171 protein-coding genes, 1 tRNA gene and 1 pseudogene (1 of these 173 only partly in view) are annotated in these 230,686 nt (G+C 43.9%); 71 read left to right on the forward strand and 102 right to left on the reverse strand.

Translation table 11 applies throughout. The annotated features are described in order from the left end of the window. The 3 genes from CLV51_RS15195 to CLV51_RS15205 form a co-directional block, all read left to right on the forward strand. Positions 1 to 17, forward strand: partial view of an energy transducer TonB gene (locus CLV51_RS15195; protein ID WP_106528922.1) — the 3' portion only. Its footprint begins 871 nt before the window's first position; 17 of the gene's 888 nt are visible here — the last part of the coding sequence; its start codon lies off the left edge, out of view; the stop codon is at positions 15 to 17. Between the two features lie 103 nt (positions 18 to 120). Further along, complete coding sequence (locus CLV51_RS15200; protein ID WP_106528923.1) at positions 121 to 1,635, forward strand: DUF5723 family protein; 1,515 nt, start codon at positions 121 to 123, stop codon at positions 1,633 to 1,635. A gap of 96 nt (positions 1,636 to 1,731) precedes the next feature. Beyond that, complete coding sequence (locus CLV51_RS15205; RefSeq protein WP_106528924.1) at positions 1,732 to 3,021, forward strand: bifunctional folylpolyglutamate synthase/dihydrofolate synthase; 1,290 nt, start codon at positions 1,732 to 1,734, stop codon at positions 3,019 to 3,021. A gap of 1 nt (position 3,022) precedes the next feature. On the opposite strand, the gene CLV51_RS15210 is transcribed toward CLV51_RS15205, so the two are convergent. The 5 genes from CLV51_RS15210 to fbp form a co-directional block, all read right to left on the reverse strand. After that, a complete protein-coding gene (locus CLV51_RS15210; RefSeq protein ID WP_245898755.1) occupies positions 3,023 to 3,574 on the reverse strand; it encodes an NUDIX hydrolase in 552 nt (183 codons plus the stop codon). A gap of 18 nt (positions 3,575 to 3,592) precedes the next feature. Continuing rightward, positions 3,593 to 4,180, reverse strand: a complete 588-nt coding sequence (locus CLV51_RS15215) for a YfiT family bacillithiol transferase (RefSeq protein WP_245898757.1) — start codon at positions 4,178 to 4,180, stop codon at positions 3,593 to 3,595. Beyond that, positions 4,137 to 4,901, reverse strand: coding sequence for an ABC transporter ATP-binding protein (locus CLV51_RS15220; protein WP_106528926.1), 765 nt, complete (start codon positions 4,899 to 4,901; stop codon positions 4,137 to 4,139). The genes CLV51_RS15215 and CLV51_RS15220 overlap by 44 nt, the downstream gene beginning before the upstream one ends. Positions 4,902 to 5,152: 251 nt before the next feature. Continuing rightward, positions 5,153 to 5,641 carry a CAP domain-containing protein gene (locus tag CLV51_RS15225; RefSeq protein WP_211302015.1) on the reverse strand — a complete coding sequence of 163 codons (489 nt, stop codon included), beginning with the start codon at positions 5,639 to 5,641 and terminating at the stop codon, positions 5,153 to 5,155. A gap of 156 nt (positions 5,642 to 5,797) precedes the next feature. After that, complete coding sequence (gene fbp, locus CLV51_RS15230; protein WP_106529600.1) at positions 5,798 to 6,808, reverse strand: class 1 fructose-bisphosphatase; 1,011 nt, start codon at positions 6,806 to 6,808, stop codon at positions 5,798 to 5,800. A 144-nt stretch (positions 6,809 to 6,952) separates the two neighbouring features. Here fbp and CLV51_RS15235 point away from each other — a divergent pair, with 144 nt between their 5' ends. The 3 genes from CLV51_RS15235 to CLV51_RS15245 all read left to right on the forward strand — a co-directional run bounded on the left by CLV51_RS15235 (position 6,953) and on the right by CLV51_RS15245 (position 11,071). Continuing rightward, entirely contained in the window at positions 6,953 to 8,221 is a 1,269-nt protein-coding gene (locus tag CLV51_RS15235) for an aspartate kinase (RefSeq protein WP_106528927.1), read from the forward strand. A 74-nt stretch (positions 8,222 to 8,295) separates the two neighbouring features. Next, complete coding sequence (locus CLV51_RS15240) at positions 8,296 to 8,565, forward strand: hypothetical protein (protein ID WP_106528928.1); 270 nt, start codon at positions 8,296 to 8,298, stop codon at positions 8,563 to 8,565. Positions 8,566 to 8,623: 58 nt separating this feature from the next. Continuing rightward, entirely contained in the window at positions 8,624 to 11,071 is a 2,448-nt protein-coding gene (locus CLV51_RS15245) for a TonB-dependent receptor domain-containing protein (RefSeq protein ID WP_106528929.1), read from the forward strand. Here CLV51_RS15245 and CLV51_RS15250 read toward each other — a convergent pair. The 14 genes from CLV51_RS15250 to CLV51_RS15315 all read right to left on the reverse strand — a co-directional run bounded on the left by CLV51_RS15250 (position 11,068) and on the right by CLV51_RS15315 (position 26,399). Next, complete coding sequence (locus tag CLV51_RS15250) at positions 11,068 to 12,507, reverse strand: NADH-quinone oxidoreductase subunit N (protein ID WP_106528930.1); 1,440 nt, start codon at positions 12,505 to 12,507, stop codon at positions 11,068 to 11,070. The two genes, CLV51_RS15245 and CLV51_RS15250, sit on opposite strands and share 4 nt — an antisense overlap. Beyond that, positions 12,494 to 13,945: an NADH-quinone oxidoreductase subunit M gene (nuoM, locus tag CLV51_RS15255; RefSeq protein ID WP_106528931.1), complete on the reverse strand. Its 1,452-nt coding sequence runs from the start codon at positions 13,943 to 13,945 to the stop codon at positions 12,494 to 12,496. Before nuoM ends, CLV51_RS15250 begins: the two co-directional genes overlap by 14 nt. Before the next feature lie 23 nt (positions 13,946 to 13,968). Next, on the reverse strand, positions 13,969 to 15,858 hold the full coding sequence (gene nuoL / locus CLV51_RS15260; protein ID WP_106528932.1) for an NADH-quinone oxidoreductase subunit L: 1,890 nt from the start codon (positions 15,856 to 15,858) through the stop codon (positions 13,969 to 13,971). 15 nt (positions 15,859 to 15,873) lie between these two features. Continuing rightward, positions 15,874 to 16,182: an NADH-quinone oxidoreductase subunit NuoK gene (gene nuoK / locus CLV51_RS15265; protein WP_106528933.1), complete on the reverse strand. Its 309-nt coding sequence runs from the start codon at positions 16,180 to 16,182 to the stop codon at positions 15,874 to 15,876. Continuing rightward, positions 16,179 to 16,706, reverse strand: a complete 528-nt coding sequence (nuoJ, locus tag CLV51_RS15270; protein ID WP_106528934.1) for an NADH-quinone oxidoreductase subunit J — start codon at positions 16,704 to 16,706, stop codon at positions 16,179 to 16,181. Before nuoJ ends, nuoK begins: the two co-directional genes overlap by 4 nt. A gap of 11 nt (positions 16,707 to 16,717) precedes the next feature. Continuing rightward, entirely contained in the window at positions 16,718 to 17,233 is a 516-nt protein-coding gene (gene nuoI / locus CLV51_RS15275) for an NADH-quinone oxidoreductase subunit NuoI (protein ID WP_106528935.1), read from the reverse strand. Between the two features lie 27 nt (positions 17,234 to 17,260). Continuing rightward, positions 17,261 to 18,211: an NADH-quinone oxidoreductase subunit NuoH gene (gene nuoH / locus CLV51_RS15280; protein ID WP_106528936.1), complete on the reverse strand. Its 951-nt coding sequence runs from the start codon at positions 18,209 to 18,211 to the stop codon at positions 17,261 to 17,263. A 6-nt stretch (positions 18,212 to 18,217) separates the two neighbouring features. After that, positions 18,218 to 20,911 carry an NADH-quinone oxidoreductase subunit NuoG gene (gene nuoG / locus CLV51_RS15285; protein ID WP_106528937.1) on the reverse strand — a complete coding sequence of 898 codons (2,694 nt, stop codon included), beginning with the start codon at positions 20,909 to 20,911 and terminating at the stop codon, positions 18,218 to 18,220. Continuing rightward, positions 20,892 to 22,172, reverse strand: coding sequence for an NADH-quinone oxidoreductase subunit NuoF (gene nuoF / locus CLV51_RS15290; protein ID WP_106528938.1), 1,281 nt, complete (start codon positions 22,170 to 22,172; stop codon positions 20,892 to 20,894). Before nuoF ends, nuoG begins: the two co-directional genes overlap by 20 nt. 54 nt (positions 22,173 to 22,226) lie before the next feature. After that, complete coding sequence (gene nuoE, locus CLV51_RS15295) at positions 22,227 to 22,691, reverse strand: NADH-quinone oxidoreductase subunit NuoE (RefSeq protein ID WP_106528939.1); 465 nt, start codon at positions 22,689 to 22,691, stop codon at positions 22,227 to 22,229. Positions 22,692 to 22,703: 12 nt separating this feature from the next. Further along, a complete protein-coding gene (nuoC, locus tag CLV51_RS15300; RefSeq protein ID WP_106528940.1) occupies positions 22,704 to 24,449 on the reverse strand; it encodes an NADH-quinone oxidoreductase subunit C/D in 1,746 nt (581 codons plus the stop codon). An 83-nt stretch (positions 24,450 to 24,532) separates the two neighbouring features. Then, entirely contained in the window at positions 24,533 to 25,171 is a 639-nt protein-coding gene (locus CLV51_RS15305; protein WP_106528941.1) for an NADH-quinone oxidoreductase subunit B, read from the reverse strand. Between the two features lie 48 nt (positions 25,172 to 25,219). Next, positions 25,220 to 25,705 carry an NADH-quinone oxidoreductase subunit A gene (locus CLV51_RS15310; RefSeq protein ID WP_245898759.1) on the reverse strand — a complete coding sequence of 162 codons (486 nt, stop codon included), beginning with the start codon at positions 25,703 to 25,705 and terminating at the stop codon, positions 25,220 to 25,222. 250 nt (positions 25,706 to 25,955) lie between these two features. Further along, a complete protein-coding gene (locus tag CLV51_RS15315; protein WP_106528942.1) occupies positions 25,956 to 26,399 on the reverse strand; it encodes a CBS domain-containing protein in 444 nt (147 codons plus the stop codon). Between the two features lie 297 nt (positions 26,400 to 26,696). Here CLV51_RS15315 and CLV51_RS15320 point away from each other — a divergent pair, with 297 nt between their 5' ends. From CLV51_RS15320 to CLV51_RS15330, 3 genes are all read left to right on the forward strand, one after another. Then, on the forward strand, positions 26,697 to 27,590 hold the full coding sequence (locus CLV51_RS15320; protein ID WP_211302016.1) for a helix-turn-helix domain-containing protein: 894 nt from the start codon (positions 26,697 to 26,699) through the stop codon (positions 27,588 to 27,590). A gap of 71 nt (positions 27,591 to 27,661) precedes the next feature. Beyond that, positions 27,662 to 28,579, forward strand: coding sequence for a DUF6268 family outer membrane beta-barrel protein (locus CLV51_RS15325; protein WP_106528944.1), 918 nt, complete (start codon positions 27,662 to 27,664; stop codon positions 28,577 to 28,579). Positions 28,580 to 28,658: 79 nt separating this feature from the next. Next, complete coding sequence (locus CLV51_RS15330; RefSeq protein WP_211302017.1) at positions 28,659 to 28,943, forward strand: hypothetical protein; 285 nt, start codon at positions 28,659 to 28,661, stop codon at positions 28,941 to 28,943. A 35-nt stretch (positions 28,944 to 28,978) separates the two neighbouring features. Here the strand turns inward: CLV51_RS15330 and CLV51_RS15335 are convergent, their stop codons facing one another. The 12 genes from CLV51_RS15335 to CLV51_RS15395 form a co-directional block, all read right to left on the reverse strand. Beyond that, the gene (locus CLV51_RS15335; protein ID WP_106528945.1) at positions 28,979 to 29,848 is read right to left on the reverse strand and encodes an MBL fold metallo-hydrolase; all 870 of its coding nucleotides are present in this window, start codon (positions 29,846 to 29,848) and stop codon (positions 28,979 to 28,981) included. Positions 29,849 to 29,902: 54 nt separating this feature from the next. Beyond that, entirely contained in the window at positions 29,903 to 30,334 is a 432-nt protein-coding gene (locus CLV51_RS15340) for a nuclear transport factor 2 family protein (protein WP_106528946.1), read from the reverse strand. Between the two features lie 32 nt (positions 30,335 to 30,366). Next, positions 30,367 to 30,906, reverse strand: coding sequence for a carboxymuconolactone decarboxylase family protein (locus CLV51_RS15345; protein WP_106528947.1), 540 nt, complete (start codon positions 30,904 to 30,906; stop codon positions 30,367 to 30,369). A gap of 163 nt (positions 30,907 to 31,069) precedes the next feature. Continuing rightward, a complete protein-coding gene (locus CLV51_RS15350; protein WP_245898761.1) occupies positions 31,070 to 31,921 on the reverse strand; it encodes an AraC family transcriptional regulator in 852 nt (283 codons plus the stop codon). Between the two features lie 251 nt (positions 31,922 to 32,172). Further along, positions 32,173 to 33,987 (reverse strand): glycoside hydrolase family 35 protein, encoded by a 1,815-nt coding sequence (locus tag CLV51_RS15355; protein ID WP_106528949.1) that lies wholly within the window; start codon positions 33,985 to 33,987, stop codon positions 32,173 to 32,175. Positions 33,988 to 34,281: 294 nt separating this feature from the next. Then, the gene (locus CLV51_RS15360; RefSeq protein WP_106528950.1) at positions 34,282 to 35,979 is read right to left on the reverse strand and encodes a GMC oxidoreductase; all 1,698 of its coding nucleotides are present in this window, start codon (positions 35,977 to 35,979) and stop codon (positions 34,282 to 34,284) included. A 91-nt stretch (positions 35,980 to 36,070) separates the two neighbouring features. Beyond that, the gene (locus CLV51_RS15365; protein ID WP_106528951.1) at positions 36,071 to 37,768 is read right to left on the reverse strand and encodes a GMC oxidoreductase; all 1,698 of its coding nucleotides are present in this window, start codon (positions 37,766 to 37,768) and stop codon (positions 36,071 to 36,073) included. 44 nt (positions 37,769 to 37,812) lie between these two features. Next, positions 37,813 to 38,385, reverse strand: a complete 573-nt coding sequence (locus CLV51_RS15370) for a gluconate 2-dehydrogenase subunit 3 family protein (RefSeq protein WP_106528952.1) — start codon at positions 38,383 to 38,385, stop codon at positions 37,813 to 37,815. 179 nt (positions 38,386 to 38,564) lie between these two features. Beyond that, positions 38,565 to 39,314, reverse strand: a complete 750-nt coding sequence (locus tag CLV51_RS15375) for a L,D-transpeptidase family protein (RefSeq protein ID WP_106528953.1) — start codon at positions 39,312 to 39,314, stop codon at positions 38,565 to 38,567. 271 nt (positions 39,315 to 39,585) lie between these two features. Next, positions 39,586 to 40,413: a hypothetical protein gene (locus CLV51_RS15385; protein ID WP_106528955.1), complete on the reverse strand. Its 828-nt coding sequence runs from the start codon at positions 40,411 to 40,413 to the stop codon at positions 39,586 to 39,588. Between the two features lie 346 nt (positions 40,414 to 40,759). Next, entirely contained in the window at positions 40,760 to 41,890 is a 1,131-nt protein-coding gene (gene hppD / locus CLV51_RS15390) for a 4-hydroxyphenylpyruvate dioxygenase (protein ID WP_106528956.1), read from the reverse strand. Between the two features lie 50 nt (positions 41,891 to 41,940). Further along, positions 41,941 to 43,098, reverse strand: a complete 1,158-nt coding sequence (locus CLV51_RS15395) for a homogentisate 1,2-dioxygenase (protein WP_106528957.1) — start codon at positions 43,096 to 43,098, stop codon at positions 41,941 to 41,943. Between the two features lie 1,167 nt (positions 43,099 to 44,265). On the opposite strand from CLV51_RS15395, the gene thrA reads away from it, so the two are divergent. The 5 genes from thrA to rpe all read left to right on the forward strand — a co-directional run bounded on the left by thrA (position 44,266) and on the right by rpe (position 50,782). After that, the gene (thrA, locus tag CLV51_RS15400) at positions 44,266 to 46,710 is read left to right on the forward strand and encodes a bifunctional aspartate kinase/homoserine dehydrogenase I (protein WP_106528958.1); all 2,445 of its coding nucleotides are present in this window, start codon (positions 44,266 to 44,268) and stop codon (positions 46,708 to 46,710) included. A gap of 93 nt (positions 46,711 to 46,803) precedes the next feature. After that, positions 46,804 to 47,730, forward strand: coding sequence for a homoserine kinase (locus CLV51_RS15405; protein ID WP_106528959.1), 927 nt, complete (start codon positions 46,804 to 46,806; stop codon positions 47,728 to 47,730). A gap of 18 nt (positions 47,731 to 47,748) precedes the next feature. Further along, the gene (gene thrC, locus CLV51_RS15410) at positions 47,749 to 49,044 is read left to right on the forward strand and encodes a threonine synthase (protein WP_106528960.1); all 1,296 of its coding nucleotides are present in this window, start codon (positions 47,749 to 47,751) and stop codon (positions 49,042 to 49,044) included. Positions 49,045 to 49,068: 24 nt separating this feature from the next. Beyond that, on the forward strand, positions 49,069 to 50,082 hold the full coding sequence (locus tag CLV51_RS15415; protein WP_106528961.1) for a tetratricopeptide repeat protein: 1,014 nt from the start codon (positions 49,069 to 49,071) through the stop codon (positions 50,080 to 50,082). 34 nt (positions 50,083 to 50,116) lie between these two features. Next, positions 50,117 to 50,782 (forward strand): ribulose-phosphate 3-epimerase, encoded by a 666-nt coding sequence (gene rpe / locus CLV51_RS15420; RefSeq protein WP_106528962.1) that lies wholly within the window; start codon positions 50,117 to 50,119, stop codon positions 50,780 to 50,782. Here rpe and CLV51_RS15425 read toward each other — a convergent pair. Together CLV51_RS15425 and CLV51_RS15430 are read right to left on the reverse strand one after the other, a co-directional pair. After that, entirely contained in the window at positions 50,763 to 51,152 is a 390-nt protein-coding gene (locus CLV51_RS15425) for a response regulator (RefSeq protein ID WP_106528963.1), read from the reverse strand. The two genes, rpe and CLV51_RS15425, sit on opposite strands and share 20 nt — an antisense overlap. A gap of 9 nt (positions 51,153 to 51,161) precedes the next feature. Beyond that, positions 51,162 to 53,810: a PAS domain-containing sensor histidine kinase gene (locus tag CLV51_RS15430; RefSeq protein WP_106528964.1), complete on the reverse strand. Its 2,649-nt coding sequence runs from the start codon at positions 53,808 to 53,810 to the stop codon at positions 51,162 to 51,164. 257 nt (positions 53,811 to 54,067) lie between these two features. Between CLV51_RS15430 and purE the strand changes: the two genes are divergently transcribed. The 4 genes from purE to CLV51_RS15450 all read left to right on the forward strand — a co-directional run bounded on the left by purE (position 54,068) and on the right by CLV51_RS15450 (position 57,049). Beyond that, positions 54,068 to 54,523: a 5-(carboxyamino)imidazole ribonucleotide mutase gene (purE, locus tag CLV51_RS15435; protein ID WP_106528965.1), complete on the forward strand. Its 456-nt coding sequence runs from the start codon at positions 54,068 to 54,070 to the stop codon at positions 54,521 to 54,523. Between the two features lie 99 nt (positions 54,524 to 54,622). Continuing rightward, positions 54,623 to 55,588, forward strand: coding sequence for a PhoH family protein (locus tag CLV51_RS15440; protein ID WP_106528966.1), 966 nt, complete (start codon positions 54,623 to 54,625; stop codon positions 55,586 to 55,588). A 245-nt stretch (positions 55,589 to 55,833) separates the two neighbouring features. Beyond that, entirely contained in the window at positions 55,834 to 56,322 is a 489-nt protein-coding gene (locus CLV51_RS15445) for a nuclear transport factor 2 family protein (protein ID WP_106528967.1), read from the forward strand. A 187-nt stretch (positions 56,323 to 56,509) separates the two neighbouring features. Continuing rightward, positions 56,510 to 57,049 carry an inorganic diphosphatase gene (locus tag CLV51_RS15450; protein ID WP_211302018.1) on the forward strand — a complete coding sequence of 180 codons (540 nt, stop codon included), beginning with the start codon at positions 56,510 to 56,512 and terminating at the stop codon, positions 57,047 to 57,049. A gap of 121 nt (positions 57,050 to 57,170) precedes the next feature. Here the strand turns inward: CLV51_RS15450 and CLV51_RS15455 are convergent, their stop codons facing one another. Continuing rightward, positions 57,171 to 57,944 (reverse strand): C40 family peptidase, encoded by a 774-nt coding sequence (locus CLV51_RS15455; protein ID WP_106528969.1) that lies wholly within the window; start codon positions 57,942 to 57,944, stop codon positions 57,171 to 57,173. A 93-nt stretch (positions 57,945 to 58,037) separates the two neighbouring features. Between CLV51_RS15455 and CLV51_RS15460 the strand changes: the two genes are divergently transcribed. The 4 genes from CLV51_RS15460 (at position 58,038) to CLV51_RS15480 (ending at position 61,121) form a co-directional block, all read left to right on the forward strand. Further along, complete coding sequence (locus tag CLV51_RS15460; RefSeq protein WP_106528970.1) at positions 58,038 to 58,613, forward strand: sigma-70 RNA polymerase sigma factor region 4 domain-containing protein; 576 nt, start codon at positions 58,038 to 58,040, stop codon at positions 58,611 to 58,613. After that, positions 58,603 to 59,667, forward strand: a complete 1,065-nt coding sequence (locus tag CLV51_RS15465) for a zf-HC2 domain-containing protein (protein WP_106528971.1) — start codon at positions 58,603 to 58,605, stop codon at positions 59,665 to 59,667. The genes CLV51_RS15460 and CLV51_RS15465 overlap by 11 nt, the downstream gene beginning before the upstream one ends. A 498-nt stretch (positions 59,668 to 60,165) precedes the next feature. Beyond that, entirely contained in the window at positions 60,166 to 60,747 is a 582-nt protein-coding gene (locus CLV51_RS15475) for an RNA polymerase sigma factor (protein ID WP_106528973.1), read from the forward strand. 17 nt (positions 60,748 to 60,764) lie between these two features. Next, on the forward strand, positions 60,765 to 61,121 hold the full coding sequence (locus CLV51_RS15480; protein ID WP_106528974.1) for an anti-sigma factor family protein: 357 nt from the start codon (positions 60,765 to 60,767) through the stop codon (positions 61,119 to 61,121). Between the two features lie 220 nt (positions 61,122 to 61,341). On the opposite strand, the gene CLV51_RS15485 is transcribed toward CLV51_RS15480, so the two are convergent. Beyond that, positions 61,342 to 61,821, reverse strand: a complete 480-nt coding sequence (locus CLV51_RS15485) for a nucleoside deaminase (protein WP_106528975.1) — start codon at positions 61,819 to 61,821, stop codon at positions 61,342 to 61,344. Between the two features lie 103 nt (positions 61,822 to 61,924). Continuing rightward, complete coding sequence (gene clpB, locus CLV51_RS15490; protein WP_106528976.1) at positions 61,925 to 64,525, reverse strand: ATP-dependent chaperone ClpB; 2,601 nt, start codon at positions 64,523 to 64,525, stop codon at positions 61,925 to 61,927. Positions 64,526 to 64,724: 199 nt separating this feature from the next. On the opposite strand from clpB, the gene CLV51_RS15495 reads away from it, so the two are divergent. After that, complete coding sequence (locus tag CLV51_RS15495; protein WP_106528977.1) at positions 64,725 to 67,028, forward strand: PDZ domain-containing protein; 2,304 nt, start codon at positions 64,725 to 64,727, stop codon at positions 67,026 to 67,028. A gap of 138 nt (positions 67,029 to 67,166) precedes the next feature. Here the strand turns inward: CLV51_RS15495 and CLV51_RS15500 are convergent, their stop codons facing one another. Beyond that, a complete protein-coding gene (locus CLV51_RS15500; protein WP_106528978.1) occupies positions 67,167 to 68,012 on the reverse strand; it encodes a glycine betaine ABC transporter substrate-binding protein in 846 nt (281 codons plus the stop codon). 491 nt (positions 68,013 to 68,503) lie between these two features. Between CLV51_RS15500 and CLV51_RS15505 the strand changes: the two genes are divergently transcribed. Beyond that, positions 68,504 to 69,784 (forward strand): OmpA family protein, encoded by a 1,281-nt coding sequence (locus tag CLV51_RS15505; protein ID WP_106528979.1) that lies wholly within the window; start codon positions 68,504 to 68,506, stop codon positions 69,782 to 69,784. A gap of 179 nt (positions 69,785 to 69,963) precedes the next feature. Here CLV51_RS15505 and CLV51_RS15510 read toward each other — a convergent pair whose 3' ends face one another. Both CLV51_RS15510 and CLV51_RS15515 read right to left on the reverse strand, forming a co-directional pair. Further along, complete coding sequence (locus tag CLV51_RS15510; protein WP_106528980.1) at positions 69,964 to 71,874, reverse strand: DUF3857 domain-containing transglutaminase family protein; 1,911 nt, start codon at positions 71,872 to 71,874, stop codon at positions 69,964 to 69,966. Between the two features lie 3 nt (positions 71,875 to 71,877). Next, positions 71,878 to 73,908, reverse strand: coding sequence for a transglutaminase family protein (locus CLV51_RS15515; RefSeq protein ID WP_106528981.1), 2,031 nt, complete (start codon positions 73,906 to 73,908; stop codon positions 71,878 to 71,880). Positions 73,909 to 74,436: 528 nt separating this feature from the next. Between CLV51_RS15515 and queG the strand changes: the two genes are divergently transcribed. After that, the gene (gene queG / locus CLV51_RS15520) at positions 74,437 to 75,351 is read left to right on the forward strand and encodes a tRNA epoxyqueuosine(34) reductase QueG (protein WP_106528982.1); all 915 of its coding nucleotides are present in this window, start codon (positions 74,437 to 74,439) and stop codon (positions 75,349 to 75,351) included. Between the two features lie 59 nt (positions 75,352 to 75,410). Here queG and CLV51_RS15525 read toward each other — a convergent pair whose 3' ends face one another. Further along, the gene (locus tag CLV51_RS15525; RefSeq protein ID WP_146151292.1) at positions 75,411 to 76,220 is read right to left on the reverse strand and encodes a DUF4350 domain-containing protein; all 810 of its coding nucleotides are present in this window, start codon (positions 76,218 to 76,220) and stop codon (positions 75,411 to 75,413) included. 416 nt (positions 76,221 to 76,636) lie between these two features. On the opposite strand from CLV51_RS15525, the gene CLV51_RS15530 reads away from it, so the two are divergent. From CLV51_RS15530 to CLV51_RS15585, 12 genes are all read left to right on the forward strand, one after another. After that, on the forward strand, positions 76,637 to 80,734 hold the full coding sequence (locus CLV51_RS15530) for a hybrid sensor histidine kinase/response regulator transcription factor (RefSeq protein ID WP_106528984.1): 4,098 nt from the start codon (positions 76,637 to 76,639) through the stop codon (positions 80,732 to 80,734). A gap of 475 nt (positions 80,735 to 81,209) precedes the next feature. Further along, the gene (locus CLV51_RS15535; RefSeq protein WP_106528985.1) at positions 81,210 to 84,059 is read left to right on the forward strand and encodes a TIM-barrel domain-containing protein; all 2,850 of its coding nucleotides are present in this window, start codon (positions 81,210 to 81,212) and stop codon (positions 84,057 to 84,059) included. Positions 84,060 to 84,148: 89 nt separating this feature from the next. Then, the gene (locus CLV51_RS15540; RefSeq protein ID WP_106528986.1) at positions 84,149 to 87,277 is read left to right on the forward strand and encodes a SusC/RagA family TonB-linked outer membrane protein; all 3,129 of its coding nucleotides are present in this window, start codon (positions 84,149 to 84,151) and stop codon (positions 87,275 to 87,277) included. 12 nt (positions 87,278 to 87,289) lie between these two features. Further along, complete coding sequence (locus tag CLV51_RS15545; protein ID WP_106528987.1) at positions 87,290 to 88,852, forward strand: RagB/SusD family nutrient uptake outer membrane protein; 1,563 nt, start codon at positions 87,290 to 87,292, stop codon at positions 88,850 to 88,852. A 25-nt stretch (positions 88,853 to 88,877) separates the two neighbouring features. Then, positions 88,878 to 89,636 carry a hypothetical protein gene (locus tag CLV51_RS15550; RefSeq protein ID WP_106528988.1) on the forward strand — a complete coding sequence of 253 codons (759 nt, stop codon included), beginning with the start codon at positions 88,878 to 88,880 and terminating at the stop codon, positions 89,634 to 89,636. A 354-nt stretch (positions 89,637 to 89,990) separates the two neighbouring features. After that, a complete protein-coding gene (locus tag CLV51_RS15555; RefSeq protein ID WP_106528989.1) occupies positions 89,991 to 90,923 on the forward strand; it encodes a hypothetical protein in 933 nt (310 codons plus the stop codon). Between the two features lie 90 nt (positions 90,924 to 91,013). Beyond that, complete coding sequence (locus CLV51_RS15560) at positions 91,014 to 91,559, forward strand: RBBP9/YdeN family alpha/beta hydrolase (protein WP_106528990.1); 546 nt, start codon at positions 91,014 to 91,016, stop codon at positions 91,557 to 91,559. 260 nt (positions 91,560 to 91,819) lie between these two features. Continuing rightward, complete coding sequence (locus CLV51_RS15565) at positions 91,820 to 92,371, forward strand: sigma-70 family RNA polymerase sigma factor (protein WP_106528991.1); 552 nt, start codon at positions 91,820 to 91,822, stop codon at positions 92,369 to 92,371. A 112-nt stretch (positions 92,372 to 92,483) separates the two neighbouring features. Beyond that, positions 92,484 to 93,425, forward strand: a complete 942-nt coding sequence (locus CLV51_RS15570; protein ID WP_106528992.1) for a FecR family protein — start codon at positions 92,484 to 92,486, stop codon at positions 93,423 to 93,425. A 150-nt stretch (positions 93,426 to 93,575) separates the two neighbouring features. Continuing rightward, positions 93,576 to 96,932 carry a TonB-dependent receptor gene (locus CLV51_RS15575; protein ID WP_245898763.1) on the forward strand — a complete coding sequence of 1,119 codons (3,357 nt, stop codon included), beginning with the start codon at positions 93,576 to 93,578 and terminating at the stop codon, positions 96,930 to 96,932. Positions 96,933 to 96,952: 20 nt separating this feature from the next. Next, the gene (locus CLV51_RS15580; RefSeq protein WP_106528994.1) at positions 96,953 to 98,467 is read left to right on the forward strand and encodes a RagB/SusD family nutrient uptake outer membrane protein; all 1,515 of its coding nucleotides are present in this window, start codon (positions 96,953 to 96,955) and stop codon (positions 98,465 to 98,467) included. A 131-nt stretch (positions 98,468 to 98,598) separates the two neighbouring features. Then, positions 98,599 to 100,428, forward strand: coding sequence for an alkaline phosphatase (locus tag CLV51_RS15585; RefSeq protein ID WP_106528995.1), 1,830 nt, complete (start codon positions 98,599 to 98,601; stop codon positions 100,426 to 100,428). A gap of 241 nt (positions 100,429 to 100,669) precedes the next feature. On the opposite strand, the gene CLV51_RS15590 is transcribed toward CLV51_RS15585, so the two are convergent. From CLV51_RS15590 to CLV51_RS15640, 11 genes are all read right to left on the reverse strand, one after another. Continuing rightward, positions 100,670 to 101,374: an NUDIX hydrolase gene (locus CLV51_RS15590; protein ID WP_106528996.1), complete on the reverse strand. Its 705-nt coding sequence runs from the start codon at positions 101,372 to 101,374 to the stop codon at positions 100,670 to 100,672. A gap of 81 nt (positions 101,375 to 101,455) precedes the next feature. Next, entirely contained in the window at positions 101,456 to 102,121 is a 666-nt protein-coding gene (locus tag CLV51_RS15595; RefSeq protein ID WP_245898765.1) for an HAD family hydrolase, read from the reverse strand. Between the two features lie 98 nt (positions 102,122 to 102,219). Continuing rightward, positions 102,220 to 103,029, reverse strand: coding sequence for an acetolactate decarboxylase (gene budA / locus CLV51_RS15600; RefSeq protein ID WP_106528997.1), 810 nt, complete (start codon positions 103,027 to 103,029; stop codon positions 102,220 to 102,222). Between the two features lie 132 nt (positions 103,030 to 103,161). Further along, complete coding sequence (locus CLV51_RS15605) at positions 103,162 to 103,668, reverse strand: hypothetical protein (protein ID WP_106528998.1); 507 nt, start codon at positions 103,666 to 103,668, stop codon at positions 103,162 to 103,164. Positions 103,669 to 103,696: 28 nt separating this feature from the next. Further along, on the reverse strand, positions 103,697 to 104,869 hold the full coding sequence (locus tag CLV51_RS15610; RefSeq protein ID WP_245898767.1) for a peroxiredoxin family protein: 1,173 nt from the start codon (positions 104,867 to 104,869) through the stop codon (positions 103,697 to 103,699). A 27-nt stretch (positions 104,870 to 104,896) separates the two neighbouring features. Further along, positions 104,897 to 106,099, reverse strand: a complete 1,203-nt coding sequence (locus CLV51_RS15615; RefSeq protein ID WP_106528999.1) for a TlpA disulfide reductase family protein — start codon at positions 106,097 to 106,099, stop codon at positions 104,897 to 104,899. Positions 106,100 to 106,128: 29 nt separating this feature from the next. Further along, positions 106,129 to 107,514, reverse strand: a complete 1,386-nt coding sequence (locus CLV51_RS15620) for a RagB/SusD family nutrient uptake outer membrane protein (protein ID WP_106529000.1) — start codon at positions 107,512 to 107,514, stop codon at positions 106,129 to 106,131. A 20-nt stretch (positions 107,515 to 107,534) separates the two neighbouring features. Next, complete coding sequence (locus CLV51_RS15625) at positions 107,535 to 111,056, reverse strand: SusC/RagA family TonB-linked outer membrane protein (protein WP_106529001.1); 3,522 nt, start codon at positions 111,054 to 111,056, stop codon at positions 107,535 to 107,537. A 294-nt stretch (positions 111,057 to 111,350) separates the two neighbouring features. Beyond that, positions 111,351 to 112,325: a FecR family protein gene (locus tag CLV51_RS15630; RefSeq protein ID WP_106529002.1), complete on the reverse strand. Its 975-nt coding sequence runs from the start codon at positions 112,323 to 112,325 to the stop codon at positions 111,351 to 111,353. Positions 112,326 to 112,469: 144 nt separating this feature from the next. Continuing rightward, a complete protein-coding gene (locus tag CLV51_RS15635; RefSeq protein WP_158267032.1) occupies positions 112,470 to 114,920 on the reverse strand; it encodes an RICIN domain-containing protein in 2,451 nt (816 codons plus the stop codon). Positions 114,921 to 115,555: 635 nt separating this feature from the next. Beyond that, on the reverse strand, positions 115,556 to 116,101 hold the full coding sequence (locus CLV51_RS15640; protein ID WP_106529004.1) for an RNA polymerase sigma factor: 546 nt from the start codon (positions 116,099 to 116,101) through the stop codon (positions 115,556 to 115,558). 131 nt (positions 116,102 to 116,232) lie between these two features. On the opposite strand from CLV51_RS15640, the gene CLV51_RS15645 reads away from it, so the two are divergent. The 3 genes from CLV51_RS15645 (at position 116,233) to CLV51_RS15655 (ending at position 119,079) form a co-directional block, all read left to right on the forward strand. Next, positions 116,233 to 117,225: a YncE family protein gene (locus CLV51_RS15645; RefSeq protein ID WP_106529005.1), complete on the forward strand. Its 993-nt coding sequence runs from the start codon at positions 116,233 to 116,235 to the stop codon at positions 117,223 to 117,225. A 180-nt stretch (positions 117,226 to 117,405) separates the two neighbouring features. After that, positions 117,406 to 118,206 carry an alpha/beta fold hydrolase gene (locus tag CLV51_RS15650; protein WP_106529006.1) on the forward strand — a complete coding sequence of 267 codons (801 nt, stop codon included), beginning with the start codon at positions 117,406 to 117,408 and terminating at the stop codon, positions 118,204 to 118,206. A 27-nt stretch (positions 118,207 to 118,233) separates the two neighbouring features. Next, positions 118,234 to 119,079: a hypothetical protein gene (locus CLV51_RS15655; protein WP_106529007.1), complete on the forward strand. Its 846-nt coding sequence runs from the start codon at positions 118,234 to 118,236 to the stop codon at positions 119,077 to 119,079. Between the two features lie 3 nt (positions 119,080 to 119,082). Here CLV51_RS15655 and CLV51_RS15660 read toward each other — a convergent pair whose 3' ends face one another. The 3 genes from CLV51_RS15660 to CLV51_RS15670 form a co-directional block, all read right to left on the reverse strand. After that, on the reverse strand, positions 119,083 to 120,186 hold the full coding sequence (locus CLV51_RS15660; protein ID WP_106529008.1) for a sensor histidine kinase: 1,104 nt from the start codon (positions 120,184 to 120,186) through the stop codon (positions 119,083 to 119,085). Positions 120,187 to 120,265: 79 nt separating this feature from the next. Then, positions 120,266 to 121,087 (reverse strand): CheR family methyltransferase, encoded by an 822-nt coding sequence (locus tag CLV51_RS15665; protein WP_106529009.1) that lies wholly within the window; start codon positions 121,085 to 121,087, stop codon positions 120,266 to 120,268. A gap of 7 nt (positions 121,088 to 121,094) precedes the next feature. Further along, a complete protein-coding gene (locus CLV51_RS15670) occupies positions 121,095 to 124,487 on the reverse strand; it encodes a response regulator (protein WP_211302019.1) in 3,393 nt (1,130 codons plus the stop codon). A 429-nt stretch (positions 124,488 to 124,916) separates the two neighbouring features. On the opposite strand from CLV51_RS15670, the gene CLV51_RS15675 reads away from it, so the two are divergent. The 11 genes from CLV51_RS15675 to CLV51_RS15725 all read left to right on the forward strand — a co-directional run bounded on the left by CLV51_RS15675 (position 124,917) and on the right by CLV51_RS15725 (position 141,494). Continuing rightward, positions 124,917 to 125,294, forward strand: coding sequence for a response regulator (locus CLV51_RS15675; RefSeq protein ID WP_106529011.1), 378 nt, complete (start codon positions 124,917 to 124,919; stop codon positions 125,292 to 125,294). A gap of 4 nt (positions 125,295 to 125,298) precedes the next feature. Next, positions 125,299 to 126,456, forward strand: coding sequence for a HEAT repeat domain-containing protein (locus tag CLV51_RS15680; protein WP_106529012.1), 1,158 nt, complete (start codon positions 125,299 to 125,301; stop codon positions 126,454 to 126,456). Further along, complete coding sequence (locus tag CLV51_RS15685) at positions 126,456 to 127,886, forward strand: glycosyltransferase family 2 protein (RefSeq protein ID WP_170115335.1); 1,431 nt, start codon at positions 126,456 to 126,458, stop codon at positions 127,884 to 127,886. The genes CLV51_RS15680 and CLV51_RS15685 overlap by 1 nt, the downstream gene beginning before the upstream one ends. Before the next feature lie 21 nt (positions 127,887 to 127,907). After that, positions 127,908 to 129,398 (forward strand): glycosyltransferase family 2 protein, encoded by a 1,491-nt coding sequence (locus CLV51_RS15690; protein ID WP_106529014.1) that lies wholly within the window; start codon positions 127,908 to 127,910, stop codon positions 129,396 to 129,398. A 9-nt stretch (positions 129,399 to 129,407) separates the two neighbouring features. Beyond that, positions 129,408 to 132,269, forward strand: a complete 2,862-nt coding sequence (locus CLV51_RS15695; RefSeq protein ID WP_106529015.1) for a tetratricopeptide repeat protein — start codon at positions 129,408 to 129,410, stop codon at positions 132,267 to 132,269. Positions 132,270 to 132,279: 10 nt separating this feature from the next. Next, the gene (locus CLV51_RS15700; protein ID WP_106529016.1) at positions 132,280 to 134,517 is read left to right on the forward strand and encodes a DUF4838 domain-containing protein; all 2,238 of its coding nucleotides are present in this window, start codon (positions 132,280 to 132,282) and stop codon (positions 134,515 to 134,517) included. Positions 134,518 to 134,574: 57 nt separating this feature from the next. Further along, positions 134,575 to 135,189, forward strand: coding sequence for a TetR/AcrR family transcriptional regulator (locus CLV51_RS15705; RefSeq protein WP_146151294.1), 615 nt, complete (start codon positions 134,575 to 134,577; stop codon positions 135,187 to 135,189). Positions 135,190 to 135,384: 195 nt separating this feature from the next. Further along, complete coding sequence (locus tag CLV51_RS15710) at positions 135,385 to 136,749, forward strand: TolC family protein (RefSeq protein ID WP_106529018.1); 1,365 nt, start codon at positions 135,385 to 135,387, stop codon at positions 136,747 to 136,749. 10 nt (positions 136,750 to 136,759) lie between these two features. Beyond that, the gene (locus tag CLV51_RS15715) at positions 136,760 to 137,806 is read left to right on the forward strand and encodes an efflux RND transporter periplasmic adaptor subunit (protein WP_106529019.1); all 1,047 of its coding nucleotides are present in this window, start codon (positions 136,760 to 136,762) and stop codon (positions 137,804 to 137,806) included. Positions 137,807 to 137,817: 11 nt separating this feature from the next. Further along, positions 137,818 to 140,922, forward strand: coding sequence for an efflux RND transporter permease subunit (locus CLV51_RS15720; RefSeq protein WP_106529020.1), 3,105 nt, complete (start codon positions 137,818 to 137,820; stop codon positions 140,920 to 140,922). A 74-nt stretch (positions 140,923 to 140,996) separates the two neighbouring features. Then, complete coding sequence (locus CLV51_RS15725) at positions 140,997 to 141,494, forward strand: hypothetical protein (RefSeq protein WP_106529021.1); 498 nt, start codon at positions 140,997 to 140,999, stop codon at positions 141,492 to 141,494. 223 nt (positions 141,495 to 141,717) lie between these two features. On the opposite strand, the gene CLV51_RS15730 is transcribed toward CLV51_RS15725, so the two are convergent. Continuing rightward, positions 141,718 to 142,641, reverse strand: coding sequence for an aldose 1-epimerase family protein (locus CLV51_RS15730; RefSeq protein WP_245898770.1), 924 nt, complete (start codon positions 142,639 to 142,641; stop codon positions 141,718 to 141,720). Positions 142,642 to 142,693: 52 nt separating this feature from the next. Between CLV51_RS15730 and CLV51_RS15735 the strand changes: the two genes are divergently transcribed. After that, the gene (locus CLV51_RS15735) at positions 142,694 to 143,410 is read left to right on the forward strand and encodes a 3-ketoacyl-ACP reductase (protein WP_106529022.1); all 717 of its coding nucleotides are present in this window, start codon (positions 142,694 to 142,696) and stop codon (positions 143,408 to 143,410) included. Positions 143,411 to 143,492: 82 nt separating this feature from the next. On the opposite strand, the gene CLV51_RS15740 is transcribed toward CLV51_RS15735, so the two are convergent. Continuing rightward, positions 143,493 to 144,272, reverse strand: coding sequence for a porin family protein (locus CLV51_RS15740; RefSeq protein WP_158267033.1), 780 nt, complete (start codon positions 144,270 to 144,272; stop codon positions 143,493 to 143,495). A gap of 31 nt (positions 144,273 to 144,303) precedes the next feature. Continuing rightward, positions 144,304 to 145,122 carry an alpha/beta hydrolase gene (locus CLV51_RS15745; protein ID WP_106529024.1) on the reverse strand — a complete coding sequence of 273 codons (819 nt, stop codon included), beginning with the start codon at positions 145,120 to 145,122 and terminating at the stop codon, positions 144,304 to 144,306. A gap of 96 nt (positions 145,123 to 145,218) precedes the next feature. Here CLV51_RS15745 and CLV51_RS15750 point away from each other — a divergent pair, with 96 nt between their 5' ends. Beyond that, a complete protein-coding gene (locus CLV51_RS15750) occupies positions 145,219 to 145,629 on the forward strand; it encodes a hypothetical protein (protein WP_245898772.1) in 411 nt (136 codons plus the stop codon). Positions 145,630 to 145,950: 321 nt separating this feature from the next. On the opposite strand, the gene CLV51_RS15755 is transcribed toward CLV51_RS15750, so the two are convergent. From CLV51_RS15755 to CLV51_RS15795, 9 genes are all read right to left on the reverse strand, one after another. After that, a complete protein-coding gene (locus tag CLV51_RS15755; RefSeq protein ID WP_106529025.1) occupies positions 145,951 to 147,288 on the reverse strand; it encodes a TldD/PmbA family protein in 1,338 nt (445 codons plus the stop codon). A 2-nt stretch (positions 147,289 to 147,290) separates the two neighbouring features. Continuing rightward, entirely contained in the window at positions 147,291 to 148,925 is a 1,635-nt protein-coding gene (locus tag CLV51_RS15760; RefSeq protein ID WP_106529026.1) for a TldD/PmbA family protein, read from the reverse strand. 23 nt (positions 148,926 to 148,948) lie between these two features. Continuing rightward, positions 148,949 to 150,283 (reverse strand): TldD/PmbA family protein, encoded by a 1,335-nt coding sequence (locus CLV51_RS15765; RefSeq protein ID WP_106529027.1) that lies wholly within the window; start codon positions 150,281 to 150,283, stop codon positions 148,949 to 148,951. 10 nt (positions 150,284 to 150,293) lie between these two features. Beyond that, positions 150,294 to 151,931: a TldD/PmbA family protein gene (locus tag CLV51_RS15770; protein WP_211302020.1), complete on the reverse strand. Its 1,638-nt coding sequence runs from the start codon at positions 151,929 to 151,931 to the stop codon at positions 150,294 to 150,296. A 181-nt stretch (positions 151,932 to 152,112) separates the two neighbouring features. Continuing rightward, positions 152,113 to 153,567: a hypothetical protein gene (locus CLV51_RS15775; RefSeq protein ID WP_106529029.1), complete on the reverse strand. Its 1,455-nt coding sequence runs from the start codon at positions 153,565 to 153,567 to the stop codon at positions 152,113 to 152,115. Beyond that, on the reverse strand, positions 153,564 to 155,675 hold the full coding sequence (locus tag CLV51_RS15780; protein ID WP_106529030.1) for a hypothetical protein: 2,112 nt from the start codon (positions 155,673 to 155,675) through the stop codon (positions 153,564 to 153,566). Before CLV51_RS15780 ends, CLV51_RS15775 begins: the two co-directional genes overlap by 4 nt. Next, a complete protein-coding gene (locus CLV51_RS15785) occupies positions 155,668 to 157,005 on the reverse strand; it encodes a BatA domain-containing protein (protein ID WP_106529031.1) in 1,338 nt (445 codons plus the stop codon). Before CLV51_RS15785 ends, CLV51_RS15780 begins: the two co-directional genes overlap by 8 nt. Positions 157,006 to 157,008: 3 nt before the next feature. After that, complete coding sequence (locus CLV51_RS15790) at positions 157,009 to 157,929, reverse strand: DUF58 domain-containing protein (RefSeq protein ID WP_211302021.1); 921 nt, start codon at positions 157,927 to 157,929, stop codon at positions 157,009 to 157,011. Beyond that, the gene (locus CLV51_RS15795; RefSeq protein ID WP_106529032.1) at positions 157,901 to 158,899 is read right to left on the reverse strand and encodes an AAA family ATPase; all 999 of its coding nucleotides are present in this window, start codon (positions 158,897 to 158,899) and stop codon (positions 157,901 to 157,903) included. The genes CLV51_RS15790 and CLV51_RS15795 overlap by 29 nt, the downstream gene beginning before the upstream one ends. Before the next feature lie 155 nt (positions 158,900 to 159,054). Between CLV51_RS15795 and CLV51_RS15800 the strand changes: the two genes are divergently transcribed. Next, the gene (locus CLV51_RS15800) at positions 159,055 to 159,675 is read left to right on the forward strand and encodes a DUF4159 domain-containing protein (RefSeq protein ID WP_106529607.1); all 621 of its coding nucleotides are present in this window, start codon (positions 159,055 to 159,057) and stop codon (positions 159,673 to 159,675) included. Between the two features lie 242 nt (positions 159,676 to 159,917). Here CLV51_RS15800 and CLV51_RS15805 read toward each other — a convergent pair whose 3' ends face one another. Both CLV51_RS15805 and CLV51_RS15810 read right to left on the reverse strand, forming a co-directional pair. After that, positions 159,918 to 161,648, reverse strand: coding sequence for a DUF885 family protein (locus tag CLV51_RS15805; RefSeq protein WP_245898774.1), 1,731 nt, complete (start codon positions 161,646 to 161,648; stop codon positions 159,918 to 159,920). Positions 161,649 to 161,657: 9 nt separating this feature from the next. Beyond that, positions 161,658 to 163,796: a S9 family peptidase gene (locus tag CLV51_RS15810; protein ID WP_106529033.1), complete on the reverse strand. Its 2,139-nt coding sequence runs from the start codon at positions 163,794 to 163,796 to the stop codon at positions 161,658 to 161,660. A 214-nt stretch (positions 163,797 to 164,010) separates the two neighbouring features. On the opposite strand from CLV51_RS15810, the gene CLV51_RS15815 reads away from it, so the two are divergent. The 4 genes from CLV51_RS15815 to CLV51_RS15830 all read left to right on the forward strand — a co-directional run bounded on the left by CLV51_RS15815 (position 164,011) and on the right by CLV51_RS15830 (position 171,397). After that, on the forward strand, positions 164,011 to 164,898 hold the full coding sequence (locus CLV51_RS15815) for an AraC family transcriptional regulator (RefSeq protein ID WP_106529034.1): 888 nt from the start codon (positions 164,011 to 164,013) through the stop codon (positions 164,896 to 164,898). A gap of 108 nt (positions 164,899 to 165,006) precedes the next feature. Continuing rightward, the gene (locus tag CLV51_RS15820; RefSeq protein ID WP_106529035.1) at positions 165,007 to 166,488 is read left to right on the forward strand and encodes an APC family permease; all 1,482 of its coding nucleotides are present in this window, start codon (positions 165,007 to 165,009) and stop codon (positions 166,486 to 166,488) included. A gap of 334 nt (positions 166,489 to 166,822) precedes the next feature. Further along, complete coding sequence (locus CLV51_RS15825; protein ID WP_106529036.1) at positions 166,823 to 169,891, forward strand: SusC/RagA family TonB-linked outer membrane protein; 3,069 nt, start codon at positions 166,823 to 166,825, stop codon at positions 169,889 to 169,891. A 27-nt stretch (positions 169,892 to 169,918) separates the two neighbouring features. After that, the gene (locus CLV51_RS15830) at positions 169,919 to 171,397 is read left to right on the forward strand and encodes a RagB/SusD family nutrient uptake outer membrane protein (RefSeq protein ID WP_106529037.1); all 1,479 of its coding nucleotides are present in this window, start codon (positions 169,919 to 169,921) and stop codon (positions 171,395 to 171,397) included. 376 nt (positions 171,398 to 171,773) lie between these two features. On the opposite strand, the gene CLV51_RS15835 is transcribed toward CLV51_RS15830, so the two are convergent. After that, positions 171,774 to 172,934: an aldose epimerase family protein gene (locus CLV51_RS15835; protein WP_211302022.1), complete on the reverse strand. Its 1,161-nt coding sequence runs from the start codon at positions 172,932 to 172,934 to the stop codon at positions 171,774 to 171,776. Positions 172,935 to 173,130: 196 nt separating this feature from the next. On the opposite strand from CLV51_RS15835, the pseudogene CLV51_RS15845 reads away from it, so the two are divergent. Beyond that, positions 173,131 to 174,039: pseudogene (locus CLV51_RS15845) on the forward strand (beta-L-arabinofuranosidase domain-containing protein). A gap of 80 nt (positions 174,040 to 174,119) precedes the next feature. Here the strand turns inward: CLV51_RS15845 and CLV51_RS15850 are convergent. The 14 genes from CLV51_RS15850 to CLV51_RS15920 form a co-directional block, all read right to left on the reverse strand. Beyond that, on the reverse strand, positions 174,120 to 174,833 hold the full coding sequence (locus CLV51_RS15850; RefSeq protein ID WP_106529040.1) for an NUDIX hydrolase: 714 nt from the start codon (positions 174,831 to 174,833) through the stop codon (positions 174,120 to 174,122). Positions 174,834 to 175,105: 272 nt separating this feature from the next. After that, complete coding sequence (locus CLV51_RS15860; RefSeq protein ID WP_106529042.1) at positions 175,106 to 176,656, reverse strand: alpha-N-arabinofuranosidase; 1,551 nt, start codon at positions 176,654 to 176,656, stop codon at positions 175,106 to 175,108. A gap of 257 nt (positions 176,657 to 176,913) precedes the next feature. Then, a complete protein-coding gene (locus tag CLV51_RS15865; protein ID WP_106529043.1) occupies positions 176,914 to 178,653 on the reverse strand; it encodes a LamG-like jellyroll fold domain-containing protein in 1,740 nt (579 codons plus the stop codon). 37 nt (positions 178,654 to 178,690) lie between these two features. After that, the gene (locus CLV51_RS15870) at positions 178,691 to 180,367 is read right to left on the reverse strand and encodes an alkaline phosphatase family protein (protein WP_158267035.1); all 1,677 of its coding nucleotides are present in this window, start codon (positions 180,365 to 180,367) and stop codon (positions 178,691 to 178,693) included. A 35-nt stretch (positions 180,368 to 180,402) separates the two neighbouring features. Beyond that, positions 180,403 to 181,866: a M60 family metallopeptidase gene (locus CLV51_RS15875; protein WP_106529045.1), complete on the reverse strand. Its 1,464-nt coding sequence runs from the start codon at positions 181,864 to 181,866 to the stop codon at positions 180,403 to 180,405. Positions 181,867 to 181,891: 25 nt separating this feature from the next. Continuing rightward, on the reverse strand, positions 181,892 to 183,631 hold the full coding sequence (locus tag CLV51_RS15880) for a DUF4983 domain-containing protein (protein ID WP_106529046.1): 1,740 nt from the start codon (positions 183,629 to 183,631) through the stop codon (positions 181,892 to 181,894). A 34-nt stretch (positions 183,632 to 183,665) separates the two neighbouring features. Further along, the gene (locus CLV51_RS15885) at positions 183,666 to 185,306 is read right to left on the reverse strand and encodes a DUF5008 domain-containing protein (protein ID WP_106529047.1); all 1,641 of its coding nucleotides are present in this window, start codon (positions 185,304 to 185,306) and stop codon (positions 183,666 to 183,668) included. Positions 185,307 to 185,333: 27 nt separating this feature from the next. Then, the gene (locus CLV51_RS15890) at positions 185,334 to 186,041 is read right to left on the reverse strand and encodes a fasciclin domain-containing protein (RefSeq protein WP_158267036.1); all 708 of its coding nucleotides are present in this window, start codon (positions 186,039 to 186,041) and stop codon (positions 185,334 to 185,336) included. A gap of 19 nt (positions 186,042 to 186,060) precedes the next feature. Beyond that, positions 186,061 to 187,569, reverse strand: coding sequence for a RagB/SusD family nutrient uptake outer membrane protein (locus tag CLV51_RS15895; protein WP_106529049.1), 1,509 nt, complete (start codon positions 187,567 to 187,569; stop codon positions 186,061 to 186,063). 42 nt (positions 187,570 to 187,611) lie between these two features. After that, positions 187,612 to 190,797: a SusC/RagA family TonB-linked outer membrane protein gene (locus CLV51_RS15900; protein WP_106529050.1), complete on the reverse strand. Its 3,186-nt coding sequence runs from the start codon at positions 190,795 to 190,797 to the stop codon at positions 187,612 to 187,614. Between the two features lie 59 nt (positions 190,798 to 190,856). Next, entirely contained in the window at positions 190,857 to 191,906 is a 1,050-nt protein-coding gene (locus tag CLV51_RS15905) for a DUF5007 domain-containing protein (protein ID WP_106529051.1), read from the reverse strand. Between the two features lie 34 nt (positions 191,907 to 191,940). Next, complete coding sequence (locus CLV51_RS15910; RefSeq protein ID WP_106529052.1) at positions 191,941 to 192,612, reverse strand: hypothetical protein; 672 nt, start codon at positions 192,610 to 192,612, stop codon at positions 191,941 to 191,943. Between the two features lie 8 nt (positions 192,613 to 192,620). Beyond that, positions 192,621 to 194,156 (reverse strand): RagB/SusD family nutrient uptake outer membrane protein, encoded by a 1,536-nt coding sequence (locus CLV51_RS15915; protein WP_211302023.1) that lies wholly within the window; start codon positions 194,154 to 194,156, stop codon positions 192,621 to 192,623. A 21-nt stretch (positions 194,157 to 194,177) separates the two neighbouring features. After that, entirely contained in the window at positions 194,178 to 197,186 is a 3,009-nt protein-coding gene (locus tag CLV51_RS15920) for a SusC/RagA family TonB-linked outer membrane protein (RefSeq protein ID WP_106529053.1), read from the reverse strand. 699 nt (positions 197,187 to 197,885) lie between these two features. Between CLV51_RS15920 and pepE the strand changes: the two genes are divergently transcribed. After that, the gene (gene pepE, locus CLV51_RS15925; RefSeq protein ID WP_106529054.1) at positions 197,886 to 198,593 is read left to right on the forward strand and encodes a dipeptidase PepE; all 708 of its coding nucleotides are present in this window, start codon (positions 197,886 to 197,888) and stop codon (positions 198,591 to 198,593) included. A gap of 49 nt (positions 198,594 to 198,642) precedes the next feature. Next, entirely contained in the window at positions 198,643 to 199,236 is a 594-nt protein-coding gene (locus CLV51_RS15930) for a TetR/AcrR family transcriptional regulator (RefSeq protein WP_106529055.1), read from the forward strand. A gap of 108 nt (positions 199,237 to 199,344) precedes the next feature. Here CLV51_RS15930 and CLV51_RS15935 read toward each other — a convergent pair whose 3' ends face one another. Both CLV51_RS15935 and CLV51_RS15940 read right to left on the reverse strand, forming a co-directional pair. Next, the gene (locus CLV51_RS15935) at positions 199,345 to 200,064 is read right to left on the reverse strand and encodes an SDR family oxidoreductase (RefSeq protein ID WP_106529056.1); all 720 of its coding nucleotides are present in this window, start codon (positions 200,062 to 200,064) and stop codon (positions 199,345 to 199,347) included. An 80-nt stretch (positions 200,065 to 200,144) separates the two neighbouring features. Continuing rightward, positions 200,145 to 201,077 (reverse strand): helix-turn-helix domain-containing protein, encoded by a 933-nt coding sequence (locus CLV51_RS15940; protein ID WP_245898776.1) that lies wholly within the window; start codon positions 201,075 to 201,077, stop codon positions 200,145 to 200,147. A 45-nt stretch (positions 201,078 to 201,122) separates the two neighbouring features. Here CLV51_RS15940 and CLV51_RS15945 point away from each other — a divergent pair, with 45 nt between their 5' ends. Then, positions 201,123 to 201,473 carry a hypothetical protein gene (locus CLV51_RS15945; protein WP_106529058.1) on the forward strand — a complete coding sequence of 117 codons (351 nt, stop codon included), beginning with the start codon at positions 201,123 to 201,125 and terminating at the stop codon, positions 201,471 to 201,473. Positions 201,474 to 201,522: 49 nt separating this feature from the next. Here CLV51_RS15945 and CLV51_RS15950 read toward each other — a convergent pair whose 3' ends face one another. Continuing rightward, complete coding sequence (locus CLV51_RS15950) at positions 201,523 to 202,851, reverse strand: DEAD/DEAH box helicase (protein ID WP_106529059.1); 1,329 nt, start codon at positions 202,849 to 202,851, stop codon at positions 201,523 to 201,525. A gap of 202 nt (positions 202,852 to 203,053) precedes the next feature. On the opposite strand from CLV51_RS15950, the gene CLV51_RS15955 reads away from it, so the two are divergent. After that, positions 203,054 to 203,512: a hypothetical protein gene (locus tag CLV51_RS15955; RefSeq protein WP_146151295.1), complete on the forward strand. Its 459-nt coding sequence runs from the start codon at positions 203,054 to 203,056 to the stop codon at positions 203,510 to 203,512. Positions 203,513 to 203,580: 68 nt separating this feature from the next. On the opposite strand, the gene CLV51_RS15960 is transcribed toward CLV51_RS15955, so the two are convergent. The 8 genes from CLV51_RS15960 to CLV51_RS15995 form a co-directional block, all read right to left on the reverse strand. Beyond that, positions 203,581 to 205,968: a TonB-dependent receptor gene (locus CLV51_RS15960; RefSeq protein ID WP_245898778.1), complete on the reverse strand. Its 2,388-nt coding sequence runs from the start codon at positions 205,966 to 205,968 to the stop codon at positions 203,581 to 203,583. Between the two features lie 97 nt (positions 205,969 to 206,065). Then, positions 206,066 to 207,127, reverse strand: a complete 1,062-nt coding sequence (locus CLV51_RS15965; RefSeq protein ID WP_211302024.1) for a glycoside hydrolase 5 family protein — start codon at positions 207,125 to 207,127, stop codon at positions 206,066 to 206,068. 501 nt (positions 207,128 to 207,628) lie between these two features. After that, positions 207,629 to 208,684: an SO2930 family diheme c-type cytochrome gene (locus CLV51_RS15970; RefSeq protein WP_106529062.1), complete on the reverse strand. Its 1,056-nt coding sequence runs from the start codon at positions 208,682 to 208,684 to the stop codon at positions 207,629 to 207,631. Between the two features lie 24 nt (positions 208,685 to 208,708). Then, on the reverse strand, positions 208,709 to 209,989 hold the full coding sequence (locus tag CLV51_RS15975; protein ID WP_106529063.1) for a parallel beta-helix domain-containing protein: 1,281 nt from the start codon (positions 209,987 to 209,989) through the stop codon (positions 208,709 to 208,711). Positions 209,990 to 210,009: 20 nt separating this feature from the next. Further along, on the reverse strand, positions 210,010 to 212,760 hold the full coding sequence (locus CLV51_RS15980; protein ID WP_106529064.1) for a TonB-dependent receptor: 2,751 nt from the start codon (positions 212,758 to 212,760) through the stop codon (positions 210,010 to 210,012). A 147-nt stretch (positions 212,761 to 212,907) separates the two neighbouring features. Next, the gene (locus tag CLV51_RS15985; RefSeq protein ID WP_158267037.1) at positions 212,908 to 213,807 is read right to left on the reverse strand and encodes a LytTR family DNA-binding domain-containing protein; all 900 of its coding nucleotides are present in this window, start codon (positions 213,805 to 213,807) and stop codon (positions 212,908 to 212,910) included. A 64-nt stretch (positions 213,808 to 213,871) separates the two neighbouring features. Beyond that, positions 213,872 to 214,258 (reverse strand): hypothetical protein, encoded by a 387-nt coding sequence (locus CLV51_RS15990; RefSeq protein WP_106529066.1) that lies wholly within the window; start codon positions 214,256 to 214,258, stop codon positions 213,872 to 213,874. 133 nt (positions 214,259 to 214,391) lie between these two features. Continuing rightward, complete coding sequence (locus CLV51_RS15995) at positions 214,392 to 214,979, reverse strand: alpha-amylase family protein (RefSeq protein WP_146151296.1); 588 nt, start codon at positions 214,977 to 214,979, stop codon at positions 214,392 to 214,394. A 60-nt stretch (positions 214,980 to 215,039) separates the two neighbouring features. Here CLV51_RS15995 and CLV51_RS16000 point away from each other — a divergent pair, with 60 nt between their 5' ends. Then, positions 215,040 to 216,653, forward strand: a complete 1,614-nt coding sequence (locus tag CLV51_RS16000; protein ID WP_106529068.1) for a glucoamylase family protein — start codon at positions 215,040 to 215,042, stop codon at positions 216,651 to 216,653. 131 nt (positions 216,654 to 216,784) lie between these two features. Further along, positions 216,785 to 216,858, forward strand: a tRNA-Pro gene (locus CLV51_RS16005). 87 nt (positions 216,859 to 216,945) lie between these two features. Here CLV51_RS16005 and CLV51_RS16010 read toward each other — a convergent pair. Beyond that, on the reverse strand, positions 216,946 to 217,803 hold the full coding sequence (locus tag CLV51_RS16010) for a hypothetical protein (protein ID WP_146151297.1): 858 nt from the start codon (positions 217,801 to 217,803) through the stop codon (positions 216,946 to 216,948). Positions 217,804 to 218,206: 403 nt separating this feature from the next. Between CLV51_RS16010 and CLV51_RS16015 the strand changes: the two genes are divergently transcribed. Next, the gene (locus CLV51_RS16015; protein WP_106529070.1) at positions 218,207 to 218,656 is read left to right on the forward strand and encodes an SRPBCC family protein; all 450 of its coding nucleotides are present in this window, start codon (positions 218,207 to 218,209) and stop codon (positions 218,654 to 218,656) included. Between the two features lie 112 nt (positions 218,657 to 218,768). Here the strand turns inward: CLV51_RS16015 and CLV51_RS16020 are convergent, their stop codons facing one another. From CLV51_RS16020 to CLV51_RS16030, 3 genes are read right to left on the reverse strand one after another with little or no spacing between them, the layout of a single operon-like run. Then, positions 218,769 to 219,326 (reverse strand): DUF4256 domain-containing protein, encoded by a 558-nt coding sequence (locus CLV51_RS16020; protein WP_245898780.1) that lies wholly within the window; start codon positions 219,324 to 219,326, stop codon positions 218,769 to 218,771. Between the two features lie 56 nt (positions 219,327 to 219,382). After that, positions 219,383 to 219,604, reverse strand: a complete 222-nt coding sequence (locus CLV51_RS16025) for a DoxX family protein (protein ID WP_106529072.1) — start codon at positions 219,602 to 219,604, stop codon at positions 219,383 to 219,385. A 35-nt stretch (positions 219,605 to 219,639) separates the two neighbouring features. Then, a complete protein-coding gene (locus tag CLV51_RS16030; RefSeq protein ID WP_106529073.1) occupies positions 219,640 to 220,392 on the reverse strand; it encodes an SDR family oxidoreductase in 753 nt (250 codons plus the stop codon). 252 nt (positions 220,393 to 220,644) lie between these two features. On the opposite strand from CLV51_RS16030, the gene CLV51_RS16035 reads away from it, so the two are divergent. From CLV51_RS16035 to CLV51_RS16050, 4 genes are all read left to right on the forward strand, one after another. Then, positions 220,645 to 221,187 carry a DUF2975 domain-containing protein gene (locus tag CLV51_RS16035; RefSeq protein ID WP_106529074.1) on the forward strand — a complete coding sequence of 181 codons (543 nt, stop codon included), beginning with the start codon at positions 220,645 to 220,647 and terminating at the stop codon, positions 221,185 to 221,187. A 30-nt stretch (positions 221,188 to 221,217) separates the two neighbouring features. Then, on the forward strand, positions 221,218 to 221,397 hold the full coding sequence (locus tag CLV51_RS16040; RefSeq protein WP_281261529.1) for a helix-turn-helix domain-containing protein: 180 nt from the start codon (positions 221,218 to 221,220) through the stop codon (positions 221,395 to 221,397). Between the two features lie 48 nt (positions 221,398 to 221,445). Then, positions 221,446 to 222,039, forward strand: coding sequence for an ankyrin repeat domain-containing protein (locus CLV51_RS16045; RefSeq protein ID WP_106529076.1), 594 nt, complete (start codon positions 221,446 to 221,448; stop codon positions 222,037 to 222,039). 275 nt (positions 222,040 to 222,314) lie between these two features. Then, positions 222,315 to 223,133, forward strand: coding sequence for an acyltransferase family protein (locus tag CLV51_RS16050; protein ID WP_211302047.1), 819 nt, complete (start codon positions 222,315 to 222,317; stop codon positions 223,131 to 223,133). 393 nt (positions 223,134 to 223,526) lie between these two features. On the opposite strand, the gene CLV51_RS16055 is transcribed toward CLV51_RS16050, so the two are convergent. Then, positions 223,527 to 225,023 carry a hypothetical protein gene (locus CLV51_RS16055; RefSeq protein WP_106529077.1) on the reverse strand — a complete coding sequence of 499 codons (1,497 nt, stop codon included), beginning with the start codon at positions 225,021 to 225,023 and terminating at the stop codon, positions 223,527 to 223,529. A gap of 695 nt (positions 225,024 to 225,718) precedes the next feature. Here CLV51_RS16055 and CLV51_RS16060 point away from each other — a divergent pair. Continuing rightward, positions 225,719 to 226,030 carry a helix-turn-helix domain-containing protein gene (locus CLV51_RS16060; RefSeq protein WP_245898791.1) on the forward strand — a complete coding sequence of 104 codons (312 nt, stop codon included), beginning with the start codon at positions 225,719 to 225,721 and terminating at the stop codon, positions 226,028 to 226,030. Here CLV51_RS16060 and CLV51_RS16065 read toward each other — a convergent pair. The 3 genes from CLV51_RS16065 to CLV51_RS16075 form a co-directional block, all read right to left on the reverse strand. After that, positions 226,020 to 227,720 (reverse strand): TlpA family protein disulfide reductase, encoded by a 1,701-nt coding sequence (locus tag CLV51_RS16065; RefSeq protein WP_106529078.1) that lies wholly within the window; start codon positions 227,718 to 227,720, stop codon positions 226,020 to 226,022. The genes CLV51_RS16060 and CLV51_RS16065 overlap by 11 nt on opposite strands. 142 nt (positions 227,721 to 227,862) lie before the next feature. Next, positions 227,863 to 228,999 carry a hypothetical protein gene (locus tag CLV51_RS16070; RefSeq protein WP_211302025.1) on the reverse strand — a complete coding sequence of 379 codons (1,137 nt, stop codon included), beginning with the start codon at positions 228,997 to 228,999 and terminating at the stop codon, positions 227,863 to 227,865. 118 nt (positions 229,000 to 229,117) lie between these two features. Further along, entirely contained in the window at positions 229,118 to 230,626 is a 1,509-nt protein-coding gene (locus CLV51_RS16075; protein WP_106529079.1) for a glycoside hydrolase family 28 protein, read from the reverse strand. Between the last annotated feature and the right edge of the window lie 60 nt (positions 230,627 to 230,686).

Here is a 230,686-nt window from a genome sequence, read left to right on the forward strand (position 1 = left end):
TTTTTAAAGCAGAATAAATATTTATTGAAATTTTGTGATGTGACATAATACAGCGGAATAGTGCCGTTGAAACAGAAACTCTATTTAAAAACATTTAAAGTTCCTACATCTTCCCTACCTATGAATCGAGGAGCAAATAAGCGCGGCATTTCTGCGTTATTACGAGAAACCTATTTTTCATTGCCAACAATGATGGTGAATATTAACCGAATACTTTTTAGCACCGCAGTATTGCTATTGCTGGCGAATATTGCCATGGCACAAACCTTTGCAGGTTACCATACCAGTACCTACGCAGGTATTTATGGTGTATTTTCCAACCCGGCCAGTGCTGCCGGCTATCGTTACAAATGGGATGTAAATATTATCGGCGTCAATATCAATGCAGGTAATACTTATGTAAGCGCTCCCAAATCGACGCTTTTTCATCCTTCAGATACGATGAAACTTAACCGTGATTATTTCCTGGATGAGGGTGCCAACCGCAAACAAAATGGTTGGGAAATGGCGGAGATAGTATTGCCATCTGTATTGTATGCTATTGACGACAAACAATCCCTTTCTTTTGTATGGCGTATGCGCACCAGCAGCAATGCCGGAAATATTACCACTCCCATTGCTAATTTCTTTGGTGTAAATTTTCCTAATAACAGTTATGTCGGTAAAGATCTCAATATACCTAATATCCGTGTTGCTTCACATATGTGGCACGAGCTGGGATTGAGCTATGCCCGCGTAATAAAAGAAAGTTATAGCAGTCGCTGGAAAGCAGGCATTACCGTAAAATTATTGAGTGGCGTGGCCGCCGGCTATGCAGCGGTGAAAGATGTTAACTTTCATCTCAGCACCAGGCGGGATGCTACTATCAGTAGTGGCGAAATGTATTATGCATATAGCAAAGAACTCGACAACTGGCAAACATCCCCCACCAGCAATTTAAAAATATTAAATAATAACGGGGTAGGCGCAGATATCGGGGTAATCTATGAATACCGCCCGGATAACGGTGGCTTCGGTAAATATGATCATTCCGATGCCGATGATTATAAACTACGTATAGGCGTTTCCATTACCGATATAGGCAAGATTAAATATGCCAAAGGAGCCAATAATACGGACCTTAGCCTGGTAAAGGATAATATAAATCCTAACGACCTTACTTATAAAAAGAAAGAAAGCCTGAAGCAGTATGCTGCCCGGTTAAACAAATATTTCACGCCGTTGGCGTCGGGACCGGATTTTAGTATGGAACTGCCTACAGCATTGAATCTCATGGGCGACTATAATATTGATAGTCGCTTTTTTGTAAGTGCTAATGCAGTTATTGCTCTCAATGCAGGCAAAAGGAATATTACCAAAACCTCCGCCATGACACAGGTGATGGTTACACCCCGTTATGAAACAACCATGTTTGGTGCTTATCTTCCACTGGTGATTAATCATAACGGTCAGGCAGATGCCGGTGTAGGCATACGTGTAGGCCCATTGGTGTTAGGCTCTTACACTATTTTTACCAACCTTTTTGAAAGACGTATCGATCATGCTGATGCTTTCGTAGCTTTGCGGTTAAATTCAAGTATGTTTGACCGGACGCATAAGCAAAAGAAGCTGGGGTGCCCGGTTAATAATTATTAAATTAATTACGAATTACGAATGGCGAATTACGGATCGAAGCCATTTTCGCTTACAACCGTAATTCGCCATTCGTAATTGTAATTGTAATTTACAATTATGGACGCTTACAAAGCTACATTAGAATACCTGTATGCGAGATTGCCCATGTTTACCAAAGTGGGCGCCAGCGCTTATAAAACAGACCTGCACAACACCGTTTCGTTATTGGAACTGCTGAACAATCCACAACATACTTTCAAAACGATACATGTTGCAGGTACAAATGGTAAAGGTTCCTGCAGTCATATGCTGGCAGCTATTTTCCAGCAGGCAGGTTATAAAACAGGCTTATACACCTCTCCACACCTGCTTGATTTCAGAGAGCGGATCAGGATTAACGGACAAGTGGTATCCGAAGATTTTGTGATCAGTTTTACCGATCAGATGCGGCCACATATTGAAACCATACAACCTTCTTTCTTTGAGCTCACCGTGGCCATGGCTTTCCGGTATTTCCAACAGGAAGCGGTGGATATTGCTATTATTGAAACAGGGCTTGGTGGCCGGTTAGACAGCACCAATGTAATTACCCCGGAATTATCGCTGATCACCAATATCAGTTATGATCATAAAAATATTTTAGGCGATACACTGCCACAAATTGCAGGCGAAAAAGCAGGCATCATCAAAGCAGGTGTACCGGTTGTAATCAGCGAAACACAGTCTGAAACGCAGGATGTATTTATCAATACTGCCGCAGCTTTACAAGCGCCCATACATTTTGCCGATCAGGAATGGATGGCAGATGGCAGCAACATTACCCAAACACACCTGGAACTAACGTTGCTGAATACACGCCAGCAACAAATGCAACATATCCGGTTAGATCTGAACGGACAATACCAGGAAAAAAACGTGATGGGCGTTTTATCTTCCGTAAAAATATTACAGCAAAAAGGATGGCATATTACTGCTGAACATATTACTACTGCACTCGCTCATGTAAAAAAGCTCACCGGCTTAAGAGGCCGCTGGGACATCATCCAACAGCATCCGCTGACAGTAATGGACGTAGGTCATAATGAAGCCGGCATCAGAGAAGTGATGGAACAACTGCACCATGTCAACTATCAGCAATTACATATCGTAGTAGGATTTGTGAAAGATAAGGAAGTGGAAAAAGTGTTGCCACTTTTCCCTACTACGGCTCATTATTATTTCTGTAAAGCACAGATCCCCCGTGCAATGGACGAAGTAGCTCTGGCTGAAATGGCCACCGCCAGCGGGTTACAGGGACGTCCTTATGCATCTGTACAGGCAGCCTTTCAGGCAGCCAAACAACATGCACAGCCAGATGATATGATCCTGATTTGTGGTAGTTTCTTTATTGTGGCAGAAGTGATGTAGGTTATTTCATCGCCATTTTACCCAGGTGCAGCAAGGCGTAGAAGATACAGGTAGTATGCAGACTATGAACTATCTTGTTATCGAGTACAAGTTGCTGCAGCTCTTCCAGTGGCATCACTACCACCTCTATTTCTTCACTGTGATCCAGTTGCTGTTCCTTTACTTTTACACCTCCCGTAGCCAGGAACATATGTGTAAAATTATTGCTGGACGCGGTATTAGGTGCAATGCTTCCCAGCGATACCCATTCTTTAAACTCATACCCGGTTTCTTCCAGCATCTCCCGTTGCATAGCGAATAGCGGAGAAGGGTCTGTATCATCCATAGTACCACCGGGAATTTCCAGCAATGTTTTACCAATGCCCTGCCGGTATTGACGGATCATGATCACCTGCCCGTCTTCACGTATCGCTACCCCATTCACCCAGTTATTATATTCCAGTACATAATAAGGCTCAATGATCTTGCCGGTAGGTGTAAGGCATTTATCTTTGCGTGCAGTTAACCAGTTATCTTTAAAAAGGTATTCTGATGAAAGTAGCTTCCAGTCCATATTCATAATTTCAATACTTTACCAATCCATTCTTTCTTTCAGGCGCAGTATATGCTCCAGGTGATGCTTTCCATGCCATGCGTAATTGGCAGCGTGGGTTTTAAGATTAAATTGAGTACCATTGGCCGGATGTACAAATCTGCGCTCCCAGTCGGCAGCAGACAGATGTTTCATCAGGTTAACCCAGCGGGTATGCAAGGCATGTAACAAGGTAACGGACATATTAATTGGCGTATGCTTCACATCGGGCAGCATTGCCCATGCAGCTTCATCATACGGCTTAATAACGGGCAGTTCCTCTGTCAATGCCAGTTTCATGCGGGTATATCCATTCATGTGGCTGTCTGCCAGGTGATGTACTACCTGCGCAACTGTCCAGCCCTCATGCCTGTAGGGCGTTTGGAGCTGGTATTCGTCCAGATGCTGTACCGCTATTTCCACTAATGCCGGTAAATAGCCAATGTCTTTGATAAAGCCTTGCAGCATATCAGGCGTATAATCCGGCTGTGCTTCAAAGCGACCGATAGGATATTGAAGTGCTTCCATAAGTAACAGGAATTTATTATTCTTCGCGTAAGTCTTTACCGGTAAGATGAATAAATACATCTTCCAGGTTTGCTTTTTTTACTTCTTTGGCTCTTTCAAAACCTTGTGATACCAGTTGATCTATCAATGCATCCGGCGAGTCTATGGCGATAATGCGGCCACTGTCTACAATAGCACACCTATCACACAGGAATTCGGCTTCATCCATATAATGCGTCGTGATTACTACAGTAGTTCCCTGCTCACGCACTTGCTGGATCAGGTCCCACAGATTACGTCGTGCCTGCGGATCCAGACCGGTAGTGGGTTCATCCAGGAAAATTATTTTAGGCTTGTTGATGAGTGTGGTAGCAATGGAAAAACGTTGCTTTTGTCCGCCGGAAAGCTCTTTGAACTTCGCTTTGGCCTTATCTTCCAGGTTAAACATACCCAGTAGTTTCATTGGCTGAACGGGTTGATTATACAAGCCGCCGAACATCTCAATCAGCTCTACCAGGTGAAGACCCGGATAATAACCGGAGCTTTGCAACTGTACACCGATGATCTTTTTTATATTATTAGGGTCTTTGTCCAGATCAAAACCACCTACGGTGACTTTCCCTTCTGTTTTGTCCCTTAAAGTTTCAATAATCTCCAGGGTTGTGGATTTACCGGCACCATTAGGCCCCAGCAGGCCAAAGATCTCTCCTTCATACACCTCAAAGCTGATACCCTTTACCGCGGTAAACTCCCCATATTTTTTAACCAGGTTATTTACCTCAATGATCTTTTTCTTTTCCATGCCGCCAAATTACATAAAGAATTGCGAATTCTGAATTTGTGGAGGGAAGGCCTTCGGCCTTTGTCTTTTCTTTAGCAGGATTAGATTGATTTAGATGATTATCCTGATTTTATTTTCTGCTATAAAATATTTGCATCTCTATACAATAAGCTTTTAGAAAATTAGTATAGATGAATGATTAAAAAGAAAAGAAATCAGAAAAATCAGTCTAATCCTGCTAAAGAAAAGACAAAGGCCGAAGGCCTTAAAATCTAGTGTTTTATAAATACCTGCGTAAAGAAGGTGAGTCTTCCTTTCTCTGCAGTACCGATGCCGATGAGGTTATAGTCGCCCAGCATGTTTTTGCGGTGACCCGGGCTTTTGATCCATCCGTCTACTACGGATTCAGCGTCCAGGGTGCCATAGGCCACGTTTTCAGCGGCAGCACCTACGCGTCCCATTTTTTTGGATACATTGGCTACACGGTCTTCAAATCCTTCGTGTCCAAAGCCAGTGCTACCATTGGCCATATCGCGGCTATGGCGGCGTGCCTGCTGGCTGATGGTTTCATCCAGCTGCAAAGGCTTCAGCCCATGGGATTGGCGGAACTTATTGGTGTAGTACAGGATCTGTTCATCCATACTACCACCCGCGGTACTGCTGTCTGCCTTGCCGGTGGCACGTGAACACGCACTTACCTGGAATACAGCAAACATGGCAATCAATAACGCTAAGATCCTGCGGTTTTTCAAAATCAACATAAAATAAAAATGGTTAATAATTAAAAATGAATAATACTATAATATGGACTGCTAAAAGCAGACCAGGTTTAGCAACTGTTGTACCAAAAATAAAAACGGTGTACAATGAATATTTTGTATTCACTACACACCGTTTTTTATAATTTATTTTGAAGCCTATTTATTGATGATCTGCTTCCAGGTTTCCATCATTTGTTTGGAACCAATGAAAATAGGTATCCGCTGATGAAGTTGTACCGGTTTCAGTTCCAGCAGTCGTTGTTTACCATTGGCCATCGCTAACCCACCCGCTTTTTCCATGATAAAAGACATAGGATTACACTCATAACAAAGCCTTAAGCGCCCTGCAGGGAATTTACCATACGCAGGGTACATGAAGATCCCGCCCTGGATTAAAGTGCGGTGTATTTCCGCCACCATGCAGCCTACGAAACGATGGCGATAGATGCGGTCGTTTTCATTTCTTGCCATGAAATGGTCGATGGACAGACGCGTTTTCTCGTCGTACAAGTGGTAGTAGCCCACATTTACAGAGAAGATATCGCTGTCCGGCGGGCATTTCAGGTTTGGATGCGACATACAGAACTCACCAATGGATGGGTCCAGTGTGAAGCCCTGTACGCTGCGACGGGTAGCATACACCATCATAGTAGAAGAACCGTAGATGATATAACCGGCTGCAATTTGTTGTGTGCCGGGCTGCAGGAAGTCCTCCAGTTCACACTCCGTGCCTTCCGCTGTTAAACGGCGATACACCGAGAAAATAGTCCCGATAGATACATTCACATCAATGTTGCTGGAACCATCCAGGGGGTCCATCAGCACTACGTATTTGGATTTTTTGGAATGCTCATCTGTAAAAGGAATGAAATGCTCGTTTTCTTCAGAAGCCACGCCACAGCAGTAGATGCTGGTTTCCAGCGAATTGATGAACTGCTCATTGGCAAACTCATCGAGCTTTTTAACGGATTCGCCCTGCACATTTGTTTTGCCGGCTTCCCCTAAAATATCAGCAATACCGGCCTTGTTTACTTCAACATTGACCCTTTTGGCTGCCAGTCCGATATCACGAAGTAAACCAGATAACTGGCCGGTTGCACCTGGGTAATTTCTTAACTCCTGTATGGTAAATTCATCGAGAGTCATTACTTTTTGCTTGAGATTCATAACGCTAGAAGGTTGTACTGGCGAAATTACAGGAATTGGAACAGTTTTTAACAGAACTGTCATTTCTTAATAAACAGATTTTAAAACAATTCTAAACTTGCCTTACTTTGCCAAATATTTTTTTAACAGAAGACAAACTATCATATGAAGGTTTTCAAGTTTGGTGGCGCAAGTTTAGAAAGTGTTGAACGTATACGGCAGGTGGCGCAAATAGTGCAGTCATTTCCGGACGAAAAACTCCTGATTGTCATTTCTGCCATGGCCAAAACTACCAATGAACTGGAAAAAGTAGCACAGAACTATTTCCAGCGCAAACGGGAAATTGCCGCACAATTACTTTATAACGTTGAACAACAGCACGTTAATGTAGCTGAAGCGCTCCTCGGCGGTCGGGAACATCCCCTGTTTTTACAACTGCAACAGTTTTTTACCGAAGCCGAATGGACACTGGGCGAAAAACCAATTCGCACCTATGATTATTACTATGATCAGCTGGTAGGCCTTGGTGAACTGCTCAGCACCGCTATTGTTAGTGCTTACTTCAATACCGTAGGACTGAACAATACCTGGCTGGATGTAAGAGATATTTTCCGTACAGATGATAATTTCCGTGATGCTAATATAGATTGGGCTTATACCCAAAAACAAGTGACAGAGAAAGTGGTGCCGTTGTTCAAAATCAACAACATCGTGATTACGCAGGGCTTTATTGGCAGCACCGACCAGAACGAAAGCGTTACCCTTGGCCGCGAAGGCAGTGACTATTCTGCGGCCGTTTTTGCCAATATGCTGGATGCTGAAAGTCAAACCATCTGGAAAGATGTGGAAGGCCTGAAAAATGCCGACCCCAAATTGTTTCCCAATACTGTGAATATTCCGGAAATCAGCTATGGAGAAGTAATTGAGATGGCCTATTATGGTGCTCAGGTGATTCACCCCAAAACCATTAAACCACTACAGAACAAACAAATTCCATTGCTGGTGAAATGTTTCCTGAACAAGGACCTGCCAGGTACCGTTATTAAAGAAGAAGCAGATGTAAAACAGCTGCCTCCGATCATTGTACTGAAGAAAAACCAGGTATTACTGAATATTACATCCAAAGACTATTCCTTCATCACTGAAGATAAGATCAGCGATATTTACGAAATTTTCCATGCACTGAAGGTGAAAATCAACCTGATGCAAAATGGCGCTATCAACTTTTCCTGCTGTATAGATAATAATCCGGAGAAGATAGAGCTCCTGATCAAAACCCTTCACCAAAGCTTTAAGATCGTATATAATGAAGGACTGGAGCTGCTCACGGTTCGTTATTATCAGACCGGGCTGCTGGAAGAGCTCAGCAATGGGCATACGATCCTGCTGGAGCAACGCTCTCCCGCCACCATACAGCGTCTCTGGAAAAAATAAATTTATCCAGTAAAATTATTCCTCTCCCCCGTGCAACTTTTTTTGTGCCCATTCGTCTTTACTAAAAATGCGGTATGAAAAAAGTTGCTATCGTTTTATGCTTGAGTACCCTGGCCCTGCTCTTTGTAGCTTGCAGGGGGAAAATGGTTGACTGTGGCCACCCTTCGGCCAGCAACCCCGATATAATGCCTTTTTACCTGATCACACTCGGTAATTTCCATAGCGAACCGGCCTGCCCTCCTGCAAAAGCAAGTGTGGTACCTGAAAAAGCACAATTACCTGCTGAATGGGTGAAAGATGCATTGATCCTGATCATTCAACATTCCAAAAAAATAAATAATTAGAACGGCCTTATTCTGATTTACTGGTAAGCTTTTGAGAAAATATAACGGAAACGATAGTATGAAAAAAATGATGTTCGTATTGGGAATGCTTATTTGCTGTACGTTAACCACCCTTGCGCAAAAAATTGTTCCCACCGGAAAAATATCACTTACAATATTTGATAATGCAGGTAAACCCCTACCCTTTGCCAGTGTGGCTTTGCGTCATTTAAAAGATTCTTCTCTTGTTAAAGGAGAACTCACGAGTGCAACAGGTGAATGCAGTTTTGAAAAGATCCCTTCCGGGCATTATTTTGTACAGGCTTCACAGATGGGATATACCACGCAATACAGCCAGGCTTTTCAAATAGATGCAGCTCACACATCTATCTCCTTAAATAATATAAAGCTGGAAACACTGGCTAAAAATCTGCAGGCAGTAAATGTTACTGCAACAAAACCCTATATCGAAAGTGCTGCCGGCAAAACAGTACTCAACGTAGAAAACAGTGTTAACGCCGCCGGTAATAGTGCACTGGATATACTTCGCCGCGCACCTGGAGTAAAGGTGGATAATAATGAAAACGTAACCCTGAAAGGACAAAGTGTAACGGTAATGATAGATGGGAAACTCACTTATTTAAGCGGAGAACAACTGACCAATTTACTTAAAACCACACCAGGCGAAAGTATTGCGCAGATTGAAATACTGACCAGCCCATCGGCCAAATACGATGCCTCCGGTAATGGCGGTATCATCAACATCAAAACTAAAAAGGGGAAAATGACAGGCTTTAACGGCGCTGTAAATGCTACCCTTACACAATCTAAATATGGCCGCTATGGCCTGTCTGGCAACTTCAACTGGAGAACGGAGAAATTCAATTTCTTCGGTAATTTTGACCAGGGCGATTATCCACGTATGGTAACCCGCGATTACAACCGTACTATCCATGAAAGCGATAAAAGTATCACTGCACTGCAACAGGATGTTTTTCAGCGTAACCGTTTTAAAAATAATTACCTGAAATTAGGATTTGATTATTTTATTAATGAAAAACATACCATCGGTGTGCTGGCCAATGGATACAAAAATGCTTTCAGTAATCAGATCTTTAGCAATACCAATCTTGGTAAACAGGGAATGCCGGCGGATTCTGTGATAAATTCGCTCACCACCAACAACAATCATTTTGATAATATAGCCGTAAACCTAAACTACAAAGGCGCACTGGATACAGTGGGTGGCAAGGAAATCAGTTTTGATGCCGACTTTGCCCGATTCAATAACAACCGGATCATGTTACTGCACGACAGTGTATATGATATGCATTCCCAGCTGAACAGAAATCCAAACAGCATCCGTACAACCGGTGGTACACAAATTACTATCAAGAGTTTAAAGGCAGATCTGAGCTGGCCCTTAGGAAAAGAAGGCAAGCTGGAAACCGGTGTAAAAGCAAGTTTTGTTACTACCACCAACGAAATGCAGTTCGACTCCCTGTTCCATGGAGCATTTAAACCATCTCCAACACTAAGCGATCAATTCAATTACCAGGAGGACGTATATGCGGCCTATGCCAGCTATAAAAAACAATTAAACAAAACTGCCGTCCAGTTAGGATTACGGGTAGAGAATACTTCATCAGAAGGCCACTCATTGACTACCAATACCAGTGTAAAACGTTCTTATCTCGACTTCTTTCCTAATGTGAATGTGGAACAGAAATTAAATGACAGGAACAAGCTGAGCTTTGCTTATTCCCGTAGAATAGAAAGGCCTCAGTATGGCCAGCTAAATCCTTTTATGTTTTATCTGGACAAATATACCTACTTCAGAGGAAACCCTTATCTGAAGCCGCAATACAGTAATTCCGCAGAAATAGCCTATACGTTTAAAGATAAATATATCGCCACATTCCGCGTGAGCAGAACAACAGATATGATGGAAGAATTTATTACACAGAACGACAGTACAAAAGCTTCCATCAGCACAGAACGTAACTACGATAAAACGGACATAGCCAGCCTGCTGCTTACATTACCTTTCCAGATCACCAAATGGTGGACCAGCGACAATAATGCAGACTTCTCCTATAATAAATACAAGTTCAATGATCCGGCTAATGATCAATTAACTTTTACCAGGGAGAACTTTAATTATTATATCAGCAGTACCAATACCATTACCCTCCCACATGATATGAAGCTGGAAGTAATGGGCTATTACAACTCACCTTTTGTTTTCGGTATTTTCAGGGGGTACAGTCAATACAATCTGAATGTTGGTATTCAGAAAATGTTCCTGAACAAGAATGCTACGGTAAAACTTAGCTACAACAATATCCTCCGTAATGAAAGTTATCACGGTGCAGCAGAATTCGAAAACCTGCACATGAACATTTTTAATACCTGGCAATTCAGGACGGTAAATCTGTTCTTTAGCTATCGCTTTGGTAGTACTACCATCAAAGCAGCCAGGGAAAGAAAAACCGGTACCAGCGATGAACAGAAGAGAGCGGGTTAAACAAGGATCCTCATCATTTGCTGAATCAGTTGCATCATAGCTGTAGGATATACTCCCAGCGCTACCAATAGTATTGTTAATAGAACCAGTGTGATGTTACCTGCCATTGGCAAGGCAGGTGTAACCATTGTTTGTTCACCAGGTGCAGGTACACTGAACATGGCTGCCACCAGGCGGATATAGTAGTACAAACCGATAACACTGTTTATAACCAGCATAAACAACAGGAACCACTGGTGCCCGTTTACACCGGCCATTACGATATAAAATTTCCCGATAAACCCGGCTGTAAGCGGTATACCTGCCAGCGACAGTAACATGGCTGTAAATACGGTAGCTACCCATGGATGGCGCCAAAACAGCCCTTTATAATCGGCGATCGTTTCCGCATCCTGCAAACTGCTGGACATCACAATCACCACGCCAAATGCACCAATGCTGGTAATAAAATAGGCCACCAGGTAAAAAGCAATGGCTTCCAGGCCGGTTTGTACGCCAGAGAGGAAAGCCACCAAAATATAGCCCATATGGGCAATGGAGGAATAAGCAAGTATACGTTTGATATTCTGTTGCGTCAACGCCAGCCAGTTGCCTACAAACATAGAGGCTACAGCAATGATGGCAACAATCCACCATAACATCGGGTAGTCGTTACCGTGAATATCCTGGTAAAAACGAATCAGCAACACCAGCATAGCACCTTTAGAGATGGTAGCAATGAAAGCCGCTACCGGCAAGGGTGCTCCTTCATAAATATCCGGTGCCCACATATGAAAAGGAACAATGCCCAGTTTAAACCCTACCCCAATCAGCATCAGTCCAAACCCCGCCATTACACTCACCGGCAGATAACCTGCCTGTCGCAAAGCCACACCTATACCGGGAAAATCCATATGTCCCGTAAAAGCATATACGAGTGCCATACCGAATAATAAAAAGGCAGATGACAAAGCAGCCAGCATCAGGTACTTAATCCCCGCTTCATCAGAACGCTCACGGGTACGCAGGTACGCAATAAGGCCGTATAAGCTGATACTCAGTATTTCCAGGCCAAGGAACAATGACATAAAATGCCTGCTCACCACCAGCACCAAAGCCCCGATGGTAGCTAATAACAGCAGCAGGTAGTATTCTTCCTTCCGCTCTTCCCGCTCTTCAAAATAATTAAATGAAAGTAATAAGATGATAAAGCCTGCAACTAAAATCAGTCCGGTATTAAAAAGAGAAAATTCATCAATCACCAGTAATGGCGGAATAGCATGCGGAATATATTTTATAGCAGGAATAATGGCTGTCAGAGCCATCATAAAAGCCAGCAACGAAAAGCCATATACCATGCGGTGGTTACGCCACGCTGCTACCAGCAACATTGCCACTACCACAGCAGCACTTAAGGTAATAAGAGGGCCCAGACTAATAAAATCAGCGAACGACATAATTTATATTTTGGGAAGTATTTAATACCGGTTGCGGATGAAATCCTAACCAGAATATTACTATTACCAACGCAACAATGATGACCATTTCGCGCATGTTCAGATCCGGCAAAGTGTACTGCCGGTCACAGGGCCCGAAAAATACTTTCTGCATAATACGCAATGAATAAGCAGTAGCCACTACCAGCCCGATGGTAGCAAATACCGTCAACCATTGATTTGCCTGCCAGCTGCCCAGCAGAACAAGGAACTCCGCAATAAAATTGCCCAGTCCGGGTAAACCCAGTGAGCCCATTACAAATATCATGACAGCACTGCCCATCAGCGGCAATCGCGTCCAGAGGCCACCCATTTGCTTTAAGTTGCGGGTATGGATACGTTCATACAACGCGCCCGCAATAATGAACAGGGCGCCCGTGCTGATGCCATGTGTTATCATTTGCATCACCACACCCTGATACGCTATTTCATTAAAGGCGAAAGCACCCAGCAATACAAAGCCCATATGACTCACACTGGTATAAGCAATCAGCCGTTTAAAATCTGTTTGGGCATATGCCAGCATTGCTCCGTACAGGATACCTATTACTCCTAACAACATCGCCAGCGGCGCTATTTCAACAGCAGCAGCCGGAAAAAGCGGCAATACAAAACGCAGGATACCATAGGCACCTGTTTTCAGTAACAACCCTGCCAGCACTACGCTGCCTGCTGTAGATGCTTCTGTATGCGCATCCGGCAACCAGGTATGAAAAGGTACCGCCGGTACTTTCACCAGGAAAGCAATAAGGAATCCCAGCATGAGCCAACGCGCGGTACCAGGCTCCATCGGTGTATTCAGCAGGTCAAAATAGTCAAACGTATATACGTGTGTGTTAGCTCCATGCACAAAATATAATCCCAGGATAGCCAACAACATCAGCAAGCCACCTGCCTGGGTAAAAAGGAAAAATTTGTTAGCTGCATATTCACGGCGTTCATGCCCCCAGATCCCGATCAGGAAATACATCGGTATCAACATCATCTCCCAGAAAAAATAAAAGAGAAAAAGATCCATGGTAAGAAAAACACCCGTAATACCACAAAGCACAAACAACAGGTTAAAATGAAAAAAGCCCACCCGTTTATCAATCTCTTTCCAGGAAATCAGTACAGACAATGCACCCAGAAAAAAAGTAAGAGCTACCATCAGCAAACTCAATCCATCCATGGCCAGGTGCAGACTGATACCAAAATGCGGAATCCAGTCCACGCGGAAGTTGTACCACCAACGATCGGCGGTTGTGGTATGATTCACCCATATGACCAATACAATCACCAGGTTGATCAGCAAGCTGCCAAGTGCTATCCAACGGCACAATAAATTACTTTTCGCCGCTACTATCCATGATAGCAGCGCAGCAACGAAAAGGATCAGTAAAAGTACCAGCAAGATCATATAATATCGTTTAGTCGTTTCAGTTATATGTATATACGCCAGATCAGCACAGATAATATAGCCACTGCGCCCAATACTACGCCCAGTATATACCAGCGCAGCAAACCACTTTGTGTACGTGCGAGCATATGATGACACCATTGCATCAGTTGCGCCAGGCCAGTGTATAATTTATCAACCAGATCTCTTTTATTGATGCGCGACAGGTACACGTAAGGACGCACCAGCAATACATCGTACAGTTTATCGAAGTCCCAGCCCCTTGCCCAAAAGCCACGGAACCAAAGTATGGCAGGCATTTCCAGAAAATCCACCATTCCTTTGGGATGAATAACCACCCAGGCATAAGCCAGTCCGATACCACTCAATGCCAGCAATGCCGACAATCCCTGCGAAGTCCATTCCAGTATAGCACTCTCCTGCAATACCGTTACGGCAGGCAGCACCGGCAGCAGCCAGTTACTGAAAAGCGTAACATGTCCCAGCGTATGTGGCAACTCTATGAAACCCGCCACGGTAGATAATACCGCCAGGATGTATAAAGGGATCATCATACTGTTACCAGGCCGGTGATGCACCTTTGTTTTAATATCTCCATAAAACACCAGGAAAAACATACGGAATGTATACATCCCTGTGAGCAATGCGCCCAGCAAGGCTGCCAGCCAAAATCCCACATGACCGCCGGCAGCAGACCACGACAACCAGATGATCTGATCCTTACTATAAAATCCCGCAGTCACAAAAGGAATCGCTGCCAGTGACGCAGAACCTATCAGGAACACCCAGTAAACAGCACGTAGTTGTTTTTTTAGTCCGCCCATTTTGAACATATCCTGTTCATGGTGCAACGCCACAATGATAGCACCGGCACCCATGAACAATAAAGCTTTAAAAAAAGCATGGGTTACAAAATGAAATACAGCAGCCGACCATGCCCCGCAACCCAGTGCCAGGAACATATAGCCGATCTGGCTGACAGTAGAATATGCCAGCACTCTTTTTATATCTGTTTGCACCAGTGCACTGAAACCCGCCAGCACCAACGTAATGGCGCCAATAACAGCAGTTGTTGTTTGTGCAGCAGGTGCCAGTTCAAATAAAGTATGGGTACGTGCAATGAGGTATACACCCGCTGTTACCATAGTAGCCGCGTGGATGAGCGCACTTACCGGTGTGGGACCGGCCATTGCATCCGGTAACCATGTTTGTAAAGGCAGCTGTGCTGATTTACCCACAGCTCCACCCAATAACAATAAAGCAATCAACGTAATGGTAGGATCACCTTTTGACCACAGTTGGGTGGCGCTTTCGAGAATATTTTGAATATGTAAAGTACCGGTGTATTGAAACAACATAAACAGTGCAATGCCCATCGCCGTATCCCCCACGCGGGTAACAATAAATGCTTTGCGCGCAGCGTATCCGTTGGCTGGATCCTTATACCAGAAGCCTATCAGCAGATAACTGCAAAGGCCTACGCCTTCCCATCCAAAATACAACAGCAATAAATTATCGGCCATCACCAGCACCAACATGGCACCTACAAACAAATTCATGCAGGCGAAAAAGCGGGAATAGTCCGGCTCATCGTGCATATACCCTGCTGCATATACGTGAATCAGAAAACCTACTATGGTAATCACCAATACAAAAACAACAGATAATGCATCCATCCTGAAATCTACACCGGCCCTGAATCCTCCTGCCTGTAGCCAGGTCCATACATGTTGTTGTATGGCCTGTTCCCCGTTGGCTGCAAACTGTGCCGCTATTCCGATAGCGACGGCTGCTGACAATGCAATACTGCCGCATCCGATTACGGCAACGGCTGCACGACTCAGCTGTTTCCAGCCAAGCATGAGTATGAAGGCACTTAAAAAAGGAATGACCGGGATCAATGCAGGGAGCATAATTATTAATATTTATTATCCATTCATTTTACTGGCTTCGTCGCTGTCTAATGTTTTAAGCTGATGATATAACTGTAGTATGAGTGCCAGTCCTACCGATACTTCCGCAGCGGCCATGGCCAGTATGAACATGAACATCACCTGCCCGTCTGCCGTACCCCAATGTGAAGAGGCCACCACAAAGGCGAGGCCGGCGGCATTCAGCATAATTTCTACAGAGAGCAACATAAAAATAATGTCGCGCCGTACGAGTATACTGATTAGTCCCAGCACAAATAAAACGCCGGCGAGCAACATGCCCGCAGTAGTTGGATGCACGTTCATACTTCTGTATTTTCAAGAAAACGATGTAATGTTTTTTGTTTCTGACGTCCCAGGTGATAAGCGCCTACAATGCCCGCCATTAGCAGGATACCCGTGAGTTCCACTGCAATGATGTAAGGCCCGAACAACGCCATACCTACGTCTTTTGGATTTACAATGATGACATCTGAAACAGGTTGCCGGTTTTGTAAAACAAGGAACACCAACTCTCCCAACAATATTATACATAACAACGACGGGAAAATCCAGATCCGGGGTTTCAGCCAACCCCTTTCCCGTTCAGCCGATTCCTTACCCAGGTTCAGCATCATCACAAAAAAGATCAGCAATACCATGATAGCCCCTGCATATACAATCACTTCCAGCGCTGCCATAAAAGGTGCGCCATACATGTATAGTACCACTGCTACTGCCAGCAACGACACCACCAGGTATAACAATGCATGCATGATGTTATAGCGGGTAATCACCATCAGCGTGGAGAGTATTGCAATGGCCGCAGCGATATAAAAGGCAGGATCCATTATTGTGTTTTTTATGGTATTAAACTTTTAACATCTACCGGTGGTTCTTCATCCTGTGCTTCCCCTTTATCCTTGCCTTTGATGGCTAAACCAGCTATGTTATAATAATTGTAGCCCGGATATTTACCTTCACTATTAATGAGCAGGTCTTCTTTTTCATACACCAGGTTTTGCCGGTTGTATTCTGCCATTTCATAATCGGGTAACAGCTGTATAGCGTAGGTAGGACAAGCTTCTTCACAAAATCCGCAGAAGATACAGCGGGAGAAATTAATGCGGAAAAATTCAGGATATCGCCTGCCGGATTCATCTTCTGTTGCCTGTAAAGAAATACAATCTACCGGACAGGCAGCAGCACACAGGTAACAACCTACACAACGCTCTCCTCCATCCGGATCACGGGTCAACGCAATGCGGCCACGCCAGCGCGCAGGCAACGGCGCTTTTTGTTCCGGATACTGGAACGTTTCCCGCTTATGAAACATGTGCAGGAATATCAACCACATACTTCTTACTAAACTTAACATCCTGTTGAGATTTTGGAATTGTGTGATCTATGTATTTAGCCAAAGCTTAATTGCAGCCGTTATCATCAGGTTAAGCAACGATAAGGGAAACAACACCTTCCATCCATACTCCATCAGCTGATCATATCTTGGACGCGGCATCGAAGCACGGAACAAAATGAATAACATGATGAAGGCAAAAGTTTTTATTATAAACCATATCACCGGTGGCAGAAACGCAGGCCCCAGCCATCCTCCGAAATAAAGTGTTACCAGCATACCGGATATAAGGGTAATACCCAGGTACTCACCAATAAAAAACATCCCGAACTTCATTCCGGAATACTCCGAGTGAAAACCTGCTACCAGCTCACTTTCCGCCTCTGGTATATCAAAAGGCAAACGATGTGTTTCAGCTACACCTGCCACCAGGAAAATGAGGAAACCAATAAACTGTGGTATGATAAACCATACTTTTTTTTGTGCTTCCACTATTTCCTGCAGATTAAAAGAACCGCTCAACACCACCACGCCCATTAAGGCCAGCCCCATAAACACTTCATAACTGATCATCTGCGAAGCCCCGCGCATGGCGCCCAGCAGCGCATACTTATTATTGGAAGCCCATCCTCCCAACACTACGCTGTATACACCTAATGACGACATGGCCAGGAAAAACAATAATCCAATATTGAGATCCGCTACAACAATACCCGGCGCAAAAGGCATTACCACAAAACTCATCAGTACACTGAATACTACTACACCAGGCGCAAATACAAACACTACTTTATCTGCAAACGGCGGAATCCAGTCTTCTTTAAAAAATAATTTAATCGTATCTGCCAATACTACCAGCACACCAAAAGGCCCTGCCCTGTTGGGACCATAACGATCCTGCCACAAGGCCAGCATCCGGCGTTCCACCCATATTAATCCGGCGGCTGTGTTTAACAGTGCAAAGAGCACCCCACCTATTATCCACCAAAAGTTTGTCATGGCGCATTATATTTTTATCAGCTGTGGCGCTTCTGCTATCTCCATATTGGGCAAACCAACAGGGATACCGGCAGCGCCCTGCTGCAGTGTATCATTGATAATTACCGGTAACGTATAGTGATGACCGTTCTCTATAAAATGTAACAGATATCCTTCTGCTACCTGGAAACGTTTGGCGTCTTCACTATGCAACATGATATAGGGAGCCGGCATACGCTCTGCAATACCGGGTGTATGCACACTCAGTTCCTCTGACCCGTAAATATGATGCAACGGTACTAAAAGCAGGTGTCCGGCAAGTGGCAGAAAAGGTTCCGGTACCTGTGTAAAAAACGGCGTATGCCCGTTTACGTTAGGCGCAATTAAACGTTTGCCAGGGTTGCCATCACGCAGCGCCCCACCGGTTTCTACCTGGAATTTATTGACTGATTGCACCGAATTCCATCCCGGCGACCAGAAAAACGGAATCATGGCAGATGGTGGTGTTCCCCTATAACCTTCCATGGTAAAGGAAAGCGCAGTATCACTATCTTCCGGTGGTTTGGGTTCACTTACATTTACATCGGCCTGCATAGCCGTACGGCCGCTGTAGCGGTGTGGTTCTCTTGGAATTTTTTGACCGGCTATCCGGAATCCGGCACCGGGTGTTAATGTATCAATACCTGCAAATACTTTACAGGTGCGGGCTATAGCACTCACTACATCATCCAGGTGTACCAGTCCGGCCAGAGAAGCATTGCCTGTTGCGACGCCTGCCTGCAACAGCCAGCGCCAGCTCTCCTGCACATCGGTACCAGGTGTAAATACCTGGAAGAACCGCTGAGCGCGACTTTCATTATTCACCAGTGTACCGTCAGACTCCGCAAATGTACCGGCAGGTAATAACACCGTTGCTTTTTCTGCGGTAGGATTATAGAGATGATCCAGCAGGATGATATCTTTTATACTTTTAAAAAAATGATTAGCAGTATGATGATTCAGGCGGCGATACAAATCGTTTTCCAGGATGATGGCAGTATCTACCGCATCATGCAATACCTGATCCATCGCTGTATCCAGGCGGTGACCACCTAACATTTCCAGTCCCATACTATTACATTCCGGTACTGTAAAAGTGAGCATGGCATCAATGCCAAGGTCGTGCAATGCCCAGGCTACGTTGGCAGCAGCCTTGATAACGGCTTCGCTGCCACTGCCATAACCTGCTATGATCAACGGGTTCTTTGCATTTTTTAAAGTAGTGGCTATCTCCTGCGCAATCGCCTTTCCCTGATCTGACATACCGGTTACCTCCGGCATTTTATCGCTCAGCAGGTGGCTAACGCCAAAGCCTATACGCGCAATATTATCAGGGGCCGTGTGATAAGCACCTTTTGCCAGTTCATCCAGTTTAGTTTCCAATACATTCAGGATGTAGAGCGGCCCTTTACTGTCCTGCACCGCTTCACGCACAGCAGCATCCTGCCAGGCGGGCACGTGCACATTATTGATCGCCTGCTCTACCGGGATGCGGCGCACTGCCTGTCGTACGGACAGCGCCAGCATCGGTGCCGTATTCGTTACATCTTCTCCTAAAATCAACACGGCATCAGCAGCAGCGGCTTCCTGCAGAGAGGCGGCACGTACCGGACCCTGTTGTAAAATCTTTAATGCCAGCGATACCAGTGAATGATCCGCAGCGGATACACCTAAATAAAAATTATCTGCTCCCACCAGCTGCTTCAACACAAAATTGGATTCCAGGGAAGCGCGCGGAGAGCCGATCCCTATTACCTTTTTGGATACTATCTTACTGCGGATGTGCTGCATAAGAGGTATACCATTAGATCCTTCTGCCGGAGAATGGCGTACCATTGGCGCTTTGATGCGGTCCTTACTATTTACAAATTCATAACCATAGCGCCCACGATCACATAAAAAGTAACCATTTACATCACCATTAAAACGATTGGTGATCTGCCTCACCGTTCCATATCTTTCACCTGCAATGATGTTACAACCCAGTCCGCAACCCTGACAAACAGATGGTGCGGAAGTCATATCCCATTTACGGGTATAATGTTCTTTCAGTGTTTTATCAGTGAATACACCAGTGGGACAAATCTCTGCGAGGTTGCCACTGAATTCACTTTCGAGTGTTCCATCCTGCTGCCGGCCAAAATACACGTGGTTGTGGGCTGCAAAAACATCAAGATCTTTTCCACCGGCAAAGTCTTTGTAAAAACGCACGCAGCGATAACATTGTATACAACGGTTCATTTCATGATTCAGAAACGGACCCAGGTATTGGTTGCTGTAAGTACGTTTTGTAAAACGGTAATCGCGGTAAGCGTGGCCGGTCATGACCGTCATGTCCTGTAAGTGGCAGGAGCCGCCTTCATCACAAACGGCACAGTCGTGCGGATGATTGGTCATGAGCCAGCCTATCACGTGTTCGCGAAAAGATTTAGCGTCACTATCGTCAACGGACATACGCAGATTATCTTTTACCGGCTCCATGCAGGACATCACAATCCGTCCTTTTTTATCATCTTCATCTTTAAACACTTTTACCGCACATTGGCGGCAGGCACCTACGGAGCCCAGTGCCGGGTGCCAGCAAAAGTAAGGAAGGTTCAAACCCAGCGACAGGCAAGCTTCCAGCAGGTTCTTGCCCTCCTTTACTTCATATGGTTTATTGTCAATGTGAATGATGGGCATAAGGGCATTTTTTTTCTTTGATATGTTGCTCAAAATCTTCCCGGAAATATTTCAGTGCGCTTTGCAATGGCTCCATCGCGCCGGGGGCCAGTGCGCAAAAGGTATTTCCGGGGCCTAGCAGCTTCGTATGCATATCGAGCTGGTCGAGGTCTGCATACGTTCCGTGTCCCTGTTCTAATGCATATAATATTTTCTCTGTCCAGGGCAGCCCTTCACGACATGGCGTACAAAAGCCACAGGATTCCTGAGCAAAGAAGTGTTCCAGATTATGTACAAAACCTACCGGGCAGGTATGATCGTCTAATACCACCATGGTGCCGGTTCCCAGGCGACTGCCGGCAGCAGCCACTCCTGCAAAATCCATTTTCACATCCATATGTGCATCGGTTAAGAAATCGGTGGAGGCTCCTCCCGGTAATGCACCGCGGAAACGAAAACCGTTTTTCATACCACCTGCATGTTCTTCCAGCAACTCGCGCATTGTTACTCCCATAGGCAGCTCCCATGCACCGGGATTATTAACCTGACCACTCACACCATATATTTTCGTACCCCCGTCGGCGGTATGGCTCAGCGATTTAAACCAGTCGCCGCCATTATTCATGATATGCGGTATAAAAGACAATGTTTCTACATTATTGACGATAGTAGGTTTACCAAACAAGCCGCTTACCTGTGGAAACGGTGGCTTGGCGCGGGGTATAGCCCGTTTACCTTCGAGTGAATTCAGTAAAGCGGTTTCTTCTCCGCACATATATCTTCCCACACCTGTATGCAGCTGCATCTCCAGGCTATAATTTTTTCCGAGGATATTTTTGCCGAGATAACCTGCTGCGTATGCATCTGCAATAGCTTTATTCATTTCACGCGCAGCATCTTTATAGGCCCAGCGAAGAAAAACGAAAGCCTGAGTAGCCTGAATGGCGTAAGCTGAAATGATCATGCCTTCCAGCAACTGATGCGGATTACCTTCCAGCAGCCAACGATCTTTGAAGGTGCCCGGTTCCATTTCATCTGCATTTGCTACCAGGTATTTAGGACCTGATACATTCATGGGTACAAAGCTCCACTTCATGCCTGTGCTGAAACCTGCTCCCCCTCTGCCTTTCAGGTCAGCATCCTTTACACGTGCAGTTACTTCAGCTGGTGTGAATTCCTGCAATACCTTGCGTAGTGCGGTGTAGCCACCCACAGCTTCGTACTCCTTTATGTGTAAGGCAGCACCGGAAGCAGGAATATGTTGTGTGAGCGGACGTTCCATTATATTTATCTGTTTTCTTTCGATAAAAATTTTTACTGTAATAACATTTAAAACTCATTCATATTTCTTCAGTATCTTTTCCAGTTCTTCTTCTTTCAGATCTCTGTATAAATCATTATCTATCATGAGCGCCGGTGCGTGATCACAAGTACCTAAGCAGGCATTGGGCAGCAGCGTGAAACGCCCGTCATCAGTTGACTGGCCATACTTTATGTGCAACAGCTCCATCAGCTTATTTTGTATTTTCGTATAGCCCATCACGTAACAACTGATACTATCGCAGAGCAGGATTACATGCCGGCCAACGGGGCGGCGAAAAATGAGATTATAGAAAGTGGCTACACTGTCTACCTCCGCGGTACTCATATCCAGCAGTGAAGCAATATCTTCTATACTTTCGTCGGATACCCAGCGTCGTTCCTGCTGCACTATTTTCAGTGCTTCAATGCACGCGGCTTTTTTAACCGGCACCTGTTGCAGTTCGTGTGTTATTTGTGCTATTTCAGTGTCTGAAAGCATATGTTGATTAAATTATCTGTCAATATCTGCCAGTACGTAGTCCATTCCGCCAAGGATAGATAACAGGTCAGCCACCGTATAGCCGCGGCTGATCAATGGAATCATCTGCATGTGCGGGAAAGAGGGCGTGCGTACACGTACCCGGTAAGCAGCGGTGTTGCCATCGCTGATGAGATAATAGCTATTCCAGCCTTTTGTAGCTTCTGTACAACTCATCGCTTCTCCTGCGGGAATCACGGGGCCCCAGCTTACGTTTAAAAAATGATGTATGAGTGTTTCTATATCCTTCATAGTATGCGCCTTCACTGGCGGGGTAGCAAGCGGGTGGTGTGATTTGTAATCCCCGGCAGGCATGTATGCCAGGCATTGCTCTATGATGCGTAAACTCTGGCGCATCTCTTCCACCCGCACTACCGCGCGGTCGTAACAATCGCCATTGTGTGCAACCGGGATCTCGAAAGCAAAGTTTTCGTAACCTCCGTAGGGCCGCTTCTTGCGCATATCCCACTCCATACCACAGGCACGGAGACCGGGGCCTGTTACACCCCAGTCAATAGCTTCTTCCAGGGTATAAACACCAATACCTTTTGTGCGTGCTTTGAACAGGTAATTTTTCATTACCATGTTATCATATTCCTTGAGCTGACGCGGAAAATAACTGATAAAATTTTTCACCAGCTGATCCCAGCCGTTGGGCAGATCCTGTGCTACGCCACCAATACGGAACCAGTTAGGATGCATACGTCCGCCGCAAATAGCTTCAATGATTTCAAAGATGCGCTCACGGTCGGTGAACATGTAGAAGACGGGTGAGAGTTGTCCCAAATCCTGTGCGAAGGTGCCATACCATACCAGGTGGCTGGCAATACGGAATAATTCGCACAGCATCACGCGGATCACCTGTGCACGTAGTGGCACATCAATGCCGCCCAGTTTTTCCACGCCCAGCAGGTAGGCCAGGTTATTATTTACTCCGCCCAGGTAATCAATACGATCTGTATAGGGTATGTAAGTGTGCCAGGACTGCCGTTCTCCCATTTTTTCCGCACCGCGGTGATGGAAGCCGATGTCCGGTACTGCATCTACAATATCTTCTCCGTTGAGTTGTAAAATGATACGTAATACCCCGTGTGTACCCGGATGTTGCGGACCAATGTTGAGGAACATAAAGTCGGCATCTTCGCTATGACGTTTTAAGCCCCATTCTTCGGGTTTAAACCGCAGAGCCTCCTGCTCCCTGTCTACCTTCTCATCATAGAGCTTAAACGGCCCCATTTCGGTGGCCCGGGCCGGATGCTCCTTGCGGAGCGGATGCCCTTCCCAGGTGGTAGGCATCAGGATGCGTTTCAGTAAGGGGTGGCCATTGAATTTGATGCCGAACATATCATATACTTCACGTTCGTACCAGTTGGCGGCTGTCCAGATGGGGGTAATACTTTCCAGCGAAGGATATTCGCCGTACAAGCCTACTTTGAGGCGCAGGAAGGCATTTCTGTCGAAGGAAAAAAGTGTATAAACAACGGTAAAATCGTACGGTTTATGCCCGTTTTCCGGCCGTTTATACGCACGCTCGTCAATGGCCGTGAGGTCATAGAGCATGCGATAAGGCATTTGTATTTCGGATTTAAGGAATTGTAGTACGGCCACAATTTTCTCCTGTGGCGTCCAGAAGGTGGGCGTCTCATCCCGTGTAGTTTGTGGCAGAAAGGTGCTGTCACCGAAACGGGAGCTTAATTCCGCTGCAATGCTCTCTGGCATAGCGTATTAAGTTTTGGACTAGGTGAATAAAATATCGGCGCTTCCTTCTTAATATTTCATATATCCGTAGCTGTTAGTAAGTACTATATCTGATCGGGTGTTTTAAACTGTGTCATTTGTTGCCGCTTTTCGCGCAACTCATCTTTCATGGAAATTTTCTCCGGACGGATAACGCCCTGTTCTCCTATCACCCAGCTGAGCGGGCGTTTTTCCTTGCCTACGGTATCACGCAGCAGTACCAGTCCCTGCATAAAAGCATCCGGGCGGGGCGGACAACCGGGTACATATACATCTACCGGTAAAAATTTATCTACGCCCTGTACAACGCTATATATATCGTACATACCGCCGGAATTGGCGCAGGAGCCCATGGAGATTACCCACCGGGGTTCCATCATCTGTTCATAAAGGCGTTGTATAACCGGGGCCATTTTAATGAATACGGTGCCGGCAATGATCATTACATCTGCTTCCCGTGGTGTGCCGCGGATCACTTCCGCACCAAAACGGGCCATGTCGTATTTGGGTGTCATAGCAGTGGCCATTTCCACAAAACAACAGGACAAACCAAAGTGAAAGGGCCATAGTGAGTTTTTGCGGCCCCATGCCAGCAGGCTTTCTACAGAAGTGAGCATTACGCTTTGCTGGATCACTTCTTCCATAGAAGTATTGCCGGATATTTTACCCGTAGCGTCGTTTGCGTTGGTCAACCACCATTTCATGATATGTTGATTTACTTTTTAATGAACTAAAAAATCAACGATCCGGTGTTACATTACTGCTTGTTGAGTTTGTGTCTTATTGTCCGTGTAGTCGTGAGGGTGAGTAGCTTTTTGATGCTTTCGCATTTTCTTATATGCGCGTAATATCTTTTTCCCATCGGGACCAAAGTCTAATGCGCCGTTACGCCATTCGTAAACGAGAACTGCCAGTAGTATGAAGATAAAAATAGAAACGCCCAGGAAGCCTGCCCAGCCTACTTCTTTATATGCAATTGCCCAGGAAATGATTAATACTGTTTCGATATCAAAGATAACGAACAACATTGCAACAAGATAGAATTGAGAAGGGAACCGGAGTCTGGCGGAGCCGGTGGAGATAATGCCGGATTCATATGCTTCGCCGGTGGCGCGGTCTTTATGACGTTGCCCCAGCACATAAGATAGTCCTAATATGATACTTACCAGTATCACAACGATAGCACCATATGCTAAAAATGGCCAGATGGGGGTGTTTTCTGCAATAGCGATTTTCAAAGTGTTCGCCCTCCGAGCGATTTACTTAAAAAGTCCGTTATGCCAGTCTGTTTAGGAATACCCAGTAGTCTGCTTTCCATGCTACTGTAACAAGTCCGTTAAAATAAGTCTGTAAACCGCTAAATACCCAGAGGATAGCTGGAAAAGAGCTCCAGTTTCATAACGTTCAACATCTTCCTTACGGTAAAGACTATATGAAATTGAATTTACAAAAATTACTTCTATAAAACAAAATTGATTATGCGATTGGTCAGGTATGTGTGCCGGTGATATAACATTCCAGGCTGGTGATGATATAACGCTGATCGTCTATAATAAATTTCACTACGTCGCCGATGGAGATAAGGCCTATCAATGTGTTTTGTGCGTCTACAACCGGAAGGTGACGAATTCTTTTATCCGTCATCAGTCCCATACAATCTTCTATGGAATCATCTTCTGTAACTGTAATGGGGCGTTCAGTCATAATTTCGCGGATAAGCGTTTCTTTAGATGCACGTCCTTTTAAAATTACCCTACGGGCATAATCACGTTCTGAAAATATTCCCAGGAAACGATTATCCTCATCTACAACTGTTAGTGCTCCTACATTACGATCCACTAACACCTGCAAAGCTTCAAATACTGTATTGTCCTGGTTTATTGAGTAAACTGCATGACCCTTTGCCTGCAGGATATTACGTACCTTTCCCATGGCAAGCTATTTAAGAAAAGTTAAGAAATGAAAAACCAATGTTTCTAAGTTAAGAATTTTCACTGTTAAAAGCAAGGCGGTGAAAAAGAAAGCATTAGTGTAAAAAATACACATAGCACCGATCTACTGTGGAGCTCATGGCTCATTATTATTAGCTGGTTAAAAGACAGAAAAATTTCGCGATAGTGACGTAGGGGTAAAGCCAGAACTAAGTGTCTTATCCTTATAAATAAAGACATATTGCCATCTAAGGGATATGCCCCGATAGAAAATATTGCCTAAGTTTAAATCTGTATTTTGAGCAAGAAAATTAAAATAGTCACATCAATTGATTTTGAGAATCAATACATGTCAGCAACACCACCAATCTTGAGGTCATTAGGAATTCCTATTCAAATATATGATGTAAAGGAAACTTCCCGTTTTATTAAAATACCTACGCCACTTTATAGACCAGATTATAACTTCCTGGTTCACCTTACTAAAGGAAATGCAAAACAGCAGGTAGATACAGAAATAAGATCAATAAACAGGAATGATATCTTATTTGTTAAGCAGGGTAATATGACTGCTTTAAAAGAAATTAGTAACGACATAGAAGGTCATATAATTATATTTGAAGATAGTACACTCAATCATCTTTTATCCAAGGAGAAATTCATCAATCTTTTTACTGCAAATACAGTAATTAAATTATCAGATGAAATCAGCAATTGGCTAACGCCACTTTTCGAATTATTAACTACTGAAATTTATAATAATAAACCTAATCTTGACATTTGTTATTCATTGTTCCAGGCAGCTTTGATAAAAATTATTGCTTCGGATAAAGAACATAATAAAACCATCAACCGGAGCAGCGAAATTGCATTTACTTTCAAAGAATTGGTTTACAAACACCACGTTGAACATAAATCTGTTTCCTTTTATGTAGATAAACTATCGGTTTCTGTAAATTATTTAAACCGGTGTATACAGCAAACAATGGGTACTGCTCCTAAAGAATGGATAAACAAAGTAAGTATTTTACAAAGTCAGCTTTTATTACAAGACTATACCAAATGTATTTCATCAGTAGCATTTGAACTCAACTATGAGGATCCTGGCTATTTTGGGCGTCTTTTTAAAAAGATAACCACATTAACACCTTCTGAATACAGGGCTTCATTAATGCAAAATTTGTCCGAGTAAAGGTAGATTCTGTTCTAAAAGAAGTTACTGTTTTCATGCAACCTTTGTGATATAAAATCCAAAGGAAAAACATGAAAAATTTATTGCGTCTTTTTTTACTAATTTTTTTATACATTTTATTTCCAAATAAAATTCTTGCTCAGTTTATTAAGGATATTGCAGGAGTGGCTGTTACGATCCATGCTGAAAGTAAATTTAACAATGTACCGTCCGGAAGTTCTTTAATCGGGACTAAGTTTAAATACAACAGCTACGATGCATGTTTGCCATTGCCTCCATTGCATTTTGGCAAAACTTTAATTTTTTCAAATATTAATTATCGGTTAATGGATTTTAGTTTTGATAAAGAAACTACACCTAATCCATATCACATAGATAAAATTCATGAACTAAAGGCGGTAGTCATTATCAGACATCCTATTTCTACAAAATGGTCTCTTTTAGGGGTAATAATACCAACAGTGGCATCAGATTTCAAAAATTCATTTTCAGGGGATGATTTAATGCTGGATGGCATTTATGGTGTATCCAAAAAATTTGGGAAACATGCTAATCTTGAAATAGGTCTTGGCGTGCACGCTATGTATTCATTTCATGAACTCCTGATTACACCCGGGGTATCTATAGATTACAAAAGCAATAATGGCAAATGGATTGGACAATTTTATTGGCCAAGATTAAATGTTGTATATAATTTATCTAAAAATACACAGGTTGGTATTGCTGGCTCAATAGATTGGACGAAGTATAATTTAAAAAGCTATACAGACTTTCAAGGTAAGGAAATTAATTATGCACAGTTTTCAACCATTCATGCCGGCTTACAATTTAACCAGCGCATTTATAATAATTTTTGGATTCAGGTACAGGGTGGTATGGGGTTGTTTAATAGCTATAAACTATTTAACTCCAATCATGATACCATCAGGAATTTTTCGATAGATAATATGGCGTACGGAAAAGTCATGCTCACTTACAGAATAAAATAGTAAAATATGCTTAGCAAGCATTAAAAATAAATAATGAAAAAAATAACGCCCTGGCTTTATTTAATACCCGTAAAAAACGATGGAAAATTTTGATCACATATTAATTTTCAGAACCAATATAAGATCTACATCAGATAAAAAAAGGCTACAGCCTATTCTTGATGCAAATGAGTGTATTGAGCATTGGAATATAGACCTGGATGATGTGGACTATGTGCTCAGGATTATCTCCTATCAATTAAAGCATCAGCAAATAATCGAACTGATAGAACATCACGGCTATGAATGCTGCGAATTAGGCGACGATATAGCTCACATCCCTCCTTCTCCCAACCTGCCACCAATACAAAAGCCGCTATCGTAGCGGCTTTTTGCGAAAGTATCATAATGCAACCAGGACTATAGTTTAATTATTGCGCCTGGTTCAATTATTTTCAATCTTTTCCTGTATCCTGTAGCATCCAAGGTATGTTGAAGTATCGAAATAGGCTCTACGTACATAGAAAATGTGCTATGATGAACAGGGCTGATTAAATCAGGATTCAAAGCTTTAATAATTTTAAGACAATCGTCCGCATTTAAACCACGTCTGCCTATTTTCCCATCCGAGCCAACTGCTCCCATGTCCGGAACCAGGAGATTTATTTTACCATACCGGGTGAGGTCCTGTATTTCATCGAACCAGACCGTGTCGCCGGTCCAATAGATCCGGTAAACGTGGCTTCCATTAGTATACTCAACGATATATCCATTGCCTTTCCCTAATTCGGTTCGTAATGGTTCGTCTTTGGTATGCATTGCTTTGACTGCAATTATCCTGAGTGTTTCGGATGATTTATTTATGATCATTGTATCACCCCAATTGAGTCCATGGGTATTAACAAAGCCCCAGTTCAGCAGCATGTCTTTGTTTACAGCCGGTGCAACCACTGATAATTGTTTATTAAGCTTTTGCCTGCCTTCTCTGTCGAAGTGATCGGCGTGAGGATGACTTATCAACAGCAGGTCTATACCAGCTGTGTCAAAGGATGCCGGGTCAGCATACCTTGTAATATAAGCATTCAGCGCACCGGTTGTTGGATGTTTCTTTATCATAAAAGCCGTGTCACTTTTCGGGCTTAACATCGGGTCGGTTAGTATTTTGAAACTACCCAGCTGCAGCGCATAAGTCGGGCCTCCAATCCACTGAAAACTTTTGCGGGACTGCGCGATGGAAATTTGAGCCAACGCTACACAGATAATTAGTAAGGATATTTTTAGCGGTTTCATTTTAAAAATTATTGATTGACAAATTGCCTGACACTGATCAGATCAATGGAGTTATTAAATTATTCCTTCAACAAAAAATACATTGATCCCATCAACATTATGCAGATGGGTGGCCAGCTTTGAAATTTTATGATCTTCCAGCTCACATACGATGGCCACATATTGATCCAGTTGTAAATCGCCTCTTACTGCAGTGTTGTGAAGAGATAATGTTACGCCATACAGACCAATTAAAATATGATTTAACTGGACCATGACACCAAAATCCCGGAGCCGCTGTGCCCTTTTGATGACGGCATCGGCACCGATAGCTTCACCGGATATGACACTGGTTCCCGGCAACGTCCATGTACAATCTTCAGTAATTATGGATCGCATTAAGTCCCAGTCGCGGGTCTTTAAGGCAGTAATAAACTGTAAGGCTATATTTGATTTTTCCTCCGTAGAGAGGATATTCTTAATGCTGTTTGGATCTGATATACTCATAATGGATAGTTTATATTGGATGCTGTAAAAGATCAGTTCAATGGTTCAGCAGGCGGAAAATCCAGTGGTACCTCCGTTAAAGCAAATACATAATTGGTATATACCCTTACAGCGATCAAACCAATGAGTTCCATAACGGCGGCCTCATTAAACCCTGCCTGATAAAAATTTTCTAATAAATCATTGCCGGGTTTACCTTTATTTTCTGCAATAGATTTACCTAATTGAATAATAGCATTCAGCTTGTTATCACTTACCTGACCTTTTCTGATGGAGATGGTTTCTTCTTTTGTAAATCCTGTTCTCAGGGCTAATCCGGTATGTGCAGCCAGGCAATAGGCGCATCCATTTACTTCAGATACAACCAGGGCGATGGCCTCTCTTTCCTTAGGAGTAAAAACACCTTTATTCAAGGTAGCTTCATATTCCAGGAATCCCTTTAGGGCATTGGGAGAATAGCCAATGGTAGCATAGAGGTTGGGAACTTTTCCCAGGCGCTGTGTTAATTGATCGAATAAAAGCTGAGATTCGGTGCTTACCTGATCACGGGCAGGGACGTTAATTGATTTCATGGTTTCTATTTTATAAATTATTTATATTGATCTGAATTGGTAATTGTGTGTAAAAAAGACTTTTCATCATATAAATCTGATAGTTCCTTTAATACTTTCTGCTGTATTGAATGACAGTACAAATTTATATCAGTTAAAGGGGCGCAACCATGGATATTGGAGGCTATTGGATGGACAAATCTGCCACTATCGATATTCCGGTCCTTTCGCGGAAGGTTAGTGGAGAGACTTTGGTCATCTTCTTAAAAAAACGACTGAAATAAAATTCATCATTGAATTTTAATGAATAGGCTATTTCCTTAATACTCAGCCTGGTAAGATGGAGTTGTCGCTTTGCTTCCAGAATGAGGCGCTCCTGGATAAGTTGTGAAGGGGTTTTTCTAAAATATTTTGTACAACGTTTGGTGAAATTATTGGGCGACATCGCTAATAAATCCGCATAATCCTGTGGTTTATGCAGGCTAAGGTAATGCTGATCTAAGAGCTGCCTGAATTGTTCCATCAGTTCATCTTTTTTCATCTGTTCCTGTGGGTCTGAAAGAGATTTGATTTTAATGCTGCCTGATTTCGCCAGGAACAGTTGAAGATATGCCTTGAGTACTATCTCCGAAGGAGGTGCCTGGTTGAACTCTTCAACCAATTCACTTAATAACTGGTCAAATATCTTCATATCCCTATTCGTCAGTTTGATAGCGGGTGTTATATAGATATTGTTAAACAACAAACCATTGCATGCTACTTCAGTTCTGTGGTATTCAATACAATAAAAATCTCCATGGAATTGTAAGACAGTAAGTTTTGCAGGCTTGCTTTGCTCAATATAAATTACCTGTAATGGTGTAGAAAATAGAAGAACGGGGCCTGTAAAAGGGAACGCTGCAAAATCAGCATGATAAACGCCTTCTCCCTCTGTGATAAATAGAATAGTATATTCAGAAAATTGTGTCGGATTGTTTAACAAGTCGCCGGTTGTTATTTTTAATCCGGGTAAATTTTCTCCTGATTTTGAAATCACTTTTTTTACTGGTTTTGATGGATAATTGAAAGGCTCCGTTTTTTTATGAATCTTTTTAAAAGAAAAACATAAAACTAAACCTTTTTTGAACGGATTGAATAAATTCATCCGGGAATATCAAACGGAGAAACAGTAAAAAAATTGATGGTAAGAAAAAAAATAGCGAAGATCAAAGCCAGTATCACTACCCGCTTTAATCTTCGCTAATCAATTTATAAATCTTAAAAAATCAGTCTAATCCTGAAGGCAATCTACTCCAGTGTCTTCACACCTTTCACAGGTGACGCATTTTCCTGGTGTAAATCAAAAACAACTATTTCATTAGCACCTTTCTTCAGCCACGGAGCCGGGCAGTACAGGTGCAGTTGCGGACCTATCTCCCAGTAACGGCCCAAATTATGACCATTTACCCACACAATGCCTTTTTTGTAGCCAGTCATATCAATAAAAGTATCGCCGGTGGTATCGAGGTTAAAAGTGGCTTTAAAGAACTGTCCGGGTTTAGTGGCATTATTGGCAGAAGCAGATAATTCCTGCACAAATTTTTCTGTCATCGGCAAACCATACACTTCCCAGTTCATCAGTGTCATACCGTTAAGGACTACACGATCAGTAATACCCTTACGGTCAATGATAGCTTCTGCAAAGTTGATGCGACCCATACCTTCTACCAGGATTTCCAGTACCGGATTTTTTACATCACTTGCAGGAATATCAATTGTTTTTTCACCAAGACGACGATCTATTTTTCCGATGTATTTACCATTCAGAAAAACAGTGGCGTAATCATGCAGGTCTTTAACAGACAACTTACCGCTTTTATGTCCGATGAGTGTTGTTTTGTATACCATGAAACCGTAATCCTGACCATAAGCTTCAAAAGGTTTGGGCTGTGGTGAGTTTACCGCCTGTGGTAAATGATCCCATACAGAAGTGAAGGCCGTTAAATTAATGACAGGAATGCTGATAGTTGGAATAGGCGCCGGAATAGCAGGCAATTTTTTTCCTTTAGGCAAATAACTAGCTATCAGATTGCGCAACGCCTGGTACTTAGGTGTGGCATTTCCTTGCTCGTTAATCGGTGCATCATAATCGTAGCTGGTTACATCCGGCTCATAACCTTTACCACCGGAATTAGCGCCGGCAGTGTATCCGAAGTTAGTACCACCATGAACAACGTACAGGTTAAAAGAACGTTTGGTATCCATGAGGAACTTCACTTCTTTAGCAATGCCATCAACACCAGGCCGCTGCCATTGTTCACCCCAGTGGGTTAACCAACCCGGATAAGATTCACTGCTGAAGGCAGGTACGTTCGGATTTTGTTTTTTTGCCTCTTCAAAGTCGGCTTCAGAGCCGCCGGAATCCAGTCCTATAGCTGCTCCTTCTACTCCGCCTGCTTCCAGCATATAAGGTGTAGCACCGTCTGCAGTATAAAAAGGTATGTTGATACCATTCTTCAACCACAAATCTTTCAGTGCATACAAATAATTTTTATCGTTGCCATAGCTACCATATTCATTTTCTATCTGCATCATCACTACCGGGCCACCGTTAGTGACCAGTAAAGGTTTCACTTCTGCAGCCAGGTGTTCTACGTAACTGGTTACGGCCTGCATATAACGCGGATCCATACAACGCACTTTGATATCCGGTGTTTGCAGCAAATAAGGTGGTAAGCCACCAAACTCCCATTCCGCGCACACATAAGGCCCCGGGCGTAATAATACCCACATGCCTTCCTGCTGTGCTATTTTAATGAATTCTGCAATGTTGTGATTGCCGGTAGTAAAGTCAAATTGTCCTTTTACCGGTTCATGGTAATTCCAGAAAACATAGGCAGCAATAGTATTACAACCCATTGCTTTGGCCATCTGTATACGGTGGCGCCAGTATTCATGTGGAATACGTGCAGGATGCATTTCACCACTGATCATCTGAAACGGCTTACCGTCCAGCATAAACTCAGTTTTACTAAATGCAAAAGAATGTTTGCTCTGTGCCTGCACTGCCTGTCCTATCCAACAGGATAAAGCCAGCATGCCGCTTAGTATTACTTTTTTCATTGTTCAGATAAAATTGCGGATAAGCGTACAAAATACGCGAATTTTCCTAAGATAGGTAAATTGCTAAAAAATATTTAATGAAGGCCTTCGGCCTTTGTCTTTTCTTTAGCAGGATTAGACTGATTAAAATGATTATGCTGATTTCATTTTTTGCTAATCAATATACTTATTGATTTTCTAAAAGCATACTATAAAACGATATAGACATCTTTTAAAAGAAAATAAAATCAGGGTAATCATCTTAATCAGTCTAATCCTGCTAAAGAAAAGACAAAGGCCGAAGGCCTTCATTAACTATATATTCCCTCTCTTACGTTCGCTGATAGCATGATCGCATGCCCTGGCAGTTAGCGCCATATAGGTGATAGAAGGATTCACACAGGAAGAGGAAGCCATGCAGGAACCATCTGTAATAAATACATTCTTTGCAGCATGTACCTGGTTAAAACCATTGAGCACAGATGTTTTAGGGTCCTTACCCATACGGGCAGTACCCATTTCGTGAATACAATGTCCCGGAGGCGGTGCACTATCGTAGCCGTGTACATTTTTCAGTCCGGCTGCTTCCAGCATTTCTTTTGCACTTTCCTGCATATCCTTGCGCATAGCCAGTTCGTTTGCTTTAAACTCACAGTCGATGTCAAGTGTTGGCAATCCGTACTTATCTTTTTTAGCCTTATTGAGTGTTACTTTATTTTCGAAATAAGGCAGATGCTCACCCCATGAACCAACGCCCATACTCCATTTACCTGGTTCTTCCTGGCCTTCTTTCAGCTGTACACCGATACCTTCCCAGCTGGTACCCCTGTCTCTTCCGGCACCACCCTGGTAGCCAAATCCACGCACATAATCCTTTTGCATGGTCCTGGAATTGGTATTACGGAAACGGGGAATATAGATACCATTGGGTCTGCGGCCGCTGCTGTAATACTGGTCTTCAAAACCTTCATAATCGCCGCCGGCACCTACGCCAAAGTGGTGATCCATCAGGTTATGACCCAGTTGCCCGCTATCATTACCAAATCCATTCGGGAAACGATCGGATACGGAGTTCATCATAATCCAGCTGGTACCCAGTGTAGAGCCATTCAGGAAGATGATGTCTGCATAATATTCTACGGTTTGTAAAGTATGGGAATCCATTACTCTTACACCGGTAGCTTTGCTTTTATCTTTATCATACAATACTTCCAGTACAATGGAATCCGGACGCAGCGTCATATTACCTGTTGCGGCAGCGGCAGGCAATGTAACCCCGTTACTGCTGAAATAACCGGTAAAAGGACATCCACGTGCACACAGGTTACGGTACTGACAAGGGCCACGGTCTTTCAATCCTTTGGTCAGGTGCGCCACACGACCAATGGTCATGATACGGTCGTTGTACTTTTCTTTGATACGTGCAGCCACATGTTTTTCCAGGCAGTTCATTTCCATGGGTGGCAGAAATACGCCATCAGGCAACTGCGGCAAACCTTCTGCCTGTCCGCTTACGCCAATGTAGCTTTCAACATAGGAATACCAGGGCGCAATATCCTTGTAACGGATAGGCCAATCCACACCATGACCATCCTTTCCGTTTGCTTCAAAATCCAGGTCGCTCCAACGATACACCTGACGGCCCCACATGAGGGAACGTCCGCCTACATGATAACCACGGAGCCAGTTGAAAGGCTTTACTTCATTGTAGGGATTCTCTTTATCATTCACCCAAAACTGTTGCGTAGCTTCATCAAAAGCATAGCAGCGGCTCTGAATAGGATGCTTATCCCTCATTTCATTGGTAGTATTCAGGTGATGCTCAAACTCCCACGGTGCTTTCATAGCAGTGGTATAGTCCTTCACATGCTCTACGTTACGGCCTCTTTCAAGTACCAGTGTCTTCAGCCCTTTTTCACAAAGCTCCTTGGCGGCCCAGCCTCCACTGATACCTGAACCTACTACGATGGCATCGTACGTATTTTCCTTTTCAGCCTTTATATTAAGATTCATAGATTCAATTTATTAAAAGCTTTTAGCGGTTAGCTATTAGCTCTTAGTAAAAGCACTAAAAGCTAATAGCTAACCGCTAAAAGCTAACATGTTAGATATTGCCTTTCTTCAATTCTTTTACTGCATAATCAACAGCACGTGCGGTTAATGCCATGTAAGTCAGTGAAGGGTTTACGCAGGCAGCAGAGGTCATAGCAGCACCATCTGTTACAAATACGTTCTTCACCGCATGCATTTGATTGAAGCCATTGAGCACAGAAGTTTTAGGATCACGACCCATACGGGCAGTACCCATTTCGTGAATCGCCATACCCGGATAAGAGCCGTTGTCGTAGGTTTTCACGTTTTTAATACCTGCTGCCTCCAGCATTTCTGCAGCATCATTCATCATGTCTACACGCATTTTCTTTTCGTTTTCCTTGAACTCTGCATCAAATTTCAGCACAGGCTGGCCCCATGCATCTTTTACAGAAGTATCCAGGGTTACACGGTTATCTTCATAAGGCAAACATTCACCAAAACCACCCAGTCCCATGCTCCAATGGCCAGGTTCTGTGAGCATTTCCTTGAAGTCTTTACCTACACCCATTTCTGCAATACCACGGCTCCAGCCTGAACGGCTGGCACCGCCCTGGTAACCAAATCCACGGATATAATCACGTTTATCGTTGCCGATGTTACGATAACGTGGTACGTAGATACTGTTTGCACGGCGACCGAAGAAGTATTTGTCGTCATAACCTTCCGCAACTCCGGAAGCGCCTGTACGAAAATGGTGATCCATCAGGTATTTCCCAAGTACGCCACTGTCATTACCCAATCCGTTAGGAAAGCGGGTAGAGACAGAGTTCATCATCACAAAGGTAGAGCCAAGCGTAGAACCATTTATGAAGATGATTTTCGCGTAGTATTCTACCATTTCCCTGGTATGTTTATCGATTACTTTTACGCCGGTAGCTTTACCCAGTTTCTCATCATAAATAACTGAATTTACAATGGAATCCGGACGAAGCGTAAGATTACCGGTAGCTCTTGCTGCCGGCAGCGTAGAAGATTGTGTGCTGAAGTAAGCGCCGAACGGACATCCACGGCTACACAGGTTGCGGTACTGGCAGCTACCACGACCAGGGAGTGGTTGCGTAATATTAGCTACGCGCCCCATAGTGATGATACGGCCTTTATATTTAGCTTCTACATTTTTTTTCACATCTTTCTCTACACAATTCATTTCCATGGCGGGCATAAACTGCCCATCAGGCAATTGTGGCAAACCTTCTTTGGTGCCGCTGATACCTGCAAATTTCTCTACATAATCGTACCAGGGAGCAATATCCTTGTAACGGATAGGCCAGTCAACAGCAATGCCGTCTTTCAGGTTAGCCTCAAAGTCAATATCGCTCAGGCGATACGACTGACGCCCCCACATGATAGACTTACCGCCTACAATATCCGGGCGGTACCAGTCGAAGCGTTTTACTTCGTTATAAGGACTTTCAGCATCGTTGATCCAGAATTTTTCGTTGTGTTCGCTGTAAGGGTAGTCGCGGCTCAGCTTAGGATGCGTTTCGCGCTGATCTACTGTAATACGGCCGCGGTGTTTGAATTCCCACGGATCTTTAGTAGCCGTATCATAATCTTTTACATGCTCCAGTGGTTTACCACGATCGAGCATCAATACTTTCAATCCTTTTTCTGTCAGTTCTTTGGCTGCCCAGCCACCACTCACACCAGAGCCAATAACAATGGCGTCATAAGTGTTTTGCTCCTGCGCTTTTATATTAAGGTTCATGAATTGTTTTTTAAACGTGTAATAGAATAACGTGGATCGTTTTCTTACATGGCCCAGGCCTTCTCTCCTTTTGTATAAGGAATACAGCCTTCAAATTTACCTGGAACTGCTACATAACGCAAGGCTTCGGTAGCACCTGGTTTAGACGTGAAATACCCCAGCAGGGTCAGTTCTTTCAGATACTGGAAGTAGTGAGTGGGATCACCTTCTTTTTTGTCTTTACGCTTGTTGTAATCCACACGCTCCTGCTCAATCTGTGTGAGCAACTGTGTGCGTTGGTCCGGCGTAATGTCCATGAAGCCTTTTTTGAATTGCTTTTCGCTGGCGGCATCAATTTTTTTCAACCCATCCAGGAACACCTGTTGGTCTTCTTTTTTGTAGCAGTCGTTCATCATTACAATAATGAAGTCCTGTACATTGGCTTCTTTAGCGCCCGGAGTTTTGGTTTTGGGTATAATGGTCTCCGCTATCTCGGCCAGCAACGCTTTGGTTTCGGGCTTTTGTAATTCGTAATTCTTTGGAGCGGAGGTGCAGCTTTCTAAAGCTGATAACGTGGAAGCGGAAATGGCAGTACCCAACAAAATCGCCACATTCCTGATTGCGTCTCTTCTGTGCATAAATAGTAAATTGATTTGACCTTTGGACAAGTTGAAAAAAATATTCCTAAAAACCAAATATCATATATTAGCGGCACGTAAAAGTTTCACGCAAAGGCGCATAAGGAGCAAAGCCACAAAGATATTATATTAAATAATCTTTGTGGCTTTGCTCCTTATGCGTCTTTGCATGAAACTTCTTACATGATATACTTGCCTTTATCATCTACCAATACTACCGGCAAACGGTGGTGCTTTTCAAAATAATCGTAGGCTGATTTCAGCTCTGACCAAAGCTGTTTGGAAGAATTATCTGTCAGGGAAAAAGTGCTCAGATAATTCATAGAGCCGGCATTGCCGAATTTCACCGGGAAAACATGCACCGGGATAAAATCCTGGCCGGCATTTTTGGCATTTACCGCCAAAATATATACTTCATCGATGAACTCGTCTGTTAAAGGAATACAACCTACTGTAATACAATTACCGTGAATATAGATTTCACCACCCGGATTTTTAGCATCGCTCAGGATGCGATCGGAAAAATTGGGATAGTTGATACCCAGCGACAGGTGATAATTACTATTAGGGTTAAAATCGTTGATATAATAGAACCCTTCCGGCACCTGACGGTCGCCTTCCTTGCGTTTAGGACCCATTTTACCTGAAAGGGTACATACGCGGTAAGACTTAAACAACCGGAACGAATCTGCAGCATTATTTTTCACCCAGATTTCCATCTCGCTGTCCAGCTTAAAGGAACGGACAAAAATATATTTTGCAGGATACGTCAGTCCTTTTTTTTCAAACTCTTTTTTAAGCAACTCTTCCTTTTCACGATATGCCTCTCCCACTTTAGGGAACATTTTCTGATTGTCGAGGAAAGATTGCTGGGCAGATAATTTGCCCACACCTAACAACACCAAAACGATTACTACAAGTCGCTTCATAAATCTAATTCAACAAAATTTTAATACTTACACCAGGTTTATATAAGCAAGATAAAACAATAACAGGGCAAAAATAAAATATATTATCATCCCTACTTTTCTGTTGGCAAACTTCAGGATGTAGTGTTTGTGCCCCTGATAAATCAATATAGCCGTGAAGGCCTGGAAAATCCCTCCCAATAAAAACAATACTCCAAACAGCGTTTGCATCCTCATAAAAAACGGAACAGTTATTTTAATATTGTTGTAAAGTTAAGAGATTATTGGCTTACTATAGCTTTACCCATTCCAGTTTTACAATAGTCGCATCCATGCCTGAGTTGAAAGTAGCACGTACAGGATATTTTCCTGCGTTATAAGCGTAGGTATAAGTGTTGGTGATCACGCGGGAAGAATTCGGGGAGCTGATGCTTTCAGTCAGGATATTATGTGCAGATAAATTAGCGGCAGTGGCATCCAGCATGCTGGCCAGTTCCGGCTGTTGTTGTTGCGGGTTTTGTTTGTTATCATAAGTATAGCCGATAGAAGATGTCAGCACAAATTTGCTATAGCCGGGTTGTTTACCGTAAGTAGCCATAGTGGCGATGTCACCATCTGCATCCCAGGTATACTGCTGATAGCCGGTATTCTCCCAGTTATTGCCCTTCGCTGCATTTTTACTGAACTGATAACGCAGTGCCATTTTGCCGGCAGCATCATATACCAGCGAATCGTAGGTGTAAACAGCATTATTACGGTAGTAGCTGACCTTTTCTATCTTATTGCCAGAAACCCCATACACAAAAGAAGTGTAGATATCTCCTGTGGAGGCCTGTTCATTATCTGAAAAAAGTGTTTTCACGAGGCGCCCGTTTTCATAAACGGGTAGCTGTACATCGCTGTAGCTGGCATTTTCAGTTTTATGCTGCTGTACAATTTTCCTGATCGTTTTATCTGCATTATACTCCAGTATGGTTTGGCCGGCAGGAGAAGATATTTTGTGCAGATAAGTACTTTGTTCACCACCATTAGCATAGTCTGAACGGAAAGCAGAAAAAACAACAACGGAAGCCATGAGCATAGCCACACTTACCCTCCGGGTGATTGATTTGTTGTGCATAGGTTATAAATATTAAATTAATTAAATTATATAATTGGTGATAAAAATAGAGTATTTTATCTGGCCAAAAGTATAAGGGTGGTTATTAAGTTGTTAAAGACAGGCTATTCTACAAAATCCAATCTACCAGGCATTTCAACATATATCATCTTAATTACACATTAAATATAATGAATATTTATTGATATGCATAAAAAAGTCCGCCCACATAAGCGGGGCGGACCAGGCGTCGAATTTGTTGTAACCATTTTCAGACGGACAATAATCAGGGTTTTCAATCGGAGTGTAACAAACGGATATTGACGTTTCAGCAAACAAGTCCTGAAAACGCCCTCTCCAATATTATTTATAAGTTACCACGCAAGGCCTGCTCTCTTTCGATAGACTCAAACAATGCCTTAAAATTGCCTTTACCAAAAGACTGGGCACCTTTGCGCTGAATAATTTCAAAAAATACCGTTGGACGATCCTGAATAGGTTTGGTGAAAATCTGCAACAGATAACCCTCATCATCCCGGTCTACCAGGATACCAAGTTGCTGCAACGGCTGAATCTCTTCATCTATCTTTCCTACCCTGTCCAATACTGTTTCATAATAAGAAGCAGGCACCTTAAGGAATTCCACGCCCCTGTGCTGCAGCTCTGTTACTGTTTTCACAATATCATTGGTAGCGATAGCCACATGCTGCACACCCTGACCGCCATAAAAATCCAGGTATTCTTCGATCTGGGATTTCTTTTTACCTTCTGCCGGCTCATTGATAGGGAATTTCACCCGTCCGTTACCGTTACTCATTACTTTGCTCATGAGTGCAGAGTATTCTGTGGAAATATCACTGTCATCAAAGGAAATCAGATTTCTAAAGCCCATTACACGCTCATAGAACTCAACCCATACGTTCATTTCATTCCAGCCTACATTACCAACGCAATGGTCTACATACTGCAACCCTGTATCTGTAGGATTGTAATCTGTTTTCCATTCTTTAAACCCTGGCATAAAAAGACCTTTATAATTTTTACGTTCTATAAAGAGGTGTACGGTATCACCATAAGTACGAATACCACTACGCACTACTTCCCCGAATTCGTCTTTTTCCGTAACAGGCTCCAGGAATGGCTCTGCACCACGTTTTACAGTTTCTTCATAGGCAGAACGTGCATCATCTACCCAAAGCGCCAATACTTTCACACCATCGCCATGTTTAGCTACATGACGCGCGATATCACTATCTGGCAATAAAGAAGTAGTTAATACAAAGCGGAGTTTGTTTTGCACCAGCACGTAAGACACTTTGTCCTTCACACCTGTTTCAGGACCGGCATACGCTACCGACTGAAAACCAAAAGCGGTTTTGTAATAGTGGGCCGCCTGTTTGGCATTGCCTACATAAAATTCAACGTAATCTGTTCCGTTGAGTGGTAAAAAATCCTGCTGACCGGTTAAGCTACCAGCATTAGCAACTGCTGTATCCATAACATTCAATTGTTTTGGTTTATTAAGTTTGGTTGGGTTTACTTCAATCCTTATTCTGCCCAGCTCATTACATAGCTGCCATCTTCAATACCCAATGCTTCTTCTGTTATCTGCAGCGGGTGGAAGGTGTCTACCATTACGGCCAGTTCTTTTGTTTCTTTAGCTCCGATACTTTTCTCTACTGCACCCGGATGCGGGCCATGCGGAATGCCCGCAGGATGCAGCGTAATCATACCCCGCACTACGTGTTTACGACTCATAAAATCGCCGTCTACATAATATAAAACTTCATCACTGTCTATATTACTGTGATTATATGGCGCAGGAATGGCCTGCGGATGATAGTCAAATAAACGCGGACAGAAAGAACACACTACAAAGTTGGTTCCTTCAAACGTTTGGTGCACTGGAGGCGGCTGATGCACCCGACCCGTGATCGGTTCAAAATCGTGGATAGAAAAGGCAAACGGATACTCGCATCCATCCCATCCTACTACATCAAAAGGATGATGTTTATAATGGATGGGATACATCACTCCCTTCTTTTTGATGCGGATAAGGAAATCACCTTCCTTGTCTATTGTTTCCAGGTTTTGCGGCTGGCGGATATCTCTTTCGCAATACGGTGAGTTTTCCAGCAACTGCCCATATTTGCTCAGATATCTGTTTGGATAACGGATAGGGCTAAACGATTCTACAATAAACAGGCGGTTGTTTTCATTGGCGAAAGTGATCTGGTAAATAGTACCACGGGGTATTACCAGGTAATCGCCGTAGCCAAATTCCAGTTGTCCGTATTGTGTTTTTAAAACGCCGCTGCCCTCATGTACAAAGATCATTTCATCTGCATCTGCGTTTTTGTAGAAATAATCCTGCATGCTTTTACGTGGAGATGCCAGCACAATATGGAGGTCGCTGTTCACCAATACTGCTTTCCGGCTTTGCAGGAAGTCGTCTTCCGGCTTTAAGTCGAAACCCTGAAAACTGCGGTGTTTCAGCATTTTCTCCTCCGCCACCTTAGGCGCTACGGAGTACGGCTCGTCTACTTTCACAATCTCCGTAGGAGGATGGCAGTGATACAATAAACTGGAGTGTGAAGAAAATCCTTCCGTAGAAAACAACTGCTCCGAATACAGCTTGCCATCCGGCTTGTGGAACTGGGTGTGGCGCTTGTGCGGTATTTGTCCTAGTTTATGATAATGTGGCATAACAGGTTAATTGAAAAATTTGCTTTGGTGTACAATTACAAAATTGAATTGGTGTATGATCAAATTATATTACGCAGCAACATGCGCCTATGATAGCAATAAACAAATACGCAGGAACGGAAATAGCAGCTGAAGACTATTACAAAGTTAAGCTATATAAATAGTAAGAGTAGCCGGCAGCGGCTGTTTGGTAAGATTATGCCATTGTCGAATCCATGGCAAGAGTGGCCATGAGAAAGTAGTAGTTAAGCTGACTATTGCTTGTATATTTCAGTGAAATGGACAAGTGGCTGTATGTTTAGATGGCTAAAGTTATGGATAATTTTATATAATTCAAAAAAGGACCAGGATTAAAGGATTTAATGGATTACCAGGATGGGTGCCGAAGAGCTTAGCGGGTGTCTGAACTGTGATTTTTGTGATTAGTATGATGATCCTGATGAGCGGAGATCTTAGCGGGAATTGTCTGAACTGTGATTATTATGATTTTTATGATGATCCTGATGAGCGGAGAGCTCAGCGGATATTGTCTGAACCAGGATTTTTAAGATTGAATGGATTACCCTGATGGGTGCCGAAGATCTTAGCGGAGATATTTGCTTATATCTTCCCAACAAAATAACATAACACCCATCAGGGTAATCCATTCAATCTTAAAAATCCTGGTTCAGACAATATCCGCTGAGCTCTCCGCTCATCAGGATCATCATAAAAATCATAAAAATCACAGTTCAGACAACCACTAAAAATCAACATTAAGTCACGATATTGTCATATGCAAACAATAAATAAGCATCACGACTTCATACAAACGATGAACAAATTGATATTTTATTAGATTTTAATCAATAAAAAGGTGATTAATTACACATCAACCAACATATACAGTCAAAATTAAAACATTTCTAAATATACCTTCACTGCTTTTATTTCCCGGTGTAATTATGGACTTTTGTTACACAATCGTCATATTTACTATAGTGCTACCAGTTTCTACATATCATTTCTCTGCTACTCCTGCCTCCCGGCAGGAATATGCGGGCACTATTATTACAACATCCACAATTACAACCCCACTGCGGGGTTAATTTTCACATATCATCCAACGACCACCAAGGTGGTACACGACCGGGAGGGACCGGAGTTTTCTACGTATAAATTTTCCATATGCAAGTATTAAAATTTGGCGGCACTTCTGTCGGAAGCGCCAAAGCAATAGAGCAGGTTTGCCACATCTTAAAACAATATAAACCAGCCGGACGATACGCGATTATCGTATCTGCATTGGGCGGGGTAACGGATAAGCTTATACGCTGCGGGCAATTAGCAGGTCAAGGCCAGGAAGACTATAAAAATGTATTACTGGAAATAGAGACCAGGCACCTGGATGCCATCCGCGAACTGTTTCCCATTACCGCCCAAAGCGGACAGATAAGCCAGCTGAAGAAAAAATTAAATGCACTGGAAAACCTCTGTGATGGTATCTTCCAGGTAGGAGAACTCAGCCCGCGCTCTCTCGATAAAATCATGAGCTATGGCGAGCTGATGTCTTGTGTAATAGTGGCTGAAAAACTGAAACAAAAAGGCTTTTCAGCTGCCTGTAAAGACAGCCGTGAACTGATTGTAACAGATAATAATTTTGGTCACGCTACCGTAAACTTCATTGCTACCAACCACAACATCGCACAGTTCTTTGCACAGCAACCAGCTGATTATGTAGTACTGCCGGGCTTTGTAGCTGCCAGCAACGAAGGAGAAACTACTACCCTTGGTCGTGGCGGATCTGATTATACCGCCGCCATCGTGGCCGCTGCAGTGCATGCCAGTGTGCTGGACATATGGACTGATGTAAGTGGTATGATGACAGCCGACCCCCGCATCGTATCACAGGCCATCCCTATTTCACACATCTCTTACGAAGAAGCCATGGAGCTGTCCCACTTTGGCGCTAAAGTAATTTATCCTCCTACCATTCAACCGGTCATGGATAAACGAATCCCTATCTGGATCAAAAATACTTTTGCCCCGGAAGATCATGGTACACTTATACAAGACAGTGCCGACCGCAGTTTCCCCGTAACCGGTATCTCCGGCATACAACATATTGCCCTGCTCACACTGGAAGGCAGTGGCATGGTAGGCATACCCGGCTTCTCCAAACGCCTGTTTGAATCACTCCTGCAGGAACGGATCAACGTAATCCTGATTACACAAAGCTCTTCTGAACACTCTATCACCGTAGGTATTCATGAAACAGATATGCTCAAAGCCAAAACAGCGGTAGACAGCGAATTTGCACAGGAAATACATGATAAACGCATAGAACCGTTACTCGTAGAAAAAGACCTCTGCATCGTAGCAGTGGTAGGTGATAAAATGAAAAATCATCATGGTACCAGCGGCAAATTATTCGGCACACTGGGACGTAATGGCGTAAACGTAAGGGCTATTGCACAGGGATCTACAGAAAAAAATATCTCTGCAGTGATTAATAAAGCTGATCTGAAGAAAGCCCTTAATGTAATGCATGAAACCTTTTTTGAAACACCGCTCAAACAGGTGAATCTTTTTATAGCCGGCGTAGGCAATGTAGGCAGCAAACTACTGGAACAATTGCAGCAGCAACAAAACTACCTGCAAAATGAACTGGGCCTGCAAATAAGGGTAACAGGGCTCGCCAACAGCAAGTATACATTGCTGAGCGAATCCGGCATAGGGCTGAACAACTGGCGGCAACAGCTGGAACAGGGTAACGAAATGAACATTCCTGCTTTTGTAGCGCAGATAAAAGCAATGAACCTGCGCAACAGTGTATTTGTGGATAATACCGCCAGCAGCGAGGTGGCAGCCGTATATCACGAGTTCCTGCAACATGGTATTTCTGTAGTTACCTGCAATAAAATTGCCTGTTCCTCCGACTATAGTTACTACCGCCAACTAAAAGATCTGGCGCGCAGGTTTAATGCATCCTTTCTTTTTGAAACCAACGTTGGCGCAGGTTTACCGGTTATCAATACTTTAAATGACCTGATCAGAAGCGGCGACAAAGTACATAGTATAGAAGCCGTTTTATCTGGCAGTCTCAATTTTGTGTTCAATCATTTTGTAAACGGCACCAGCTTCCGCGAAGTAGTGAAAGCCGCGCAGGATGAGGGTTATACCGAACCGGATCCACGCATTGATCTGAGTGGCAAAGATGTAATGCGGAAGATACTGATCCTTGCACGGGAAAGTGGTGCTGCCATTGAAATGGACGAAATCACCAACTACTCTTTCCTTCCGGATGCCTGCCTGGATGCTGCTTCCGTGCCCGACTTCTATGATCAGCTGGATGTACATGCACAACATTTCCAGGAACTGCGCTCAGCAGCTGCTGCTGATGGCAAACGCCTGAAATTTGTAGCCCGTTATGAAGATGGCAAAGCCTCTGTAGGCCTACAGAGCGTGGCACCGGATCATCCGTTTTATAAACTGGAAGGCAAGGACAATATCGTATTATACACTACCAGCCGTTATCAGGAACAACCATTAATTGTGAAGGGAGCCGGTGCCGGGGCAGATGTAACTGCGTCGGGCATATTTGCTGATATCATCCGGAGTGCCCGTCTGTAACCATCATTTGCAGGTTATGTATTTATTAATAGTCTGCAGAATAGTTGCAAACGTAAAAATCAATTGTTAAATTAAACATACTTAAACGGTTTTATGGATAGTATAAAAGTATTTGCGCCTGGCACTGTTGCAAATGTTGCTTGTGGTTTTGATGTAATAGGATTGGCCCTGGATGCACCTGGGGACGAAATGATCCTGCGCAGGGTCAGCGAGCCGGGCATACGCATTACTGCCATCCATGGCGCTGATCTGCCGCTGGATCCTGCCCGCAATGTGGCTGGTGTAGCTGTACAGGCATTGTTACAGAAATATGAAAATCCGGATATAGGTATTGAGATAGAAATCTTTAAGAAGATTCATCCCGGCAGCGGCATTGGCTCCAGTGCCGCCAGCAGCGCAGGCGCCGTGGTAGGTGTGAATCACTTGCTGGGTGAGCCTTTCACCAAAAAGCAACTGGTACGATTTGCCATGGAAGGCGAGCGGCTGGCCTGTGGCTCCGCACATGCTGATAATGTGGCACCCGCCATCCTCGGTGGTTTTACACTGGTAAGGAGTTACCGTCCGCTGGATATAACTGCCCTGCATACACCCGAACATTTGTGGGTAACAGTGATACATCCACAGATAGAAGTAAAGACTTCGGATGCCCGTGAAATACTGAAACAAAAAGTACTAATGACGGATGCCATCCGGCAGTGGGGCAACGTAGGTGCACTTGTAGCAGGCTTATACCAGGAAGATTATGAGCTGATCAGCCGCTCCCTGGAAGATGTGATCGTAGAACCTGTACGCGCCATCCTTATCCCTGCATTCCAGGAGTTGAAACTAAAATGCAAAGAAGCAGGCGCACTGGGCGGCGGCATCTCCGGCTCCGGCCCTTCCGTATTTATGCTCAGCAAAGGTGAAGAAAATGCCCGCAAGGTAGCGGCTACCATGGATAGCGTTTATGCACCATTGGGTGTAGATTATAAAATCTATGTTTCCCAAATCAATACAGCAGGTGTAAAAGTGATTGACTAATCTATTAACAACGTATTCATGCAATATTTCAGCTTACAGAACAAACAGCACCAGGTAAATTTCGAAACAGCCGTTGTACAAGGATTAGCACCTGACAAAGGATTATATTTTCCGGAACAGATACCCACACTTGATAAAGAATTCTTTACTCACCTGCACGACTATACGGACCAGGAGATAGGATTAAAAGTAATCCGCCCTTTTGTGGGAGATGAAATACCGGAAGAAGCCTTAAAAAAGATTGTAGCAGACACATTACACTTTCCTTTTCCCATACAAAAAGTAACCGGTCATACTTATTCACTGGAATTATTCCACGGTCCTACCCTTGCATTTAAAGACGTAGGTGCGCGGTTTATGGCAGGCTGTCTTGGCTACTTCCGGCGCAACAGTACCGAGCCCGTAACTGTGCTGGTAGCCACTTCCGGCGACACAGGCGGCGCCGTTGCCAGTGGTTTTTACAATGTACCGGGCGTACAGGTGGTGATCCTCTACCCTTCTAAAAAAGTAAGCACCCTACAGGAAAAACAGCTCACCACATTGGGTGGCAATATCTGCGCACTGGAAGTGCAGGGTACATTTGATGACTGTCAGCGCCTGGTGAAAACAGCATTCCTGGATCAGGAATTGCAGGCTCATCGCCCGCTTACCAGTGCCAATTCCATCAATGTAGCCCGCTGGTTGCCACAAATGTTCTACTATTTCCTGGCCTACAAACAAATGAAAGCAGCACATCCGCGGCTGGTATTTTCCGTGCCCAGCGGCAATTTCGGCAACATCTGTGCCGGCATGATGGCAGCAGCCATGGGATTACCGATATCACATTTTGTAGCAGCCACCAATATCAACGACACCGTTCCAAGATTTATGGAAAGCGGCAAATATGAGCCGGGCGTAGCTTTCCCTACCCTGTCCAATGCCATGGATGTGGCAGATCCAAGTAATTTCGTACGGGTGTTGGAGTTATTCGGCAATAGTTTACCTGCCTTACAGGAAAAATTTACTGCCTATAGTTTCAATGACAGAGATACCGCACGTACCATGGAACAGGTATGGAAAGAAAACCATTACATGCTGGACCCACACGGCGCCGTAGGCTTCATGGGCCTGCAACGTTACCTCGAAAGAGCACCTGAACTGACCGGCGTATTCCTGGAAACAGCGCATCCGGTGAAGTTTGAAGATACTGCGCCTAAATCGTTGCGGGAAGAAATATATACACCACCAAGAGTAATGTCTTTATATAGCAAAGAAAAAAAGGCCACCTTATTACCGGCAGATTATACTGCGTTCAAAAACTGGTTAATGCGATAAGGATTCAGTAGTTTTGGCGCTAGTATGAAGTATTTATCTATCCTCCTGATATTGATGGGTGCCGTGGCCTGTAAGAATGGCGGCACCCGGCAACAAGCTACTACAGCCACTGCCGCCGACTCCGTATTATATAGTGATATTATCCGGCCGGTAACGGATTCTATTCAGCAGTTTCCGGGCAACCATCAACTGCATTACCGCCGTGCACTGTTATTATTCAATACCAATCCTGCATTGGCGCAAGCCGATTTTGAAAAGGCAGCCACGCTGATGCCTGCTAACACCGACTATTGGGCCGGTGCAGGAGAAGCCGCCCTGATAGTAAACAATTACCCGAAGGCAGAAGAGCTCTTCGGAAAAGCACTGGCTACCGCTCCCGGCTATACGTACCTGGAATACCGGCTGGCCACTGCCATGATAGAAAATAAACAATATAAGCGGGCCGATAGTGTGGCTAACGTGCTCGCACAAACGAAAGATGCACGCGATAAGGCCTTTTACCTGAAAGCCAGGATGGCAGAGGATCAGCGGGATACCATAACAGCTATCAAACAGCTGACTTCCGCTATTCATGCGGCAGGTGCCACACCGGAATTTGAAGCAGTTATGGAACTGGGCGATCTGCTGCGGGCACGCAAAGCACCGGCTGCGCTGAATTATTATGTACAGGCATGGCGACTGGATACTACCAATGCCACCCCGTTATATGACGCTGCACAATACCAGGAAGAACTGGGCAACCAGGCAGCTGCCCTGGCTACTTACCGGCAATGCATTGTAGCAGATCCCGGGTTTGAACCGGCTTACCTGGCCCTGGGAAAAATCTATAGTGGCCAACAGCAATGGAAAGAAGCATTCACTTATTATAACCTGGCTGCCAAATCCGCACCAACAGACGCCTGGGCCTACTACTACCGGGCGCAGTGCCAGGAGCAACTGGGTAATAAAACATTGGCAATAGAAGATTACAGCAAGGCATCTTCCTTCAAAAAAGATTTTACAGCGGCAAAAGAAGCTTTAAAAAGACTGAGCAGGTAATTGCTTAAATTTACATTACTCAAAAATATCGCTTTTGAAAAAACATCAAGTTTTAGTGGCGCCGTCCTTATTGGCAGCTAATTTCCTGGAATTGGGAAACGAAGTAGAAATGGTAAACCGCAGTGAAGCCGACTGGTTTCACCTGGATGTGATGGATGGCCGCTTTGTGCCCAATATCAGTTATGGTATGCCTATTATAGCACAGATAAAGAAAAAAGCCAACAAACCCTGTGACGTACATTTAATGATTGAGGAACCGGAAAAATATGCGGCAGATTTCAAAAAAGCAGGTGCTGATAGTTTAACGGTACACCTGGAAGCATGTGTTCATCTGCACCGGAACATACAACAGATAAAGGGTTTGGGCATGCGGGCAGGCGTGGCATTAAATCCGCATACGCCTGTAATGTTACTGGAAAATGTGATCCGGGATCTTGATGTAGTGCTGATAATGAGTGTAAATCCGGGCTTTGGCGGGCAAACGTTTATTGAACAAACGTACCATAAAATACAGCAGCTCCGTCAGCTGATTACAGAAAGCAATGCACATGCATTGATTGAAGTAGACGGAGGTGTAGGACCGGAAAACGCGGCCAGATTAGTAAAAGCAGGTGCTAATGTATTAGTGGCCGGCAGTGCTGTTTTCTCCTCCCCCGATCCTGAAAAAACAATCCGGTTGCTTAAGACAAGTGCGCAATAATTTCTTTTGATAATGGTTTGGTGAGATAACCAGTTACAAAACTGTAATGGCCTACCCGCTCTTTATCCTTTTCATCAATGGATGAAGTGAGTACAAATATCCGGATGGCTTTAGGCAGCTGCGCGCAGAAGATGGCGTACTCTTCCAGAAACTCCCAGCCATCCATCACAGGCATATTAAGATCCAACAAAATGAGATCCGGTAAGGCTTCCATATCAGCTGCATTATCCCGGAGATAATCCAGTACATCCTGCGCATCAGAAAACACGCGGATATTGCTGCTTATAGCCTGCCGTTCTATCATGATTTTAGCGATCTGCTGGTGTATTGGATCATCGTCAACAATAAAAATCATATTGATCAGCTTCATAAAGGGGGTTTATTCGGGCCTAAATGTAATAATAAATTTTGTTCCCTGACCGGGATGGCTTTCTGCCTTTATACTTCCACCCATTGCTTCTACCTGGGTTTTGGTGATAAACAGACCAATCCCTTTTGCATCTTTATTTTTGTGGAAAGTTTTGCGGAAGCCAAATAATTTGTTGCCAAAGCGCTCCATATCTATCCCCACACCATTATCCTCTACGGAAAGTATGATGTTATCATTCTCCTTCCATGTCTGCAAATGCAGGGCAGGCGTACCTTCAGTAGTGCGGTACCGGATAGCGTTGGTAATAAAGTTTTGCAGGATACTATCCAGGTAAACCCTGGGATATTCAATGAGCGGTTCCTGCTCAAAGTTGGCTGTAATCCGGATATTACTGGTTTCAATATCTACCAGTAAAATATCTTTCACCTTTTGTAATCTTTCTGCAAAAAGCAGTTTCTCTTTCTCCACATTCAAATCTTTCCTTATCTGCACTACTTCTACCAGGTCGTTCAGTGTTTCATCGATCTTCTTAATCACTTCATGCAACATGCCCAGGTACAGGTCTTTTTCCTGCTGGGCGGCTGCCTCATTATGCATTTGCATGAGTGCCTTCAGGTTGGCGATAGGTGCGCGAAGGTTGTGAGAAGTAATGTGGGCAAAGTCTTCCAGTTGTTTATTCTGATTAACCAGGTTTTTATTAAGATTAGATAGCTGATCATTGGCCCTCCGCAGGTCTTTTTGCATCTTTCTGCTGTCGGTGATATCGCGCATAAATACAGAGATACCGCCGTCCTGCATGGGCGTGAGGAGGAAGTCGTACCATTTGTCCGGTTTGGAAAAATAGATCCCAAACGACTGAGAAGCCTGCTGACGGATACATTCCTGCAACCGTGCGTAAAATACAGTACCACTTAGCCGGGGAAATTCTTCAAAGATGTTGCTGCCCATAGGAACTTTGTGGCCAATCATTTTCTCTGCCTTCTGGTTGAGGAAATTCAGTTTGCCATTTTTTTCCATAGCAGCATATCCCATATCAATGGTATCAAAGAAAAGCCGCATCAACTCTGTATTTCGGGTGAGTGCTTCTTTTATTTCCGATTGTTCTGTGATATCCTGTACTACGCCGTACATCCGCACCAGCTTGCCGTCTACATAACCTGGTTGTCCGATGGCACGTACCCGTTTGTTTTGTTTGGTAAAAGTGATCAGGCCTAATTGCACATCAAATGGCTGACCTTCGTCTGTGCAATGTTTCACCAGCCGCAACAGGATTTCGTGATCTTGTGGCGGATAAAATGACAAGGCTGTTTCCATGTCCATTTCCTTATCCGGCGGACAATCGTGAATCTGGTATGTTTGTGCAGACCAGCGTACCTTTTCGCTGTCAATATCCATCTCCCACCCTCCTATCTTGCCGATGGAGCCTGTTTGCTGCAGAAATTCCTGGTTCTTTTTAATCTCCAGTTCCTGCATCTTTTTATGAGTGATATCATTTACCAGTGCCACTACAATCATCTCTTTGTCTACCGGTTCCACTACGGGAAACACTGTGAGATCCAGGTATACTTCCCGACCAACGGTGGTCCAGCGTTCATCGTGGGAGAAGTCTATTCTCTTTTCCACGCGTAGTGTTTTGTTTTGTTCCAGTGCCTGTACAAAGAGTTTATCCAGCTCAAACATGGTGGCCAGTTCGTCGTTCATCACGTTGAACTGCCGGCGGGCAGTGGGGTGCGGGGAATTGAAAAAGAAGCGTTGTGTTTGATTGATGCGGCGTATAAAGCCGAAATTATCAAACTGAATATATCCTATGGGTAGATTTTCTATAATATTATCCAGTAGCCGCTCGCTCTTTTCCAGGCTGAGTTCCGACAGTTTCTTTTCCGTGATATCGTCCAGTATCAGGAAAAGGTTGGCCATATTGCTCTGCAGGCCTTTAAGCGGGAAGATGGTGGCCTCAAAGTAGATAGGATATAACCGGGTGATATCTTCGTGATGTTTTTCTTTATAGTTGAGGAGTATTTCCCGTTTAAGTGTTTTCCCTGTCTGCCTGGCTTCTTCAAACATTCTTGACAAGCCATTAAGCCGGTAGAATGGGTCTTGTAGCCAGTTGTAATCAGTGGTAGTAAAAAACTGATGTCCCTCTCCCCATATCTGGCGTTGGCGGCTGTTCATGTCCATACTGACGCCGTCCTGTGAAAACTGTTGTAAGCCAAGGGGAAGGTGTTCCAGTACCTGGCTGTAATATGTTTCATTTTGCTGGCGCCGGATTTCCGCTAGTTTACGGGTAGTGATATCCAGTCCGATGAGTATGCACTGCACCATATTACCTTGCTCATCCATCACCGGGCTGATACCTGCTTCGAGCCATAGTGGCTGATTTTCATCTATCAGAAAACAGAGCTGATCTTTCACAGGTTTGCCTTCCTGTAGTGATAGCCATATTTGTTGCCATTGTGTTGGATCAGCTGGCAGGAGTATGTTGGTGATGTTTTTGCCTGCAAGTGCTTCCTGGGGTTGTTGCAACGCATCCGCCGCCTGCGCATTTAATGCAGTGACGACGCCGTCAGCATCTGTTGTAACAGACAGTGCGCAGGCATTAATAGCGGCCTCGAGATGCTGTAAGTGCCGGTAATGCTGTTCCAGCATAACTACATTCATATGATAGCAGGATCTAAGATCGTTGTGTCAGGAAAATACCAAAGTAGACATTATATAATAAAAAACACTATTGCACTCATAAATGTAATAAAATGTTGGAAAAAGTTCAACCCCTTATAAACGGGCATAATACGCAGTAACACGTTGTTTTATACAGTATTTATCCACTTTGTGTGGATTTTGAGTTTTCCGTATTTGTTAAACGATCAATATCTTTGGGCTATCTTAATAAATAAGCGTTTAAAAAATATCAACAGATGAAAGTTTTGATTATCATGGGTTCCGAGAGTGATAAACCCGTAATGGAAGAGTCTCAGAAGCACCTGCAATATTTTGGAATAGAAAATGAAATGATTGTTGCCTCTGCTCATCGTAATCCTGATAAAGTAAGAGAACTGTGTATAACCGCGCAGGAGAAAGGTTTTGGCGTAATTATTGCCGCTGCGGGCATGGCAGCAGCCTTACCGGGAGTGGTATCAGCTTACACTTCGCTGCCTGTTCTGGGTGTTCCTTTAGATGGTGGCTTACCAGGTGGTATTGATGCACTGTATTCTATTGTACAGATGCCGGCTGGATTACCGGTAGGTACACTGGCAGTAGGTAAAGCCGGTGCACGTAATGCAGCAGTACTGGCGGCCCGTATCCTGGCTTTAGGTAGCAAGGATATCGCCACTAAAGTAGAAGCTTTTAAACAGAACGGGTACAGAATTTAGTGATAGCTTAACAATTGCGTCTTCCAGGTTGTACAAGAATTAAATATATTCGGATTGAAAAATACCGATCTTTTCCTGGACAATTAAATCATAGAATCATTGACTGAATCCATTATCAATTTAGACAGTATTAATCCCATAGAGTTTTTCGGTGTTAATAACGGAAAACTTGATCTGCTGAAAAAGAAATACCCATTGCTAAAGATCCTGTCCAGGGGCACCCAGTTAAAATTGAGTGGGGCACCGGAAGAAGTGGCTATAGCGGGGGAAAAAATCGGTCAGATTGTTAAGTATCTTGAACGAAACGGTAATCTAACGGAAAACTATTTTGAACAGATTCTGGGAGATGAGGAAGGCACAAAAGTCGATAATTTCAGCGAACGGAATCCCAATGAAATATTGGTATTTGGTCCTAACGGTCGTACTGTAAGGGCACGTACAGCCAACCAGAAAAAAATGGTGCAGCTGGCGGAGAAAAACGACATTATTTTTGCGATAGGTCCTGCCGGTACTGGTAAAACCTATACTGCTGTAGCACTGGCGGTACGCGCACTTAAGAACAAAGCAGTTAAAAAAATCATCCTTACCCGTCCTGCAGTAGAAGCCGGCGAAAGCCTTGGGTTCCTGCCAGGTGACCTGAAAGAGAAGATTGATCCCTATCTGCGGCCATTATACGATGCGCTGGATGATATGATCCCTGCGGAAAAGCTGAGTTATTATATGACTAACCGTGTGATTGAGATTGCACCATTAGCGTATATGCGTGGCCGTACCCTTGATAATTCCTTTATCATCCTGGATGAGGCACAAAATGCCACTGATCTGCAGATCAAAATGTTCCTTACACGTATTGGTGCATCTGCGCAGGCCATCATTACCGGTGACCTTACGCAGATAGATTTGCCAAAGAACCAGCAATCGGGTCTTGAAAGAGCCACCCGTATCCTGCGTAATATTGAGGGCATTGGTCATGTGGAACTGGATGAAGAAGATGTTGTAAGACACCGGCTGGTGAAGGCTATTATCAGGGCATACGAAGCTAATAAAGACAAAGACGGTCGTTAGAATACCTGATAATTTACGGATTTTAGAATTTTTTGATGATGGTGTTTAAGCACCAAAAATCAAAAAATTCTAAAATTCGTATATATTTAACGCTTTCTTAACGGCGTTTGCCGTAAGTTCACCTGTTTTTATCCAAGGGATAATTCAATCAGGAAGCCTGTGAATAAGCGATGCGGTTGCAGATGACTTTGCAGATTTGAATGTTTAACCCTATTTTTGTTGTGATATAATAATTTATCGACCGCATGACCACTTTTTTTCGAATCATGACACTGGCATTGATTACAACATTGCTGTTTAGCAGTTGTAAGAAAAGAGCTTCCCCTGAAGAGGTAGCGCTGGCGTTTATGCATGCCATTCAGGATTCGAACTACGACCAGGCAAGGGATTATGCCACTAAAGAATCCCAACAGGTAATACAGATCTATGCTATTTTTGATGGCCGCCGCAGTGATGCAGAGCGGGCAAAGATTAAGAAAGCCAGGATCGAGGTAGTGAATATAGAAGAGAATGGCGACAAAGCAGCTGTTACCATACTGAACTCCTCCGCCCATCAGAAAGAGATCTTACAGATGGTGAGGGAAAATGGACAATGGAAGATATCCCTGACATTTGACAGTATTATTCCTAACTATATTCCGCAAACCGGTGCCGGGGCAACCTTTGATACTACAGGCGTTTTATCTCCTGATTCTTCAGCCGCCGCCGGTGCAGCAGTACCTGTAACTAAATAATTTTTAGCTATTAACCGCCAGTTCCCTTAATTTTGCCACGCATTAATGGCTAGAATGTGTGGCGCACTTCCTGTTTTATTTACCGGAAACCTGACCATATCTTCATGAAAAGTGAGGTGAGTACTTTATTCACTTTTCTACATTAAGCAAATATTGAACTATAAACCTTAAAGTAAAGTAGATTATTATGATGACAAATCCCTGGCACAGTGTGAGTCCCGGCTCTGAAGTGCCACATAGTGTAAATGCAATTATAGAGATTCCAAAGGGATGCCGAGCTAAATATGAACTGGATAAAGAAAGCGGCTTGCTGAAACTGGACCGGGTTTTATATTCTTCTGTATACTACCCCGCCAACTACGGCTTTATACCACAATCATATTGCGATGACCATGATCCACTGGATATCCTGATCTTATCGCAAATTGAATGTGTGCCTATGTGCATCATTGAAGCAAAAGTAATTGGCGTAATGCAGATGATTGATGGCGGTGAAGCAGATGACAAGATCATTGCCGTTGCAGCCAACGATATGAGCGTTAATCACATCAACGATATTTCTGAACTGCCTCCTCATTTTATTGATGAAATGAGACATTTCTTTGAAGAATACAAAAAACTGGAAAAGAAAACCGTTGTGGTGGAAGAGTTCCAGAATAAAGTAAAAGCAGAAGAAATTATTATGAAGAGCTTCGAAGATTACCGTAAGATCTTCAAGCAAAGCTAGAATAGCTAGTGATTAGCTTTTAGCAGTTAGCTTTTAGTAAAAATGCAGCGAAGAGGAAGTTTTTACACTTTTATCTTCGCTGCATTTTTACTAAGAGCTAACTGCTAAAAGCTAATCGCTTCTAAAAATATCGTTTTATAATCCTCAGCTGATGTGTACGTAAACCGGTATCTGCATTAATGATCCCCTGATTGTCTATCGGATCAATGCGTACTTTACCCGAGGAGTGAATAATTTCATGATCATTTAACAAGATGCCTACATGTGTGATCCTCCCTTCTTCGTTATCAAAAAAGGCCAGATCTCCCAAACGGGCTTCCTGTAAAAAATCGACAATTTGTCCCTGTGTGGCTTGCTGATATGCATCCCGCCGGAGTGCAATGCGGGAGAGTTTGAAAACATTTTGCGTAAACCCGGAACAATCCACACCAAATACAGCCGTACCTCCCCAGAGATACCCTGTATTTAAAAACTGAAATGCAGCGTTTTTCAGGGCCGGTACATCCACCTGCTGACCGGTTACAAGCGGCACAGGTTTATCTTCGAAATTTACCGCTATACGGCCCCATTGTGCGGAATTATTGTTGTTGCTTTTCACCAGACAACCATAAGGAACCTGCATCGGTTGACCGTTCATGGTAACGTGGTTGATCCAACCGGGAAAATAATAAGTTGCCGGTGCATGAAATAAAATAGCATCAATCGGTTCCAGGTGTGCTGCTGTAGCCCAACCGGTATATTCATCGTACTGGTTCTTTATCTGCACCCAGCCGCCGGCGGCAACTTCGGTTATCTCCACGCATTCTCCCCACAGTAACTGGGAAATCATTTCACTTTTATGTGCCGCAGTTGCGCGTAATGGCGCAACCGGCACGACTACAATGGCGTATGGCATATTAATTGTATAAATCCAATTTATTATTCAATAAATCTTATGCTCTTAATGAACTTTTTCCGCTTTTATACGTAAATATAAAGTAATAAGTTTATGCACCAACAGTTAACCAATTTATCCGATAAAGAGCTTATATCCCGCGCCAGGAAACAAAAGGATCGGGAAGCAGAGGGGGTATTGATGGACAGATACAGTCATTTACTGGTAGCTGTTACACTCCCCCATTTAAACAATAATCCCAATCTGGACCCCAATGTTGTATTTCCTTCCCTGCTGCAAAGATTAAGTGCCAGTCTTAAAACACAAACCATCTACAAAGCCAACGAATGGATCCTGCATATACAGAAAGGCTACTTAGGTAAACCTGAAAAGAGCACCCCGTTTTATCCGTCACGCGATGGAAGAGATCTGCTCCACATCGAGAATACAGTAGATAAAGCTGCCACCAATATCATTGACCGGGAGGATTTGATAGTAAGGCTGGGACAGGCATTACAGCGACTCAATGCCGATGACAATGCATTGATCACACAGTTTTATCTCGAAAACAAAACTTTTGCCGATCTTACAGCTACTACAGGATTGTCACGTGAAAAATTAAGGGACCAGCTGAAAGCCGCCAAAGGTAAACTTGCCAAGCTATTTATGAACCAGGGATATGTTAAGTAGTAAACCTAATAATGAGAAAGTATTAAAAGTTTTTTCGCCCATCCGCTGCCTCAGTAAAGACCAGCTTCCCCGGTATCTGGAAGGGAGACTGACTGATGTAGAGAAACACCTGGTGGAACAACATCTCACAGACTGTGATCTGTGCTTCAATGCCCTGCAGGCATTGGAACAGGAAGGTGGCACAGAAAAATACCAGGACCTTACCAATAAACTCCAGCGCTATGTGCATGAAAGTATACAGCCCGTTTCTCACATTCAGAAAGTAGCACAGTATACCCGCAAGGAAAAAAACAAAGAGAACCTGCTGGTGTATTTCTGGCTAGTAGCATTTATTGGAATGGCCATTGGCAGTGTGTATGTATTACGTGGTCATCTGCGCAATCAACCGGTTGTTAATAAAGTAATGGCTGCTGCCACACCTGCAAAGGATTCCCAGCAGATAACAGTTACACCGCAACAACCCATTGTAACGGAAAATCATACACCTGCTACTACACCAACCGTAACGCAAAAACCAGCACCACCGGTAACTCCTGCAGCTACTGCTGCAGTTACAAAAAAGGCAGACTCACTGGCCATTATCAAAGCTGCGAAAGCAAAAGCCCTGCAAAAGAAAGCAGCCGCAGATAGTATCGCGAGAAAACAATACGCTATACAAAAACAAGACTCCCTGAAAAAAGCAGCAGCAGATAAGAATAAGGAATCGGAGAAAAAAACAGACGACACGCCAGTCACCAAACAGGTAACAAAAGACCAGGCTCCACCCGAACCGGTTAAAAAAGAAACTGCGCCGGTACCTGTCAACAGTGATGAATATCTGTATAAAGCAGCCATGGTATATCAGCAACAAGGCAATTTAAGTGAAGCTATTGATCGATATAGAAGAATTGAATCTGTCAGCGCCGGCAAATATGTAGAGATGGCGCGTTATCAACTCGCCATTTGCTATCGCAGCAAAGGGCAAATGGGCAAAGCCCGCCGTATGTTCAGAGAAGTGGTACGTATGGACGGATCTCTCAAAAACGCTGCCCAGCAAGCATTAGATAGCATGTAAAAAAATGAATTACGGATATAGGGGATTGTCTTTCTCCCGATTAGGCTGATTATACTGATTACCCTGATTTTGTTTTTGATTATCTGAACTGTGATTATTATGATTTTTGTGATTATCCTGATTAGCGAAGATTAGATTGTCTGAACCAGGATTTTTAAGATTGAATGGATTACCCTGATGGGTGCCGAAGAGCAAAGCGTAGATATTCGTTAATATCTTCCAGATAAACAACATAACATCCATCAGGGTAATCCATTCAATCTTAAAAATCCTGGTTCAGACAATCTAATCTTCGCTAATCAGGATAATCACAAAAATCATAATAATCACAGTTCAGATAATCAAAAAAAATCAGGGCAATCAGTATAATCAGCCTAATCCTGCTAAAGAAAAGACAAAGGCCGAAGGCCTTCCCCTCCTATTCCCATCCGTAATTCATTTTTTTTATGGATTTTTGCGAATGCTGCATCTATAGAACAGCATTCCATTTATTAGCCTGTGAATAATCCAGACATACAAAAACTAACAGACCACGAATTACTGCAACGGTTCAAAGCTGATAACAACAGTGATTGGATAGGTGTGCTTTTTGACCGATATGCCTTGCTGTTGCTTGGTATGTGCATGAAATACCTGAAAAACGAAGAGGACGCACGCGACGCTGTGCAGCAAATCTTTCTCAAGATGTTATCTGACATCAATAAACATGAGATACAGTATTTTCGGGCCTGGATCTACCAGGTAACAAAAAACTTTTGTCTGATGCAATTGCGGCAACACCATATGCGATATAAGGAAGAAATTACCGACAAACATATGGGTGCTATGGCAGCAGAGCAGGAAGATAAGCGCGTATACCAGGAAAAGGATATCTTGCTGGAGAATATGGAACAGGCCATGAACCTGTTAAATCCCGAACAGAAGATATGTGTACAGCTGTTTTACCTGCAAAAGAAATCATACCAGGAAATCGCAGATCAAACCGGATACAGCTTATTACAGGTAAAAAGCTATATCCAGAATGGGAAACGTAACCTGAAACTTTTACTGGAAAAACAACAACGCGCAAACAACAGTTAATTTGCATCAATAGTGATATGAACGAGCATTTCAACGATATATTTGTAACTACGGGCTGTCCTTCGCAACAGCAGCTGCTGGACTATGTGCAGGGCAAGCTGACGGCGGAAGAACAACACGAGGTAGAAATACATCTGGCCGATTGCGAGCTTTGCAGTGAAGCGCTGGAAGGCCTGACTGCTATAAAAGAAAAGGAAAAGATACCTGGATGGATACACGAAATGAAATGGGATCTTTTAAAAAAACTACATAAGCGTAACCGGTCCAGAAGAAAAACAGAGACTTATTTATACCTCACCATTATTATTCTCAGCATGCTGTTTTTGCTGCTGGCTTTATTCTGGGCGTATCATTTTTCAATACACCACAAATAGAAGGAAGGCCTTCAGCCTTTATCTTTTCTTTACCATGATTAGACTGATTTAGATGATTTTTCTGATTTTATTTTCTTTTAAAAGATATCTATATCTGTTTTATAATATGCTTTTAGAAAATCAGTAAAAATATTGATTAGAAAGAAATGTAATCAGGACAATCATCTAAATCAGTCTAATCATGGTAAAGAAAAGACAAAGGCCGAAGGCCTTACATTCGCTAATAAAGCGTTTTATTTCCTTTCTCCTTCCATTGCCGGAATACATTTAATGCTTCCTCATCCGGCAAAGCTATCAATGGAATTTTTTTATGTGCGTGTTCCACGCCTATTTCCCGGTAAATAAATGAATCGTCAAATTCAATGGCCGCTGCATCTTCCTTGGTGTTAGCAAAATAAACCCGTTGTGGTCTGGCCCAGTAGATAGCGCCCAGGCACATAGGACAAGGCTCACAGGAAGTGTATATTTCGCAGTCATGCAATTGAAAGGAGCCTAGTTTCTGGCAGGCTTCCCGGATAGCTACTACTTCTGCATGTGCGGTAGGATCAGTATGACTGAGCACCTGGTTCCATCCTTCGCCTACAATTTCATCTCCTCTGACTACAATCGCGCCAAAGGGGCCACCGTCCCCATTTTCCATACCCCTGCGTGATAATTCCACCGCCTTCTGCATAAATTTTTTTTCTCTTTCACCCGTCATACCGATATGTTTTGGTTTATTCAAATTTACCGAATCTAAAATAAAAAAGCCCCACGAAGAATCGCGGGGCTTATCGTTAACTTATGTATCGTCGTATTTAGAATTATTTGTTTCTGATTACTACTACGCCATCAAACACATCAATCAGCACTGGTTTGGATTTATCAATATCACCTGCGAGTATCTTTTTACTTAACAGGTTTATGATTTCCTTTTGGATCAGGCGTTTCAGCGGTCTTGCACCAAACTGCGGGTCGTAACCCTGTACAGAAAGATACTCGAGGGCATAATCTGAAAATTCCAATATCATGCCATTTTTTGCTACCATCTCCTTCAGCTGCTGTAACTGAATGTTAATTATTCCCTTAATTTCATTTCTCATCAATGGCTGGAACATAATCACTTCATCTATCCTGTTCAGGAACTCAGGACGAATGGTTTGCCTCAGCAGCGTCATTACTTCATCTTTTGTCTTATCTACTACTTCTTCCCTGTTGGTTTCATTGATGTTTTCGAAATTTTCCTGGATAATATGGCTACCCATATTGCTGGTCATGATAATGATGGTATTCTTAAAATTCACCACACGACCTTTATTATCGGTTAAGCGACCATCGTCCAATACCTGCAGCAAAATGTTAAAAGTATCCGGGTGCGCTTTTTCAATTTCATCGAGGAGCACAACAGAATATGGTTTGCGGCGTACTGCTTCGGTAAGCTGTCCGCCTTCATCATATCCAACATATCCCGGAGGAGCACCTACCAAACGGCTCACGGAGTGTTTCTCCTGGTATTCGCTCATATCTATGCGGGTCATCATGTTATCATCATCAAACAGGTATTCTGCCAATGCTTTGGCCAACTCTGTTTTACCTACCCCGGTAGTACCCAGGAAGATGAATGAACCGATAGGCCTGCGTGGGTCCTGCAATCCGGCGCGGCTACGGCGGATTGCATCAGATACAGCAATGATAGCCTCATCCTGTCCTACTACCCGTTGGTGCAGCTCTTCTTCCAGGTGCAGCAATTTATCTTTTTCACTCTGCATCATTTTAGATACCGGGATGCCTGTAGCCTTTGCTACGTTTTCCGCTATGTCTTCTGCATCTACTTCTTCTTTAAGGAGACGTTTATTATTAGCAGATATTTTATTTAATTCTTCTGTCAGATCAGTTACTAACTTTTCCTGTTCTTTTACTTTACCATAGCGTATTTCAGCTACGCGGCCAAAGTCGCCGTTACGTTCTGCCTGTTCTGCTTCGAGCTTCAGGTTTTCGATAGCTGATTTTGCGTTCTGGATCTGATCTACCACTTCTTTCTCTGCCTGCCATTTAGCTTTGAAGGTGTTACGTTCTTCGCTGAGGCGTGCAATTTCTTCTCCCAGCTCCCGCAGTTTGTCTGTGTCGTTTTCTCTTTTAATGGCTTCCCTTTCAATTTCCAGCTGGCGGATGCGTCTTTCCAGTTCATCCAGTTCTTCCGGCATGGAATTCATTTCCAGTCTTAGTTTGGCCGCGCTTTCATCGATCAGGTCAATAGCCTTATCAGGTAAAAAACGATCAGTAATATAACGATGCGATAATTCTACTGCAGCAATGATCGCTTCATCTTTGATTAATACGTGGTGATGACTTTCATACTTCTCTTTTAATCCACGCAAAATAGAGATGGCATCTTCCACATTGGGTTCATCCACCAATACCTTCTGGAAGCGGCGTTCCAGGGCTTTATCTTTCTCAAAATATTTCTGGTATTCATTGAGGGTGGTAGCACCTATGGCGCGGAGTTCACCGCGTGCCAGGGCGGGCTTCAGGATGTTAGCCGCATCCATGGCGCCTTCCATAGCACCTGCACCAATAAGGGTATGAATTTCATCAATGAAAAGGAGGATCTGTCCATCGCTTTCTGCTACTTCCTTTACCACACCTTTTAATCTTTCTTCAAACTCACCGCGGTATTTGGCACCTGCCATGAGTGCACCCATATCCAATGCATAGATGATCTTTGATTTCAGATTTTCCGGTACGTCTCCGTTGAGGATACGATTAGCAAGACCTTCAACGATGGCAGTTTTACCAACGCCTGGTTCACCCACCAGGATAGGATTATTTTTAGATCTGCGGGATAAGATGTGTAATGTTCTGCGGATTTCCTCATCACGGCCGATTACCGGATCGAGCTTACCTTCGCGGGCCATCTCATTGAGGTTCTTCGCATATTTTTGCAGGGTATTATATTGGCTACCGCCGCTTTGCGAGTTAACGGTTTCTCCTTTGCGGAGTTCTTTGATAGCTGCTTTTAATCCTTTTTCTGTGAGACCTGCATCTTTCAATAGTTTTGCGGTATCATCGCTGCCGCCCAGAATACCCAGCAGCAGATGCTCCACGCTCACAAATTCATCTTTAAATTCTTTGATAACGGCGCCGGCGCGCAGCATCGCACTGTTAGCCTCCCGGCTCAGGCTCTGTCCGGCTTCGCCGCCTACCATCTTAGGATATTTCTGTATTTGTTCGTTCAGCTTACTGTTGACGAACGTAATATTTACATCGTTCTTCTTCAGTAAGTACTCTACGGAGCTGTCTTCATCGTTCAATAAAGCCTTCAGCAAGTGCCCCGTTTCAATAGCCTGGCTCTGATTATTAAATGCCAGTTGTTGTGCCTGTTGCAGTATTTCCTGCGATTTTATAGTGAAATTATTCAAATTCATAAGCTCTTTTTTTCCTTTTTGATATGCTCAAACGTGCTTTTGGTAACAACAAACCGTGATCCAATGTTCTTTATCCGGAAATTATGACATATAAATCTAAACTTCCCTGCATTTTTAGCAGAAAATTAGTCCAGTAACTGCTAATTTTTCATTATAAAGGGCGCGCAGGTACACTTAAATTGCAGGTATCTAATTTATTATGAAAATAACACGCTCCTATTTCTTCTGCCTGGTGCCTGCACTAACGTTGTCGGCTACACTATGTGCGCAGGATATTGTAATTCAGGCAAGCAGTAACCCGTTAGCCGGGAAGACAAATAGTCTACAACAAGCCTGGCTGTTGGCGAGGGAATCGCGACAATCATCTCCCGGAAAAAAAATTACTATTGTACTGCATCCCGGCACTTATTACCTGGATAGCACACTGGTATTGACTCCTGCCGATAATAACACCACCTGGCGCTCTGATGGCAATGGTTTGGTTACCATCAGCGGCGGAAAAAAAGTATTGGTGAAATGGACGCCATGGAAGAATGGCATCTATAAGGCTTCGCTGGATGTTTCGTTTGCGTTTGACCAGTTATATATTAATGATGTACAACAGGTGCGTGCGCGTTATCCTAACTACGACAGCAGTGCCAGTCATTATAACGGCACTGCAGCAGATGCGATCAGCTCCGAACGGGTAAAGACCTGGCAACATCCGGTTGGTGGTTATATACATGCCTTACACAGGGCTGAATGGGGTGGTTATCACTACCGGATTACCGGTGTAAATGCAGATGGTACGTTACAGCTCGAAGGGGGTTATCAGAATAATCGACAGATGGGAATGCATGATAAATATCGTTTTGTAGAAAATATTTTTGAAGAGCTGGATGCACCGCGGGAATGGTATTATAATAAAGATACCAAAACACTTTATTATAAACCTGCAGCCGGCGTAAACCTGCAAACAGCTACAGTAGTAGTTTCCAGGCTGCCTCAACTGATTGTTTTGAAAGGCAATGCCGCGCACCCTGTAAGCAATGTTTCCTTTGAGGGAATACGTTTTGCGCATAGTGCTCCAACGTTTATGGATACACGCGAACCGCTGTTGCGCAGCGATTGGGCGATATATCGCGGTGGTGCTGTATTACTGGATGGCACCAGGGACTGTAGTATCCGTGATTGTGAATTTGATCATAACGGCGGCAATGCGGTGTTTGTGAGCAACTACAACAGGCACGCAAATATCAGTGCCTGTCATATTCACGATGCCGGTGGCAGTGGTATTTGTTTTGTAGGTAATCCGGATGCGGTACGATCTCCTTTATTTGAGTACAATCAATCACCGGTGTTTGCCAATACAGATACTGCCAGAGGCCCTAAAAGTCCCAACTATCCTGATTCCTGTGTTGCTTACAATAATCTTATTTATCGCACCGGCCGCATTGAAAAACAAACTGCCGGTGTAGAGATCTCTATGGCGATGGAAATTACCGTATCGCATAATACCATTTACGATTTACCGCGTGCAGGCATTAACGTTAGTGAAGGTACCTGGGGCGGACATCTGATAACATTCAACGACGTATTTAACACCGTGCTGGAAACAGGCGACCATGGTGCATTTAACTCATGGGGCCGTGATCGCTGGTGGTATCCTGACCGCCATGAGATGGATAGCATGGCAACTGCATATCCCTGGATGGTACAGCAGGATGCGATAAAGACCAATGTACTCTGCAATAACCGTTTCCGCTGTGATCATGGATGGGATATAGATCTGGACGATGGCTCTTCCAATTATCGTATATACAATAACGTTTGTTTAAACGGTGGCTTGAAACTACGTGAAGGATTTCATCGGATAGTAGAAAATAATATTATCCTCAACAACTCTTTTCATCCGCACGTGTGGTTTGAAAACAGTCATGATGTATTCCGCCATAATATTGTCAGCAGCAGTTATAAACCGATTGGCATTAAGTACTGGGGCGATGAGATAGATTACAACCTGTTTCCGGATAAAGCAGCTATTACCACTCCTACCGATGCACATTCACTGGCCGGAGATCCGCTATTCATGGCGCCTGCTGCGGGTGATTACCGCGTAAAAGCCGGCTCTCCTGCCCTGCAGGTTGGCTTTGAAAATTTCCCGATGGATCAGTTTGGGGTGGTATCTCCTTCGCTAAAAGCACTGGCAAAAAAAGCACTGTTACCAGTATTACACCAGGAAGCCACTAATATATCCAGCCTGATTACCTGGCGTGGTGCAAAAGTGAAAAATATTGAAACGTTGGGAGAGCGTTCTGCCACCGGATTACCGGACAACAAGGGTGCTTATTTCGTAGCAGTTCCGGCAGGTTTTCCATATGGATTACAAACAGGAGATGTGCTGTTGCAGGTAGGTGAAAAACGCGTGAATAATGTAACAGAGATGATCAAAGCATTTGTGTTTTATGGAGATAAAAAAGTGAAATTGATCGTGTTTAGAAATCAGCAGCGAAAAAATTTATGATATAATTATTCAGCTCTTTTGTTTCAGTGGTATCTCTTCCACTGAAACAAAAGAGCCATATGCAGGCAACAAATTACGCAGCTCTGCGCCTGGCTATTCCCTCTTATTTAATCTACCTTAGCAAGTTGGTGCAATAGTTTATTCCCATTCCTTCACCAGGTTTGCGTTCTTACTGATCCAATCTGCTATGGCAGCTTCTTCTCTGCCGTCAGCATCAGCCAGTGCACCCATAAGTGAGCCTAATTGTTCACTGTTCAGTTTAAATTTGCGGAAGAAGTTAACTGCAACGGTATCGGTTACACTAAATTCGTTATTGGCGATTGTTTGTATTTTTTCTGTTTCGCCGAAGATCTTTTTAGGATCTTCGAGAAAACGAAGTTTGTAGCGGGAAAACATCCAGTGTGGAGCCCAACCGGTTACTACTACCGGCATCTTTTCATCGATATTTTTTTTGAGGGTAGCCATCATTGCTGCTTCGCTGGATGATTGTAACTGATAGTCCAGGTTGTAAGCCCGTGCAGCATCTTCCGCTTTACCCATGATACCGGCGCCGGCATCAATACCTACTATGTTACCACCAAATTTTGCCTGGGCAGCATTGAGGTCATCTATACTTTTGATATCAACGTAATCAGGTACTACGAGTCCTATTTTGGCGCCTTCGAAGTTGGTATTTAACACGGTTACTTTTTGTCCGAATGTTTCCATATAACTTTTGTGTGTTACGGGCATCCAGGTATCCAGGAATACATCAGCATCGCCACCGGCTACAGCAGCAAATACAGGGGCTACATCGGCGTTTTTAAGTGTTACGGCATACCCCTTTTTCTCCAGTATACTTTTAGCCAATTGTGTCATGGCAACTCCTTCGGCCCAGTTTACGTAGGCGATGGTTATTTTCTTGTCTTTTTTAGGCTCATCGGGATGACAGGCCGAGGCGCCTGTTACTAATGCGGCTAATGCAAGCAGGAATATCTTTTTCATGTTGTTTATTTTTAATTTTTAGCGCGGTGGCATGGCAAATATAATGGTTGCAAACACAGGCAACACAGGCATCCTATGTGCATGCAACTGCATAAAACAGCTAGCCGGAAAGGGAACCAGGCGCGAATTGGCCCGACAAATGATCAAATCCAATAATATTGACTGCTATAGCGTATTGCATCGTGCATGGAGGGCACATTAAGCAGTCTAAAAAATGCGTAAAGCGTTGCAAAGGTACCAAAAAATGGCCAGGGCTCAAAGGGAAGCGCAAAAAAGATAGGCATCCTATTAAAAATCAATGCTTTAAAGAGGTGAAAATTGTTGTTTAAACTTACAATTGACAGTATTATTGTTTTGATTCAAACAACCTGTATGACTCTGTTGTTATAAAGGCCTGAACGACCAAACTATCTGTTATTACTACCGGCAAAAAGCTCATTTTATTAAATCATAGCTAATCATCACATTCATCATCTTTAAACCCTACAATTATGTCTTTTGACTTATTAGAGAGTGCAAAAAGTATTTTCAACAGCAACGTAGTTAGTCAGGCTTCCTCACAACTTGGCGAGAGTGAAGGAGGTATTCAAAAAGCATTGAGTGGCATAATACCCACCGTATTGACAGGGCTGCTTAGTAAAGCAGGATCAGCGGGGGCTGCAGGAGGTTTGCTGGATTTAGTAAAAGGTGCGGCGGGGAATGCCAATCCATCTGCTATCACCGGTGCCCTGCAAGGCGGCGGAGGCGACTTGCTCAGCAAAGGAGGTGATCTGCTGCGCAATTTATTCGGCGACAAGGTTAGCTCTATTATCAGCATGGTGTCTTCTTTTGCAGGCATCAAAGAATCATCCGCCAGCACATTACTGCAATCCGCTACCCCGGCAACTTTGGGTACAGTAGGACAATATGCTGCGCAGAATAATCTTACGCCCAATTCCTTTCTTTCACTACTCGATTCACAAAAAGACAAGATCTTAGGTGCTTTGCCAGGTGGTTTGAATCTGGCTGGTATATTAGGACTGGCGAGTATCGGCGATCTGGGTAAAAAGCTGGGCGGCCTTGCTTCCGGCCTCGGTGGCAGCACAGCAGCTGCAGCCGGCAGTGCGCTCAATACCGTAAAAAGCAGCAGTAACCGCTGGATATGGTCGTTACTACTAATACTGGTGGCCATCATCCTCTTGTGGTACCTGATGCGTGGTTGTGGTGGCAACAAAAACAATACTACACCGGCACTGGACAGTGTTACTACCGGCCAGCTGGCCGATTCCGCTTCGATGAATGTTACCGAAGGAGGTCCTGTAGCTACCCGTGAAAGTATAAAAGTCACCTTGCCGAATGGCACCACACTGGATGCCTTCAAAGGTGGTATAGAAGACCAGCTGGTTACCTTCCTGAAAGATGACAGCCGTAAGGCGGGCAAAGATGTATGGTTTGATTTTGATAACCTCAATTTCAAAACCGGCAGTGCTGAACTAACAGAAGAAAGTATGAAACAGGTAGGCAATATTGCTGCTATTATGAAAGCATTTCCTAAAGCTAAAATAAAGATAGGTGGCTACACTGATCGTGTTGGTGATAGTACCGCCAATCTGCATTTATCCAAACTCCGCGCAGAAACAGTGGTAACTGTGTTGAAGAAAGAAAACACCAATGCTGCGCAGCTGCTGGGAGCAGAAGGCTATGGTTCACAATTTGCCAAAGCGGCAGCTAATGCACCGGATGCGGAAAGGAGAAAGGATAGGCATATATCCGTTAGCGTTAGAGAGAAATAGATTGTCTTTCTCCCGATTAGGCTGATTAGGCTGATTATTTTTTTGATTATAAAAAGATTAGCGAAGATCAGAGCGAGTATTATGCGCTTTGTTCTTCGCTAATCTTTTTAAATCTTTCAAAATAAAAAAATAAAATCAGGGTAATCAGCATAATCAGCCTAATCGGGAGAAAGACAATTCTATTCTTTTACGAGCACCATCCTACTCCTATCTTCTTTGTAGATGGTGTTATAAAATTTTACCAGTTCTCCAAAATCAGTAGCAGGGAAAGTACCGGCCTTACGTTCCATTTTTCGTATATAGGTTGCCGTATTATCCTTTATAACAATGGCAACACTGTAATTGCCGAATTTAGTAGTCAGCATTACCGGTGCCGGCAGCGCTTCTGCTTTGTATCCAACGGGCAGGGTGATGCATACGGTATCTACATCGCGGAAAGCGTAATCAAATTTGATCTCTGACTTACGGGCTTCTTCTGCATCTAATTTGGTGCCACTACGATTAAGAATATCCGGCAGCAGGAACATTCGTTTGCCCGTTACCGTGGCATAGTTATGTCCGCTGATTTGTATTCTTTCCTCTATGGCAGGTATTGGCGTACCCAGTTCCTTACAACCATATCCGGTAATATCATAACTCGAAATATCAAGTCCTTTACGTAATATTTCCAACTGTTTCTCCGGACTTAACTGGTGCAGGCGCTCATGCAGATTATCCTGCTGCAGGCCGGTATAGGTGGTGAGACAGGTAATTTTTATATTTCCTGCTTCATCTACCACGGCATCCATTTTACGGAGCTGCTCATTACTGTTCATGTTGTAATGCGGTGTACGCAACAATTTGCTCTCCTGTGCATCTACCAGCAGCACGGGCCTGTCGTCTGTAAAAGCGCTGAGATAACCTGCAGGCAATGTGTTGCTGGTACATTCCAGCCAGGTGGTATCTTTTACATTCGGAATGCATAGAATAACGTGATTGAACTGAGGAGAGGAAAAGTCTTCCCGTATAGTGTGCGCATCACTGCCAGCTTTTACCAGCGCCCAGTTGGACTTAATACCTGCTTCTTTTAGTAAAGCCATCATATAATTGGTGAGGGCCTTACAATCGCCGTATCCTTTTGTTGCCACAGCAGTCGCATCAAATGTTTGCCAACCGCCTATTCCCAGCTGAATGCCAATGTAGCGGCAGTTTTGCTGTACAAATTTATAGAGTACATTTATTTTATCTGTGCGGGTAGCAAGACCATCTGTCAGTTCGTGTACTTTTTGTTTGACATTATCCGGTAATACATCCCTGCCTTCATTGAGGCGATATATGAAATCGCCAAAATCTTTCCAGGTGCTCATGCTACCTTTGTAATGATCTACTTCAAAGTTGCCGGGGCCTAAGAATACACTAGGTGTGCGGCGATAAAACTCATCCGGATTAATTTCTGATTTCAAAGCGGCGAGTTGCTTTACTTCCCAGGTATAGGTTTTTATATTTCTATCGGTGGTTACTACAGGGTCGCCTTTATACAGATAACTGCGGTAACGCAGTGCATAATCCCCCGGTACATTTACCACGAGCCGGCTCTGTTCTACAGTACAGTAAATATCTTCCTGCGGCTGCCACAGCGGGAAGCGGCTGGTACCGTTAAAGCGCAGTTCCACTTCATATTCTATCGTATATGGATATACGTTATAATAAAATTTGTGCGCCTTCACACGGGCATCGGTCATCAGACTACCATCATCAACAGCGCTTATATCCTTGATATCACTTTGTTTCAGGCGCTTAATCAGTTTCCCTTCTGCATCAAACAATGCGCCGCTGATAGATCTTACATCCTGCAGTTTATCGTAATACTCAATCAGGCTAACGTCTTTCGCCCCTGTTTCGTCCAGCACCGTGATTACATAATGTTGCGTCAGGCGTACATCACGCAGATCATTCACGGTAAGAATGGTTTCCGCCATTCTTTTAACCAGGTGTGCATTCTCTTTTAATGCAGCAGGAATAGTGCTCACGGGGTACGTTGGATCTCCTGCCAGTGCAGGTTGGGCAATGGTCAACAACAGGCCGGCAGCTAAGGATAACAGCTTACGCATGGATTATTTTTTCTTTTTTAATACAATTTGTTCCGCCTGTTTCTTCACTATCAGATCAAAAAATTCTCTCAGCGAAGAATATTCATCCGGCTCAAAGTTAGCCTTGGCAAGCTTTACACGGCAACGCAGCTGAATATGATTTTCCTGTTGCTGAATGAGATACTGGAACAGTCCATCATTTTCATTAAACCTGGCCATCGCTCCTTTAGGTAGCTCATCTACTACATAACCTTCCGGCACATCCATATTAAAAGAGTATACTTCATCAGATACATGGCTCATTTCCACAGGGAATTTGCGCTCCATAGATTTGAAGGGATTATTCCTGTATGCTTCTCCAAAAAGTGGACTGATGTACAACACATCATCGTTTCCTACCTGCATTTTAAAATCATACTTTACCAGTACAGGTGATTCCAGTTCTTTGATATCGTCTATGGCCTTGTTTTCCAGGGTTATTTCGCTGGTATAGGATTTTGTTATCTCTTTAAAAAATTCGTCTTCACTTTTATCCTTTACCTTTTTACGAACGCTGTAGGATTCAAAGTAGGTGGGCCTTTGCTGGAAAGAACCTGTTAAATAACCATTCTCCAGCTTACCTAACGTAACGCTGGTAAATTTCTGTTCTCTCAATGAATCCGCTCCCAGTATCACCGGTGTAGCCGCTTCATTCACTGTTCTCGCAGCACCATTATAACAGGCTGCCGGCAATTTACCAAAACCCAGTAAAGGTTCAGAAGCATCCAGGTTAACAAATTCATCTCCCACGTATGCGCCTGCGATCAGGTAGTTAAAGCGGGTGGTTAGCGGGTAGAACTGATACACATAGCCATTATCACGTGTACTGAGTATTATAGGATATGACTCCAGTTTAGCGCGTTTAAGCATAGCTACCAACAACAGGTTGATCTCTGCAACATTCCCGTTTTTTGCATTGAAGGTAGTTTTAAGTGTTTTTTGCATCCACAGGGCAGAATGATCTGTACAGGTGTAGTTATCACGCACCCAGGCGTATATTTTCTGTGCTTTTTCTTTATCTGTTTTAGCATCTTTTATCAGACCATCTACCACATCACCGAGGAAACCATTATTATTATTCAAGGTACCACCCAGGTCTTCAGCTTTCATCAGATCTGTCATTAGTTGTTCCCAGGTACTCTGCACCGGTTTTCTTGGCTCTTCCGGCATGTTGTAAGCCGAAAGCTGGAATTCTATGCGATTAACATAATTATCTATGGTAGTGATAAAACTTTCATTCCGGATAGGCGGTACATCTTTCATTGCCCACTTATAAATGGTTACGTTGGGTGTAACCGTCACCGTATTAGAAGGGCCAGCTCCTCCCTGGCTTTCATTTCGAAAGCTAAGCGTAGTACGGGAAGGTTCTTTTGTGCGCACTACAAATGGCTCATAGCCTTGTGGAATAAGTATATAATCAAAATACTCCGGAATACCTACACTGTATTCACTCCAGAGTGCCGGGTATTCGCCCTGAAAATTCCAGGCGCGCAAGTGCCGGTAATACGGCGAAGAAATGGTATAGGTGTATTCAATAATAGTACCTTCCTTCACTGCCGGCAATGCAAACTTTTTTACGATCAGGAACTTATCCTGTTTATCCGTAAATACGTTTTTACTGTCCATCCGGGTGTCTACTATTTCCCCGTTTTCCAGATTATATGAAACGGCTTTCAGGTTGAGGATCCTTTCTTCCTGTCTATCGGATTTATACAATGGCACCTTCACAGTAGCCAGGTCATAGCCGTTCTTGTCAATGATCTTAATACGGCGGTGGACTTTGAATACCAGTCGCAGATCCTTACCATCCGACTCAAAGGCAGAAGAACCAATTTCAGAAAGGATCACGGCATGTGCGCCGGTATCTTTCTCAAATTTTTTGACGTCAAATTCTTCTTTGGAAATCTTTCCGAATTTCATTTTGCTTCCATCCTGGGCAACAGCGGATGAAGCAATCAAACAACCCATCATAAAGGTTAGCAAAACAGTGGTATAGCGCATACAGATTACAGGCATACGGGATAATATGCGGAGCAAAGGTAAAAAAATTACGCGGAAATTGTCTTTCTCCCGATTAGGATGATTATGCTGATTACCCTGATTTTATTTTTTTGATTTTGAAAAGATTGGCGAAGATTTCAGCGGGTATTGTCTGAACTGTGATTTTTGTGATTAGTATGATTATCCTGATGTGCGAAGATCTCAGCGGATATTGTCTGAACCAGGATTTTTAAGATTGAATGGATTACCCTGATGGGTGTTATATTGTTTTTTATCTGGAAGATATTAACGAATATCTCCGCTTAGATCTTCGGCACCCATCAGGGTAATCCATTCAATCTTAAAAATCCTGGTTCAGACAATATCCGCTGAGATCTTCGCACATCAGGATAATCATACTAATCACAAAAATCACAGTTCAGACAATACCCGCTGAAATCTTCGCTAATCTTTTGAATCTTTCAAAATCAAAAAATAAAATCATGGTAATCAGCATAATCATCCTAATCGGGAGAAAGACAATTTTCGCGTAATTTTGCAGTAATGACTCATACGTTATTCATAAAACAGCTGGCCAGTGAACTGGGATTTGACCATTGCGGCATTGCAAAAGCGGTGCAGTTGGATGAGGATGCGCGTCGGCTGGAAACGTGGCTCAATAAGGGTATGCATGGTAACATGCAATACATGGAGAATCATTTTGATAAAAGGATAGATCCCCGTAAACTGGTAGATGGCGCCCAATCGGTGATTACGCTGTTGTTTAATTACTTTCCTTCGGCGCAGCAACGTGAGGATGCACCGCGTATTTCAAAATACGCCTATGGACATGATTATCATGAGGTTATCAGAGCCAAACTAAAGACCTTGTTGTTGCGGATGCAGGAACATATTGGTCCGGTACAGGGAAGGGGTTTTGTAGATTCAGCTCCCGTGCTGGAGCGTAGCTGGGCCCAACGTAGCGGTCTTGGCTGGATAGGCAAAAACGGTAACCTGATACATAAACAGGCAGGCTCTTTCTTTTTTATTGCTACGTTGATTACTGATATTGCGCTGGAGTACGACAGCCCTGTTGGCGATTATTGCGGCACCTGTACCCGCTGCCTGGACGCCTGTCCTACCGAAGCATTGGTAGCACCCGGTGTAGTAGATGGCAGTAAATGTATTTCCTATTTTACGATAGAGCTGAAGGATCAGCTTATCCCTGATAAAATGAAAGGACAGTTTGATAACTGGATGTTTGGTTGCGACACCTGCCAGGATGTTTGCCCCTGGAACCGCTTCTCCAAAGCTCACCAGGAAGCGGAATTCACACCCATACCTGCTATTCTGAACTTCACTACAAAAGACTGGGAAGAGCTGACAGAAGAAGCCTTTAAAGACATCTTCCGTCATTCTCCGCTCAAGCGCAGTAAGTTTGCGGGTATTCGCCGGAATATTAATTTTTTAAGCGATTAGCAGTTAGCTTTTAGCAAAATGCAGCGGAGATAGTCATCTTCGCTGCATTTTGCTAAAAGCTAATGCCTGGCAGCTAAGCGTTGATTGATCAGCCATCGTGTAAAATCTGCTGCTGCACCATAGTTCTGATATTCTGCCGGTAATCTTTTACCATCTACATATTCATTATAAAACCACGGATCACCCACGGCAAACACAGTCCCTTTGCCTACTTTAGCCACGGCCATAATCACATAATCACCATCATTATATACTGACTTTGCAGGAGGTTGAATCTTCAGGGAAGATAACTCCTTGATATACACTTTTGTTACGTGCGGAAATATTTCATGATGAGGAGGGATGGTGAAGGAACCCTGCTCCCAATTGCGCCCCTGCACCCGGTTGCGGCTGTCGCCGTTGAAATGGATACCAAATTTTTCACTCAGGATATTAAAATGAGCAAATTCAGCGTTGGCAGAGTCATTTTCCATCAATACCAATACCCCACCGGCTTTCACCCAATCATAAATGGCGCTGGCATCCTGCTCATTCATATAATTCGGATGTGGTGATTCTGTATCTGTATCCGGGTCAATAATCATGTAAATATCTGTTTGCTTCAGATTAGCTGCTGTAGGTGCTTTCAGCAGACTATCCCTTTTTACGCCTAATGAATCGTAGATACCACCCCATACAGACAGGCCCCCACTATCCATTTCATCCCAGATATAATGCCATCTTACCTGGTTACCGGCCTTATCTTTTTTATGTTCATAATTATAGTAATAGTCGAGGGTGACGGTCATCCCCTTTCCCGGAAGCTTTTGTGCAGCAGCTGTCAATGCGATACTGCATAATAAAATAAGACTGGCAATAATTCGTTGCATCGATAATAAGATTGGAGAAAAAAAGTACTCAATAATCTTTAAAAATTATAATACAACGATATCAAAATTATCTAGTAATTATAAAATGGCTCTCATGGCCGATTCATACATTTTCTAAAATAATGTTTGCTAATTACTTGACAATCGATTTAGCATCACCTACTTTTGTATCATCAGAGGTTAGCCTCACCCGCTGCCCCTCTCCATCGCAAACATCACTTACCGTATACCGGTTATGCCGGAACTATAGCTGATTAACTTTTTATGGACCTGAGTGCCATAACGTGGAATTTTAGCAATAAAGGTCGAATTCTTTCGACCTTTCTTTGTTTATATGACTGTTATCCCCTTTTATACTATATTGTTACGCAATTATAATTGTCAACTCAACAATTCATCAACCAAGGCGTGTGTACATGAGGAAGCGGGCATTATTCTTTATACTTTTTTTGCTGCTAACGAAAGTGATGTGGGGTCAAACCCTTTCATATCAGTTCAACCGGATTGATATCAACCAGGGCTTGTCTAACAACCAGGTCAACTGTATTTTAAAAGATAGTTCCGGTTTTATGTGGATAGGCACGGTATCCGGCCTTAACAGGTTTGATGGTTACAGCTTCAATGTTTTCCAGCATGATCTGCGCGACAGCGCCTCTCTTTCGGACAATGCCGTCAATAAAATCATGGCTGGTCCCGGTCAGCAATTATGGATTCAAACACGCTCCGGTATTAATATATTCGATCCCGTTAGTACACGCTTCAATCGCCGCCCGGAGACGGTTTTGCAGCAATGGGGCATTCCGGGAAATACGATTACGGATATTGTAAAAGACAAAACCGGGCAATACTGGTTCCTTCATCCCTTTGCAGGTATTTATATTATTAACAGCCGCAACAAACCGGAAAAGCTCGTCCACACTGCCGATACTACCACCATTGCCACTAACAGCGTATCTGCCATGATACCTGACAAGGCCGGCGATTACTGGCTGCTGCACAGCAATGGTATCCTGGAAAAAATGGAAGCACGCAGCCATCGTATTGTATACCGGAACAACACCCTTGTCAGGCCCGACCTGAGCACATCGGCATGGTCGCTTGTAATGGACAATGACGGCGACCTGTGGCTTTTCCAGAGCAAGGAAGATAATGGTGTGTATTATTTCCATGTATCTCAGCACAGCTTTCAGCATATTGATCAAAGCACCCCCGGATTAGCCCTGAACAATAATATTGTAAGAGGTATTGTGCCCGATAACAACGGACTGGTATGGATCGGGACTGATCATGGCGGCGTGAATATCATTAATAAGAAAGAACACAGCATCCGTTATATTGAGAATATAGGAGATGATAACCGCAGCCTGAGTCAGAATAGCATCACCACACTTTATAAAGATAATACCGGCATCATCTGGATAGGTACTTTTAAGAAAGGATTGAATTATTATCATGAGCACATGGTTAAGTTCCCCCTTTATCAGTACCAAACGTATAGCCGTAACAGTTTGCCTTATAATGACGTGAACCGTTTTGTAGAAGATGCCCGCGGCAATCTCTGGATAGGCACTAACGGCGGGGGATTGATCTATTTTGACCGCAGCCGCAACACTTTCACCTCCTACAAACACGAAGCCGGCAACGAAAACAGTATATCCGGTAACGTTATAGTGAGTTTGTGGATAGACCATGCACAGCAACTCTGGATAGGTACTTACTTTGGTGGGCTGGACCGCTTTGACGGCACCCGGTTTGTTCATTACAAACATGACCCGGCAAACAGCAACAGCATCAGTGATAACAGCATATGGGAAGTGCTGGAGGACCGGCAGCACCGGCTCTGGGTGGGTACCCTGAACGGAGGACTCAACGTAATGGACCCCGTTACACATCAATTCCACCAATTTACCAGTAAAGAAATTCCTTCCAGGTATATTTCGGCATTGCTGGAAGATAAACAAGGCAACCTTTGGATAGGTACTTCCGATGGACTGGATGTACATAACGGCAAAACCGGTGCCTTTACTCATTACAGCAATGCACCCGCTACGCGCGGAAGTTTGAGCCATAATAATGTGGTCTGTATTTTTGAAGACAGTCAGGGCCGCATCTGGGTGGGAACCCGCGAAGGACTGGACCTGTTTAATCCCGGCAGCAACAACTTCCGTACTTTCCGCAAGGAAGACGGCTTGCCCGACAACTCCGTGCTGAATATACTCGAAGCCAATGACCATAGTTTATGGATGAGTACTCCTAATGGCTTGTCCAGTCTGACTATTAAGCCAGGTGCTAACGCAAAGGGTTATACGTACCAGTTCAAAAATTATGATGAATCAGATGGCCTGCAAGGCAAAGAATTCAATGAAAATGCAGCGTTGAAGACCAGTCGCGGTGAACTGATCTTTGGCGGCGGCAATGGTTTTAATCTCTTCTATCCCAATGCCATTACCGTAAACAGCAATGTGCCGCCGGTTGTACTCACCGATTTGCAGATCTTTAATAAAAGCATCCGGCCAGGTGAAAAAATAAATGGAAGGGTGTTATTGTCTGCTGCCATTCCTGAAACCAGGAGCATCACACTACAACATGGTGAAAATGTTTTCTCCCTGGAATTTGCTTCCCTGAACTATTTCCATCCGGAAAAAAACCGGTATGCCTACATGCTGGAAGGCTTTAGCAAAGACTGGTTATATACAGACGGACTTCAACGCAAAGCTACCTTCACCAACCTGGACCCCGGGGAATATACTTTCCGGGTGAAAGCATCCAATAATGATGGTGTATGGAATGAGCAGGGGCTTACCCTGCAAATCCGGGTGCTGCCTCCTTTCTGGAAAACATGGCCCGCATTTTTACTGTATGTATTGCTGATTCTGGGAGCACTGCTACTGGCCCATAAACTGATACTTGAAAGAGAAAGACTGAAGTTCCGGATGGAGCAACAATCGCAGGAAGCGACGCGTATGCATGAACTGGACACGTTAAAAATCCGCTTCTTCACCAACGTAAGCCATGAGTTCAGAACACCGCTCAGTCTTATTATAGCACCGCTGGAAAAGATCATCAAACAAACAACGGAAGGTGGTGTAAAAGCACAGCTGGAGCTCATGCAGCGCAATGCCCGCCGGTTACTCAACCTGGTGAACCAATTGCTCGACTTCCGTAAAATGGAAGTACAGGAAATAAAACTGCATGCCAATGAAGGGGATATGGTGGATTTTGTAAAAGAGCTGACGGGATCTTTTTCCGACTTGTCGGACAAGAAGCATATACAGCTGGCCTTTCAAAGCGATGTGCAGGAATTGAAAATGTTATATGACGGAGATAAGATAGAGAAGGTCATCTTTAACCTGCTTTCCAACGCTTTTAAATTTACACCCGAGCAAGGCAGTATATCCGTTAACGTTAGCTACCGCGAGGCTTCCGCGCAATTAGTAATAGCGGTGAAAGACAATGGAATAGGTATCCCGCTGGAAAAGCAGGATCATATCTTTGAGCGTTTCTTCCAGCATGAAGTCCCCGGCTCCATGATGAACCAGGGCAGTGGTATTGGCTTGTCTATTACGCGGGAGTTTATAAAAATGCATGGTGGCAGCATTACCGTAGACAGTGCCCCGGAAATGGGAAGTTGCTTTACCGTTATCTTGCCAGTAAAAACCACTACAGCAGCCGCTCCCGGAGAAATGCAGGAAACCATCCGTGTATTACCGGAACCTGCAACAGTAGCCCCCACTCTTGCTGTGGCAAACAATCAAAGTAAAAAACCGGTCATCTTACTGGTAGAAGATAATGAAGATTTCCGCTTCTATCTCAAAGATAACCTGGGGCAATACTTCCAGATCATAACAGCAGAGAACGGGCTGGCGGCCTGGAAAATATTGCAGCACACCCTTCCTCACCTGATAGTGAGCGATATTGCCATGCCTGAAATGGATGGGCTGGAGCTTTGTAAAAAAATCCGTGCGCAGCAGCGTACCGCGCACCTGCCGCTGATAATGCTCACTGCCCGGGCAGAAGAAGCCCAGCAATTGGAAGCGTTGGAAACTGGCGCCACAGATTATATTACCAAGCCCTTTAACTTTGAAGTATTATTATCCCGCATCAAAAATATTATTTCCCAGCAGTCATCCTTGCGTGATACTTTCCGGCAGCATATAACAGCCAATCCCAGCGAAGTGGCCATTTCTTCTGCTGATGAGCAGTTTGTGCAGCAGGCGTTGCAGATCGTTGAAAAAAACATCTCTAATCCTGATTTCTCTGTAGAGGAATTGAGTAAGGCATTATTTATGAGCCGCGTATCTGTTTACAAAAAAATATTATCGCTGACCGGTAAGTCGCCTATAGAATTCATCCGTAGTATCCGCCTGAAAAGGGCTGCGCAACTGCTGGAGAAAAGTCAGCTTACTGTAGCAGAGGTAGCCTATGAAGTAGGATTTAATAACCCGAAATACTTTACAAAGTATTTTAAGATGGAGTATAATGTGCTGCCATCTGTATATGGAAAGAAGAAATAAGCCCGTAAATCAACAAATGCACCCCTTTAAATAACGAAATCCCCTCCTTCCCTCCCGAAGACAATGGATAATTTTGTGCTATTGATTATCTAACCAACTTATGTTCAAGCAAAACTACAAGAAGAGCAGCCATATATACCTGATCATCGAAATCATGCTGTATTGTTTAATCACAGTAGCTATCATCGGATTATTATTACTATAACCATTTTTAAATCAACTCTTTGCAAACGTATCTATTCGTGTCAGTTTAACATTTTATACCCTTACCGCTATCAATCTGATCCCCCACTGCTGTTGGCAGTTAACATAATCACCCTACATCTAAAACATACCCGTACCCTGCGTTTGCATAGCACCGTTTATTTTTGTTTTCACACGTTTTGAAATTAAACACGTTTTGAAAAAACAGCTGCATGCACCACAAACATGCATGATAACAACCACGCACAACCAATAGAAAAATTCCATTTATATGCAGACAAAGAGGACGATATCGCTCGTATTATTCACGTTATTGACTTCCTGGTGTTATGCCGGGCAGGTAGATAAACTGGCCGATGGCTTATTGATACATTTAAAACAACCTGCACATAATGGCGCCAGACAGGTAAAATTACAGGTGATCTCCGATAAAGTGATCCATGTAAGTGCTACTGCCGGCGATAATTTTAACGGATCTCCCAGCCTGATGGCCGTGGATGTTCATTGTAATGCAGTGAAATGGGATTCAGAGGAAAACAATGAAACAGTGGTTTTGAAAACTAATAGTCTCACTGCCAGTGTGGCGCTGAATACCGGTGAAGTGGTATTCAGCGATAAGGACGGACATATCCTGTTACAGGAACAACGCGGTGGCGGCAAAACATTTGCCCCGGTAATCATTGATAATAAACAGTTATACCGCATACAACAGGTGTTTGAATCTCCTGCCAATGAAGCCTTTTACGGACTGGGGCAACACCAGACCGGTTTAATGAACTATAAAAACCAGGACGTAGACCTCACCCAATACAACTCTGTAGCGGCAGTGCCTTTTGTGGTATCCAACCGTCATTATGGGATATTATGGGATAACTACTCCATTACCCGTTTTGGTGATGACCGTGCTTACGATCAGTTGTCTGCTTTACACTTAACCACCACCGATGGTAAGTCAGGCGGGCTAACGGCCGTATACGCTGACCGTTATAATAATACTGTTTACCTGCAATCTGTAGAAGATAAAATAGACTATGGCTTTCTAAATTTACTGGGAAACCTCCCTGCAGCTTTTCCGATGGTAAAAGGAAAAGTTACCTGGGAAGGCACTGTGAATGCCGATGAAAATGGTGAGTATAAATTTTTCATGTCCACTTCCGGTTATACCAAAGTATGGATAGACGGGCAGTTGAAGTTGGACAAGTGGCGGGAAAGCTGGAATCCGGGCGCTTCTGTATTTCATCATCCGCTTAAAAAGGGTCAGCCAGCAACCATTAAAGTAGAATGGATCCCGGAAACTGCGCAGTCGTTTATTTCACTCAAATTCCTTTCGCCTACTCCTGCCGCGCTGCAAAACAAGATGGCGTTGACTTCCGAAGCCGGTGAAAAAATAGATTACTACTTCATGTACGGCAACAACATGGATGAAGTGATCAGTGGGTATCGGCAGGTGACCGGCAAAGCTACTATGATACCACGCTGGGCACTAGGTTTCTGGCAAAGCCGGGAACGGTATAAAACACAGGATGAAATTGAAAATACAGTAGCCACCTTCCGTGAAAAGAAAATACCGCTGGACAATATTGTACTGGACTGGAGCTACTGGAAACAGGATGAATGGGGTAGCCAACAGTTTGACCCCAGCCGCTTTCCCAATCCAGCTGCAATGATTGAAACGCTGCACAAAAAATACAATGCGCATTTCATGATTTCTGTATGGCCTAAATTCTATGAAGGCATTGACAACTACAAATTGTTTGATAACAAAAACTGGTTATACAAACAGAATATCAAAAATAAACAACACGACTGGATAGGTAACGGTTACGTATCTACGTTTTATGACGCTTTTAATCCGGAAGCCCGTAAGCTGTTCTGGAACCTGATCAACAAAAACCTTTTCAGTAAAGGCGTAGATGCCTGGTGGCTGGATGCTACAGAGCCGGATATCTTATCCAATGCTTCCATCGAAGACCGTAAAACACTGATGAATCCTACGGCATTAGGTTCTTCTACCCAATACTTCAATACCTATGCATTAGTAAACGCTAAAGGTATTTATGAAGGGCAGCGTGCCACCAGTCCTGATCAGCGTGTATTTATACTTACCCGTTCTGCTTATGCCGGGTTACAACGTTATGCAGCGGCTACCTGGAGCGGTGATGTGGCGGCTACTTTCGAAGAGTTAAGCAGACAAATACCTGCAGGATTAAATTTTTGTATGTCTGGTTTGCCTTACTGGACTACCGACATCGGCGGTTTTTTTGTAGAAGATAAATATGACAAGCCTAATCCGCAGGGTGCAGCGCAGGAAGAATGGAGAGAATTAAATACACGGTGGTTTCAGTATGGCGCCTTTTGCCCGTTGTTCCGCTCCCATGGACAGTTTCCTTATCGCGAGATGTTTAACATAGCGCCAGACAGCAGTGTAGCGTATCAGTCTATGCTGTATTATGACAAGCTGCGTTACCGCTTGCTGCCTTATATCTACTCACTGGCCGGCAGCACTTACCATCACGACTATACGATTATGCGTGCGTTACCAATGGATTATGATAAAGACACCACTGTATTGAATATCCGCGACCAGTTTATGTTTGGACCAGCATTACTGGTAAATCCGGTAACGCAGTACCAGGCACGCAGCCGCGCATTGTACCTGCCCGCAGGCAATGGCTGGTATGATTTCTACACCGGGAAATACCTGGCCGGCGGACAATATATTAATGCAGCTGCGCCGCTGTCGAGAATGCCCTTGTATGTAAAAGAAGGCGCTATACTCCCCGTGGGGCCTGCATTACAGTATACCGATGAGCGCAAAGCTGACACGATTCAACTGTATGTATATACCGGAAAGGATGGTGAGTTTACATTGTATGAAGATGAAAATACTAATTACCAATATGAAAAAGGAGTGTTCAGCAATATTACTTTTCGTTGGAATGAAGCAGTGCAAACCCTTACTATTGGCCGTAGGGAAGGTAATTTTCCCGGTATGTTAAAACAAAGATATTTCCGCATTATCTATATCGGTAAAAATAAGCCGGTAACCCCTGATGTGGTTACCCCGGCAGGTGAAATGACAACATATAATGGAATAGCAAAAACGGTCCGGGCCTTCTGACCCGGACTCATTTCTATCGGCAACAAAGTCCACGATCACTGAAATATATATTATTCAACCACCTATCGCCTTAATAAAACACGTTAAACATGAAAATCTGGTACACTATCAGCAATTTTTTTCCACGGCATTCCGTCCTCCGGACGATTGCTGCCTGCAGCCTGGCTGCCGCTGCTCCGCCGGCGTTGCATGCAGCTGCATATAATGGCAAGGCATATACGTTGCCTGTAAAACAAACGCTCACGGGCAGGGTCTTGGATGCAAAAAACGGCAGTCCTTTACCTGGCGTAAATATTTTAATAAAAGGTACCACGCGCGGTGCAGTGAGTGGTGCAGATGGTTCGTTTGCCATACAGGCGGATCCCGGTGAGATAATCGTGGTTTCCCTGGTTGGTTATAACAAACAGGAGCTACAGGTGAAGGGACTCACGCAAATGACTATACGCCTGACAGTATCCTCCACCGGATTGGATGAGCTGGTAGTAGTAGGTTATGGCGCACAGAAGAAAAAAGTGGTAACAGGTGCAACTGTGCATCTCAGCAATGATGACCTGGTAAAAAATCATAGTGTAAGTGTAGAGCAATCGTTACAGGGACAGGTGCCAGGTGTACAGGTAACGTCCAATTCCGGTCAGCCGGGTGATGCCATGAAGTTTACCATCCGTGGGATTGGCACCAATGGAGATTCCCGTCCGCTTTATATTGTGGATGGTTTTCCTGCTGAAGACATCTCCTTTTTAAATCCTTCAGATATTGCGTCTGTAGATGTACTGAAAGATGCTGCTTCTACTGCTATTTATGGTACACGCGCTGCAAATGGGCTGGTGATGATCACCACCAAAAAAGGACGTGCAGGTAAAATGAGTGTATCGCTGGATGCTTCTTACGGCTTACAAAATCCTGCCCGCAAGCTGGATTTGCTGAATGCGCAACAGTATGGCAACATCATGAATGAAGCCTATATTAATTCCGGCGGTGTTCCTCCATATTCAAAAGATTCACTCGCCAAACTGGGCGCTGGTACTGATTGGCAGAAGGCAGCTACGCTGAGCAATGCACCCATACAGCATTACAGCCTGGGGCTTTCCGGTGGCAACGAACATTCCGTGTTTTCTTCTTCCTTATCCTACCAGGGGCAGCAAGGGATCATGGGTTTGCCCGGCAGATCCAATTTTGAACGAACATCGTTCCGTATCAATTCAGAACATAAGTTGTATAAAGACCTGATCAAAACAGGTGAGAACCTAACGTATGCGCATACACGCCAACGGGGCATTGGTACCGGCAATATATACAACAACTCCATTCGCGGGTTATTGAATGCCAGTCCTGTTTTCCCGGTGCATAACGCAGATGGCAGCTATGGCAAATCACAAACTGCCACAGATGAAATAAACCCGATAGGTGCCATTGACTATACACAAAATAACAAAACGATTACAGACAGGCTGATTGGCAATATATTCCTGGACGCTACCATCATCAATGGTTTGACATTCCGTTCAGAATACGGTATTGATCTCTCCTATAATTATAATAACGCGTTTATCCCGGTGTATGTGCTGGGCGCCAACAACAGCAATCTGCATTCCAGCGCCAGCCAGGGCATGTATCGTAACCTCACGTGGAACTGGGATAATACCCTTACTTATCAGCGTACATTCGGCAAACATAATATCAACCTGATGGTGGGTACTGCAGCCAAAAAATACGAAGGATATAATGTGGGCGGTAGTATGACTGATCTTATCATTGCTGATTTTGATCATGCGGTTATCAGTAATGGCAGAAACGACAGTACCCGTAAGGTATATGGTACCAGGAGTACCAACGCACTGCAATCTTACTTTAGCAGGGTGCTTTACAGCTTTAATGAAAAATATTTACTCACAGCATCGTTGCGCCGCGATGGTTCTACCAGGTTTGGTGCTAATAACCGTTATGGTTATTTCCCTTCTTTTTCTGCGGGCTGGATTGCCACTAACGAATCTTTCCTGCATACCAACTGGCTGAACTTCCTCAAGATCCGCGGTGGATGGGGCCAGAACGGGAATGACCGGATAGGCGATTTCAGATATCTCGCTACTGTTAATTCTACCTACCGTTATTATTATTTTAACGGAGAAAAATCTATTGGTGCCTCTCCGGATAAAATTCCTAATCCTGATCTGAAATGGGAAACTTCTGAACAGGTGGATCTCGGTTTTGATGCTACGTTACTGAAGGATGTTACCGTAACATTTGACTGGTATCGAAAAACTACCCGCGACTGGCTCGTAACCGCTCCTATCCCTGATCTGGTGGGTACCGGTGCGCCTACCATCAATGGTGGTAATATTGAAAATAAAGGTATAGAGCTGGGTATTAACTATACCCATCAGTTTGGAGAAGTAACAATTGGTGTTGGTGGCAACATTGCTTTTAATAAAAATACCGTTATCTCTATCCCTAACCAGGAAGGCGTATTACATCCTTCTTATAATGGTGTATTGTCTTCTAATATGGATGAATATTATCGTGCACAGAATGGTATGCCTATTGGTTATTTCTATGGTTTAAAAACAGCCGGCATCTTCCAGAATCAGCAGGAGATAGATGCTTATACCACTAAAGGCGGTAAAAAAATACAGCCGGATGCAGTACCTGGTGACGTACGTTTTGTGGATCTGAATGGTGATGGTGTAATTGATGGCAGTGATAAAACAGAAGTAGGTGATCCGAATCCTAAACAGACATATGGCTTTTCTTTGTCGGCCGCCTGGAGAGGATTTGATCTGTCTGTTTTATTGAATGGTGTGGGTGGTAATGATATCGTAGATGGTACCAGGGCATATGATCGTTCATACAACAACTACACCACTGCGATCTTTGGCCGCTGGCATGGCGAAGGTACTTCCAATACGATGCCCCGTGTAACACTGGGTGATGAGCCAAACAATAACTACCGTCGTTTCTCCGATCTGTATGTACATAACGGTGCGTTTCTCCGTATCAAGAGTATTAACCTGGGATATGATTTAAAGAAGACATTGCTGAAACGTTGGCCCCTAGAACAATTCAGGCTGTATGTTTCCGGATTAAATGTATTTACGTTTACCCATTACCGTGGGTTGGATCCTGAAGTAGGTTATGGTATTGATAGCTGGTCGTCTGGTACTGACCTTGGTTATTATCCGCAGCCGAGAACAATTTTATTCGGTCTTAATGTTAAATTTTAAACTCCCGGCATCATGAAAAAAATATTCGCAGCAATTATACTAACCGGGTTAATGAGTTCATGTGGAAAAAAATTCCTGGAAACATTACCCGTTGACACCGTTACAGAAGATGATTTTTACAAGACGCCTGCCGATGCCTACCAGGCTTTGGTATCCGCCTACAGCGTACTTAACTGGGATGGCTATGGCAATATTGCACTAACGTCTGAAATTGCCTCTGATGATTGTTTTGGTGGTGGCGGTAATTCGGATAACGGATGGAACCAATGGGACAAGAGCATTAAAATGAATGACCTTAACAGTGCTGCATGGACCAAGTATTTTACCGGCATTTACCGGGCTAATGTTTTCCTGCAAAACATTGATAAGGTAAAATTCAATGGTGACGATGCTACTAAAAAACGTTACACCGCGGAGGCGCATTTCCTGCGGGCTTACTATTACTTTGACCTGGTACGCATGTTTGGTAATGTACCACTGCTGACCAAACCACTGGAACCGGGTAATTACAATATCCCGCAAACCAGCGCAGACAGTGTATACAGTTTGATAGCCAGTGATCTGAAACAGGCAGCAGCTGATCTTGCCCCCACTCCTTATGCGGGTATTCCTAAGGGAGAATCCGGCAGGGCTTCCAAATGGGCCGCAGAAGCGTTGCTGGGCCGTGTGTTCCTTTATTATACCGGTTATTACAACAAGCCGGATATAGCAGGCGTATTTACGCAAACAGATGCCATTGCAGCGATAGAAGACGTGATTAATAACAGTGGTTACAGCCTGGTACCTAAATACAATAATTTATTCCGGGCATCAGCTGAAAGCACCACTGCTTATGCGGGTCAGAATAACCAGGAGGGCGTGTTTACCATCCAGTATACTTATCTGGGCATGGGTGATCAGAACCAGAATAATGGTAACCGCGTACAGGTAATGATCGGTATCCGCGGACAAGTACTAGCCCCCTATTACAAAGGCTGGGGCGCGGCCACCGTGAATGAAGCGTTATATCATTCCTTCGCGCCCGGCGACAGCAGGCAAAGTGCGTCTGTTATCTCTGTTGACGGAGAAGGGTTTACCAGTGCTTATGCCAAAGGAGATCAGGCGATGTACACGGGTTACTTCTGCAAAAAATATACACCGTTAAAAGATAAAAACGCGGATGATCTGGGTGGCAGTTTCCAGTGGGACAACTTCGATAATTATATGGTGATCCGGTTTGCTGATGTATTGCTGATGGGTGCTGAACTGAACCTGGCTGCCAATGCCGGTAAAGCACAGCAATACCTGGATAAGGTGCGTGACCGTGCTTTCCATGATCAAGCACATCGTATTACACTTAGCAGCAAGGTGCAGATAATGGATGAGCGCAGACTGGAATTATCGCTGGAAGGCCAGCGTTACTGGGATCTGCTGCGTCAGGGTACGGCGGTGGCCAAACAGTCTATAGACAATACGTCTGCTAACCCACAATTTAATGTGAGCTTCCGTACAGCAACGAATGGATTATTTTCTATTCCGGAAACGCAGATCAATCTTTCCAATGGCACACTCAAACAAAATAAAGGCTGGGAATAATATCCACTTTAAAAACTTTTTCCACATGAAAAATTTACATCGTTTTATATATTTATCGCTTGTAGTGTTGGCTGTAGCCTGCCGTCCTTATGAAGACAGGATCACACCGGCAGATCCTAATGGTACAAAGCTGGACTTCACCGTAACACAAACACCGGGGCATGATAATGAAGTAACACTGGAGAGTAAAACAAAAGACGTCATTCCTTTCTGGGATTATGGCTTTGGTACTACTAAAGCTGCAAAAGCCGTTGTGATATTACCTTTTGCGGGAGATTTCTTCATTAAGTATGCTGCTTATGCCACCGGAGGCCCAAAAACAGATTCCGTAAAAGTAACCGTATCCAAAAACGACCCGAACTATTTTGCCAGTCCTATGTGGAACTTACTGACCAATGGTGCTGCCGGGAAAACATGGGTATGGGCGGTGGATGTACCGGGCGGTTACTGCTTTGGCAATGGTTCCGGTGGCGCCCAAAAACCTGAGTGGTGGACGGTAGGCGCAGCAGGACTGAAAGACAAGGGAGTGATTGATGATGAAATGAAATTTGACCTGGATAGAAACGCCAACTTTGCCATCACACACAATGGCGTTACTACTAAGGGATCATTTGCCATGGATACTTTAAATACAACGATAAAGATCAATAGTGCAGATATCAGCTGGGGGAATATGGTCACCTATAATATTATTAAGCTGAACGCAAATGAGTTGACGCTGGTACAGCAAGGTTCCGGCTGGCGCAATATCTGGATATTCAAGCGCAAAGGTTTTGTATTTTAAAAATCCACTTATGTACACCGGCGGGGTTCTCCCTGCCGGGTTTATTATGAATTTGGGAAGATGATCAGTGCGGATATTAATATTTAAAGAGATGACTAACGCAAATGTATATACGTCACAGATAATTATAAAATAACTCAGTATTAGTTAATGCTGTTTTGGTTGTTACCTGTTGCCGGTGCTTTTTAGCTCCGGCTATTTTTTTATGGGAATACCCGGCAAAGTATAGATTCTAAAAAATATTTATATATCATTTAAACCTTTATCAAATACACATATCTATTATTCCGATATAATAATAGTTATAAGATCCGGCGCCGGATCTTTTTTGCTGATTCACCTTCAATATTATGTATGAGAGCTTTCTACCTATTCCTACTTCTGCTTACAACCATCAACATTTCTTTGTACGCGCAACAAGCCGGCAGTACTGCAATCGACACAGTTACACCTATGCAGGATGCTAATAACCAGGCACCCGCAGATAGCACCAGGCCGAGGGTAAGATCACACTTTACAGCAGGTGTACAATACCTGAGTGACAACGTATACACCGGTAGAAAAGATTCCAGCCATATCCCTTACCTGACCACTACAGTGGCTTATTATCATAAATCGGGATTGTATGCGGAGGGAGCTGTTTCAATGTTGTCCGGTACGGATAATATGCGGGTTGATGCCGGGATATTATCTGCGGGTTATCTGTTTTCGCGTGGCAACTTTGACGGGGATATCAGTGCGTCTAAATATTTTTATAACAACCTGAGTCAGAATGTGCGGGCAGAAGTAAAAGGAGATATCCGGGCGAGTGGTTCCTATGATTTTAATGAGATCATTACTGCCACAGTGGACGGTAACCTGACTTTCAGCTCAAAGAACGATTATGCTTTGAGGGGGGCCCTGGATCATATTTTTTACCTGCTGCAGGATCGTTTGCGGATAAACCCTACCCTATCGGCTAATGCAGGTACCCAACATTATTACGACGCTTATTATAATTTCCGTCACCTGAGCCACCCCCATTCAAAAAAGGACAAAGCTAAACCTACCGTGATAGCGGATATGCAGCAAGCCTCACAGTTTAATATATTGGATTACGAGTTCAGCATGCCTGTTTCCTATACCATCCACAGGCACCTTACCTTATCATTTGAGCCCATCTATGCTATGCCTGTGCATCCAGCTGTTCTCATACTCACAACAGTTGCCAGCAATACTTCAAAAACACGTACAGAACCACTTAGCAATCAGTTCTACTGGTCCTTTGGTGTTACTTATAAATGGTAAAAAACATTTTTCTTGAACAACAAAAGCCACCGTGATAGGTGACTTTTGTTGTTATTTGATTATCTTTCATGACTAACACAACGCTATGTCATGGAAATAAAAGTTCTGACCGCACCAGGGCTGGATAACTCCGGTCCGGCGCACTGGCAAACCCTATGGGAGCAGTCTATACCGGGAACACAGCGGATTGAGCAGACCAACTGGGGAGCACCGGAATGTAAAGAATGGGTAACACAAATGGAGAAGACAATAGCGCAGGCGGGGCCACAGGTGGTTATTGCAGCGCATAGTCTTGCTTGTATTGCCCTGGTACACTGGGCGCAACAAACCAAACTTACTATTACCGGGGCGTTGCTCGTAGCACCAGCTGATGCCGAAAGACCCGGATTCCCGGCCGGCCCGGTGGGTTTTGTGCCGGTCCCATTAGTGAAACTGCCGTTTAAAAGCATTATTGTAGCCAGTACCAATGATGATTATTGCTCCCTTGAAAGAGCTGCTTTTTTTGCCCGGCACTGGGGTAGCCGCTTTGTAAACGCCGGTGACAAAGGCCATATTAATGCAGGTTCCGGTTTGGGTGAATGGCCCGAAGGAAAAAATCTGCTGAAAGAACTGGTTCAAAACTGGCCTACGCTCTGATCATCTCCTGCTTCGTTTAATCTGTAATTATTCCTTTTAAAAATACCTGATTACCCGCTTCTTTTTCATCCGCTTCTTTTTTCTTTTACAAACAAAAAAACATATCTTGGTCGCTAAGAACCAAAACTAAATCGATTTTTAAGCGGGTACCGCAATACAATTAACATAAACATAAAGATCCACGGTATGGATACAAGATGCCTTTGTACCTACCTTTGACTTCGCTTACTTAGTATTCTATTTTTGTGAAAAGGGAGCTTATGGCAGACAGTAAATTATGGGAAGAATTTCAAAGTGGCCACACGGCTGCGTTTGAGAGCATCTTTCACGCACATTGGGATAAGCTGATGCTGTATACCTGTAGCATTATTGCGGATGATGCCCTGGCAAAAGATGTATTGCAGAATTTTTTTATTGAATTATGGGAAAAGCGTACTACGTTGCCGCTTCCCCGGGAAACCGGCGCCTTCCTGGTGTTTCTGCTCAAACTCCGCATCCTGAACGCCTTACGGAGTGAGGATATCAGGAGCCGTCATGAACATAATTTTGCAGCTTTGCTGCATGAGCACACCACCAATACCGTTGATCAGTTGCAGGTAAAAGAAATCTATGCGCAGCTGCATCAATATACCAACCTGTTACCACCACGTATCCGCCAGGTGTTTTATTTAAGTCGCTTTGAACACAAGACCATACCGGAAATAGCGGGCATTGTGGGCGCATCTGAACAAACCGTCAGGAATCAGCTTAATACCGCCAACAAGCGGCTCAAATTACAATTGAAATCGTCCTTTCTATCCTTCTTCCTATAAAATCCAATATTACCGAATTGTTAACTACACCACCGGAGTAGTTAAATGTTTTTTGAGATGTGACATTATACTGAAAGCAGCTAAATAGACTGCTGGTAAAACTGATTAATAAGTGGAGCAAACGGAATTAGATTGTCTGTTAAATAAATACAAGGCAGGTAAATGCAGCGAAGAAGAAATCATGCTGTTATTTATGGTGTTGGACCGGATAGCGGCCACCACAGCAACTGCCGGGCTTTCTGCAACATCACAGCTGGCTGTACAAAAGGCGGTATTTGCGCATGTACACACGGTACCTGTTACGAAGTGGCATTATATCCGCCGGTGGATGGCCGCCGCTATTATTTTGCCTGCCTGCATAGGTGGATACTGGTGGCAGCAACATTCCCATCGTAGCAAAGCACCGGCTATTACCTGGATCAAACTAAGTACCGGCGCACAGGAAATCAGGCATGTTCAGTTGCCCGATGGCACCCTGGCCTGGCTGAATGCCGCTTCCACACTGGAATACCCGCAACAATTTAATGGCAGCGAAAGGCTGGTAAAAGTAAACGGACAGGTATTTTTTGATGTACATCAGAACAGGGAACAACCATTTACCGTACAATCGGGTGAGCTCCGGGTAAATGTACTGGGTACCGCTTTCCTCATCAGGAATGTAGCCGGACAACCCACCAGGGTAGCTGTAGCCAGCGGAAAAGTACAGGTAACACATAATAAGAAGATACTGGGTACACTGCTACCCGCTGACCAACTAACGTACACGAATAAACGAACAACCATCAGTAAAACCGATACAACTGCCATCAGCTCCTGGACAAAAGGAGAGCTGATCATTAACAATGCCACACTTCAACAAGTATTATGGGAGCTGGAAACCTTTTATGGTGTTCAGTTTCATAGCAAATTCAACCTGGAGCAGGGACACTTGAACGTAAGCTTCAGTAACGGTATGTCACTACAAAACAAACTGGACATTATTGCCACTATCAGCATAGCACCAAAAGTTCATTTCAGGGAAAAAGGGAAAGGGATATTCGAAGTATACCAGTAAAACAAAACCATAATAACTAACAACACGCGGAAAAATGCATAGGCTAATTCCGTACAGGGATTGTCATGCCCATTAACAAGCCATTTATTTTTAATACCAATAACTATGCAATCAAATTTGCTACATCACTTCAGGTATCCAAAAAAAAGGATGAAGCCGCTGCTCGTGCTTTTGCTGGCAGCCGCACCATTTGCAGAAAGCTATTCTGCTTTCAGCCAGGCACTCAAACATATTGTGCCGGGTATGGAAGTTAAAAGAGGTAGTCTTACCGCTGCTATCAGTACGCTTGAAAAGAAAGGAGCCGTAAAAATCTCTTTCGATCAACAGGCCATTGCTAACTTACAGGTAGAAAAAAATGCCTGGAAGAATGAAACAGTATCGCATATCTTATCCGATCTGTTAAACAATACCGGACTGCAATTTGAAGAAAGACAAAACACGATCCTCATCTACCCTGCGGGTACTATCGCTCCTGTAAATGCAACAAGACAGGAACGCCAGGTTACCGGTAAGGTTAGTGATGCCAGTGGTCCGTTGATTGGCGCTGTAGTAGCGATCAAAGGAACTACCAAAGGCGGCATGACAGATACCAAAGGTAATTTCTCTATCAGCATCAACACCACCGGGGATATCCTGTTGAGCGTTTCCATGATTGGTTACAAAACACTGGAAGTTCCTTATACCGGAACGCCTGTGAATGTTACCCTGGAAATGAGCAGCAAAGAGCTGAGCCAGGTACTCGTGGTAGGTTATGGTACACAAAGTAAAACAAAGATCACCGGTGCTATTACCGATGTAAAACTGGATAAATTATCTTCCCGCTCTGTGAACAGTGTGGAAGACGCGTTACAGGGTAAAGCACCTGGCGTAGTGGTACAAAATCAGGGTGGTGATCCTACCTCTGCTCCCAAAGTATCTATCCGTGGTATAGGTGGCATCAATGGTGAAAACCCACTGTATGTAGTAGATGGTACTATTTATAATGGCCTGATCAACCCTGCCGATATTGAATCTATTTCTGTACTTAAAGATGGTGCAGCAGCTATTTACGGCGCCAGAGCTTCCGGTGGTGTGGTACTTATCACTACCAAAAAAGGGAAAGAGGGAAAAATGACGGTTAACATGGATGCCAAGTATGGCGCTCAGGAAGCGTGGAAAACATTGCCGGTGCTGAATGCAGCAGAGTTTAACGCTGTGATGAACCAGGCAGCTGACAATTCCGGGCAGCCAAGAAATGATGCCTATGATGCCACCAAGAACCCTGATGGAGCTATTACACGCACTAACTGGGTGAATGACATTCTCCGTAAAGGAAAAATACAGGAATATAATATTGATGTTGCCGGTGGTAATGATAAATCAAAATACTTTATGGGCTTCGGTTATCGTAAGCAGGAAGGTATTCTGATCAACACCTACAATGAAAGATATAACTTCCGTCTTAATTCAGATCATCAGTTCAAACCATGGCTGAAGATTGGTGAGAACCTGTCCTATGCCTATTCCAACGGGAACGGCGCCAATACAACCAGCGCCTACACAGGAGCACTGCTCACTGCTATGTATTATACGCCCAGTGTTACACCTTATCAGCCAGACGGTTCTTTCAGCGGATTACCACTGTCCTTTGCAGGTGCTTATGGTGATGTAATTAATCCTGTTGCTTATTTACAAAGACTGGACAACAAAACGCCTAAAAGTTTTTTACTCATCAATCCTTATGTAGAAATAAAACTACCGGCCAACCTGTTATTCAGATCCAACCTGGCGATTAATAAAATATTTGAGAATAATAAGGAGTTTAGCTCCCGTGTACTGGAGATAGGAAAAATATTTGATTACAATAGTCTCAAATTGTACAACAGCAACACAAATGATCTGCTGGCAGAACAGACATTGACCTACGATAAACAATTGGAAGATCACCATTTTAATGCAATAGGTGGTTACAGCTACCAGCGCACACAACGGGACTTTTTCCAACTGTTGGTAACAGGTTTTAATGATGAGCGAAATGGATACCGTTATCCGCAGAATTCCAGCAACTATGATCCAAACAACACAAATGGTGGAAAAGATGTACAGGCAATGGAATCTTTCTTTGCCCGTGTTAACTACGATTACAAGGCAAAATACCTGTTATCCTTATTGGGCCGTCGTGATGGTACTTCCTTAGTGGCTCCCCAAAACCGCAATCAGTTTTATTATTCTGCTTCTGCCGGTTGGGTAATGACAAGCGAACAATTTGTTAAAAACTGGAATATAGAAGACATCCTGAGCTTCCTGAAATTCCGTGGCAGCTATGGTAAACTGGGCAACCTTGGCTCTTTAACATCCGACGCGGTAAACCCGGCACTGATGCCTACCAGCTCATACATGGGACAAACACCCAAAATTGCAAGCGGCTTTGCACAAAGAGCGCTGGCGAATCCAAACTTAACCTGGGCAGAATCCAATCAGCTGAACATTGGTATGGATGCAGGTCTTCTCAACAATCGCCTCTACCTGGTAGCTGATTATTTTGTTAAGAACACCAATAAAATGTTGCGCCAGAAACCTCCTTTGAGCACAGATGGTGTGCCTGACGGTACCTGGATGAACGTGGGTAATGTAAGAGACAATGGTATTGAATTAGGATTAACCTATAACAGTAAAACTACCAGCGATTTTCAATACAGTGTGAGTGCTAACTTTGCCACTGTTACCAACAAACTGGTATCGCTTGGATTAGGAGATAAGGTACTGTCTACTTCTGATATTAACATCAGAAGCTCTATCACACCTATACGTACAGAAGAAGGACATCCGCTGTATTCCTACTATCTCGTAAAAACCGCTGGTATTTTCCAGTCACAAAAAGAGATAGATGATTATACCTGGACCAACCCTCAAACAGGTGTTACCACTAAAATACAGCCTAACGCCAAACCTGGTGACATTAAATTTATCGACGCCAATCATGATGGTAAGATCAATAATGCCGACCGTCAGTTTATGGGAACTCCATTTCCGAAATTCACTTATGGATTCAGCTTTAATGCCAGTTACAAAGGTTTTGATATCAACGTATTTGCACAAGGTGTATATGGCAACAAATTATTTAATGGCGTGAAATATACCGGGCTGGCTCCATTAGTTACCGGACAGGGATACAACCTGCTGGCAGACGTAAAAAATGCCTGGACACCGGAAAATACCAATACCAGCATTCCACGTGTAGCACTGGGTGATGCCAATGGTAACTTTGGTACTACTTCCGACTGGTACCTGGAAAATGGTTCTTATCTGCGTATTAAAAACGTAACACTGGGTTATACCTTACCTGATGCACTGGCCAAACGTGCTGGTCTGAATAAATTACGTGTATACATTACCGGTAACAACCTGCTCACCTTTACCAAATACAGTGGTATGGATCCTGAAGTAGGTACAGATACCTACGGTATTGATCTGGGCCGCTATCCACAGGCCAGAGGCTTCCTGGTAGGACTGAATGTGAATTTCTAAAACAATCAAGCGCACAAGAAATGAAAAAGATCATAAACACACTTACCATTATAGCGGGCATGGCTGTTATTAGTGCCTGCAACAAAAAGCTGGATGTAGTTCCCGAAGGATCTCCCACTTTAGCTAACTTCTGGAAAACGGATAAAGATGTAACCAGTGGTATAAATGCAGCTTACCAGCCTTTTGATGATGAAAACTTTTACGGCCGCGGATGTTTCTGGTTTATCGACGCCAGTGATGACATGGTGGTTGGCCGTGGAAAACCAGAAGCAGAAAACATCAAAAATTTCAACCCTTCCTTTATAGGTGGCAGTTATACCGAAGGTCAGTGGTCGCTGCGCTACTATGTGATAAAGCGCGCCAATGATATCCTTCGCTACGCACCTGCGATCAAGATGGATGCAGCGTTAAAGCAACGTTACATGGGAGAAGCTTACTTTTTAAGTGGCCTCATGTACTTTCAGCTGGCGTATAACTATGGTGATGATCGCGCCGGAGTACCCATTGTAAACAAATACAATCCTACTCCTGGTGAAGTAGTACCAAGGGCAAAGAATGTAAGCGAGAACTATGATTCAGTGATATCTGACCTGAAGCATGCAGCACAGTTGTTGCCTTACTTCGATACTTACAAACCGGAAGATTATGGTCATGCGCACAAAGCAGCAGCATTCGCCTATATCGCCAAAGCATATCTCTACAAAAAAGATTATGCCAATGCAGCAAGTTATGCCGATTCAGTTATCCTGAGTGGTAAAAACAAACTGCTGGATAATTTTGCAGATGTATTTACCATTGCTAATAACTGGACCGGAGAATATATCTGGTCTGCCTACAGCACTGCTGCCGGCACCGGTGGCTGGGGTAGTATCCTGCCTGGTGTAATGCTGGAAAACACTGGCTGGGGCAAGTACAATGGCTGGGGATATTATATGCCTACCAAAGAACTATATGACGAATATGAGGCGGGAGATATCAGAAGAGAAGCATCTATTCTGAAGCCAGGTGATAAAGTGAAGTACTTTGGCGACACTATTGTATACAACTCCAAAAACAGTAAATCCGGTTACCAGTTCCGTAAATACATGGAGCCATTCGGTTATGCCAGTCCAATTGGTACTTATCTGAGTCCCAGTGGTGACCACCCTACTACCGCTTTAAATCCGCCATTGATCCGCTTTGCAGAAGTACTGTTGATCAAAGCTGAAGCGCTGCTGATGCAGGGGCAAAATGCTGATAAAGAAATCAACCAGGTGCGCCACCGTGCCGGACTTGCTCCGCTCACCAATGCTACCATGGTAAACCTGAAGCATGAAAGAAGATGTGAACTGGCAGGCGAATGGGCCGACCGTCATCGTGATCTCGTAAGATGGGGAGATGCACAGGCTGCCTATGCAAAACCATTGCACGGCGTTACCGGCGCGCAAATATGGCCTGCCCGTACTTTTGATCCTGCAGTAAACCATGTATGGCCTGTTCCGCAACGCGAAATTGATGCCAGCGGAGGAAGAATCGCTCAAAACCAGGGCTGGTAAAAGTTACAGGGAATATTTTATACAAAAAAGAAAATTACGAATTACGAATTGCAAATTACGGATCGAAGCGATCTTCGCTTATAACCGTAATTCGCAATTTGTAATTCGTAATTCTTTTCAACTACTATATAATGAAAAAGATCTTTCTGATATTATCAGGTGCGCTGCTGGCAACTAACGTACACGCACAAACGAAACAATATACTATTGCACAGGCACATTCTCATAACGACTATGAACGGGCTACTCCTTTCTATGCCGCTGCTGCCCTGCACTTCGGCTCTATTGAAGCTGATATCCACCTGAAAGACGGCGTGCTGTATGTAGCCCACGATACCAAAGATATACAGTCCTTCCGTACTTTTAAGGAGATGTACCTGCAACCTGTTTTACGGCAGTTTGAGATGAATAACGGTAAAGCATATACGGACGGTACCCCGATGCAATTACTCATAGATATCAAAACGGAAGCCAATCCTACCCTGCAGGCATTACAGGAATTGTTGCTGCCTTATCGCCGGTATTTTGACCGCAGCGTAAACCCCGAGGCAGTGAAGATTGTACTATCCGGTAATATCCCTGAAGTGGCGGACTGGCCAAAATATGATTCGCTTTTCTTTTTTGATGCCAAAGCAGACAGCGTATATCCGGCTACGTTACATCAGCGGATAGCCATGATGAGTACAAACTTTCAGAACTACAGTCACTGGAATGGGAAAGGAACCTTGGTGCCGGCCGAACTGGAAAAAGTAACACAGGTCATCAACCGCGCACACCAGCAGGGATTTCCCTTCCGCTTCTGGGGTGCGCCGTCTGCCAAAACATGTTACTACAAATTGATGGACCTGGGTGTAGACTGGATAGGTACAGATCATCCGGAAGAGCTGTATGATGTGCTGCACAATACCGCCAAAACCACTGCTGCCAACCTTCCTGTACATGCTGTATATACACCATCATATGTATCGGATGCCACACAGGTGCGTTCTAAAAATGTGATCCTGATGATAGGCGATGGTACCGGTTTGGCGGAAATGTTTGCCGGATATACCGCTAACAAAGGCGCGCTCAACATCTTCCGGATGAAACAACTGGGCTTATCCAAAACCCAGTCTACCGATAATTACCATACCGATTCTGCTGCCGGCGGATCTGCCATGGGCACGGGTACCAAAACCCACAACCGGGCTATAGGATTGGACAATACCTATGTGGCCATTCCTGTACTCCCTGAAATACTGGCGTCTAAAGGCATTCAGAGCGGTGTAATTGTTACGGAAGAAATTACCGGTGCTACCCCTGCTTCTTTTTATGGCCATACGGCCGACAGAGACAGTACCTATACCCTTGAGAAACAATTGCTCAACAGCAAGCTGCAACTGGCTGTTGGCGGCGGAAAAGAAGAGCTGAATAATAATCTGGGGGCACAACTGGCGGCCTCCGGTATACAGATCTATGACAACCTGGATAACTGGAACGCCACTACGAAAAACCGTACACTGGTTATCCTCAGCAATAAAGTAGTTACTTCCATGCGTGCTGGTCGTGGTAGCTACCTGAAACAAGCCTTGAAAAAAGCTTTGCAGCAGCTGAATGCTTCCGGCAAAGGTTTCTTTTTAATGGTAGAAGGCTCCCGCATTGATCATGGCGGTCATATGAACGATCTGGATTACCTGGTGCGTGAAATGCTGGACTTCGATGAAGCTGTGGGAGAAGCCCTCCGCTTTGCTGATCAGGACAAACAAACCACTGTTATTGTAACCGCCGACCACGAAACCAGCGGTTTGGCACTGATGGATGGCAACATTGCTGCGGGTGAATTACGCGGACACTTTGCCACCAACGACCATACCGGCATTCCGGTGATGGTATTCGCCTATGGCCCTAACTCCGGTTTATTCCGTGGGGTGTATGAGAATAATGAGATATTTAAGAAGATGCTGCAATGCTTTAAAATGTAAAAAAAGGCCTTCGGCCTTTGTCTTTTCTTTAGCAGGATTTTGATGATTAATCTTGATTTTTCTGATTTCAGTTTCTTTTAAAAGATATTTTTATCGTTTAATAATATGCTTTTAGAAAATCAGAAAGGATATTGATTAGAAAGAACTGAAATCAGAAAAATCAAGATTAATCATCAAAATCCTGCTAAAGAAAAGACAAAGGCCGAAGGCCTTCCCTCCTCTGCACAGCTCCGATTCGTAATTACTTCAAATTCCCCGGATCTGTTACAAAATTCAGGAAGGCATTAAACTTGGCGTTGTACTTACGTTTATCGAGTTTATAGTAGAAAGCACCACGTTTTGAGCTCAGCTTATCCTTATCTTTCTGTTTAATGAGCAGCCCGGTGGACAAGACTTTGCGGCTGAAGTTACGTTTATCAAAAGTTACATCGTATACGGCTTCATACAACAGTTGCAGTTGCGGAATCGTAAATTTCAATGGCAACAGCTCAAATAAAATAGGGTGTATAGCTGCTTTATAGCGCAATTTTTCCTGGGCCATCTTCACCATTTGGGAATGGTCGAAAATGAGGCCTGGCAACTTGTTCAGAGAAATCCATTCTGCATGGTATTCCTCATTCAACTGTATCTTGTATTGATTAATGTCTATCAGGGTAAAGTAAGTAATGGATACTGTGCGTTCCACTGTATCGCGGCCGGATTCACCAAAGGCAAACAGCTGTTCCATGTAAACCCCTTCCAGACCTGTAAGTTTGTGTAATACGCGGGCAGCTGCTGTTTCAAAGCCTTCATTGGCCTGAACAAATCCGCCCATCAGGCTCCATTTATTTTTCAGCGGCTCAAATCCGCGTTTTATTAACAGCAACTTCAGCTCTTCCCCATCAAAGCCGAAAATGATGCAATCAACTGCCACCAGCATTCTTGATTGGCCCGAATAACGTGTCATACCAGCATGTATTTATAATAACCCGGCAATTTAGGCTACCCTATTGACATTAGGAAATTATATTAACATCTCTGCTGGCGGTTATGCAAACAGATGTTGCAACACCGGATCAGTATAATCTGCTACAAATGCTTTGATATTATTGTATTGGGCGAACTCCTCCCGTGTATGCATGGTAGTTAGTACCACTGCCTCCATACCCGCATTCATGGCTGCTTCTACTCCTTTGGGGGCATCCTCAAATACAATACAATCTGCCGGTTTCACACCCAGTGCAGCCGCACATTTCAGGAATACTTCCGGATCAGGTTTACTGCTTGCCACATCATCGGCACTTACTACGGCCTGGAGGTAATGACGCAGGTGCAGGTTGTCCAACACAAAATTGATATTAAAAGTATTGGCAGCGGAGCCTATAGCCATGGGGATGTGTGCGGCGGCAGCCTGTTCCAGGAATGCCGGAAGTCCTGCTATCAGTTCCAGGTGAGGCCTGAAAGCCTCCTGGTACAGCACTTCCTTTTCGTGCGCAATATCATGCATCTGTTCTAAAGTGAAATGATCTTTGCCGAAGATACGTACCAGTAGTTCCTCATTTTTACCATACATATGGCTCTTTACTACGTCCCGGTTAAGATTAGCGCCCAGCTTGTTATTCAGCATATTATACCAACCGTCCAGGTGGTATTCCATGTCGTTGATCATGGTGCCGTTCAGGTCAAAAATGAATGCTTTATGCTGTTGCATCATAAGGCCGTTTTTTGTAAGGCGCAAAGATAACAATTTAAAAAATTGGAGCAGCCATTTAAGGGCTGCTCCGGGGGAATGTATGATAAAGGGTAGTAAGCTTACTTTTTAGCGCCGTTTTCAACGCTCCGCAATTCTTCTTTACGGTCTTTCTGAAAATCGAATTGTTTGAACTCATTGGAATCAGGAAGCACCATGGCATAGTGGTTGAGCGTATTAATCTCTATGGTGGCATCTTTAATGACAAAATCGATGATATGTCCGCCGGCATCTTTTTTATCTGCTAAAAAATGAAAATGATAGCCGTGTATGCTTAATGCTTCCAGGTACAGTGGCAAACGATACCCTATCAGGTCGCCATCAATATGCTCAAAAGTAAAAAAATGTTGTTTGTCGAGCATCTCAGCCAGCGGCTGGTATGGTTTTGCAGGAGAAGGGAAAGCCCTGGTTTTAAGCGTTTCAAAAGTGCCTTTTATATGAATAGCATAAATTCCGTTTTTATTTTCCAGCAGGCTGTCCAGGTATTTGTATAATTCAGTTCTGGTTATTGTGTGCGACAAGCGGATCACCCTATCTGCATGAAAAAAATTAACAAAAGCGAGCGAAGTGCTGCCTGTGTCTTTTACTTCAAAAGTTTTACCGGTATACTGGGTTTGATATATTTTGCCATTCAGCATCACCATTTCTCCATCCAGTTTATCAGGCGCACCAAGACCAAAATCCCCATGCTGTTTCAACGAATCATAAGTATAACAGGCATTATACAACCCACCTATGAAAGCGCTGGCTACGCCCGCCTGGAACAGTGTTTGAGTATTAGGGGCCGGTTTGTTATTTTTTTTCTGTGCCTGTAAAGACAGACCGGGAATTAATAATCCTGATAGCAAAAAGTAGAATAATAATGTTTTCATGGGGACAAAATTACTATTTTACTTGTCTTTTTTTCAGGATTTCATTTTCATTCATGGGTTATTAACTTTTGCCTATCCTGGTTAATTATCACCCCAACCCTTCTTGCCAGGAAGGATTGGGATGGTGTTCATCTATTCCAACATTTTTTTCAACCCTGTTTCATAACTGGCTATTTCTGCAGAAAGAGAATCTACCAAAGGCTTGCGGGCATTTTTATCTCCCTCCAGCATAATGCTCCATCTAACCACCGTGGTATCTTCCTTATCCGGTGAGGACTCTACCAGCGCTGTTACTGTAGCGTGGGTAATGCCTGCCGGCAAAGGAGATACTATACTGAAAACAAAAAACTTGTAAGACTCATGCACCTGATCAATGATATCTTTGCGTTTTCTATTATCCGTGAAAGTAATATCACGATAACGGGTTTCATTTACAGTAGTGATCTGCACGTCTTTTATGGTACCATTAGCATACTCTTTTACCTGCGGCAGATCGCGGATAACACGCCATATTTTTACCGGTGAACTCTTAATAAATGTGTCATGCGTATAATCAGGAATGATTTTTTTCGCAGCCTGCATTTGGGCCATAGCAGCAGTACTACAGCAGATTAACAACAGTGTGAATATTCTTTTCATAACATTTTTTAATTACAGGTTATCCGATCTATTTCCCAAAAATTTCTTCCAGCTTTTTACTGAGTTCTTCACCACGCAGGTTCACAGCCAGAATTTTACCATCCTTATCAATTAAAAAATTGCTGGGTACAGCGCGGATATTGTATTCCTGTGCTACTACATTCTTCCAGCCTTTGAGGTCACTCACATGTGCCCATGTGAGTCCATCATCTTTAATGGCTTTTACCCAGGCATCTTTTTTATCATCCAATGATACACCGAGTATTTCCAATCCTTTGTTGTGGTACTTTTCGTAGTTATCCAATACATTCGGATTTTCTGCACGGCAAGGTCCGCACCAGCTGGCCCAGAAATCCAACAGTACATATTTACCACGATAATCAGAGAGTTTTACCGCTTTACCTTCTACATTTTTTTGCGAGAAGTCCATCGCTGCTACACCGATGGCGGTTTTCTTAGCAATGGCTTCGGCCTTTGCCATATCTACTTTTTTACTTTTTGCCTCTTCCAGCCATGGGTAAGCTTTTGATAATCTGTTTACTTCTGCCAGTATCAGGTCTTTATCTCTCCTGGGGCTCAGGAAATCCAGGGCGTACATCAGCACCGGTGTATGCTGATTCATTTTTATAATCAGCTTAACACGTTGCTCCATGTCATCATAGAGCCAATTCATATGTTCTCCCAGCAAACGTTCCAGCATTGTATCTTTCGCCAGCGAAGCCCTGTATTGCAGCTGCCCTGTCTCGATCATCGCCTGGTAATTACGGTAATTGATAAAATTGATATCATTGACCAGGTTGTTCTCCTGGCTGCCTTCAATAAATACATAAGGCGGATTTTTTATTTTCATGGCAGCAGTATCTTCTCCACGAAAATCAATTTTCAGGTTATCCTTGCCGGCCCAGATGGTGAGCCTGTCTTCCTCAAATTCATTCAGTATATAAAACTGCGGGCGCGTGGCATCTATTTTAATGCTGTAAGTACCATCTGCTTTCAGGTGAATGGTGTCAATGGTTACACGGTCATCGCCTACCTGTTTTTGCACCCGGAAAGGGAATTTCTGTTGTTGATCTGCCGATGGCGGAAATTTTATTTTACCACTTACTGTAATAAATTTCTTTGCCTGCTGCGCGTTGGCAGATGTACTGATACCAGCCATCAGTAATAGCATACAAGCCAAAGCGTTTTGAACTTTTTTCATCTGATCGTTTATTTTTTAAAAAGATAATTATTGAATGGGGAGCATGGGTATGGATTCTGTTGCTTTCATCTCTGTTGGTGCAGGCTTTTCGGCTACCTTTACTTTACCGCCAAACAGGGAGGCCAGCTTCTTATCAATTTCGCTGCTGCCATCGGTATTAGGGCCTACTTCTTTCAGGAGGATAGTCCCATCCGGGCTAATCAGGTAAACAGTAGGCACACCGGTGATAGCAAAGCCGCTGCCGGAAATATTGATATTGTCAAGGCCCTGTTTCCACGGATTATTTTCTTTTGCTACTGCCTTCAGCCAATCTGCTTTGCTTTTATCAATAGAGATGCTGTAGATCTCGAAATTCTTATCCTTGTACTGCTCAAACATTTCACGCATATGCGGGAACGATTGACGGCAAGGTCCGCACCAGCTGGCCCAGAAGTCGATCATTACATATTTACCTTTGAAACTGTCAAAAGAAAAAGCCTGATCTTTTTCATCCGGCAGCGTAAAGGTTTTTATTTTTTTGCCGACAGCTGAATTCTTCATGCCCTGGCCAAATTCATGAAACTCTTTTGCTTCTTTGGTTTGTTGCATTTCTTTAGATAAGGAAGCGTATAGTCGTTCCTGTTGTTCCACACTCATCATTTCACGCGCTTCTCCCAAACTAAATACAGACGCATAGGAATTGGGATGGTCCTTTACCAGCTTTTGCAGGGTCGGCACCATGTACTTTTGTTGTAATGCTTTTTGTTTCTTTTCAAATGTTTCATGGCGCGGATCATTCTCCTCCATCCAAGGTTTACCAAATTCTTTTTCTAATTCGCCACTGATATATTTCCAGGCGTCTGATTTTTCTTTACCATATGCCAGTAATAATTCTACTGCTTCAGAACCTTTTACCTCAGAGGCGCTCAGCCCTTTTTTAATATCGGTGGTAACCGTATAGGTAGTGGGTTTATCCATTAAAATACCAAAAGGCGAATACATTTGTTGCTCTGCCAGTATGTATTCCGGCAATAACATCAGGAATACCGGCTCCTGAAAAGGGATGGTAAAAGTATAATGCCCATTGGTAATGACAGCCGTGTCATTGTAGGTACGGGAATAAATATACATTTTATTATGCCCCTTCAGGTCACCTGTTATGGTGCCCTGTAACACAATCTGGCGCTGTGTTTGCGCATAGCTGCCCATACAGAGCAATACACCTGAAATTACAGTGATGATTTTTCTCATTTCCGTTTATTTGATTTTTGATATTGTGATTAATAGCCTGGGTTCTGTTTAATTTCTCCCTGCGTGATATCTATTTCATGTTGTGGTATTGGCATCGCGAAGTGTGCTGCCGGCAAATCCGGATTGGGTTGTTTGCCTGTGCGGATGGCATCGTAACGGGCAAATCCTTCGAAGGCAAGCTCCCACCTGCGTTCCTGCAGGATCCTGTCTATCAGTGCTGTTGGGTTTGCAAAGTCGGTTGCCGTATATACATGTGGTACACCTTTTTTCGTATAGGCGCGGGCGTATACCTGGTTCAGCAGATCAATTGAAGTACTGTTAACCCCTTTGGTACGTGCCAGTGCCTCTGCCAAAGTGAGCATCACTTCCGGCAAACGGATCAGGATAACATTGTCGCGAATATTCTGGTCTGTGAATTTCCGCATCACCGGCCTATAGGATAACATCAGGCTGTCTGCGCGTTCATCGCCGTTTCCATAGGAAGCAACAAATGCCGGTAGTGGCTGATTGAAGCCGTATACATAATAGATACCATTGTTATCATTATATTTGGAGCTTTTGTTAAAACTCTCCGGGAAAGCAAATAAAATTTCTGCGCTGAGTGGGTATTGGCCGGGGCTCAGTGTATAATTATCGGGCCATAATGTCCAGAATGATGGCTGCAAACTATACACATTCCCGCTCATAGCTGCCTGTGCATAAGTCACCGCCTTATCATACTGTTGCATATATAAACAGATCCTGGCAGCCAATGCATTAGCGGCACCTCTGGTAGCCCTGCTACCCTGGCTCAACGCGTCTCCGCGCGATACCGGCAGGTCCGGAATAGCTTCGTTCAGGTCTTTTAATAATTGCGTATAAACTTGTCCGTTAGTAGATCTTGCTATGTTCTGTGAGCCATTATACCCATCAAAAGGTGCGAGTCTTAACGGCACGCCCATATTATCCATTTTACCCTGCAAAGCGCCATCACCATAGAGTTGCAATAACGCCAGGAAACAATAAGCCCGTATAAATTTTGCCTCAGCGATAAAAACAGCCTGTTTTTGTTTGTCGAACTGCGCGTATTTTGGTAATTGACCAATGATGAGATTACATTGATTAATGGCAACATACGGCTTCGACCACAGTTCATAGTAACTGTTATCCCGTGCTTCTATGGCCCCTTTTACCAGGGCGCTATAGTAAGTGGCCGCTATACCTCCGGTGATGTCCCCTAACTGGTAATTATTACCGGCACAGGCATCCATCATGCGTAAATAAGTATCCGCCAGGTAACCTTCGGTGGTTTGTTCACTCTTTAATAACGCCGATTCTACCATAGTACCCTCCGGCTTCAGCTCCAGTTGCTTATTGCAGGCACACAGCGCCAGCAACAGTGTAAACAAGCCTATATGGAATCTGTATTTTTTCATATCCTGCTCAGTTTATAATGTTAGAAAGATGCTTTGATACCTACTCTCCAGGTACGTGGTGAAGGCATGGTCAGCTCATCATAGCCCATGTTTAATGCTGAAGAACCATATGCACTCACTTCAGGGTCCAGTCCGGAATATTTTGTGAGAATGAACAAATTATTTGCTTCAGCATATAGCTTCAATGCGGTAAATACTTTGGTGCCTTTCAGCTGCCTGCTATTAAAATTATAACCCAGCAAAAGGCTGCGCAGCTTAATAAAAGAGGCATCTTCCAGGAAGCGGTTGTTTCTTCTGTCTAATGTATAATCGTAGGAGCTGCCAAAACCGGCTTGTGAAAAATTAGAATTATTGATCAGCGCGGGGATATCTGTTTTTTGACCGGGATGTTGCCAGTAATTCACCATATCTGATGACAGGTTGTATACATTGTTAGCACCGTAGGAACTACCCAGGTAGCTGTACATGGCTGCTTTTGCACCATTGTACATTTTATTACCGGCAGAAAATGAGAAGAAACAGTTCAGCTCAAACCCTTTATAGGTAAAGGTATTACCAAAGCCACCGAATACTACGGGCATTGCATCTCCCATGTATTTTCTGTTTGTATAGGGCGAATCAGGATATTGTTTCTGAATAGGCACTTCAGAAGTTTTACCGCTCTTATCCACCCATTGCGGCTGACCATTACTACTATTTACGCCAGCCCAATCATACAGGTAGAACGCAGTAGCAGAATGTCCTACGCGCCAGAAGCGGCCACCTGAAATTTCATTTTCTGCTGCCAGTTGTTCTTCATCTATCTGATGTAATCTGACTACAATATTGCGGTTGCCGGAAATATTGAAAGTAGTATTCCACTGAAAATTTTCAGTATGAATATTTTCACTGCTGATACTAAACTCAATTCCTTTATTAACAAGATCAGCACGGTTTTGCTGCTGCAGATCAAAGCCCATGAAATAAGGCAATGCGGACTGCAGGATCGCATTGGAAGTCTGGCGACGGTAATAATCCACGGTAGCGCTGATGCGGCCATGCAACAAACTAATATCTGTGCCTACATTCCAGGTAGTAGTACGTTCCCATTCCAGGTTAGGATTAGCGGGTTGTTTATTGCCAATAGTACTGGTATTACCGTAGGATGAACCATATACATCCACTACATATTGTCCCTGGTTGCCATAATAACCATTACCACCATCGTTGCCGGTAAACCCTACGCTGGCACGGACCTTCAGCTGATCAATCGCTTTAACTCCCTTGAGAAAATTTTCTTCACTCGGTACCCATCCCAGCGCAAAGGAAGGAAAACCAACATAGCGGTGATTGGCGGAGAACCGGGAAGAACCATCCATGCGGTAGGTAACACCTGCCAGGTAACGGTGTTTATATTCATAATTAATACGACTCAGAAAAGATACCTGTGCCCACTGCTGTTCCAGCGAGTTCACCACCCGTTTATCATTCGCTGTCGCAATACTCAACATATCATCATTCAGGAATTCGGTGCCATGCACGCTGTTCACATTCTCTACCGACTTTTCAAAACTTTGTCCAAGCATGGCACTCACCGCATGCCCATCACCAAAGATCTTATGCATGTCCAGGCGGTTATTAATCACCCATTTCCGGAGTTGTTGCTGTGTTTCTGTAGCCGAGCCACCAATCACTCCGGGGCGGTCTATGATACGGTCGTAAGCCCTGGAATTGATCCAGTCTACTCCCACATCAGAGTGTGCACTTAACCAGGGTAATAACTGCAGCTCTGCAAATACATTGCCCAGCACCCGGTTATCTGTGCTGTAATTTTTGCCGGTAGTGGCTTCTCCCACCGGATTAGACACCTCTTCCGGGCCGGTTGGATTATTACCATGTAACCAGTTGTACTTGTTACCGGTACTATCCTTTACGCTGAGGTTCGGCGCTTTTTGTACGGCGCTTCGATACACATTCTGTGCACTGAGCGAGTTATTGGTTGCCTGGTTTAAAGACATGCTCACCCCTACTTTCAGCGAGTTGGTCATCTGGTTATCGAAATTTACACGGCCCTGGTAGCGGGTAAAATCGTTATTGATAATATAGGATTGTTCTTTATTGTAACCCAGGCTAACATAATAATTGGTCTTGTCTGTTCCTCCGCTCATAGATACTTCAGCATTGTTGCCCATAGCATTCCTTACTACTTCATTCAGCCAATTAGTATTTACACCTTTGGGGAAAGTATAATTGTTGGGGATATACCAGCTGCTGGCAGCTTTTCCGATAGAATCTTTCTGATGGAAAACATTATTATAAAAATCCGCGTATTGATCACCATTCATCAGGGAAGGCAGTTTCCGTGGTTTGCTAACGGAGGTACTCACCTGTACATCTACACGCATTTTACCACGCGCACCTTTTTTTGTAGTGATCAGAATAACACCGGCAGAGCCACGGGAACCGTAGATAGCAGTGGAATAGGCATCTTTCAGCACTTCTACAGATTCAATGTCATCCGGATTCAGCGTTGCCAGTGGATTTTTTTCAAAGGTGGTAGGCTGCCTGTATTCATTCACCACCTGGTTGCCGCCGAAGGAAAATATAGACGAGCTACCTTTATTATAATCAACTGTATTGAGGTTGGGATCAATGCCGTAAATAGGTACCCCATCCACCACAATCAGGGGTGAGTTACCGTTGGCATTGAGTGTGCTGATACCACGGATAGTGATGTTGGCAGCGGATCCTGGTACACCGCTGGAGGGTGCTATGAATACGCCCGGGAGCTTACCCACCATGGCTTCATCAATAGTAACAGGTGATTGACCAGGTGCTTTGCCAGCTTCATAAGTGGCCACTGCGCCTAACAGGCTACGCCTTTCCTGTACGCCATAACCTATCACTACCGCCTCGGTTAAACGGGACATGGTTACAAACATGGACATGTTTTGCTCTGTGATAGCGCCTGATATTACTTTCACTTCTGGTGATGCAGCCGCTTTGTACCCTATAAAAGAAAACTGCAGCTTATAATTACCAGCCGGAAGTATTAATTCAAACTGACCATCAGCATTGGTAATGGCATAATATTTTGTGCCGGTTACTTTTACCGTTACGCCGGGAATACCGTGTTCACCATCTATTACGATACCTTTAATTTTACCGGGACCTGGTTGCTGCAGATTGGTAAGTGGGAGCGGCGCTTGTTTAACGATGAGTAATACGCCGTTTTTTTCTTCATATATGAGTGGGGTATTTTCCAGCAAGGCCTGCAAAACCTTGTCCAGCCGCTCATTTACAAACTGCAGCTTTTTCACCTGGTAGCGCAGCAATTCCTGGTTATCATATCCAAATGAAATACGATAACCGGACTCTAGTTTTTTAACACAGGAAGCGAGGGATTCGTTCTCAAATTTTTCGGTCACTCTGACCCGTTGTAATAGTTGGCTATAACCATTGTTAGCATACAGGAGTGTAAAACTTCCCAGTATAAAGACAGTTACCATTACGCTCCATCTCATAATACCTGGTATAAAAGTTAGCGTAAGCGATTTTTGCATATATTTGGTTGATTTTAGTGTTAACTAAATGCATACGACAGTCATCAAGCGTGCCTGTAAAATCACTGCCTGACTGTTGTATAAATCTCTAAAACCGTGTCTGCTGCAACAGATGCGGTTTTTTATTTTGAGCTGTCATTTAAAATAAATCAGCTGCAACCGACTCATATAAATAACCTGTCAAAATCAATAAATTCTTACTGATATGTCCAACGGGACATAGCTATCGCATAGATGGCAATGAAATGTGTCCATCCTTTATCATTTTGGTTGCATCCTCCTTGTATGCGTTTGTTAGTTTTTTCGGTGCACTGTAATGTCTTTATCCTTTATATCATATTGTATAGGATGTATGCTGCTGATCAGATCCAGTACCTGTGTGACAGATAACTGTTTGCTGCAGCGCAGTGTATATTCGTCCTGTTTCATTTCTGCCGGATTATAGCGGATATGCACGCCATACTGATTTTCCAGCGTGAGTGCCAGTTCGGCAAAACCAGCTTGTGACAGGCTGATCATGCCGCCGGCCCACTCATCTATTTGTTGGTTGTTGACTTTCGATTTCATGTATTGCTGCGCCGACCGGCTAAATGTAAGCTGATCGTTGGCGCTCAGCACATCCAGTCCTTTTTGGTCGTGCAGTACCTTCACCATACCGGTTTTCACGGTTACCTGTGTTTCATCCAAAGTGTTATAGGCTTTCACATCAAAGGAAGTGCCCAGCACCTGCACATTAATTTCCATGGTATGCACTTCAAACGGGTGATGTGCATCGGGATGTATGTCAAAGAATCCTTCTCCTTCCAGCTTTATGGAGCGTACTTCACCAAATTCACGTGGGTACTCCAGTCTGGCGCCTGCATTGAGCCATACATGCGAGCTATCCGGTAATATTACTTCCTGTTGTTGTCCGGGTGCTACCTGCACTATCATCATGGTATGCCGCGACTGCCAGTTATTCAATACCCACCAGCCACCTAACCCTAATGCACCTACGAAAATAGCTGCAGCGATCTGTCGCCAGTAACGCATACGCACTACCGGTGTATCTTCCGTTTCTGTTGCTCCATACGCCGGCTCCAGCTGTTCGTGGATATGTTGTAACATATCTGCTTTCAGCTGTTGCTTATGGGCTTCATCCCGGAATGTATGTGCATGCTGCTCACCCTGGGATTCATACCAGTTTTGCAGCCATTGCAGTTCTTGTGGAGTACAGGTTCCGGTTTCAAGCCTTTGGAGGATCTTCGCTATTTTGTCTTGAGCATCCACGCTTTAACCTTTTGTATTATTAAAGACACCGCTGCGGAGTGGAGGTACTAGATGGAGAGAAAAAAAATTTGAAGCCGCGTTTACCCATATACTATTAAAGGAGATGCCACCAAGCATCTCCTTTAATATCCAACTATCCCCCTGCTATCTTTGTATCACCAGTTTTTCTGTAACTGTTTTTTCAGCCGTCCGTATTACTACGAAGTATATTCCTGATGCAAAATCACTTACATCCAGCGCAATGCTGTTGATCCCTGTTGTTATGTCCTGTCTGCGTGATAACAATACACGTCTGCCTGCATTTACAACCTGTATTAAAACAGGCGTATTCTTTTTCGCCGTAATAATGACGGTTGTATTGCGGGTAGCCGGGTTTGGCGCTATTTTTACTGAAGTAAAAATATTATTATCTCCTAAAGGAGGTTTTACTCCCGATGGTGGTACCGGTGCGCTAATCCCCAGGTCTATAAATTGCCATTGCTGATTATTACCTCCTCCATAAGTATATTGAATAATATTTGTACCGTTTATTGTACTGGATGCAGAATCATCTAAAGCCAGGCCACTGGCCCTGTTAAGGATCTTATAATAACCTGTACCAAGATCAACTATCTGCCATTGGTGATTTGTTCCGCCATTAGGGGCGTATTGTATCATATCTGTCCCGTTTACAAGGGAGGCGCTGGGATCGTCTACTTCTTTACTACTGTTATGATTAATGATATTAAAATATCCGCTGCTGCTGGGATCAGCCACCCGCCACTGTTGGCTGGCACCGGCAAGATAATCGTACTGAATAATATTTGCGCTGTTGTTTGTTGAACTGCCTTTTACATCCAGCACTTTACCACTGGCCCTGTTGACGATCTTATAATAAGTATTCGGATTCAGGGCACCGCCTGAAGCAGTTGAGAAAGTAACACGTGTTGACAGATACGATCCGCTGTTACATTTTACCCATACATCTGCCATATACGCTGTTCCTGCTGTAAGTCCGGATAATACCACGCTGGTAGTAGTCAGATTATTCGGGCCCACCGTCCATGATGTATCTGTTGATTTCTTATAATAAATATAGTAGTAAGCGGCATCTGTGACTGCCCCCCACGAAAGCGTTGCACTGGTAGCGCTAATACCGGAAGCCGTCACATTAGGTGGTGCATAACAGGTTGCGCAGGAAGTGGTGGTAAGTAGTGTAGTATCAGAGCTTATACCATTCACGGATACTACCATGGAGTAAGTGGCGGGAGGCAGGTTTGCCGGAAGTGTAAATTGTGTGGTGCAGGACTTCGTCCCTTCCTGTACTCCCCTGGTGCTCCAATTAAACGTACGGGCATAATATACGTTAGACCCGGAAATGAGTTTTACTATGGGATAGTTGGAAAATGACTGTGCATCATCTCCATAGCCGGCACCTTCGCTGATGCCCCCAAACAGGGTACCGGTCAATGTATAGTTGCCACAACTGTTTTGTACGGTATTGGTGACAGCCGGCTTACCAGCAGCAAGCGGGGAACCAGAAGGCGTATATATGTAGTATAGATCCGACACCTGGTAATTACCAAACATTACACTTCCGTTTGGCAAAGCCAGAAAATAAGTATGATAACATCCGCTGGAGAGACTGGTGCCTCCTCCCGGTGCGCTTACCCGCGTATATGAATTAGTTTGATAATTATACTCGTAAAAATAGGTAGGCCCGGCATATTCTCCGACACTAAGCGGAGAGGCGGCCAGGAGGATCTTACCGGTTGCCATCATAACGCCACCAGCATCTTTTTGACCGGTATTATCCGGCAGATCAGGACCGGCCACCCAGGTACCAGGCGTATTATTTCCTGATGGCGTATAAATGGCGGTATGACCTGAAGCACCAATGCAAAACAGTTTTCCATTAGGAAGTAAATAAGAACCTCCTGTTTCACCGGCCGCGTCATACAGATAAACCGGCACATTGCTATCGGCTACCCAGGCGCCAAGAGAAGGAATATATCTTTCTGAAGTATATGCATCAAAATCCACCATCAGGATACTACCATCCGGAAGCTTTGAATACGAGGCTTCCCATTCAGATTTTAGTGCTAAGATAGTTGGGCCGAAGGAATTGGTGACCGGATTGTAAATTCTGCAACCCCTGCCTCCGTTATCATCCACAGCAGCCTGTAATACGGTCCCATCGGAGAGTATCTCGGAATTGGCATCAGCTATCGCACCTGCAAAACCAGGAGGATTTGTGCTCGTCCAGGTATTGGTAAGCGGGTTATATATTGTTGCAGTAGCACCTCCCGTTCCGTATTCACCACCGGCTATATATAATCTGCCATCTTTTAATAATTGAGATGAAAAATCCTCGCGGGTACTATCCATGTTAGCCATGGGAGTCCAGGTACCACTGACATAGTTACCATGTATGTCGGGTGTTAGCTTGTCCCATGCATTATTACCAGCAGTACCTGTTCCCAGTACTCCAACAGTGCCATCGGAAAACAGTATTGGCGGCCCCTGACAAATCCTTCCTGTATGATTTGCTAACGCGGTCCAGGTTTGTGCTAACACCGGACAGGATATTAATATTAAGCTTAGGGCAACTAACATTAATCTTTTGATTTTTAGATTTGGTTTCATGATTTACATGTTTGGTTATAGAATAAAAAAATACCCGGTGGTTTAGGCGTTTGCGCATAGCAAGGGCTCCTCCATACATACATGATGGAAACACATTTAAAGGTGAGTAACCTGTTCTTAGGATAAAATCAGGGCCACTATCAGGAAGGTGTACTACACAGGCATGAGTTACCTCCCCGTTCCGGAAGCATGCTGAGATCTTATTTGCCCGCTCCTTTACAGATTTACAGAGAAATTCATCCGCGCTAAAAAATATAACAACCGCGAATAAAACTACTTTTAACTAAAGATGGATGTAGTTAATACCAGGACACGTTTTACCATAGGATGATAATATTACTTCATTGTTCTTATTTGCCTCCAGGTATGGAATTACAGAAAATGTGCTGAGGTTTCGTTTGCCCTTTCTTTACAGATCTACAGAGAAATTAATCCGTACTAAAAATATAACCGGCCTGAATAAAGCTACTTTCAAATAAAAACAAACAGTTCACAAATTTTAACCTCCTCCAGCCGGATCTTAACCAATATTACCTGGTAAGAAATTAAGTATGCTGACAAAACCAGGTAAGGATAAATCTACGATAGTGGTTGGCTACCTTCTCCTATTTATACCCGCTCAAACGGTCTTTCAGCCGCTTCAGGGCATTACTCAGCTGATTTTTCACCGTTTGCGCTGAAATGCCTAACTTATCAGCGGTTTCCTGTACGGATAAGCCATCGCGACGGCTCAGCAGATAAATTTCGCGCATCTTTTCCGGCATATCAGCGATGGTGGCGGCAATGATGCCTTGTATTTCTGACAAAAAAAGGTGATCATCTGCCGAAGGCAAAAGCCCGGCGGGAATAGCACCGAAGATATCCAGGTGTTTCTGGTAATTATTATTATTACGGAGATGATTGAGCACACGATATTTGAGCGAAATAAAGAGGTATGCATCCAGCTGTTGGCGGATAACGATTTCTTTTCTTTTATGCCATAGGGAAACAAATACTTCCTGCAGACAATCCTTTGCATCTGCATCATTTTGCAATCTGGCATAGGCCGCGATGTAAAGCTTTTCCCAATAACGATGATATAATTCATCAAAGGCGGCTTTATCATCCAATAACTGCATACGCTCCAGCAGCGCTGTATCCGGCAGGTGCATCAAACACTAAAAGGTTTAAACGTAAATATAAATAAAAGCAGGTCAAAAAAGCAAGTGGTATTTAGTGTTACTGACCTACAGGTTGTCTTCAGAATTAGCCACGAGCTTTGTTTCTAAATCAATTCATTACTATGAAAAAGATATTACTGGCAGCAGCATTGCTGACCACCTATGCGGTTAACGCACAATCTAAATACCACGTGGCCAAGACCTTTGCTATTGCCAGCGATGGTAAATGGGATTACATCGCCCTGAACCCGGTTACACAGCAACTGTATGTGTCACACGGTACACAGGTGAACGTTCTGGACAAATCCAGCGGCGATAGCACCGGGGTTATCTTAAACACTACTGGTGTTCATGGTGTTGCATTTGCCGAAAAATTCAACAAAGGTTACACTTCCAATGGTAAGATTAATACTACCACTGTATTTGATATCAAAACCAACAAAGTACTCGGGGAAATAAAAACAGGTACTAACCCGGATGCGATCATGTATGATCCCTTCTCTGAAAAAATCATTACCTGCAATGGTGGCAGCAGCGATCTTTCTGTGATTGACCCGGCTACAGATAAGGTAGTGGCTACCATAGCACTGGGAGGCCGCCCCGAAACAGCTGTTACAGACGGTAAAGGAAACATTTACGTAAACCTGGAAGATAAAAGTCAGGTAGTAGCTGTCAATGCAAAAACATTCCAGGCAGGAGAACACTTTTCACTTGGTAAAGGAGAAGCCCCTACCGGTTTAGCTATTGACGTGGCCACCAACAGGTTATTTGCAGGATGCGATAACAAATTGCTCGTAGTACTGAATGCAGCCAACGGTAAAATTGTAACTACCCTGCCTATTGGCGACGGCTGCGATGGCGTTGCATTTGATGCAGGAGAAAAAACCATTTTTGCTTCCAACGGCGAAGGTACCCTCTCTGTTATCCGTGAGGAGTCTGCCGATAAGTATACCAATATAGCTACTGTTCCTACCCGGAAAGGTGCTAAAACACTGGTAGTGGATCCATTAACACATCATGTTTACCTGCCGGTAGCAGATCGCCTGCCTGCAGTAGGTACTGCCAAACCACAAATAGCCACCGGCACTTTTAAAGTACTACAGGTAAGTAAATAGTCAGGTTCATACTAATTACTTATATTTGAAAATGTGACATAACGGTGTCACCGTGAGAAGCACGTTTAATGCGGACTAAGCCGTAAAGATGTACCCTATCGGCTTAGTCCGCTTATAACCCGGCAACCAAATCACTATTCACGTCCGTTTCAGTCAATTTTCAAATATAAACTGCAGTGTATGGACATTACCCGAAAAAACAATATTCATGTCTGTGGCAACACGGACGCCTTTCAAACCATTGTCTTTTCCCATGGGTTTGGCATAGACCAGACCTCCTTCTCAGCAGTTGTTCCCTCATTTGAAAAAGATTACAAAATTGTATTGTTCGATAACGTAGGCGGAGGCAAAGCAGACATTACTGCGTTTAGCCCTAAACGTTATGAAGGACTAAGCGGCTATGTTACTGATCTGGCAGATATTATTCAACAGCTGAGCCTCGAACACATTACCTATGTAGGACACTCCGTTAGCGGCATAGTAGGTGTAAAAGCCTCTATACAATATCCCGGCCTGATAGATAAACTGATACTCCTTGGTTCCAGCCCCCGTTACCTGAATGACCCGGAGAGTGGCTACATCGGCGGATTCGACAAACATGCATTAAATGATCTTTTTGCCGCTATGGAAAACAACTATCACGCATGGGCGATCGGTTTCTCCAAATTAACCATGCGGAACGAAGACAGACCCGAACTAGCTGCCGCATTTGCAGCAACACTGGAAGCTATCCGCCCTGATATCGCCATATTGGTCGCTAAAGCAATCTTTTACCTCGATTGCCGGCAGGATCTGGAAAAAGTTACAATACCCACACTCGTAGTTCAAACAGCAGAGGATATAGCTGTTCCTCCCGATGTGAGCGAATACCTGGAAGCACATATACCTAATAGCCGACGCACGAAAGTACAAACACATGGACACTTTCCGCATATCAGTGCACCCCGGGAAGTGGTTGCTGCTATAGCATCATTCCTGTAATTTATTCATCTAACTCAATTTAAAGTTGTGATCACCTGGGAACGTAAAGCCTTAAACTTTATCAATCAAACAAGCCGCTGGGATAAGGACAAACATATTTCTTCCTTCCTTGCCTTCAGTATTTCACTGGTAAAAAATCTGACAGAAGCTGATATTGCGTTACAGCTTGAATTTGAAGACGAAAACACCGCCAAGGTTAAAAACGCCTCCCCTGTTTACCTGGACGATATTGTAATGAATCCCGAACCCATAAAAAATATATTATACACCCAGGGATTCCAGACTATTTGCTGGCGGGAGATGCCACCACCATCTGAAAATGTATTTAAAGAATTATTGCAGGCGTTTTCTTCCGCTATTATCATCCCTGTAGACACCACTCCTAATAATAGCATCATTATCCTGGGCTGGAGCAAACCACAAACTTTTGAAAGCGACTTCCTCGAATGTATAGAAACAGTGCGTCTGCGCCTGAAAGAAATATTGCTGCAATCACAACAGCTGCTATACTTCCAGCGGGTAGCCGTTCGTTTTGCAGCGATATTGCATAGCATACCGCATGCCCTCGTATTCATTAACAATGATGGATTTTCCGGATGGGTAAACCAGGAAGCGGCGACCTTACTGAACCTGTCGGGGCCGGGAGAGCAATTACCCGCTGTTCTCTCCGATGCCATGACACAATTACGCAACAAAGCCATTAATACAGAAGAAATCTATACCGAAGCAATGCACCTGTTTTCTTCTCCTGAAAACGCTATCAGCAACTGGATCTGGAAACTGGAAACACCGATATCTAAAACAGTTAAAGTATCCTGCATACCCGTAACCACACAACAGGTAAGCGGCCGGCTCTGGATATTTGAACAATAGCTGCTATTGCTGCCGCCATAAGAAATAAAAAATACTGCCTTCGCCAGGTTTGGAATCTACCCATACCTTGCCCCCCTGCTCCTCTACCAGCAACTTAAAAATATTTAAGCCAATACCATCCCCTTCTCCTTTGCCTGTATTATCTGCTCTTTCAAATAGCTTGAAAATCCGGTCTGTATCGCGTTTGGCCACACCCGGACCATTATCTTTCACATAAAATTCATAATACTCTCCCTTGTCTGCGCCGCTAATAGTGATCACGCCATCTTTTTTATCATTGTATTTAATGGCATTGGAGATAAGGTTCTGAAATACCTGCTGCAGCTTTAGTTTATTGGTATGTAATAGCGGCAGCTTGCCTTCCGTGATTATTTGTATATGTGCCGGTGGAAACAATAACCGTGATAATTGTGCTACCAGTTCATGTACATCTACGTCTTCTATTGTTTGCTCCATATCACTATGTCGTGTGTACTCCAACATAGAAGTGATCATTTCCGTCAGATGATTAGTAGCTCCCAATACAATTTGCATATACTCTTTCAGGTCTGGTGCACTTTGGATACGCTCATCTTCACTGATCAGTGCCAGCAGCCCGATAGCGCCGGATAACGGGGATTTCAGGTCATGCGCCACTACATACATAAAACGTTCCAGCTGCTTGTTCACCTTTTCTTTTTCTGCCATTGCATCCTTGAGTTCATGCTGGTAGAAATACAATTTTTCAAATACGCTGACCTTGGCACGGGTAATATTTATATCGAGTGGTTTGGAGAGATAATCAACGGCTCCTTCTTCAAAACCACGCATCACATATTGCTCTTCTTTATTAATAGCCGTTACAAAAATGATAGCAATATCTTTTGTTTTTGGATTGGATTGTAACAGGCGGGCCACCTCATAACCGTCCATGTCCGGCATCTGTACATCCAGCATAATCAATCCGATGTCGTTGTGGCGCAATGCAATTTTTAATGCTTCATTACCGGATGTTGCAGTTAAGAACCGGCGATTATCCGCTTCCAGCATATGTTCCAGAGATACGAGGTTTTCTGTTTTATCATCTACCAACAGGATTGTAAAGGTGCTCGGATTTTGCTGCTTCATTTGTTAATATTTATTTATTGTTTCCATACCAACAGGCCGCCGGTATTTCCACTATGGCAAGGGTTTCCTGTCCGCTGTATTACATTTTACGCCGGAAAATTTTATTCATCGAACTAACTACTTCAAATTTCTTTTGTTCATCAGTATACTGCAATGACTCTTTAATACCTAATGCCAGGTACCCCAGCGAAGTTAAGCTTTCATGAAATAAATTAACAACCCGCTCCTGCAGCTTTTTGTTAAAATATATGAAAACGTTCCGGCAACAGATGAATTGAAATTCATTAAATACCTGGTCCGTTACCAGGTTATGCTGAAAGAAAATAATGTTGCGCCGCAAGGCCGGGTGAATGATAACATTATCATAACGTGCCGTATAATAATTGGAGAAATCATGCAGGCCACCTGCCCGTATATAATTATAGGTATAATCTTTCATATCCCTCAGCGCAATGATGCCACTGTCTGCCTTTTGCAGGTTAGCCGCATTCAGGTCTGTGGCATAAATGCGGCAACGATCCAGTAGTCCGGCTTCGTGTAACAGGATAGCCATAGAAAAAACTTCTTCTCCGGACGCGCATCCTGCATGCCATATTTTGATGATGGGATAAGAAGCCAGTCTCGGCAATACCATTTCTCTTAATGCGATGTAGAATTGCGGATCACGGAACATTTCTGTTACGTTTACCGTTATGAACTCCACCATTTTTAAAAACTGGTCCGGTTCATTCAGCAGCTGATGTTTCAGGTCAAACACACTGTTGATACCAGCATGCCCCATAAACCGCAGGAACCGCCGCTTCAGGGAGGCATGGGCATAATCCGTAAAATCATACCCATACTGCTGCTGAATGATCTTCACAAGATCTGATAAATCAACACTATTGATTTCTTCTACCATAAGCTGCTTAAGATAACCACACCCTTAATAAGGACAGCAGTTTAATACTGTCCACTGGTTTTGCAATATAATCAGATGCTCCTGCATCAATACACTGTTGTCTGTCGCCCGCCATGGCTTTGGCGGTAAGCGCTATTACCGGCAGCTGTTGAAATTGTGTATCCGCACGAATATGTTTTATTGCTTCATAGCCGTTCATTTCCGGCATCATAATGTCCATCAGCACCAGGTCTACCTGCGGATGCAGGCGTAGTACTTCCAGCGCTTCTTTGCCATCTGCTGCTGTGAGCACTTCCATCCCCTGTTCTTCCAGCAGGGCGCTGATAGAAAAAACATTGCGCATATCATCATCTGCGAGCAGTACACGTTTGCCGGATAATATACCTGCTGCTATATCATTATCATTGGTGGCTGCTTTTACAACCGGGTGAGCAGTAGTTGTTTTTTTTATTTTATAGAGAAATAATTCCAGTTCATCCATCAGCCTGTCTGTTGCAAAAGAGGAATTACGTATGATGGCTGCGGCATATTTTTTCAGCTGCTGTTCTTCTGCAGCAGTGATGTCCTGGTCCATGTATACGATCACGGGCGTGTTGCCCGCTTCCGGAATTGTTGATAGGGCGGTGAGTGCTGCCTGTCCGGCTGCCAGGTCTGCTCCTGTTTCTATTATAACGGCATCATACTTTTTAGTGGCCAGCAATGCATGGGCTTCCGGTACACCGGTAGCAATATCATATTGTGTTTCCAGGTTCCTTTCATCACTTTTTGTTTTGAGGTACGGATCTGTGCCCAGCGGACCTCCTGATACCAGCAACACTTGTTTGAGCCGGGATTGTATATGAAAACTGATGTTGGCAAATACGGCTTCCAGGTCACTTAACTCCAGTGGCTTCTGCGTGTAACCATGCACGTTACCTACTGTAATCCCCGGCAAATCGGCGGCTGTTACTACGTGTACGAGTATATTGTTCAGCGTTTCGCTGCTCTTCAGAATTTTCAGGATGCTGCTGCCGTCTATTACCGGGAGGTTCATGTCCAGTACAATAGCAACCGGAAGGTATTTACGGGCATAAAACAGTCCGTCCTGCCCATTGTGTGCCACGATGGTTTTAAAGCCCTTATTACGTGCAAAATCGCGCAGGATATCTGCAAAATAGATATCATCTTCAATGATCAATATCAGCTTATCATTTTTACTGATATTTTCGCGATCATCATCTGGTGTGATGGCCGGTTGTATAAGTGTTGTTGCCATCGTTTCCGGGTCCGGTATTTTTCTTTCGGCAACAGGTAACGGCAACGCATCTACGGGAATAACCATCGTGAAAGTACTGCCGGCAGGCGAACTGCCATCCAGGCGGATCTCCCCGCGCAGTAACACCATCAGCTCCCGGCTGATGCTGAGTCCAAGTCCGGTGCCGCCATACTTACGATTAGTGGAGCCGTCGCCCTGGTGAAAAGCATTAAATATCAGCTGCTGCTTATCTTCCGGAATACCCGGACCGGTATCTGTAACGCTGATGTGCAGGGCATTACCGCTCCCCATATAACAGGAAAGGGTTACCACTCCACCCGGAGGCGTAAATTTAAAAGCGTTAGACAACAGGTTACGAAGCACCTGCTCCAGGCGGAGTTTATCTGTTTTAACAGTAGCCGGCACTTCCGGGGCCACCTGTTTTATGAACTGCACCTCTTTTTCTGCTGCCACCACATCAAACAGGTCGGAAATATCTGTCATGATGCCGCTTACCGGCACCTCTCCAATATTCAGTTCTACCTTGCCGGCTTCGATCCTGGATAAGTCCAGCACATCGTTGATGAGATGCAGCAGATCGGAACCTGATTTATGAATAATGCCTGCATATTCTATTTGTCGCGGCAACAGGTTTTTGTCTTTGTTTTCCTGCAGCATTTTAGCCAGTATCAATACGCTGTTGAGCGGTGTGCGCAACTCATGCGACATATTAGCCAGGAATTCAGATTTATAACGGTTGCTGATTTCCAACTCTGAAGCCTTTACCGACAGGTCTTCCCTGGCGGCTTCCAGGGCTTTATTCTTTTCCGTCATCTCCGCATTTACCTGCCGCAGTTCCTCTTCCTGCACGCGCAATTCTTCTTCAGAAGCCTGTAATACTTCAGATTGCCGGCTTAGTTCTTCATTTGATTCGCGCAGTTCTTCCTGTTGACTAACCAGTATTTCCTTTTGTTCCTGCACCTGTTGCAGCAATACCATTACCTTTTCGCGGGCATTGGCAGCATTAACGGCCACGGATATATCTTTTGCCAGTGCTTCCAATAAGCTGAGCTGCAGGTCAGTAACTTTCTGAAAAGTGGCTAATTCAATGACGCCCAGTAATTCATTTTCTATCCACAATGGTATCAGCACAATGGTGCCGGGTGCTGCGCTGCCGCTGGCAGAAGAGATCTGCAGGTAACCGGCAGGCAGGTTATTAATTACTTTTATTTTTTTCCCTGATGCCGCGTCCCCAATGATGCCCTCTGTTTTTGCAAACGTTGCTGGTACATTAGCCGGCATGGCAACGGTGGTGCATAAACGAAATATTGCGGCCTCCTCTTCATAATAATAACAGGCCCCCGCCGCAAAACCACCAAAAGCAGTTAAGGTGTGTAAATACCTGCTGGTCAGCTCTTTCCTGTTATGGGTTTCCTGCAAACTATCGTTCATTTCATTCATTCCCGTGAGCAGCCAATTCCGGTCGTTGGCAGCTAAGTTTAGCTCTACCACCTCACCCAGCTTGTTATTCAGCGCTTTCTGCGTACGTTGTCTCCTTTTGAATTCCGTATATGTGATACGCATCAGGATAAAACCTACCAGCAGTATAAATAAATTATTGACCAACAGGGTTCTTACTGCGCGGGTAAAAGAAGCCGCTTTCTCATTTTCGCGGATAGCCAGCAACCGGCGTTCTTCCTCATTGAGGATAGCTATTTCCTTACGCACCTTATCCATCAGCCCCGCTTCTGTAACAGTAATTTCTACATTCTGCGAAAATTTCTGATGAAAAATAGTGTGGTCCAGTACATTCCAGAAACTCAATAGCTCATTGATAGCATCTTCCAGGGAGTCAACATTTTTATACTGCTTTGGATTATCAACTACCATTTCATGCAGATCATTCACGGCAGGAGCTACCTTAGGCAAGGCCAGCTCATAAGGTTTCAGGAACCTTTTATCAAATGTGCTGCGAAAGCCACGTCTCGCTGCTTCCATATCAAACAATAGTCGTTGTACACGCTCCGAATAGTTGAGTACGCGATAGGTATGTTGTACCCATCCTGCTTCGTTTGTTTGTGTAGTGAAGGTGCGCCAGGTTAAAAAACCTCCCAGCAGGACAAGTAACACCACAACGGTAAAGCCAAGGTAGAGTCTGTTAACCAAAGAAATTTTCACCCTTAATAACATAATGAATATGATAATATAGTTTCGTAAAATCGTGATTGCTTTTCCCTGATAAATACTTACATTAGGTATAAAAGTACCTAAATGCCTTCATATTCAATATCTTTGTGCAGTACAATGAATGTTCCTATTTTATAATATAAAATAATTCAAAATACTAACCAGCTTCCGGAAAAAAAAGTACACTTTCAACGTTTACATCTACGCAAAATGCGTAATAAGCGATTTATGCTATAAATAATTAATACAGCGCAAAATATCTCCGGCAGGGAGAACGGACCATATACCAATATCAAAAATATTATCAACAAAACACATTATCTCCCGCAGGGAGAACGGAGCAAATATCAGGACCAAAAACATTATCAACAAAACACCATATTTCCTTAGGAGAGTATAACGATAGCTATGAGTAAAATTTTGTTAGTAGAAGACGATGAGATAATGCCCAAGATTGTGGCGCGAATCCTTCCCCCGTCTGAGTACGAGCTGGATCATGTATCCAATGGTAAAGAAGCCTTTGAGAAACTGGAAGCCACTAATTATGATTATGATCTCATTATTACGGATATCATGATGCCATATGCAAATGGTTTTGAAATTTTGAGCAGGGTAAAAAGTCCGGATCGTGAAAAAACTATTCCTGTTATCATTGTTTCCAATGCGGGCAATGAAGATATGATCATGGAAGGATTTAAACTGGGTGCCGATGATTTCCTGAAAAAACCCATTATACCTGCAGAATTACTGATCCGGGTAAAAAGATTATTAATGAAGAATAAATAGCAGTATGCTGGATATACAAGTACCCGACTTCCTGGAGCCTGTCGTAAATACGTTCAGGTATGCGCCACTTGCCATACAAGTGGCGATGGTATTTATTATAATCGCCTCATTAGGAACACTGCTGGCCTATTATTCTATCCTTAGAAGCCGCTATCGCGGTTATCAGCGTGATAAAAAATTAGCCTTTCTGCATCCCAAAATAGATAACCTGATCATTGAGGAGGTATTAACAAATCCTACCCTATTGAAGGATGATGTTCCCGTTGCCCATGTACAGCTGAACCTGGAACCATTCCAGGAACTGCCACTGCATAAAAAATGGGCAAGGGAAGTGCTGACAGAACGTATCATTCATTTCCGCCGCAACGTAAGAGGCAATATGGGTGAGCTGTTACGCAACCTGTACCTGCAGCTGGAACTGGATAAAGACACCATGAAAAAAATGAGGTCTGGTCATTGGGAGAAAAAAGTGCAGGCCCTGGTAGAATTTACCAGCATGGATATGTCTATTGCCGATGTTACTATTTTACCATTAACGAATAGCCGTAACCGTGAGTTGAGGGCAGCCGCGCGTCATGCCTACATCAAACTCAGCAAGAACGAGCCTTTCAAATTCTTTGACGTAGTAACAGAGCCCTTGCTCATGTGGGACCAGGTAGAACTTTTCCGTATCATCACTACTACCCAAAACATTGCCATTCCTAACTTTGCCAGGTGGATCACCTACTCGGCCAATAAAAGTGTAGTGTCTTTCTGTTTGAAACTGGTAGTGCACTACAACCAGCTACCTGCCGTACCGGCTATCGTCAAACTACTGGAAACAAAAGATCATTATCTCCGTGCAGATGCCATTAACTGCCTGGGCAAACTCAGGGTGCCAGACGCAGAAGACAAGCTGATAGTGATGTACAGCAGTCAGCCTTTACATTGCCAGATAGAAATACTGAAAGCCGTTGGCCGCATCAGCAGTGGCCGGCACGTAGATTTTCTGAAACAGGAGTTTCTCCATTCCACTGATTTTGACCTGCGTAAAAATGCCGCCAAATCACTGGTGAAAAATGAATGGACAGCGAAACAGGTATTGGAAGAACTGCTGGCTACCGCCAATGCGGAAAACCTTCGTATCCTGAAACACTGTATGAACCCGTTAATCAAATATTGATGAGTGGCATTTTAGAAACATTAGGAAGGATCTATGAAAGTACACTTTTCGTATATGGAATGGTGTTATTGCTGGTATACGCCATGCTGGCCCTTTTATCGATGCTCGCCGTACGCCGTTATGCTAAAAGGGATAACTATCATCAGCTGGATATTTTATCCAGTTCCCCGCTGGCACCAGGTATTACTATATTGGCTCCGGCTTTCAATGAAGGACTCACCATTATCTCCAACGTACGCTCCCTGCTAACACTCAACTATCCTCGTTTTGAGATAGTACTGATTAACGACGGCAGCACAGATGATACGATGCAGCAACTGATAGAAGAGTTTAAGATGGTAACGGTGGACTTTGCCTACAACGAAAAAATCCGTACCCAACCGGTACGTAAGATCTATAAATCAACAGATCCGGCCTACTCCAGCCTGCTGGTTATAGATAAGATAAACGGTAAGAGTAAAGCGGATGCAACAAATGCCGGCATCAACGTAGCCTCCTTCAATTATTTTGTATGTACGGATGTAGATTGTATCCTCGATAAAAATACTTTGCTGGAACTCATTAAACCGGTCATGCAGGAAGCACACAAACGGGTAATTGCCGTGGGTGCTACCCTTCGTATTGCTAACTCCTGCGAATTTGACGAAGGCGTAATGACACGTATGCGACCACCCAAACAACTACTGCCACGTTTCCAGGAAGTGGAATATATCCGGTCGTTTGTATTAGGAAAAATGGGATGGAGCTATATCAACTGTGTACCCAACGTTTCCGGTGGACTGGGATTGTTTGATAAAGAAATTGCGATCCGCAGCGGAGGCTATGATCACAGCTCCTTTGGGGAAGACATGGAACTGCTGACCAGGATGTGCCGCTATGCGCATGATAACCACGTCAATTATTCCGTTCGTTATATCCCAAAATCATTGTGCTGGACAGAAGCACCCAGTACATTAAAGATCTTTAACCGTCAGCGTACCCGCTGGGCAAGAGGTTTGGCCCAGCTGATGCATGCTCACTTTAATATGTTCCTGAATCCTCGCTACGGTAAAATGGGGATGATCATTTTTCCATTCAACTTCTTTTTTGAATTGCTGGCGCCCATTATCGAATTCACCGGTATCATCGTATATATTGTACTGGCCGTAATGGGTAAGATCAACTGGCCATATGCGCTGCTCTTACTCCTGTTCGTGTATACTTACGCGATCATGATTACCACCATCTCCATTTTATGGGACCAGCTCACTTTCCGCTACTACAAAACGTGGAAAGAGGTGGTGTATCTGTGTATGACGCCATTCATGGAATTTTTATTTTATCATCCGCTGATCGTGATCTACGCATTGCGTGGATACTACTATTTCCTTACGGGTAAAAAGAGCGCCTGGGGAAATATGCAGCGGCAAGGTTTTGGGAAGAAGAAATAACATTCAACAATATCATCAGCTATGTTAAGGTCATTATTTGAAAGTGGGGTATTTATATATGGCTGTACCATGCTGTTTCTGTATGCGTTGCTGGCATTCATGTCGTGGCGTGGCATCCTGCATTTCCGCAAAAAAAGCAGCTTTACTGATTATGCCCAGCTGCTGGAATCTCCGCTTACACCGGGCATATCCGTGATTGCACCTGCCTTTAATGAAGGCATTACCATTATCATGAACGTACGTTCCTTACTAACGTTAAACTATACACGCTTTGAAGTAATTATTGTGAATGATGGCAGCACAGATGATACCCTGGAAAAGCTGATCCATGAGTTTCAGCTGGTGCAGGTTAATTTTGCCTACAATGAACGTATTGTAACACAACCGGTGAAGCGCATCTTTAAATCAACCAATACTGCGTACGATAAGCTGCTGGTGATTGATAAGGTAAACGGTAAAAGTAAAGCAGATGCTTCCAACGCAGGTATCAACGCGGCGGCCTTCGATTATTTCCTGTGCACGGATGTGGATTGTATCATTGAAAAAGATACGTTGCTGCGTATGATCAAGCCCTTTATGGATGAGGAGCATATGAAAACAAAGGAAATAGGTGAGCCCTGTCCGGAATGCGGATATGTGCATGTGGTGGAAGACAGCCGGCGCGTAATAGCCACCGGTGCTACTTTGCGCATTGCCAATTCCTGTGAGGTAGATGAAGGTGTGATCACACGGGTACGCCCCCCCGAAAAACTGTTGCCCCGCTTCCAGGAAATGGAATATATCAGGGCTTATGTACTGGGTAAAATGGGATGGAGTACCATGAACAGTGTACCCAACGTTTCCGGTGGATTGGGCTTATTTGATAAAGAAATTGCTATCAAGGCCGGTGGTTATGACCACAAATCTTTTGCGGAAGATATGGACATCATTACCCGCATGTGTGCGTTCATGATCGATAATAAACTGAAATACGCCATCCGTTATATTCCCACCACACAATGCTGGACAGAAGGCCCTCCAAATATGAAAGTATTCAGCAGGCAGCGAACCCGCTGGGGACGTGGCCTGGGAGAGATCATGACCATTCACCATAAAATATTATTTAATCCCCGGTATAAAAAACTGGGATTGATAGTGCTGCCATACAATCTCTTTTTTGAGTTCCTGGCGCCGATCATAGAATTCACAGGTATTGTTTATTATCTGTACCTGATCATCACAGCACAGGTGAACTGGCACTATGCATTGATATTATTATTATTTGTGTACCTGTATTCTGTGATGATCACCACACTGGCTATATGCTGGGATCAGCTGACTTACGGTTATTATAAAACCTGGCGGGAAGTGATATCACTGGCACTCATGGCCTTTTTAGAGCCATTGCTCTATCATCCGCTGATCGTATTTTTTGCTTTGCGTGGTTATTTGTTTTTCCTTATCGGTAAAAAAAGTACCTGGGGAAATATGCAGCGACAAGGTTTTGGAAAGAAAAAAGTAACTACTAAATAAAGTAACCAAATGGCTGTATTAAAACATCTGTTATCGGGCATTATGTTGTGTTTGGCGTTGCAAACCCAGGCGCAGGTTTTTAAACAAACGATGAACGCAGAAGAATTGTACAATCTGGCTGTACAGGAAACAAAACAGCAGCATTATGATAAGGCCATCACCTTGTCGAGACAGGCTTTGGCAGCGCAACCCGACTTTATAGATCAGCAACTCCTGCTGGCCCGGTTATACCTGCTGACCAAACAGTATGATCTGTCGCGTAAATATATTAAACAGGTATTAGCTAAAAATCCAAAGTACCGCGATGTATATTTTTATGCTATCAATGTAGAACTGTCAACCGGCAAATATGAAGAAGCGGAATGTTTTGCAGATGAAGCCCTGAGCTACTTTCCGGGCAGCAGGGATTTTATGGGGAAGAAACTGGCGATCCTGGATGTACAGCATAAAATATACGAGGGCAACAATTACGCCACCACACTGATGGATAAATATCCGGAGGATACAACTGTTCGCAATGCCTATATAGAACATTATATGCTGAGCGGGAAATATTACCAGCAACTGGGCAACAGTGGTATGGCACGGCAAAGCTACGACCGGGTACTGGCAGTAGACCCGCGGAATGCGGAAGCAAGAGAAGCAGGACTGGGCGTGGAATTGAAAGGTGGTAACTACCGCAATGCACTGGACCAGGTAAATGAGTCGCTGGCCGCGAGCCCCGGTTCTTACAGCCTGCTCCTGCACAAGCTCAGCATATTGCAGGAAATGCATTTGTATGCAGATGCCCTGAGCGTATTACAGGAGATACTCCGCAGGTATCCCGGAGATGCACAGGCGCATGCGCTGGAAACTTCCCTGCGCATGGAGGCAGCTACCTACTATACTAACACTGACCCCTATACGTTGTACCAGGGTGTGCTGGAAAAAAATCCCGGTAACCGGGAAGCACTGGATAAAGTAATTGGTTACAGCATGACCAGAGGGGCTTACAAAGAAGCGCTGGCATGGATTAACAGGGGATTAAAAATTAATCCTGCGGATACCAGATTATTGTTGCTTAAAATGGATGTGCTGGAAGGCGACCGCAAATACAGTACTGCAGCGGCGCTGGCAGAAGTATTGTATCAACGTGCGCCTAATCCTGCATTAAAAGAAAGGCTGGTACTGTTGCAAACAGCCACTGGCCGCGAATACCTGTCGCAGCAACAATACGATCTGGCACTCGCCGCATTTGATAGTGCGCTGAAGGTGAGCCCTACAGACACTACTGTGCTGGATCTCCTGGCCAACACCTACATCTTTCAAAAAGATAATGCAGCAGCACTGAAAGTGCTGGATCAGGCACTCAGCTATTATCCCGGCAACGAAAAATTCTTACTAAAAAAATCAAGTGTACTGGCAGATGCCGGTAAATATGAAGAAGCCGCAGCAATAGCCACTACCCTTGCTTCCCGTTATCCGAACGATGCCCGTTTTATTACTAACCTGGCAGACATGCGGCTTGCCTCCGGGCGCCTGTTAATGAAGGAAGAAGAATATGACCTGGCTAAACAACAGTTCCAGGCGGTATTGGCAGTAGCACCTTCCAACCAGGATGCACTTGATTATATGATTAATCTGCAAAGTGCTACCGGCAAACCTGACAGTGCATTGTTGTATGCAGATAAAGCATTGGAATATTATCCCGGCAATCGTGATTTCCTTTTGAAAAAAACAGCTGTGCTGCAGGAGCTGCACGACTACAGGGGTGCGGCGGCCATTGCAGCAGACCTGATGACGAAATACCCGTACACCCTCAAATATAAAAATGCTTACCTGAGCAGTCTTATGGCGGCAGGAACGGAGTACCAGCGCAATCAGCAACCAGACAGTGCCCTGGGCATGTTTAACAAGGTGCTGGCACTGAACAGTAAAGATTCTATGGCATTGTTATACAGCATCAATATACTGAACGGGCAACAACGCTATGATAGCGCACTTGCATATACCAATCAGGGTATTAAGTATTATCCCGACAATGAAACATTTTTAATGAAACGTGCTATTACGTTAGAGAACAAAAAGGACTTTGCTGCCGCCTCCCTGGTAGCGGATTCCATTGTGAAGCTGCATAGCACAGCTACCAATATTGATTACAGGGATTACCTGGGAAGTAAAACGTTGAAGAACCAGTTTGGCTTATATTATCTTAATTCCAGTTACGATTATTCTGCTGATAAATATAATATTGCCACTGTAGAATACCGTCATTACATCAAACGCGGCTCTTATGCATTGCGGTTGGATTATGCCGGAAGGCAAACGGGTAACGGATTACAGGGAGAGGCAGAAATGTATTACACGCATAATCCCAAACTCTACTCTTATGGGTTACTCACCTATTCCAACAAGATAGTGTTTCCACATTTGCGTGCCTCCTACTCTATTTTCAAAACATTTAAGAAAGATATAGAAGTAGAATTGGGTGCGCGTTATCTCAACCTGGACAGTATTACCAGCTTCTCCGGGGTTACCTCTGTAGCCAAACCGTTTGGTGATTTCTGGGTGAACTTCCGTGCTTACTTTATCAGTGAGTCGCCCAACTTTTATACCTCCTTTAATCTCACTACCCGTTATTACATGAACCGGCGACAGGATTATATACAGGTTGTTGGCGGGCTGGGTACTTCTCCGGACGACAGGAGCCGGCTGATACAGTTCCCGCAGTTATCCGGATTGCTTACCCACAGCATTGGAGTGGGCTATCAGAAAGTATTCAAATACAGCACAACGGTGGGCCTTTACGGCACATGGATTAATCAGAAAATTAATGATACCAGGTATCAGAACCAGTATGATATTTATGTGGTGTTTCAGCGGAAATTTTAACTGACTTACAATGCGTAGAAATATGAACAGCTTTTTGCTACTGATGACGATGCTTATACATCCCGGCTGCCGGCAACAGGGGGGCGATCTTACCATAGTTAAACAAGGCAGCAGTGCATATGTAATTGTTACCCCTGCTCCGGCCACAAAGGCCGAAAGTAAGGCTGCTGTTGTTTTACAGGATTATATCAGGAAGATTTCCGGTGCAACATTACCTGTTGTGGCAGAAAGTCAATATAAAGATCAGCCGGCTGTGTTCATTGGCAATACGGCGCATGCCAACGGCCCGGAGAAAATAAAAGGGGAAGGTTTTTTTGTTGGCAGTAAAGGCGCTAACCTGTATATCCATGGTGGTAGTGGTCAAGGGGTGGTATACGGCGTATATTATGTATTACAAACGTATATGGGTTGCCGTAAGGATGCACACGAGCCCGCCACTGTACCAACGGCTAAAAATATACGAATAGCGGGCAATCTGGCTGATTTGCAGGAGCCGGCTTTTCTTTACCGGGAAAGCTACTATCCTCCTTCTGCAGACCCTGAATATCTTTCCTGGCATGGATTGCAGCGTTTTGAGGACTTATGGGGCTTATGGGGGCATTCCTTTTTCAAGATGATACCTCCTGCCACTTATTTCTCCGCGCATCCGGAATATTACTCGTTGGTAAATGGCAAGCGGCAGGCTTTGCAGCTTTGTTTGAGTAATGAAAACGTGTATGCGTTAACGGTAGCATACTTTAAAAAAGCCATTGCAGATAATCCGGATGCCATGTACTGGTCTGTTGCTCCACAGGATGGCAACGGTGCCTGTACCTGTGATCTGTGCAGCAAAACAGATGCAGCAGAAGGCGGTCCACAGGGTTCTTTGATCCGGTTCGTTAACCGGGTAGCGGCACAATTTCCGGCGCAACGTTTTACCACGCTGGCTTACGGTTATACTGCCAAACCACCGCTGCAAACAAAGCCGGCTACCAATGTATATATTATGCTGAGTACCATAGCTGCTTTCCGGCAAACGCCTTTATCGGAAGCACCGTCTGCTGCCACCTTCCGTAAAAACCTGGAAGGCTGGGAGGCCGCTACCGGCAACCTTTTCATCTGGGATTATACCACACAGTTTACCAACTACCTGGCTCCTTTTCCTGATTACAGCAACCTGCAACCCAATATCAAATACTTTGCAGCGCACCATGTAAAGGGTGTTTTTTCGCAGGGCAGCGGGGAAACGTACGGCGATATGGCAGCATATAACAGTTACGTACAGGCGTCACTGTTATGGAACCCAAACATAGACATCAGCAAGGTTAACAGCGCCTTTTTAAAGGGTTATTATGGCGCAGCCGGACCATTTATAGGGCAATACCTGGAGGCGCTCAGCAATGCCGTTAAAAGCACTAAGGCCACACTGGATATTTATGGTAACCCTATATTTAATACCCGCGATTATTTATCGCCGGTATTAACAGATCAGTATTCCACCTTGCTGGATAAGGCCGAAGCCGCGGCAGGTAATGATAACACCATACTGCAACGCGTATACAATACCCGGCTCTCGCTGGAATATGCTGTGTTGCAACAATCCCGTTTTTATGGCAACGAAAAATACGGCTACCTCCAACCCGATGGAAGTGTAAATCCTAAATGGCCTTTGCGCGTAAAAAAATTCGTTGATCAATGCAAAAAATCCGGCGTACAGGAGCTTTCAGAGGGAGGTATATCACCGGATGCATATGCACAGGAATGGGAGCAGCTGTTCTCGCGTAAGTGGGTGAACAGCCTGGCATTGCATGCCGCTGTAACGCTGGTAAATCCTTATACGCCGGAGTACACGCCCAAGAAAGAAGCTACGCTGACAGACGGATTATTTGGCGGCAATGATTTCAGCTATAACTGGTTATTTACTTATGGTAAGGATATGATTGCCATCATTGATATGGGTAGCAATAAGACAGTGCATAACATACAAATGAATTTTTTACAGGATGCCCGGCATTACATTTTTACGCCGGTACAGGTAGTAGTAGAAACATCAGCAGATGGCACTCATTTCAAACCTGCCGGGGAAAAGGCCACGCCCCTTGCCGGGGAAGATTACGGCATTCATATCGTTCCTTATGCGTTTAGTTTGCCAGGTATCCAGGCGAGGTATATCAGGGTTACAGCGAAGTGTGCGGCTACATTGCCTGACTGGCGGGCAGTTGAAGGTAAAAAACCGGCTTTGTGTTGTGACGAGGTTACTGTGGAATAAAAAATAAATTTGGAAAATAAACAGTGTTCAGTATATTTGCACTGTAAACAATTCAATGTGGGTATAACAGAAAGAAAAGAGCGTGAGCGGGCAGAAATGCGCAGGCGTATTGTGGATGTAGCCATAAAAATGTTTGTAGAGGATGGATATGAAAAAGTATCTATCCGCAATATTGCCGATAAAATAGAATACAGTCCTGCTACCATTTATCTTTATTACAAGGATAAGGATGAGTTGTTGTACGATGTACAGCACGAAGCATTTGCTACATTAAGCGAGGAATTTGCCAAACATATCAATCATAAAGAGCCATTTAAAAGACTGGAGCAATTAGCATTTGCATATGTACAATTTGCAAGGGATCATCCGGAGTTATATGACCTGATGTTTATTATTAAGGCGCCCATGAATGTGGAACATGATGAAGAAAAGTGGAAGAATGGCGATCCGGCATACGACGCACTTTACAACCTGGTAAGTGAGTGTATAGAAAAGAAACTGATCCGGTTTAAAGATCCTACGGTAGCCACCCTTTCCGTTTGGGCTTTTGCGCATGGTTTCATCAGTCTTGACCTCAGATGCAGGTTTAAAGTAGCCGGCCTGACAGGAGAAGAAATTAATAAAGTGGTAGATCAGAGTATCAAGGAATACCTGCATATTATTAAAGTATAAAAGCGGAATTTTTTCTGCAGATGATGAAAGTGTAATGGAATAAATGTGATCAACCGGAATGTAATCATCCCCTAACTAAAAAGCCTATACGGCTTTTTTTAAACGCCAGTATTAAACACTGTTCAGTATATCAACAACGATTATAAAAGCCGCTTCTGGCTTTATTTTTTTCGGTATAAATAAACACCGTTCATTATGTACACATCACTCACAAAAGGAGCATTGTTAATAAGCCTGCTGACAGCGGGTCTACCCTCCTTTGCACAAAACACGGTACTGGATCAATACATACAATTAGCTTTCAGCAACAACAAAGGATTAAAAGCGCAAAACTTCGAACTGGAGAAATCCATGTATGCACTTCAGGAAGCTAAGAGTCTTTTTGGTCCAAATGTATCTTTCCTGGGAAGCTATACCAAAGCCGGTGGCGGCCGTACTATTGACTTCCCCATCGGAGATATTATGAACCCGGTATACAATAGTCTTAACCAGCTTACCGGCAGCCATAACTTCAAACAGCTGGACAACGTGAAGGTGCTCCTGAATCCCGATAATTTTTATGATGCAAAATTCAGGACCAGCCTGCCGCTGATCAATGCAGAAATCTATTACAACCAAAAGATCAAAAGGGAACAGCTATCGCAGCAACAGGCAGCAGTGAATGTGTACAAACGGGAACTGGTGCGCGATATCAAAACCGCTTACTACCAGTATTACCAGGCATCACAAACAGTGGCCATCTACAACAATGCGCTGTCGCTGATCAACGAAAATATCCGTATCAACGAAAGTATGGTACGCAATGGTGTTCGCAACAACACTACTTTATATCGTTCTCAGACAGAGAAGGAAAAAACAGATGCTGATATCAACAAAGCAATGAATGCAAGACAGAATTCCAAAGCGTACTTCAATTTCTTATTAAACCGGGGCCTGGAAGAAAATGTAACACTGGACAGCAACTTGCTTATTACACCAGGTACCATGACCACCAACGATATCAATGGCCGGGAAGAATTGGCTCAATATAAAAGTGCCACTAACGCCTACCGGTTAAACGAACAATTACAACGTGCCTACATTATTCCAAAACTCAGCACATTCATTGATCTGGGCTCACAGGCTACAGGTGCCCGTTTCGATAACAACTCCCGCTATTACCTCTTTGGCGTAAACCTGGAATGGAATCTGTTTGCCTCTCACAAATACAAAAACAAAATCAAACAGGCGAATGTGGATTTGCAATCCATCTCCAATGAATCTTCCAAAACAGAAGACGCCTTACGGTTACAACTATACCAGGCGGTGAATAACTATAATACAGCGGTAAAAGATTTTCACACGGCGCAAAGCCAGCTGTCATTTGCAGAACGCTATTACCGCGACCAGCTGAAAATATACAAAGAAGGGCAACTGTTGTACATAGAACTCCTGGACGCGCAGAATCAGCTTACGCAGGCGCGTCTGCAAACAGTGGTAGCACAGGCTTCCGTACAAACAGCTTACGCAGCGGTAGAACGTGCGCAGGCATCTTATAAAATTGACAATAACATACAGTAAATCTATTCATATGAAAAATACATTGCTCGTCCTCCCATTATCACTGCTGTTGTTCTCCTGCCGCAGCAAGCCAACAAAAGTTACTGCCGATAGTACCGATGTGATCCCGGTGAAAGTAATGTCGCTGGAAAAACAAGGCACGGCTGTTTCTATCAATGCATCCGGACAATTCACTACAGATGATGAAGTATATCTCTCTTTCAAAACTAACGGTATCATCAGCAATATCCTGGTAAAAGAAGGTGACCCTGTTCGCAAGGGCCAGTTGCTGGCTACCCTGAACCTCACTGAAATTGATGCGCAGGTGCAAAAAGATCAGCTGGCATATGAAAAATCACAACGTGATTACCAGCGTATTGTAAATCTGCATAACGACAGCGTAGCTACACTTGAACAGCTGCAGAACAGCAAAACCACGATGGACCAGGCGAAACAACAACTCAGTACTACCCAGTTTAACCGCAGCTATTCAGCTATCCACGCCACACAGGATGGTTATGTACTACACAAGCTGGTGAGCAGCGGCCAACTGGTAAATGCGGGTACTCCTGTACTGCAAACCAACGGTGCACATAATGCACACTGGTTACTACGTATAGGCGTAAGCGATAAAGAATGGGCACAGGTAAAAACAGGTGATAAAGCAACCATAGAAACAGCTGCATTGCCTGGCGACCAACTATCTGGAACGGTTACACGTAAATCGGAAGGCATTGATGCACAAAGCGGCACTTTCATTATTGATGTACAACTTACCGGCAACAAGCCCGCCGCCATCGCGGCCGGCATGTTTGGCCGTTGCCATATTACCGCCAGCGCTGCTACCGGCAGCACTGCCTGGAGCATTCCCTACGCTGCCCTGCTGGATGGCAACGGCAGCAGCGGCTTCGTATTTATTACCAATGATAATAAAACCGCTCAAAAAATTCCGGTGACCATTGCAGGCATGGAGAAAGAAAATGTGCTGATCAGCGCGGGCATGGAACAAGCCAGAGCACTTATTATTTCAGGTAGTGCTTACCTGAAAGATCAATCTTCCATCCGTATCATCCAATAACTTTTGCTGCCATGAAAATAGCCAATTATGCCGTTAAAAATTACCAGTTTACCCTGGTGATATTTATTATGATTATAGTGCTGGGCATCACTACTATCCTGAATATGCCCCGGTCAGAAGACCCGGAGCTACGGGCACCGCAATTTAATGTGGTAGTGGTGTATCCTGGTACCAGTCCGAAAGACATGGAGGACCTGGTAGTAGACCCCATGGAGAAAGAGATCTATGGACTGGATGATATTAAACGCGTACGCACTGCTATCAGTGATGGTGTGGCGGTGATGCATGTTGAATATAAATACAGTTCCAACGTAGAACAGAAATACCAGGAGCTGGTAAGAGAAGTGAATAATAAACGTAAAGACCTGCCGACAGACATTTACAGCATGGAGGTCCTCAAAAGTGAGCCTTCCGATGTAAACGTGCTGCAGGTAGCCCTGATCTCCGAAAATGCATCGAGAGATAAGCTGCATTATTACTCTGAAAAATTACAGAAAGAACTGGAAAAAGTACCCAGCCTGAAAAATGTAAAACTGCACGGATTACCGGAACAACAAGTACGTGTAGAATTGCAGCTGGACAAAATGGCCCAGTTACATCTCCCCGTAAATGCTGTGATGGCAGCCATTCAGAGCGAAATGGCCAATATTCCCGGCGGTAGTATTGATGCGGGAGAAAAAAGCTTCAACATAAAAACCAGTGGTAATTATCAGTCGCTGAACGAAATCAATAACACCATTGTATCTGCGGCCAATGGAAAAAATATTTTCCTGAGAGATATTGCCAAAGTATACTATGGTTTTGAAGATGAGAAATATTTTGTACGCCTGAATGGTCATCGTTGTGCAGTAGTTTCTGCTGCGCAGAAATCAGGCGAAAATATCACCAAAACACAGTTGCAATACAAACCGGTGATAGATCAATTCAAAAAAACATTGCCTGCCAATATAGACCTGGTGCAATATTTTGATCAGGCAGATGCCGTGAATAACCGTTTGAGCGGACTGGGAAAAGATTTCCTCATTGCTATCCTGTTAGTTGCCTTCACGCTACTGCCATTGGGCCAACGTCCGGCCCTGATTGTGATGATCTCGATTCCGTTGTCGCTGTCTATTGGTATTGTGTTACTGCAACTGTTCGGCTACAACCTTAACCAATTGAGCATAGTAGGACTGGTAGTAGCTTTGGGACTACTCGTGGATGACAGCATTGTGGTGATAGAAAATATAGAACGCTGGATGCTGGAAGGACATAGCCGCCTGGAAGCTACACTGAAAGCCACGTCGCAGATAGGCCTGGCAGTGGTGGGCTGTACCGCCGCACTGGTCATCTCTTTTATGCCACTGGTATTTATGCCGGAAGGTAGTGGTGATTTTATCCGTAGCTTACCGTTGGCCGTAATATTCAGTGTATTGGCTTCTATGGCTGTTTCACTGACCATTATTCCGTTCCTCGCCAGCCGTTTACTGAAAGAACATACCGGCAACCCGGAAGGCAATCTTTTTATGCGTTTGCTCAAAAAGCTGATCCATGGCAGCTATGCAAAGCTGCTGGACAAAGCATTGCATCGTCCGGTGATTACTATCGTGGTGTCGCTGCTCATCTTTGCCGGTTCTATCGGTATATTCCAGATCATTGGATTCAGTTTGTTTCCTGCTTCTGAAAAACCACAGTTCCTGATTAATGTAATTGCTCCACCACAGTCAAACCTGGCCTATACCAACCAGATAGTAACACAGATAGAAAAGGAATTGAAGCAGGAAAAAGAAATAAAATCTTTTGCCAGCAATATCGGGAAAGGCAATCCACGTATCTATTACAACGAGATACCGGAAAATGAACGGAGTGATTATGCACAGATATTTGTGCAATTGGATGAACATACCAGTCCGGATAAAAAGACCCAGCTCATTGAAGCATTGCGTAAAAAATGGACACCCTATCCTGGTGCTAAAGTAGAAGTGAAAAACTTTCAACAGGGGCCACCAATGGTAGCACCGATAGAAGTAAGACTATTCGGTGATAACCTGGACACTTTACGTTCGCTGGCTGCCACTATAGAAAAGACACTTGAAAAAACACCCGGTACCATTTACATTTCCAACCCGGTGAGCAACATGAAGTCGGATGTAAGGGTGCAGATAGATCGCGAGAAAGCGCAGCAGCTGGGCATTCCTACTGCCAATATTGACCGGGTAGTTCGTTTAGCCGTTTCCGGTATCAACCTGGGTAAGTACAATGATAAGAATGACAATGATTATGACATCTTATTAACGAAACAAAAAACGGGTAAGCCAACGCTCGATATTTTCAAGGATCTGTATGTTAATAACAGCCAGGGAACTGCTATTCCATTATCACAGGTAGCATCATGGCAGCTGGAAACATCTCCGCTCAGTATTCATCACCAGGAAAAAAACCGGGTAGTGGCGGTGAATGCTTTTGTAAAAAAGGGTTTCCTGATAGACAAAGTGATTGAAGATATAGTAAAACAGATGGACGTGATGAAACTCCCTGCAGGCTATACTTACGAGATGGGTGGAGAAGTAGAAAGCAAGAAGAACTCTTTTGGCGGCTTTATGAGCGTTATTATTGTCACTGTTTTCCTGTTCATCGCTGTACTGATATTACAATTCAAAACTTTCAAGAGTATGCTGATTGTATTATCTGTTATACCACTGGGTGTAGTGGGTGCTGCTATTGGTTTGTGGCTGACGGGCAATTCTCTCTCCTTTGTAGCCATTATCGGTTTGATAGCGCTGGCAGGTATAGAAGTAAAGAACACCATTTTACTGGTAGACTTCACCAATCAGTTGAGGATGCAGGGCAGACCATTGGATGAGGCGATACGTGAATCAGGGGAAGTACGTTTTCTGCCCATTGTACTAACATCCCTCACTGCTATTGGTGGATTGATACCAGTGGCCATATCTACCAATCCCTTGATTGCACCACTGGCTATTGTATTGATTGGTGGCCTGATCAGCTCCACTTTGTTATCACGCATTGTAACACCGGTAGTATATAAACTAATGCCGCCAAGGATTGATACGCCCGTTAGAGAAAAGAAGATGAAACTGCTGGCTACGCCGGAATTGGAGCCAAGTGAAGCCTAGTTCGTAATATCTGACGGAATCATTACATTTACAACTAATTTGCGAATTACCAATCCTTTTGAAAATTAGTTCTTATGAAAAAAATCCTCCTGGCATTTGCTACAATGCTGTTGATCGTCTGTGTTAGTGTGCAGTCTTCACAAGCGCAGCTGAAAAGATTCAGTATCGGTCCTTTTGTAGAAACAGGTTTTCCTACCGGCAAATTCAGTGACACGCACAAGACCGGTTATGGTATTGGTCTCGGTGCTGATGTTAAGCTGATTGCCGGTTTAACCGCTGTAGGTTCCGTCAGTTATTATCAATTTATCAGTAAGAGTGGTTCAGGCGTACCTGATGCCAAAGTAATACCTATCCGTTTGGGGTTGAGATATAAACTCATTTCTATCCTGTACGTAAAAGTGGAAGGTGGTACTGCTCAGTTCACCGGTGATTATAACAACGGTGTAGGTGCGCTGGTAGCTCCGGGTGTAGGTATCCGCTTACTGGGTCTTGATGTGGAAGCTAAGTACGAAGCCTGGTTCAAGAGTAATACACATGGTTTCTTTGGTTTGAAAGCAGGATATAATTTTTAGGAATTAAGGCCTTCGGCCTTCGGCCTTTGTCTTTTCTTTAGCAGGATTTTGATGATTAATCTTGATTTTTCTGATTTTATTTTCTTTTAAAAGATATCTATATCGTTTTTAATATGCTTTTAGAAAATCAGTATAGATATTGATTAGAAAGAAATGAAATCAGAAAAATCAAGATTAATCATCAAAATCCTGCTAAAGAAAAGACAAAGGCCGAAGGCCTTCTTTAAAATATAGTAGCCGTCCACGTTCTGTCAAATATTTTTCCGGGAGATAACCGGTTAATCCCCTCTTTCTCTTCCAACTCCCCGGTGGCCGCCACGTTATCAGCTATACCACACCATGGTTCAATACATACAAAGTCTGCATCCTTTGCAGACCAGATACCCATGTAGGGAAAGCCTTCAAAAGCCAGTGTAAGGCCATGTGGTGTAAGCCTGCTCCGAATGGAGATAGCCGTTGAAGACAGCTGTTTAAATACCAGGGCATCTTCATAAAATAATGACTTTTTCAGTGGTAGCTCATGTGTATGCTGTAACATTGGTACAGGCGCCAGTTCTATCTGTCCTTCGCCGGATAAAGGCCATCTGCCGGCATCTTCTTCCTTATTAAAATAGAGATAATAGTCTTCATACGTGGTATCCGGTACCAGCGGTACTTTGAAAGCCGGATGTGCACCTACGGAAAACAACAGTTCTTTATCATCTTTATTTTCCACCTGGTAGGTTACCTGCAGCTGATCGTCCTGCAGGAGATACTGAATAGAGAATTCGAAGCGGAACGGGTACACTTTGCGGGTAGCATCATTATCAGTGAGACTGAAAGTAACGTGCTCCGGTCCCTGTTCTTTTACGGTAAATTCCTGTTCTCTTGCAAAGCCGTGGCGGCCCAGCGTATAGCTGTGTCCGTTATAACGGTAGGTGTTATCTTTCAGTCCGCCTACTACCGGGAACAACACAGGGCTTTTTTTGCCCCAGTAAGCGGGATCACCGCTCCATAGGTATTCCAGGCCTGTATCATTACGAACAATGCTTTGCAATTCTGCTCCGAGGGGTTTCACCACAATGGTGAGTTTTTCATTGGAAATCTGAATCATATTATGGTTGCTGTGATGATGGATACCTGCGAAGATAATCTGTAATTGGAACAAAGCTTTGTACCTTTGCCAGGTATTTTTTACGCTTAACTAATGGAAACATCATATGGAATCATTAAAAGGGAAGAAAGCGCTGATCACCGGTGGTGGTAAAGGTATTGGTCGCGCGCTGGCAGTGGCGCTTGCGCACGAAGGTGTAGACATTGCCCTGATGGGACGCAGTGCCGGTCCACTGGAAGAAGTAGTGAAGAAAGTAAGTGCACTGGGTGTAAAAGTAGCTTTTGCACTGGCTGACGTGGGTGACATCAACGCAGTAAATGCAGCTGTAGAAAAAGTCACCAAAGAACTGGGTGATATCGATATACTGATCAACAATGCAGGTATAGCTGCTTTTGGCGGTTTCATGGATCTGGAACCTGCTCAATGGGAACAAATCATCCAGGTAAACCTGATGGGCGTCTACTATGTAACCCGTGCCATATTGCCTGGTATGATCGAAAGAAAAACCGGCGATATCATTAATATTTCTTCTACTGCCGGTCAGCGTGGAGCACCTGCAACCAGCGCCTACAGCGCTTCTAAATTCGGTTTGCTGGGTTTAACGGAATCTTTGATGCTGGAAGTAAGGAAACATAATATCCGTGTCAGCGCTTTAACGCCAAGCACCATTGCCACTGATATGGCTAAAGACCTTAATTTAACAGATGGTAATCCTGATAAGGTGATGCAACCGGAAGACCTCGCAGAATTTGTTGTAGCGCAGTTGAAGCTGAATAGAAGAGTGGTGGTGAAATCAGCGGGGCTGTGGTCTACTAATCCATAAATAAATAATTACGAATTGCGAATTACGGTTATAAGCGAAGACCGCTTCGATCCGTAATTCGCAATTCGTAATTCGTAATTATTTATTTCCTGATGCGGTAAGCATATCCTAACGATACGGTAGCCGCGCCGGTATTGTTTTTACCGTTATTACTTCCCTTCTGGATATTGAGAAAGCCATAGTTACCACCAGCTTCCACAAATACCTGATTACGACTGAAATGATAGGCCAGTCCTACGTTTCCGCTTACCCCAAAATTGAAGGTATTCAACTGATTTTTGATATCAGTTGTATTATCCAGCGATTGCGGCGATTGTGTAATAGGCTGTTTGCCTTCTGCGTCCAGGTAAAACAGGCTGCTGCCACTGGTTACCTGTTTGGCACTCACCAGGAATCCGAAGAAAGGACCCGCATCTACGTATAAGCGTAATGGTGAAGCATGGCCCAGGTCCCAGCCAAATTTGGCGAGAATAGGTACCATCAGGTAATTCAGTTTTGCTTCACTTTTGAAGTTAGCGTAGAGGTAAGTAGGTGCCGGCATTCCCTGAGGTAACTGTCCGGCCATTGCTGGTGGAAAAGGAAATGCCTGTAGTCCGGATTTTTTTCCTCCCTGAGAGGAATAGTCTATCATACCCTGGATAGAAAAAAGGTGGCTCACATGATACTCCACAAAGGCGCCGAAATCAGGCCCCAGGCGGGAGCTGTAACCGGTATTTAAAGGATTGTTTTCTTTACCGCCAGCGGTAAGATTGGGAATACTGAGTCCTCCGCGTACACCTACATCTACCTGTGCTTTTGCCTGTATGCAAATGATGGTAAAGAGTGCCGGCAGGAACCATTTAAAGGATCTCTGGATTTTCATAAACATTAAAATTAATGAACGAATTTAATGATTATCTGACACTACTCAACCAACCTGCCATAAATACCAATACATCCCTGTTATTGGATTCATTGTGTATTTCATGATACATTCCGTCCCATTCCCTGTAGGTAAGCAGTTTTGCAGGCGCCCGTTGTGCAAATAACCGGGAGCCCTCCACCGCAGTAAATTCATCTGCGCCACCATGCATCAGCAAGGACCTTACTTTCAGATCGGCGGCATGTAACAGGCACCAGGCCCCGTTCTGTATCATATCACTGGCCAGCCGGAGGCTCATTTCATCATGGCGCAAAGGGTCGTGCAGAAATTTTTCTACGGCTGCCTTATCATGTGAAATTTTATTAATATCCAGTCCCTGTTTAACGCGGAGATCAGGTAACAATGCAGCCGCTGTTTTCAGCAAGCCTTTGAAGAAAGCACCAGGGCGCATAGCAACAATCAATGCCGGGGCGGATATAACGGCTGCCTGCAGCGCAGGATTTCTTCTTAATAAAAAACCTGTCAACACACCTCCGCCCATACTATGCCCATACATCACCACCGGTTTGCCATACAATTCTTTTACATGCAACAAAAAGGCCTGCAGGTAATCAAACATAAATTCAAATCCACGGGAAGCTCCTCTTTTGCCGTCGCTTTTACCATGACCGTAATGGTCGATACCAATCACGGCAAACCCTTCCTGCATAAAGAATTCCGCCACATGATCATAACGACCGGTATGTTCTCCTATCCCATGTACAATGATCATTACGCGATTGAAGTTTGCAGGTATCCAGTTGATACCATAAAAGCGCGTTTGTTGGTAAGACCAATAGAATTCATTCATAGCCAGTATTGGTTTAGGAGTCGGGCTGGTATAAAACGAAGATAAACAATATCTTTATCCCCTCTTTTAACTGATAAAATTAACCGATCAACCAATATGAGCAAGCGTGACACCGCATCGCCGGTATACAGTATTCCTTTAAGTTATCGTAAGATGGAAAATCTGCATATTGTTTTCTGGCTACTGAAAGATATCAGCTGGTGTATGATCTGGAAACCTTTAGGTATAGCCATGATCTTCCCTACGCTGATTATTTCTATTGTGATAGCCTGGCGTACCCGTCAGTTCATGTCTGAATTATGCCATAACGTAGCCATTACCGTATGGATTACAGCAAACTCTTACTGGATGATCAGTGAGTTTTTTCATTTTGATACAGGTGTTATATGGAGTTGGATCACCTACAAACATCTTGCACTGATACCGTTTTTAACGGGGCTGCTGCTATTGGCTTTCTTTTATTTGTATTATCAGCCCAGGCATAAGGAGGAGGAGGAAATTATCTGAACTGTGATTTTTATGATTTTTGTGATTATCCTGATGAGCGAAGATCTCAGCGGATTTTGTCTAAACCAGGATTTTTAGGATTGAATGGATTACCCTGATGGGTGGAGAAGATTATAGCGGGTATTGTCTCAACTATGATTTTTATGATTAGTATGATGATCCTGATAAGCGAAGATAATCGTGTATGTCTTCAAGATGAGCAATATAACACCCATCAGGGTAATCCATTCAATCCTAAAAATCCTGGTTCAGACAAAATCCGCTGAGATCTTCGCTCATCAGGATAATCACAAAAATCATAAAAATCACAGTTCAGACAGTCTATATAGCGTCTGACAAAGACGTAAACGTAAAATCCCTGATCTTCATGGGAGGAATTAAAGCACTCTGTTGTGATTCTCCGCTCACCGTACGTTCCGGCCTACCCAAAGCTTCCACATTATTCAACATAATGATAGGGCTTTCATTGAAACGGAAATTTTTCACAGGAAATTTGATCTCTCCGTTTTCAATATAAAAAGTACCATCACGTGTAAGACCTGTGTACAACAGTGTTTGCGGATCTACTTCACGGATGTACCAGAGACGTGTTACGAGGATACCTTTTTCAGTGCTTTTAATCAGCTCCTCCAATGTGGCATCGCCACCGGCCATAATGAAGCCATCAGGGCCGGGTAATGCTTTTGCATTATTTTTTTTAGCCCAGAAGCGGGAGTAATAAACGTTCTTCATCACTCCTTTATCAATCCAGGTAACTTTTTCATGTGGCCGGCCATCTCCATTGAGTCTACTGGTAGGCAATTCAGGATTCCATGGATCAGAATAGATCGTTACGCGCTCGTCCATCAGCTTTTCACCCAGTTTGGTTTTACCACCGGGGCTACTGAGAAAGCTACGGCCCTCATCAGCGCTGCGGGCATCCATGCTGCCGATCATATTTTCCAGTAATACCAATGCAGCCGCAGGTTCCAGGATCACCGTGTATTTACCGGGTTCTATGGCCCTTGCACCTTTTGAGCCGCTGGCCTTTTGCGCAGCAATTCTTGTAGCAGCAGAAATATCCAGCTTACTGACATCGTTGTAGGCTTTGGTGGAATAGCCTGATCCCGTACCGTCTTCTGTACGCAGCGTAACGTTGAAACTTACATTCGTAGAGGTATTGTAGCCAAATAGCCCGTTGGTATTCATGATAGCCGAGTAAGCTACATGATTCTCCAGGAAACCGGCAGCTACCAGTTTATTTTCCTTTGAGATGCTCAGGCTCTTTGCCACTTCATCTGCACGGTATTTAGGATCGATAGCGGCCGTATCTTTATTGAAGGTGGGTGATGTAGCAGCATACTCCTGCGGGCCCAGGAAGGGCATAAATTCCGGGTTTTCCGGTGCCAGTCTCGCCAGCTCCTCAGAGCGCCTGACTACTTTTTCCAGGGAGGCATCATCATATTCATTGATGGTAGCAACTCCCAGTTTATTACCAAAGGCAGATGATACCGCCAATGTACTGCTGCTGTTACCACCACTGGTAGAAACGGCGTTACGGGCATAGCGGAGATTGCCTGCATCCTTACCGTAAATATTTACTTCGCATTGATCCGCTTTAGAATAAGCAAGCACTTTTTTCAACAATGCCTGCGCTTCGGTTTGAGTGAGTATCGGCATAATTAAATTTTTCTGGCTGTGTTAATAACATTTACTCCATTAAAACGTGCAGTGGAAGAACCATGAGATACGGCGCTGGACTGCGATGGCTGTCCCTTTCCATCGAAGAAGGAACCACCTAAACGATAGTCACTTTCATCTGCGATGGCTTTGCAGGAATTCCAGAACTCCTGTGTGTTGCTCTGGTAAGCTACATCTTTGAGCATGCCTACGATCTGGCCATTTTTTATTTCATAGTAGAGTTGTCCGCCGAACTGAAAATTGTAGCGTTGCTGATCTATCGAGAAAGAACCATCGCCTGCGATGAAGATGCCTTTTTCTACATTTTTGATCATTTCAGCAGGAGATAATTTCCCGGCGCCAGGTTGCAATGATACATTAGGCATCCGCTGAAACTGTACATCCCCCCAGCCTTGCGCGTAGCAACAACCTTGTGAGTGGTTCAAACCAATGATATGTGCCTGGTCGCGGATAGTTTGATAATTAACCAATACCCCGTTTTTAATCAGGTCCCATTTCTGCGTCCCCACCCCTTCATCATCGTAGCCTACAGCGCCTAATGAACCGGGCTGTGTTTTATCTGCCACAATATTTACGAGAGGGCTGCCGAAATTGAAATTTTTCGACTGCCATTTATCCAGTGTGAGAAAGCTGGTGCCGGCAAAGTTAGCCTCATAACCCAGTACACGATCCAGCTCTGTAGGGTGTCCTACGGATTCATGGATAGTGAGCCACAGGTGGGATGGATCGAGGATCAGGTCGTATTTGCCCGGTTCTACCGATTTGGCTTTCATCTTCTCTCCTACCTGCGCAGCGCCCTGGCGGGCATCTTCCAGCATATCGTAACGGTTACGATACAACGTAGTTACTCCTTTTATTTTATCGGATTCACGGGGCATAAGATATTCATATCCCATTCCGCGTGGAGCACTGAGTGCATTGCGTGTTTCAAATTTGCCGGTGGCAGCATCTATTTTAGTGATCTGAAACGTAGGCCAGATACGATGTATATCCTGATCAATGTAGGAACCATCGGAGCTGGCAAAATACTTCTGCTCATTTACCAGGAACATGTAGGAGCCGATGTAATTGGCGCCTCCTTTAAGTGCTGCGTCATTTACGCTCAGCAGTAGGTCTGCTTTTTCCTTTACAGGTACATCGAAGGCGTTTCTTTCGATGGGAGCTTTCCAGCTTACTTCTCCATAACCCTTTTGTGGCGCCAGTTCTACCGGGGTAGTCAACAACCGTGCATTTTCCTTAGCAATGGCCACCGCCAGCGCTGCTGTTTTTGCAATGCTGTCTTTATCCATTTTATCAGTGGAGGCAAAGCCCCAGCTACCGCCTGCGATTACACGAATACCGATACCATAGGATTCTGTGTTAACGATGTTTTCTACTTTGTCTTCGCGGGTAATAATAAACTGATTGAGGTAGCGCCCAATTCGTACGTCCGTGTACGTAGCACCTTTACTACGTGCAGCGTTGAGGGCTGCATCTGCCAGTTCTTTCTTTTTGGTTACGTCAATGGTGTACCACGGCGTCTCAATAGGAATGGCGTTTCCTATGAGCGGCACCTGGGCCAGGAGTCCGGCTCCCAGGCCCATGCCGGCCATTTGTAGAAAATCTCTTCTTTTCATGGAGCTAAAGTTTAGATCATTTTTTATACAGCATCAGATAAGGATGTAAACGTAAAGTCCCTGATTTTCATGGGCGGTATCAGGTAGCTCCGGTAAGATTCAATGCTCACGCTTCTTTCTGTTTTACCCAATGCTTCTACATTGTTGAGCATAATAACCGGGCTTTCATTAAACCGGAAATTTTTCACCGGATGTTTGATAACACCGTTCTCAATGTAGAAAGTACCATCGCGGGTAAGCCCCGTCAGCAGCAGGGTTTGGGCATCTACCAAACGAATGTACCAGAGGCGGGATACCAATATTCCTCTTTCGGTGCTTTTAATTAATTCTTCGAGTGAGGCATCTCCTCCTTCCATAATAATATTAGATGGTGTGGGAACGGGTTGCACTCCTTTTTGCTGCGCCCAGTATTGAGAATAAGCGAGATTTTTTACCACGCCTTTATCAATCCATTTTGTTTTTTCCAGTGGGAAACCTTCCCTGTTCCAGGTGCTGGCAGGTAAGTCGGGGTGAAAAGGATCAGAATAGATCGTTACTTTTTCATCCATCAGCTGTTCTCCCAAACGGTTGCCACCGCCCTGTTTGCTCATGAAGCTGCGGCCTTCGTCAGCGCTGCGTGCATCCAGTCCGCGGAACATATTTTCCAGCATATAAGTAGCTGCTACGGGTTCCAGGATCACGGTGTATTTACCGGGTTCAATGGCTTTAGCCGCAGCGGAGCTGTTGGCTTTGGCAGCTGCTATTTTAGTGGCGGATACGGTATCCAGTTTCTTTACATCGTTAAAACCACGTGCTGCAAAGCCAGAGCCGGTGCCGGCGCTGTTGCGGGTGGTAATAGTAAACACCACATCAGTGGATGTTTCATAGGCAAACAGTCCTTTTGAATTGCTGACAGCATTAAAGCCGGTAGTATTTTCCACGTAGCCGGCAGCTTCGAGGTTTGCCTCTTTAGCTACTGCAATGCTGTTAGCCACAGCTTCTGCGCGGCTATCCGGTGTGATAGCAGCGGTAGCATCAATATATTGTTTGGCGATTTTAAATTCCGCTGGTCCGCGTAAGGGCATGTACTCCGGGTTTTCCGGTGCCAGTCTGGCCAGTTCTTCTGCACGTTGCACCACTCTCTTCAAAGCGCTGTCGTCAAATTCATTGATGGTAGCAGTGCCTGATTTTTTGCCGAAGGTAGCTGTTACCGAAAGGCTCATGGTGCTGATATCTCCTGCAGTAGAAATAGCGTTGCGGGCATAACGGATATTGCCTCCTTCAGACCCTCTGAGTGAAGCTTCGCATTCATCTGCTTTGGAATATGAAAGCACCTTTTGGAGTAATGCTTTCGCTTCTTCTTGTTTTAATATAGCCATGTTAGTGAGATCAGATTTTTCTTGCTGTGTTAATAACGTTTACACCATTAAAGCGGGTGGTGGAGCTACCATGAGATACCGCATTGGATTGTCCGGGTTGTCCTTTACCATCATTAAAAGCGCCACCTAAACGGTAATCGCTTTTATCTGCGATGGCAGTGCAACTATTCCAGAACTCCTGCGTATTTGCCTGATAGGCCACATCTTTCAGCATACCTATAATTTTACCGTTCTTTACTTCGTAAAATGTTTGTCCGCCGAACTGAAAATTATAACGTTGCTGATCAATAGAGAAAGAGCCATCACCAATGATATAGATGCCTTTTTCTACATTTTTGATCAGGTCATCTACGCTGAGTTTTTCTTTGCCCGGTTGTAAAGACACGTTAGGCATACGCTGAAACTGCACATCCGCCCAGCTTTGCGCGTAGCAGCAACCTTGCGAGTGTTTTAATCCTATCATATGTGCCTGATCGCGGATAGCCTGAAAATTTACCAGCACACCATCTTTAATAATATCCCAGTTACCACATTTCACGCCTTCATCGTCATATCCTACAGCGCCTAATGAACCGGGTTGCAGCTTATCTGCTACCACGTTTACCAGGTTACTGCCAAAATGAAAATTGCCTGATTTTAATTTTTCCAGTGATAAGAAGCTGGTACCTGCGTAGTTGGCTTCATAACCCAGTACACGGTCCAGTTCTGTAGGATGTGCTACTGATTCATGTATAGTTAACCACAGATGAGAAGGATCCAGGATCAGATCGTATTTACCCGGTTCTACTGATTTTGCTTTCAGTTTTTGTTCTACCTCGTTGGTCGCATTCTTTACATCTTCCAGCATATCGTACCGGTCTTTATACCGCGTAACAATGCCGCCCACTTTGCTTTCCGGAGTAGCTGTAAGATATTCGTATCCCATTCCCACCGGTGAACTCAACGATTTACGCGTTTCAAATTTGCCGGTATTGCGGTCTGTTTTAGTAACGGTAAAAGTTGGAAACAAACGATGGATATCCTGATCGATATAAGATCCATCTGTAGAGGCGAAATATTTTTGTTCATTAATAGCCAGGATAGCGGAATTAACGAAGTTAGCCCCGCCTTTTAGTGCCGCATCATTCACAGATAGCAGCAGATCTACTTTATCTTTTACCGGTACCGTAAATGTATTTTGCTGGATGGGAGTTTTCCATGTTACTTCTCCATAACCCTGTTGTGCTGCGAGTTGCACCGGCGCGGTAACCACCCTGGAATTGGCTTTTGCCACCGCCACTGCTCTTTCAGCAGCTTTGGCTATTTCTTCCTTTGTAACGTTGTTGGTAGCAGCAAAACCCCAGCATCCGTTAGCGATTACGCGGATACCTACGCCAAATGATTCTGCATTAGCGATGTTTTGCACGCGGGTTTCGCGGGTCACGATAAATTGATTCAGGTACCTGCCTATGCGTACATCCGCATAAGTAGCGCCTTTGGCGCGGGCTGCATTGAGGGCTACGTCTGCCAGTTGTTTTTTCAGTTTCACATCGATACCATCATTGAGAAAACGCGATGGATCAACAGTGTTGCCGAAAGCAGTTAAGTTCGGCATGACGAGCGCACCCAGTCCCATTGCGGAAAGCTGGATAAAGTCTTTACGTTTCAATAGAAAGTTCCTCCGGTTTAGTTTGATTTAGATTTGTTGATAAGCGAAGAAGGCACAGAAAGATTTATATACAAACAATTATAACACACGTTTTTAACGTGCAGCATCTCATTAGCAAAACCTTGTAACCTCTTTCGGAAGCCTAAGCTAATTTTTTTTTCCAATTAATTCTGACCGTTTGTCATATTTTCTTCTCTACCCATAAAAATGACATCGCCAGCAAAAACGGTATAATCAACCACCAGGGAGAAACAGGTACCATGGCTGTTGTAGGAATATTATCCCCTGTTTGCACCAATGATTTTTTTGCGGAAGATGATAACATTTTCCAGTCACTTGCCTGGTAGATATATACCCGGTGCATGCTATTACCGGTAGCAAACATTTGCCAGCCGGCATGTTGCGGCCAGCAATTGCCGGTATAAATATTATGGAGGAAAGGATGTTGGGCCATATACACAGCAGCACCGCTGGTATGTACAGTTGGTACTGCGCCTGATTCCAGTGTAATCGTCACCGGTTGATGAATGGTGGGTATGCGTGGAGAGAAGGACCATTGTTCCGGTATCACTTTTTTGCGGGCAACTGCTTCCAGCAAAGCCGACCAATATTGCTGATAAGCGGTAGTACGATCTGCCAGCAGCCAGCTATAGGTGTTGGTGATATTTGTATGCAACAATTTACCTGCTCCGGATAAAGATAGCTGTACATAATTATGTCCTGCACTATCAGTGACCAACGGGATACTGTTGTCGCTCAAATGCAATGACAGTGCCGGATCACATAACAACGGAGGCAGTGATTGATGATTCAGCACCAGCGAAACCGGTGTTGGATGTATACCTACGCTATCTCCCTTCATGATAAGGCCAATACCTGCATTTTCCAGGTGAGTGCGTACATCCTTTGATATAGCTGCCGGGTCTGCTATCACTACATCAAATTTATCCAGTAGTGCCGGTGGTAACTGTTCCAACGACTGTGGTATACAATTACTGAAGCGGATAGCATATTTATTTTTGCTCACCAGTGTGCGCATAGCTACGGCAAATCCTTGCTGCGAGAGCCAGTCGGCCAGGAAACGATTTTCAAAATCAGGCGCATTCGCCAAAAAGAGTATAGCCATTGGCGTTAGCGGCACTACTTCCAGCGGTAATGGCTGCTGTTCCAGTGTATCCCTACCTGATAAGGCAGTAATGCGATATACCGCAGTGCCCTGATGTAGGGGAATGGTTTGGAGATGGAAAAGTTTTTGTGCATGCGCAGGTATCTGTATAGAATCCATTTCCGTGTCAAAGCCGCTGATACGAAGCGTTACCACCTTATCTGTAACATTATGGTACTGCCCCTGTACTTCCCAGATTTTTCCTGTAGTAATTTGCAGGGGCCAGTTACAGGCGGTAATCCCTCCTGTTATAGCCGGAGCCGGTGTTATGTCGTTTTTTTTATCCGGAGATGATATTTTTTTTGTGAGATGTAATGGTAATGCCAGCAATGACAGGCTCAACACGGCTACCACCGTGGCTGTTAATCTTGCTGCGCGGCGCTGCTGATTGGGGCGGCGCCACTCCTGCCAGCCTAAAACGGTCAGCAGTAAAGCCCCTGTCAGCGATATGATTACTTCCCATCCTGTCATTTGTTACCTGTTTTAAGGTGCTTAAAGTACAGCGCCGGCAAACCATTATCCGGTGACCTATTGGCCGCCTGTGGTCTTTGCGCGGGTGCTGCAAGCATTTGCAGCAAACCCTTTTGAGCTACCCTGATATCTGTTAATGTGATGACAGATTGTGTTATGCGGTGCATGGCTTCCAATGCGGACAGGTACTGTGCCGGCGCGGCAGCCGCTTTGGCACTGAGCAGCAAAGTAGCTTTTTGTAAAGCAGGAGTAGCTGCAGCAGCCTTGTTAGTTTTTAAGGCTTCTAATACGGATAGGGCTATACGAATATCTGCGGACTCGTCTTTTGCATCATTTACACCTTTAGTGGTAGCGGGATTAATTTTATCCAGTTCACCTGTCAGGCGCTTCTCCGGTTTGAGCGGTGTAGTTTTAACTCCTGTTTTAGCCACATAAATGCGCGATTGCTGTTGCAGGTCCTTCAGCAGCCGAAGCGCTTTATATTCAAACGGGAGGGCGTCCTGTGGCTTATACAGGCGCAACTGCAGCTCTGCCTTCCACATTTCTGTTAAAGTAGCCTTTAATTGTTGTTTTACGGCAGCATCCAGGAATGTAGCATCTTCGGCATTATCATGCTTATCTGTAAATTCATCCAGTATTTTGGCTGCATTGCCAAAATCGGGATGATCTGCTGCTTTGTGTGTTTCGTGCTGATCGTGTTCTCCTTCGGCAGCAGCCACGCGCGGGTCGCCTACATTGGATTCCGATTCCTCGCCCAGGAATTTACCATAACGGAGCCGCAGCAGTTTCTGATCAGTGCCGAGATCGTTGCTGTGGTCTTTAAATTTTTCCTTACCCAGGCTATCCTGATCCCTGATTAGTTGCTCCGTTTCTATAATAATTTGCCGCTGACTGCGGAAGTATTCCGGTTTAAAGTTTACGCCATTCACTATTCCTTCCATGCTGAACAGCTGCGCGGTATCCGGCAGCGTGATGATGTAAACATCAGAACGTGTTTGTTGTAAACGGGTATCGGTAGCGGCTATATTAAAATAAAGTTCATCACCTGGTTTTAGTCCCAATGCGGTAAGATTGAGTTGTTTGTTCAACTGATATTTAGTGGCATGTCCGCTGAAATCATGATCAAATGCCAGTTGTTGCTCCCGGAACCTTACTGCCTCTCCGCTCCCGCTGGCAATGGTAGCAGCAATGAAAGCAGCATGAATGCCGTAATCATCTGATACCGTTACCTGTACATTCACTTTAGCAGATTGTCCGAATTCAATGACTGTATATGGTGAAGGTGTGATGATCTGTATCACCGGCGCCAGGTCTGGCAACATTTGCAGCTGATACAAAGCCGAAAGTTGCTTATTTAATTGCACCTGGTAAAATCCTGATTTCCGCAGCAGGCGTGTAGCCGTCCACGTAAGGCTATCCTTATCCGGCTGCAATGCCAGCTGTGTACTATCGTTGAACAGCAGCAACAACTCCTGCACTTTCACATTTGTATGCAACTCCCAGCGTAACAGGGCACTATCTTCCGCAGTGATGTTAAAAGCCGGTTGTTCCCGCAGCGTTTTGTGCGTATAAGCAGGTGGCTGAATACTCACCCGTACCCCGGTGATACCCGGCAATGGCTCTTCCGGCGCTGTATGCGCAGTTATTTGTGTGTTGTTTTCAGATACATGACGGCGGTAGTATCCGTACCATATACCCGTGCTGATTAACATGGAAACAGCGAGAAATAGTATCGCCTTTTTTACCGGTTGATAAAACGTAACAGGCAACTGCAGCGCTTCCAGCACCAGTCCCGTTTTGCGGGCCTGCAACTGTTCCAGCAGGCTGTGCTCCGCTGCTCCTTTTAGTATCAGCCCTGTACTGTCTTCCAGTGCGGGGAAGGACTGATCCAGGTAGCGGGCCACTTCGTTTGCCTGCAATTGCCAGGGCTTTTTAAGGAAGAGTAAAATCAGTAACGCCAATACAAAACAAAGGAGTCCATAAAGCGGGCGTACGATAAATGCGGGCAAAGCCACTGCTATTGACAGTATCAGGCAACTACCCACTTGCTGCCGTATCCATTTTAAACGGATGGTTTCTATTTTCGTGTATCCACCACTGTTATGCATTGTCCACCTCCTTCTTTTGGCGTAGCGATAAATATCTTTCCAGGCAAAATACCAGTAGTAGCAGCAACCAGCAAATCTTATCCAGGTTAATATCTTCCTGCATCAGCACAGCGCTGGCCTCTTTGCCACTAACCAACAATGGCTGCAACTGCCGCGGATCGATAGCGCGGCGGTCATGTATACGATCCTGTTCTGCCGGGAATAACAATTGCAATAGTCTTCCAGGAAACGCTTCGCTCCATACCATCCCGTTCCATGCGGGGTTCAGGTGCGTGTATAAAGTGTAGTTATTAGTGAGCAGTATTTGTCCGTATCCATCCTTCCACAGTGCCGTGGTGGTATCATCGGTTGGAATTATTTTATAAACAGGTATCGTGGTGCCGGCTATCAGGGAGGTTTGTGTGGTGGCTTTCCCTGTGGCATACTTTACCTGGTGGCTTGTTTTTACACTTACAGGGATTGGTTGATCCGACAACCACCACAGCCAATCCTGCGATGCAGGTAGCTGCCGGATTTGTTGCACAGTAGTAATGATAATTTTACGTTGGGTGTATTGTTGTACCGCCTTCATGGCTGCGTACAGGTAACGTGCATCCCCTGTATATTTATCTGCATAAATAGTGATGCGTACAGCAGCAGTATCCATTGCTGCTATTGTATCCCTATCATGATAAGCAGTACCACCGGGACTGCTATAACCTTTCACGATACGAATGCTATCATCTCTCAATGAATACGTATATGCATTCCAGTTACTGACCGAATCGGCAGGCGTATAAGTATACCAATGCAGATTCAGCGCCAGTGTAGGCCTGTTTCCCTGAAAGCGTTCCAGCCGGTTGCCGGTAAAGAGATAAACCGGAAAATCAGCGGGCACCTTCTTTGGCAGGTACTGCAACGTTTGCCAGTAAGGCATTTGAACCGTATCCGATGAGGATAGTTCCTTGATAAATGTTTTACTGAAAGCGGTATCAAAAGTATGTAGCTGGTAACCTGTTTGCAGCAGGGAATCAATTATTGGCTGAAAACGGGGATAGGCAGCGGGTTCCATCAACACCCATCCTTTTTGGGTACGGGTAGTAAGGGGTTGTTGCCATACCGGTTTGGAGAGCAGGAATGCCAGTAATAATATGAGCAAACAACGCAGCAGCAGCAACCACCACTCTGAAATACGCCAGCTGCGGGCATGCCGCAAGGAGGCCGCTTGTAACAGTTGGATACTTCCTATTTTCAACACCTTCCCCGGGCGCTGATGCCATAAATGGATAAACACCGGAATACTTATTCCGGCAGTCATCAGCATCCATATGGGTTGTAGCAGGTGCAGCAATACTTATCTCCTCAATTTATTCCGTTGGTTTAAAAAATCCCGCAGTGCTGTGTCCAGTGGTTCCTGCAACAGCAGCTGCCGGTAATAGATGCGTTTTTCCAGTAATTGGGTACGTAGTGCCGTTGTATATTGCTCAAACTTTTTCGTGTAGTCTTCCGGGTTAGTGGTATTATCTAATACCACCAGCTCCCCTGTTTCCAGGTCCTCCACGGCATCATATCCTTTAAAGTTGCCGCTGCCTTCGTTTTTACCTGCTATATGAAACACGATAATTTCATGGCCCAATGCGGACAGTGTTTCGAGCAATGTGGTAATTTCCTTGTTTTGCTCATAGTAGTCAGTGATGAAGATCAGCAGTTGGCGGGTATGTGCGCCGGTAAAGAGGTTGCGATAGTGTATGGGTTCCGTGAATTTTCCGCCGGGATTTATTTGCTCCAGCTGATAATAAAAGCGGGCCATATGTTGTGCTTCGCGGCGGGGTGCCATGGAAAACAAATCGCCGTGGTGCAGTACTGCCAACCCTGTGGCATCGCCCTGCAGGTGCGATAAATAACCCAATGAAGCCGCCAGGTAACGCGCATATTCCATCTTCACAATACCATCTTCTGCATGCAACATAGAATTGCTGGCATCTATCAGCAAACGGATATCAATACTTGTTTCCATCTCCGACTCGCGGATATAGTAGCGATCAGAGCGGGCATACATTTTCCAGTCGAGCCAACGCAGGTCATCGCCCGGCTGATAGCTACGGTACTGGCTGAATTCCAGTCCGGCGCCTTTTACCTTGCTGGCATGCATACCGGCCATAAAGCCATCCACCGCCGTTTTAGCGGCGAGTGGCAAATCTTTGATAGCCAATAATGTTTTAGGATCCAGCAGGCGGCTCATATCATCAGGATAAGCGGGTGGTAGTACGTTCAATCTCTTTCAATAACACAGCAGTCACCTTATCCGGATGTATGCCTTCTGCCTCTGCCCTGAAGTTCATCAGGATACGATGGCGTAAGACAGGGTAAGCCATCGCTGCAATATCACTCATCGTAACAGCATAACGGCCATGCAGCAACGAAAATGCCTTAGCCGTGAGAATCAGCGCCTGTCCCGCTCTCGGGCCAGCACCCCATCTCACCCATTCTTTTATATAATCAATGTGTGTGGTATCCGGACGGGTAGCACGTACCAGTTTACTTACATAATTTACCAGATCAGTATCTATGGTCACTTCGCGCACCAGTTGCTGCAATTGCCGGATATCATTGGCATCCAGCACCGGCATTACCTGTGCTTTGTGCGTACCGGTAGTATTGGTGAGGATAGCTGTTTCTTCCTGTTCGGAAGGGTAACCTATTTTGACATATAATAAAAAGCGGTCCAGCTGTGCTTCCGGCAGTGGATAGGTGCCGGATTGCTCAATCGGGTTTTGTGTAGCGAGGATAAAGAAAGGTCTGTCCAGCGCATAAGTTTGCCCGGCGTATGTTACCTCAAACTCCTGCATAGCCTCCAGCAGTGCGGATTGCGTTTTCGGAGGAGTACGGTTGATTTCATCTGCCAGAATAATATTTGCGAAGAGCGGGCCTTTATTGAATTTGAAGAAACGTTTACCTGTAGCGTGATCCTCCTCCAGCACCTCTGTACCGATAATATCGGTGGGCATCAGATCCGGTGTGAATTGTATCCGGCGGAAGGATAAGTGCAATGCCTGCGACAATGTGCGTACCAGCAACGTTTTAGCCAGTCCGGGTACACCTTCCAGCAAACAGTGACCACCAGCGAGCAGTGCTACCAGTACTTCATCCAGCACAGCTTCCTGTCCTACTATTACCTTCTGTATTTCCTGTTTCAGCCGCGGAAGCTTGTCCAGCAATTGTTGTAACGTTTTCTCAGTAAGCATAAGCAGCCAATAAAATATGTAGCTATTTTGGTTTTTATAGTTGTAACTATTTTACAGCGACAAAATAACTAAATCTGTAAATACTTAAATATCTAAATAAAAAAGGTGAAATTTAAAAAAAATTAGACTGGCGGTCGGCGCCAATGATAAACGCAATGCAAGGGAATACATTCACATTTGTACGATTAAGGTACCGGTCGGGCGACTGGGATACGGATCAGCGGATGCCGTCTAACCTGCTCAACTCACTGATTGAGTATACCACTATTCCTGTAGCGCCGCAGGAAAAAGTGATAGATCTCAGCAGCCCGGAAATATTTCAATATCCCTTTTGTTATCTCAGCGGGCATAAGCTGATACAGTTTGATGCACAGGAGGCGGCTAATTTTAAACAATATGTGCAACATGGCGGGTTCATTTTAGTGGATGACTGCAATCATGATATTGACGGACTATTTGCCCGATCCTTTGAAACGCAGATGACCAAACTATTTGGTGCCGGTGCATTAAAAAAGATTCCAAACACACATCCTGTGTATCACACCTTTTTCAGTTTCGAAAAAGGGCCACCTAATACTACTTTTGAATTAAATGGCTGGGGGGATGATCTCGTACATGAATACCTGAAAGCCATTGAAATCAATGGCCGCATAGGTGTGTTGTATAGTAATAAAGACTACGGCTGCGAATGGGACTATGATTTCAGGAATAAACGATTTATGGCAGAAGATAATACAAAGTTTGGGGTAAATATTATCGTGTATGCGATGCAGTGAGTTGTTTATTTTTTGATCACCTGCAGGCGAATAATATTCACCGAATTTGCCGGTGTAATCTTTCGCTCTCATATAATTGTCATATTGACATTTAAAATTATTGATAAAAAAACGGGAACACTGCGTAGTGTGTTAACGAGTATTCCCTGTATTTTATCTATCCCCGAAAAATACCTGTACTGTAATAACATGTTAGCACAAAGGCAATAACCATAACAGTACATTTCTTCTCCTGAACATAATTATAATTTATAGAAACGCCAGTTGGTGTTAAAGTCTTTGGGCACCGACTTATTCAGCAGGATGGCGCGCAACATTTCAACAGGCATCATATTCTCTTTCAGCACAGCATCATGATATTGTTTGTAAGACATTTTACCACTGTCTACCAGTTCTTTTTTAAGGGCTTCAAACTGAAGTGCGCCGATCATATAAGCAATCTGGTACAACGGGCTGTATCCACCTGCAAAAGAGCGGCGTACTTCCCCTTCCGCATTGGCTCGTTCATGACCTACACGATCCACCAGGAAGTCGATACATTGTTGTGGTGTCCACTTACCGGTATGATAATTAATAGAGAAGATGATACGTGCGCAACGGTGCTTGCGCCAGAACAGCATGCCTATGCGGTCTTCCGGTGATTTAACAAAACCCTGATCCCAGAGTAACCGTTCCCAGTACAAGGCCCAGCCCTCTATCCAGAAAGGTGTTTCGAAATGCCGGTAAGCTTTGTAACGGTTTTGCATAAACTCCTGTAAGGCATGACCAGCCAGTAATTCATGATGCACAGTAGCACGGGAGAAATGCGGGTTGTTACCACGCATACTCATCATTTTGTCTGCATGGCTCATGGTGCTAACGGGATAGGATACAATAAATTCTTCTCCCCCCAAAAAGAAAGGGTTCACCAGCTGCCTTTCCGGTGTCATCATTATCATGCGCCATGTTTCTTCTGCCAGCGGAGGCAACGTAATAAGGTTGTGCTGCTTTAAGAAATCTATTGACTCGTTGTAGAGCTGCATCATGGCGGCGGGTTGTTCTGCTGGTGGCACATAGCTGTTCTTCACCTTTTCTGTGGCAGCTTTCCAATCAGTACCCAACCCCATTTCGCGGGTAGCCTTTTCCATTTCCGCATCACACCAGGCAAACTCTTTGTTGGCAATAGCTACCAATTCTTCCGGTGTGTAGGGAATCATTTCCTGTTGCAGTCCTTTGATCAGTTCATCGCGACCAATAGGGTGGCCAACAATACCGCTGCCATCCTCCTGCCGGGGATTACTGTTTTTTTCTTTGGCTTCAAACGCAGCACCATAGCTTTTCAGCAATGTATCCAATTGTTTATAGGGAGCGGGTACCCACCAGGAAAATAATGGATCATAACCATTGTAAAACGTAAACACATTTCCCAATGCATCTCTCAATCCCTTGGTAGTGGCTATGCTGCGGCGAAGCTCCGGCAAACCAAGACTGCTGTCTTTTTCCAGTTTCGATTTTACTATGTTTACTTCTTTCGCCATATCGCTCAACTGGCCGGCGAGTGCGGCCGCATCGGGTTTGGCGCCACGGCGACGATTTTGTTCTATTGCGTACATCTTATCTGCAAAAGGAAACCATTTTTTTACCTGGTCATATTCTTTTTGCGCGGTTGTCAGCTCCGTTAAAGAGGCCGCCAATTTGCGTTTAAAGAGTGTATAATCTACCTGTGCGCCCACATTCAGTGCTGCATAATTCAGCTGTTCCAGGCGCTGCTGGTAGCTTTTCACCAGCACCGTTAACCGGGCAAAACGTTCCGGTGAGCTTTCAATAAAATAAAAGCGATTCAGGTTACCTGCGTCTGCATCATATTGCACCATGATGTTGTTCACTTCACTGGTTTGCTGATACAGATCATTATCAGTGGATTGCGCTGATACAACAGCCTGCTGCAACAGCATGCAGGCGATGAACGGTGTTATTTTTTTTAAGAGAGACATGTACATTTTTTACTCGTTAATATTTCTGTCGGGAGGTGTGGCATATAACAGCTGCTTTACAAAAAAATCCCGCTTTTTAATACGGCCATAAGGGCCGCCATCACTGTGGCCCATGCCTGGTACAGGCAAAAATTCAAAGGTTTTACCGCTTTTAATCAGGGCATTGATAACACGATAAGTAGACTCAGGAGGTACATTATTATCTGCTTCTCCTACTATTAATAAAAGACTTCCTTTTAACTTACCTGCATTGGTAACATTGGACTGTTCCTCGTAATGCTTACCCACAGGGTATCCCATCCATTGCTCATTCCACCATTGTTTGTCTACCCGGTTATCATGACAACCACAGGAAGCCACTGCCGCTTTATAAAATTCAGGATGGAAGAGTAATCCACCCAGGGCGTTTTGTCCGCCGGCAGACGTACCGTAAAGTCCTACCCTTGCAGTATCTACAAAAGGATATTTTTGCGCCAGTGCTTTAATCCAAAGGATACGATCCGCAAAACCACCATCAGCCAGGTTTTTCCAGCACACATCGTGAAATGCCCTGGAGCGGTTGGCCGTACCCATTCCATCTATTTGTACCACCACAAATCCAAGATCCGCCAGGCTTTGCATCTCTATATAATAACTCATAAAACTCTTTGGTACAAAGGCATCCTGCGGACCTGCATAAATGTTTTCAATGACCGGGTATAGTTTAGTGCTGTCATAATCAGACGGGCGGCACATGACACCCCATATATCCGTTTTACCATCGCGGCCTTTTGCTGTAAAAGGAACCGGGAAAGGTACGCCCGTAGCCTGCCACGCGCTTACATCCGCCTTTTCCAGTACAGTAATTAAACCACCATCTGCCGTACGATGCAACTCATTTACAGGAGGAATATTTACCTGCGAATATTTATCTACATAATACTTTCTATCAGGAGAAAAAAATACCTGGTGATTACCGGTTGCTGGTGTAAGCTCCACTAGCTTACTACCGTCAAAGCCTATACGATAATAGTGTATAAAGTAAGGATCTTCACTGGTGTGCATTCCACTTGCACGAAACCATATTGTTCTTTTTTTTGTATCAATGCTGTCGATATCCCTCACTACCCAATCGCCTTTGGTCACTTGATTTTTGATTTGACCTGTCAGTGTATTTACCAGGTAAATATGTCGCCAGCCATCCTTTTCAGATGTCCATAACAATTCATTGGTCTCCGGCAGATAATGTGTGTAGAGTCTTGCTTCATAGATGAATGTAGACGCCTGTTCATCAAGTACAGTGCGGGTATTGCCATTAACAGCATCTACTTCCATCACCCGGAAGCGCTGGTGTCCGCGATCTACTTTTTCATACAGGAAATAACGGGGATCATTATAGCGCCAGTGCAGTACCGGTGCATCAAAGAAGTCGATCAGGTCTGCTTTTACTTTCGTGATTGTTTTTCCGGCCAGGGTGAACACATACATTTCATAGGAGGTAAAAGGGTCTCCGGGCTGTTTATAAGGCTGTGAGCGCAGTTGTCCGCGGGTAGTTCCCGGTACATCTGTGAGTACGTAATATACAGCGGAGTCTTCTACCGGGTGGATGCGATAACCAACCAGGTATTTACTATCGGGCGACCAGGCCAATGCGCCGTAATAATCATGCTTTTCATGGCCATCACTTGTAAACTTTGTGAGGGAGCCGTCTGCTACCTTTCGGATATATACATTGCCATCAATGGTAGTGGCCACCCATTGTTTATCAGGAGAGATGCTGTCTGCTGCAAAGCCTTCCCAGCGGCTGGGTCCATGTGCTTTGACAGGATTGGCCGGCAGCTTATTTTTAATCAGTTGCGCTATTTTTGCGGTGTCTGTCACCATTTCTTTAAGTCCGGTGCGCGCATGCACGAGGTAATAGGTTTTTGCGCTGTCTTTACTGTAATTAATATACCAGCAGGTTTCGCCATCCGGCAACCAGTTGGCGTCTACATTATGTTTAAATACTGTTTTCCTGGTAATACTATCCAGCAGCTGCACCTTACGATACCGTTGCAGTATGTCTGCATGTGTTGGCAGGTAAGGTGTTGGTTTGCTTTGTTGTGCCAGCAGCGGCCATGATGGAATGCTGAGCAGTGCCAGTAGCCAAACAATTTTTCTGTATTTCATAAGTAAAAATCTGATCCGCTATGTTTTAAATGTATATTTGACAATTATTATAATATCGATTGATATAATGATTCCGGTTGATGCGAATTCTTTTTTAAAAGTACTATACGAATTGTTCTATTTTTAAACGATTTTTAATAACTTGTTCTCATATCTTCACCTAAAATCGGCCGGAAACAGTACATAGGTGTTAAAAAAAGAATAATGTAACTACATGAAAGTATTACAGTTTACAATACCTGTAGCCCACGACAAAACCATTATTACACAAAAAGATTCGTTGCCATCTTTTTATCCGCACTTGCACCGCCATGAAGAGATACAGCTGATGTGGGTACAGCATGGGCATGGCACACTGATTGTGGAAAACAATATGCATGCATTCTGGTCAAACGAAATTTTCTGGATAGGCAGTAATCAGCCGCATGTATTAAAAAGTGAAGAGCTACCCTTTGGCAGTAAAAGTAAAAAGAATGCGCAGGCACTTACTTTATTCTTTAACCCGGAAGGCAAGCTCGCCCCCTTGTTCGGCTTACCGGAATTTAAGAAGATAAAGTCCCTGATAGAACAATACCAGGAAGGCTTTAAGATACCGGAAGCTTATGTGGCGGAAGTTTCCAGCCGTTTGCTGAAGATCCATCAGACGCAGGGCATTGTACAGTTCATCGCATTTGTAGAATTACTGAATTTCTTTCTTTCGGTAAAAGATCCGCAGCCGCTGATAACCGGCTCCAGGCTTTCTGCTGTAAATGAACAGGAAGGTATCCGCATCGGGTATATCTACAATTATATCATGCAACATTTTGATACAGAGATAAAACTGGAGGATATTGCAAAGGAAGCGCACATGACGCCACAGGCATTTTGCAGGTATTTTAAAAAGCATACCCGGCTTACTTTTGTCTCCTTCCTTAATGAAGTACGTATCAGCGAGGCTTGCAAAAAGCTGGCCGGTGGCGTTTTTGACAGCATAGCTGCCGTTGCCTATAATTGCGGGTTTAACAGTATTGCCAACTTCAACAGGGTATTTAAAAGTATTACCGGTAAATCGCCGCGCAGCTATTTACGGGAGTATGAACAAATAGAAGAAACAAAGGGGTAATAACAAAATCTGCATAGTATTGGTCAATAAGCGAATAGAATTGGTAACAGGATATCTGTAGTTTTAGGCGATACAACCTGTAATATCAACCAAAGGATTATTGTCGCTATGTCAGATGCACCTTCGTTTAAGCCATCTATTAAATTGCTGGACGCCACTATGATTGTGGCCGGCAGCATGATAGGTTCAGGAATTTTTATTGTAAGTGCGGATATCACGCGCAATACGGGCAGTGCCGGTTGGTTATTACTGGTATGGCTAATTACCGGTTTCATGACACTCACAGCCGCATTGAGCTATGGAGAACTTAGTGCCATGTTTCCCCGTGCAGGCGGACAATACATCTATCTGAAAGAAGCGTATAATCCTATGACCGCTTTCCTCTATGGGTGGAGTTTTTTTACTGTTATACAAACCGCCACCATTGCAGCTGTTGGGGTAGCTTTTGCCAAATTCACCGCTTATCTTATACCTGCGTTCAGCGAAGAAAATATATTGCTGCACCTTGGGTTCATTGATATATCTGCCGCGCAGCTGCTATCTATCCTCGTGATTGTACTACTAACGTACATGAATACACGTGGTATAGAAGGTGGCAAAACGATACAAACTACTTTCACGCTTACAAAACTCATCAGTCTTGCAGGCTTGATCATTTTCGGACTTATTGCTATCAAGCCCGGTGTGTGGCATGCCAACTGGCAAAATGCCTGGCACCTGCATCCGCTCACCACCGATGGCAGCTCGCCCTCTTATACCACCATTGCTGCTTTGGGGGCTATTGCCGCCGCTATGGTAGGATCGGTATTCAGCAGCGACTCCTGGCATAATGTTGCTTTTGTAGCCGGTGAAATTAAAAACCCAAAACGCAATATCGGCCTGAGTCTTTTCCTGGGAACTGCCATCGTCACTATTATTTACCTGCTCACAAATATCACCTATCTGGCCGTGTTGCCGTTACCTGATATTGCACATGCTGCCAAAGACCGTGTAGCCGTATCCGTAGCGCAGGCTGTGATGGGCAATGCCGGGCCCATCATCATTGCATTATTGATCATGGTATCTACTTTTGGTTGTAATAACGGCATTATACTGGCTGGTGCCAGGGTATATTATACAATGGCCAACGATGGCCTGTTCTTTAAAAAAGCCGGACAGCTAAACAAGGCTTCCGTTCCGGCCATCGCCTTGTGGTTTCAGTGCATAGTGGCTTGTTTGTGGTGCCTTAGCGGCAGGTACGGCGATTTACTTGATATGATTTCTTTTGTGGTAGTAGCTTTTTACATGCTGACTATCTTTGGCATTTTTATTCTGCGCAGGAAACGCCCGGATGCAGAAAGGCCCTATAAAGCTTTTGGATACCCTGTTTTACCCCTGCTGTACATCCTCATGGGGCTTGCCTTTTGCGGGTTACTGTTTGTTTATAAACCAAGATTTACCTGGCCCGGCCTGTTCATTACCTTATCAGGAATACCGGTATATTATTTAGCCGGCAGCCATAAAAAGAAAAAAGGCGGCAATATGGCCGCGGAAGATCCGGCTTCAGACCATCACCGGAAAACATCTCCCCTATCTCAGCCTAACTCTTAATACATAATTAATCTACTATCCCGGCACGTACGTAAACATTACCCTTACATTTACAAAATTTCTTTTTTCAATGAAAGATATTATCTTTCTGAAATAAGTCCGTGTGTAGCGTAGTATAGAAAGAGACAAATCAACTTTTCATTTCCTTTTTTTGAATTCCATTATGCGAAAATGAATACACTGTGCCAAAGTCATGTGAGTTTGCAATAACGATTTAGCAACAATTATTTCATAACAACCACTAAAAGTAAAGCCGTATCAAAAGAAAAGTAAACTAACATTCCGTTCCAGTTAAACTTAGTCATTATCACGTCTTATTCACTCAATTACAATTATGAGGCACTCATTACTTAGAAAACTATGCTTTCTACTGGTCTTCCTATGCGCAGCCACCAGTGCGGCCATAGCGCAAAAGACCATCACCGGCAAGGTAACCGGCGCAGCAGATGGCGTTAGTCTGCCAGGTGTAAACATCACCGTACCGGGCACCAGCAGCGGCGCTAACACAGACGCCAAAGGCAACTTCAGTGTACAGGTACCCGCAGGTGCTACATCACTGCACTTTTCCTACCTGGGATATGACCCGCAATCGATTACCATCGGCAACCAAACCAGCATTAATGTTGCGCTGACGGCCACCGCCAAAGGTTTGGGCGAGGTAGTGGTAGTAGGTTACGGCGTACAAAACCGCCGCGATGTAACCGGTACCATTTCTTCTCTCAAAGGAGCAGACATTAAAAACCTGCCTGTCAGCGATGCTGCACAAGCCATGCAAGGACGCGTATCAGGCGTGGATATTGTACGCTCCGACGGATCGCCGGGCAGTACACCTTCCATCCGTATCCGTGGTACAGGCACTATTAACAACGCTGAACCACTGGTGATCATCGACGGTGTACCGGCGGGTGGCATCAGTGATGTAAATCCCAATGACATTGCTTCGATGGAAATACTGAAAGACGCTTCTTCCTCTGCTATCTATGGAACCCGCGCTGCCAATGGTGTGGTGATTATTACCACTAAAAAAGGTAGTTACGGAGAAAAGTTGAAAGCAGCTGTAAATGTATACCACGGCGTATCCAATACTATCCGCTATATACCATTGTTAACAGCCCCCCAGCTGGTAATGCTTAAACAGGAACGTTATACCAACGACGGTGTAGCGATAGAACCAATATGGAAAGATCCGTACTACGCCACGCAACGTACCGACTGGCAACGTGCCCTCTTGCGCTCCGGCGATGTAACCAATGCGGATGTAAGCATCCGGGGTGGTAACAACAGCTCCAATTATATGCTCAGTGCAGGTTACTATAATGAAAATGGTATTATCACCAATTCCTATTTTAAAAGATACACGGTACGCATTAACTCAGAACATAAGCTGGGCAAACGTTTCAAAGTAGGTGAAAATATGCAGCTGACCTACAAACAAAATAGTGGTCCTGATACCTACTCTTCTCAGACAGGTCTTATTTTCAGCGCCCTGCGTTTTAACCCTGCTATTCCCGTACACAATCCGGATGGCAGCTATGGCTCTTCCAAAGCCAGCAATGAACTGGGAGATATCAACAACCCGGTGTATACAGCTGAAACAACAGATACCTGGGGTAAAAACTACCGCATGCTGGCCAGTGTATATGGTGAGCTGGAAATAACAGACGGGCTTACCCTGCGTGCTAACTATGGGTTTGATGGCAACATCTACAATCAATATAATTTCCTGCCAAAGGTTTCCGATCAAACACGTACCAATGATCAGGCACAACTATGGAACCGCAGTGAAACCAATAACTCACAGCTCAGTGAAATTTTCCTGACTTACAATAAAGTGCTGGCAAAAGTTCATCATATCACACTGACAGGGGGTTACTCCCAGCAAACAGCCAATGGCAGCTATTTCCGGGGAGACCGCTGGGACTATAGTGATGAATCGCCCGATCAGCGTGTGCTGGGTAACGGTAACAATATCCACGATGCTTCCGGTAACTATATCGCTGCCAGTGCCATTGCATCCGGTTTCGTGAGAGGCTTCTACGGCTTTAAAGATAAATACCTGCTGACGGTTACTTTCCGCGCGGATGGTTCTTCCAGATTTGCACCGGATAAGCGCTGGGGTTATTTCCCGGCTTTCTCTGCCGGCTGGCGTGTATCTGATGAAGACTTCTTCAAAAACAATGTGAAAGTGGTGAGTAACCTGAAAATCACTGGTGGCTGGGGACAGCTGGGAAATCAGAACGTAAGTGACTTTCAGTACCTGGCATCAATAGATAAAGACAGGAGATATAATTTCGGTGAAAATCCTGTTACCGGTGTATGGAATTCAAGGATGGCCAACCCCGATATCACCTGGGAAAAAGCTGAAATGACCAATATCAGCGTGGAAGCCGGTTTCTTCCAAAACAAACTGAATACTACCATTACCTGGTTTAATAAAAATACCAATGACATGCTGGTACCTGCCCCGGTAATGGACCTGCATGGTACCTCTGTTATACCTGACCGCAATATTGGTCAGCTGAATAATAAGGGATGGGAAGTGGAAGTGAGCTACCAGGGCGGTAATGATCATTTTCATTACAACGTAGGTGCTAATGCCTCTTTCATCAAAAATGAAGTAACAAAATTATACGATGCCGGCAGCTACATCTCTGCATCTACGTATGGCAGACAGGGAGCTGAAATATCCCGCACCTATGAAGGTCAGCCACTGGCTTCTTATTACGGCTGGAAAACAAACGGCATCTATCAAACACAGGATGACATTAATAATGATCCCAACATCAGCAAAGATCCCCGTAAAGGCAGCATCAAACCTGGTGATGTACGTTTCCTGGATACAAACGGTGATGGTGTAGTAAATGACCAGGATCGTGTAAATCTGGGCAGCCCCAATCCTAAAATGGTATACGGCATACAGGCAAGCGCCAGCTACAAAGGCTTTGACCTGAACCTGTCTTTTGCAGGTGTAAGCGGCGTAAAACTATACAATGCAGATAAAATGCAGGGCATGGATGGTAACTATCCCTACAATATGTATGCAGACGCGATGAACCGCTGGCATGGCGCAGGTACCAGTAACAGTGTACCCCGCATGACATTGGGCAACGATAATCAGAACAACCGTACTTCCGATCGTTTTGTAGAAAGCGGCGATTATTTTTCACTGAGAAATGTTGCGCTGGGTTATACCATTCCTTCTAAAGTATGGGGCCGTTCGGGTATATCAGACATACGTGTGTATGTAGCCGCACAAAACCTTTTCATGCTGACCAGCTATTCCGGTTTAACACCACAGTTAGGGTATAACGGCACCACCGATGGTAACAGACAACGCGGAGTGGATGTAGCCGCTTATCCACAGGCAAGGACCTTTACTTTTGGTGCTACCCTTAATTTTTAATTCACGCGGACCTTTAAATCAATTATTATGCAAAGGATCAAAAATATATTAGTGCTGGTGGGCCTTCCGGCTGCGCTACTGGTAACCGGCTGTAAGAGCGTGCTGGACGTAAAGCCACAAGGAAATTATACTACAGGCAATTACTGGCGCAATCAAAGTGATGCCGTAGATGGTGTTACCGGGATCTATAATGTTTTACTGGAAGAAGATTATACCGGCTTCAACGAGTTTGTATTTGACAACTGCTCGGATGACCAGGTACGTGGCGGTGATCACGATTATGATGGTGTAATAGAGGACTTTTCCTACGATGCTTCTACTCCCAGTGTAAGAGTAGGCTGGAGATGGAAATATGAAACCATCAACAGGTCGAATAATGTGCTGACGTATGTGCCCAAAATCACCAACATTGATCCACTCATTAAAAACCGCTGTTTGGGTGAAGCCCATTTTTTCCGTGCCTTTTCCTACTGGCGTCTGCTGCTGATCTATGGAGAAGCACCTGTCATTACAGAAGACGATGTTGTTAAAGTGAACTACAACAAACCAAAGGTAAGCGCCAACGAACTGCGTGCCCTTATTGAAAACGACCTGTTACAGGCTGCTGATCAATTGCCTGAAAGTAATGGTGACGCAGACAAAGGACGCGTGAGCAAAGGCACTGCCTGGGGTTTATTATGCAAGTTGTACATGAACTGGGAGAAGCTGGATAAAGCTATTGAATACGGCAACAAAGTAGTCAGCAATACTAACTATGCACTGGCACCGAATTACGGAGATAATTTCAAAGTAGCCACCGGCAATAATTCAGAAATGTTGATGGCCATACAATCGGTGGATGGATCAGGTTACACAGACTTCGTTACCTATCATGCCCCACGTAATATGGATGGCTGGAGCTTTTTCTATCCCACCAAAGGGCTGGTAGATGAGTTTGAAGCAGGTGACCCGCGCAAAAATATCTGCATCATGCAACCGGGAGATCAAATCAATTTGGGCACGCAAACCGTTACCTATACGGCAGATGCGTCCTGGACCGGATACCACTACTATAAATTTTGCGGTTGGAAACCCGCCGGTGGTTTAAACAAATCGCTGAAAACACCACTATTAAGATCATCTGATATTTATTTACTGGTAGCAGAAGCAAAAATCCGTTTACAGGGAGCAGGTGCAGGTGATGCGGAAATCAACGCCGTACGCCATCGTGCATCAGCCACATTACCAGTTGTAAAAAATGGCGGCATGAAGGAACTGATGCATGAGCGTCGTGTAGAATTATGCGGAGAAAATGAACGCCATCAAGACCTGATGCGCTGGGACAAAGCCAAGCTGATAGATATTGCTGCTTTATACAAGCAACCAAAATTAGCTTATGATGGATCAGTGATTACCAGGGGTGGTGCACCCCGTACATTTGTGCGTCCGAAAAATTATTATTTCCCAATGCCACAGCAGGAAATAGACCGGAGTAAAGGCGTGTTAGTGCAGAATCCTAATTTTTAAACTGTGATTTATATGATTTTTATGATTATCCTGATGTGCGGAGATTAGATTATCTGAACTATGATTTTTGTGATTAGTATGATTATCCTGATGTGCGAAGATCTTAGCGGATGTTGTCTGAACCAGGATTTAACAGATTGAATGGATTACCATGATGGGTGCCGAAGATCAAAGAGAAGATTTTCGCGGATATCTTCGATATAAAACAACATAACGTCCATCATGGTAATCCATTCAATCTGTTAAATCCTGGTTCAGACAACATCCGCTAAGATCTTCGCACATCAGGATAATCATACTAATCACAAAAATCATAGTTCAGATAATCTAATCTCCGCTCATCAGGATAATCATTAAAATCACAGTTCAGACAATTTTATTTAGTAGAGAACTTATACACCGTATGCTGTATATACGTTTCCCCTGGTTTCAGGATTACATTTGGGAATGCAGGCTGATTGGGAGAATCAGGGAAATGCTGTGTTTCCAGGCAGAGTGCGGCATTTTGTACATATTTTTTGCCATCACGGGTATTCTTTAATGTTCCATCCAAAAAGTTACCGGTATAGAACTGAATACCTGGTTCAGTAGTAGACACCTCCATCAAACGTCCGCTGGTTGGATCATACAGCGTAGCAATCGTTTCCAGTGCCCCTTCTTTTTTATCCAGCACCCAGTTATGATCGTAGCCACCTTTTACTTTGGCTATTTCAGCACCTACTTTTTTGGGAGATGTAAAGTCCATCGGCGTTCCTTTTACCGCTACCAGTTTACCACCAGGAATGAGTTTATCATTCACCGGCGTATAGCGGCTTGCTTTCAGCGATAATTCATGCCCCAGGATGGTGCTGTCTTTACCGGCAGAAAGGTTGAAATAGGAGTGATTAGTAAGGTTTACCGGTGTGGGTTTATCGGAAGTTGCTTTATAATCGATATGCAGCGCATTATCTGCTGTAAGGGTATACACCACAGTGGCCTGCAGGTTACCAGGGTAGCCTTCCTCTCCGTCCTTACTGGTGTATATCAGCTGCAAACTGCTATCATCCACTGGTGTAGCGGCCCATACTATTTTATCAAATCCTTTAAGGCCGCCGTGCAGTGTATTGCCGTTATTATTAGGGGCTAATGAATATTCTTTGCCATCCAGTTTAAACTTTGCATTGGCGATACGATTGGCATAACGGCCAATGAGTGCACCAAAATACGGCTGTCCCTTTTGCTGGTAGCCGGATAATGAATCATAAGAAAGTACCACATTACCTTTCTGGCCTTGCTTGTCGGGAGTGATAATATCTGTTATGGTGCCGCCATAATTCAGTATTTTAACTTCCATTCCGTTTTCATTCTTCAGGGTGTATTGCAATACTTCTTGTCCATCTGCATGCCCAAAGCTGCGTGGAGGGGTTTGTTCAGTAGCCGTGGAGTCAGATTGACCTTCATTTCCTGCCTTCGTTGGAGAAACGTTGTTATTGCAGGAAGCCAGCATTGTAGTACCGGAGATCAAAAGGGCTGTAAGCGCCTTAAAATTCATGTCCATAACGTATTTTGGTATTAAGTGAAAAAGAGTTATTAAATATCGTGAATATCCGGGTAAAGACAAATAATTTGTTTGAAATTTACTGTCAGATTAACACTTATAATTTTATTGATCAAAATATGTATACTATCAGTGAATAATCCGATAGTAAGTGTAAGAAGTGCGCAGTAGTTTTAAACGGTTAAATAATCATGAAATGAAAAAATTTATCATAACCTGTATTGCAGTGGCAGCGGGCCTGCAGCTATACCAAAGCGCCGAGGCACAATCATATGTTCCAACGTGGCAGGAAAACAAAATAAAGGTGTTGCCGGCAGTTAATATTAAAGCATATCCGTTTTCACTGACAGACGTAACCTTATTAGACGGTCCCTTCAAAACGGCCATGATAGCAGATGCGTGCTACCTGCTGGAAATAGAACCGAACAGATTATTGTCTGCATTCCACTCCAATGCAGGATTACCGCCAAAAGGAAAACAATACGGAGGCTGGGAAACCGGTGGCCTCGCGGGTCATACCATGGGTCATTATTTATCTGCCTGCTCTATGTAGTATGCAGCTACCAAAGATACTGCCTGGCTAAATCGTGTTAACTACCTCGTGCGTGAGCTGGCATTATGCCAGCAAAATAGCCACAGCGGCTATATTGGCGCCTTCCCCAATGATGATAAACTATGGACGGAAGTAGCGGCGGGTGATATTCGTTCCAGGGGCTTTGATCTCAACGGTGCATGGTCGCCCTGGTATACGGTGCATAAAATCATGGCCGGTTTATTGGATGCCTGGCTGTATTGTAATAATGCAGAGGCTTTGCGGGTAAATAAAGGTCTCGCCGACTGGACAGGCAACGTGATTAAAAACCTTACAGAAGAGCAGATGCAAAAAATGCTGATCTGCGAATATGGTGGCATGGCAGAAACATATGGTACTACTATTTCTACAGAAGATATCAATAAATATAAAGAGAGCAGATTCTATACTATATCCTATGCGATACCGGAGCATCTGATGAAAGGCAAACAAACTATTAATATCCGGTTTGTGCCCAAAGTCAACAACAGCGCTGGTCCGCTATATGGATGCAGGATGCTGAAAGAGATATGATAAAAGGATTACCAATGGCGGGTCTTGTGCAATGAATGCTGCTATCTGCCATTGGTAATCATTGCTGTTATTTACTTATTTTAACCGGCATTTAGCAGTACATGTGGGTCCGGAACAAAATTGAGGAAGGCATGAAAATTGGCATTATATTTTTTCTTATCTACTTTGTAATAAAAAGCCCCTTTCCTGGAACTCAGTTTATCCTTATCCGTTAGTTTCACCAACAGTTTGGTAGATAAAATTTTACGACTGAAATTACCTTTATCAAAAGTAATATTATATACGCATTCATATAGTTGCTGCAACTGTGGAATGGTAAATTTGCCTGGTAGTAATTCCAGCAACAGCGGATGCAGCGCAGCTTTGTAACGCAACTTTTCCTTAGCCATATCAACCATGGCCTTATGGTCAAAGATCAGATCGGGATGATGGTTAATGGGAAACCATACTGCCTGAAAATCTTCATTCAGCTGTTGTTTGTATTTCTGTATATCTATCAGTGCAGAATAGGCTACTGACACAGTGCGCTCTACAGTATCACGCAATGGGGAACTAAAAGTATGTATCTGCTCCATATAGATTCCATCCAGTCCGCTCAGGTTTTTAAGCACCCTGCCGGCGGCATCTTCAGCACTTTCGTTTTCCTGTACAAAACCTCCCACCAGGCTCCACTGGCCTTTGCAGGGTTCAAATCCTCTTTGTATCAACAGCAGTTTAAGTTCAAGTCCGTCGAATCCAAAAATGATACAATCAACGGCGAAGAGTAACCGGGTCTGCTGCGAATATCTTTTCATAACGATCTATTAAGCGATAAAAATACAAATTTAAAGTATGTCTGAACCAGGATTTAACGGATTGAATGGATTACCCTGATGGATGCTGAAGATCATAGCGAAGATAATCGTGTATATCTTGCGGATAAACAACATAACACCCATCAGGGTAATCCATTCAATCCGTTAAATCCTGGTTCAGACAATATCCGCTCAATTACCCTGATGGGTGCCGAAGATAATCGCGAAGATCATTGTTATACTCTACTTGTTACTCCGTAATTCGTAATTATTTACTTCAGTTCCAGCACCACGACAGAAAACGGTGGTAACTTTACATTGATCGTATTATTTTTGAGTGTGGCGCCTTTGAAGGCTACCGGTTTTATTTTTTCCGGTTGCGCAAAGCTGTTATAATCCTGCAGTTTAGCGGAAATGAGCAGGCGTCCACTGAGTGTTTTATAGGTTTGACTTTTTGTATCCAATGTAATTTCCTGGGTTTTATTGGCATCAATATTTACCAGGGAAATATGCGTAACGCCATTGTTATCTTTTGAAGCAGATACAGATACCGCCGGTAGCGTTTCATTTCCCAGCGTATAGTCGTTACTGTGAATATCTACGGGTATCAGGGTAGCATCCTGATGCACGTTATACATCTCCATAACATAATAAGTAGGCGTAAGTACCATTTTATCATCTTTGGTGAGGATAACAGATTGCAGCACATTAATAGCCTGTGCCAGGTTGGCCATGCGCACACGATCAGCGTGGTTATTGAAGATATTCAGGGTGGCACCGGCAATCATGGCATCGCGCATGGTGTTTTGCTGAAACAGAAAGCCCGGATTCGTACCCCCTTCTACGTTATACCATCCGCCCCACTCATCTACCACCAATGCTACTTTTTTCTCCGGATCATATTTATCCATGATAGCAGTATGTTTACGGATCAGCGTGTCCATAAACAATGCGGTTTTCATGGTAAGGAAATACTGTTGTTCCGTAAAGTCAACCGCATCGCCCTTCTTATCCCAGTCTACAAAAGAATAGTGGTGTAGTGCAATGCCTTCCAGCATATGGCGGGGAATATTTTTCATTAATACTTCTGTCCAGTTATAGTCTGAAGAGTTGGCGCCGGAAGCAATACGGAAGATGTGATCATTTTTCCAGTCGGCATGCATAAAGGTGGCGAACTTGCGGTAGAGGTCTGCATAATATTCCGGGCGCATGTTTCCCCCACAGCCCCAGGCTTCATTTCCCACACCCCAGAAGCGTACTTTCCAGGGTTCTTTTCTGCCGTTTTGCTGCCGCAGATCAGACATGGGGCTTTTGCCTCCAAAGTTTGCATACTGCACCCAGTCTGCCAGCTCCTGTACCATACCACTCCCTACGTTGCCCGACAGGTAAGGTTCCGCACCAAGTTCCTCACACATATTGAGGAAGTCGTGTGTACCGAAGCTGTTGTTTTCTGTCACATTTCCCCACCAGGTATTTACAATGGTAGGTCTTTTCTCTTTCGGACCAATACCATCTTTCCAGTGGTAGGTATCTGCAAAACAGCCACCCGGCCAGCGGAGGTTGGGAATTTTCATTTTGCGGAGTGCTGCTATCACATCTTTGCGCACTCCATTGGTATTAGGGATGGCCGAAGTATCGCCTACATAAAATCCGCCATAGATACAATGACCCAGGTGCTCAGCAAAGTGGCCGTAGATATTACGGTTGATGGTTTGTGCAGGAGCATCTGTACGAAAAGTGACCGTGTTTTGTGCATAAATAGCCTGCGTGGAAAGCAACAAGCCGAGGATACCCGTACGGATATAACTATATTGTTTTTTCATAACGAGGGTTTTAAAATCAGCGCAGCAACGGTGGTTTTGTTGCTGTGATTCAAAAGAACAAAATAATTGTCATATTTACAATTAAAAAGATAAAAAAACATTTATAATTATGCAGATGACTGATGGGCAATAGTTTTGAGCGATAAATATTTTTTTAAGAGGGTTGATTTTCACATTAGCGAAAATAAAATTGAAGCAAGAAGGCCGAAGCGGAAATATCCGCTACGGCCTTCTTACATTATTGTTATTGATGCTCCTTACTTAACGCCTATCACCTGCAACCAGTTTTTGCCGGCGGGCTTATTCTCTCCCTGCAATGTAATGCCTATCCAGTTGAGGATAGAAGGGGTTACATCATTAATAGTGATGGCCGGATCACCGGCATATAAAGGTATACCGAGGAAGTCCCAGCTATAACTTCCTTCTAACAGAAAATCCTGTTTTGAAGGGCTCATATCTTTAAACCGGCTGCTGCCTGTTTCCTGGCAACTCCAGTAACCAATAAGATTTTTATAATTAGGATGGTCCGCAGCCACACCAGCTATACCAGCATCTTTTTTTATGATGTCATCTGTTAACACCGTATTCCAAATATGCACATCGGCCATATACATGTCCAGTTCATCATACTGAATATCCGGATTATAACCCATTACCAGCGGGCTTGCTGACTCAATCTTTGCCAATGCATTTTCCATAGTGGCAGTGGATTTACCTGCACCATCCACATAAACACCGATGGTATAAGTATTCCCTTTTACCGGATCATTGTTATACGCTGCAGTAGCTGTCACCGTATGAAAAGTACCATCCAGGATAGCCGTAGCAGCAGATACTTCTACCCGTTGGTTACCATCTGCCAGGTAAAAAAGGATTTTTTCTCCGTTCCTCACCAATGACCATCCTGCTAAATTGGTGTTATCACCACGACTTATACATTTAGTCAGGAATGGCGGGTAATACATGGTATAGTCGTTATTAACACCAAGATTGAACTTCACCTTTGCTTCAATGGTCATAGATCCGTTACCTACATTATAAAGTCCGCCGTCATTATTTACTGCACGCACAAAATTGGATGCGCCACCGTGAAAGCGTACTGCGTTATTCAACATAGCGGGAGCGGTTACTTTTGCAGGTGTGATCAGCGGGCTATAAAAAATTGTAAAGGTATTTCTCTGTTCAAAAGTTTTACCGCCCATTTTTTTGTTATCACCACCACTGGTAGATTGAATGATCACCAGCCAATCTTCATTCCCGGCCTGTTTCCTGGCTTTCAGCGCATCCAGCATTTTTCCAATATAGCCATCTATATCCGTTATCGTTTGATGATAAGCAGGGTTATCATTAAAGCCTGATTGCAGCCCTACTACTGCCGGTTGAATGAAGTTTGCCAGTACCACATCCGGATCAAGATTGGTGAGCTCATTAATGGCTGCATCAGCAACGGCTTTATCGCCGTCGCTTCTCTTTGTTTCAATTACCTTGTCGGCAGTATTAAAGATGAAGTTACCCAGGTCTTCCCAGGGTGTGATGGCCGTAACTTTTGTATTGATATCATCTTCTTTCAGATAATGAATAAAGCTGTTGTAATACTTGATATCGGCATGGCTTCCTTCTACTGATTTTGGAATCAATGTACTGTCACCTATCTGGTGCGTGGGGTAGCCAAAACCAGTCACCACACTTGTCCAGCCAGCTGCCACTGTGGAAACAGTATCTGCAAGGCCATCAAAAGTATATACACTTTGTGGCAGCAGCCCTGTCATGGCTGTAGGATGAAAGCTCTCCACCAGTTTACCCGGAGCGCCATCAATCCCAATCAGCAAAACTTTTCTTTTCTTTAGTTTGGCGCCACCAAAACTTTGACCAGCTGTATCTGCATCATATTTCATATAAGGCGGCACCTCCTTCCTGCAGGCAGTCATACCGGCAATCAGCATCACCGCAGCCGCTATCATTGTCCCCCGTATATATCCTGATAATAATTTCTGCATAAACCATTTGTTTTAAAAAGAAAAAATGCGCTTTCTGTTAGAAGAATTTAAGCCATAAGCGGCCACTTATCTCCCACTCCGAATTGATCTGAAGATTCAGCCAGTAAGCAACCTGGTAGAATACTTCTTTGGTATAGGGAGGTTGCTGCAAACCAAGGTTAGCCGCACAAGGCAACAGGTAGTTGAGTACATCCCAGTTGTAGTTACCCTTCAGTGCAAAGTTTTTACCTGCAGCTCCCGGTGCCTCATTTTTTATCATACCACCTTTACCTTCCTTACAGGGCCAGTAGCCTATCAACCGGGCATAGTTCGGATGTTTGGCATCAATCTGATTAGTGCAGGAGTATTTTGAAATCACATCGGCTGTCAATGAATCTGCCCATATACGCACATCAGACATATACATATCTTCCGGTGTACCAAGTGAGCCGGGAATAAATCCCATGGTGAGCGGCGCAGTAGTCGTCAGGTCGCCCACCACCGTGATATCTTTTTTGTTATTGAACACGCCGTCAGTATAGGTTTTTACCCATCTTTTATTTTTAGCATCGGTACTGATAACAGCCGACAGATGATGCCAGCTGCCATCATTTATTTTTCCACCCTTACACTGCACATTCGAATTTTTAACACTCCCGAAATTGATCTGCCATACATTTCCTTCCTGGAAAAAGCACCAGCCGGTAACATGATTATCAAAAGAAGCGCGCTTGGACAGGAAAGCAGGATAATAAGGACTGAACCCTTCACTATAGTTGCGCATCTTCGCTTCAATGGTATAATTACCAGTGCTGCCAATATTATAACTGTTCTTATCCAACAGTACGCCGTTCACTGCGGCAGCATCTCTGTCATACATGTGTACCCCGTATTTGATGCTCATGGGTACTTCTACTTCATACTGAATCAGATCAGGGCAGTAGTAGAGGGAAAAAGCATTTCTCTCCTGATCAGAGTCTTTGCCATAGGTATTATCCACTCCCCCGTGTGTAGACTGTATAATCACCAGCCAGTTTTCATTGGCATAATCCGGTCTGCTTCTCATGGCATCCAGCAGGTTACCAATATAGCCGTCAACGTTAGTAATGGCATCAGTATATGTTTTTTGGTCTGCGCTGAAACCAGCTGTTTTTCCGGCTTTATTAATGCTGCTGAAATGAGTGATCATCAGATCAATGCTATCGTTCTTTAAACGATTCACTGCAGAATCTTTTACTACTGCATCATCATCGGCAGTGGTTACTTTCACCGCGGCATCTGCCATCAATGTTTTATTGAGCTGATCCCATCCGGTAACGGAAATTGATTTCAGGTTACGCTGACCTGATTTTTTTATCAGGGTAAGAAATGATGCAAAGCGGGCACCACTAGGTGTGCGCGGAGTAAGGCTGCTGTCCAGGATCGCATTTTTTTCTACACTGGTGCCGGTCATGATGTTGGCCCAGGAAGTAGCGTCATTGGTAATGCTGTCTGCTGTAGCATCCCAGCTGTAGGTACTGTGAGGCAGCAAACTTTTGATCACCGGCGGTTGCGCTTTTTTTATTTCAAGCCCGGTTAAACCGTCTACCACTATCAGCAGTACTTTACTTTTATCGGAAAACTTTGGCGGCTGCGTGTTATCATTCTTCACCAATGCAATCTTTGTGCAGGCTGTTATCAGCAATGCTGCAGCGAGCGTACCTCCAAGTATATATTTTGCGGATATCATGCTCATAGATTTTTTTTCTGTAGATGACTGTTGGTTGATGATTATCTGATATCGTTTGTCCATACTTGTTCTGTCAGCAATGGCAGCTGACTTACCTCAGCCACGGCGGAAGGCGATACCACTATACCCCAGTGATCAAAGAATGGTTTTAAATTTACACCGGCATAATTACTGGCTTTTACGAAGAAGAAATTTTTCTTCACCTCATTGATATAAGAAGCGCGGGGTTCATGACGGCCTTCTTTACAGATATATCCCATCATTCCGTAACCATACCGCTGAAACAACTGTACAAAGGGTACCAGGCGCTGAAATACGTCCGTCACGGAAGAAAAACGTTTGGATGTACCTGAGGTTGCCGCCCAGTCCAGTGCCGGTTGCACAAAATCCTGTCCGGCGTCGTATATGCGTGGGGGTTTTACACCGTGCCGCTGTGCTACCTGGAATACAAACAGGTTATTGGAGGTTTCCCCCAAACCATCAGCGCCGCTCCAGCTCCACATATCGTTCATTTGAAAGTTATGCCCCAGTTCATGAAAAGGCCCCCAGCTGGCACCCTGGTTGATCATCGCAGTATCGAGAAAATCGCTGTGCCAGTCGAGATAAGCCATACAAGGATAACCATTATGTCCGCTACCCAGTGAAATCTGGATGTCCAGTACAAAACGGTGCGGTGTACCCGGTGCCTGATCAATCGGATCAGCAGGATTATCAGACAATCCATACCACTCATGGTAATCTTTTTCTACTACTTCATCCCATTTTTTCACCACCGCATCGGCGCTGAAATTGTCCAGCATCCCCAGCAATACTTTACGGTAGAGGGTCATGATAAAACGTTTGCCTCTGAGCTCCAGTACGGGTACCTGTGAATGACGCACCTGGTCTTTCCAGGCAGCATCCGTGCTTTCTCCCAGTACAAAATCGGGCGACTTACAAACGTTGCTGAGTGTAACGGTTAGTTTTCGTTTAGCCGGTCCCGGTGGTATCAGGTAGATAAGTCCGCCGTAGATATTTCGTATATAGTTCACACCCGGTAATATCACTTTCTGTGTAGTAATAATACCAGCGCGCAATTGCGGCAACTTACCATTTACATTATCTGTATGCGAGCCAATCTGTATGGCCAGTCCTTCCATGCCTGCAGGCACATCTATCTTCACCAATTCGCCCGGTGCTGCGTAATAGCCGGTACTCATCCAGTTGCCTGGTGGGACACTGATCCTGATAAGAGGTGATACCTTTTTATAATCCAGGTCAACGGTTACCGTTACATTATTCAGACGGGGTTCTACAACAGATACCAATCCGGGGAACTTGCGTGCATCCGGAAAACCACTGCTATCTATTTTAAACATGCTGGTATCAATACCTCCTACACCAACAGTATCAATAGCAGCAGGTGTATCGTAACCATCTTTGAAATTATAATCTTTTTTACAGGCGGCCAGCAGGGTAACCAGTAGTGATAACCCAACGACGGACCTGATAGCGGATATTTTCATTACTCAGTTTTTTAAGTTGAACATCTTATTTATTTGCCGGGATCGGAAAATCACGGTAATTGGCCGGCCATGCTTTTCCTTCCAGGTTCCAGTCCGCTTGCACAGGTACTTTCATCCAGCCGAGGATCACAAAAGGTATATCAGCAGGATTGGGCACATACTTCTCCTGGTTAGGAATCACCGGAAAGAGGTAACCACTCAAATCACTAAAAGATGACCATGTATATTTTCCTTTCAGGGATAAATTCTTTTTGGAAGGACTCTGATCGGTAAACACAGCCCCCTTGCCATCTGTACAGGGCCAGTAGCCAATCAGGTTAGCATAGTTGGGATGCGCGCGGTTTACATAGGTACGTGGCGCCCATAGTTTAATGGTTTCATCAGATACTACGGTATTGAATATACGAACATCGGTCATGTACATATCTACATACTGGTCTGTAAACACTGCTTCAAAATATCCGAGGATAGTATTTCTATCTGTTTTGAACCCATTAATATTAGCATTTACAATGCTGCCGGTTACTTTATTATCTCCATCAATAAACAGTGCTGTATTCACTGTATTACCATTGATTTCCACCGTGCCGGTAATGTTATGCCAATCGCCGTCTTTAAAGTTACCAGACCCCACTTCTGCTTTTGTAGTACCATCTGCTACATAAAATGAAATATTGCTTCCGTTACGGAAAAATGCCCATCCCGGATTAGCGCTGGAGCGCTGTGTACATTTACCAAAAAAGGGAGGGTAACTAAAGGTGTAGTTGCCATTAGGTCCTTTATTAAATTTCACTTTTGCTTCAAATGTCATGTTCCTTCCCTGGATGTTATAGAAGTCGCCATCGGCTATTTCAGCACGTACGTAGCTGTCCGGAGGACCGAATAACCTTACGGTACTGCCTTCATAGGCCACCCTGATATTTTCGGGCCGTACAATCACCTGGCTTTCAAAACGTGGATTGAAGAATAAGGTAAAAGTATTTTGTACCGGATTGGTGAAAGGTGTACCGTCAGCATCCTGTGGTGCTACCGGCCATGTGCCACCATGATTGGAAGTAACTATTACCAGCCAGTTTTCATCTGCATAGTTTTTCCGGGCACGCAGTGCATTCATTATTTCACCGACCTTGTTATCGGCATCCTGAATTGCATTTACATATTGCGGGATGGATTCATCATAACCATATTGTTTGCCTGCTGCATTTACCTGGTTAAATTCGGCAAATACGATGGTGGCGCTGTCGTTGCCCAGTTCATTGATCACAGCGTTTTTTACATCGGTATCTGAAGTAAATACTTTATTTACATCCATGCTGTTGCCTATCAGTTGCTGGCTGAGTGGCGCGGCCGCACAAAAGGCAGCACTACGGGACAGTACACCGGCATCTTTTAAATATTTAGTAAAAACAGGGTGATTAACGAGGTCTGCTTTCGTATAGTCGTCACCGATAACACCATGTTGTTTACCGGTAACACCTGTCAGCATATCAGCCCAGGTAGCGCCATCAGCGCCGGAAACATCCCCGATACCGCTCCATGAAAAAACGGCGCTATCGCGCATACTCCATATTACAGCAGGTTTCAGGGACCTCATCGTTTCTCCTCTTACACCATCTATCACCAGGCAAAGTACTTTTGGCTTACCGGAAAGTTTGCCGGGGTCATTGGTATACACTTTGCCATCCAGCGTATCCTTGCTCTCCTTGTTACAGGCGCATAACGAAAGGATGGCTGCAACTCCCAAAAGCGGAATGATCTTTTTCATACTATGATTAACTGATTGTGATGATTACTTTGATTTACTTTTCAATGACCATGCGGAAAATATTTCCTACCCGGGTATTATCAAATGAGGTGATAGCACCATATACAATAACAGCCAGCTCACCTTCAGCAGAAGTAGTTTCCTGCATACCGTAAACAAATCCTATCATTTTACCGGTATTGTTATAACCTGCTGCCAGCGTGCCATCCGGGTTAATGATAACCATTCCTTCTCTCACATAATTATCATACCTGTTAAAAAATCCGGCTACTACTATCAACCCGTTATTGAGCTGAATAGCATGACTGGCAGTACCCGAATGAAATTGCTTAGGTAAGAAAGTACTTACCGGAGAGCCGTCTTCATTCAGCAGCATAATACCGTTGCAAGGGATGCCGTTGTAAGACTGAAAGTTTCCGGTAATAATAATTTTCCTGGTAACAGCATTGTATTTAGCGGAGTAAATACGGTCATTTGCACCGGTGCCTGCTCTGAAAGCCGGATCAAGGTTACCATTTGCATCCAGGCAAACGATATTACCGGCAGCTATGCCATCAAATTTATTGAAGGAGCCCGCCAGGACCAGCTTACCACCAGGTAATAAAAATCCATCTATTATGCTGCCATTGGCACCAGGAAGACCCTCATGCGTAGCCAGGTTATAATGATAGGTAGAGTCCAGGTTGCCGTCCCTGTCTGTAGCCAATACACTGTTTACTCTTCTGGTGTCTATGTACCGGATGGTTTTGGTGGAATTGCGATAGAATTTCTGCAAATAACCATATATCGTTCCGATGGTGATTACCCGGTTGTTGTAATAAAGCACTTTTTGAACAATGCCTGTAGTACCGCCGTTAAAAGCAGGAACGGTATCAAAGGAATTTTTCTCTGTTGCATTAGGATCATCTTCATGTGCATTACCGCTGGATGTTTCTGTAGGAATGATCTGCACAGTAGTAGTATCAATAAGACCACCGGCATTGATGCGTGTGAGCTGGTTAATGTCTTTCATGCGGCCATACCGGGTAAAGAAGCCACCGATGATGAACTTACCATCCGGCAGCTGCACCGCGCTGCTGACAGAACCTGTACCGTATACAGCGGAATCTGTCTGGAAAGCAGGTACAAACTGCCCATGTTTTTCTATCATAGCAATACCATTGAGCGGATCTCCCACACCATTGCTGTTATACTGCTTAAAGGCACCTACCATCAGGTAGCGGTTATCAGAAGTAGGCAGCAGGTAATTGATATAATCATCTGCGCCGGTACCTGATTTAAAAGTATTATCCAGCTTCACTTTGCCTATCACTTTAAATACCGGCGACTGAAATACCTGCTGGCCGATATTGACATAAGCACTACCGGAACTGCTGCCAGCAGGCACGATGATAGTAATGGTTCCATCTGTAACAGCTACCACTTTTGCCTCCTGTTCCGACATAAAAAAATGTATAGAATCTTTGTATGGCAACAATCCTGTTACTTTAAACGTAACCTTATCACCGGCAGATCCCTGCGACGGAGCAGGTAGTTCCTCACTGAATTTTACACCCAGCGGTGATCTCCCGCCAGCATAAGGATTAGGATAAACCTTCTCGTTGTTTTTACCGCAACCGGCTACTATTACCAATATCAGCAGCAGTAAACTAATTTTATATTTGAGCAATTGCATTATCTGAATAATTTGTGTGCTTAATAATTATTTCCCCAGACCATACTGTACCACCCGGCTGAAAAATTCAGATGGACTGAACCCAAAATAGTGGGTCCTGAATACGAGAACATGCACCACTCCATTATCCGGCTCTATATTTACAGAAGCCACCGGTGCGGCATACCACGTCATTGGTGGTTGTGAAATGTCTGCCGTATAAGATACCTGCAATTGCCGGTAGCCTACATATTGCGCCCCTCCGTCGCTATGATATACTACACCCAGGTTCATAGGCAGCCCGTCATAGGAGCGTATAAAAACACCGGGATAAGTTTTGTACTGCACCGGATCTATCTGCGGTATATCATTGAGCATGTATTTCCCTTTGAAAAGATACCGGGTGAGCATTTCGCGCCATAGTTGTGCAGGTACCTGTGTATAGCTGCTGATCGTATCTTTTCCCAACAGGTATAATGTGGAGTTCACTATTCTCAGGGTACTGTCGAAACAGTCGTTGGAAGGCGCAAAGAAGGTGATGTTTTCTTTCCGGAAAACATCTTCCATTTGTGTGATTTCAATCACCTTTACCACATCGCTGAAATACTCTGGTTTAGATTTCAGATAATCCAGCACAGACCCGTTAAACTTGCCTTTAGCCAGGCCTGAATCCTGGTAATAATCTTTTTTACATGCGGCAAACAGCATCATTATTACTGTGAAACCGGTCATGAGGAATAGATAATTCTTTTTCATGTTCATGCTATGTTTAGGGTTATCGCCAGTATTCATTTAATTTCATTAAAGGATTGTTAACGAGTGCAGCATCTGCAATAGGCCATGTCCAGGCGCCACGGAGGAAAGCAGATTGTGAGATCGGTGCTGTACAGTAGGTAGCATTGAGGATGCGGTGGGTACGTACCAGGTCATAAAATGCGTGCCCCTCTCCCATCATTTCTTTTGAACGTTCCCAGAAGATCGCATCTTTTAATTCAGTGCCTCCGTTACCGGTATAGGATACTGTTTCAGCCCGTGCACGGATCAGGTTAAGCAGCCGGATAGCTTCCGCTTCATTAGCACTGCCCAGCTCCGCATTGGCCTCTGAAGCAAGGAGAATAGCATCCGCATAACGGAATACAATCAGGTTACCATCAAATGCGATATTGCTGCCCGCATTACCACTAAATTTCCGGAACTCTACCAGGTTACCCTCCCTGTACATGGTACTGGCATCAAACCATAAATCTTTTCGTTTATCGCTGATACCTATCGGGTACATTTTTTCCATGAACTTGCCCACGTAGTTTACATAAGAATACCCTCCTCCACGGCCATGTTCCAGTACATTATCGTTGAGGTACTGATAACCGAGGCCACGTACTTCGCCATAGTTTATATTTTGTGTAAGCTCAAACAAACCTTCCTGTGAACCACCTCTGAACAGCTGCCGGAATTCTGATACGGTAAGCAAGCGGTGTGCTCCACCATTCTGTTCTATCAGCTCTTTACCCAAATCCGTTGTTGCCTGGTAATACTTATTTTTATTGGCATCATCAAAGCCTGCATTCCACATATTCATGTGCATCATTAATGCCAGTGCAGCGCCGCGTGTCGGGCGTACTGCTTTCATTTTGGGATCGGTGTAGGCCCAGGGCAGATCGTTTTTGTACTCCCCCATTTCTTTGATGCAGGAATTCAGTACATCTGTGAATTTAGTGCGGCCAATAATCTCATTGAAGTAAGGGGTGGTATAATATGGAACATCTCCATACAAACGCACCATCAGGAAGTAGAGAAAATTTCTCACCCATACAGCTTCCGCTTTATATCTGCGTTTATCCGTTGCCGATATCTCTGTATCCGGCACATCATCCACCCGGTCTACCAGTATTCCGGCAGCCTGTATTACCTGGTAATATCCTTTCCAGTCAGGAATAGTATTAAAATGAAAGAACTGATTCCAGTAACCTTCCTTCATCAGGTCTTTGAGATCATTATACACGAGGTAATCGTAATAAGGGCGCCCCCAGATACTGCGTGAAGTAGGGGTTTGACGGTATATACCACAGCGGAATTCCGCTGCGAGAAAAAATGAATTAGTGAGCATCACATCAGCGATCTCTCCATAAAGGTTGTTAGTAAACCGCTCCACATCTGATTTTGTTTTCCAGAAGCTGGAACCTGATTCTTTATTGGGTGACGCCGTTTCCAGGAATTTCTTACATCCCGGCATACTGGTGCAAAGTAAGGCAGCTATCCCTATCGCAATAACTAAACGCTTCATATATCACAGTTTAATTGCTTTATACATTGATGATTTCAAATCCTAGAACTGTACGTTCAAACCAAGGGTGACTGTTTTCCTGACAGGATAACCGTCTTCCTGGTCTCTTCCCAGTGCAGATACGTTCTCGGGGTTAGGTCCGCTGTACCTGGAAAACAGGAACGGGTTACTAACGGTGAAGTACGTACGACAAGAAGTAATGCCCCAGCGGATCGTCCTGGTGCGGGGAATCGTATAGGCCAAAGTGATATATTGAATTTTGAAATAAGATCCGTCTTCTTCAAACAACGTCTGATCTACCCGGTAAGGCCTTATACTTTTAAAGCCCTGGTAATCGTAAGGATTAGGATAAGTGGCTTTATCTCCCTGTGCTGCCCAGTAGTTATACTGATCCAATGGTACCAGTGCACCAGGTCCGTTCTTCCCAAGCGGATCAGAATAACCGGCAAAACGTGCCTGCACCGCATTGTTAAGAATAGAACGTATAGCCGTATACGTAGCGGCTATATTGAGCGACCATGCGCCGTGTTGCAAAAAGGAGCTCAACCCGCCTGTAATCAGGGGTTGAGAATTACCTGCATACACATTATCTGCTCCGTTAATGATGTAGTCGCCATTACGATCCGTCCACAGCGGATCACCAGCTCTCATGTAGTAGAAGTTTTTACCGTCTGCAGAAGATACCAGCACAGGACGACCGGTAGCAGGATCTACCTGCACACTGGCGTCATCGGCATATACACCGCGTGTATTCATCAATACATTCGTTAAGCTATTACGACCTACACGATACAGGATGTTCTGGTTATTGGTGGTATCATACACCATTAACTCACGCTTACCATTCGGCAAACGGGTGAGGATATCTTTATTGAAGGCGCCGTTGAAAGTAACCGTCCAGTTCCATTTACCTGTTTGTGGTAAAGGGCGATAAGTAAAGCTCCATTCCAGACCAGCATCCATCAGGGCGGCATCATTGGTTTGTACACTGGAGAACCCGCTGCTGGTAGGCAGTTTCACCTCCATCAACATGTTTTCTACCTTTTTCAGATACACATCCATTTCTACCTGTAGTTTTCCTTTCCATAAGCCGAGTTCCAACCCACCATTCCATTGGGTATTAGATACCGGTTTCATGTTGGCATTGGGCAATTTTCCATAATCAATGCCACTCATCGGCTTATCGTTGTAACGGCCGCCGTTACGGTCGTTATAAGTACCATAAGCATCAAAGATGGTACCCTGCGGTATTACGTTTCTTCCCCAGGAAGCACGAAGTGAACCATAGTCGAGCCAGGACCTGTCTGCCAACAAAGCTTCTTTATAAAAATTCCATCTTAACCCCACAGAAGGGTTATTGGAGTAAGGTGTTTTTTTACCTGTGATAGAAGAAGCATCGCGCCGGAAAGACAGATCCACTACATATTTCTGTTTGTAATTGTAGGAGGCAGCGCCGGCAAAAGAGGCCAGGCGTTCATCACTGCCATTATCGAGAATACCACCTCCGTCGAAAAAACCATTAGAGCCTATAGGTCCATGCACATCATCACTGGGCGTACCACTCTTGCGCAGCAAAGTAGCCTGGTAATCTTTCTTGGAGAGTTCATTGAATACAGAAAATGTGAGATTGTGTTTGTCTTCAAATGATTTAAAATAAGACAATCCACTACGGCTGTACAAAGTATGACTCTGATCATTAAATGATTTTACCTGCGCATAGTTACCATTAATAGCAGCAGGGATGAAGTTGTCTTCTGTACCGGTAGTGCTTTCAAAACTAAAGGTGCTGGTAGCGTGTAACCCGGCAATCAGCTCGTAATCCAGGTCCACGTTGGTACGGATATTAGCCGTTTTGTTGAGATTATCATTGCGCAATGCAGCTACGGCATTGGCAGAAGAAGAATAAAAAGATGGTGCAGGCAACAAGGACGATTGTTTGCCGGCCTTACCTACATCTGATTGTGTAAGACCATTACCACTACCCTTGCTGTTTTGTCCGAGACTCGTAGTAATACCTGCATATATTTTAAATCGTGTGATAGGCCGGTACTGCATATTAGTACTGAGGGTATAACGGTTAAAGTCTGTATTTTTTACAATACCCTTTTCGTTATAATAACCCAGATTAGCTTTGTAGTTGAAACGATCATCACCACCGGATACCGTAACATTATGTGTTTGGTTGTAGGTATACTTATAAAACAATCCCTGCCAGTTGGTAGAATTATTATAGTAAGGATTCAGGCTATCTGCCAGAAAGGGCGTGCTGTTAATATCCTGGCGGGCATACTTAACAGAATCAGTATAATGCAACAGCTGCGAAACACGTGCCTCACGTTCTGCATTGCCTCCGATTACCTTGCGCAGATTGGGCGGAATACTGATAAAGAAGTTACCGGAATACTGTACAATAGGCACTTTAGACTTGCCCCGTTTTGTATTGACCAGCATTACACCGTAGGCTCCCCTGGAACCATACAAAGCAGTAGCCTGCGCATCTTTCAATACCTGGATGCTTTCAATATCTTCCGGTGGAATCAATGACAACGGGTTTAAGCCCGGGCCAGCCTGATTAAATCCATATTCATAATTGGTATTAGGATCAATGGGTACCCCATCAATAACAAACAAGGGAGAAGTAGGTGACAGGAAAGAACTGCTGCCTGATCCTGAAATACTGAGTGTAGAAAGTCCCCTCATCTGGATAGTACCTGCATAGCCTGGTGCACCTGTATTGTTCTGGATGTTCATCCCGGCTACTTTACCCTGTAACAATTCTATTACGTTGGATACAGGTACATCCTGCAGGTCTTTACCACTGATGATCACCGTAGAACCGGTAGTCGTTTCCTTTGTTTTTTTCTGGTAGCCGATAACTACCTGTTCATTCAGTTTATTTTGTTTTACAGAGAGATAAACTTTCATCAATTCACCAGCCTTACCTTTTCCCATCAGTGGCCCGAATCCCATGGCCTGAAAATTCAGTTCAGCGCCTTCCGGAACATTCACGGTAAATGTGCCATCAGCACCACTTGCACCAACTCCTTTGGGTGGTTTACCTGTAAATATTATCACCCCGGGAATAGGCATATTGGTACCTTTCTCGTAAACAACACCTCTCACTGTTATCACTGGCTGTTGCGCGGCGACCGCATAGGTTAGCAACAGCACCACAAATAATGAGACGAGCGCTTTTATCTTCCCTGGTATAATGTTATGCTTATACATGAAGGTTTGTTTTTTTCATTTGATAATTTTTTGATCCTTGCCGGCATGTCTGCCTGGTATTAATTATCCCTGAAGTCAGGATTTTTGTGATAGAACCAGAATACCATCTTCCAGTCACCCGGTTCATAAATCGCGAAGTTCATTCCTATCAGGGCAGTCATCCGCAGGGCGCCATTGGCGATACGATCATAGCTGAACATTACATTGGCGGTAGTTCCCGAAGCATTCGTGTACCTGGTTTGGCGCATTGCCAGCGGAATCGGATAGGCTACGTCATACGTAACTGCTTCCGGTGTAAACCTGGCCGGACCAAAATGATGCAGGATATCTTCCCACCTGGTGCTATTGAATAATTTTGGATTGATAGGATTATAAGCAGAATCACGGAATTCAAAAGTGAGCGTGTTACCGGTAGAAGCAGGATCTTTATGAAACACCACTATCACATCACCGTTGCTCATATAATTGTCCTCATTGTACACCTTTACGCTACTAACCAGGTAAGGCGTAATATTGCCCTGGGAGTTGCCTGTTACCGGATCAATAGCACTGGGCGCATAAGGCTGCGGGCGCATTGGTTTCAGCTCCATATCACGGATGATCTTACTACCGCCGGAGTTAGACACCTCCACATCAAATTTATAGCCCGGATCGGGTTGCATTTTGATGGCATTCAGGTATTGCAGATCCATAGGCCGCCACATTACAAACTGGCCGGAGTGTTCACGTACTTCAAACAAATGATGTTGTTCAATGGTACGTTTCTTCTCTACCTCTTCACGCGTGGTTTCCAGCCCTGTGTATGCTTCTTTCCATACCTGCACGGGAAATGTTTTATTAAAAATATCCACCGCTTCCCCGGTGGAAGCACCCCGCATATGCAGGATTTTGAAAGTCAGCGGTGAAGTAGAATTATCTGCATTAAAAATATTTGCGGTAGGATCATCAGGCAGCAACGTAGTTCTTCCCAATACAGGCTCAAATGTTGTTTGGCTGTAACTGGCTTTGGGGCTGATAAAATCTACATCCGCCGGTACTTTTACGCAGGCATGGGAAAACATCATGCCGCCAGCGATCAGTATTATTATTAATTGATTTGATTTTTTCATCTTTTCATCATTTTTGTCAGCTATTATCAGTTGACTACTGATTAAACCTGCTTATGAATTCATTAAATCCAAACTCATGATCACCACTCAGCACATGTAGTACGCCATTTCTGGCATAAGTATCCATGGACATCGTGTTAGCTCTTACCCATTTACTGATATAAAAAGAAGCCTTGGTATCACTATAGATAATATACTTAGGCCCGCCGCCATCATAGCCCGAAGCGGCTTGTGTAAACAACTGCAGGTTCATCTCCCTGGCATATTTGATAGAGTTGATGCCACGGCCATCAGGATATTGGCGCAGGCTGTCTGTAGCATATACACCCGGTATCAGGTAACGGCAGAACAGCGTATCCAGGTTCTTCTGATCCAGATCTGCAAGCGACAAAGTGCCCAACCCTTCTTTTTCACGGAGCACGTTGAGATTACGCAATGCCGTAACAAAACTGGTATTGGTGATACCAAATACGGTGATCTGCGTATTGCTCATTACCCGTTTCAAACCAAGGCGATCTATCACTATCACCATCGAATCAAAAACGCCGGTACGACTTTTCAGATAGTCGTACATGTTAGCATCAGTTTGCGTATCCCCTTTTGTATATTCCTTATATCCTCCATCCTTCTGACAGCCTGTGAAAACCAGTCCCACCATCAGCAACAGCAGACATAATGTTCCTGCGTAATAATTTCTTTTTTGCATTGTGGTAATTATTTATTCCAATAAGGATTTTGAACCAGCAGGTGATTGGCATTCAGCACATCTTCCGCAAGCGGCCAGTAGATACCGCCGTTTTGCAGTAGCGGTGCCAGCGCGCTTTTACCAGGACGAAGACGCGCATAACGCACCTGGTCATACCAGCGCCAGCCCTCTCCCATCAGTTCTCTTCTTCTTTCTTTAAATACTTCATCCAGCAAATCTTTTCCATTGAAAACAGGATTACTGATGCCACGGCTTTTCATCACAGTACCCAACCATTGTATTGCCTCAGCGGGGTTATTGGTTGCCACGGCGGCTTCTGCACGTAACAGGGCCAGTTCTTCCATGCGGCTGAACATCATCGTACCGTTATAGAGGCGGAAAACGCCTTTATCTGCTTTCCCGTCTTCAATCACTTTTATCTTGCTGAATACCGGTGTGTTGGTAGAATAGTTACTGAAGTAATAATCTGTTAAAGGATAACCTGTTTTAAGATCAATACTGAAACGTTCATCATTAGGCTGATCAAAATACCGGAGAATGGAATCTCTGGGCACATACATTGCCGGCAAAAGATTGCTGGTAATGGGTTGTGCCAGTGTATATTCTTCCAGGTGACCGGCCGTAATCCCTTCCGCACTTAAATAATCAAAAGAGAAATTCAGGATCTGAGAGGGACCGCTACGCGCAAAGAAGCCACTATCGCTGGCGCAAAGCTCTGAAGTGATACTGGTAAAAGTAACAGCAGCCTGGCTGTAATTGTCCATAATAAACTGTGTATAGGACATTACATCCGTGTAATGTTGTTGCCACGCTGCAATATGCGACAACACTGCATAAGCGCTGATCTTGTTAAACAACGTTCCTTTCCAGAAAACATACCCCTCATTAAAATAACTGCCGGTTTGCTGCGGATCATTCCCTGAATAAATGAAAGGCAGATCTTTTGCAGCTGCTACCAGTTCTTTTTCTGCAAAGTCGAGTACTGTTGCCTGTGCTGTACGCGGGAACGCCGGAAACTGCCCGTCGTAAGAAGCTACCACCAATGGTACATCTCCCCATATACGCACCATGTAGAAATACAGAAAAGCCCTTAATGCACGTGCTTGCGCTACATCCAGCTGATGATTGGCAGTGGTGTAGTAAGCATCTTTTTTCAGGATATCGCCGGATCTTTCGATAAACAGGTTAGCCGCATTGATAGCTGCATAAAACCGCCGCCAGTTTTTGAGCGATTGCAACTGCGGGAAAGATACATTCAGTTCATTGTTGATGATGGCTTTGAGGTCGGCGCGGGAGGTAGCAACAAAATCTCCCTGACGGAATTCACCATACATCCAGAAAGCAGCATTATCTGTCAGCGCAGCGCGGGTGAGGCCATACACTCCTATGAGGGCGCTGCGCGCATCCTGCACAGATGACCAGTAATCCTTATCAGCAACCAGCCGCGTGGATTTTACATCCAGCAATTTACTGCACGATACACCCATCAGTGTAAGTGCCAGTACCAGGGCCGTTTTTTTTACTGAACGAAATATATTATTCATGCTAAATGAAATGACAAATGATTATAAATCCAGTTTCAATCCTACCGTATATGTTTTGGGAACAGGTATCACATACCCGTTGTCATACCCGTTGTAATAGGTCAGCTCCGGATCTCCCCCGCTGTATTTTGTAAAGGTGAGCAGGTTGTTACCGGTAGCGTATACGTAGCACCTGGTAATGCCTGGTGCCAGGGCTTTCAGCCACTTACTACCTGCCAGATCATAACCAAGCGATAAGGAACGTAGCTTTACAAAAGATCCGTTTTCAAGGAAAAGATCCTGATCCGCACGGTAAGGAATTACAGCACTCCAGGGATTGTAAACCGGATAGTTTTTCTGATCCTTATCACGCTGCCACCAGGTTATATCTTTTACAGATTCCAGGTTCGACTGACCATCATGGTTGATAAAGTCGTAACGTGCTGCAGCTTTCTGATTCAGAATGTTCATGCCACCGGCAAAATAAAAACTGAAAGAAATGTTGAAGGGACCGTATTTAAAGTTGTTATCAAGGCTGCCGGTATATACTGGCATGCTATGACCTTTCATCACTTTATCTTTATCATTTACAATAAAATCGCCGTTCACATCTTTCCACCTGGCATCACCGGCAGAAAATGCAACGCCTTTGAAAGTGAGCGGGCTCCCGGTTTTGGGATTCAGTGGGATGTCGGAAGCATTATTATAAATGCCTTCATTTTCATATACCCAAAACTGATCTACTGCTTTACCTACTTCAAATCTGCGGTCGCCGGCAACAAATTCTTTTACACCACCAGGTAATGCTTTCAGTGTATTTTCATTGTAAGCAGCGCTGATACCAAGTGTCCATTGGAATTTTGCGGTGTTGATCACCTCACCGGAAATACCTGCTTCCACACCATGATTATTTACATGCAGACCGCTTCTATACGCGCTGCTATAGCCCGATTCAGCCACAACCGGCATTGGCAGCAACATGTTACGGTCATCTTTGGAATAATAATCTACAGCAATGCGTAACCTGTTGTGATAAAAAGAAGCGTCTGTACCAATGGTGAGGATGTCGGTTACCGGCCATGCAACATTATCTCCAATCCAACCGTAGGAGTAAGGCCTGGATAAGCCGGCTACACCTGCGTAGGAATATGCATTAGGGTTGCCTGTCCAGCCCATATCTACTTTATACTGAGGACCGGCAGCATAACGATCATCACCTAACAACCGGCCGGTACGGCCCCAGGAAGCATGCAGCGTCCAGTTGCTGATGGTGTATTTGTCGCGCAGGAACTGATTTTTCAGGTTCCATTCACCACCAACAGCTGGTGTAAACAACCAGCGTTTTGCGGGTGATACCAGCGAGGAGCCATCGTTACGCAGGGTTAAAGTAAAATGATATAAATCGCGATAATTATAATTTATATTACCATAGAAAGAGAGCAGCCGTTGTTTTTCTGCATCGATATAACGGTACACCAACTGATTGGCAAAAGCCAGCGGCGACAAATAACCACCTGAATTGGGATCGCTGTTTACAATATTTACTTTAATACGGTCGCTGATACCTTTATAGGCCCGTTCGTAAGTGTATTTGTAGAGATCCGCCTGGAAAGATTGTCCCGCCTCAAAAGTAAACTTGTGGTCACTTGAAGGGGAATACGTATAGTCGATCACGTTATCAAACCCCACACGTTGATTATTACCAAAATAATTGGAGGCATAGTTAGCACCATCCATCAGTGTAGAAGGCCAGAAAACATCTCTCAAACTTTCATTATAATCGTATAACAGGCGACTGGTATAGCGTACTTTATTAAAGGCAAATATCAGGGAGAAAGTACCCTGTATACTGTTGAGATGATTTCTATCGAAGCCTTTGTTGAATGCGCTGAGATAATCATGATAGGCGGATTTATCAGGCGCTAACGGGCTGGAGATATCAGGAATATAGGCCGTTTCCAGGAAACGATCCTGCATGGAAGTATTTCTCACCCTGTCAAGCCTGTTGGCATTAATCATAGCAGAAGCCATGAGCCACTTGATGGGCGACATATTCACCAGGAATGAAGCGGTGTATTTATCCAGGCGTGTATTATCAGCTATGCCGTTTGCCTGTGTTTTATCACCGAAGAAACGGAAATTCGCTCTGTCGGAACCACCGGAAATACTGGCATTAATAGAATGCGTCATGGTATTACTCAGGTAATAATCACTCCAGTTAGCATTACCAAAATAGGCTGCATTAGAAGAATCGCGCAGGTAAGAAGGATAACTGAGCGAATCAGCAGCATGACCATATTGCTGATAGAACGGACGACGAAAACGGTTTTCATACTGCGCATTGGTAGTATACACCGGATCATACAGGTTCAGGCCAAAGTAACTATTGACGCTGATCTTACGCGTACCGGAAGTAGCATTTTTAGTGATGATATTAATTACACCGTTAGCGCCCCGTGGTCCAAAAAGACTGATAGCCGTCGCGTCTTTATATACCTGTATATCCTGTATATTATCAGGATTAACAGTAGCAAGCATATTGAAAGCGGGTCCCAGGCGATTATAATCGTTGTTCTGAATATCAAATATGAGGGTGTTATCCTGTATCAGTGGAACGCCATTAATATATACAGCCGGTTGCACCTGGTATACATCTTTCTTAGTAAGCAGTGGTGTAGCCAGTCCGCGGATAAACATAAACTGCTCCGTACCCGGCTCTCCGCTGGACTCTTTTGTATACAAGCCTCTCACATTACCTTTTACCATTTGTTGCAGTGAAGTATAAGGAAACAATGCAACATGATTAACATCTAAAGTATCATTGTTTTTAAATGCGGATGGAGCCGACTTTCTGTTGATGATGTAGATCACATCATTTCGGGAAATAACAGTAGTATCTGTTCCCACTGCAGGAGTGGAATCACGTGGTATCAACAACAGCTTGTAACCTTTAGCCATGGCTTGCTGCGAGCAAATGCAGCAGGTTGCCACCAGCGAAAGGATCCAGCGTCGTTTTTTCTCTGACAACCACTTGGATAGATGATCTCTCATTGCTAATAAATATTTTAAGTGATTTATTTTGGGCAATAGATAGCCGTTCAGGTATTTTTCAATACCTGTGCACAGCGAAACATCGCCGTTTTTTCAGCTATAAATGGTTATGAAACCCGCGAAAAAAAATAGTGATAATTAAGCATAGGATTGCCCTATGGCAACAGCTGATGTTGACAGACATTTTTCATTGTTCGTGTATTTATTTTAATAATTATTGTGCGTTAACTGGCTTCGCCAATAAGCAAACTACAGCTTTTACGTAGGGCTATTCCATCACACAGATGCAGTTATATGATCACACACGGGGATGCATGAAAATTACAGGAATCGCTTGTTCACTACCGACTACAATAAGTTTGAATAAATTTGAGTATTGGTTTACTAAGGATGTTCTACATCAATTTTGGTTACTACAATTTCGATTAAACTTGGGTGATACTACTTTTTCATGTTCTACTATCTTACACAAAGTAATAAGTGTCCTTTTTACATTCAACCTTAGTTTAAAATGATGATAATAAGATGACATTCATTTTTATGCACCTTCCCTGCTCCAACATAATCCCGACAAAACAATGACAAGACCCTTCATTTGTTCACATCTTTTTATCATGATGTATAGTCATGATAGTAAGTAAATAGTGTTTGATCAATTGATATTAAAGAGATGATTTACATTTGCTTAATTTTTTTCTCATGAAGCATTTTATACTGGCAAGTACCTCTACCCTGTTTGGAGAAGAATACCTGGCTTACCTGCAACCGGCCATGACAGCGTTGTATGGAGGGATTGATGAAATTGTATTTATTCCGTATGCGCGGCCTGGGGGCATCTCACATGATGACTATACCACAAAGGCAGCTGGTGCTTTTGCCGCCATTGGCGTGAAAGTACGCGGGCTGCATACATTTGAGGATCCCGCAGCGGCGATAAAAAGTGCACGTGGATTTTTTACCGGTGGAGGCAATACTTTTTTGCTGGTAAAACAATTACATGAACTGGGGTTAATGCAGCCACTGCAAACAGCCGTTAATGTTGGTACCCCTTACATGGGCTGCAGTGCAGGCAGTAACATCGGTGGCATTTCTATGCAAAATACCAATGATATGCCGATCGTATATCCACCCAGTTTTGAAACACTCGGACTAATATCATTTAATCTGAATCCGCATTACCTGGACCCTATACCCGGCTTACAGCATATGGGAGAAACACGGGAAACACGCATCAAAGAATATCATACCCAAAACGACACACCTGTAGTAGGCTTAAGGGAAGGTAGCTGGATCTATGTAAAAGGTGATACCGTAACCCTACAAGGTACTTTGAGCGCCCGCATATTTGAAGCAGGTAAAGAGCCCTATGAAGTGGCAACCGGTAGCTCGCTGGCAGCACTGAAATAAAATTCCGGCCAAATGATTAACAGAACAGTCATTCTTTTATCTTTGTCCTATGCGTGCAAGGGACGAAAATAAAGAAATCGCTATTCGCGAGAAGGCTATCGAAATGATTGTTCACGAAGGCTTTGATGGTTTAAGTATGCATAAACTGGCCAAAGCGGCCAATATATCTGTCTCTACTATATACATCTATTTTAAGAACCGGGAAGACCTGGTAAACCAGCTGTATATAGTGGCTTCAGAGATATTCATACAGGAATCGTTGAAGGATTTTGATCCGGAAATGGATTTTGAAGCGGGCCTATGGCTGCAATGGAATAACCGTTGCCGTTATATTACAAAATACCCGCTGCACCATCATTTCTCAGAACAGTTCCGCAATTCGCCCCTGATCAAAAACCAGCAAGGCAAACAGGATGCTAAGTTTCGTTCTGTAATGCAGCAGTTTGTGAAACATGCGATAGCAAAAAAACAGGTAGTTGACCTGCCTCCGGAAATTTTCTGGGCAATAGCCTATGGTCCTTTCTATACCCTGGTAAAATTCCATATGGATAACGCTACCATGTCCGGCAAACCATTTTCTCTTAGTGAGCAAACAATGCGACAAACCTTTCAGCTGGTGATGAAATCGTTGAGGCCATCGTAGCACCTTTTTGCTAACGTAAACGTATATACTAAAATTTGCTGGTAAAAAACGATCCGTTAACACAGGCTGCTCCTGCATTAACGGATCGTTTCCTATAAGTACTAACTTTTACAGACTTAATCCACCATCACAACGTACTACCGTACCCGTTATATTTCCATTGCGCATCAGGAAGAGGATGGTATCAGCGACATCGTCCGGCTGCCCGATCCTGCCTACCGGCAACTGTGAAGCATATTCCCGGAAAGCACCTGCCTTGGCATCTGCCGGCAGGAAATCCCACCACGGAGTATCTACTACGCCCGGTGAAACAGCGTTGATGCGTAAAGGTTTGATCTCTTTGGCAATAGTAGGCACCATTAATTCCAGTGCCCCGTTAATAGCCGCCAAACCGGAAGTACCGGGCGCTTTGGAGATAGCAGAGATAGCTGTAATAATGGTAATGCTGCCGCCTTTATTTACAAAAGGCAATGCTGCCTGCAATGTATTCAGCTGGGGCCAGAACTTCCCCTCAAAACCCTCCCGCAAATCTTTTAATGATAGTTCAGAAAATTTACCGGCACCTTTGGCGCCGCTTAATGAAATGACCAAGTGATCAATGGCACCCTGCGACTGGAAAAAAGCGTCCAGCTCCTGGCGGTTGTTGCTGTCCAGTGCAGTGGTTTGAATACCGGGAACAGCTTTGGCAGCATCGGCTAGTCGCGCTGCGGAGCGGCCCGTAATAATTACATTCGCTTTTTCTTTGGCCAATAATGCTGCGGTAGCCAATCCTACTCCTGAGGAGCCACCGGCAACAATTACTTTCTTACTTTCAAATGAGGTAGACATATCGTTAACTTTTATGACTACAAAGTTGCCACAAAGCATACTGGGAAATGTTATCCGGATTATGCATTCCCTGAACCGGATTATGCATTTTTACGAAAGGCCAGTGGCGTTTGCCCTGTTCTTTCGCGGAAAAACCTGTTGAAACCGGCAGGGTCGCTGAAATCCAGCTGATAGGATATTTCTGCGATAGAAGTATCTGTATACCGTAATACGGCTTTTGCTTCCTGTACCAGCATATCAGAAATAGCTGAAGAGGCTGTCTGCCCTGTACTTTCTTTGATGGTCCGGTTCAGGTGATTGGGCGTTACACCCAGTAAGGCAGCATAATCTGCCACCCTTCTTTTAGTAAGAAAATGCTGGCTCACCAGTTTTTTAAATCGGGGAACAAGATAAGTATTACGTGTATCCGTTGCCGTGATATGGAGTTGTTGCGCCAGGTAACTTCTTTTTACGTCCAGCAGCAAAAGGTAAAGATACAGCCGGATGGCTTTCTCACAACCTGGTTTATGCTGCTGTAGTTCTTCATTTATTTTGCATGCAAAATCAGCTACTGCCGCTATTTCCATTGGCTCCAGCTGAATAAAGGGTACACCCGCATAATCAAAGAAAGGGAACTCTGTAGTGATCCTGTCCGGGGTAATGATCTCTTCCAGAAAATCGGCATTAAACAATATATAATATCCGAAGGTATCTTCTCTTATATTGCTTTTGCTGAATACCTGGCCAGGAAAAGTAAAACTCAGTGTGCCTGGCCGGTGTTGAAAATGCTCGAGACCCAGCTGTACATCCACGCTCCCGGAAATTGTAATACTGATACGGTAAAAGGCTGATTTCAATGGTCCCAGTGCAGGTTTCAAACCTGCACTGGAATATATTTCGAAGCCAGGTATTTTTTTATCAGCATCAATATTATTGTATCCAAAGGAAGAAGCATCATCCTCCAGGCGGTGAAGCGGGCGGAAATTCTCCAGAACGTATTGTGGTATCTCTGGTTTGTTGTTAGCTGGTTTCATGGCCATTTCTTATATTCGTCTTTAAAATTAGACAAAAAATTACCAATGGAGTTAACCACTTTATACCGCCCCGTAGGTCCAGATGAACTGGTTTTGATTGAACAATCCGGTTGGAAAAGATTTCCGCCCAGAAGGCCTGATCAACCAATTTTTTATCCTGTGATGAATGAAACGTATGCTATTCAAATATCTACTGAATGGAATGTACCGGCTTATGGTGCAGGCTTTGTTACAAAATTTGCTGTGAACAGTGCCTTCCTGGAAAAATATTCCGTTGAAAATGTAGGCGGAGCAATACATAATGAGTTGTGGGTACCGGCAGAGGAGCTGGAAGCCTTTAACGATAATATTGTAGGGGTGATTGAAGTAACACAATCTTATCATCAGTCTAAATAAAAAAAGCAGCGATCGTGACCGCTGCTTTTTTATCACTATAAAAATATTTTTATCTCGCTATATCGATCTTCACTTTCTTATTCTTGATCTTTTCATTTTTGATCAGCTCCAAAGCGTGTCCCACTTTAGATTTCACGATCGCTACAAAAGAGAAGAAATCTTTTACTTCAATTAAGCCGATATCTTCTTTTTTGAGATGTGCCCTGTTGCCAAGGAATCCAACGATATCAATTTTATTTACTTTATTCTTTTTACCTGCAGCGATGAATATGGTAGTCCATTTTGGCTTTTCAGGTAAAGTGGATGTTTCAGGCAATTCGATCGTCACTACTTCTTCATCGATGTAAGACATCAGCTTTTCATCTGGCGCCAGGATTACGATAGCGGTGCCGCTGGCTTCCATTCTGGCGGTACGGCCATTACGGTGTGTCCAGCTATCTTCGGTATGTGGAAGGTGGAAGTGAACGATATAACGAATATTTGGAATATCGAGGCCACGTGCAGCGAGGTCGGTAGTTACCAGTACGTTTACAGAACCGTTGCGGAACTTGCAAAGGGCAGCATCGCGCTCCTGTTGCTCCATAGCACCGTGATAAAAGGTATTGGTAATACTTTTATCAGACAACATTTTGCTGGTACGTTCCACTGCTTCCCGGTGGTTGCAGAATACAATAGTAGAGCGGTTGCCCAGGTAGCAGATCAGGCGGAACAAGGTTTCCACTTTATCGCTTTCCGGCGCCATTACCTTCCAGATCGCCAGTCTTGCTGCAGGCGAACCTTCTTCCGGCAGGAAGTCCAGCTTCTCCGGGTTGTTCAGTGCCAGGAATTCCGGGATATCCACAGTTTCGGTAGCAGAGGTAAGGATACGCTTTTTGATGTTGGGCAGGGAGTCAATAATAAAGGATACTTCCTCCTGGAAGCCCAGCTCCAGTGTTTTATCGAATTCGTCCAGTATCAGTGTTTCAATACTGTCTACTGTAATGTTTTCTCTGCGTATATGGTCACCCAGACGGCCGGGAGTACCTACAATCACTGCTGGTGGCTGTACCAGGTTATTTTCTTCGGTTTCCCGGAGATGTCCGCCGTAACAGGCAGTAATTTTATAACCGGTGCCCATGAGTTTGAACACTTTCTCTATTTGCAGCGCCAGCTCACGGGAAGGCACTACTATCAGGGCTTGTGTATTTTTATTGGCAGGATCCAGCAGTTCCAGGATAGGCAACAGGAATGCCAGCGTTTTACCGGAACCGGTAGCTGACAACAGGATTACATCGGCGTGCTGCTTGTTTGCGTCCACTGATGCCTGCTGCATTTCATTGAGTGAATCGATCTTGAGATTGGTAAGTATATTACCTAATGAGTATTTTTCTTTTTGCATTTGGCGCAAAAGTACGAAAATTAAATTTGGGAGCCGATTACACGTGCAAACGTAATATCTGGTTATTTACAGATATGTATGCGGTCGTTCCCCGGATAACTGCTAATACCTGCTAATAAAAACAATCGTTGTTTCATCATTTGTGTTTCATTTTGTGTATGATCCTGGATCCCGTCATGTTTATTTTCGTTATTTTCAGTACATGAAAACTACTAAAATTCTTTTTCTCCTGGGCACGGTTGCTGCTTTCTCCTGCCACCAGGGTCAACAAACCGCTACCACAAATACAGATCCCGTAAAAGCCGTTCCTCTCAAAGGAAATACCTGTTATATGAAAATCCTCGGCAAAGATACCATGCTGTTACAGTTATCGTTCCTAGACAGTGTTGCAACAGCCACACTGGTATATAATTATTTTGAGAAAGATAAAAATACCGGAGAGATGAAAGGTATTTTGCACAATGGCATTATCCGTGGTAAATACACCTTCTTCAGCGAAGGTATCTCCAGCACGCGACCAGTGATATTTAAGTTATCAGATAACAAGGCATATGAAGCATTGCCGGATAATATGGATTCACAGGGAATACCTGTGTTTAACAACAATAATAACCTGTTGAAATTTGATAGCATTCCTTTGGTGGAAAGCCCTTGTAAATAATTGCTACCAATAAAAGCAGGGCCAGACGATATCGTCCGGCCCTGCGCTATTTTTAAACACACTATCAATTAAAATTTGTAAGATACCGTACCTACGAACTGTGTAGGAGGTATTGGATTGATGCTATAGTTCTCGTGTACGTAATAGTTGTAAGTATTAGTAACGTTAGACACTTTAGCCAATACTGCAAAACGTTTGAAAGTGTATCCCGCGCTAAGATCCAGTGTAGAGAAGCCTGGAACAGAGATCAATCTGCTTACCAGTTGTTTATCAGCTGCCGGCATGGTGTTATTCCAACCTGCATAACGCTGACCAATATAATAGAAACCAGCACCCAGCTTCAGTCCTTTTATTTTATACTTTTGGAAAGTATAGAATACGCTCGCATTGGCAGTATGATTTGGATTACCTACCAGGCGCTCTCCTTCTACAGAACTACCAGGGGTACCCGGTGTATTTTCAATAGTAATGTTATTATAGCTATAACCTCCAATCACGTCAAGTCCGGGTAAAGGATGACCTGCAATGTCTACTTCCACGCCCTGGCTGAGGGTTTCGCCAATCAATGCTTTCAGGTTAGCGTTGTTATTAGGTGTCACGCCATCCTTCTGATAAGGGGCTGTTTGCGCGTAATTATTGTTCTTAATGCGGTATGCTGTTACGTTTACAGACAGTAATCCTTTCAGGAAATCATTCTTAACCCCTACTTCGTATTGATTAATAATAGATGGTTTCAGTACGTTACTATCTATATCCAGACCGGTGTTAGGCGTAAAAGAGTTGGAATAGCTGGCAAATATCGCTGTTGTAGGAATAGGCTTATAAACAATACCTATACGTGGAGAAAACGCGTTATCGTATTTGGCAGCAGTTTTAGTTACTGCATATGTTTTATAATCCAGTGTGGAAGGAGATTCATTCTGCAGATACGAGAAACGAACACCTGCCAGTAAATTCAGTTTATCAGAAATCCGTACGAGATCCTGGATGTATGCGCCAAAGCGGTTTATCGGCGTAGTAATACCTTTTACAATATTTGCAGCAGGCATGTCGGTACGCGGTTTATATAAATCCGGATGCAGTATATTAATAGTGTCGTAAGCAGTAGGCTGATTATAGGAATATGCTTTCTGATTATACCTGTCACCGTCAACACCCACCAGCAATGTATGTTCCAGGGAACCGGTTTTAAATCTACCGGTCAGATCTACCTGCGCGAGATAATAATCTTCATCATTATTAGCCCTGTTCAAAGGACGGCCCCATTTACCTGCTGTATCTGCCTGAATTCTTTCTATCGCATAATAATCCCTGTTATATTTCTGATAGGAAATCATTCCGTTCAATGACCAGTTATCATTCATTTTATGTTTAAGCGATGCAGATGCAGTGGTTTGTTGGGTATGAGCATACTGCCATGGTGTACCATAAAAATTATTGCGGGGAACATCAGCTATTTTAGTACCACCTAATGTACCAATACCAAAGTCAGGTGTAAAATCATGTTTCAGATAATCGCCCTGTACCAGTAACTCTGTACGATCGCTCAGTTTGAATAACAGGGAAGGGTTTATATAATAACGTTTTGAATGCACCTGATCGCGGTAGCTGTCGGCGGTTTCAAAAGTACCATTCACCCTGTAAGCTATTTTGGAAGAGATAGGACCGTAGATATCTACTGCTGGTTTTAACAGGCCATAGCTACCGGCTCTCAGGTTCACTTCACCACCAAAATTAAATTTAGGTTGTTTGGTTACCATATTCATTACTGCGCCTGGCGCCACATTGCCATATAAGATAGCAGCACTGCCTTTTAAAATCTCTACCCTTTCCAGCGAACTCATTTCCGGCATTACCCCTGAATTCACACGTGCGCCGTTTTTGAACATATTAGAGCTGGAGAAGCCATAACCGCGTGCATTAAAGGTTTCCTGTGTACCGGCCCTCATGGAAGCCATATATACGCCATTCACATTTTTCACTACATCGCTCATACGCTGTACCTGTTGATCCTCCAGCGCTTCATGACCAATAATGGCCACACCTTGGGGCAGGTCCATAGCTGGCACCGGCAGTTTACCGATGGTTACAGGTCTTCTGTTAATTGTTCTTGTTCTGTTGCCATCTACTACTATTTCATTCAGCTGGCTGGAAGTAGCCTGCATCACATACGCTACTTCTGTGATCTGGTCTGCAGTTACGGTTACCTGATTATGCAGTGTTTTGGTACCGGTATAGGAGATCACGAGTGTATAAGCACCTGGTTTTACATTTTTCAATGCAAACTGGCCATCTTCATTGGTTAAGGTACCTTTTTTCGTGTCTTTAAGACCTATTGTTACAAATGCTGCGGGCTGTCCGTCTGCTGAGTTGATCTTTCCCTTGATAGTGCCGTTTTGCGCGAGTACAGTAAGGTTAATTAAGACCAGGCTGATGATTAAGTATAAATTTTTCAACGAATAATATTTTGCGCAAAGGAACACCAACCTCGTTTTTTAACAAGAGCGGATCGGGAAAACGATTTACGCAATCGGGAAAAATTTTAATGTAATTTTAATCTTCGAGGGTCATTTTCCGGATAAAAGCCGTTTCTGTGGCGTTAAATGGAGTACCATCCGCCCGGAAAATGTCATGATACCAGGTTTCCGGCTCCGTCATCACCACCGGCTTGCCCTGGGGATAATTGGTTTGTGTTTTTCCTGCTACGAGGCCCCAATTGATAGCGCCTACCCCATTTTTCTTCATCATAGGTAAATGCGTAAGGAACAGGCTATTATTGGGTCGCTTCATGTATTCAGTGCAAATAAGTGGCTTCCCGAAGCGTTTAAGGCTATCTATAGCACCGGCCATAGACAGGGAATCATTGTAATTATGAAAAGTAATAATATCTGATTGTGCTACCTGGTAGTCGTTGAATGCTATAAAATCTTTACGCCAAACGCCTATTGTAATTGGCTGCAGCAGCTCCACCGCACGTGCCCAGGCCACCACATTCTTCAGGAGCGGCCAGCTTTTATCACCATGACCAAAATGCCCCGGCTCATTATACAGGTCCCACATCAGAATGCGGGCATCATCTTTAAAAGTAACCAGGATATCGGATACATATTGGTGCAACGCATCCATCAGCAGCGGCAGACTGTCAATACGATTCCCCGGATCTTTCAGCCACTGGCTGTTATGCCGTGCCGGTAACGGCGCCGGCTGTGGTCCTGCTTCATAAGTATCCTTCCAGCAGTCATCAAAAAAAACAAACATGGTTTTAATGTGATGGCTATTGGCAATGGCCAGGTATTGCCTGATCCGGTCCTTAAACCCTTCCGGATCCACTACCCAGGCCACATGATGCAGGTACACCCGCATACAGTTCATACCAACTGCGCCCGCATACCCCAGTTCCCGGTTAATAGTGGCGGTGTCAAAAGTAGCTGCCTGCCACATTTCCAGCTGATTCACTGCGGTAGAAGGGGTGAAATTTGCACCCACCAGCCAGCCCTGCTGCTGATACCACGCTGTAGCGCGTTGTGGCGACCATACCACGTTTTGTGCGGATACACAAAAAGAAAGTAATAACAATACTGAAATGAGGACAATTGGTTTTTTCGCAGGAGTCATGGAAGGGGTATTATGAGATCACAAGTATAAGGGAAAAAATCCGGAGGTTGTCTTTCTCCCGATTAGGCTGATTATACTGATTACCCTGATTTTTTTTTTGATTTTGTAAGATTCAAAAGATTAGCGAAGATTGTCTGAACTGTGATTTTTGTGATTGGTATGATTATCTTGATTAGCGAAGATCTCAGCGGGTGTTGTCTGAACCAGGATTTTTAAGATTGAATGGATTACCCTGATGGATGCCGAAGATCAAAGCGTAGATATTCGTTAATATCTTCCAGATAAAAAACAACATAACACCCATCAGGGTAATCCATTCAATCCTAAAAATCCTGGTTCAGACAACACCCGCTGAGATCTTCGCTCATCAGGATAATCATACCAATCACAAAAATCACAGTTCAGACAATCTTCGCTAATCTTTTGAATCTTACAAAATCAAAAAAATAAAATCAGGGTAATCAGTATAATCAGCCTAATCGGGAGAAAGACAACCTCCGCTTATTTTTTCATCTCATTAATCCATTGCTGAATCAAAGCCACCCCTTCTTTATGGATGACGGTGCGCGCCAGCTCCGGCATTGCTGTACCAGGTTCTACACTGTTCATCCTGTAAGCAAGAATAGAATGTAAGGCATCCCCGGGAATCAGGTCGTAGTCAAGGCCACCAGCGCCGCCGCCAGCGGAAACGGGTGATTTCATGATGCCGATATGATCAGCTCCGGTTTGTTCATATTCCAGGAACAGACCCGTATTGTAGGCGTCGCCACCCTGGGTATGGCAATGGGCGCAGTTTACATCGAGATAGGCGCGTGCACGTTCACTAACGGTGAAATGTGTACTATCTTTCCAACCGGGCAACACCGGTACCTTTTCAATGGCCGGCAATCCCTGCAGCTGCCCGCCGGTAGCCCATTGCATCAATTGGTTTTGCGGCTGGCCGCCACGCACAAAATTGAGATTACGGGCCTTGGGACCTATGGGCGTAAGAACACTATTATTAATATGACAACGTTTACAATCATTGGTGTTAGGCATCTGATAAACAGTCGACTGCTGCTGACCGCTATCATCCAGGAAAGTAATCGGGATCTTTTTTCCCATGATCCACTTTTGCGCATCCCGCTGATCATTATCCCAGAGGTAGTTCATCACCTTCCATTGTTTGTCTGCCGGATCTTTAAAGAGCAATCTCGTTTCTATCATTATTTTCTGATGCGACGGACTCCTGTAGGCAAAGTTTTTAACGATGAAAGTGGAGTCCGGAAAATCAAGCGCACCATGATCTGTATAATGCATGGATTGCCCGTCCGGCAATACAATGAAACGGTCTTTTACCGCATAGTCTGTAAATAACGGTGTGGAGAGTTCATAGTTAAACACCCCTTTTCGTGGCACCAGGTCCTTCAGCACGCCCGTGAAAAAACCATAATCAGATAGTTTCTCTTTAAACTGAAATACGCCCGTCCCGCTGGTTTGAGCTGATTTTTGTTTGCAGCTCTGCGCCACGGCGATCACTAAAATAAAAATCACAATAAATAAACAAGGCTTCCTCATCTCCCGAAAAAATTAAATTAAAACTCATTTACAAACATAAGGCGCGATATCTGTGCTCGGATGCCAGTTCTTTGAAGTCATATTCAACGCATCTACGTTGACAAATAAATTGGGGCCCTGCTGTTTAATACACAGTGAATCCGGATTAACAGCAGTGCCCTTGGTCAGAATATTGGTTGTAATACCATCATAGGTGATGAACGGTAAACGTGCATTTTTTCTTGCAGGGTCCTGCGCATTTAATTTCTGCTCAATACCCACCAATACTTTACCGGTATGATGTTCAAATGCAGCAGGCGGAAAAGCACTACCCACTTCCATTGTATTGTCGTGGATAGAAATATTTCTAGGTATAGGGAAATAATGATCATTCATTTTTTTACCTGCACTTTCATCTATAAAAAATCCGGATACTACCGCAATAGCACTGGAATTATTATTGATGATACGATTGTTGTACAGTTCTATATCAGACGCTGCCAGGATCACCACTCCACTGCCGGGAGAAGCATTGCCGACGCCCCATGTAGATCCGAAGCTCCCGGATTTGGCGAAATTCTTTTCGTTATTATCATGAAAATAATTGTTGTATGCTTTCACAAAGCCCCCACGTTTAGACAGGTCCGGCAGATCAAAGATGAGGAAGCCGGCTGTGTTGCCATAAAATTCATTATCGTATACCTGTGCATGAGAAGTATTCTCAATCTCGCAACCAGCCACATTTTTGAAGGCTTTACACTTGCGCACGATTGCGCTGTCTGTTTGTCCTACGTAGATACCTGCATCTGAAGCACCCTGTGCATAACAGTTTTCGATGAGCACATTTTTACACATCACCGGGTAAATAGCATACCCACCGCTGGTAGAATCGGATACAGACCAGATAGCGTGCAGGTTGGTCATCACCACATTTTCGCTTTTGTTGATCTTTATCATATCACCTTTGGAATCGCGTAAAGTCATTCCATCTATCGTAAAGCCTTTTACATCTGTTACGCGAACACCTTCCCCACCCTGGCTCTGCGCAGAAAAATCGAGGATCGTTTTATCCGCACCGGCGCCCTGGATAAGGATATGCTTTACCTGTGCGATACTCAGGTTATCGAATTTATACAAACCTTCTTTTAAAGTAATACTGCTACTATCTGTTAGTGTAAGAAAGGCTTCCGCAATCTTTTTTTCATCACCGGGTCCAAATGAAAGCCTGGTTTTATAGCCGCCCTCATTTTTTGCTTCCGGGCTATTACAAGCCACCATCAAGCATCCCAGGCAGGCTAATAACAAATAAAAATTATTCCGTTTCATATATTGTTGTTTTTCTATGATTAAAAAACGTTGTACGCAAAACTTACATAGTACATGCCACCAATAGCCGGGCTACCAAAACCGGTTCTGTAGTAGGTATTGGTAATATTGGTAGCACCTAATTTAATGGTGGAATGTGCCTGTAACAAACGATAGCTTACCTGTCCGTCGATCACCGCAGAAGCAGGTACCGTACCGCTTCCGAAGCCTATCTGGTAATAATAGGCGGGTCTGTAACGGAACGTAGTATTAAAAGAATAACGTTCTTTATGACCGAAGCCCAGGTTACCAAAATCGATATTGAATTTATAGTTAGGTGTATTAAAATTATTTACCTGGCTGTTATTTCTGTTCTTTAAAAAGTCGGAAGAGAAATTCACTTTTGCGAGAAAGTGATGCGACAGATCCACGCTCACGCTGGCCGCATAACCGTAGGTATTTACTTTCTGTGCGCCATTGTACGCGATATTATATTGTATATATTTACCGTGATCGAGGAAAGCATTAGGATCTGTAGAACCTGGTGTGTTGGCCACATTTACATAGCCGATGAAATTTTTCCAGGTAGAATAATATCCCAGTACATCTATCAACACACGTTTAGCGATCAGGGAAGAGTAACCTAACTCAAACGCATCTACGGACTGCGGCTTAATATCGTTGAGTGCAAACTTTTTCAGGTCGGCCGGGTTTTTAGTCCTTTGAAAAGAGTCCACACTTTCCAATGTATAAGAAGGATACTGATCAAAATGATACACGCCGTTGAGCAAACGACCGGAACCACCGGAAGCAAAGCTGTTATAGTCTATCGGTGTACTTTGCAGCGATTGAATATTGGAAGGGAAACTATAAGCATTCTGATAAGAGAAGCGGATAAAACTTTCTTTGTTTACTTCCAGTACTGCCGACATCCTGGTAGTTACCCGTGGTTTTTCGAACAACGTATTTTTATCATAGCGGAAAGCAGCGGCCAGGCTCAGTTTATCATGAATTACTTTTTTTGTAAGATGTGCATATGCACTGTATTCTGCTACATCAATAGGGCCTTCCGTATCAGGAAACAGGGTTCCTTTTGAATCCAGGCGATACAGGCGGTAGTTGAGGCCTGCTATTAATTCTGCAAATTTAATGAGATGTGTAAAGTTGTATTGTACCTCTACATTAAACAGTTTGCTTTTATCGGTGAACAGGGTGCCGCCTTTAGAAGTAGGGATATTGGCGATACTGTCTTTCAGGTGCAGGAACAACGGGCTACCGGCATCAGGGCGGCCCTGATCAGCAAAGCCACGGGCAATTACACTGGCGTCTTCATAACTCTTTCCTTGTGCCATGGCTCCCAGGAGGGCGCCGGTATATTGCGGATACCAGCCGTCGCCGGTATTAGCGTCGTAGCTGGGTTTCCAGCCTTCATTGATCAGCTGTGCGGTAGGCATGGCAATGATGGTATGCCCGGAATTTTCCTGGCTGGTATAGCCGCGAACAAACCAATGTTCCGCCTTCAGCTCAGCGCGATATTGTCCCAGATGGAAACCAGTTAAGGCATAGCGGGTATCGTTGCTGTATACCGAGTTACCCTGGCCATAAGTACCTGAGAGGATAGCTTCCAGTTTGGGTTTTATTTTATAACGTAGTTCCACATTGGCTTTAAACATTTTTGCATCGCTGCTCAGGTAACCGTATTCCGGGTAGCCGGTGCGGGCCACATTGTTATTGCCTTTTGCCAGCAGCGGGGTGATGAGTGGCTCCAGTGCAGGATTCTGCGCCAATGCCCCCTGCAGGAACGGGTTGATGTCTACAGAGGTTTTACTGCCATATAAATTCACCCCGTTGTAGTTGGGGTCTTGCAGCGGGCCACCAGGGCCATTTGTATTAGTCGTATCTGAAGCAATCCAGTCTTTCGCCTGGGTGTACTGGACATTTATTTTAAAAGCAAATTTGTCGCTTACTTTTTTGCCCCAGCGCACGGTCCAGTCATAGTAAGGAGAAGGCCCCAGCGGATCATTGGACTTTCCTTTGCTGACATGGTTTACCCCTTGTGTGATCTGAGCGCTCAGGCCCTGGTATTTAAAAGGATCTTTGCCGGTCATGACCAGTGTACCATTCAGGCCACGGGAACCGTATAAGGCAGAAGACGCGCCTGAAAGGACTTCCAGGTTATCTACATCCAGTTCTGTCAGACCGATAATAGCCCCTAATGGAAAATTTAGGCCGGGAGCCTGGTTATCCATACCATCTACAATTTGTGTAAAGTTAGTGTTACCGCTTGTATTGAAACCGCGGGTAGTGATGGTAGTAAACAACAAGCTGGAAGTGGTGATATCTACGCCTTTTAGTCCCTGCAGCATATTATAATAACTGGGCTGGGGGGAATTGATGATGTCTTTGGTACTGATTCTTTCAATAGTAACCGGCGACTCAATTTTCTTTTGTACAAAACGGCTGGCAGAAACCACCACTTCTTTACCCAATATGGATGCGGGCGACAGCTCAACGCGCTGGGAGCCCGTAACAGAAATGATGATTTCTTTTGTTTCAAAGCCCACCGATGACAGTATAAGGGTGATAGGATATTTTTTTCTGGTAGAGAATTTAAAATTCCCCTGGTCGTTGGTATAATCTCCATTGGGGGCTTCTTTCATTGTCACGGATACAGCAGGCACTACTTCTTTGGTAACGCTGTTGCGTACATTTCCTGAAATTACATTTTGCGCCTGTAAGGTACTGTGTGCAGTTAATAAGCAAACCGCACCTAAAATTATAGATCTTAACATTTGGCAGGGGAATTTAGAATGCTTGGTTGTTAGTTTTTACGCGGTCATATTCCGATAACGTGTCGAAGCGATATTACCAAAATAGATTGAGCGCAACTGCCTGTGAGACGGTCTTTGGGGCGAAAATCGGGCTATGCGGGGTGAAAATCAGGCAACCGGAGCGAATCGTTCCTGGAATACCGGCAGGCAGGAAACAGATACTGGTACGATGAGGTCGTCCAGTCCTTCGAGTTGCAGGTAATGTCCTTTTGTATTTTTCTTAAAAAGCACCACTTTGGAAATATTAACCAGGTAAGAGCGGTGGGCCCGGGTAAATCCGGCTATCGACAATTGTGCTTCCAGTTTCTTCAGAGAAGTTCTTACCAGCTCTTTTCTGATAGTATTTCCGGAGAGATAAAATACATGTACATAATTATCCTCTGCTTTTATCATCAGTAATTTTGCCGGGTGCAGGGTTAATACGGGTTTATCATGTTCATCGCGGATCAGGACGCAGGTGGTATCTTCTTTTATTACTTCCTGTTTCACTTCCTGCACCTGTATCTTTTCCAGGCTTTTCAACTGGGCACATTTTTCCCTTGTATAAAACCACAACAGGGCAATAAAATATGGCAGTGGCAGTATTAATGCAGTATAATGGAGGGTGTTGATGAATTCTGTCCAGGTAAAAAAGAAGGTATCTGTGATAGATACATTTATTATTGTTACCATGAGAGATACCAGTAATATTTCACCAAAAAACCAGCAGAGATAGGTAGCATTGGTGAGTTTCAGGCGCCGTCTTAACCCTATCAGCAGAAACTGGGAGGTGAACAAAGAAGCCACCCCACACAAGGTGAAGATCAGGAAAAGTGGCATCAGGGCCAGGTGCTGCCCCTCGTACCATATATTTATATTAAACGGTAAAAAAACATACATGAACAGGAAACTGAATACACTGCAAAATGCAATCAGTGAAATCCTGTTAGCCACGGAGTCCAGTAAAGTAAACCGGGGTTGCTCTGTAGCATATTTTGATATAAGTGGCAAAGTGTGCAAGCTTTTCATATCATGGATGATTTTCGTCATTTAAGATAAGTAAAAAGCGGGAATCCCGCACCCCTATTTTTCCCTACCAGTTCCGCCATAGGTCCGTAATGCCTTCTCCATCGGCATAATCTTCCGGGTTGAGTCCTGCAGCCATGGTAATAATATCAAATATCTCACACAGGTCTTCGCGCTCACCGGTTTCTATGAAGCCGGCTATTTCATCGTCCATATCATTATATGCTTCCACTGCTTTTTCAAACAACAGCATTTTTTCCGGTTCATCTGCATTTTCACCGGCTGCTATCAGATCTGCTACCAGCTCATTCATAATGGCGGCTGCCGCTTCGCAGTTTTCCGGTGAATACTGTTCCATGCCGCCTACATCATTTTCATCCGGAAAAAATGATTCACTCCACCTGTTAAAGGGATAATGCACTTTTGTTGCTTCCAGTTTAGCCTCGTATGTCATCCTGTTTTTTTAAGGCTGCAAATATAGGAGATATTGCATTAGTGGGAAAGGTTTTGAGTGGTTGATGAAGAAATGGGGAATATTATTAGAGGTATGCAACTGCATTTAAGGGTAATACTTACCAGGTAACAAATTAAAAATTGATAGATGCTCCCGGCTTCAACTCTTTTCCCCGCTGCTTTTCAGCCGCCACAAACGCTTCGTCCGATAATGCTTTAAACCCCTTGGGCGCTTTATCAGCCGGCCCTTTATATATACCTACAAATGGTTTGGAAAAAGTTCTGCGGGTAACGGGATCGGTCATACGAAAATACTGCGTATACCAGCCCTGTACCATTCGTTTGTCTGGCAACGGCTTTTTAGCAGCCTTATCTCTGTTAGCGAGTATTTTTTCCAGTGAGATTTTTTCTATGTCGGCAGCTGAGAAGAAATATACTTTGCGACCCCGCAAAGATTGATCAGGACCGGCTTTAAAAACACCCGCATGATGCCACTCCGTAGCAAACACACTCAGCTCCTTTGCCAGTATTTTAGTGTTGAATTTTTTTGACAGCAAACCTGCTACCTCACCGGCTTTCAGTAAACCTTTGGCTGCTGCATCCTGATAATTCTCGGATTTTCCCTGCCGCAGATAATGACTCATTTTCATGGCGGAAAGATACAATTTGCTGCCGATATACACTCCATATTCACTCCCCCCTATACACAACGTATTCAACAAATCACAGGGCGTATTAAACCATAACCCGGGATATTAATCTATCTTTAAAAAATATATAATATGAAAAAATTATTAATCAGTATAGCCGTCCCCGTTATATTACTGCCGGGCTTTGGTTGCACCAAATCAAAGCCTGTAGCAGCCAACAATAAAGACACCATTGTTGATTATAAGCCATTGCTCGAAAAAACACAGCAGGGTTGTTTTCAATACTTTTGGCAATTGGGCAAAAACTTTTCCGGCATGGCACCGGAAAGGGCTACGGCCACTTCCGGCAATACGGTAGCTACCGGTGGCAGCGGATTTGGCGTAATGGCTACCATTTGTGGTATGGAACGCGGCTGGATCAGCAAACAGGAAGGTACGCAACGCATTCTCAGCATCGTACGTTTCCTGGACAAGGCCGATCGTTTTCATGGCGCATGGTCGCACTGGATGAACGGAACAAATGGCCAGGCCGTTCCCTTTAGCAGTAAAGGCAATGCAGGTGATCTGGTAGAAACCTCTTTTATGATGGCTGGTTTGCTTAGCGCCAAGGCCTATCTCACGGGCAGCAGTGCAGAAGAAACAGAGATCCGTCAGCTCACAGATAAATTTTATCAAACCATTGAATGGGACTGGTACACCAATAATACTAAGAGTCTTTATTGGGGCTGGTATCCACAGGGAAATGTTTTTCAGTTGCCCATCGGTGGCTGGAACGAAAGCCTGATCACTTATATTCTTGCACTGGGAGCTCCCACGCACGCTATCACACAAGACGTTTATAACAACGGATGGACGCGCAACGGTAATTTCCGGAATGGTAAAACCTTCTACGGTTATAAACAATATTTAGGCAGAGATAAAGGCGGACCATTGTTCCTGTCTCATTACTCTTTCCTTGGTTTGAACCCGCACCTGATGCAGGATCAATACACCAGCTATATACAGCAGCATATAAATCATACGATGATTAACCGCGCTTATTGCCTGCAGGAGGCACCTGCAACAAATCTGTATGCGCCCAATCAGTGGGGACTTACCGCTGCAGATGGCGTAAACGGCTACAGGCCGCATGCACCGGACCTGGATGAAGGCACCCTTGCACCTACCGCAGCATTGTCGGCCATGCCTTATACCCCCTATTATTCCATACAGGCATTACAACATTATATGAATGACATGGGAACTATGTTGTGGGGTGTATATGGTTTTCATGACGCTTTTAATGTTAGCAAAAACTGGTACGACAATCAATACCTGGCTATTGACCAGGGGCCTGTTGTTGTGATGATAGAAAACTACCGCACCGGTAAAATCTGGGATCTTTTAATGAGTGTGCCGGAAGTTCAACAGGGCCTGCTGCTGGCAGGCATCAACAAGCCGGTGTACGAAACCGGCTTCCCGGAAGCCATGCCGGAAAGCATTTCAGGATGTTATGATATGTTGCTGCATCCGGACAAAGGGGTGTATGAAATAGCTTATTACATTAAAGAAGCAGGTGTGAATTCCACCTTTACCCTACTCGACGAAAATGGCAATACCGTACGTGTATTGCAAGCCAGCGCACCTGCTAACGTTGGCGCATATACGCTATCATTTAACCAGGACAAAATTGTTACGGGCAAAACTTATGTTTTGCAGTTGCAAGCCGGTGAAAAACGTGTAGCCATCAAAGTTATTCTTCACTAATGATCGCAGGCAGCTAACAGCCAAACCGGAGGCCATGCGTATTCAATACAAAGACATGATACCGGATAATTTCGTATGACCGTTTTAGTTTGGATTATTTTTCCAAATTAATTAAATTAGTGCTACATCTTCGGGATGTAGCGCAGCCCGGTAGCGCGTTCCGTTCGGGACGGAGAGGCCGCAAGTTCAAATCTTGTCATCCCGACTTTTAAGTTTTTTTTAAAAAAACTCGCTCTGGTAGCGGGTTTTAAGTTCGAAGTATTTGAAGAGTTTTGCCCCGGATCGTCAGTAATTAATTTTCCGTACGCCGCAATAAATTAATGCCCATTAAGTAGGGCATAATGAATGGTACAGCCGGAATGGATACGACAAAGCCTGCTGTGGCAAATGGTTCGGGGCAAGAGGATTGTAATATGTCCAATACAAACCCCACTATACTCAGCATTATATAAATGTGGCAGATATTTGGCCTGAGCCATCCGGTAATTTTCAGTGATACGGCAAAAGCGGCTGTTGCCAGATAGATAAGTGCTACTTCTACCAGGCTTATAATACCATATTGAGGCCTGACTGCCAGGAACCAATCCGGTCTTTTTACTGAAGGGGATACCGCGAAGATCTTGTATGATTCGACCAAATTGCTGCCCCAGTAGGTCATATCAATAATAAAAAGGGGAATGGCAATCATTATAGCAGTGAAACCAAGCAGGGAATAAAAATTTTCGCCGGTATTTTTTAATTTTTCTCTTAATAGGGCAAACCCAAACGTTATCAATACGCCTGCAAGAATCAGGATAGCATACCTTATCTGCTGTATAGCAGCGGTTGCTGCCCATCCCGCGGCAGTATCAGGCGGTGGGCCAAAACCTGCAAAAATAGAGATGAATATCCATGGGACAATCATAAACATTGCAATAGCAGCAAGGTGTTTCTTTTCAGCATCATTGCTTCTGATATTATGTGCACCAAGAATCCATGCAGCTATTGCCATCAGGCAAGACTGTATGATCCAGACCGGCAGATATATTTTAGCATCGATGTGCTTCATTCCAAAGCCTTGTGTCGCAACAATGGCCAGTATAGCACCCAGAAAAGGGGCGAGTGGAAGATATATCCTGCTTATGTGTTGTTTAGTTAGTTTTGATGACATATTGGGAAAGGTTTTGGCGTAACCGAAAAAAACGCTTGATGAAATAGCAGCATTAACCTTAAGGTAGGGCACTTTATTCATTATTGCAAGACAGATAATTGACATGTCCGATAACGGAAATAAAAAATAGTGATGGAACACATTCGTTATAAGACCGCTATATTGATTAAACGCGTCCTCATTTATGCCAAAGAGACTTCCGTTAACGAGGCTTTCGCGAATTTGGTCGCAAATACCCCGTTAGACTGTCGTATTTAGCCGCTGTCAAAATCAAATTTTCCTACCACCTTTGTAGTGCTGAAGTTAACAGGTAAAACAATTAACAACGTAAGTGGAGCAGCGACCACTGTAAAAACGGGCGGAACCGAAAAGCCAGACGAGTAGGAAACGAAAAAATGATTTTATGTCAGACAATAATGTTTCGTTACACCGGGTTCTTAAAGCGTCTCCGGAAAAGGTATACCGCGCATTCACTGAAGCCCTGGCAATTGCTTCATGGTTACCCCCATATGGCTTTCTTTGTACCGTCCATGAAATGACCGTAGAGACAGGAGGTTCTTTTAAAATGTCGTTTCAAAATTTCTCCACCGGTAATAGCCATTCATTCGGTGGAAAATACATTGAGATCAAACCCAATGAGTTTCTGAAGTACACCGATAAATTTGATAACCCTAATCTTCCGGGTGAGATGATCACTTCTGTTTGGCTTCGGAAAACTTTAGCGGGTACGGAAATAAAAATTACACAGACAGGAATTCCTGCTGCTATACCCGCAGAAATGTGCTATTTAGGCTGGCAGGAATCGTTGGAGAAGTTGGCTAAGCTAGTAGAGCCTGAGATACCAGATGCCTGATTCAGCAAAAGAGGTCGATATTATTTCCTGCCACTTTTGGGCTTTACTAAAATAAAAATCAACGTTAGGATTCATTCTATTCTTTACCATAGTATGTTATTTTGTTCAAAATTTAGACCCTCAGCGAGCCACGGAACGCCCTGACCGCATAGTAAGATTGTGCACCATTGTGATACACGAAGACATTGCCGTAGCGGTAATCAGCAAAGATGGCACCACCGAGTTTTCTAATATCAGTAGGTGTTTTCACCCAGCTCGATGTTTTCATATCGAAACTTCCGAGTTGCTGCAGCTCCCGATATTGTTCTTCCGTTAAAAGCTCTATGCCCATGGCAGCTGCCATATCAATAGCGTTATTTTCCGGTTTATGTTCTTTCCTTGCCTCATGCGCTTCATGGTCGTAACAAACATTTCTGCGCCCATCAGGACTTTCTGCTGAACAATCATAAAAAATGTATTCGCCCGTCTTTTTATCGTGACCAACAACATCCGGTTCTCCGCCGGTTCTTTCCATTTCATTGAGCGACCACAGTTTTTCAGTATTAGCTTCCAGCTTTGCTTGCACTTTAGCCCATTCAAGACCTTTATGGCGGGTCATGTTTTTCTCAAAACGGGCTTTTAATGTGTTGAGTAGTTCTTCACGTTGTTCTGGTGACAACTTCTTTTTCATGCTATTCATTTTTTAGAATTACCTGAAATGATCTTTCTATCCGCTGGTCTGAAATATCACGATACCACAGTCAAGATCAGCAATAACAACGAAGGAAATATTTCATTCACGGTACCTGATGCGATATGTGAAAATGCCGCTCCCGACATGACAAACAAAAAGCCTGCATAAGCCCATTCCTTTAGTAAAGCAAATTTAGGAATAAGATCAATTTCACCAAAGAGCTGCCCGAAGTGGAGCAGCTCTTTAGTGAAATATTTACTTAATTTTATATCCACTCCAAAATCTTATTATTGCTATCATATTCATTTCATCATTTTATTCTTGGAAATCCTCCATCAACTGATATTTCTGTTCCATGTATAAATGAAGCTCCATCTGATGCAAGAAAGGTGACAGCTTTAGCAACTTCTTCCGGTTGTCCGAAACGTGCCAATGGAACTTGTGGAATAACATATGCCACAGTATTTTTAATTTGTTCTGGTGATAGATTAGAACGGTCAAAATAATTGGTTTCAATAGGTCCTGGACTAACGGCATTAATTCTGATTTTCTTTGCTGCAAGTTCCGATGCAAATGTTTTCACTAAAGATTGAACTGCTGCTTTTGCAGCGGAATAAACTGATGAATTCGGCATCCCTATTTCTGTTACAACTGAAGTATTCAAAATAATTGAACCTCCTTCTTTCATTAGGGGTAGCATTTGCTGAACAGTAAACAAAGTGCCCTTTACCAATACATTGAATTGTTCATCGAAGTGTTCTTCTGAAATGTCCTGAATTGGGGCATACTTACCAAATCCGGCATTGACGTAGAGTATATCTATTTTTGGTGAAATGGCTTGCACTTTTTGGGAGAGGCTCATTAAATCCGACATTTTACCTGCATCCGAAACAATACCCCTGGCTTGCTTACCCAGTTCACTTACGGTTTGGTCAACAGAACCCTGGATACGTCCTGTTAATATAACGACTGCTCCATTTTTAATAAAATCAACTGCTGTTGCTTTACCGATACCACTAGTACCTCCCGTTATTACCGCCACCTTATTTTTTAATTGATCCATAGCTTTATATTTATTTAATAGGACAAAACTACTATCGTTATAGAGCAGATAAAACCCATTTCTTGCTACTTTTTAGTTAATCAGCTATTCCTCATTCATTTTGATAATTCGTAAACGCTCAACGAAGTAAGCGACACGATTGGGTCTTTCCCTGCTTAAATGGGCATTTTCCAATATTTATCGAAATAAATATTTTATTTATTGATAAACAATAAATAATTATCTATATTTGATGATATAAAAAACTACATTATGAATACTGAAGTCAAAACAAATACGAGAACAGCACTAATTCTTACAGTAATGCGCATCGTGACTTGGGTAGCATTCATTGGCTTAATGATAAAAGCAGGCGCCATCCTGATTTCTTATGGCGTAAGCTGTGTTAACCCGGAGGCTGCGAGAAACCTTTACATGGGACTGAATTTGCACACCATCAGACAGATCAACTTCTGGCACTACACCCTGTCTGTTTTCTTTATGATTGCCTTATCGGGTATGAAAACATTCGTTTTGTTTCTGGTAATCAAGGCCCTGTCGAAGGTAAACCTGGTGAACCCCTTTACAATTGGAGTAGCCCGGATACTTGAAAAGATCAGTTATGTTTTATTAGGAACCTGGGTTATTGTTATGCTAAACAACGTGCACGCCGGTTGGTTGTTGAAAAGAACAGGGATTCTTCAAGAAGAGTGGACTACAGAGGAATTCATTTTTATGGCGGGGATCGTATTTATTATTTCACAGGTTTTCAAGCGCGGTGTAGAAATTCAATCTGAAAACGACCTAACAGTATAAGTCATGCCTATTATAGTAAACTTAGATGTAATGATGGCAAAGCGAAAAATGTCATTGAATGAGCTTTCAGAGAAAGTGGGTTTAACACTCGCTAATCTTTCCATACTCAAAACCGGAAAAGCAAAGGCAATTCGATTTAGTACACTGGAATCTATTTGCAACGTACTGGATTGTCAGCCGGGGGATTTATTAGAATATACAAAGGAATAATATATCCTGTAAGACATTGAGCTTCTTAACCATTTAACAATCAGCATCATGAAAACACAAAAAAGTAATTCATTAAAAGTAGTCACTAAAATTGCTTTTCTGGTCACCCTGTTAATTGTAGCCTCATGCAAAAACAGGGAAGGCTCAAAAGAAAGTGTAACTACTGTTTCTCAGGCTAAGGTGAAGCCCCCCAAAATTGATATTCATACAGCTGTCCTCACAAACAACCTGGATGCACTTAAGCAACATATCGCTGCAGGTAGTAACCTGAATGAAAAAGACCCGGTGGGTGGTTCAAGTCCGTTGATCACCGCTTGCCTGTTCGATAAGAGAGAAATGGCCAAAACGCTGATCGAATCCGGGGCTCAAATAAACTTCCAGAATAATGATGGGTCTACCGCACTTCTTACAGCCTCCTTCTTTTGTCGACCAGAAATCGTAAAAATGTTGTTGGATAAAGGTGCTGACAAAACAATCAGGAATAAGTATGGTAGTACTGCCTATGCATCTGTGGCAGGCTCTTTCAGTGATGTGAAGAACACATATGACATGATGGGGAAAATGCTCGCACCAATGGGACTGAAACTTGACTACGCTTACATTGAAAAAACCAGGCCTGAAATTGCAGCGATGCCGAAATAATTTCCTGACTTCAACCGCAAATAAAAATGTTACCATCAAACAGAAGGTACGACATCGATTGGGTAAGAGTGATTTCAATCGGCTTGCTCTTAGTATATCATGTAGCCATTAGTTTCCAGCCCTGGGGGATAATGATAGGATTTATTGCAAATGAAAAATCATGGGGAACGCTCTGGATCCCCATTACCATGCTTAATATATGGAGGATACCGCTTTTGTTTTTTGTATCCGGAATGGGAGTCTACTTTTCAATTCAAAACAGAAACTGACAGCAACTGTTACGGGAACGCGCAGGCAGGATACTACTTCCCTTCCTGTTTGGTATGTTTTTTATAGTTCCCATCAGCGTACTCATTTGGCAATACTACTATCATCGGGAATTGAGCTACAATTATCATCCCGGGCATTTATGGTTTTTGGGTAACATCTTTGTCTATGTAGTGATGCTGTCTCCGATTTTCTTTTGTTTAAAAGGAAATGAAAACGGAAAACTGGTCACGTGGGTAAAAAAGTTATTGAGCAATCCATTGGGGTTACTTCCTGTTATTGCTGCCTTCATTGCCGAAGCATTATTGGTTGATCCAAATCCATACGAAATGTATGCGATGACGTGGCACGGATTTTTCCTGGGACTACTGGCGTTTTTCTTCGGCTTTTGTTTTGTGTTAAGTGGCGATACTTTTTGGAAGATGATCCTGAAATGGAGATGGTTGTTTATTGTTGCTGCAGTCACGTTTTATACCTATCGATTGTTTCAATTCCAAATGCGTGTACCGGGTTATCAGTCGGCGATCGAGTCTAATTGCTGGATCATATCAGTTTTTTCATTTGGTTACAAATACCTTAACCATCCTGGTAAAGTCCTGAATTATTTAAGTCAGGCTATCTACCCGGTTTATATACTTCATATGATATTTCTATTCCTGGCGTCTATGTTGATCTTCCCACCGGATATGGAGATCCACCTTCAATTCATTTTGGTTTTTCTGTTTACAGGGATTGGATGTTTCGTCACTTATGAATTTATTATTAGAAGAGTAAACATCATCAGGCCCTTATTCGGGTTAAAAATGAAACGATATACAGTTAAGTAGCTATTCCCAGTGTATTTATCCGCTGCTCACAATCGCTCTGTATAGCGAGACAATCCTCGCGGTCTATATTTCCGTTAGAAAGGAGTTCCCTGGTCTTTGCGACTCGTTCAATCAATTTGGTGCAGCACCTATTTAGTTATTATAGTTTTCATACAGATTACATTTAAAATATGTTTTTACACTACAAAAGTAATTTGAGTAGTAATCTGAATGCCAGGAAAAAAATGAAGTTGAATAGGACTTATTTGATTTTTTGCCTGACCTTGCGTAATAGGAAAATGCTCAAAAAGGCTGCAATTATGCAGCCTTTTTGAGCATTTTAGTCTGCCCGGAACCGGCCGATCATCAACAAAATTCGATGGATGCTAAAATACGATATGATTAAATTATCAGTTAGTGCTTCGTTGTTTTTTTATCTTCTGCATCTATAGCCTCAAACGCCTTTCTATACAACTCCAGTTTATTGGTTGTTCTTCCGGCATCGGGTGCTTCAGATGGTTTATCAAAAAAGTTCATTAAAAAGGAACAATCACTTCCAAATTTTATCTGGGTTACACCATGGCATCCCTGGCACCCGCCCATACTAATTTTCCTCCTCCCATACAAAACATTCACGCCTCCGTTATGAGGATTTGAAATATCACTTCCCCTGAAATTCGATAATGTAGAATCTGATTCTATGACGTAGTTAGCCAGGAAGAAGCTGAAAGAGGTGCTATCATTAGTTGGGTTGCCCTGCACCCCTACCAGGCGGTAATACTGCCAGATAGATCGTGGATTTTTTTTCTTTAATTCTCTGTGAACATATGCCGTAGAGGAGTCTACAATGGCAGGTATTGGGTGTGCGCGAGTATATTCCTTCGGGTCAGGCCCATTGTTATTATTCTTCAGCTCTACATAGCCCATATGACTTGCTTCCACATCCACATGTTCAAAAGTAGCAAAGATAAAATTCTGATAGTTAAGCGTTTTATGAATAATATGTATACCAATGAGCCCATATGGCTTGTTGTATGCCACTATTACATTCCCGATTTTTTTATAGGTAATGACCGTCCGTGTAAAATACCTGGGAAATTCCGCTGATGTTATTTCCTTCCACGCCGTTTTTACTTCTATAGCTCCGATATAGGTTTCGCCAAAAAGGTAGGGAATCTGCGCTCCTCCACAAGGCAAACAGAAGACCCTTGCACTCTGGGGGCAATTGCAGGTGGACCCGTTGGAACCAGGATAATAAGCGCTATCAGCATCAATATTCTTCTTGGTATTGTTTATAGCCTCATGTAACCTCCCGGAATCCGCGTAGTTACCATACACATAATCATATTCGTCCTGGTTTACCTTGGCCTGATACAGTACCTGTCGATTTTTACCATCTTTATCAGTATTTGCAAATAGATCACAGGATCCAATCTCATTATCCTCATCCAGGTTATTAAAGAGGGTGAGATCGGCCCCCCCTATAGGAAACGGATTTATCTTATAAACGTATTTAGGCACCTTATTAAAAGGGAGCATATTATTATCATATGGCCTCAATTCAGTACGATGGGCATACGTTTCCCATACCACCGGAGCGATTGGGTAAGGGGGGGCATTATGCAAGTCGTACGCCCAGGACCTGTCCGGTCTTCCTCTTACTTTAGAATTATAACTGTAACTCGACTGCCAGTTCAGCGCAAAAAATTCATTCCAGGCAAAAGTAACCAGTTGTGCAGGATCAGCATTAAGCGGCAGGTTTTTCGGAATATCCATACCAAACGTCACCGGAAAATTATACAGGACAGCTGTATGCTTAGGTGCTGCCTTTGATGGCATTTGCTTGAAAACGATAATAAGGGTTGCCCCTACAAAAATTCCCAGGAAGATGATAAGGAGTGCTTTTTTCATAAGATGTTATTTTGAGGGTTTAAAGCAGGTAGCATTAGCTGCCATGCAACAAAAATTGCACAACTCAACTAATACAATGCTTATTTTGAATTTTGTTATTAGAGAAGAAAGTTATTTGAGGTTTTAAAGGATACAAAATATCGTGAAACAATTTGAATCTAATCCTACAGTCCAATCAGAGAAGCTAAGGTTTAATCTGACTACCTTTTAACGCATGAAAATTTATGTGAAATATTTTACACGAATGCCTGGTTATTTGAGGCCTGAAACATAAAAATGAGGTACTTGTAAATAGGTGTTTTATTGGATCTACTTAACCTGTGCGCAGCTTATGACAATCAGTAAGCTTTGTAACCTGAAAAAAAAGTTATCTCTAAGATATAAAAGATAATCCAATATTCAAATAATTTTTGTGCTCATATCTATACTAGCTCCTGTAAATCATCTTCGTGAAAACCGGCTCATAGCATGTCCAGTCTAACTCTTTGGTTACGAATTTATTGAAACTGATGTAAGTTTACAATTACCAGGGCTTACTTTCCAGGACAATATTTTATACTTACAGCGATATTCTTCCTATCGGAGCGACGAGACGATCGGAAATAAGTTCGGATTTTGTATGGGCAAGCCGACTCTGGATCAGGGAGCAATATAAAAGTGGTGCTGAAATTGCGAGTATTTGCACAGGTGCATTTTTGCTGGCTGCTACCGGCTTGCTGGAAGGCAAGACCTGTTCCACGCATTGGAATTTGGCAGCCAATTTCAAGCGGTTGTTTCCAAACATTGATCTTCAACCCGATAAACTGATCACTGCCGAAAGGGGAATATATACCAACGGTGGCGCATACTCATTTTTGAACCTGATACTTTTCTTAGTTGAAAAATATTTTGACAGGGATACAGCTATTTTCTGCTCAAAAATATTTCACTTAAGAGCACTTTGTCGGCCGGATAAACCTAAACCTGCAAGAGCACCAGGTTTGACGACGCAACTCCTTACTTGTTGATCAGGGTAACCAGCGCTTCCCTGTTTTCTATATCCGACGCGCCGGGCCTGTAAATACCAGTCTTGTCAATGAAAGCATGGCCTGGATAACCGCTGAACGAAAAATAGTGTGCCAGTTCTGCATCCAGCGTTTCATCAATAAGAAAATGTATGCCTGGTTGTTTCAGTTCCATTACTTTCGATTTCCATTTACTTTCAGTAGAGTTATGGATGGTGCACAGGTAAACAAAAATAACAGGCAGATCTTTTGACGCTTCCTGTAGTTTTTTGCCATGTGGCATTTCACCGAGGCAGGGCGAGCACCAGGTAGCCCACAGATCGATAATAATAGCTTTGCCTGGAAAGCTTTGTTTGAGCTTTGCCAGGAAATCAACAGCTTTTATACCCGACACTTTGTACATGCTGGCACCAAATGAAGTTTCCATCAGCGGCTTTCCAAAGCTGGTATGTTGTGTGCCACCCGCTGACCTGGCAAGTATTTTATTGATTTCATCAATCTTGTCAGCAGTACGCTTGTATTCCTTTTTTACCACCGCAATACACCATGCGGTATGCATGCTGCGAAGAATGTGGTCCAGCGCCACCTTTTGTTCATTAACATCCTTACTTGTATTTAGCCGAAGCTTCAGAAAGTCAGCTTTGGCTGAAGAGAAGATGCTGTCTGTTCTTTGAATGCTTTTATCAAGTGACCGCATTAATGCTATTTTTTGTATGCGGGGTTGAAGCTGTTCCGACCATTTTTTTATGTTTTCAAGTGTATAAGGATATACCGGCTGCATTTTTTCACTGTCTCTCAATGAATCGATAAGTGCCTTTTCAGCAACATCCAGGTCTGGTAGTACCGCCACATCCTTCCAGTTTGTGGAAACCCTGCCGCCAGGCAGGGTGCTGATGTATATAGCCATATAGCTATAGAATCCGGCACTATTGTTCGACACCAGGTAGCTCTTGTGTTGTTTCATTTTTTGCCAAAGGGTATCATCCATGGTCTTCCACCAGTAATTCGTACAGATCTGTGCATAATAGTCAGACATCCTTTCGTTTTCCAATATCCAGCTATATGGCGAAGGGTTGGCGGCGATATAGCTGTCTTCTATTATTTTCACGGAATCGAACAGTTTATTATAATCCGGGAGTATGTTACCGGCAACAGCCCTGGAAGAATGGAGCAACCCGTATATGCTGCCGGACAGCTCCAGTTGTTGCGGTCTTTTATAGAGCACATAATTGTTCAGGTAAACGTTCAGTGGGCCATCACTACCCAGGTAGCGTACACCATCGCCATTGAAACTAACCTCTTTTGCCGCCTTGATCTTTTTCATATCCAGTTCCAGATATAAATCCTTATTGGCATAAAGGCCGGTATAGAAGAGCTCTCCCACTCCAAACCATATCTGCTGATAAGGAAATGCATAATCGAGTTCCAGCCTGAAACTGCCATCCGTCTGAGCAAAAACTGTTTTTCTTATCTGACTTTCTGAAAAAGGAGTCACCACTGAGTAAGTAATGGGCAGTTTTTTCAGTTCCTCTGCCGATAGGTGCAGCAGCTTACCTGTAACCCTGGGAATGCTAAGGCCGGCATACATTGCATTGAACGCGGTATCTTCAAGGGCAACTGCATTGGCAGGTACCTGCGATTTAATGGTCGCAGAAAAACAAAGCAGGAAAAACAGCAGGCAGGGGATTCGCATGAAATCAGGTTGTTTATTTTAAAGATAGCAGAATTTAACGTGTTGTGCCAGTAATTATCATCCGGACAAATTTAAAGTCGGTTGAAAACATTTATTCTCAAACTGTCAGATTAGCCAAACGCCTTCAATCATTTAAAAAAAGTTATTTCGCATCTTTATATGGCAGGTCAATTAGACTGTTGGGTTTTAAGTAGACAAAATTATTTTGAAAATCAAGAATGGTATTAAATCTTTTTAAAACTTCGTTTCCCAAAATATGTGTCTTAAATCCGGCAGGGTTAGTTGTTGTCAATAGTTGTACCGGGATATTGAATAGTACTTGTTTTCCAAGATTAAGTCTTTCGTTGTTCACTGTTATAATGGGTATTTCTTTGCCTTGTCCATTTTTCATAACTACCTTTTTTATTACCACCAAATCTCTGGGATAATCCTGCTCATTCATCAGCAAAGTGTCCAACATTATAGTTCTTTGATAGCCATTATCAAACAGAAAACGGTTCTTATATTTCTTGTTTTTTATTTGCAGCTCCGCCTGAATGCAAAATAAAGTATGTGTGTATTCAATATCAAATTTTGAATACGCTTTACTTATTTCAGGCATTTTAGTATGAACAATGAAAATATTTTTATCATAATCTATTTCAACAATTTTCCCATCAAATAAGTCCCAGCCAAACCTTCCATCAGTTCCTTGTCCTGATAATTCTACCGGATAAACTTGCAGGTTGCCCCAGGTTAAATTTCCAATCTGTAAAATATTATCTGTGCCTGTATTGTTTAATAAGTGTGTTTTGTTCCTGATAGCATCATTAGTTAATAATAAACCTGTTGTGCCCGAATCAAACTTCAAGTCTAATGTGTCAACCTTATTAAGAACGGCTTTAATTTTTACATTATTAAATTCAGTTAAAGTGAATGGAATGGTATCATGAGTCACCCTTTTTTGACTTGAATAGTTTTTAACAGGCAGGCTTTCAATTCTCGTATAGCAGCTGTCTTTATTATTTAGTAATACGATAAAGTCAAAGTGCTCATTGGGTTTTATTTTTATTTTAATGGAATCAATATCTGTATAGAATTTAATCCATTTTGGTTTAACACTCTTTGTTATTGTATGAATGTCAAGCTTAGTTTCAGGGCTCAGCTCCCAATTGAATCTATCATTTTCTCCTTCAATAATAAATGCCTTTTTTGAATTTGCCTTAATTATCGGCAATTTATTTTGAGCAAATGAAAAGGAAGTATTAAAGAAAAGAAGAAGTAAAATTAAAATTTTCATATTTACGATTTCTTTGTCAGGATGTTGAATTTTTCAGGTCGCCTAAAATGGCGCATAACAGCTGTATTTACGAAGTCCTGTCAAATACTTTCGTAAATACAGCTTTATAAAAATCGTCCTATTTTATTTTCCCATCAGCAAGATATACCTCTTCACTCGACGACATTTTTATGTTTTCAGGAGCTATTATCCTCGTTTTCCCATCTCCGTTTTTAATATAGAGATTTCTTAAATACGCGAAATGAACATCATCCAATACTACAGCATACCGGGCGTCATTCCGGGCAAGGTTGATCCATACGTCATCAATCTTAATCCCATTCACATGCCTGATAAAGAAGGCAGACGCAGGTAGACTCTGTCCAAACATTTCAGGTGACGGATACCCTTCGTCATTTTCCTTCACAGATGAGACGTTTCTTTCTGCTATAGAGCCCCCGCCATCCAGGTCCAGGATAATATGATGGATTTGTACATTTTCTACATAAGCACCAGGAAATCCAGTGATGGAGCTGGTCCTGTGACTATGGCCATCTGCAATGATATTGCTGATGATAACATTACGGAGACAGGGAATATGGGTAGCGGTATCTGTTATCATTTTAGCATGCCGGTTGCCTAAACGGATGAACAAAGGAGTAAGTGTTGAATGGATGGTTATATTGTCAATTGTGATACCATCCATTTTGCCTCCGTCTACACATTCCAGGGAGACCCCGGATTCACTGGCCGGAGAAGCCGTGATATTTGGATATTTTTTTTCCCGTTGTCGTAGCTGATCTATTGTGCAGGCTGAAACGGTACAATTGGTCACCGTAATATTCTTAAATCCTCCATATCCTGGTGTCCCGAATTTGATAGCATTACAATTACTTGCTACCACACAATTGGTAATGGTCACATTTTCACAGGGGCGGTCCCGAATATAACTTTTAAGACAGATAGCGTCATCATCGCTATCAATAAAACAGCCCCGGACTATGACATTTTTGCTGTCGATATCTATGCCATCCACATTCCAGTTACCATGGTTAATTACATGTATCCCTTCAATTTCAACACCATCACAGCCAAGGTAATCTTCCATCCAAAATGCAGAATTGACCAATGATACATTTTTTACGGCCACCTTCCTGCATGAAATGAAAAAAATGAGTTTGGGTCTGTTAGGTGCATTATCCCCCCGTTGCCAGCCGGAATAATCCCCGTTGCCGTTAATAGTGCCCTCCCCGAGAATAGATATATCTTCTTTCCCTTCCGCATAGATCAGGGCGAAATTTCTTTGCGGCCCTCCATGAGGAAAATGAGTATCCAAACATCGCAGTGTTTGAGGTGAATTGGCTGGATAATCCGCACTATCCCTACTTCCTGACAGGACAGCTCCTTTATCAAGATACAGCGTTACCCGGTCTTTCAAATAAATTGTTCCCGTATAAAATATCCCCGTGGGTATCAATATTGTACCCCCTCCTGCCTTGCTGCAATCGTTGATAGCTTGCTGGATCGCCCGGGTGCAAATAGTGACGCCATCAGGGCGGGCCCCATACCTGGTAATATCAAATATTCCAGCATTAACCCAAAGTACATGAAATAACAAAAAAAGAGAGAGGTATAAGGTTTTGTACATAAATAGTTTTTAAACAAGTATATAATTGACTTTATTCAGCTCCACAAGTTTAACATGCAC

It is taken from the genome of Chitinophaga niastensis (genome assembly GCF_003014755.1).
Classification (GTDB): domain Bacteria; phylum Bacteroidota; class Bacteroidia; order Chitinophagales; family Chitinophagaceae; genus Chitinophaga; species Chitinophaga niastensis.

Coding starts and splice junctions, on each gene's coding strand:
- CLV51_RS15200 (WP_106528923.1), top strand. CDS start 121: ATGAATCGAGGAGCAAATAAGCGCGGCATTTCTGCGTTATTACGAGAA.
- CLV51_RS15205 (WP_106528924.1), top strand. CDS start 1,732: ATGGACGCTTACAAAGCTACATTAGAATACCTGTATGCGAGATTGCCC.
- CLV51_RS15210 (WP_245898755.1), bottom strand. CDS start 3,574: ATGGACTGGAAGCTACTTTCATCAGAATACCTTTTTAAAGATAACTGG.
- CLV51_RS15215 (WP_245898757.1), bottom strand. CDS start 4,180: ATGTATTTATTCATCTTACCGGTAAAGACTTACGCGAAGAATAATAAA.
- CLV51_RS15220 (WP_106528926.1), bottom strand. CDS start 4,901: ATGGAAAAGAAAAAGATCATTGAGGTAAATAACCTGGTTAAAAAATAT.
- CLV51_RS15225 (WP_211302015.1), bottom strand. CDS start 5,641: ATGTTGATTTTGAAAAACCGCAGGATCTTAGCGTTATTGATTGCCATG.
- fbp (WP_106529600.1), bottom strand. CDS start 6,808: ATGAATCTCAAGCAAAAAGTAATGACTCTCGATGAATTTACCATACAG.
- CLV51_RS15235 (WP_106528927.1), top strand. CDS start 6,953: ATGAAGGTTTTCAAGTTTGGTGGCGCAAGTTTAGAAAGTGTTGAACGT.
- CLV51_RS15240 (WP_106528928.1), top strand. CDS start 8,296: ATGAAAAAAGTTGCTATCGTTTTATGCTTGAGTACCCTGGCCCTGCTC.
- CLV51_RS15245 (WP_106528929.1), top strand. CDS start 8,624: ATGAAAAAAATGATGTTCGTATTGGGAATGCTTATTTGCTGTACGTTA.
- CLV51_RS15250 (WP_106528930.1), bottom strand. CDS start 12,507: ATGTCGTTCGCTGATTTTATTAGTCTGGGCCCTCTTATTACCTTAAGT.
- nuoM (WP_106528931.1), bottom strand. CDS start 13,945: ATGATCTTGCTGGTACTTTTACTGATCCTTTTCGTTGCTGCGCTGCTA.
- nuoL (WP_106528932.1), bottom strand. CDS start 15,858: ATGCTCCCTGCATTGATCCCGGTCATTCCTTTTTTAAGTGCCTTCATA.
- nuoK (WP_106528933.1), bottom strand. CDS start 16,182: ATGAACGTGCATCCAACTACTGCGGGCATGTTGCTCGCCGGCGTTTTA.
- nuoJ (WP_106528934.1), bottom strand. CDS start 16,706: ATGGATCCTGCCTTTTATATCGCTGCGGCCATTGCAATACTCTCCACG.
- nuoI (WP_106528935.1), bottom strand. CDS start 17,233: ATGTTAAGTTTAGTAAGAAGTATGTGGTTGATATTCCTGCACATGTTT.
- nuoH (WP_106528936.1), bottom strand. CDS start 18,211: ATGACAAACTTTTGGTGGATAATAGGTGGGGTGCTCTTTGCACTGTTA.
- nuoG (WP_106528937.1), bottom strand. CDS start 20,911: ATGCCCATCATTCACATTGACAATAAACCATATGAAGTAAAGGAGGGC.
- nuoF (WP_106528938.1), bottom strand. CDS start 22,172: ATGGAACGTCCGCTCACACAACATATTCCTGCTTCCGGTGCTGCCTTA.
- nuoE (WP_106528939.1), bottom strand. CDS start 22,691: ATGCTTTCAGACACTGAAATAGCACAAATAACACACGAACTGCAACAG.
- nuoC (WP_106528940.1), bottom strand. CDS start 24,449: ATGCCAGAGAGCATTGCAGCGGAATTAAGCTCCCGTTTCGGTGACAGC.
- CLV51_RS15305 (WP_106528941.1), bottom strand. CDS start 25,171: ATGAAATGGTGGTTGACCAACGCAAACGACGCTACGGGTAAAATATCC.
- CLV51_RS15315 (WP_106528942.1), bottom strand. CDS start 26,399: ATGGGAAAGGTACGTAATATCCTGCAGGCAAAGGGTCATGCAGTTTAC.
- CLV51_RS15325 (WP_106528944.1), top strand. CDS start 27,662: ATGAAAAATTTATTGCGTCTTTTTTTACTAATTTTTTTATACATTTTA.
- CLV51_RS15330 (WP_211302017.1), top strand. CDS start 28,659: ATGGAAAATTTTGATCACATATTAATTTTCAGAACCAATATAAGATCT.
- CLV51_RS15335 (WP_106528945.1), bottom strand. CDS start 29,848: ATGAAACCGCTAAAAATATCCTTACTAATTATCTGTGTAGCGTTGGCT.
- CLV51_RS15340 (WP_106528946.1), bottom strand. CDS start 30,334: ATGAGTATATCAGATCCAAACAGCATTAAGAATATCCTCTCTACGGAG.
- CLV51_RS15345 (WP_106528947.1), bottom strand. CDS start 30,906: ATGAAATCAATTAACGTCCCTGCCCGTGATCAGGTAAGCACCGAATCT.
- CLV51_RS15355 (WP_106528949.1), bottom strand. CDS start 33,987: ATGAAAAAAGTAATACTAAGCGGCATGCTGGCTTTATCCTGTTGGATA.
- CLV51_RS15360 (WP_106528950.1), bottom strand. CDS start 35,979: ATGAATCTTAATATAAAGGCTGAAAAGGAAAATACGTACGATGCCATC.
- CLV51_RS15365 (WP_106528951.1), bottom strand. CDS start 37,768: ATGAACCTTAATATAAAAGCGCAGGAGCAAAACACTTATGACGCCATT.
- CLV51_RS15370 (WP_106528952.1), bottom strand. CDS start 38,385: ATGCACAGAAGAGACGCAATCAGGAATGTGGCGATTTTGTTGGGTACT.
- CLV51_RS15375 (WP_106528953.1), bottom strand. CDS start 39,314: ATGAAGCGACTTGTAGTAATCGTTTTGGTGTTGTTAGGTGTGGGCAAA.
- CLV51_RS15385 (WP_106528955.1), bottom strand. CDS start 40,413: ATGCACAACAAATCAATCACCCGGAGGGTAAGTGTGGCTATGCTCATG.
- hppD (WP_106528956.1), bottom strand. CDS start 41,890: ATGGATACAGCAGTTGCTAATGCTGGTAGCTTAACCGGTCAGCAGGAT.
- CLV51_RS15395 (WP_106528957.1), bottom strand. CDS start 43,098: ATGCCACATTATCATAAACTAGGACAAATACCGCACAAGCGCCACACC.
- thrA (WP_106528958.1), top strand. CDS start 44,266: ATGCAAGTATTAAAATTTGGCGGCACTTCTGTCGGAAGCGCCAAAGCA.
- CLV51_RS15405 (WP_106528959.1), top strand. CDS start 46,804: ATGGATAGTATAAAAGTATTTGCGCCTGGCACTGTTGCAAATGTTGCT.
- thrC (WP_106528960.1), top strand. CDS start 47,749: ATGCAATATTTCAGCTTACAGAACAAACAGCACCAGGTAAATTTCGAA.
- CLV51_RS15415 (WP_106528961.1), top strand. CDS start 49,069: ATGAAGTATTTATCTATCCTCCTGATATTGATGGGTGCCGTGGCCTGT.
- CLV51_RS15425 (WP_106528963.1), bottom strand. CDS start 51,152: ATGAAGCTGATCAATATGATTTTTATTGTTGACGATGATCCAATACAC.
- CLV51_RS15430 (WP_106528964.1), bottom strand. CDS start 53,810: ATGAATGTAGTTATGCTGGAACAGCATTACCGGCACTTACAGCATCTC.
- purE (WP_106528965.1), top strand. CDS start 54,068: ATGAAAGTTTTGATTATCATGGGTTCCGAGAGTGATAAACCCGTAATG.
- CLV51_RS15445 (WP_106528967.1), top strand. CDS start 55,834: ATGACCACTTTTTTTCGAATCATGACACTGGCATTGATTACAACATTG.
- CLV51_RS15450 (WP_211302018.1), top strand. CDS start 56,510: ATGATGACAAATCCCTGGCACAGTGTGAGTCCCGGCTCTGAAGTGCCA.
- CLV51_RS15455 (WP_106528969.1), bottom strand. CDS start 57,944: ATGCCATACGCCATTGTAGTCGTGCCGGTTGCGCCATTACGCGCAACT.
- CLV51_RS15460 (WP_106528970.1), top strand. CDS start 58,038: ATGCACCAACAGTTAACCAATTTATCCGATAAAGAGCTTATATCCCGC.
- CLV51_RS15465 (WP_106528971.1), top strand. CDS start 58,603: ATGTTAAGTAGTAAACCTAATAATGAGAAAGTATTAAAAGTTTTTTCG.
- CLV51_RS15480 (WP_106528974.1), top strand. CDS start 60,765: ATGAACGAGCATTTCAACGATATATTTGTAACTACGGGCTGTCCTTCG.
- CLV51_RS15485 (WP_106528975.1), bottom strand. CDS start 61,821: ATGACGGGTGAAAGAGAAAAAAAATTTATGCAGAAGGCGGTGGAATTA.
- clpB (WP_106528976.1), bottom strand. CDS start 64,525: ATGAATTTGAATAATTTCACTATAAAATCGCAGGAAATACTGCAACAG.
- CLV51_RS15495 (WP_106528977.1), top strand. CDS start 64,725: ATGAAAATAACACGCTCCTATTTCTTCTGCCTGGTGCCTGCACTAACG.
- CLV51_RS15500 (WP_106528978.1), bottom strand. CDS start 68,012: ATGAAAAAGATATTCCTGCTTGCATTAGCCGCATTAGTAACAGGCGCC.
- CLV51_RS15505 (WP_106528979.1), top strand. CDS start 68,504: ATGTCTTTTGACTTATTAGAGAGTGCAAAAAGTATTTTCAACAGCAAC.
- CLV51_RS15510 (WP_106528980.1), bottom strand. CDS start 71,874: ATGCGTAAGCTGTTATCCTTAGCTGCCGGCCTGTTGTTGACCATTGCC.
- CLV51_RS15515 (WP_106528981.1), bottom strand. CDS start 73,908: ATGCCTGTAATCTGTATGCGCTATACCACTGTTTTGCTAACCTTTATG.
- queG (WP_106528982.1), top strand. CDS start 74,437: ATGACTCATACGTTATTCATAAAACAGCTGGCCAGTGAACTGGGATTT.
- CLV51_RS15525 (WP_146151292.1), bottom strand. CDS start 76,220: ATGCAACGAATTATTGCCAGTCTTATTTTATTATGCAGTATCGCATTG.
- CLV51_RS15530 (WP_106528984.1), top strand. CDS start 76,637: ATGAGGAAGCGGGCATTATTCTTTATACTTTTTTTGCTGCTAACGAAA.
- CLV51_RS15535 (WP_106528985.1), top strand. CDS start 81,210: ATGCAGACAAAGAGGACGATATCGCTCGTATTATTCACGTTATTGACT.
- CLV51_RS15540 (WP_106528986.1), top strand. CDS start 84,149: ATGAAAATCTGGTACACTATCAGCAATTTTTTTCCACGGCATTCCGTC.
- CLV51_RS15545 (WP_106528987.1), top strand. CDS start 87,290: ATGAAAAAAATATTCGCAGCAATTATACTAACCGGGTTAATGAGTTCA.
- CLV51_RS15550 (WP_106528988.1), top strand. CDS start 88,878: ATGAAAAATTTACATCGTTTTATATATTTATCGCTTGTAGTGTTGGCT.
- CLV51_RS15555 (WP_106528989.1), top strand. CDS start 89,991: ATGAGAGCTTTCTACCTATTCCTACTTCTGCTTACAACCATCAACATT.
- CLV51_RS15560 (WP_106528990.1), top strand. CDS start 91,014: ATGGAAATAAAAGTTCTGACCGCACCAGGGCTGGATAACTCCGGTCCG.
- CLV51_RS15565 (WP_106528991.1), top strand. CDS start 91,820: ATGGCAGACAGTAAATTATGGGAAGAATTTCAAAGTGGCCACACGGCT.
- CLV51_RS15575 (WP_245898763.1), top strand. CDS start 93,576: ATGAAGCCGCTGCTCGTGCTTTTGCTGGCAGCCGCACCATTTGCAGAA.
- CLV51_RS15580 (WP_106528994.1), top strand. CDS start 96,953: ATGAAAAAGATCATAAACACACTTACCATTATAGCGGGCATGGCTGTT.
- CLV51_RS15585 (WP_106528995.1), top strand. CDS start 98,599: ATGAAAAAGATCTTTCTGATATTATCAGGTGCGCTGCTGGCAACTAAC.
- CLV51_RS15590 (WP_106528996.1), bottom strand. CDS start 101,374: ATGACACGTTATTCGGGCCAATCAAGAATGCTGGTGGCAGTTGATTGC.
- CLV51_RS15595 (WP_245898765.1), bottom strand. CDS start 102,121: ATGATGCAACAGCATAAAGCATTCATTTTTGACCTGAACGGCACCATG.
- budA (WP_106528997.1), bottom strand. CDS start 103,029: ATGAAAACATTATTATTCTACTTTTTGCTATCAGGATTATTAATTCCC.
- CLV51_RS15605 (WP_106528998.1), bottom strand. CDS start 103,668: ATGAAAAGAATATTCACACTGTTGTTAATCTGCTGTAGTACTGCTGCT.
- CLV51_RS15610 (WP_245898767.1), bottom strand. CDS start 104,869: ATGAAAAAAGTTCAAAACGCTTTGGCTTGTATGCTATTACTGATGGCT.
- CLV51_RS15615 (WP_106528999.1), bottom strand. CDS start 106,099: ATGAGAAAAATCATCACTGTAATTTCAGGTGTATTGCTCTGTATGGGC.
- CLV51_RS15620 (WP_106529000.1), bottom strand. CDS start 107,514: ATGAAAAAATACAGATTCCATATAGGCTTGTTTACACTGTTGCTGGCG.
- CLV51_RS15625 (WP_106529001.1), bottom strand. CDS start 111,056: ATGCAAAAATCGCTTACGCTAACTTTTATACCAGGTATTATGAGATGG.
- CLV51_RS15635 (WP_158267032.1), bottom strand. CDS start 114,920: ATGTTAGTTGCCCTAAGCTTAATATTAATATCCTGTCCGGTGTTAGCA.
- CLV51_RS15640 (WP_106529004.1), bottom strand. CDS start 116,101: ATGCACCTGCCGGATACAGCGCTGCTGGAGCGTATGCAGTTATTGGAT.
- CLV51_RS15645 (WP_106529005.1), top strand. CDS start 116,233: ATGAAAAAGATATTACTGGCAGCAGCATTGCTGACCACCTATGCGGTT.
- CLV51_RS15650 (WP_106529006.1), top strand. CDS start 117,406: ATGGACATTACCCGAAAAAACAATATTCATGTCTGTGGCAACACGGAC.
- CLV51_RS15660 (WP_106529008.1), bottom strand. CDS start 120,186: ATGAAGCAGCAAAATCCGAGCACCTTTACAATCCTGTTGGTAGATGAT.
- CLV51_RS15665 (WP_106529009.1), bottom strand. CDS start 121,087: ATGGTAGAAGAAATCAATAGTGTTGATTTATCAGATCTTGTGAAGATC.
- CLV51_RS15675 (WP_106529011.1), top strand. CDS start 124,917: ATGAGTAAAATTTTGTTAGTAGAAGACGATGAGATAATGCCCAAGATT.
- CLV51_RS15680 (WP_106529012.1), top strand. CDS start 125,299: ATGCTGGATATACAAGTACCCGACTTCCTGGAGCCTGTCGTAAATACG.
- CLV51_RS15685 (WP_170115335.1), top strand. CDS start 126,456: ATGAGTGGCATTTTAGAAACATTAGGAAGGATCTATGAAAGTACACTT.
- CLV51_RS15690 (WP_106529014.1), top strand. CDS start 127,908: ATGTTAAGGTCATTATTTGAAAGTGGGGTATTTATATATGGCTGTACC.
- CLV51_RS15695 (WP_106529015.1), top strand. CDS start 129,408: ATGGCTGTATTAAAACATCTGTTATCGGGCATTATGTTGTGTTTGGCG.
- CLV51_RS15700 (WP_106529016.1), top strand. CDS start 132,280: ATGCGTAGAAATATGAACAGCTTTTTGCTACTGATGACGATGCTTATA.
- CLV51_RS15710 (WP_106529018.1), top strand. CDS start 135,385: ATGTACACATCACTCACAAAAGGAGCATTGTTAATAAGCCTGCTGACA.
- CLV51_RS15715 (WP_106529019.1), top strand. CDS start 136,760: ATGAAAAATACATTGCTCGTCCTCCCATTATCACTGCTGTTGTTCTCC.
- CLV51_RS15720 (WP_106529020.1), top strand. CDS start 137,818: ATGAAAATAGCCAATTATGCCGTTAAAAATTACCAGTTTACCCTGGTG.
- CLV51_RS15725 (WP_106529021.1), top strand. CDS start 140,997: ATGAAAAAAATCCTCCTGGCATTTGCTACAATGCTGTTGATCGTCTGT.
- CLV51_RS15735 (WP_106529022.1), top strand. CDS start 142,694: ATGGAATCATTAAAAGGGAAGAAAGCGCTGATCACCGGTGGTGGTAAA.
- CLV51_RS15740 (WP_158267033.1), bottom strand. CDS start 144,272: ATGAAAATCCAGAGATCCTTTAAATGGTTCCTGCCGGCACTCTTTACC.
- CLV51_RS15745 (WP_106529024.1), bottom strand. CDS start 145,122: ATGAATGAATTCTATTGGTCTTACCAACAAACGCGCTTTTATGGTATC.
- CLV51_RS15750 (WP_245898772.1), top strand. CDS start 145,219: ATGAGCAAGCGTGACACCGCATCGCCGGTATACAGTATTCCTTTAAGT.
- CLV51_RS15755 (WP_106529025.1), bottom strand. CDS start 147,288: ATGCCGATACTCACTCAAACCGAAGCGCAGGCATTGTTGAAAAAAGTG.
- CLV51_RS15760 (WP_106529026.1), bottom strand. CDS start 148,925: ATGAAAAGAAGAGATTTTCTACAAATGGCCGGCATGGGCCTGGGAGCC.
- CLV51_RS15765 (WP_106529027.1), bottom strand. CDS start 150,283: ATGGCTATATTAAAACAAGAAGAAGCGAAAGCATTACTCCAAAAGGTG.
- CLV51_RS15775 (WP_106529029.1), bottom strand. CDS start 153,567: ATGACAGGATGGGAAGTAATCATATCGCTGACAGGGGCTTTACTGCTG.
- CLV51_RS15780 (WP_106529030.1), bottom strand. CDS start 155,675: ATGCATAACAGTGGTGGATACACGAAAATAGAAACCATCCGTTTAAAA.
- CLV51_RS15795 (WP_106529032.1), bottom strand. CDS start 158,899: ATGCTTACTGAGAAAACGTTACAACAATTGCTGGACAAGCTTCCGCGG.
- CLV51_RS15800 (WP_106529607.1), top strand. CDS start 159,055: ATGCAAGGGAATACATTCACATTTGTACGATTAAGGTACCGGTCGGGC.
- CLV51_RS15805 (WP_245898774.1), bottom strand. CDS start 161,648: ATGTCTCTCTTAAAAAAAATAACACCGTTCATCGCCTGCATGCTGTTG.
- CLV51_RS15810 (WP_106529033.1), bottom strand. CDS start 163,796: ATGAAATACAGAAAAATTGTTTGGCTACTGGCACTGCTCAGCATTCCA.
- CLV51_RS15815 (WP_106529034.1), top strand. CDS start 164,011: ATGAAAGTATTACAGTTTACAATACCTGTAGCCCACGACAAAACCATT.
- CLV51_RS15820 (WP_106529035.1), top strand. CDS start 165,007: ATGTCAGATGCACCTTCGTTTAAGCCATCTATTAAATTGCTGGACGCC.
- CLV51_RS15825 (WP_106529036.1), top strand. CDS start 166,823: ATGAGGCACTCATTACTTAGAAAACTATGCTTTCTACTGGTCTTCCTA.
- CLV51_RS15830 (WP_106529037.1), top strand. CDS start 169,919: ATGCAAAGGATCAAAAATATATTAGTGCTGGTGGGCCTTCCGGCTGCG.
- CLV51_RS15835 (WP_211302022.1), bottom strand. CDS start 172,934: ATGGACATGAATTTTAAGGCGCTTACAGCCCTTTTGATCTCCGGTACT.
- CLV51_RS15850 (WP_106529040.1), bottom strand. CDS start 174,833: ATGAAAAGATATTCGCAGCAGACCCGGTTACTCTTCGCCGTTGATTGT.
- CLV51_RS15860 (WP_106529042.1), bottom strand. CDS start 176,656: ATGAAAAAACAATATAGTTATATCCGTACGGGTATCCTCGGCTTGTTG.
- CLV51_RS15865 (WP_106529043.1), bottom strand. CDS start 178,653: ATGCAGAAATTATTATCAGGATATATACGGGGGACAATGATAGCGGCT.
- CLV51_RS15870 (WP_158267035.1), bottom strand. CDS start 180,367: ATGAGCATGATATCCGCAAAATATATACTTGGAGGTACGCTCGCTGCA.
- CLV51_RS15875 (WP_106529045.1), bottom strand. CDS start 181,866: ATGAAAATATCCGCTATCAGGTCCGTCGTTGGGTTATCACTACTGGTT.
- CLV51_RS15880 (WP_106529046.1), bottom strand. CDS start 183,631: ATGAAAAAGATCATTCCGCTTTTGGGAGTTGCAGCCATCCTTTCGTTA.
- CLV51_RS15885 (WP_106529047.1), bottom strand. CDS start 185,306: ATGCAATTGCTCAAATATAAAATTAGTTTACTGCTGCTGATATTGGTA.
- CLV51_RS15890 (WP_158267036.1), bottom strand. CDS start 186,041: ATGAAAAAGAATTATCTATTCCTCATGACCGGTTTCACAGTAATAATG.
- CLV51_RS15895 (WP_106529049.1), bottom strand. CDS start 187,569: ATGAAGCGTTTAGTTATTGCGATAGGGATAGCTGCCTTACTTTGCACC.
- CLV51_RS15900 (WP_106529050.1), bottom strand. CDS start 190,797: ATGTATAAGCATAACATTATACCAGGGAAGATAAAAGCGCTCGTCTCA.
- CLV51_RS15905 (WP_106529051.1), bottom strand. CDS start 191,906: ATGAAAAAATCAAATCAATTAATAATAATACTGATCGCTGGCGGCATG.
- CLV51_RS15910 (WP_106529052.1), bottom strand. CDS start 192,612: ATGCAAAAAAGAAATTATTACGCAGGAACATTATGTCTGCTGTTGCTG.
- CLV51_RS15915 (WP_211302023.1), bottom strand. CDS start 194,156: ATGAATAATATATTTCGTTCAGTAAAAAAAACGGCCCTGGTACTGGCA.
- CLV51_RS15920 (WP_106529053.1), bottom strand. CDS start 197,186: ATGAGAGATCATCTATCCAAGTGGTTGTCAGAGAAAAAACGACGCTGG.
- pepE (WP_106529054.1), top strand. CDS start 197,886: ATGAAGCATTTTATACTGGCAAGTACCTCTACCCTGTTTGGAGAAGAA.
- CLV51_RS15930 (WP_106529055.1), top strand. CDS start 198,643: ATGCGTGCAAGGGACGAAAATAAAGAAATCGCTATTCGCGAGAAGGCT.
- CLV51_RS15935 (WP_106529056.1), bottom strand. CDS start 200,064: ATGTCTACCTCATTTGAAAGTAAGAAAGTAATTGTTGCCGGTGGCTCC.
- CLV51_RS15940 (WP_245898776.1), bottom strand. CDS start 201,077: ATGAAACCAGCTAACAACAAACCAGAGATACCACAATACGTTCTGGAG.
- CLV51_RS15945 (WP_106529058.1), top strand. CDS start 201,123: ATGGAGTTAACCACTTTATACCGCCCCGTAGGTCCAGATGAACTGGTT.
- CLV51_RS15950 (WP_106529059.1), bottom strand. CDS start 202,851: ATGCAAAAAGAAAAATACTCATTAGGTAATATACTTACCAATCTCAAG.
- CLV51_RS15955 (WP_146151295.1), top strand. CDS start 203,054: ATGAAAACTACTAAAATTCTTTTTCTCCTGGGCACGGTTGCTGCTTTC.
- CLV51_RS15965 (WP_211302024.1), bottom strand. CDS start 207,127: ATGACTCCTGCGAAAAAACCAATTGTCCTCATTTCAGTATTGTTATTA.
- CLV51_RS15970 (WP_106529062.1), bottom strand. CDS start 208,684: ATGAGGAAGCCTTGTTTATTTATTGTGATTTTTATTTTAGTGATCGCC.
- CLV51_RS15975 (WP_106529063.1), bottom strand. CDS start 209,989: ATGAAACGGAATAATTTTTATTTGTTATTAGCCTGCCTGGGATGCTTG.
- CLV51_RS15980 (WP_106529064.1), bottom strand. CDS start 212,760: ATGTTAAGATCTATAATTTTAGGTGCGGTTTGCTTATTAACTGCACAC.
- CLV51_RS15985 (WP_158267037.1), bottom strand. CDS start 213,807: ATGAAAAGCTTGCACACTTTGCCACTTATATCAAAATATGCTACAGAG.
- CLV51_RS15990 (WP_106529066.1), bottom strand. CDS start 214,258: ATGACATACGAGGCTAAACTGGAAGCAACAAAAGTGCATTATCCCTTT.
- CLV51_RS16000 (WP_106529068.1), top strand. CDS start 215,040: ATGAAAAAATTATTAATCAGTATAGCCGTCCCCGTTATATTACTGCCG.
- CLV51_RS16010 (WP_146151297.1), bottom strand. CDS start 217,803: ATGTCATCAAAACTAACTAAACAACACATAAGCAGGATATATCTTCCA.
- CLV51_RS16015 (WP_106529070.1), top strand. CDS start 218,207: ATGTCAGACAATAATGTTTCGTTACACCGGGTTCTTAAAGCGTCTCCG.
- CLV51_RS16020 (WP_245898780.1), bottom strand. CDS start 219,326: ATGAAAAAGAAGTTGTCACCAGAACAACGTGAAGAACTACTCAACACA.
- CLV51_RS16030 (WP_106529073.1), bottom strand. CDS start 220,392: ATGGATCAATTAAAAAATAAGGTGGCGGTAATAACGGGAGGTACTAGT.
- CLV51_RS16035 (WP_106529074.1), top strand. CDS start 220,645: ATGAATACTGAAGTCAAAACAAATACGAGAACAGCACTAATTCTTACA.
- CLV51_RS16040 (WP_281261529.1), top strand. CDS start 221,218: ATGATGGCAAAGCGAAAAATGTCATTGAATGAGCTTTCAGAGAAAGTG.
- CLV51_RS16045 (WP_106529076.1), top strand. CDS start 221,446: ATGAAAACACAAAAAAGTAATTCATTAAAAGTAGTCACTAAAATTGCT.
- CLV51_RS16055 (WP_106529077.1), bottom strand. CDS start 225,023: ATGAAAAAAGCACTCCTTATCATCTTCCTGGGAATTTTTGTAGGGGCA.
- CLV51_RS16065 (WP_106529078.1), bottom strand. CDS start 227,720: ATGCGAATCCCCTGCCTGCTGTTTTTCCTGCTTTGTTTTTCTGCGACC.
- CLV51_RS16070 (WP_211302025.1), bottom strand. CDS start 228,999: ATGAAAATTTTAATTTTACTTCTTCTTTTCTTTAATACTTCCTTTTCA.
- CLV51_RS16075 (WP_106529079.1), bottom strand. CDS start 230,626: ATGTACAAAACCTTATACCTCTCTCTTTTTTTGTTATTTCATGTACTT.